Source organism: Streptomyces neyagawaensis (assembly GCF_023516595.1).
In the GTDB taxonomy this organism is placed as follows: domain Bacteria; phylum Actinomycetota; class Actinomycetes; order Streptomycetales; family Streptomycetaceae; genus Streptomyces; species Streptomyces neyagawaensis.
The window spans coordinates 115,344-343,768 of sequence record NZ_JAMGBG010000001.1 but is presented as its reverse complement, the minus strand read 5'-3'; the positions used below and the strand labels follow the sequence as shown (position 1 = coordinate 343,768).

190 protein-coding genes and 4 pseudogenes (2 of these 194 cut by a window edge) are annotated in these 228,425 nt (G+C 72.0%); 91 read left to right on the top strand and 103 right to left on the bottom strand.

All coding sequences use genetic code 11. The features are described 5' to 3' along the window. Positions 1-214, top strand: partial view of a DUF5134 domain-containing protein gene (locus tag M8J73_RS01445; protein WP_249828127.1) — the end only. It extends 494 nt beyond the left edge of the window; the window shows 214 of its 708 coding nt (coding positions 495-708); its start codon lies off the left edge, out of view; it ends in the stop codon at positions 212-214. Positions 215-262: 48 nt separating this feature from the next. Here the strand turns inward: M8J73_RS01445 and M8J73_RS01440 are convergent, their stop codons facing one another. Beyond that, positions 263-1,351 carry a sensor histidine kinase gene (locus M8J73_RS01440; protein ID WP_372503868.1) on the bottom strand — a complete coding sequence of 363 codons (1,089 nt, stop codon included), beginning with the start codon at positions 1,349-1,351 and terminating at the stop codon, positions 263-265. A gap of 38 nt (positions 1,352-1,389) precedes the next feature. After that, a complete protein-coding gene (locus M8J73_RS01435; RefSeq protein ID WP_249828126.1) occupies positions 1,390-2,055 on the bottom strand; it encodes a response regulator in 666 nt (221 codons plus the stop codon). 188 nt (positions 2,056-2,243) lie between these two features. Between M8J73_RS01435 and M8J73_RS01430 the strand changes: the two genes are divergently transcribed. Further along, positions 2,244-3,473, top strand: coding sequence for a DUF418 domain-containing protein (locus M8J73_RS01430; RefSeq protein ID WP_249828125.1), 1,230 nt, complete (start codon positions 2,244-2,246; stop codon positions 3,471-3,473). 178 nt (positions 3,474-3,651) lie between these two features. On the opposite strand, the gene M8J73_RS01425 is transcribed toward M8J73_RS01430, so the two are convergent. Together M8J73_RS01425 and M8J73_RS01420 are read right to left on the bottom strand one after the other, a co-directional pair. Next, positions 3,652-4,563 (bottom strand): M56 family metallopeptidase, encoded by a 912-nt coding sequence (locus tag M8J73_RS01425; RefSeq protein WP_249828124.1) that lies wholly within the window; start codon positions 4,561-4,563, stop codon positions 3,652-3,654. Continuing rightward, a complete protein-coding gene (locus M8J73_RS01420; RefSeq protein ID WP_055541781.1) occupies positions 4,560-4,928 on the bottom strand; it encodes a BlaI/MecI/CopY family transcriptional regulator in 369 nt (122 codons plus the stop codon). Before M8J73_RS01420 ends, M8J73_RS01425 begins: the two co-directional genes overlap by 4 nt. A gap of 111 nt (positions 4,929-5,039) precedes the next feature. Between M8J73_RS01420 and M8J73_RS01415 the strand changes: the two genes are divergently transcribed. Both M8J73_RS01415 and M8J73_RS01410 read left to right on the top strand, forming a co-directional pair. Then, entirely contained in the window at positions 5,040-5,498 is a 459-nt protein-coding gene (locus M8J73_RS01415) for a DUF6153 family protein (protein ID WP_240501634.1), read from the top strand. 100 nt (positions 5,499-5,598) lie between these two features. Further along, positions 5,599-6,249, top strand: coding sequence for a DUF305 domain-containing protein (locus M8J73_RS01410; protein WP_055541780.1), 651 nt, complete (start codon positions 5,599-5,601; stop codon positions 6,247-6,249). Positions 6,250-6,320: 71 nt separating this feature from the next. Here M8J73_RS01410 and M8J73_RS01405 read toward each other — a convergent pair whose 3' ends face one another. Continuing rightward, the gene (locus M8J73_RS01405) at positions 6,321-6,896 is read right to left on the bottom strand and encodes a GNAT family N-acetyltransferase (protein ID WP_055541779.1); all 576 of its coding nucleotides are present in this window, start codon (positions 6,894-6,896) and stop codon (positions 6,321-6,323) included. A 122-nt stretch (positions 6,897-7,018) separates the two neighbouring features. On the opposite strand from M8J73_RS01405, the gene M8J73_RS01400 reads away from it, so the two are divergent. Both M8J73_RS01400 and M8J73_RS01395 read left to right on the top strand, forming a co-directional pair. Then, positions 7,019-7,168 (top strand): hypothetical protein, encoded by a 150-nt coding sequence (locus M8J73_RS01400; protein ID WP_157873300.1) that lies wholly within the window; start codon positions 7,019-7,021, stop codon positions 7,166-7,168. Positions 7,169-7,265: 97 nt separating this feature from the next. Continuing rightward, positions 7,266-7,490 (top strand): heavy-metal-associated domain-containing protein, encoded by a 225-nt coding sequence (locus M8J73_RS01395; protein ID WP_249828123.1) that lies wholly within the window; start codon positions 7,266-7,268, stop codon positions 7,488-7,490. 128 nt (positions 7,491-7,618) lie between these two features. Here M8J73_RS01395 and M8J73_RS01390 read toward each other — a convergent pair whose 3' ends face one another. Continuing rightward, a complete protein-coding gene (locus tag M8J73_RS01390) occupies positions 7,619-9,148 on the bottom strand; it encodes a helix-turn-helix domain-containing protein (RefSeq protein WP_055542143.1) in 1,530 nt (509 codons plus the stop codon). Between the two features lie 217 nt (positions 9,149-9,365). Here M8J73_RS01390 and M8J73_RS01385 point away from each other — a divergent pair, with 217 nt between their 5' ends. The 3 genes from M8J73_RS01385 (at position 9,366) to M8J73_RS01375 (ending at position 11,325) form a co-directional block, all read left to right on the top strand. Further along, positions 9,366-9,671, top strand: a complete 306-nt coding sequence (locus M8J73_RS01385) for a hypothetical protein (protein ID WP_055542144.1) — start codon at positions 9,366-9,368, stop codon at positions 9,669-9,671. Positions 9,672-9,804: 133 nt separating this feature from the next. Next, positions 9,805-10,614, top strand: coding sequence for a sigma-70 family RNA polymerase sigma factor (locus tag M8J73_RS01380; RefSeq protein WP_249828122.1), 810 nt, complete (start codon positions 9,805-9,807; stop codon positions 10,612-10,614). Positions 10,615-10,758: 144 nt separating this feature from the next. After that, positions 10,759-11,325 (top strand): hypothetical protein, encoded by a 567-nt coding sequence (locus tag M8J73_RS01375; protein ID WP_055538898.1) that lies wholly within the window; start codon positions 10,759-10,761, stop codon positions 11,323-11,325. Positions 11,326-11,654: 329 nt separating this feature from the next. Here the strand turns inward: M8J73_RS01375 and M8J73_RS01370 are convergent, their stop codons facing one another. Beyond that, positions 11,655-11,858 (bottom strand): DUF4236 domain-containing protein, encoded by a 204-nt coding sequence (locus M8J73_RS01370; protein ID WP_185093521.1) that lies wholly within the window; start codon positions 11,856-11,858, stop codon positions 11,655-11,657. 724 nt (positions 11,859-12,582) lie between these two features. On the opposite strand from M8J73_RS01370, the gene acnA reads away from it, so the two are divergent. Both acnA and M8J73_RS01360 read left to right on the top strand, forming a co-directional pair. Then, entirely contained in the window at positions 12,583-15,300 is a 2,718-nt protein-coding gene (gene acnA / locus M8J73_RS01365) for an aconitate hydratase AcnA (protein ID WP_055540154.1), read from the top strand. Positions 15,301-15,660: 360 nt separating this feature from the next. After that, positions 15,661-16,734 carry a lytic polysaccharide monooxygenase gene (locus tag M8J73_RS01360; RefSeq protein ID WP_206187915.1) on the top strand — a complete coding sequence of 358 codons (1,074 nt, stop codon included), beginning with the start codon at positions 15,661-15,663 and terminating at the stop codon, positions 16,732-16,734. Between the two features lie 268 nt (positions 16,735-17,002). On the opposite strand, the gene M8J73_RS01355 is transcribed toward M8J73_RS01360, so the two are convergent. Next, complete coding sequence (locus M8J73_RS01355) at positions 17,003-20,800, bottom strand: GH92 family glycosyl hydrolase (RefSeq protein WP_055540131.1); 3,798 nt, start codon at positions 20,798-20,800, stop codon at positions 17,003-17,005. A gap of 484 nt (positions 20,801-21,284) precedes the next feature. Here M8J73_RS01355 and ngcE point away from each other — a divergent pair, with 484 nt between their 5' ends. The 9 genes from ngcE (at position 21,285) to M8J73_RS01310 (ending at position 33,740) form a co-directional block, all read left to right on the top strand. After that, positions 21,285-22,754, top strand: coding sequence for an N-acetylglucosamine/diacetylchitobiose ABC transporter substrate-binding protein (ngcE, locus tag M8J73_RS01350; RefSeq protein ID WP_055540132.1), 1,470 nt, complete (start codon positions 21,285-21,287; stop codon positions 22,752-22,754). Between the two features lie 140 nt (positions 22,755-22,894). Then, positions 22,895-23,824, top strand: coding sequence for a carbohydrate ABC transporter permease (locus tag M8J73_RS01345; protein WP_055540133.1), 930 nt, complete (start codon positions 22,895-22,897; stop codon positions 23,822-23,824). Positions 23,825-23,843: 19 nt separating this feature from the next. Next, on the top strand, positions 23,844-24,776 hold the full coding sequence (locus M8J73_RS01340; protein ID WP_055540134.1) for a carbohydrate ABC transporter permease: 933 nt from the start codon (positions 23,844-23,846) through the stop codon (positions 24,774-24,776). 208 nt (positions 24,777-24,984) lie between these two features. Then, entirely contained in the window at positions 24,985-26,184 is a 1,200-nt protein-coding gene (locus M8J73_RS01335; protein ID WP_055517883.1) for an ROK family transcriptional regulator, read from the top strand. A gap of 136 nt (positions 26,185-26,320) precedes the next feature. Then, positions 26,321-27,412, top strand: coding sequence for a sugar ABC transporter substrate-binding protein (locus M8J73_RS01330; RefSeq protein WP_055540135.1), 1,092 nt, complete (start codon positions 26,321-26,323; stop codon positions 27,410-27,412). 271 nt (positions 27,413-27,683) lie between these two features. After that, entirely contained in the window at positions 27,684-28,475 is a 792-nt protein-coding gene (locus M8J73_RS01325; RefSeq protein ID WP_079054987.1) for an ATP-binding cassette domain-containing protein, read from the top strand. Further along, positions 28,472-29,827 carry a sugar ABC transporter permease gene (locus tag M8J73_RS01320; RefSeq protein ID WP_055540137.1) on the top strand — a complete coding sequence of 452 codons (1,356 nt, stop codon included), beginning with the start codon at positions 28,472-28,474 and terminating at the stop codon, positions 29,825-29,827. Before M8J73_RS01325 ends, M8J73_RS01320 begins: the two co-directional genes overlap by 4 nt. A gap of 288 nt (positions 29,828-30,115) precedes the next feature. Continuing rightward, positions 30,116-32,035, top strand: coding sequence for a 1-deoxy-D-xylulose-5-phosphate synthase (gene dxs, locus M8J73_RS01315; protein WP_055540138.1), 1,920 nt, complete (start codon positions 30,116-30,118; stop codon positions 32,033-32,035). A 184-nt stretch (positions 32,036-32,219) separates the two neighbouring features. Next, positions 32,220-33,740: an amino acid permease gene (locus M8J73_RS01310; protein ID WP_055540139.1), complete on the top strand. Its 1,521-nt coding sequence runs from the start codon at positions 32,220-32,222 to the stop codon at positions 33,738-33,740. Positions 33,741-33,877: 137 nt separating this feature from the next. Here M8J73_RS01310 and M8J73_RS01305 read toward each other — a convergent pair whose 3' ends face one another. The 5 genes from M8J73_RS01305 to M8J73_RS01285 form a co-directional block, all read right to left on the bottom strand. Next, positions 33,878-34,246: a PIN domain-containing protein gene (locus M8J73_RS01305; RefSeq protein WP_055540140.1), complete on the bottom strand. Its 369-nt coding sequence runs from the start codon at positions 34,244-34,246 to the stop codon at positions 33,878-33,880. Positions 34,247-34,365: 119 nt separating this feature from the next. After that, positions 34,366-36,495: a 3-hydroxyacyl-CoA dehydrogenase NAD-binding domain-containing protein gene (locus M8J73_RS01300; protein WP_055540141.1), complete on the bottom strand. Its 2,130-nt coding sequence runs from the start codon at positions 36,493-36,495 to the stop codon at positions 34,366-34,368. Further along, the gene (locus M8J73_RS01295) at positions 36,492-37,709 is read right to left on the bottom strand and encodes a thiolase family protein (protein WP_055540142.1); all 1,218 of its coding nucleotides are present in this window, start codon (positions 37,707-37,709) and stop codon (positions 36,492-36,494) included. The genes M8J73_RS01300 and M8J73_RS01295 overlap by 4 nt, the downstream gene beginning before the upstream one ends. A 224-nt stretch (positions 37,710-37,933) precedes the next feature. After that, the gene (locus tag M8J73_RS01290) at positions 37,934-38,959 is read right to left on the bottom strand and encodes a LacI family DNA-binding transcriptional regulator (RefSeq protein ID WP_055540143.1); all 1,026 of its coding nucleotides are present in this window, start codon (positions 38,957-38,959) and stop codon (positions 37,934-37,936) included. After that, entirely contained in the window at positions 38,956-41,352 is a 2,397-nt protein-coding gene (locus M8J73_RS01285) for a glycoside hydrolase family 2 protein (protein WP_055540144.1), read from the bottom strand. Before M8J73_RS01285 ends, M8J73_RS01290 begins: the two co-directional genes overlap by 4 nt. A gap of 159 nt (positions 41,353-41,511) precedes the next feature. Between M8J73_RS01285 and M8J73_RS01280 the strand changes: the two genes are divergently transcribed. Genes M8J73_RS01280 through M8J73_RS01270 form a run of 3 tightly spaced genes read left to right on the top strand, consistent with a single transcriptional unit; the run spans position 41,512 to position 44,632 of the window. Continuing rightward, a complete protein-coding gene (locus tag M8J73_RS01280; RefSeq protein ID WP_055540145.1) occupies positions 41,512-42,828 on the top strand; it encodes an ABC transporter substrate-binding protein in 1,317 nt (438 codons plus the stop codon). Then, complete coding sequence (locus M8J73_RS01275; protein WP_055540146.1) at positions 42,828-43,781, top strand: carbohydrate ABC transporter permease; 954 nt, start codon at positions 42,828-42,830, stop codon at positions 43,779-43,781. Before M8J73_RS01280 ends, M8J73_RS01275 begins: the two co-directional genes overlap by 1 nt. Then, the gene (locus M8J73_RS01270; protein WP_055540147.1) at positions 43,778-44,632 is read left to right on the top strand and encodes a carbohydrate ABC transporter permease; all 855 of its coding nucleotides are present in this window, start codon (positions 43,778-43,780) and stop codon (positions 44,630-44,632) included. Before M8J73_RS01275 ends, M8J73_RS01270 begins: the two co-directional genes overlap by 4 nt. 171 nt (positions 44,633-44,803) lie before the next feature. Here M8J73_RS01270 and M8J73_RS01265 read toward each other — a convergent pair. From M8J73_RS01265 to M8J73_RS01255, 3 genes and pseudogenes are all read right to left on the bottom strand, one after another. Further along, a pseudogene (locus M8J73_RS01265) lies at positions 44,804-46,099 on the bottom strand (HRDC domain-containing protein). A 197-nt stretch (positions 46,100-46,296) separates the two neighbouring features. After that, on the bottom strand, positions 46,297-46,956 hold the full coding sequence (locus tag M8J73_RS01260; RefSeq protein WP_055540149.1) for a helix-turn-helix transcriptional regulator: 660 nt from the start codon (positions 46,954-46,956) through the stop codon (positions 46,297-46,299). A gap of 321 nt (positions 46,957-47,277) precedes the next feature. Continuing rightward, positions 47,278-47,907, bottom strand: coding sequence for a DUF3000 domain-containing protein (locus M8J73_RS01255; RefSeq protein ID WP_055540150.1), 630 nt, complete (start codon positions 47,905-47,907; stop codon positions 47,278-47,280). 228 nt (positions 47,908-48,135) lie between these two features. Between M8J73_RS01255 and hemE the strand changes: the two genes are divergently transcribed. Then, complete coding sequence (hemE, locus tag M8J73_RS01250) at positions 48,136-49,203, top strand: uroporphyrinogen decarboxylase (protein ID WP_055540151.1); 1,068 nt, start codon at positions 48,136-48,138, stop codon at positions 49,201-49,203. 32 nt (positions 49,204-49,235) lie between these two features. Here the strand turns inward: hemE and M8J73_RS01245 are convergent, their stop codons facing one another. Continuing rightward, on the bottom strand, positions 49,236-50,459 hold the full coding sequence (locus M8J73_RS01245) for a DUF418 domain-containing protein (RefSeq protein ID WP_063799243.1): 1,224 nt from the start codon (positions 50,457-50,459) through the stop codon (positions 49,236-49,238). Between the two features lie 296 nt (positions 50,460-50,755). Here M8J73_RS01245 and M8J73_RS01240 point away from each other — a divergent pair, with 296 nt between their 5' ends. From M8J73_RS01240 to M8J73_RS01225, 4 genes and pseudogenes are all read left to right on the top strand, one after another. Continuing rightward, complete coding sequence (locus M8J73_RS01240) at positions 50,756-51,898, top strand: sensor histidine kinase (protein WP_055540153.1); 1,143 nt, start codon at positions 50,756-50,758, stop codon at positions 51,896-51,898. Then, the gene (locus tag M8J73_RS01235) at positions 51,895-52,548 is read left to right on the top strand and encodes a response regulator (protein WP_249828121.1); all 654 of its coding nucleotides are present in this window, start codon (positions 51,895-51,897) and stop codon (positions 52,546-52,548) included. Before M8J73_RS01240 ends, M8J73_RS01235 begins: the two co-directional genes overlap by 4 nt. A 111-nt stretch (positions 52,549-52,659) precedes the next feature. Next, positions 52,660-53,769: pseudogene (locus tag M8J73_RS01230) on the top strand (transposase family protein); the annotation flags it as partial. 175 nt (positions 53,770-53,944) lie between these two features. Further along, the gene (locus tag M8J73_RS01225) at positions 53,945-54,283 is read left to right on the top strand and encodes a hypothetical protein (RefSeq protein WP_055541643.1); all 339 of its coding nucleotides are present in this window, start codon (positions 53,945-53,947) and stop codon (positions 54,281-54,283) included. 36 nt (positions 54,284-54,319) lie between these two features. On the opposite strand, the gene M8J73_RS01220 is transcribed toward M8J73_RS01225, so the two are convergent. Next, the gene (locus tag M8J73_RS01220; protein ID WP_055541644.1) at positions 54,320-55,717 is read right to left on the bottom strand and encodes an FAD-dependent oxidoreductase; all 1,398 of its coding nucleotides are present in this window, start codon (positions 55,715-55,717) and stop codon (positions 54,320-54,322) included. A gap of 27 nt (positions 55,718-55,744) precedes the next feature. Beyond that, the gene (locus tag M8J73_RS01215; RefSeq protein ID WP_055541645.1) at positions 55,745-56,677 is read right to left on the bottom strand and encodes a DUF4349 domain-containing protein; all 933 of its coding nucleotides are present in this window, start codon (positions 56,675-56,677) and stop codon (positions 55,745-55,747) included. Between the two features lie 166 nt (positions 56,678-56,843). On the opposite strand from M8J73_RS01215, the gene hemG reads away from it, so the two are divergent. Both hemG and hemQ read left to right on the top strand, forming a co-directional pair. Continuing rightward, on the top strand, positions 56,844-58,298 hold the full coding sequence (gene hemG, locus M8J73_RS01210; RefSeq protein ID WP_249828120.1) for a protoporphyrinogen oxidase: 1,455 nt from the start codon (positions 56,844-56,846) through the stop codon (positions 58,296-58,298). A gap of 5 nt (positions 58,299-58,303) precedes the next feature. After that, positions 58,304-59,035 carry a hydrogen peroxide-dependent heme synthase gene (hemQ, locus tag M8J73_RS01205; protein WP_055541646.1) on the top strand — a complete coding sequence of 244 codons (732 nt, stop codon included), beginning with the start codon at positions 58,304-58,306 and terminating at the stop codon, positions 59,033-59,035. Between the two features lie 7 nt (positions 59,036-59,042). On the opposite strand, the gene M8J73_RS01200 is transcribed toward hemQ, so the two are convergent. From M8J73_RS01200 to M8J73_RS01175, 6 genes are all read right to left on the bottom strand, one after another. After that, positions 59,043-60,680, bottom strand: a complete 1,638-nt coding sequence (locus M8J73_RS01200) for an alpha/beta hydrolase (RefSeq protein ID WP_249828119.1) — start codon at positions 60,678-60,680, stop codon at positions 59,043-59,045. A gap of 104 nt (positions 60,681-60,784) precedes the next feature. Next, positions 60,785-61,570: a DUF4142 domain-containing protein gene (locus M8J73_RS01195; RefSeq protein WP_249828118.1), complete on the bottom strand. Its 786-nt coding sequence runs from the start codon at positions 61,568-61,570 to the stop codon at positions 60,785-60,787. A gap of 290 nt (positions 61,571-61,860) precedes the next feature. Beyond that, entirely contained in the window at positions 61,861-63,279 is a 1,419-nt protein-coding gene (locus tag M8J73_RS01190) for an MbnB/TglH/ChrH family RiPP precursor modification enzyme (RefSeq protein WP_055539457.1), read from the bottom strand. A gap of 149 nt (positions 63,280-63,428) precedes the next feature. Then, positions 63,429-64,238, bottom strand: a complete 810-nt coding sequence (locus tag M8J73_RS01185; RefSeq protein ID WP_055539455.1) for a DUF4142 domain-containing protein — start codon at positions 64,236-64,238, stop codon at positions 63,429-63,431. Positions 64,239-64,379: 141 nt separating this feature from the next. Next, on the bottom strand, positions 64,380-64,988 hold the full coding sequence (locus M8J73_RS01180; RefSeq protein ID WP_055713434.1) for a DUF4142 domain-containing protein: 609 nt from the start codon (positions 64,986-64,988) through the stop codon (positions 64,380-64,382). Positions 64,989-65,270: 282 nt separating this feature from the next. Beyond that, positions 65,271-66,017 (bottom strand): peptidyl-tRNA hydrolase, encoded by a 747-nt coding sequence (locus M8J73_RS01175; protein WP_249828163.1) that lies wholly within the window; start codon positions 66,015-66,017, stop codon positions 65,271-65,273. 486 nt (positions 66,018-66,503) lie between these two features. Between M8J73_RS01175 and M8J73_RS01170 the strand changes: the two genes are divergently transcribed. From M8J73_RS01170 to M8J73_RS01155, 4 genes are all read left to right on the top strand, one after another. Further along, entirely contained in the window at positions 66,504-67,445 is a 942-nt protein-coding gene (locus M8J73_RS01170; protein WP_055543143.1) for an ABC transporter ATP-binding protein, read from the top strand. Continuing rightward, on the top strand, positions 67,445-68,113 hold the full coding sequence (locus tag M8J73_RS01165; protein WP_055543144.1) for a hypothetical protein: 669 nt from the start codon (positions 67,445-67,447) through the stop codon (positions 68,111-68,113). Before M8J73_RS01170 ends, M8J73_RS01165 begins: the two co-directional genes overlap by 1 nt. A 124-nt stretch (positions 68,114-68,237) precedes the next feature. Then, a complete protein-coding gene (locus M8J73_RS01160; RefSeq protein ID WP_055543145.1) occupies positions 68,238-68,690 on the top strand; it encodes a hypothetical protein in 453 nt (150 codons plus the stop codon). A 30-nt stretch (positions 68,691-68,720) separates the two neighbouring features. Beyond that, positions 68,721-69,320: a YdcF family protein gene (locus M8J73_RS01155; RefSeq protein ID WP_055543146.1), complete on the top strand. Its 600-nt coding sequence runs from the start codon at positions 68,721-68,723 to the stop codon at positions 69,318-69,320. A gap of 4 nt (positions 69,321-69,324) precedes the next feature. On the opposite strand, the gene M8J73_RS01150 is transcribed toward M8J73_RS01155, so the two are convergent. The 8 genes from M8J73_RS01150 to zapE all read right to left on the bottom strand — a co-directional run bounded on the left by M8J73_RS01150 (position 69,325) and on the right by zapE (position 77,813). Next, positions 69,325-69,558 (bottom strand): hypothetical protein, encoded by a 234-nt coding sequence (locus M8J73_RS01150; RefSeq protein ID WP_055543147.1) that lies wholly within the window; start codon positions 69,556-69,558, stop codon positions 69,325-69,327. An 87-nt stretch (positions 69,559-69,645) separates the two neighbouring features. Then, positions 69,646-70,515 carry a polysaccharide deacetylase family protein gene (locus M8J73_RS01145; RefSeq protein ID WP_055543148.1) on the bottom strand — a complete coding sequence of 290 codons (870 nt, stop codon included), beginning with the start codon at positions 70,513-70,515 and terminating at the stop codon, positions 69,646-69,648. A gap of 595 nt (positions 70,516-71,110) precedes the next feature. Further along, a complete protein-coding gene (locus M8J73_RS01140) occupies positions 71,111-72,478 on the bottom strand; it encodes a PhoX family protein (protein WP_055543149.1) in 1,368 nt (455 codons plus the stop codon). Between the two features lie 105 nt (positions 72,479-72,583). Beyond that, positions 72,584-73,618 (bottom strand): slipin family protein, encoded by a 1,035-nt coding sequence (locus M8J73_RS01135; RefSeq protein ID WP_249828117.1) that lies wholly within the window; start codon positions 73,616-73,618, stop codon positions 72,584-72,586. A gap of 235 nt (positions 73,619-73,853) precedes the next feature. Then, complete coding sequence (locus tag M8J73_RS01130) at positions 73,854-75,359, bottom strand: SulP family inorganic anion transporter (RefSeq protein ID WP_249828116.1); 1,506 nt, start codon at positions 75,357-75,359, stop codon at positions 73,854-73,856. A 20-nt stretch (positions 75,360-75,379) separates the two neighbouring features. Continuing rightward, a complete protein-coding gene (locus tag M8J73_RS01125; protein WP_055538680.1) occupies positions 75,380-75,958 on the bottom strand; it encodes a carbonic anhydrase in 579 nt (192 codons plus the stop codon). A gap of 80 nt (positions 75,959-76,038) precedes the next feature. Then, a complete protein-coding gene (locus M8J73_RS01120; RefSeq protein ID WP_206187829.1) occupies positions 76,039-76,440 on the bottom strand; it encodes a hypothetical protein in 402 nt (133 codons plus the stop codon). 233 nt (positions 76,441-76,673) lie between these two features. After that, positions 76,674-77,813, bottom strand: coding sequence for a cell division protein ZapE (zapE, locus tag M8J73_RS01115; protein WP_055538681.1), 1,140 nt, complete (start codon positions 77,811-77,813; stop codon positions 76,674-76,676). Here zapE and M8J73_RS01110 point away from each other — a divergent pair. From M8J73_RS01110 to msrB, 4 genes are all read left to right on the top strand, one after another. Further along, positions 77,812-78,696, top strand: a complete 885-nt coding sequence (locus tag M8J73_RS01110; protein ID WP_249828115.1) for a pyrimidine reductase family protein — start codon at positions 77,812-77,814, stop codon at positions 78,694-78,696. The two genes, zapE and M8J73_RS01110, sit on opposite strands and share 2 nt — an antisense overlap. Positions 78,697-78,816: 120 nt before the next feature. Next, positions 78,817-79,272, top strand: a complete 456-nt coding sequence (locus M8J73_RS01105) for a hypothetical protein (RefSeq protein ID WP_055541527.1) — start codon at positions 78,817-78,819, stop codon at positions 79,270-79,272. Between the two features lie 86 nt (positions 79,273-79,358). Next, positions 79,359-80,744: a UDP-N-acetylmuramate--L-alanine ligase gene (murC, locus tag M8J73_RS01100; protein WP_079055121.1), complete on the top strand. Its 1,386-nt coding sequence runs from the start codon at positions 79,359-79,361 to the stop codon at positions 80,742-80,744. A gap of 13 nt (positions 80,745-80,757) precedes the next feature. Next, complete coding sequence (gene msrB, locus M8J73_RS01095) at positions 80,758-81,165, top strand: peptide-methionine (R)-S-oxide reductase MsrB (RefSeq protein WP_055541525.1); 408 nt, start codon at positions 80,758-80,760, stop codon at positions 81,163-81,165. 62 nt (positions 81,166-81,227) lie between these two features. Here the strand turns inward: msrB and M8J73_RS01090 are convergent, their stop codons facing one another. Then, entirely contained in the window at positions 81,228-81,944 is a 717-nt protein-coding gene (locus tag M8J73_RS01090; protein WP_055541524.1) for an alpha/beta fold hydrolase, read from the bottom strand. A gap of 29 nt (positions 81,945-81,973) precedes the next feature. After that, positions 81,974-82,945, bottom strand: a complete 972-nt coding sequence (locus tag M8J73_RS01085) for an alpha/beta hydrolase (RefSeq protein WP_055541523.1) — start codon at positions 82,943-82,945, stop codon at positions 81,974-81,976. 268 nt (positions 82,946-83,213) lie between these two features. Here M8J73_RS01085 and M8J73_RS01080 point away from each other — a divergent pair, with 268 nt between their 5' ends. From M8J73_RS01080 to M8J73_RS01065, 4 genes are read left to right on the top strand one after another with little or no spacing between them, the layout of a single operon-like run. After that, entirely contained in the window at positions 83,214-85,097 is a 1,884-nt protein-coding gene (locus M8J73_RS01080) for an amidohydrolase (protein WP_206187988.1), read from the top strand. A 56-nt stretch (positions 85,098-85,153) separates the two neighbouring features. Next, entirely contained in the window at positions 85,154-85,816 is a 663-nt protein-coding gene (locus tag M8J73_RS01075) for a hydrolase (RefSeq protein ID WP_055541521.1), read from the top strand. Between the two features lie 36 nt (positions 85,817-85,852). Continuing rightward, on the top strand, positions 85,853-86,374 hold the full coding sequence (locus tag M8J73_RS01070) for a DoxX family membrane protein (RefSeq protein ID WP_055541520.1): 522 nt from the start codon (positions 85,853-85,855) through the stop codon (positions 86,372-86,374). Next, positions 86,367-87,107 (top strand): DUF1275 family protein, encoded by a 741-nt coding sequence (locus tag M8J73_RS01065; RefSeq protein WP_055541519.1) that lies wholly within the window; start codon positions 86,367-86,369, stop codon positions 87,105-87,107. The genes M8J73_RS01070 and M8J73_RS01065 overlap by 8 nt, the downstream gene beginning before the upstream one ends. Before the next feature lie 55 nt (positions 87,108-87,162). Here the strand turns inward: M8J73_RS01065 and M8J73_RS01060 are convergent, their stop codons facing one another. The 3 genes from M8J73_RS01060 to M8J73_RS01050 all read right to left on the bottom strand — a co-directional run bounded on the left by M8J73_RS01060 (position 87,163) and on the right by M8J73_RS01050 (position 93,705). Further along, on the bottom strand, positions 87,163-88,095 hold the full coding sequence (locus M8J73_RS01060; protein WP_249828114.1) for a helix-turn-helix domain-containing protein: 933 nt from the start codon (positions 88,093-88,095) through the stop codon (positions 87,163-87,165). 136 nt (positions 88,096-88,231) lie between these two features. Beyond that, positions 88,232-90,355 (bottom strand): AfsR/SARP family transcriptional regulator, encoded by a 2,124-nt coding sequence (locus tag M8J73_RS01055; protein WP_249828113.1) that lies wholly within the window; start codon positions 90,353-90,355, stop codon positions 88,232-88,234. Positions 90,356-90,564: 209 nt separating this feature from the next. Continuing rightward, a complete protein-coding gene (locus tag M8J73_RS01050; protein ID WP_249828112.1) occupies positions 90,565-93,705 on the bottom strand; it encodes an AfsR/SARP family transcriptional regulator in 3,141 nt (1,046 codons plus the stop codon). Positions 93,706-93,923: 218 nt separating this feature from the next. On the opposite strand from M8J73_RS01050, the gene M8J73_RS01045 reads away from it, so the two are divergent. From M8J73_RS01045 to M8J73_RS01025, 5 genes are all read left to right on the top strand, one after another. Further along, on the top strand, positions 93,924-95,420 hold the full coding sequence (locus M8J73_RS01045) for an FAD-dependent oxidoreductase (protein WP_240501478.1): 1,497 nt from the start codon (positions 93,924-93,926) through the stop codon (positions 95,418-95,420). 632 nt (positions 95,421-96,052) lie between these two features. Then, complete coding sequence (locus M8J73_RS01040; protein ID WP_249828111.1) at positions 96,053-97,228, top strand: MFS transporter; 1,176 nt, start codon at positions 96,053-96,055, stop codon at positions 97,226-97,228. Positions 97,229-97,305: 77 nt separating this feature from the next. Continuing rightward, positions 97,306-99,084, top strand: coding sequence for a glycoside hydrolase family 35 protein (locus M8J73_RS01035; RefSeq protein ID WP_249828110.1), 1,779 nt, complete (start codon positions 97,306-97,308; stop codon positions 99,082-99,084). Further along, positions 99,084-101,546 (top strand): beta-galactosidase, encoded by a 2,463-nt coding sequence (locus tag M8J73_RS01030; protein ID WP_249828109.1) that lies wholly within the window; start codon positions 99,084-99,086, stop codon positions 101,544-101,546. The genes M8J73_RS01035 and M8J73_RS01030 overlap by 1 nt, the downstream gene beginning before the upstream one ends. A 136-nt stretch (positions 101,547-101,682) precedes the next feature. After that, positions 101,683-102,795: a LacI family DNA-binding transcriptional regulator gene (locus tag M8J73_RS01025; protein WP_055542554.1), complete on the top strand. Its 1,113-nt coding sequence runs from the start codon at positions 101,683-101,685 to the stop codon at positions 102,793-102,795. Positions 102,796-102,866: 71 nt separating this feature from the next. Here the strand turns inward: M8J73_RS01025 and M8J73_RS01020 are convergent, their stop codons facing one another. The 3 genes from M8J73_RS01020 to M8J73_RS01010 form a co-directional block, all read right to left on the bottom strand. Then, positions 102,867-103,682: an SAM-dependent methyltransferase gene (locus tag M8J73_RS01020; protein ID WP_055542555.1), complete on the bottom strand. Its 816-nt coding sequence runs from the start codon at positions 103,680-103,682 to the stop codon at positions 102,867-102,869. A gap of 120 nt (positions 103,683-103,802) precedes the next feature. Then, positions 103,803-104,015: a DUF397 domain-containing protein gene (locus M8J73_RS01015; protein ID WP_055542557.1), complete on the bottom strand. Its 213-nt coding sequence runs from the start codon at positions 104,013-104,015 to the stop codon at positions 103,803-103,805. 67 nt (positions 104,016-104,082) lie between these two features. Then, positions 104,083-104,958, bottom strand: a complete 876-nt coding sequence (locus M8J73_RS01010; protein WP_249828108.1) for a Sco1979 family transcriptional regulator — start codon at positions 104,956-104,958, stop codon at positions 104,083-104,085. 299 nt (positions 104,959-105,257) lie between these two features. Between M8J73_RS01010 and M8J73_RS01005 the strand changes: the two genes are divergently transcribed. Both M8J73_RS01005 and M8J73_RS01000 read left to right on the top strand, forming a co-directional pair. Then, entirely contained in the window at positions 105,258-105,770 is a 513-nt protein-coding gene (locus M8J73_RS01005) for an ATP-binding protein (protein ID WP_206187796.1), read from the top strand. A gap of 64 nt (positions 105,771-105,834) precedes the next feature. After that, positions 105,835-106,828 (top strand): annotated as a pseudogene (locus tag M8J73_RS01000) (adenosine kinase). A gap of 55 nt (positions 106,829-106,883) precedes the next feature. Here M8J73_RS01000 and M8J73_RS00995 read toward each other — a convergent pair. The 7 genes from M8J73_RS00995 to M8J73_RS00965 form a co-directional block, all read right to left on the bottom strand. After that, entirely contained in the window at positions 106,884-107,480 is a 597-nt protein-coding gene (locus M8J73_RS00995; protein ID WP_249828107.1) for a GTP-binding protein, read from the bottom strand. Next, positions 107,461-107,835 (bottom strand): DUF742 domain-containing protein, encoded by a 375-nt coding sequence (locus M8J73_RS00990; RefSeq protein ID WP_249828106.1) that lies wholly within the window; start codon positions 107,833-107,835, stop codon positions 107,461-107,463. Before M8J73_RS00990 ends, M8J73_RS00995 begins: the two co-directional genes overlap by 20 nt. Then, a complete protein-coding gene (locus M8J73_RS00985) occupies positions 107,828-108,256 on the bottom strand; it encodes a roadblock/LC7 domain-containing protein (RefSeq protein ID WP_159774189.1) in 429 nt (142 codons plus the stop codon). Before M8J73_RS00985 ends, M8J73_RS00990 begins: the two co-directional genes overlap by 8 nt. 103 nt (positions 108,257-108,359) lie before the next feature. Beyond that, positions 108,360-111,074: a sensor histidine kinase gene (locus tag M8J73_RS00980; RefSeq protein ID WP_249828105.1), complete on the bottom strand. Its 2,715-nt coding sequence runs from the start codon at positions 111,072-111,074 to the stop codon at positions 108,360-108,362. A gap of 267 nt (positions 111,075-111,341) precedes the next feature. Then, a complete protein-coding gene (locus M8J73_RS00975) occupies positions 111,342-112,526 on the bottom strand; it encodes an FAD-dependent oxidoreductase (protein ID WP_055537071.1) in 1,185 nt (394 codons plus the stop codon). 569 nt (positions 112,527-113,095) lie between these two features. Further along, a complete protein-coding gene (locus M8J73_RS00970) occupies positions 113,096-114,715 on the bottom strand; it encodes an amino acid adenylation domain-containing protein (protein WP_249828104.1) in 1,620 nt (539 codons plus the stop codon). Continuing rightward, a complete protein-coding gene (locus M8J73_RS00965; protein WP_107424059.1) occupies positions 114,712-116,685 on the bottom strand; it encodes a type I polyketide synthase in 1,974 nt (657 codons plus the stop codon). The genes M8J73_RS00970 and M8J73_RS00965 overlap by 4 nt, the downstream gene beginning before the upstream one ends. Before the next feature lie 709 nt (positions 116,686-117,394). Here M8J73_RS00965 and M8J73_RS00960 point away from each other — a divergent pair. Further along, a complete protein-coding gene (locus tag M8J73_RS00960) occupies positions 117,395-118,411 on the top strand; it encodes a GAF domain-containing protein (protein ID WP_055540836.1) in 1,017 nt (338 codons plus the stop codon). A gap of 516 nt (positions 118,412-118,927) precedes the next feature. Here M8J73_RS00960 and M8J73_RS00955 read toward each other — a convergent pair. Beyond that, complete coding sequence (locus M8J73_RS00955) at positions 118,928-119,890, bottom strand: AraC family transcriptional regulator (protein ID WP_240501565.1); 963 nt, start codon at positions 119,888-119,890, stop codon at positions 118,928-118,930. 354 nt (positions 119,891-120,244) lie between these two features. Here M8J73_RS00955 and M8J73_RS00950 point away from each other — a divergent pair, with 354 nt between their 5' ends. The 5 genes from M8J73_RS00950 to M8J73_RS00930 are packed head-to-tail and all read left to right on the top strand — an operon-like array spanning position 120,245 to position 124,298. Beyond that, positions 120,245-121,561 (top strand): ATP-binding protein, encoded by a 1,317-nt coding sequence (locus tag M8J73_RS00950; RefSeq protein WP_249828103.1) that lies wholly within the window; start codon positions 120,245-120,247, stop codon positions 121,559-121,561. Then, a complete protein-coding gene (locus M8J73_RS00945) occupies positions 121,558-121,971 on the top strand; it encodes a roadblock/LC7 domain-containing protein (RefSeq protein WP_055542964.1) in 414 nt (137 codons plus the stop codon). Before M8J73_RS00950 ends, M8J73_RS00945 begins: the two co-directional genes overlap by 4 nt. Next, positions 121,968-122,366, top strand: a complete 399-nt coding sequence (locus M8J73_RS00940) for a DUF742 domain-containing protein (RefSeq protein ID WP_055542965.1) — start codon at positions 121,968-121,970, stop codon at positions 122,364-122,366. Before M8J73_RS00945 ends, M8J73_RS00940 begins: the two co-directional genes overlap by 4 nt. Then, positions 122,344-122,946 (top strand): GTP-binding protein, encoded by a 603-nt coding sequence (locus M8J73_RS00935; protein WP_249828102.1) that lies wholly within the window; start codon positions 122,344-122,346, stop codon positions 122,944-122,946. Before M8J73_RS00940 ends, M8J73_RS00935 begins: the two co-directional genes overlap by 23 nt. Then, complete coding sequence (locus M8J73_RS00930; protein WP_249828101.1) at positions 122,943-124,298, top strand: cytochrome P450; 1,356 nt, start codon at positions 122,943-122,945, stop codon at positions 124,296-124,298. Before M8J73_RS00935 ends, M8J73_RS00930 begins: the two co-directional genes overlap by 4 nt. 258 nt (positions 124,299-124,556) lie before the next feature. Here the strand turns inward: M8J73_RS00930 and M8J73_RS00925 are convergent, their stop codons facing one another. Then, a complete protein-coding gene (locus M8J73_RS00925) occupies positions 124,557-125,804 on the bottom strand; it encodes a cytochrome P450 family protein (protein WP_055542245.1) in 1,248 nt (415 codons plus the stop codon). Positions 125,805-126,001: 197 nt separating this feature from the next. On the opposite strand from M8J73_RS00925, the gene M8J73_RS00920 reads away from it, so the two are divergent. After that, positions 126,002-126,394 carry a hypothetical protein gene (locus tag M8J73_RS00920; RefSeq protein WP_055542246.1) on the top strand — a complete coding sequence of 131 codons (393 nt, stop codon included), beginning with the start codon at positions 126,002-126,004 and terminating at the stop codon, positions 126,392-126,394. Between the two features lie 29 nt (positions 126,395-126,423). Here the strand turns inward: M8J73_RS00920 and M8J73_RS00915 are convergent, their stop codons facing one another. Beyond that, positions 126,424-126,840, bottom strand: a complete 417-nt coding sequence (locus tag M8J73_RS00915) for a DUF6114 domain-containing protein (protein ID WP_206188020.1) — start codon at positions 126,838-126,840, stop codon at positions 126,424-126,426. Then, positions 126,837-127,499 carry a DUF6230 family protein gene (locus tag M8J73_RS00910; RefSeq protein ID WP_055542247.1) on the bottom strand — a complete coding sequence of 221 codons (663 nt, stop codon included), beginning with the start codon at positions 127,497-127,499 and terminating at the stop codon, positions 126,837-126,839. Before M8J73_RS00910 ends, M8J73_RS00915 begins: the two co-directional genes overlap by 4 nt. 689 nt (positions 127,500-128,188) lie before the next feature. On the opposite strand from M8J73_RS00910, the gene M8J73_RS00905 reads away from it, so the two are divergent. Then, positions 128,189-128,842 (top strand): Tat pathway signal sequence domain protein, encoded by a 654-nt coding sequence (locus M8J73_RS00905; protein ID WP_249828100.1) that lies wholly within the window; start codon positions 128,189-128,191, stop codon positions 128,840-128,842. Between the two features lie 20 nt (positions 128,843-128,862). Here M8J73_RS00905 and M8J73_RS00900 read toward each other — a convergent pair whose 3' ends face one another. Continuing rightward, positions 128,863-129,909 (bottom strand): lytic polysaccharide monooxygenase auxiliary activity family 9 protein, encoded by a 1,047-nt coding sequence (locus M8J73_RS00900; protein WP_249828099.1) that lies wholly within the window; start codon positions 129,907-129,909, stop codon positions 128,863-128,865. A 514-nt stretch (positions 129,910-130,423) separates the two neighbouring features. Between M8J73_RS00900 and M8J73_RS00895 the strand changes: the two genes are divergently transcribed. From M8J73_RS00895 to cyc2, 4 genes are all read left to right on the top strand, one after another. Continuing rightward, entirely contained in the window at positions 130,424-132,247 is a 1,824-nt protein-coding gene (locus M8J73_RS00895) for a S8 family peptidase (protein ID WP_249828098.1), read from the top strand. A 115-nt stretch (positions 132,248-132,362) separates the two neighbouring features. Then, positions 132,363-133,034, top strand: coding sequence for a hypothetical protein (locus M8J73_RS00890; protein WP_249828097.1), 672 nt, complete (start codon positions 132,363-132,365; stop codon positions 133,032-133,034). Beyond that, complete coding sequence (locus M8J73_RS00885; RefSeq protein WP_055542857.1) at positions 133,027-134,169, top strand: damage-control phosphatase ARMT1 family protein; 1,143 nt, start codon at positions 133,027-133,029, stop codon at positions 134,167-134,169. The genes M8J73_RS00890 and M8J73_RS00885 overlap by 8 nt, the downstream gene beginning before the upstream one ends. Before the next feature lie 101 nt (positions 134,170-134,270). Then, positions 134,271-136,475 carry a germacradienol/geosmin synthase Cyc2 gene (gene cyc2, locus M8J73_RS00880; protein WP_055542858.1) on the top strand — a complete coding sequence of 735 codons (2,205 nt, stop codon included), beginning with the start codon at positions 134,271-134,273 and terminating at the stop codon, positions 136,473-136,475. A gap of 13 nt (positions 136,476-136,488) precedes the next feature. On the opposite strand, the gene M8J73_RS00875 is transcribed toward cyc2, so the two are convergent. Next, positions 136,489-137,247, bottom strand: coding sequence for a CTP synthase C-terminal region-related (seleno)protein (locus M8J73_RS00875; RefSeq protein WP_055542859.1), 759 nt, complete (start codon positions 137,245-137,247; stop codon positions 136,489-136,491). Positions 137,248-137,353: 106 nt separating this feature from the next. Here M8J73_RS00875 and M8J73_RS00870 point away from each other — a divergent pair, with 106 nt between their 5' ends. Together M8J73_RS00870 and M8J73_RS00865 are read left to right on the top strand one after the other, a co-directional pair. Further along, positions 137,354-138,226, top strand: coding sequence for a LysR family transcriptional regulator (locus M8J73_RS00870; RefSeq protein ID WP_249828096.1), 873 nt, complete (start codon positions 137,354-137,356; stop codon positions 138,224-138,226). A 1,223-nt stretch (positions 138,227-139,449) separates the two neighbouring features. Then, entirely contained in the window at positions 139,450-140,148 is a 699-nt protein-coding gene (locus M8J73_RS00865; protein ID WP_079054808.1) for a PDZ domain-containing protein, read from the top strand. 29 nt (positions 140,149-140,177) lie between these two features. Here the strand turns inward: M8J73_RS00865 and M8J73_RS00860 are convergent, their stop codons facing one another. Further along, positions 140,178-140,933, bottom strand: coding sequence for a metallophosphoesterase (locus M8J73_RS00860; RefSeq protein WP_055538520.1), 756 nt, complete (start codon positions 140,931-140,933; stop codon positions 140,178-140,180). A 129-nt stretch (positions 140,934-141,062) separates the two neighbouring features. Between M8J73_RS00860 and M8J73_RS00855 the strand changes: the two genes are divergently transcribed. The 3 genes from M8J73_RS00855 to M8J73_RS00845 all read left to right on the top strand — a co-directional run bounded on the left by M8J73_RS00855 (position 141,063) and on the right by M8J73_RS00845 (position 144,004). Next, positions 141,063-141,686, top strand: a complete 624-nt coding sequence (locus M8J73_RS00855; RefSeq protein ID WP_055538521.1) for a LysE family translocator — start codon at positions 141,063-141,065, stop codon at positions 141,684-141,686. Positions 141,687-141,930: 244 nt separating this feature from the next. Further along, positions 141,931-143,004, top strand: coding sequence for a M24 family metallopeptidase (locus M8J73_RS00850; protein WP_055538529.1), 1,074 nt, complete (start codon positions 141,931-141,933; stop codon positions 143,002-143,004). A gap of 52 nt (positions 143,005-143,056) precedes the next feature. Further along, positions 143,057-144,004, top strand: coding sequence for an aminoglycoside phosphotransferase family protein (locus tag M8J73_RS00845; RefSeq protein WP_055538522.1), 948 nt, complete (start codon positions 143,057-143,059; stop codon positions 144,002-144,004). Between the two features lie 68 nt (positions 144,005-144,072). On the opposite strand, the gene M8J73_RS00840 is transcribed toward M8J73_RS00845, so the two are convergent. The 4 genes from M8J73_RS00840 to treZ all read right to left on the bottom strand — a co-directional run bounded on the left by M8J73_RS00840 (position 144,073) and on the right by treZ (position 150,801). Next, positions 144,073-145,044, bottom strand: a complete 972-nt coding sequence (locus M8J73_RS00840; protein WP_055538523.1) for an antibiotic biosynthesis monooxygenase — start codon at positions 145,042-145,044, stop codon at positions 144,073-144,075. 6 nt (positions 145,045-145,050) lie between these two features. Continuing rightward, a complete protein-coding gene (locus tag M8J73_RS00835) occupies positions 145,051-147,768 on the bottom strand; it encodes a molybdopterin-dependent oxidoreductase (protein WP_055538524.1) in 2,718 nt (905 codons plus the stop codon). Further along, positions 147,765-148,592 (bottom strand): FAD binding domain-containing protein, encoded by an 828-nt coding sequence (locus M8J73_RS00830; RefSeq protein ID WP_055538525.1) that lies wholly within the window; start codon positions 148,590-148,592, stop codon positions 147,765-147,767. Before M8J73_RS00830 ends, M8J73_RS00835 begins: the two co-directional genes overlap by 4 nt. 463 nt (positions 148,593-149,055) lie before the next feature. Continuing rightward, entirely contained in the window at positions 149,056-150,801 is a 1,746-nt protein-coding gene (gene treZ / locus M8J73_RS00825) for a malto-oligosyltrehalose trehalohydrolase (protein WP_055538526.1), read from the bottom strand. 216 nt (positions 150,802-151,017) lie between these two features. On the opposite strand from treZ, the gene M8J73_RS00820 reads away from it, so the two are divergent. The 3 genes from M8J73_RS00820 (at position 151,018) to M8J73_RS00810 (ending at position 153,520) form a co-directional block, all read left to right on the top strand. Beyond that, positions 151,018-151,569 (top strand): FHA domain-containing protein, encoded by a 552-nt coding sequence (locus tag M8J73_RS00820; RefSeq protein WP_055538527.1) that lies wholly within the window; start codon positions 151,018-151,020, stop codon positions 151,567-151,569. Between the two features lie 152 nt (positions 151,570-151,721). Then, positions 151,722-153,116, top strand: coding sequence for a M14 family zinc carboxypeptidase (locus M8J73_RS00815; protein ID WP_249828162.1), 1,395 nt, complete (start codon positions 151,722-151,724; stop codon positions 153,114-153,116). After that, complete coding sequence (locus M8J73_RS00810) at positions 153,113-153,520, top strand: SSI family serine proteinase inhibitor (RefSeq protein ID WP_055538528.1); 408 nt, start codon at positions 153,113-153,115, stop codon at positions 153,518-153,520. The genes M8J73_RS00815 and M8J73_RS00810 overlap by 4 nt, the downstream gene beginning before the upstream one ends. Before the next feature lie 63 nt (positions 153,521-153,583). Here the strand turns inward: M8J73_RS00810 and M8J73_RS00805 are convergent, their stop codons facing one another. The 3 genes from M8J73_RS00805 to glgX all read right to left on the bottom strand — a co-directional run bounded on the left by M8J73_RS00805 (position 153,584) and on the right by glgX (position 159,915). Further along, a complete protein-coding gene (locus M8J73_RS00805) occupies positions 153,584-154,834 on the bottom strand; it encodes a M14 family zinc carboxypeptidase (RefSeq protein ID WP_055538530.1) in 1,251 nt (416 codons plus the stop codon). 357 nt (positions 154,835-155,191) lie between these two features. Next, complete coding sequence (treY, locus tag M8J73_RS00800) at positions 155,192-157,525, bottom strand: malto-oligosyltrehalose synthase (protein WP_249828095.1); 2,334 nt, start codon at positions 157,523-157,525, stop codon at positions 155,192-155,194. A 200-nt stretch (positions 157,526-157,725) separates the two neighbouring features. Next, positions 157,726-159,915, bottom strand: a complete 2,190-nt coding sequence (glgX, locus tag M8J73_RS00795) for a glycogen debranching protein GlgX (protein ID WP_249828094.1) — start codon at positions 159,913-159,915, stop codon at positions 157,726-157,728. A gap of 299 nt (positions 159,916-160,214) precedes the next feature. On the opposite strand from glgX, the gene M8J73_RS00790 reads away from it, so the two are divergent. The 3 genes from M8J73_RS00790 to M8J73_RS00780 all read left to right on the top strand — a co-directional run bounded on the left by M8J73_RS00790 (position 160,215) and on the right by M8J73_RS00780 (position 163,037). After that, complete coding sequence (locus M8J73_RS00790; protein ID WP_249828093.1) at positions 160,215-161,453, top strand: DUF5919 domain-containing protein; 1,239 nt, start codon at positions 160,215-160,217, stop codon at positions 161,451-161,453. 241 nt (positions 161,454-161,694) lie between these two features. Continuing rightward, positions 161,695-162,420 (top strand): 3'-5' exonuclease, encoded by a 726-nt coding sequence (locus M8J73_RS00785; RefSeq protein ID WP_055542240.1) that lies wholly within the window; start codon positions 161,695-161,697, stop codon positions 162,418-162,420. A 149-nt stretch (positions 162,421-162,569) separates the two neighbouring features. Further along, positions 162,570-163,037: a GNAT family N-acetyltransferase gene (locus M8J73_RS00780; protein WP_055542239.1), complete on the top strand. Its 468-nt coding sequence runs from the start codon at positions 162,570-162,572 to the stop codon at positions 163,035-163,037. 44 nt (positions 163,038-163,081) lie between these two features. Here M8J73_RS00780 and M8J73_RS00775 read toward each other — a convergent pair whose 3' ends face one another. Continuing rightward, positions 163,082-163,945, bottom strand: coding sequence for a phosphotransferase enzyme family protein (locus M8J73_RS00775; protein ID WP_055542238.1), 864 nt, complete (start codon positions 163,943-163,945; stop codon positions 163,082-163,084). A gap of 154 nt (positions 163,946-164,099) precedes the next feature. Here M8J73_RS00775 and M8J73_RS00770 point away from each other — a divergent pair, with 154 nt between their 5' ends. The 5 genes from M8J73_RS00770 (at position 164,100) to M8J73_RS00750 (ending at position 169,641) form a co-directional block, all read left to right on the top strand. Next, positions 164,100-165,047: a carbohydrate ABC transporter permease gene (locus tag M8J73_RS00770; RefSeq protein ID WP_055542237.1), complete on the top strand. Its 948-nt coding sequence runs from the start codon at positions 164,100-164,102 to the stop codon at positions 165,045-165,047. Then, entirely contained in the window at positions 165,044-165,877 is an 834-nt protein-coding gene (locus tag M8J73_RS00765) for a carbohydrate ABC transporter permease (protein WP_055542236.1), read from the top strand. The genes M8J73_RS00770 and M8J73_RS00765 overlap by 4 nt, the downstream gene beginning before the upstream one ends. Further along, positions 165,877-167,166 carry an ABC transporter substrate-binding protein gene (locus M8J73_RS00760; RefSeq protein ID WP_055542235.1) on the top strand — a complete coding sequence of 430 codons (1,290 nt, stop codon included), beginning with the start codon at positions 165,877-165,879 and terminating at the stop codon, positions 167,164-167,166. The genes M8J73_RS00765 and M8J73_RS00760 overlap by 1 nt, the downstream gene beginning before the upstream one ends. 79 nt (positions 167,167-167,245) lie before the next feature. Further along, positions 167,246-168,439 (top strand): macrolide-inactivating glycosyltransferase, encoded by a 1,194-nt coding sequence (mgt, locus tag M8J73_RS00755; RefSeq protein WP_055542234.1) that lies wholly within the window; start codon positions 167,246-167,248, stop codon positions 168,437-168,439. Positions 168,440-168,684: 245 nt separating this feature from the next. Continuing rightward, positions 168,685-169,641 (top strand): CDP-alcohol phosphatidyltransferase family protein, encoded by a 957-nt coding sequence (locus tag M8J73_RS00750; protein WP_055542233.1) that lies wholly within the window; start codon positions 168,685-168,687, stop codon positions 169,639-169,641. Between the two features lie 79 nt (positions 169,642-169,720). Here M8J73_RS00750 and M8J73_RS00745 read toward each other — a convergent pair whose 3' ends face one another. Then, on the bottom strand, positions 169,721-171,982 hold the full coding sequence (locus tag M8J73_RS00745) for an MMPL family transporter (protein ID WP_055542241.1): 2,262 nt from the start codon (positions 171,980-171,982) through the stop codon (positions 169,721-169,723). A 259-nt stretch (positions 171,983-172,241) separates the two neighbouring features. On the opposite strand from M8J73_RS00745, the gene M8J73_RS00740 reads away from it, so the two are divergent. The 4 genes from M8J73_RS00740 (at position 172,242) to M8J73_RS00725 (ending at position 175,745) form a co-directional block, all read left to right on the top strand. After that, positions 172,242-172,793 carry a DUF1697 domain-containing protein gene (locus M8J73_RS00740; RefSeq protein WP_055542232.1) on the top strand — a complete coding sequence of 184 codons (552 nt, stop codon included), beginning with the start codon at positions 172,242-172,244 and terminating at the stop codon, positions 172,791-172,793. A 2-nt stretch (positions 172,794-172,795) separates the two neighbouring features. Beyond that, positions 172,796-173,818, top strand: a complete 1,023-nt coding sequence (locus M8J73_RS00735; protein ID WP_055542231.1) for a ketopantoate reductase family protein — start codon at positions 172,796-172,798, stop codon at positions 173,816-173,818. A gap of 160 nt (positions 173,819-173,978) precedes the next feature. Next, positions 173,979-174,644 (top strand): TIGR03086 family metal-binding protein, encoded by a 666-nt coding sequence (locus M8J73_RS00730; protein WP_249828092.1) that lies wholly within the window; start codon positions 173,979-173,981, stop codon positions 174,642-174,644. Positions 174,645-174,773: 129 nt separating this feature from the next. Beyond that, the gene (locus M8J73_RS00725; protein ID WP_079055004.1) at positions 174,774-175,745 is read left to right on the top strand and encodes a GNAT family N-acetyltransferase; all 972 of its coding nucleotides are present in this window, start codon (positions 174,774-174,776) and stop codon (positions 175,743-175,745) included. 34 nt (positions 175,746-175,779) lie between these two features. Here M8J73_RS00725 and M8J73_RS00720 read toward each other — a convergent pair whose 3' ends face one another. The 16 genes from M8J73_RS00720 to M8J73_RS00645 form a co-directional block, all read right to left on the bottom strand. Then, positions 175,780-176,001, bottom strand: a complete 222-nt coding sequence (locus tag M8J73_RS00720) for a helix-turn-helix domain-containing protein (RefSeq protein ID WP_055540336.1) — start codon at positions 175,999-176,001, stop codon at positions 175,780-175,782. Then, positions 176,001-176,492, bottom strand: coding sequence for a DUF2975 domain-containing protein (locus tag M8J73_RS00715; protein ID WP_055540335.1), 492 nt, complete (start codon positions 176,490-176,492; stop codon positions 176,001-176,003). The genes M8J73_RS00720 and M8J73_RS00715 overlap by 1 nt, the downstream gene beginning before the upstream one ends. 88 nt (positions 176,493-176,580) lie before the next feature. Beyond that, positions 176,581-177,021: a hypothetical protein gene (locus M8J73_RS00710; protein WP_157873199.1), complete on the bottom strand. Its 441-nt coding sequence runs from the start codon at positions 177,019-177,021 to the stop codon at positions 176,581-176,583. Between the two features lie 130 nt (positions 177,022-177,151). Beyond that, entirely contained in the window at positions 177,152-177,892 is a 741-nt protein-coding gene (locus M8J73_RS00705) for a sirohydrochlorin chelatase (protein WP_055540333.1), read from the bottom strand. Between the two features lie 74 nt (positions 177,893-177,966). Then, positions 177,967-178,881, bottom strand: coding sequence for an ABC transporter permease (locus M8J73_RS00700; protein WP_079055003.1), 915 nt, complete (start codon positions 178,879-178,881; stop codon positions 177,967-177,969). Continuing rightward, positions 178,868-179,656 carry an ABC transporter ATP-binding protein gene (locus tag M8J73_RS00695; protein ID WP_055540332.1) on the bottom strand — a complete coding sequence of 263 codons (789 nt, stop codon included), beginning with the start codon at positions 179,654-179,656 and terminating at the stop codon, positions 178,868-178,870. Before M8J73_RS00695 ends, M8J73_RS00700 begins: the two co-directional genes overlap by 14 nt. 34 nt (positions 179,657-179,690) lie before the next feature. Continuing rightward, on the bottom strand, positions 179,691-180,800 hold the full coding sequence (locus M8J73_RS00690; protein WP_055540331.1) for an aliphatic sulfonate ABC transporter substrate-binding protein: 1,110 nt from the start codon (positions 180,798-180,800) through the stop codon (positions 179,691-179,693). A 235-nt stretch (positions 180,801-181,035) separates the two neighbouring features. Continuing rightward, on the bottom strand, positions 181,036-182,364 hold the full coding sequence (locus M8J73_RS00680; RefSeq protein WP_055540329.1) for a sulfate adenylyltransferase subunit 1: 1,329 nt from the start codon (positions 182,362-182,364) through the stop codon (positions 181,036-181,038). 2 nt (positions 182,365-182,366) lie between these two features. After that, positions 182,367-183,305: a sulfate adenylyltransferase subunit CysD gene (cysD, locus tag M8J73_RS00675; protein ID WP_055540328.1), complete on the bottom strand. Its 939-nt coding sequence runs from the start codon at positions 183,303-183,305 to the stop codon at positions 182,367-182,369. Beyond that, complete coding sequence (cysC, locus tag M8J73_RS00670) at positions 183,302-183,838, bottom strand: adenylyl-sulfate kinase (RefSeq protein WP_055540339.1); 537 nt, start codon at positions 183,836-183,838, stop codon at positions 183,302-183,304. The genes cysD and cysC overlap by 4 nt, the downstream gene beginning before the upstream one ends. 41 nt (positions 183,839-183,879) lie before the next feature. After that, entirely contained in the window at positions 183,880-184,644 is a 765-nt protein-coding gene (locus M8J73_RS00665) for a phosphoadenylyl-sulfate reductase (RefSeq protein WP_079055002.1), read from the bottom strand. Further along, a complete protein-coding gene (locus M8J73_RS00660) occupies positions 184,641-184,820 on the bottom strand; it encodes a hypothetical protein (RefSeq protein ID WP_055540327.1) in 180 nt (59 codons plus the stop codon). Before M8J73_RS00660 ends, M8J73_RS00665 begins: the two co-directional genes overlap by 4 nt. Further along, positions 184,817-186,508 (bottom strand): nitrite/sulfite reductase, encoded by a 1,692-nt coding sequence (locus M8J73_RS00655; RefSeq protein WP_055540326.1) that lies wholly within the window; start codon positions 186,506-186,508, stop codon positions 184,817-184,819. The genes M8J73_RS00660 and M8J73_RS00655 overlap by 4 nt, the downstream gene beginning before the upstream one ends. A 171-nt stretch (positions 186,509-186,679) precedes the next feature. Then, positions 186,680-186,763, bottom strand: a complete 84-nt coding sequence (locus M8J73_RS45425; RefSeq protein WP_309474722.1) for a putative leader peptide — start codon at positions 186,761-186,763, stop codon at positions 186,680-186,682. Between the two features lie 92 nt (positions 186,764-186,855). After that, the gene (locus M8J73_RS00650; RefSeq protein WP_249828091.1) at positions 186,856-187,440 is read right to left on the bottom strand and encodes a GNAT family N-acetyltransferase; all 585 of its coding nucleotides are present in this window, start codon (positions 187,438-187,440) and stop codon (positions 186,856-186,858) included. Between the two features lie 12 nt (positions 187,441-187,452). Beyond that, positions 187,453-188,103 carry an XRE family transcriptional regulator gene (locus M8J73_RS00645; protein ID WP_249828090.1) on the bottom strand — a complete coding sequence of 217 codons (651 nt, stop codon included), beginning with the start codon at positions 188,101-188,103 and terminating at the stop codon, positions 187,453-187,455. A gap of 96 nt (positions 188,104-188,199) precedes the next feature. Here M8J73_RS00645 and M8J73_RS00640 point away from each other — a divergent pair, with 96 nt between their 5' ends. Continuing rightward, a complete protein-coding gene (locus M8J73_RS00640) occupies positions 188,200-189,684 on the top strand; it encodes an MFS transporter (RefSeq protein WP_249828089.1) in 1,485 nt (494 codons plus the stop codon). Here the strand turns inward: M8J73_RS00640 and M8J73_RS00635 are convergent. From M8J73_RS00635 to M8J73_RS00600, 8 genes are all read right to left on the bottom strand, one after another. Then, positions 189,614-190,954: a hypothetical protein gene (locus M8J73_RS00635; protein ID WP_055542928.1), complete on the bottom strand. Its 1,341-nt coding sequence runs from the start codon at positions 190,952-190,954 to the stop codon at positions 189,614-189,616. The two genes, M8J73_RS00640 and M8J73_RS00635, sit on opposite strands and share 71 nt — an antisense overlap. 335 nt (positions 190,955-191,289) lie before the next feature. Continuing rightward, positions 191,290-192,609: a helix-turn-helix domain-containing protein gene (locus tag M8J73_RS00630; protein ID WP_249828088.1), complete on the bottom strand. Its 1,320-nt coding sequence runs from the start codon at positions 192,607-192,609 to the stop codon at positions 191,290-191,292. A gap of 326 nt (positions 192,610-192,935) precedes the next feature. Next, positions 192,936-194,582 carry an acyl-CoA dehydrogenase family protein gene (locus M8J73_RS00625; RefSeq protein ID WP_055542282.1) on the bottom strand — a complete coding sequence of 549 codons (1,647 nt, stop codon included), beginning with the start codon at positions 194,580-194,582 and terminating at the stop codon, positions 192,936-192,938. Between the two features lie 489 nt (positions 194,583-195,071). Next, positions 195,072-196,067, bottom strand: coding sequence for a 2,3-diaminopropionate biosynthesis protein SbnA (gene sbnA, locus M8J73_RS00620; RefSeq protein WP_055539282.1), 996 nt, complete (start codon positions 196,065-196,067; stop codon positions 195,072-195,074). Positions 196,068-196,110: 43 nt separating this feature from the next. Next, on the bottom strand, positions 196,111-197,151 hold the full coding sequence (gene sbnB, locus M8J73_RS00615; protein WP_055539283.1) for a 2,3-diaminopropionate biosynthesis protein SbnB: 1,041 nt from the start codon (positions 197,149-197,151) through the stop codon (positions 196,111-196,113). Then, positions 197,148-198,206, bottom strand: a complete 1,059-nt coding sequence (locus M8J73_RS00610) for a TauD/TfdA family dioxygenase (protein WP_055539284.1) — start codon at positions 198,204-198,206, stop codon at positions 197,148-197,150. Before M8J73_RS00610 ends, sbnB begins: the two co-directional genes overlap by 4 nt. Further along, positions 198,203-200,683, bottom strand: a complete 2,481-nt coding sequence (locus M8J73_RS00605) for a non-ribosomal peptide synthetase (protein WP_055539285.1) — start codon at positions 200,681-200,683, stop codon at positions 198,203-198,205. Before M8J73_RS00605 ends, M8J73_RS00610 begins: the two co-directional genes overlap by 4 nt. Positions 200,684-200,703: 20 nt before the next feature. Beyond that, positions 200,704-203,262 carry a Pls/PosA family non-ribosomal peptide synthetase gene (locus M8J73_RS00600; RefSeq protein WP_206187858.1) on the bottom strand — a complete coding sequence of 853 codons (2,559 nt, stop codon included), beginning with the start codon at positions 203,260-203,262 and terminating at the stop codon, positions 200,704-200,706. Between the two features lie 553 nt (positions 203,263-203,815). Here M8J73_RS00600 and M8J73_RS00595 point away from each other — a divergent pair. Next, positions 203,816-204,940: a YihY/virulence factor BrkB family protein gene (locus M8J73_RS00595; RefSeq protein ID WP_206187859.1), complete on the top strand. Its 1,125-nt coding sequence runs from the start codon at positions 203,816-203,818 to the stop codon at positions 204,938-204,940. Between the two features lie 223 nt (positions 204,941-205,163). On the opposite strand, the gene M8J73_RS00590 is transcribed toward M8J73_RS00595, so the two are convergent. Continuing rightward, on the bottom strand, positions 205,164-205,979 hold the full coding sequence (locus tag M8J73_RS00590) for an NmrA family NAD(P)-binding protein (protein WP_249828161.1): 816 nt from the start codon (positions 205,977-205,979) through the stop codon (positions 205,164-205,166). Between the two features lie 165 nt (positions 205,980-206,144). On the opposite strand from M8J73_RS00590, the gene M8J73_RS00585 reads away from it, so the two are divergent. Both M8J73_RS00585 and M8J73_RS00580 read left to right on the top strand, forming a co-directional pair. Beyond that, positions 206,145-207,107 carry an AraC family transcriptional regulator gene (locus M8J73_RS00585; protein WP_055542115.1) on the top strand — a complete coding sequence of 321 codons (963 nt, stop codon included), beginning with the start codon at positions 206,145-206,147 and terminating at the stop codon, positions 207,105-207,107. Positions 207,108-207,116: 9 nt separating this feature from the next. Further along, on the top strand, positions 207,117-207,812 hold the full coding sequence (locus M8J73_RS00580) for a DUF6597 domain-containing transcriptional factor (RefSeq protein WP_055542114.1): 696 nt from the start codon (positions 207,117-207,119) through the stop codon (positions 207,810-207,812). An 89-nt stretch (positions 207,813-207,901) separates the two neighbouring features. Here M8J73_RS00580 and M8J73_RS00575 read toward each other — a convergent pair whose 3' ends face one another. Beyond that, complete coding sequence (locus M8J73_RS00575) at positions 207,902-208,300, bottom strand: VOC family protein (protein WP_107424117.1); 399 nt, start codon at positions 208,298-208,300, stop codon at positions 207,902-207,904. Positions 208,301-208,468: 168 nt separating this feature from the next. Here M8J73_RS00575 and M8J73_RS00570 point away from each other — a divergent pair, with 168 nt between their 5' ends. After that, a complete protein-coding gene (locus M8J73_RS00570) occupies positions 208,469-209,122 on the top strand; it encodes a hypothetical protein (RefSeq protein WP_249828087.1) in 654 nt (217 codons plus the stop codon). 95 nt (positions 209,123-209,217) lie between these two features. Here the strand turns inward: M8J73_RS00570 and M8J73_RS00565 are convergent, their stop codons facing one another. From M8J73_RS00565 to M8J73_RS00545, 5 genes and pseudogenes are all read right to left on the bottom strand, one after another. Beyond that, positions 209,218-211,407, bottom strand: coding sequence for a hypothetical protein (locus M8J73_RS00565; protein ID WP_055540828.1), 2,190 nt, complete (start codon positions 211,405-211,407; stop codon positions 209,218-209,220). Positions 211,408-211,596: 189 nt separating this feature from the next. Further along, entirely contained in the window at positions 211,597-212,637 is a 1,041-nt protein-coding gene (locus M8J73_RS00560) for a LacI family DNA-binding transcriptional regulator (RefSeq protein ID WP_055540829.1), read from the bottom strand. A 145-nt stretch (positions 212,638-212,782) separates the two neighbouring features. Next, positions 212,783-214,828, bottom strand: coding sequence for an NAD(+) synthase (locus M8J73_RS00555; RefSeq protein ID WP_055540830.1), 2,046 nt, complete (start codon positions 214,826-214,828; stop codon positions 212,783-212,785). A 110-nt stretch (positions 214,829-214,938) separates the two neighbouring features. Beyond that, positions 214,939-215,067 (bottom strand): annotated as a pseudogene (locus M8J73_RS00550) (Arc family DNA-binding protein); the annotation flags it as partial. Positions 215,068-215,198: 131 nt separating this feature from the next. Next, entirely contained in the window at positions 215,199-215,798 is a 600-nt protein-coding gene (locus M8J73_RS00545) for a hypothetical protein (protein ID WP_055540831.1), read from the bottom strand. Between the two features lie 168 nt (positions 215,799-215,966). Between M8J73_RS00545 and M8J73_RS00540 the strand changes: the two genes are divergently transcribed. After that, the gene (locus M8J73_RS00540) at positions 215,967-216,509 is read left to right on the top strand and encodes a hypothetical protein (RefSeq protein ID WP_240501564.1); all 543 of its coding nucleotides are present in this window, start codon (positions 215,967-215,969) and stop codon (positions 216,507-216,509) included. A gap of 224 nt (positions 216,510-216,733) precedes the next feature. Then, positions 216,734-218,317: a carboxylesterase/lipase family protein gene (locus M8J73_RS00535; protein WP_249828086.1), complete on the top strand. Its 1,584-nt coding sequence runs from the start codon at positions 216,734-216,736 to the stop codon at positions 218,315-218,317. 400 nt (positions 218,318-218,717) lie between these two features. On the opposite strand, the gene M8J73_RS00530 is transcribed toward M8J73_RS00535, so the two are convergent. From M8J73_RS00530 to M8J73_RS00505, 6 genes are all read right to left on the bottom strand, one after another. Further along, on the bottom strand, positions 218,718-219,551 hold the full coding sequence (locus tag M8J73_RS00530; protein WP_055540822.1) for an NAD(P)H-binding protein: 834 nt from the start codon (positions 219,549-219,551) through the stop codon (positions 218,718-218,720). Positions 219,552-219,705: 154 nt separating this feature from the next. Further along, positions 219,706-220,626 carry an RNA polymerase sigma-70 factor gene (locus tag M8J73_RS00525; protein WP_055540823.1) on the bottom strand — a complete coding sequence of 307 codons (921 nt, stop codon included), beginning with the start codon at positions 220,624-220,626 and terminating at the stop codon, positions 219,706-219,708. Between the two features lie 178 nt (positions 220,627-220,804). After that, entirely contained in the window at positions 220,805-221,278 is a 474-nt protein-coding gene (locus M8J73_RS00520; protein ID WP_055540827.1) for a carboxymuconolactone decarboxylase family protein, read from the bottom strand. A gap of 262 nt (positions 221,279-221,540) precedes the next feature. Next, the gene (locus tag M8J73_RS00515; RefSeq protein ID WP_055540824.1) at positions 221,541-222,425 is read right to left on the bottom strand and encodes an anti-sigma factor; all 885 of its coding nucleotides are present in this window, start codon (positions 222,423-222,425) and stop codon (positions 221,541-221,543) included. A 211-nt stretch (positions 222,426-222,636) separates the two neighbouring features. Then, the gene (locus M8J73_RS00510; protein ID WP_055540825.1) at positions 222,637-223,332 is read right to left on the bottom strand and encodes a class F sortase; all 696 of its coding nucleotides are present in this window, start codon (positions 223,330-223,332) and stop codon (positions 222,637-222,639) included. Next, a complete protein-coding gene (locus M8J73_RS00505; RefSeq protein WP_055540826.1) occupies positions 223,325-224,137 on the bottom strand; it encodes a DUF4397 domain-containing protein in 813 nt (270 codons plus the stop codon). Before M8J73_RS00505 ends, M8J73_RS00510 begins: the two co-directional genes overlap by 8 nt. A gap of 199 nt (positions 224,138-224,336) precedes the next feature. Between M8J73_RS00505 and M8J73_RS00500 the strand changes: the two genes are divergently transcribed. Together M8J73_RS00500 and M8J73_RS00495 are read left to right on the top strand one after the other, a co-directional pair. Continuing rightward, entirely contained in the window at positions 224,337-225,008 is a 672-nt protein-coding gene (locus M8J73_RS00500; protein ID WP_249828085.1) for an RNA polymerase sigma factor, read from the top strand. A gap of 120 nt (positions 225,009-225,128) precedes the next feature. Beyond that, positions 225,129-226,259, top strand: a complete 1,131-nt coding sequence (locus tag M8J73_RS00495; protein WP_055543205.1) for a MerR family transcriptional regulator — start codon at positions 225,129-225,131, stop codon at positions 226,257-226,259. Positions 226,260-226,473: 214 nt separating this feature from the next. Here the strand turns inward: M8J73_RS00495 and M8J73_RS00490 are convergent, their stop codons facing one another. Beyond that, positions 226,474-227,208 carry a hypothetical protein gene (locus M8J73_RS00490; protein WP_249828084.1) on the bottom strand — a complete coding sequence of 245 codons (735 nt, stop codon included), beginning with the start codon at positions 227,206-227,208 and terminating at the stop codon, positions 226,474-226,476. Between the two features lie 31 nt (positions 227,209-227,239). Further along, a complete protein-coding gene (locus M8J73_RS00485) occupies positions 227,240-227,806 on the bottom strand; it encodes a DUF4383 domain-containing protein (protein WP_249828083.1) in 567 nt (188 codons plus the stop codon). 190 nt (positions 227,807-227,996) lie between these two features. On the opposite strand from M8J73_RS00485, the gene M8J73_RS00480 reads away from it, so the two are divergent. Continuing rightward, positions 227,997-228,425: the beginning of a cryptochrome/photolyase family protein gene (locus M8J73_RS00480; RefSeq protein WP_055542955.1), read on the top strand. 1,071 nt of this gene lie beyond the right edge of the window; only the first 429 of its 1,500 coding nucleotides appear in the window; the start codon lies at positions 227,997-227,999; its stop codon lies beyond the right edge, outside the window.

The following is a 228,425-nucleotide window of genomic DNA, read 5'->3' as shown; positions in this document are numbered from 1 at the left end:
GGCGCTGGCCGCCTACTTCGTGGTGTTCGTGGCCCTGGCCGTACGGGCCCACCTGCGCGGTCCGGTCGCGGCGTCGGCGGCGGCCGCCCCGAGGGCCCGTCACCGCCGTGCCGCCCGTACCCCCGCGGTGCTCTCGGCGCCGAACGCCCGCCTGGCCGGGCACATCGGCATGGGCGGCTCGATGGCGACGATGCTGCTGATGATGGCGGCGTGAGGGCGTGAGGGCGTAAGGGTGTGACGGCGTGACGGCGCCGCCCGGGAGTCAGGTCGTCGCCTCGGCCGGGAGTTCCAGGCGGAGCGTGTAGCCGCCGTCGGGCGTGGGGCCCGAGGTGACCGTGCCGCCGAGGAGTTCGGCGCGCTGGCGCAGGCCGACCAGGCCGTGGTGGGCGCCGGGGAGGGGGAGGGCCGGGCGGGTCGGGGCCGTGTTGGCGACGGTGGCGTGCACGGTGCCGCCCCTGCGCAGGAGGTGGATCGTGGCCGTGGCGCCGGGGGCGTGCTTGCGTACGTTCGTCAGGGCCTCCTGGACGGTGCGGTACACCGCGCGCTGCACGGCGGGCGGGAGGTCGTCGGGCAGGTCGGTGCGCAGCTCGGCCTCGATGCCGCTGGAGTCGACGAGGCGACGGAGGTCGGCCAGGGACGGCTGCGGGGTCAGCTCGGTGGGGCGGCTCCCGGAGGCGCGCAGCACGCTCACCATGTGCCGCAGCTCCTCCAGCGTCTGCACGCTCAGCCGCCGGATGGTGGACGCCGCCTCCCTCGTCCCCGGGTCCCGGCTGCCGACCTGGAGCGCCCCGGCCCGCACGGCGATCAGGCTGACCTGGTGGGACACCACGTCGTGCATCTCCCGGGCGAGCTGCGCGCGTTCCCGGGCCAGTACGCCCTGGGCCAGCAGCAGGCGCTCGTGCTCGCGGGCCTCGGAGATCTCGTCGAGCCGCAGCGACAGCTCGCGGCGGGCCTGCACCAGCTGGCCGAGGAAGACAGGGGCGGCCCCCGTCGCCACGCTGTAGGTGACCGTCACGAGCGCCGAGCTCTCGTGCGGTTCGAGGAACTCCGGCGCTGGCCACGACCACCAGGTCAGATCGCAGGCGGCGTACGCCAGCGCGCACCCGGCCAGCAGGACCCGGTGCCGGGACAGGGACGCGAGCGTGTACAGCGCGGCCAGCGTGGCGAACACCGCGTCGGAGACCAGGGCGGACGGCAGGGCGAACAGGAACGTCAGCGACGGCAGTCGGCGACGGGCCGGCAGGGTGAGCGCGGCGAGCAGGGCGCAGACCATGCGCAGCGGCTCGTCCGGCGCGAAGTGGATCCGGACGTCCACCAGCGCCACCGCCACCAGGCCGGCGTCCCACAGCACCGCCGGCGGACGGTACGACCGGAGCGCCGACCACCGCCTCACCCCGCCTCCCCGTCCCGCCGCGCCCGCAGCAGACCGGCGCGCTCGGCGAGCAGGGCCGCCTGGACGCGGTTGCCCACCGCCAGCTTGCCGAGGACGGCGCTGACGTGGTCCTTGACCGTGCCCGTGCTCAGGTTCATCCGCGTCCCGATGGCGGTGTTGGACAGGCCCTCGGCGAGGAGGGCGAGCACCGCACGCTCCCGTTCGGTCAGCCCCGCGACGCGGTGGACGGCCTCCTGCCGGGGGCCGCCGTCGAGATAGCCGGCCACGACCGTACGGGTGACCCGGGACGCCAGGACGATCCCGCCGTCCGCCAACGTGCGTACAAGATGCGGGAGTTGCTCGGGGTCGGTGTCCTTCAGCAGGAACCCGGCCGCCCCCGATCGCAGCGCGGCCGCCACGTACTCGTCCATGTCGAACGTCGTCAGCATGGCGACGACCGGCGGGTCCGGCAGTCGGCGCAGCTCCGCCAGGACGGTGAGTCCGTCCACGTCCGGCATCCGGATGTCGAGCAGCACCACGTCGGGGCACAACTCCCGCACCACGGCGACCGCCCGGCCACCGCCGACCGCCGCCACGACCTCGATGTCGTCCGCGGTGCCGAGGATGTGCTCGAACCCCGTACGGAGGAGGGCCTCGTCGTCCACCACCATGACGCGGATCACCTGAGCTCCCCTCACCCCGGGGCCGCCGTCGGAATCCTGTGACGGCGGCTGCCGCCCGCGGGTTCCGTCCGGCCGGGGTGGTGCGGGAGCGCGGCGCGCGGCGGGGGCGGCTCCGGCCGGTCGGCGGGGACGACTCCGGCCGCCCGCCGGATGGGCCCCGGCCCGCCCCGCTCCCGACGCTGAGGTCCATGACACCCAACCCGCCACCGCCCGCCCCGCCCACGCGGGCGGACCGCCCGACCGCTGTCCTCGGCGCCCCGCCTTCGACGGGGCGGCTCATCGGCGTCGACCTGGCCCGGGGCCTCGCGGTCCTCGGCATGTACGCCGCCCATGTCGGACCGGACCCCACCTTGGGCGGCCCCCTCGGCTTCGTCCTGGAACTGGCCCGCGGCCGTTCCTCCGCGCTCTTCGCCCTGCTCGCGGGCTTCTCGCTCGTCCTCATCACCGGCCGCCCGCACCCGAGGACCGGCAGGCCGGGACGGCAGGCCATGGGCAGGATCGTCATCCGCTCGGCCGTCCTGCTCGCCCTCGGTCTCGCCCTGACCGCCCTGGACACCGACGTCGACGTGATCCTCGCCTTCTACGCCCTGATCTTCCTCGCCGTCCTGCCGCTGTATCGGCTGGGGGCCGTGCCGCTCGCCGTCGTCGCGGCGGTGGGGGCGCTGGTGCTGCCTCAAGTGCTGTACGCGGTCCGCCGGTCCATCGACGAGGGCACCTGGGCCGACACCGTCATCGCCGTGGACCCGCTGGCCCGGATCGGCGACACGGACGGCGTCGTCGAGCTGCTGTTCACCGGGGAGTACCCGGTGCTCACGTGGATGCCGTTCGTGGTCGCCGGCATGGCGGTGGCCCGGCTCGACCTCGCCCGGACCGGGGTCCGCGTCCGCCTCGCTCTCACCGGCGCCACTCTGGCCGTGCTCGGCCATGGCGGCTCCTGGCTGGCCCTGACCCTCGTACCGCATGCGCGGGCCGGCGTCGCCGCCGCGACGGACGGCGACACGGGCGCCTCGGCATGGTGGTCCGACACGGTCGGCGAACTCCTCGACCACACCCCGCCGGAGTGGCTGCTGGTGGGCGCGCCCCACAGCCAGACGACCTTCTCGATCCTCGGCAGCACGGGTGTCGCGCTCGCCGTGCTGGCCGTGTGCCTCGCCGTCACCGACCGGATGCCACGCCTCACCCGCTGGGCCGCCCCGGTGACCGCGGTCGGCACGATCGCGCTGACCGCGTACGTGCTGCACATCCTCGCGATCCGCGCCGTCGGCATGGAGGAGGAGACCGTCCCGGCGCTGCTCGCGCTGCTCGCGTTCACGGCGGCGGCCACGCTGTTCGCGACCCTGTGGACCCGGCGCTTCCGCCGCGGCCCGCTGGAGCATCTCCTCCACGTGACCACGCTCGCGGCTCGCCGGATCAAGTGAGGGGCGGGGGCGGCGGACGCGGGGGAGTGGAGGGGAGGGCGGGTGAGAGGGAGCGGAAGGGAGGGCGGGTGAGGGCGGACGCGGCCAAGGAGGGGGGCGGGGCGCGGGTCGGCCGCGGCAATGGCGGGCAGATGGGCGGAGACGGACCGCCGAGGCCGGACGCCTGGCGGGGCGAGGGTCAGGTGAGGCCGAGTGGGCAGGTGGCGAGCAGGGGCAGCAGTGGCACCGTCACCGCCAGGGCGGCCAGGGCGGGGGACAGGGCCCGGTGGGGAGCCCGGGGCGGGCCGAGTACGCGCCGCATCCGGATCAGCACCGCCCGGCCGCCCGCCCCGAACGCGCCCCGCGGGGTCCGGGCCGCCGCCATCTCGTACATCGCGGTCGCCAGGGCCTCGCGGGAATGCCCGTGCAGGGCGCGGTCGTCGGCGACCATCTCCAGCAGCAGCGCCGTCTGCTCCCGGACATGGCGGGCCACGGGCAGCAGCCGGAAGACGGAGTGGAACGCCTCCGCGGCGGCCAGCACCAGATGATGACGGCCCGTGACATGGGCCTGCTCGTGCTCCAGCACGGCGCCGAGCTGCTCGGCCGTCAGCTCACGGACGGCCCCGTCACTGACCACGATCCGCGGCGAGCGACCGGGCAGACAGTAGGCGGCGGGCACGTCGTACGGCAGGACGACGGCACCCAGCCGGGCCGACCGGCGCCCCACCAGATCCACCGCCCGCCGGTGCCGCGCCCGCGCCAGGCGGGCCCGTACGGCATGGAAGGCGAAGCTCCCCGCGAGGGCGAGGCCCAGCACGGCGGGCAGGGCCACGGCCACCCGGGCGGCGGTCCGCGGATCGGCGCCGCTCCCGAGGACGGCCAGCCCGCAGGAGTGCAGCAGCCCCAGCACTCCCGCGTGCGGATGCCCGGCGGGCATGGCCAGGTGGTACGCCGTCAGCGCGACGCCCAGCGAGAACGACAGGGCCAGCGCGTGCCAGACCACGAGGGCGGCGGCAGGCGTCCGATGCGGCCAGTCGGCCCGCACGAGCAGCGGCGGGGCGACGAAGCCCACCAGGGCCGTGTAGGCGACCAGGACGGGCGTCGCGTTCACGGCTTCGCCTGTCGTCCCACGGCCCGCAGGGCCTTGCGCAGGGCGGCCACCTCTTCCTCGGTCATGTTCTCCACGAAGTGGACCAGCGCGGCCGGGCGGTCCTTGCTCGCTCCCAGACCGTCCTCCATCAGCGCGGCGGCGTACGCCTCGCGGCTGCGGACGGGTGAGTAGAGCCACGCTCGGCCCTGCTTGCCGCGCAGCAACCAGCCCTTGTTGTAGAGGATGTTGGTGACCGTCATCACCGTCGTGTAGGCCACGGGCCGGGTCAGGTTGATGTCGTCGACGACCTCGCGCACCGTCGCGGGACGGTTCCAGGTCCAGAGGCGGTCCATGATCTCCGCTTCCAATTCCCCCAGCCGACGCATGCCCTGACTCCCTCGCCCCACCCGACGTGCACAACCAATACGTAAGTCCATAGTAGGTTAGTAGAACTGACGGCCCTGCCCACAGGGGTCGTCACGACACGCAAGGGACCCATGAACCGTGCCCACGACGAGGCCGTGACCGGCCTTGGAGCGCCGCACCGCCGGCCGCGCCCGCCCCTGCGGGCCCGCGGCCTTCTCGTGTGCGCGCTGCTGCTGGGCCTGCTCGGCATGCACGGTCTCGGACCGGTCCCCGCACCCCACGAAACCGCCGCCGGGCATGCCCGCATGACGGCGAGCGCGACGCGCGCGGGCACGGAGGCGCCCGTTCGGGTGTCGATGCCGGGGACGTGCGGTCACGACACCGACGGCGGTACGGGGCATCCGCACCACGCGGACCCGACCTGCGCCTCGGCGTCCGTCGGCCAGGCCCCGGCCGTGGTGCCCGTGCTGGTGCCCGACGTGGTGACGTGGGCCGAACGGGCGCACGCGTGGGCGTCGTTGACGGGCTCCGGCCCCGAAGGCGGCCGCGCGCCACCGTCCCTCGCCGAACTCCAACTCCTGCGGATCTAGAGAAGCCCGCCCGCCGCCGCACGCCCACCGGGCCACGGCGCCGTGCCCCGGAACGCCCCTCGTCCGACTTCTCGATCCGAACCAACGCAGGAGTACCACCATGACCGCATCCCGCGGATTCCTCCGTCGTGCCGCCCTCACCGTCACCGCCGGTGCCGCCGCCCTCGTCCTGACCGCGTGCGGCGGTGGCGACGGCGACGGCAACAGCCACGACATGGGCTCGATGGCCTCCGAGTCCGGCTCCCCCAAGTCCGGTGCGTCCGGCAAGGCCGGGGCGGGCGGCCACAACAAGGCGGACGTCGGCTTCGCCGAGGAGATGATCCAGCACCACCGCCAGGCCGTGGACATGGCCGAACTCGCCGACAGCCGCGCCGCCTCACCGGAGGTCAAGAAACTCGCCACCAAGATCAAGGGCGCCCAGGACCCGGAGATCGAGACGATGTCCGGCTGGCTCACCGCCTGGGGCGAGAAGGTCCCCGAGGACATGGCCGGCATGGGGCACGGCATGTCGTCCGGCATGCCCGGCATGATGAGCGCCGAGGACATGGCCGACCTGGAGAAGGCGTCCGGCGCCGCCTTCGACGAGAAGTTCCTGAAGCTGATGGTCGAACACCACGAAGGTGCCGTCGAGATGGCCGAGACCGAGCAGGCGGAGGGGAAGTACGCCCCCGCGATCGACCTCGCCGAGGACGTCATCACGGCCCAGACCGCCGAGATCAAGCAGATGAACAAGATGCTCGACAAGAGCTGACGTTCGCGGGTCGGCGAGCGGCGGGTATCGCCACTGCCCCCGCAGTCACCACTGTCCCCGCCGTCAACGGTTCACGGCGGCGGGGACGGGAGCGCCGCCAGGGTGCGGGCCGGGTGGTGGGGGCCCAGGAAGACGACGATGCCCTGACCGTCGGGAGAGGGGTGCGTCGCCTGGGTCCAGTCCCGGTGGCGGTAGAAGGACACGGCGCGGGGCGAACGGGCGGACGTCAGCAGCCAGGAGCGTCCCCCGGGCGCGTCCGCGGTGACGGCTGCCAGGAGTTCACCGGCGACGCCGCGGCCCCGGGCGCCCGGCCGTACGGCCAGCTCGTCGATCTCGAGGGCCCCGCACAGCCAGTCGGCGGTGCACTCGGGTCCCAGACCGGCGGCGACCTGTGGGTAGCAGCGGCCGGTGGGGAAGGGCGTCCCGGTGGTCCACGCGGTGGCGAACCCGGCGACCTCCGCGCCGGCGAACGCGAGCGCCGCGGTGAACCCACCCCTCGTGGCATCCGCCGCCAACCGCCGCACGAACGTGTCCCCCATGCCCTCGTCCTCGTTCCAGGGCGGGGCACAGAAGACGTCGACGTAGACGGAGCGCAGTGCGTCGGCGTGGGCGAGGCTGTCGGCGCCACGGAAAACCTGAACGTTCATCGGTCCGTCACCACCTCCGCGGTGCCGCGGCAGCCACGTCCCACGAATCCCCCTATTGCCCACCATGTGTTATTGCATTCAGCATGCAATAGTGGCACCGGAGTGGGGAAGGGGGAAGGCCCATGTTCACCGGAACGAAGAACGCCGACCCGCGAAGGGCATTCGGCGTGGTGATCAGACGGGCGGTCGAAACCGACGCCGAGCGCCTCACCGCACCGATCCACGCGTCCGGCGCCTACCGGGGCAGATACGCGACGATCATCGCGTCCTGAACACCGCGGGCCGCCGGGCCGTACCCCGTGCCACACGCCCCGGCGTCGCCGGCCCCTCGGGGGGCGGCCCGGGGAGGAGAAGGACAGGAGCGACCCGATGGCGGACAAGATCTTCACCGTGGACGGAATGACCTGCGGCCGCTGCGCCACGAGCATCACCGAGGAGGTTGTACGCGTGGCCGGCGTCACGGCCGTCGACGTCGACGTCAGATCGGGCCTGGTGATCGTCTCGGGAGACCGGATCGAGGACGCCGCCGTACGCGCGGCCATCGTCGAGGCGGGCTACGAGGTCGCGGAGGTCGTACGCCGAACAGCGGCGTGAACGACCTGAGTCGGGGGTGGCCCGTGGAGTCCTTCTTCCGAGGGCCGCCCCCGACCTGCATCCGGCGACCCAGACCACCGCCCCGTCGCGCGACTCCCCGGCTGACGGCGGTCCCGGCCGCGTGGCGCTCAGATGTCCCGGAAGGTCTCGATCTGGGCCCCCACCGTGTTGAGGCGCTCCGCGAGCTCCTCGTAACCGCGGTTGATGACATAGACGTTGCGGAGGACGGACGTGCCCTCGGCGGCCATCATCGCGAGGAGGACGACCACGGCGGGGCGCAGGGCCGGCGGGCACATCATCTCGGCGGCGCGCCAGCGGGTCGGGCCCTCGACGAGCACCCGGTGCGGGTCGAGGAGTTGGAGGCGGCCACCGAGACGGTTGAGGTCGGTGAGGTAGATCGCCCGGTTGTCGTACACCCAGTCGTGGATGAGGGTCTTGCCCTGGGCGACGGCGGCGATGGCCGCGAAGAACGGGACGTTGTCGATGTTCAGGCCGGGGAACGGCATCGGGTGGATCTTGTCGATCGGCGCCGAGAGCTTCGAGGGCCGGACCGTGAGGTCCACCAGACGCGTACGGCCGTTGTCGGCGAAGTACTCCGTCGTGCGGTCGTGGTCGAGGCCCATCTCCTCCAGGACCGCCAGCTCGATCTCCAGGAACTCGATCGGCACCCGGCGCACCGTCAGCTCCGACTCGGTGACGACCGCCGCGGCGAGCAGGCTCATCGCCTCGACCGGGTCCTCGGAGGGGGAGTAGTCGACGTCCGCGTCGATGTGCGGCACGCCGTGCACCGTGAGCGTGGTCGTGCCGATGCCCTCGACCCGGACGCCGAGCGCCTCCAGGAAGAAGCACAGGTCCTGGACCATGTAGTTGGACGAGGCGTTGCGGATGACGGTCACACCGTTGTGGCGGGCCGCGGCGAGCAGCGCGTTCTCGGTCACCGTGTCGCCGCGCTCGGTCAGCACGATCGGGCGGCCCGGCGTCACGGACCGGTCCACCTCGGCGTGGTACAGCCCCTCGGTCGCGGTGATGTCCAGCCCGAACCGGCGCAGCGCGATCATGTGCGGCTCGATGGTCCGCGTACCGAGGTCGCAACCGCCCGCGTACGGCAGCTTGAAGTGGTCCATGCGGTGCAGCAGCGGGCCGAGGAACATGATGATCGACCGGGTGCGGCGGGCCGCCTCCGCGTCGATCGCCGCCAGGTCCAGCTCGGCCGGCGGCACGATCTCCAGGTCGACGCCGTCGTTGATCCAGCGGGTGCGGACGCCGATGGAGCCGAGCACCTCCAGCAGGCGGTACACCTCCTCGATCCGGGCCACCCGGCGCAGCACCGTGCGCCCCTTGTTCAACAAGGAGGCGCACAGCAGTGCGACACACGCGTTCTTGCTGGTCTTCACATCGATCGAACCGGAGAGCCGGCGCCCGCCGACCACCCGCAGATGCATCGGACCCGCGTAGCCCAGTGAGACGATCTCGCTGTCCAGGGCCTCACCGATGCGAGCGATCATCTCAAGGCTGATGTTCTGGTTGCCGCGCTCGATACGGTTCACCGCGCTCTGACTCGTCCCCAGAGCCTCCGCCAACTGCGACTGTGTCCAGCCACGATGCTGTCGGGCGTCACGGATGAGCCTGCCGATGCGTACGAGGTAGTCGTCGGTCATGCGGTGAGGCTATCTCAGATATGAGATGCGCATGACGTTCGGGTGGGCCGTTCGGGTGGGAGGGTGGCCTGTGTCGCCCGTACTCCTGTGTGAGGGATGCCACTTCTCTCCGGAGGAGTAACGGAAGTGTGCTCCGAACGGCGATGGAGGGTGCGGACGTCGCGCGGGCCGAGCCCGGCCGCGATGCCGTGACGGTCCCCGACGCCAGGAGCCCACCATGACCGACCTCCCGTCCCGCCCCGCCGGAACGCGGGCCTCCGTCGCCGAACTCGCCGAGATGGCGGCCCGCCTGGACCGCATCGACCGGCGGATGGAGAGCGGATACGCCACCGCCGCCGGGCTGTTCGCGGTCGGCGGCACCGGGGCGCTGGCGTCCGCGGTCCACCAGTACGCGGTGGTCCACGACGGCTCCATGGCCTCCGCGGGGGTCGCGTTGGCGACGGCCCTCTTCGTGGCCGCGACCCGGCTCGCGCGCCGCGTACGCGCTTCCCGGCGCGCCCGAGTGCGCCGCTCGGTGGGGTGAACTTCCCTTGACGCGAAGCGAGTTGCGCCCTGCGGGGTGGCATTCGGCGCAGGGCGTAAAGACAACCCTCCGGCTGCCCCGATTCCCCAGTGAAACGACCCGCAGCGCAAGCTCCGCAACACCAGGAGGAAGTATGACCGGACTGGTACCCGAGCCGGTGGACGGGGTCCCGTGCGAGACCACGCCGCCGGCCGCCCCGGTGCCGGGTCCACAGCGGCGCGGCGAGACCGGGACGGACACCGGTCCGGCGGCGGACGACGGTGACGTGCCGAGTCCCGTGGCGGCGCGTGACGACATGGCGGCGCTGGTCGGGGCCGCCGCCCCGGACGCCGTCGCGGTGCCGCCGCCCACCACCGTGCCCCCCACCGCGCCGCCCACCGCCGTGCCGGATCCCCGTACGGAGCCGGACGTCGGCCCGGTGCGGTCCCTCACCCCCGAACAGGGGCTGCTGTTGGAGGCGGAGGGCTTCGCGTACGCCGTGGCGCGCGGCGTCGGCGCGCCGGACGCCCGCTACTTCGCCAAAGTGGCGAGCCACGCGGCGGTCACCCGCGTGCCGCCGCTCGAAGAGAAGGCCGCGATCGGCTACACCATCCGCGCCGTACGCAACCAGATCGCCGACCTGCGGCGCACCCATCCGCGCGAGGTCCCCGTCGAACGCTTCCCCGACCGCGCCACCGGCGACACGACCGCGGAGCAGGTCATCCGCCGCGACGAGGTCCGCCGCGCGCTCCGCATGGTCAGGGAGCTGTTGACGGAACGCCAGTTCGAGGTGTTCTGGCTGCGGCGGGTCAAGGAGATGACGCTGGACGAGACCGCCGACATCCTCGGCATCCGTCCGGGCACGGTCGCGGCCACCCTCAACAAGGCGGAACGGAAGATCGGACGGCACCTGGCACGCCAGGGTGCCCGGGCCCCGGGGAGGCAGCGGTGCCACCGCGGGTAGCGCGCGTACGGGGATCACGGATTCCGGTGGCCTTCGCCCGGACGGGCCCGGGCCCGAGCCGCGGAGGCGACCAGAGACCGTGATCCCCGGGCGGGCCTTACCCGGGCCCTGGCAAGCCCAACGATCGGGGGAAAAGGGGTTCGAATGGATGAATCGGAGAACGAGGCCATGACGGTGCTCGTCGGCCAGTTGAAGGAGGCCGACGCCGAACTGGTGGCCTATCACCTGGCCGACGGCGTACCGGACGAGGAACGCATCGTCCACGAGGAACTCGTCGTCCACCACCGCGTCGACGCCGTGGGAGGCGAAGGGGTCCTTCATACGATCGGTGCCGCCACCGGCCGTCGCGCGGGACCGGCGGTCGCGGAACGCGACGGCACGCCTTCGGAACGACGGTCCGGTGCGGGCGGCGGCGAGGACACGAAGGAGGGCCAGGCACACATCGGGGGAGTGTGGGTGGCCCGTCATCTCGCGACCCTGGCCGGCGCGATGGGGGCGGTCGCCGTCGCGGCCGCGCCCGCCCCGTGGACCGTGGTCCTCGGTGTCGTCGTCATCGCGGTCGCCTTCGTCGGTGTGCCGTTGGCGGCGCTGCTGCACGGGCGCCGCGAGCACGACGCGAAGCGCCGCGCGGGGCTGGACCTCATGGCGGGAGGGGCGGCCGCGGTCATCGTCACCGTCGTCGCCGCGTGGGCCGCCGGCCAGCGCAAATAAGGGTGCCGCGAAGAGGGCGGCACGGCACGGGCAGGGCCCCACACGGGGGAGGGGGCGCTGCCCGGTCCCGCCGCCCTCACGCATCCGCACGCGAGGCGTACGACGAGGAACGGCAGAAACGGGAGGGGGCCCGGCGAGGTGACTCGCCGGGCCGGCGAGACCGACGGGGCGGTCGGAGAAGGCGGACACGAGGGAACGCCCCACAGGGCCGCCGCCGGGCCTTGCCTGGCGACGGGTCGGGTCGAGCGATGACCCTGGCCGTCCGCGACGGACGACGGGTCGGACCTGTGAGGGTGCGGCGCGGCTCTCCCGACCGCCGCCCCTCCCCGTCACCCCCGGCGCGACCGGGTCGAGCGTGTGCGGCGCCAGCCGAAGGGGCCGGGCAGGTCCATGGAGGTCGTACGGCGTCCTGTGCTGCTGCGGGTGTGGCGTGGCCCGTGGTCGCCACCGGTGGTGATGGACCACGAGCGCTTGTTGATGTTCAGGCGCACGCCCGGCAGGATCCGGAAGCTCTTGCGAAAGGTGAGCGGCATCCAAGCCTCCCCTCGAAGGGTCACTGACGCCTTCCGGATACCCCGACTCGACGAACTGATGGCCGAACGCGCGGAGTTCGCCGGAACACACCGCCGCCGGCTCGTCGTCTGCCACCGCCGGCCGCGGACACCACGGCTCACCCGGCCGTAGTTGCCACCGCCCGCTGACCCGGTCGCTCACCCGGCCGTAGTCGCCACCGCCCGCTGACCCGGTCGCTCACCCGGCCGCAGTTGCCACCGCCCGCTGACCCGGTCGCTCACCCGCCCGCAGTTGCCACCGCCCGCTGACCCGGCCGCAGCCGCCACCGCCCGCTGACCCAGCCGCTCACCCGGCCGCAGTCGCCACCTGCCCGCTGACCGTGGACCCAGCGTGACGGCCGCACCCCGCTCGCCCGCCCCGGACGCCTCCGCCTGCCGAGCTCGGACGCGCCTGTCCCCGACCTCGGGCCCGGCCGCTCGCCGACTTCAAGCCCGGCCACTTCTGCCCGGCGCGCACCGAGGCCCGCCCCTTCCGTCCGGACATTGGCGCACGCCACATCCGCCCGGGCATGACCTGTCCGCGCCTATGTACTAGAGTTATCTCGACATCGAGATATCTGCCGAGGCGCACTGCGGCCGCCACCCCGGTAAGGGGTGCCTAACTTAGCCTTACCTTAGCGGATCGGCCAAGAGGGCGTGGCGGCAGGATGCGGTGGAACGCGCACATGGAATGAAGGAGACTGTCGTGTCGGCGAACAGCTTCGACGCCCGCAGCACGCTGCAGGTGGGCGACGAGTCGTACGAGATCTTCCGGCTGGACAAGGTGGAGGGCTCGGCTCGCCTGCCCTACAGCCTCAAGGTCCTGCTGGAGAACCTGCTCCGCACGGAGGACGGCGCGAACATCACCGCCGACCACATCCGTGCCCTCGGCAACTGGGACTCCCAGGCTCAGCCCAGCCAGGAGATCCAGTTCACGCCGGCCCGCGTGATCATGCAGGACTTCACCGGCGTTCCCTGTGTGGTGGACCTCGCCACCATGCGTGAGGCCGTCAAGGCCCTCGGCGGCGACCCGGCGAAGGTCAACCCGCTCTCCCCGGCCGAGATGGTCATCGACCACTCCGTCATCGCCGACAAGTTCGGCACGAACGACGCCTTCAAGCAGAACGTCGACCTGGAGTACGGCCGCAACAAGGAGCGCTACCAGTTCCTGCGCTGGGGCCAGACCGCGTTCGACGACTTCAAGGTCGTCCCCCCGGGCACCGGCATCGTCCACCAGGTCAACATCGAGCACCTGGCCCGCACCGTCATGGTCCGAGGCGGCCAGGCGTACCCCGACACCCTCGTCGGCACCGACTCGCACACCACCATGGTCAACGGCCTCGGTGTGCTCGGTTGGGGCGTCGGCGGCATCGAGGCCGAGGCCGCGATGCTCGGCCAGCCGGTGTCGATGCTCATCCCGCGCGTCGTCGGCTTCAAGCTGACCGGTGAGCTGACCCCCGGCACCACCGCCACCGACCTCGTGCTCACCATCACCGAGATGCTGCGCAAGCACGGTGTCGTCGGCAAGTTCGTCGAGTTCTACGGTGAGGGCGTCGCCGCCACCTCCCTGGCCAACCGCGCCACCATCGGCAACATGTCGCCGGAGTTCGGCTCCACCGCCGCGATCTTCCCGATCGATGACGAGACCATCAAGTACCTCAAGCTGACCGGCCGCTCCGAGCAGCAGCTCGCGCTCGTCGAGGCGTACGCCAAGGAGCAGGGCCTCTGGCTGGACCCGGCTGCCGAGCCCGACTTCTCCGAGAAGCTGGAGCTCGACCTCTCCACGGTCGTCCCCTCCATCGCCGGCCCGAAGCGCCCGCAGGACCGCATCGTCCTCGCGAACGCCGCCGAGCAGTTCAAGGCGGACGTCCGCAACTACGTCAACGACGAGTACGAGGCCAGCAAGGAGTCCTTCCCCAGCTCCGACGCCCCGTCGACGATCCCGAACGGCATCCCGTCCAACCCGGTCACCGTGACCGCCCCCGACGGCTCCTCGTACGAGATCGACCACGGCGCGGTGACGGTCGCGGCCATCACCTCCTGCACCAACACCTCGAACCCGTACGTCATGGTCGCCGCCGCGCTCGTCGCGAAGAAGGCCGTGGAGAAGGGCCTGACCCGCAAGCCGTGGGTCAAGACCACCCTCGCCCCGGGCTCGAAGGTCGTCACCGACTACTTCGACAAGGCCGGTCTGACGCCGTACCTCGACAAGGTCGGCTTCAACCTCGTCGGCTACGGCTGCACCACCTGCATCGGCAACTCCGGCCCGCTGCCGGAGGAGGTCTCCAAGGCCGTCAACGACCACGACCTCGCGGTCACCTCGGTCCTCTCCGGCAACCGGAACTTCGAGGGCCGGATCAACCCCGACGTCAAGATGAACTACCTGGCCTCCCCGCCGCTGGTCGTCGCGTACGCCCTCGCGGGCTCCATGAAGGTGGACATCACCAAGGACGCCCTCGGCACCGACCAGGACGGCAAGCCGGTCTACCTCCAGGACATCTGGCCGACCGAGGCCGAGGTCAACGACGTCGTCGCCAACGCCATCGGCGAGGACATGTTCTCCAAGTCCTACCAGGACGTCTTCGCGGGTGACGCCCAGTGGCAGGCCCTGTCGATCCCGACCGGCGACACCTTCGAGTGGGACCCGGAGTCGACCTACGTCCGCAAGCCCCCGTACTTCGAGGGCATGACGATGGAGACCACCCCGGTCACCGACATCGTCGGCGCCCGCGTCCTGGCCAAGCTGGGCGACTCGGTCACCACCGACCACATCTCCCCGGCCGGTGCCATCAAGGCCGACACCCCGGCCGGCAAGTACCTCACCGAGCACGGTGTGGAGCGTCGTGACTTCAACTCCTACGGCTCCCGCCGAGGCAACCACGAGGTCATGATCCGCGGCACGTTCGCCAACATCCGCCTGCGCAACCAGATCGCGCCGGGCACCGAGGGCGGCTACACCCGCGACTTCACGCAGGAGGGCGGCCCGGTCTCCTTCATCTACGACGCGTCGCAGAACTACCAGGCCGCCGGCACCCCGCTGGTCATCCTGGGCGGCAAGGAGTACGGCTCCGGCTCGTCCCGCGACTGGGCGGCCAAGGGCACCGCGCTCCTCGGCGTCAAGGCCGTCATCACCGAGTCGTACGAGCGCATCCACCGTTCGAACCTCATCGGCATGGGCGTCCTCCCGCTGCAGTTCCCGGCCGGCCAGTCCGCCGACACGCTCGGTCTGACCGGCGAGGAGACCTTCTCCATCACCGGCGTCACCGAGCTGAACGAGGGCACGACCCCGAGCACGGTCAAGGTCACCACCGACACGGGCGTCGAGTTCGACGCGGTCGTCCGCATCGACACCCCCGGTGAGGCCGACTACTACCGCAACGGCGGCATCATGCAGTACGTGCTGCGCAACCTGATCCGCAACTGAACGATCAAGTAAGGCAGTTGAGGGCCGCATCCCCGGCGACGGGGGTGCGGCCCTCCGCCGTGCGCCGGGGCGAGCGGCCCTCCGACGCGTCCACCTTCGCCTTCTTGCGCCAGCGGTTTACAACCGAACCACTTCGCGCTAGCTTCCGAAGCAGGTGGGGGTGGGAGCGCTCCCATTCCGAGCGGCGGACCGGAACCCGTCCCTCGACGGACCGTTCCCACCCCGCACCACTCACGCGTACGCAACACACCCGCACCCACGCCAGACAAGCACCCGCACATCCGTACGTCTGTACATCCGCACGCACGCACCTGCGCACACGCACGTTCCTCAAGGCCGTACACCCAAGGAGCGTTTGTCATGCATGTGACAACACCGCGATTGAGGCTGCCCAAACGGCACCGCGCGCTGCTGCTCGTCCTGCTGGCCCTCGTGACGACGATCCCGGCGCTCGGCCTGGTCGTCACCGCCGGCAGCGGCACGGCGGAGGCGCACGGCACGCCGATGAAGCCCGGCAGTCGTACCTTCCTGTGCTGGCAGGACGCACTGACCGACACCGGGGAGATCAAACCGGTCAACCCCGCCTGCCGGGCGGCACAGCAGACGAGCGGGACGACCCCGTTCTACAACTGGTTCTCGGTGCTCCGCTCGGACGGCGGCGGCCGCACCCGGGGCTTCGTCCCGGACGGCCAGCTGTGCAGCGGCGGCAACACCAACTTCACCGGGTTCAACACGCCCAGCAGGGACTGGCCGCTGACCCACCTCACCGCCGGCGCGAACGTCGACTTCTCGTACAACGCGTGGGCGGCGCACCCGGGCTGGTTCTACGTGTACATCACCAAGGACGGCTTCGACCCGACGAAGACGCTCACCTGGAACGACATCGAGGACCGGCCGTTCCTGAGCGTCGACCACCCGCGGCTGAACGGCAGCCCGGGCACGGTCGAGGCCAACTACTCCTGGCGGGGCCAGCTCCCCGCGAACAAGTCGGGCCGCCACATCATCTACATGGTCTGGCAGCGCTCCGACAGCCAGGAGACCTTCTACTCCTGTTCCGACGTCGTCTTCGACGGCGGCAACGGCGAGGTGACTGGCATCAAGCAGCCCGGCAACCCGACCGAGCCGGTACCGGGCCAGTGCTCCGCGACCCGCCGTACGACGGGCACGTGGAGCAATGGCTACCAGTCCGAGGTCGTCGTCAAGAACACCGGTGACGTGCCGATGCTCGGCTGGATGGTCGACTGGACCCTGCCGAGCGGCCAGCGCGTCGACAGCCTCTGGAGCGGCACCGCCACCTACAGCGGACAGAGCGTGATGGTCCACAACGCCAACTGGAACGGCTCGTTGGCCCCAGGGGCGACGGCGACCTTCGGGTACGTGGTCCAAGGGCCGGGAGGTGATTCCAGTACGACGTTGCCCTGCCGGGTGGGGTAGGCGCTGAGCGCTCCGGCGAGGCCCTGAGGTGCTCGGGCGGACCGGGTGGGCGGGCGGTGCGTGCCCACCCGGTCCGTGAGCCGGGCCGGTACGGGGGAAACCGGCTCGGAGGAGGAATGGCTCGGGCGACCGTCGGCGACAAGGGCAGACAACGTTGTCGAGTGGTCTATACAAGACTCTATCCCCTCAACGTCCCACGCCGTCAAATCAGTTGGGGCCCGACGAGACGCCGGGCCCCCTGGTGCTCACCGTGTTCGCACGCTCGGTGTCACGACAGCAGTTCCACCTCCGCGAGGGTCGACGGGGCGTCCAGGACCAGGCGGTAGTGGCGGTAGGTCCTCGGAGTGGGGACGGAGAAGGCGCGGGTCTGGCGGTCCCAGGTGAAGGACTGGCCGGAGCGCCTGTCGAGGGTCGTCCAGGTGGTGCTGTCGGCCGAGCCCTGGAGGGTCCAGCCGGTGGGGGCCTCGGTGGGGTCGGCGGACGTCAGGGTGTACTGCACGGCCCTGGTGCGGGCCGGCACCGGCAGCTCGGCCGTCGTCAGCGTGGCCTTCGTCGACGAGGTGTCGTCGAAGAGTTCCCCGGTGCCCTCGATGGCGTCCGAGCGCGGCGACGGCACCTGGTCGTCCTTGGTGATCGACACCGGCGCGGCGCTCTCGCCCGTGCCCCACCGCGACGGCCTCGGGCCCATGTCGAACTCCAGCACGCCGCCCTTCGCGAGCAGCGCGTGCGGCAGCGACGTCGACCGCCATGTCTTGCCGTTGACCTTCAAGCCCTGAACATAGACGTTCCTCGCGTTGTTCTTCGGGGCCCGGACCACCAGGTCCCGGCCGTTCTCCAGATGGACGGTCGCCTCGGTGAACAGGGGCGAGCCGATGGCGTACTCGCCGCTGCCCATCACCAGCGGATAGAAGCCGAGCGCCGAGAAGAGGTACCAGGCCGACTGCTCGCCGTTGTCCTCGTCGCCGTGGTAGCCCTGCCCGATGTCGCTGCCGACGTACAGCCGGGACAGCACCTCGCGGACCTTCTCCTGCGTCTTCCACGGCTGCCCGGCCGCGTCGTACATGTAGATCGCGTGGTGGGCGACCTGGTTGGAGTGGCCGTACATGCCCATCCGTACGTCCCGTGCCTCGGTCATCTCGTGGATGACGCCGCCGTAGGAGCCGGTGAAGTCGGGGGAGGCGGTCTCCGGGGTGGAGAAGTAGGTGTCCAGCTTCTTCGCCAGCCCGGCCCGGCCGCCGTACAGGTTCGCCAGGCCCTTGCTGTCCTGGGGCGCGGTGAACGCGTAGCCCCAGCCGTTGGTCTCCGTGTAGTCGTGGCCCCAGACCCGCGGGTCGTACGCCGACGAGTCCAGCCGCCACTTCCCGGTGCCGTCCCGGCCCTGGAAGAACCCGGCGTCCTTGTCGAACAGCTCCACGTAGTCCCGCGCCCGGTCGAGGAAGTACGCCGACTCCTCCCGGTACCGCTTCTCACCCGTCCGCTCGTACAGGGCCCGGCCCATCCGGGCGATGCCGTAGTCGTTGAGGTAGCCCTCCAGCGCCCAGGACAGGCCCTCGTGGGTGTCGGTGCTGGTGTAGCCGAGGAAGGGGGAGGAGGCCATGCCCTTGCGGCCGACGCCCGGGTTCGGCGGGACGACCGTGGCGTTCTTGACGGCCGCCTCGTACGCCGCCTCCGCGTCGAAGTCGACACCCTTGACGTACGCGTCCGCGAACGCCACGTCCGAGGAGGTGCCCGTCATCAGGTCCGCGTACCCGGGGGAGGACCAACGGGAGGTCCAGCCGCCGTCCTTGTACTGCTGCACGAAACCGTCCACCAGCTCGCCCGCCCGGGACGGCGTCAGCAGCGAGTAGGCCGGCCACGTCGTCCGGTAGGTGTCCCAGAAGCCGTTGTTGACGTACACCTTGCCCTCCACGATCTTCGCGCCCGTGTGGGTCGGGGTGTCCGGGCCCGGCATGGGGGAGAACGGCGAGGCGTACTGGTGGGTCGAACCGACCTTCTCGAAGCCCGAGTTGGGGTATAGGTACAGCCGGTACAGGTTGGAGTACAGCGTGGTCAGCTGATCGGGGGTCGCGCCCTCGACCTCCACCCGGCCCAGGAGCCGGTCCCACTGCGCCCGCGCCCGGTCCCGGACACTCTCGAAGGCGGTGCCCTCCGGGATCTCCTGGCGCAGATTGTCCTTCGCCTGGTCGATGCTGATCAGGGAGGTGGCCAGGCGGAGGGTCACCGTCCGGTCCGCGCCCGCGTCGAAACGGAGACGGCCCCTCACCCCGGCGGAGTCGCCGCCGGTCACCGGCTTGTCGAACACCCCGTACACGAAGAGGCGGGTCGCGCCCGTCGACAGCCCGGACTTCACATCCGAGAATCCCGTGACGACCCCGGCCTCCTTGTCGAGGGTCAGGCCCGCCTGGTCGGTGACGTTGTCGAAGAGGACACTGGCGTCGTCTCCCGGATAGGTGAAGCGGAGCACCGCCGCGTGGTCCGTCGGCGCCATCTCCGCCTTGATCCCGTTCTCGAAGCGGACCCCGTAGTAGTACGGCCGGGCCGTCTCGTTCTCGTGCCGGAACGCCAGCGCCCGCGCCGTGCGGCCCAGGTCGGGGGTGCCGGCTGCGGCCGACGGCATCACCTGGAAGGTCTGCCGGTCACCCATCCAGGGGCTCGGCTCATGGCTCGCGCTGAACGCCTGGACGGTCGGCAGGTTGTCCGCGTTGTTGGCCCGCGCGTAGTCGTACAGCCAGCTGAGCGAGCCCGCGTTGGTCACCGGCGTCCAGAAGTTGAAGCCATGGGGGACCGCCGTCGCCGGGAAGTTGTTGCCGCGGGAGAAGCCGCCGCTGGAGTTCGTCCCCCTGGTGGTCACCGCGTAGTCGGAGAGATGTGCCTTCGGCCGCTCGGGCGCCCGCACCCGCAGGGTCACGTCGTCGAGCCAGCCGCGGAACCTCGCCGGCCCCTTCGGAGAGTCGTATGCCACCAGGACCCGGTCCACCGTCTTCCCGGCCGCGACCGACCCGATCCGGGAGACGACGTCGTTCCACTGGTTGACGTACAGCACCTTCGCCGCGCCTTGTCCGCGCGGCGTGAGGGGGAATCCGTGCTGGTCGACGGCGCGCAGCTCACTCAGTGAGGTGCCGTCCGTGAAGACCAGGTCGACCGCGACATGGGTGGCGTCGTAGTCCAGGTCGCCGTCCGCCATGGACGGGAAGATCCGGTACGCCAGCTCGGTGTCCCGCCCGACGGCCACGTCCACGTCGTAGACCTTGTTGTACGAGTGGGCCGGGCCGTCCGCCGTGTGCCGGCCCGCGTACCGCAGCGCCCGCTTCCCGGTGAAGCCCACCCCGGCCTTGGCGGTCGCCGAGCCGCTCGGCCCCCGGTCGGTGTGGGTGCGCATCTCCTTCGGCGCGGGCGTCTGGCCGCCGCCGGTGGAGAACTGCACGTCGGCGAGCTGGGTGATGGTGGAGGCCCCGTTGTTCCGGGTGATGTCCAGCCGGAAGTGGCGGTACCCGGCGACCGCGTCGGCGGCGATGTCGTACGACTTGGTCAGATACCGCTCGGGGAAGGACTCGCCGGTGCGGGTGTCGAGGGTCCGCCACTCCTTGCCGTCTGCGGAACCCTTCAGGGTCCAGTCCTTCGGGTCGCGCCCCTCGGCGTCGTTCGCCGAGGTCAGCGCGTACGTCACCACCTCGGCGGGTCGGTCGAGGTCGAACTCCACCCAGCCGGTGGGCTGGAAGGAGAGCCACTTGGTGCCCGGCTCGCCGTCGACCAGGTTCTCCTTCACCTCCCCGCCGGAGGTGTTCTCGCCGCTCGCCCGGACCTCCGTCACCCGGTCGGTGATGTTGCCGGGGATGCCCGTGGCGTAGCCGCCGTCGACACCGGAGGCGCGGGGGGAGCCGTCCGGCGCGGTGTCGACGGTGTCGGTCCAGTCCGGTGCCGGATCCCCCGACTCGAAGGAGGAACTGAACTCCCGGTCGGCCGCCGCCGGTCGGGCCGGTAACGCGACGGCGGCCCCCTGCGAGGCCACCACCAGAGCGAACGCGGCGGCGCCGAGCGCCACCGTGGAACTCCATCCGTGCCGCATCCGCGAGCACCCTCCCTGCGCCTGATCAGCTCCCTCGACCGCCTTGGCGATCAAGAAATGACCAGTAGTGGACAACGTTGTCTGCCGTGTTGCGCAGGGACCAGTAGTGGTTCAAGTGGTGAGTGGTGTCAAGGGTGTTGAGTGAGCCATCCCGGTCGCACGGCGGGGAATTCGTGGTCGAGCGGCGCACGGACGCTCGTATTTCCGCGAGGTCTCAACTCGGAAAAGACCGACAGCCAACCTTGCATTCGATCTTGCTCCCTTGGCGGGAAGTGGACTATACCTGTCGGCGTCCGCATCGTGGTCGCACGACCGTGGGGCGGGCACTACCTGGGGGGAATTACCGGTGGGCGCGGACGTGTCCGCGCGCGGACCGCCGTCTTGCCCCTGTTGAATCCTCACGCACGACCCCAGCTTGAACCGATCGCGGTGCCGGGAGGATCCGGTTCACCGCCTGAGTCCTGGAGAAGGCGAGGACTTGAGCATGGGATCCACGACCGCTGAGAACAACGAACCCGAGGCCCCCGGCACCACCACCGCGGAGGGTGTGGGCCGCCGCGATCTGATCAAGCGATCCGCTGCGCTGGGCCTGATCACCGTCCCCACGATGAGCTTCCTCTCCGCCTGCGCGAGCGGCGGCGGGGACGACGACTCCTCCGAGGACGCCCAGGGCGAGACGTCCACGTCCAACCCCTTCGGCGTCAAGAAGGGCAGCAAGCTCGACGTCGTCATCTTCAAGGGCGGCTACGGCGACGCCTACGCCAAGGCGTGGGAGGCGGCCTTCCAGAAGAAGTGGGGCGTCACCTCCACCCACACCGGCACCCAGGAGATCACCGGCAAGCTCCAGCCCCGGTTCAACGCGGGCAACCCGCCGGACATCGTCGACGACTCCGGCGCCCAGCAGATCCCGATCGACGTCCTCTACAAGAACGACCAGCTCCTCGACCTGGCCGCCGTCCTGGACGCCCCCTCGATCGACGACCCCGCCAAGAAGGTCCGCGACACCCTCATCCCCGGCACGCTCGACGCGGGCATGCAGGAGGACAAGGTCGTCGCCCTCAACTACATCTACACGGTGTGGGGCCTGTGGTACTCCGGCAAGCTGTTCAAGGAGAACGGCTGGGAGGAGCCCAAGACCTGGGCGGACTTCCTGACCATCTGCAAGGAGGCCAAGGCCAAGGGCATCGGCGGCCTCGCCCACCAGGGCAAGTACCCGTACTACATCAACGTCGCCATCATGGACCTGATCGCCAAGACCGGCGGCCTCGACGCGATGAAGGCCATCGACAACCTCGACCCGAAGGCGTTCGTCGGCTCCGACGCCGCGAAGGCCGGTGTCGAGGCGATCTACGAGGTCGTCGAGAAGGGCTATCTGATGCCCGGCACCAACGGCCTCACCCACACCGAGTCCCAGACCCGCTGGAACCAGTACAAGGCCGTGTTCATCACCTCCGGCTCCTGGCTGGAGAACGAGCAGCTCAAGCAGACCCCGGCCGACTTCGACATGAAGTTCATGCCGATGCCGCTGCTGCCCGACAGCAAGATGCCGTTCGAGGCGATCCGGGCCGGCTCCGGCGAGCCGTTCATCATCCCCGCCAAGGCGAAGAACCTGCCGGCGGCCAAGGAGTTCATGCGGATGATGCTGTCCAAGGAATGGTCGACGCTGTTCGCCAAGGAGGCGAACTCCCTGACCATCCTCAAGGACGGCGTCGACCCCGGCGTGCAGCTGCGGCCCGGCACGCAGTCCACGGTCGAGGCGTCCAAGGCCGCCGGTGACAACACCTTCCGCTACCTGTACACCGAGTGGTACAGCGAGATGGACACGGCGATCCAGAACGCGTCGAACGAGCTGATGGCCAAGCGGATCCAGCCCGCCGAGTGGCTGAAGCGGGCGCAGGCGGCCGTGGACAAGCAGGCGAAGGACCCGGATTCCAAGAAGAACCACCGGGACTGAGCGGGCCTTCGGGCGTCGTGGGGGGCTGAGTGGTGCGGTGGGCCGCCGGTCCACCGTGGATGGCTTGAAACGCGCAGCTCCCCGCGCCCCCGAGGCGTGCGGGCCCTTCGTCTCACGGAACCCAAGGCAGGATCACGCCAATGCGCAAAGGGCAGTACCGGTTCGTCGCGGGGTTTTTGTTCATCCCCGTGGCGCTCTATCTGATCTTCGTCATCTGGCCCTATCTCCAGACCTTCGGCTATTCGCTGACGGACTGGAAGGGGCAGTCCCAGACGTTCAACTTCGTCGGGCTGGACAACTACACCGCGTTGTTCCAGGACGACATCTTCCTCAAGGCCATCTGGCACAACATCCTGTTCCTGGTGTTCATCCCGGTGATCACCATTCTGCTCGCGCTGTTCTTCGCGTTCATGCTGAACGCGGGCGGGCGCGGCCGGGCCGGCGGTGTCTCGGGGGTCGCCGGGTCGGGCTTCTACAAGATCGTCTACTTCTTTCCGCAGGTCCTGTCGCTGGCCATTCTCGCGGTGCTGTTCGGCGCCGTGTACCGCAGTGACAGCGGTGGCATGCTCAACGGCTTCCTCATGAAACTGGGGCTGGTCGACGAGAGCGGCCCGGTCGAATGGCTGAATGAGCCGAACTTCGTGCTCTGGGCGCTGATCGCGGTCGTCGTCTGGCACGGCGTCGGCTTCTATCTGGTGCTGTTCTCCGCCGCCATGCAGGCCATTCCGAGGGACATCTACGAGGCCGCGCTGATCGACGGCGCCGGCCGCGCCCACACCTTCTTCCGGATCACCCTGCCCCTGCTCTGGGACTCCGTGCAGACCGCCTGGGTCTACCTCGGCATCGCGGCGATGGACATGTTCATCCTGGTCTCCACGATGACGGCGGGGGAGTACGGCGGCGGCCCCGATCACCACAGCGAGGTCATGGCGACCGTGATGATGCGGAACTTCCTGCTGTACGGCAAGAGCGGCTACGCCTGCGCCATGGGCGTGGTGATGCTGCTCCTCACCCTGATCGTCTCGGTGGTCATGCTGCGCGCCACCCGCCGTGAACGCATCGAGTTCTGAAGCCGGAGATGACGGAACGATGAGCGCACCCCTCAAGACCGCCTCCCCCGGCGACTCGGCCCCCACCGGTCCGGCCGTGACCAAGACCCGGACCAGCCCCGGTGACGAACGCGGCGAAGGCGTCGTGCTGAACGTCTTCTCGCACGGCTTCCTCGCCCTGTGGGCCCTGATGATCGTGCTGCCGCTGCTGTGGCTGATCCTCAGCGCCTTCAAGACCGACGCCCAGATCGGCGGCTCCGCCTTCGGCTGGCCGCAGAACTGGTCCCTGGACGTGTTCTCCCGCGCCTGGGACAAGGGCATCGGCGACTACTTCCTCAACACGGTCATCGTGCTGGTCTTCTCCGTGCCGCTGACCATGCTGTTCGGCTCGATGGCCGCGTACGTCCTGGCCCGCTACCAGTTCTGGGGCAACCGGCTGCTGTACTTCTTCTTCGTCGCCGGGGCCATGTTCCCGGTGTTCCTGGCGCTGGTCCCGCTGTTCTTCATGGTCAAGCGCCTCGACATGCTGAACAGCTACCAGGGCCTGATCCTGGTCTACGTCGCCTACTCGCTGCCGTTCACCGTGTTCTTCATGCACGCCTTCTTCCGGACCCTGCCCACGGCGGTCTTCGAGGCGGCGATCCTGGACGGGGCCTCCCACACCAGGACCTTCTTCCAGGTGATGCTGCCCATGGCGAAGCCGGGCCTGATCAGCGTGGGCATCTTCAACACCCTCGGCCAGTGGAACCAGTACATCCTGCCCACCGTCCTCATGCAGCCGCAGAGCGGTGACGACCCCGAGCGCTATGTCCTCACCCAGGGTCTGGTCCAGCTCCAACAACAGCAGGGATACGCCTCTGACCTGCCCGTTCTCTTCGCAGGTGTCACCATCGCGATGATTCCCATGCTTGTGGTCTACCTCTCGTTCCAGCGCCAGGTGCAGGCCGGCCTGACGTCGGCGACCCTGAAGTAGTAAGGAGGCCTCCGGACGACCCCGACGTAGCGCCTCAGTGACATTTAGTGGTCGATTGGCGACGCCAGTTTCCGTCAAGGACTTGACTGCGGTAACCCGTTCAGCGGAGCTTGGAGTTCACAACTTGTAAGTGACCCGGGATCCGCGGCTTTGACCTGGGTCACGGGCGGCGGGGGCCGTCCGGCCTGGGACAGGAGTGGATGAGTCGATGGAGACTCCGGGGTCGCAGTCGTCGCTGCACCGAGCAAATCTCGAACGCGTCGTCCGGGCGGTGCGTCTCGCCGGCTCGCTCACGCAGGCGGAGATCGCCAGGACGACAGGCTTGTCCGCGGCCACGGTGTCCAACATCGTCCGCGAGCTCAAGGACGGCGGAACGGTCGAGGTCACGCCCACATCGGCGGGTGGACGCCGGGCTCGCGCGGTCTCCCTCAGCGGCGACGCCGGCATTGTCATCGGCGTGGACTTCGGGCACACCCATTTGCGCGTCGCGATCGGGAACCTCGCTCATCAGGTGCTGGCCGAGGAGTCCGAGCCGCTCGACGTGGACGCCTCCTCCACCCAGGGGTTCGACCGTGCGGAGCAGCTGGTCACCCGGTTGATCGAGGCCACCGGGGTGGATCCCACGAAGATCGCGGGCGTGGGCCTCGGTGTGCCCGGACCGATCGACGTCGAGTCCGGGACGCTGGGCTCCACCGCCATCCTGCCGGGCTGGACCGGCACCAACCCGGCCGCCGAGATGGGCCACCGCCTGGGCGTCCCGGTTCACGTGGACAACGACGCCAACCTCGGCGCCCTCGGTGAGCTGGTCTGGGGCAGCGGACGCGGGGTGCGCGACCTGGCCTACATCAAGGTGGCCAGCGGTGTCGGCGCCGGCCTGGTCATCGACGGCAAGATCTACCGGGGCCCCGGTGGCACGGCAGGAGAAATCGGGCATATTACTCTTGATGAATCCGGACCGGTCTGCCGCTGTGGAAACCGCGGCTGCCTGGAGACCTTCGCCGCGGCGCGTCATGTGCTGCCGCTCCTCCAGTCCAGCCATGGGACCGACCTGACGATGGAAGGCGTCGTGCGGTTGGCGAGGGACGGGGATCCGGGCTGTCGCCGGGTGATCGCCGACGTCGGCCGCCACATCGGAAGTGGAGTCGCCAATCTCTGCAATCTGTTGAACCCGAGCCGCGTGGTCCTCGGTGGCGATCTCGCCGAGGCCGGGGAGTTGGTGCTCGGACCCATAAGGGAGTCGGTCGGCCGGTACGCGATTCCGAGTGCCGCACGTCAACTCTCGGTGCTGCCAGGGGCACTTGGCGGTCGCGCGGAGGTCCTCGGGGCCCTCGCGCTGGCGCTCAGCGAGATGGGTGATTCAACCCTTTTGGACGGAACCCTGTCCGCAGCGACCCCTGCCTTCACTTAGAGAACGAAACACGCCGTTGCCAACCCGTTAAGGATTTACTTCTTGACGTCGCACGTGTGGCCGAGTTGACTTCCAGCCACCTCGGCCGCAGTGCTGCGGCCCGTGTCAGGGAGGCACAACCCAAATGAACGCAACGATGCGTAGAGTCGTGATCGGCGCCACCGCGGTTTCGCTGGCGCTCTCCGTGGCTGCCTGTGGGAAGGCCGGCGACGACAACGACTCGGACAGCGGTAGCGACAGCGGCAAGGGCAACAAGACCATCGGTCTCCTCCTGCCCGACAACGTCACCGCGCGCTACGAGAAGTTCGACCGGCCGTACTTCGAGGACAAGGTCGAGGAGCTCTGCTCCGACTGCAAGGTCGAGTACGCGAACGCAGCCGCCGACCCCACCAAGCAGGCTCAGCAGATGAGCACCATGGTGACCAAGGGCGTCAAGGTCATCGTCGTCTCCGCCCAGGACTCCGCCGCGATCAAGTCCTCCATCCAGTCCGCGGTGGACAAGGGTGTCAAGGTCGTCGCCTACGACCGCCTCGCCCAGGGTCCGGTCTCGGCCTATGTCTCCTTCGACAACGTCAAGGTCGGCGAGCTCCAGGGTCAGGCCCTGCTCGACGCGCTCGGTGACAAGGCGACCAAGAAGTCCAAGGTCGTCATGATCAACGGTGACGACGCCGACCCGAACGCCGGCCAGTTCAAGGAAGGCGCCCACAAGGTCCTCGACGGCAAGGTCGACATCGCCTACGAGCAGTCCGGCCTGTGGAAGGACACCGTCGCCGCCCAGAAGATGTCCGCGGCGATCACCCAGCTGGGTGCCAAGAACATCGCGGGCGTCTACGCCGCCAACGACGGCATGGCCGGTGGCATCGCCAACACCCTCAAGGGCGCGAAGATCAGCAACATCCCGCTGACGGGCCAGGACGCCGAGCTCGCCGCCATCCAGCGGATCGTCGCCGGCACCCAGTCCTCCACGGTCTACAAGGCCTACAAGCCGGAGGCCGACACCGCCGCCGAGCTCGCGGTCGCGCTGCTCGAGGGCAAGGACATCAAGGGCCTCGCCGACACCCAGGTGACGAGCGGCTCCGGTGACAAGGTGCCCGCCAAGCTCCTGACCCCGGTCTCGGTGACCAAGGACAACATCAAGGACACGGTCGTCAAGGACAAGCTGTACACGGTCGCGGACATCTGCACCGCCGAGTACGCCAAGGCCTGCAAGTCCGCCGGCCTGGAGTAGTCACGCCACCGCGCGTCATCCGGTCCGGGTCCCGCTGAGGGGCCCGGGCCCGGACGGCCGAGCGGTCCCGTGAAGCCCCGCCGGCGCCCGCCCCGCCAACAGACCCCGCTGCGGGGCGGGCGCCGGACGGAACCCGCCGCCGAGCGCGGCGGATCCAGGCATGTTCACCCTGTAAACCACCGTGCGAGCAGCGGCCCTCCCGCCGCGATCCGCACGTCATTCCGCGCACACCCCCAAGCGCGGCATCCCCGCCGGTCAGGCGGCGAAGGAGATGGTTCACGTGTCCGCTACGCCCGTGCTGGCGTTGCGCGGAGTCTCCAAGCGATTCGGTGCGGTCCAGGCACTCACCGACGTCGATCTGGAGGTCCACGCCGGAGAAGTGGTCGCCCTGGTGGGCGACAACGGCGCAGGTAAGTCGACCCTGGTCAAGACGATCGCGGGCGTCCACCCCATCGATGAGGGCGTCATCGAGTGGCAGGGCGACCCGGTGAGGATCAACAAGCCGCACGACGCCCAGGGACTCGGCGTCGCGACGGTCTACCAGGACCTCGCCCTCTGCGACAACCTCGACGTCGTGGGCAACCTCTACCTCGGTCGCGAGCTGCTGCACCGGGGCGTCATCGACGAGGTGACGATGGAGAAGAACGCCCGCGAGCTGCTGTCCACGCTCTCCATCCGCATCCCGAGCGTGCGCATCCCGATCGCGAGCCTCTCGGGTGGTCAGCGCCAGGTCGTGGCCATCGCCCGCGCCCTGATCGGTGACCCCAAGCTCGTCATCCTCGACGAGCCCACCGCCGCCCTCGGTGTCGAGCAGACCGCGCAGGTCCTCGACCTGGTGGAGCGGCTGCGGGAGCGCGACCTCGCCGTCATCCTCATCAGCCACAACATGGCCGACGTCAAGGCGGTCGCCGACACCGTCGCCGTGCTGCGGCTGGGCAAGAACAACGGCTCCTTCCCCGTGAAGGACACCAGCCACGAAGAGATCATCGCCGCGATCACGGGTGCCACGGACAACGCCGTGACCCGTCGTGCGGGGCGGCGCACCGCGGAGGCGGCAAAGTGAGTGACACGTCCAAGACCGTGAAGAGCGACTCCGCGGCGACCGGCAAGGTCACCAAGGGCGAGGGCGTGGTGGATCTGCAGGACACCGTCGCGCCCGCCGACGACCCCACGGCGGCCCCGGTCGCCGTCACGGACCCGCGGCTGCTGGTCCGCGAGGAGGGCTTCAAGGGCTACCTCACCGAGTTCAAGCGCAAGGTCAAGGGCGGCGAGCTGGGCTCGCTGCCGGTGGTCATCGGCCTGATCGTCATCTGGACCATCTTCCAGTTCCAGAATGATCGTTTCCTCAGCGCCGACAACCTCTCCAACATCAGCTACTTCCTGTCGGCCACCGGCATGCTCGCCATCGGCCTGGTGTTCGTGCTGCTGCTCGGCGAGATCGACCTGTCGGTCGGCTCGGTCAGCGGTCTGGCCTCCACCCTGTTTGCCGTGTTCGTGGTGAACAACGGCATGAACGCCTGGCTGTCGCTGGTCCTCGCCGTCATCACCGGTGTCGCCATCGGCGCGCTGCACGGCTGGTTCTTCGCCAGGATCGGTGTGCCGGCGTTCGTCGTCACCCTGGCCGGTTTCCTCGGCTGGAACGGTCTGATGCTGTGGCTGCTGGGCGACAGCGGCACCATCAACATCCCGTCCGACACGGGCCCGGTCCATCTGCTCGGCCAGAGTTCCTTCTTCCTGGACCAGGCCATCATCGGCGCCTACCTGTTGGCGGGCCTCGGTGTCGTGCTCACCGCCGTCGGCAACTTCAACGAGCAGCGCCGTCGCAAGGCCGCCGGGGTGCCGTTCCGGCCGACCAGCGAGATCCTGCTCCGGGTCGGCGCGCTGGCCCTCGCGTCCTTCGTCGCCGCGGCCGTGCTCAACGACGCGTCCGGTGTCTCCAACGCGCTGGTCATCTTCCTCGCGGCGCTGGTGGTCGTGGACTTCGTGCTGCGGCGTACGACCTACGGCCGCCAGGTCTTCGCGGTCGGCGGCGGCATCGAGGCCGCCCGGCGTGCCGGTATCAACGTGCCGATGATCCGCATCACGGTGTTCGCCATCTCCGGTGGCTTCGCCGCGGTCGGCGGTATGTTCTTCGCCGGTCAGACCGCGAGCGCGACGCTCTCCGCGGGTGGCGGCAACACGCTGATGCTGGCCATCGCCGCGGCCGTCATCGGCGGTACCAGCCTCTTCGGTGGACGTGGATCGGTGTGGTCGGCGCTGCTGGGTATGTTGGTGATCCAGTCGATCCAGACGGGTCTCGACCTGCTCAACATGAACACGTCGATCCAGTACATGATCACCGGTGCGGTGCTCCTGGGCGCCGTGGTCATCGACTCGGTCTCCCGCAGGAGTCAGAAGGCGGCGGGCCGCGCGTAAACGGGGAGCGCCGTCGGGGTGCGGTGGTTCTCGCCCGTACCGGTCGTGCATGGCTGGTCGCGCGGCTGCCCGCGCCCCTTGACGGTGTGGCAGGTGCCCGGTGCCGAAAGGTACCGGGCACTTCTCTTGTGGGTCGGACGTTTTCGTACGCGGGGACCGGTGCAGGATGGTTTACGGCCGTTCGCGTGATGCGGGTCCCCCCCCGCCCGGCGGTCGGCGGTGCACGCGGAAGATTAGACTTCGTCGAGCCCGGCAACGCTCGAACAGCACTATTGCAAGGAGGCACGGGTGCCGCTGCTGACCCGCATCAGGGGACCGCGCGATCTGGACCGGCTCAGCCTGGAGGAGTTGGACCAGCTGGCGGAGGAGATCCGGACCTTCCTCGTGGAGGCGGTGTCGAAGACCGGCGGTCACCTCGGCCCCAACCTCGGCGTGGTCGAGCTCACCATCGCGCTGCACCGGGTCTTCGACTCGCCGAAGGACAAGGTGCTGTGGGACACGGGTCACCAGTCCTACGTCCACAAGCTCCTCACCGGCCGACAGGACTTCTCCCGGCTGAAGATGAAGGGCGGCCTGTCCGGCTACCCCTCGCAGGCCGAGTCCGAGCACGACGTCATCGAGAACAGCCACGCCTCGACGGTCCTCGGCTGGGCCGACGGGCTCGCCAAGGCCAACCAGGTGCTGAAACGCGACGACCACGTGGTCGCCGTGATCGGTGACGGCGCCCTCACCGGCGGCATGGCCTGGGAGGCGCTCAACAACATCGCCGACGCCAAGGACCGGCCCCTGGTCATCGTCGTCAACGACAACGAGCGTTCGTACGCGCCGACCATCGGCGGCCTCGCCAACCACCTCGCCACCCTGCGCACCACGGACGGGTACGAGCGGTTCCTGGCCCGCGGCAAGGACCTGCTGGAGCGCACGCCCGTCGTCGGCCGGCCGCTCTACGAGACGCTGCACGGCGCCAAGAAGGGCCTGAAGGACTTCATCGCCCCGCAGGGCATGTTCGAGGACCTCGGCCTCAAGTACGTCGGACCGATCGACGGACACGACATCGAGGCCCTGGAGTCCGCCCTGTCGCGGGCCAAGCGCTTCGGCGGCCCGGTCATCGTGCACTGCCTCACCGAGAAGGGCCGCGGCTACCAGCCCGCCCTCCAGGACGAGGCGGACCGCTTCCACGCCGTCGGCAAGATCCACCCGGACACCGGTCTGCCGATCGCCTCCTCCGGCGCCGACTGGACCTCCGTGTTCGGCGAGGAGATGGTGAAGCTCGGCAAGGAGCGCGAGGACATCGTCGCCATCACGGCGGCCATGCTCCAGCCGGTCGGCCTCGACAAGTTCGCCAAGGCCTTCCCCGAGCGCGTCTACGACGTCGGCATCGCCGAGCAGCACGGCGCGGTCTCCGCGGCCGGCCTCGCCACCGGCGGGCTGCACCCGGTCTTCGCGGTGTACGCGACCTTCCTCAACCGCGCCTTCGACCAGGTCCTCATGGACGTCGCCCTCCACAAGTGCGGTGTGACGTTCGTCCTGGACCGGGCCGGCGTCACCGGCACCGACGGCGCCTCGCACAACGGCATGTGGGACATGTCGATCCTCCAGGTCGTCCCCGGGCTGCGGCTCGCCGCGCCGCGCGACGCCGACCAGGTGCGGGCGCAGCTGCGTGAGGCCGTCGAGGTCACGGACGCGCCGACCGTGGTGCGGTTCTCCAAGGGCGCCGTCGGTCCCGCCGTACCGGCCGTGGGCCGGGTGGGCGGCATGGACGTGCTGCGGGAGCCGGGCACCGACACGCCGGACGTGCTCCTCGTCTCCGTCGGCGCCCTCGCGCCGATGTGCCTGGAGATCGCCGCCCTCCTCGACAAGCAGGGCATCACCACCACCGTCGTCGACCCGCGCTGGGTCAAGCCGGTCGACGAGCACATGGCGCCGCTCGCCGACAAGCACCGCGTGGTCGTCACCGTGGAGGACAACTCCCGTGTCGGCGGCGTCGGCTCGGCGATCGCGCAGGCGCTGCGCGACGCGGGCGTCGACATCCCGCTGCGCGACTTCGGCATCCCGCCGCGCTTCCTCGACCACGCCTCCCGCGCCGAGGTCATGGCCGAGATCGGGCTCACCGCACCCGACATCGCCCGCCAGGTCACGGGTCTCGTCTCCAAGCTCGACGGCCGGCTGGACGGTACGCCCTCCGAGGTGGAGCCCGCGCGCGACTGACCCTCCCGACTGGGCTGTCCGGGCCGGTCCCACCATCCTTTACGGTGGTGAGACCGGCCCATTCGCGTGAAACCACCCGTGCCGGGGCATACGCTCCCCCAGCTCTCGGCTTCGCTCGACCCGGGGGGACCCCCATCGCCCCCTCTCGATCATGTCGAGGACCACAAGCGTGGGAGGTACCCCTGTGAGCAGCACACTCTTCCGGACGAAGAAGGTCGAGCAGTCCATCCTCGATACCGAGGAGCCCGAACACGCGCTCAAGAAATCCTTGTCCGCGCTGGATCTGACGGTCTTCGGCGTCGGCGTCATCATCGGCACCGGCATCTTCGTCCTCACCGGTACGGTCGCCAAGAACAACGCCGGGCCCGCGGTGGCCCTGGCGTTCGTCGCGGCCGGTGTCGCCTGCGCGCTGGCCGCGCTGTGCTACGCCGAGTTCGCCTCCACCTTGCCCGTCGCGGGGTCCGCGTACACGTTCTCGTACGCCTCCCTCGGTGAACTGCCCGCCTGGATCATCGGCTGGGACCTGGTCCTGGAGTTCGCGCTGGGGACGGCGGTGGTGGCCGTCGGCTGGTCCGGCTACATCCAGTCGCTCATGGACAACGCGGGCTGGGAGATGCCCGCGGCCCTGGGCAGCAGAGAGGGCGCAGGGGAGTTCGGCTTCGACATCCTCGCCGCCGCGCTCGTCCTGGTCCTCACCGCCATCCTCGTGATCGGCATGAAGCTGTCCGCGCGGATCACCTCGGTCGTCGTCGCCATCAAGGTCGCCGTCGTCCTGACCGTGATCATCGCGGGCGCGTTCTTCATCGAGGGCAAGAACTACGACCCGTTCATCCCGAAGGCGCAGACCGTCGACGCCGGTGACAGTCTCCAGGCGCCGCTGATCCAGCTGATGTTCGGCTGGGCGCCCTCCAACTTCGGTGTGATGGGCATCTTCACCGCCGCCTCGGTGGTGTTCTTCGCGTTCATCGGCTTCGACGTCGTCGCCACCGCCGCCGAGGAGACCAGGAACCCGCAGCGCGACATGCCGCGCGGCATCCTCGGCTCGCTCCTCATCTGCACCACGCTGTACGTCCTCGTGTCGATCGTCGTCACGGGCATGCAGCACTACAGCAAGCTGTCCGTCGACGCCCCGCTCGCCGACGCCTTCAAGGAGACGGGCCACCCCTGGTTCGCGGGCTTCATCAGCTTCGGCGCCGCCGTCGGCCTGACGACGGTCTGCATGATCCTGCTCCTCGGCCAGACGCGTGTCTTCTTCGCGATGAGCCGCGACGGACTGCTGCCGCGCTTCTTCTCCCACGTCCACCCGCGGTTCAGGACCCCGCACCGGCCGACGATCCTGCTGGGCGTGATCATCGCGATCCTCGCCGGCTTCACCCCGCTGACCGAACTCGCCGCCCTGGTGAACATCGGCACCCTGTTCGCCTTCGTGGTGGTCGCGATCGGTGTGATCATCCTCCGCAGGACCCGCCCCGATCTGCACCGCTCGTTCCGCACCCCGTGGGTGCCGGTCATCCCGATCCTGTCGGTGTGCGCGTCCCTGTGGCTGATGATCAACCTGCCCGCCGAGACGTGGCTGCGGTTCGCGGTGTGGATGGTCGCCGGGTTCGTCGTGTACTTCCTCTACGGCCGCTCGCACAGCCGCCTCGGCCGCCACGAGGGGACCGAGCCGGGCGACGTCACCCCGTCGCCGGGACGCGGTGCTTAGCAGCCGCCCGCCCGTCGCCCCGCCCGTCCGCCTGACCCGGCGTCAGCGACGGCCCCGAGGGCGCCCTCCGGCCCCGTACAGGTCCGCCTCCGGGCTGTACGGGGCCGGACCGCGTGGGCGGCAGCCGTCGTCGGGCGTCAGGCGTCGCCGCGTACCGTGCGCGGGCCCGCCACCTCGGCGCCCAGTTCCTCCACCCGGCGGCGCAGTTCGCGGTCGGCGGTGACGACGAGGGTCGGGCGGTCCCGGCCCTCCTCGGTGACCAGCTGGACGATACGGTCGTCGCCGCTGCCGGGGGCCGATTCGACCCGTACGCCGGGGACGGACTCCACACCGCGGGCGGCGCCCTCCACGACCATGACGATCTCCACCGGCTCCTCCAGGCCCGGGACCCCGTCACGGGCGAGCCGGTCCCGCAGACGCTCCGCCGCACCGCGCCGGTCGCGCCACCAGCCGTCGGGGACGGAACCGATCACGTTCGCGGCGTCGATGATCACGAGGGTCGTCATGGTTCCCCATTGTGGACCCGGGGGCGGCGACATCCGGTCGGCCACGCACCGACGGGCGGGCCGGGGCATGGAAAAAGGGCCTCCGTCCGGGGACGGAGGCCCTCTTCACCCGGCTGGGGTCACGCGGGGACCGATGCCACGCCCGGCTCCAGGAACTTCTTGCCGTTCACCCGCTCGCTGACGCCCTCGCGGTCCAGGTACGGCGTGATGCCGCCCAGGTGGAAGGGCCAGCCGGCGCCGGTGATCAGGCAGAGGTCGATGTCCTGCGCCTCGGCGACGACACCCTCGTCGAGCATCAGGCCGATCTCCTGCGCCACGGCGTCCAGGACACGGGCGCGCACCTGCTCCTCGGTCAGGACGACGTCGCCCTGCTTCAGGAGCGCGGCGACCTCGGGGTCCAGCTCCGGCTTGCCGGAGTCGTAGACGTAGAAGCCGCGCTTGCCCGCCTTGACGACGGCCGCGAGGTTCGGGGAGACCGTGAAGCGGTCCGGGAAGGCCCGGTTGAGGGTCTCCGAGACGTGCAGACCGATCGCGGGTCCGACCAGCTCCAGCAGCACGAGGGGAGACATCGGCAGGCCCAGGGGCTCCACCGCCTTCTCCGCGACCTCGACCGGCGTGCCCTCGTCGATGACGTTCTGGATCTCGCCCATGAAGCGGGTGAGGATGCGGTTCACGACGAACGCCGGGGCGTCCTTCACCAGCACCGCGGTCTTCTTCAGCTTCTTGGCGACGGCGAAGGCCGTGGCCAGCGAGGCGTCGTCGGTCTGCTCACCGCGGACGATCTCCAGCAGCGGCAGGATCGCGACCGGGTTGAAGAAGTGGAAGCCGACGACCCGCTCGGGGTTCTTCAGCTTCGACGCCATCTCGGTCACCGACAGCGAGGAGGTGTTGGTGGCGAGGATCGCGTGCGCCGGGGCGACCGCCTCGACCTCCGCGAACACCTGCTGCTTGACGCCGATCTCCTCGAACACGGCCTCGATGATGAAGTCCGCGTCCGCGAAGCCCTCGGCCTTGTCCAGGACACCGGTCACCAGCGCCTTGAGGCGGTTGGCCTTGTCCTGGTTGACGCGGCCCTTGAGCAGCAGCTTGTCGATCTCGGCGTGGACGTAGCCCACACCCTTGTCGACGCGCTCCTGGTCGATGTCGGTCAGCACGACCGGCACCTCCAGGCGGCGCAGGAACAGCAGCGCGAGCTGCGAGGCCATCAGACCGGCGCCGACGACACCGACCTTGGTGACCGGACGGGCGAGCGACTTGTCCGGCGCGCCGGCCGGGCGCTTGCCACGCTTCTGCACCAGGTTGAAGGCGTAGATGCCGGCCCGCAGTTCGCCGCCCATGATGAGGTCGGCGAGGGCGGTGTCCTCGGCGTCGTAGCCCTGCTGGAGGTCGCCGTTCTTGGCGGCGGCGATGATGTCCAGGGCGCGGTAGGCGGCCGGGGCCGCGCCGTGCACCTTGGAGTCCGCGATGAAGCGGCCCTTGGCGACGGCCTGGTCCCAGGCCTCACCGCGGTCGATGACCGGGCGGTCGACGACGATCTCGCCCTTGAGGACGGACGCCGTCCACAGCAGCGACTGCTCCAGGAAGTCGGCGCCCTCGAAGAGCGCGTCGGCGATCCCCAGCTCGTAGACCTGCGCGCCCTTGAGCTGCTTGTTCTGGTTGAGGCTGTTCTCGATGATCACCGAGACGGCCTTGTCGGCGCCGATCAGGTTCGGCAGCAGCGTGCAGCCGCCCCAGCCGGGGACCAGGCCGAGGAAGACCTCGGGGAGCGAGAACGCGGGCAGGGCCGCGGAGACGGTCCGGTAGGAGCAGTGCAGACCGACCTCGACACCGCCGCCCATCGCGGCACCGTTGTAGTACGCGAAGGTCGGGACGGCGAGGGTGGCCAGCCGCTTGAAGACCTCGTGGCCGCCCTTGCCGATGGCGAGCGCGTGCTCGTGCTCCTTGAGGAGCTCGACACCCTTGAGGTCGGCGCCGACCGCGAAGATGAACGGCTTGCCGGTGATGCCGACACCGACGATCTCGCCGGCGGCGGCCTCCTTCTCGACCTGGTCGATGGCGGTGTTCAGGTTCGCCAGCGACGCCGGGCCGAAGGTGGTCGGCTTGGTGTGGTCGAAGCCGTTGTCCAGCGTGATCAGGGCGAAGCGCCCCGCGCCGAACGGCAGGTCGAGGTGGCGTACGTGCGCGCTCGTCACGACCTCGTCCGGGAACAGCTCCGAGGCCTGCTTGAGAAGCTCGGCGGTGGTGGTCACTTGTCCCCCTCGAAGTGCGGGTTCTCCCAGATGACGGTGGCGCCCATGCCGAAGCCGACGCACATGGTCGTCAGGCCGTAGCGGACGTTCGGCTGCTCCTCGAACTGGCGGGCCAGCTGCGTCATCAGACGCACGCCGGAGGAGGCCAGCGGGTGACCGAAGGCGATGGCGCCGCCGTACTGGTTGACGCGCGCGTCGTCGTCGGCGATGCCGTAGTGCTCCAGGAAGGCGAGGACCTGGACGGCGAAGGCCTCGTTGATCTCGAACAGGCCGATGTCGTCGATGGTGAGGCCCGCCTGGGCGAGCGCCTTCTCCGTGGCCGGGATCGGGCCGTAGCCCATGACCTCCGGCTCGACACCCGCGAAGGAGTACGCCACCAGGCGCATCTTCACCGGGAGGTCGTGCTCGCGGGCGAAGTCCTCGCTGGCGATGATCGAGGCGGTGGCGCCGTCGTTCAGACCGGCCGCGTTACCGGCGGTGACCCGGCCGTGGACGCGGAACGGCGTCTTCAGACCCGTGAGGTTCTCGATGGTCGTGCCCGGACGCATCGGCTCGTCGGCGGTGACCAGGCCCCAGCCGGTCTCGCCGCCCTCGGGGTTGGTGCGGCGCACCGAGATCGGCACCAGGTCCTGCTGGATCTTGCCGTTGGCGTACGCCTTGGCGGCCTTCTCCTGCGAGCGCACGGCGTACTCGTCGGCGCGCTGCTTGGTGATGGTCGGGTAGCGGTCGTGCAGGTTCTCGGCGGTCATGCCCATGAACAGGGCGGACTCGTCGACCAGCTTCTCGCTGACGAACCGCGGGTTCGGGTCCACGCCCTCGCCCATGGGGTGGCGGCCCATGTGCTCGACACCACCGGCGATGGCGACGTCGTAGGCGCCGAAGGCCACGGAACCGGCGACCGTGGTGACGGCGGTCAGGGCGCCGGCGCACATACGGTCGATGGAGTAGCCGGGGACGGTCTGCGGCAGACCGGCGAGGATGCCCGCCGTGCGGCCGATGGTCAGGCCCTGGTCACCGATCTGCGTGGTCGCGGCGATGGCGACCTCGTCGATCTTCGCCGGCTCCAGACCGGGGTTGCGGCGCAGCAGCTCCCGGATCGCCTTCACGACGAGGTCGTCGGCTCGGGTCTCGTGGTAGATGCCCTTCGGGCCCGCCTTGCCGAACGGGGTGCGGACGCCGTCGACGAAGACGACGTCCCTGACGGTACGAGGCACGATGGCTCTCCTCCAGGGTGCGGGATGGCACTACTGCTGCACGACACGCTGAGCGCGCGCTCAGGCCCATGCTACTTACGAGTAACCGGACTGCCCACCCCTGAGGGCGGGAGCGGTGAACGTCACACACCGTCGGCGTGTTACCGCCGGTTACATGCACCCAGCTTAGGGGTGCGGGGAACCCTGCGACCAGCCCGAAACGCCTCCGCGGTCCCGCACGGCGATCACGTCGCGGGAGCGGTGGATCCCCTGGGCACCAGAACCGGGGTCGCCACCGGATGGGACGAGGCCTCCCCGGCGATCACCCCGAACAGCGTGCGCGCGACCTCCGCCCCGAACCCGTGCACGTCATGGCTCATCGCCGACAGGGTCGGCCGGGTGAGCCGGCACAACTGCGAGTCGTCCCAGGCCAGCAGCGAGACGTCCGCCGGCACCCGCACCCCCATTTCCGCCGCCACCGACAGGCCCGCCACCGCCATGATGTCGTTGTCGTAGAGGATCGCGGTCGGCCGGTCCCCGTCGGGCGCGCTGAGCAGCGACCGCGTCGCCCGGGCCCCGTCCTCCCCGGAGAAGTCGGTCGTCACCTGGCGCACCCCGGCGAGCCCCAGCCGCCGCGCCGCCTCGTCGACCGCGGCCGTACGGATGGCCGTGTGCCCCAGCAGCGCGGCGCCCCCGACCCGCGCGATCCGCCGGTGCCCGAGCGCGGCGAGATAGCGCACCGCCTCCGCCACGGCGGTCGCGTCGTCCGTCCACACCGAGGTGAGCCCCCCGGTCAGCGACGGATGCCCTACCGCGACGACCGGCATGCCGAGCCGCTGCGCCGACGCCGCCCTCGGATCGTCCGCGCGGAAGTCCACCAGGATCGACCCACTGACCTGCCGCCCCCGCCACCAGGCGTCCTGCACCGCCAGCTCCTCGTCCAGGTTCCGCACGAGACGCAGCAGCAGCGAGCAGGACCGCTCGGTCAGCACGCTCTCCACCCCGGAGACGAACTCCATGTAGAACGGCTCCAGCCCCAGCAGCCGCGCCGGCCGGCAGATCGCGAGCCCCACGACGTCCACCCGCCGGCTCGACAGCGACCGCGCCGTCAGGTTCGGTGTCCAGCCGAGCTCCCGCGCCGCCGCGAAGATCCGGTCGCGCGTGGCGTCGGACAGTCCCGGCTTGCGGTTGAAGGCGAGCGAGACCGCCCCCTTGGACACTCCGGCACGCGCGGCGACGTCCTTGATCGTCACCCGAGGGGGTGTGCTCATCGGGCGGGCTCCACACAGAACAGGGCCCGCCGCACGGCCGCCTCGTCCGGCACGGCCGCCCAGCCCGTCACCCCGATGGTGACCCGCTCCCCGGGCAGCAGCGTGACCCGCCCGGTGTCGGCCCGGGCCCCCGCGTCCAGCCGGTCGGCCTGGAGCAACAGGTCCCGCAGCAGTGTCCGCGCGGTCACGGTCACCGCCCCCGGCGCCACCTCGACGTCGAACTCCGGCCGGGGGTAGGGCACGTCGTGGTCGGGTGCCGGGAAGTGCAGCGCCCGCAGTCCGTCCACGTCCGCCACCAGGAACTCCTTCGCTCCCGCCGGCTCCACCGCACGGGGCACCGGCACCTCGGCGACCGCCCGAGGCCCGACGGCCGCGCCGGGGACCGAGAACTCGGCGATCACCCCGCCCTCCACCGACATCCGCCGCAACCGCGGCGCGGCCGGCTCCCACACCTCACCCGCCTGGTTCACGACGGCCAGCACCAGCGCTCCGCCCCGCTCCTGAAGGGTCACCAGCCGGTCCGCGTACAGCCGCCGCAGCTCGTGGTAGAGCGGTTTCTCCCTGCCGTCGCCGTCGATCGCCGCCCAGGACGTCACCGGCCAGCAGTCGTTGAGCTGCCACACGATCGTGCCCGCGCACACCGGCCAGTGCGACCGCCAGTGCTCGACACCGGTGGCGACGGCCCGCGCCTGGTTCAGCTGCGTCAGATAGTGCCACCGGTCGAAGTCCCCCTCGGGCAGCGTGAAATGGCGGGCGAGGCCCCGCTCCAGCTTCCCGTTGCCGTCCTCCGCCTTCTGGTGGTGCAGCATCCCTGGCGAGTCGGCGGCCAGCTCCTCCCCGACCTCGGCCAGCGCCCGCCGCAGCGTCGCGTACGCGGGGGGCGCCTGCCAGCCGAACTCCGCCACGAATCTCGGCACGTCCGCCCGGTACTCCGCGTAGTCCTCCCGGTTCCACACCTCCCAGGAGTGGTGCGTGCCGTGCGCCGGGTCGTTCGGATGGTGGTCCCAGGACCCCGACCAGGGGCTGCCCGCCGTGTACGGCCGCGTCGGGTCCAGCTCCGCGACGATCCGGGGGAGTACGCCCAGGTAGTACCCCTCGCCCCAGGACTCCCCGGCGAGCCGCTCCTCCCAGCCCCAGTCCCGGAACCCCCACAGGTTCTCGTTGTTGCCGTTCCACAGCACCAGCGAGGGATGCGGCATCAGGCGTACGACGTTCTCCCGGGCCTCGGCCTCCACCTCGCCCCGCAGCGGTTGCTCCTCCGGGTAGGCGGCGCACGCGAAGGGGAAGTCCTGCCAGACCAGCAGCCCCAGTTCGTCGCAGACGTCGTAGAAGTCGTGGCTCTCGTAGATCCCGCCGCCCCAGATCCGCACGAGGTCGACGCCCGCGTCGGCCGCCTGGGTGAGCCGTGCGCGGTAGCGGTCGCGGGTGACGCGGGAGGGGAAGGCGTCGTCCGGGATCCAGTTCACGCCCCGCGCGAACAGCCGCTCACCGTTGACGACGAAGGTGAACCCGGTGCCGTGCTCATCGGCCCCCCGGTCGACCTCCACGGTCCGGAACCCGACCCGCCGCCGCCAGCTGTCGAGCGCCTGGCCCCCGTCCTCGTACAAGGTCAACTCCACGTCGTACAGCGGTTGTTCACCGTACCCGCGCGGCCACCACCGTTCGACGCCGGGCACCTCCAGCCGGACCACGCCGCTCGTGCCCTCGATCTCCGCGACTCCGCCGGCGCCCCCCACCCGCGCCCGGAGCCGGAGCCCCGCCTCCACGGCCGCCCGTTCCACGTCGACGTGCAGCTCCACCTTCCCGGCCGTGCCCTCGACCGTCACCAGTGGCCGGACGCGGGCGATCCGGGCCGTCGACCAGTGCTCCAGCCGCACCGGCCGCCAGATCCCCGCCGTCACCAGGGTCGGCCCCCAGTCCCAGCCGAACGAGCAGGCCATCTTGCGGATGAACTGGAAGGGCTCGGGATACGCGTTCGGCCGGTCGCCGAGCCGTTCGCGCACCGCCTCCGCCTCGGCGTACGCGGAGGCGAACCGCACCGAGAGCCGACCGCTCATCCCGGTGACGTCGAAACGGTACGACCGGTGCATGTTCCGCACCGACCCCAGCAGCCGCCCGTCGAGCCGGATCTCGGCGGCGGTGTCGAGCCCGTCGAAGACCAGGTCGGTCCGGCCCAGCCCGCCGGCCGCCCCCGACCCCGGCAGATCCAGCTCGTACGTCCACTCCCGGCGCCCCACCCACGCGACCTCGGTCTCGGCGCGCCCGAGGAAGGGGTCCGGGATCAGCCCCGCCGCCAGCAGATCGGTGTGCACGCACCCGGGCACGGCGGCGGGCAGCTCCCGCCCCTCGTACCGCAGGATCCAGCCCTCGGTGAGCGGGGTGGCGTCGAGCATGCGCCCTCCTAAACCGGTCCAGTCGACGACGCGGCAGCGTCACGAAAAGTTTCGGCACCCTTGGCGAGATTGGGACTTTACCGGTTCAGTGAACGGCTGCCAGAGTGCCGAACCAGCCAACCCACCCGTGCTCGTCCGTCCCGAACGGAGCTGGTGCACATGAACCACCGAAGGACGCTCACCGGAACACTGCTCGCCGCCGCGCTCCTCGCGTCGGGCTGCACAGGCAGCGGAGGAGGCGCGAAGGCCGCCGACGCGAAGGCACCCGACGATCCGTCGAAGGTGTCCGGAACCATCAAGGTCCTCACCCATCGCACCGACATCGTGCAGGACGGCACGATGACGAAGTACGCGGCGGAGTTCAACAAGATCTACCCGAAGGTGAAGGTCGAGTTCGACGCGATCACGGACTACGAGGCCGAAGTCAAGATCCGTATGAACACGAAGAACTACGGCGACGTCCTCATGATCCCCGGCGTCATCAAGAAGAACGACTACCCCAGGTTCTTCGCCTCGCTGGGCACCCAGAAGGAGCTGAGCGAGAAGTACCGCTTCACCGACTTCACCACGGTCGACGGCAAGGTCTACGGCCAGAGCCCCATGGGCGCGACCCCCGGCTTCCTCTACAACAAGCGGATCTGGGCCGAGGCCGGCGTCACCGACTGGCCCACCACGCCCGACGCGTTCCTCACCGCGCTGAAGGCCATCAAGACCAGGACCGACGCCGTGCCGTACTACACCAACTTCGCCGCCCAGTGGCCGCTCACCCACTGGACGTTCGTCAACGGCTCGGTCAGCTGCGACACCGGCGCCACCACCGCCCTCGCCGAGACCGACCCCTGGGGCGCCAACGGCGAACTGCGGGTCGGCGACACCCTCTTGTACGACATCGTCAAGCAGGGCCTGATCGAGAAGGACCCGACGACCACCAACTGGGAGGAGTCCAAGCCCAAGCTCGCCAAGGGCGAGATCGCCACGGCGTGGCTCGGCAGCTGGGCGGTCATCCAGTTCCGGCAGGCGGCCGAGAAGGCCGGGGCCGACCCCGACGACATCGGCTTCATGCCGTTCCCCGCCCGCGTCGACGGCAAGGCGTGCGCCACCGCCAACCCCGACTACAACCAGGCCGTCAGCATCCACTCGAAACACAAGGCGGCTGCCCGCGCCTGGGTCGACTGGTTCACCGACAAGTCCGGCTACGCCGAGGACAACCTGTCGATCGCGACGCTGAGGAACGCCCCGCTGCCCGAGTCGCTCAAGCCGTACGAGGAGCAGGGCGTGAAGCTCATCGAGCTCGACGACGCCGAGGGCGGCCGGGTGAAGGAGATCGACAACGCCTCGGAGGTCGGCATCTACGCCCCCGAGTACCGCCAGGACCTCGTCGACCTCGCCCGTGGCGCCAAGGACGGCACCCTCGACGACTTCCTCGACGACCTGGGCGAGCGCTGGACCGAGGCGCAGAAGACCGTGGGTTCCTGATGCCTGCCACGCACACGACCGAGAAGGTGGCGCGGCCCCCGTCGGCCGCGCCACGGCCCCCGGTGCCGAGGCCGGCCCCCCGCTCGGTACGCCTGTGGCGGAAGCTCACCCCGTGGCTGTTCCTTGCAGCCCCGCTGGCCCTCCTGGTCGCCTTCACCTACGCCCCGGTCGCCAACATGCTGGCGTACAGCTTCACCGACTGGGACGGCGTCAGCCCCGAGCTGAGCTACATCGGCGCCGACAACTACGTGGAGATCTTCACCCGCCCCGAGCTGTTCCAGGTCTTCTTCGTCAGCGGCTACTACCTGGCCGCCTCGGCGGTGCAGATCGCCCTCGCCCTCTATTTCGCGACGGTCCTCAGCTTCAACGTGCGCTTCCGGAACTTCTTCAAGGGCGTGCTGTTCTTCCCGTACCTGATCAACGGCGTCGCGATCGGCTTCGTCTTCCTCTACTTCTTCCAGGACGGCGGCACCCTCGATTCGGTCCTCGCCCTCGTCGGGTACGAGTCCGACCGCGCCTGGCTGGGCACCTCGACCTCCGCGAACATCTCCCTCGCGAGCGTCTCCGTCTGGCGCTACCTGGGCCTGAACTTCGTGCTCTTCCTCGGCGCGATCCAGTCGATCCCGGGCGAGCTGTACGAGGCCGCCGAACTGGACGGGGCGGGCCGCTGGCACCAGTTCCGGTACATCATCGCGCCCGGCATCAAACCGGTGCTGAGCCTGAGCGTGATCCTGTCGATCTCGGGGTCCCTCTCGGTCTTCGAGATCCCGTACATCATGACCGGCGGCGCCACCGGCACCGAGACCTTCGTGATCCAGACCATCGACCTGGCGTTCCGCTTCAACAAGACGGGCCTCGCCTCGGCCGCCGCCGTGGTCCTGCTGCTGATCATCCTCGCGGTGACCTGGGTGCAGCGCCGTCTCGTCCCGGACGACAAGGTGGACCTCACATGACGCTCGCGCACCCGACCCCGGTCGTACGCCGCCGGGTCGCCCGGACGCTCACGCATCTCTCCCTGGTCGTGGCGTCCGTGGTCGTCCTGCTGCCGCTCGCCGTGGTGTTCCTGACGTCGCTCAAGTCCGAGCGGGAGATGGCGAAGGGCAGCCGGGCACTCGGCCTGCCCGACGATCTCCTCAACTTCCGGAACTACGCGACCGCGTTCCAGGACGGCGAGATGCTCGCGGCCTTCGGCAACACGGCCTTCATCCTGCTGTTCGCCGTCACCGGCACGGTGGTCATCGGCTCGATGGCCGCCTACGCCATCGACCGGTTCACCTTCCGCTTCCGCAAGCTGGTCGTCGCGCTCTTCCTCGTCGCCACGCTGGTGCCGGGGGTGACCACCCAGGTGGCGACCTTCCAGATCGTCGACAGCTTCGGCATGTTCGACAGCCTCTGGGCGCCGATCGCCCTCTACATGGGCACCGACATCGTCTCGATCTACATCTTCCTGCAGTTCGTCCGATCGATCCCGATCTCCCTGGACGAGGCCGCCCGCCTCGACGGCGCCAACGCGTTCACCATCTACCGGAAGATCATCTTCCCGCTCCTGAAGCCGGCGATCGCGACCGTCGTCATCGTGAAGGGGATCACCGTCTACAACGACTTCTACATCCCCTTCCTCTACATGCCCTCGGAAGACCTTGGCGTGATCTCGACATCCCTGTTCCGCTTCAAGGGCCCCTACGCCGCCCACTGGGAAACGATCTCGGCGGGAACGGTCCTGGTCATCCTGCCGACCCTGATCGTCTTCCTGGCCCTGCAGAGGTTCATCTACAACGGCTTCATGAGGGGAGCGACGAAGTAGGAGGGCGCCGCAGGGCAGCCGGGCACCTCAGGGGCGCGGGGCGTGACATCTGCGGCTCCGCCGCGTGGGCGCGACCAGCCCCCACGCACCCGCACCCGTGTACGCACCCGCACCCGTGTACGCACCCACACCCACGTCGCACCCCCGAAGCGGCCCTTCCCGCGGACGCGGCTACGCGCTCTTACCCACAGCCGACAGCGCCCCCACCAGCACCGGCGTCACCAGCTCCACCTGCCACGCCCGCGCCCCGTACCCCGCGAGCGAGGCGGAGATCGAGTCGGCGTCGGCCGTGGCCGGCGGCTCCCAGCACAGACGCCGCACCGTGTCCGGCGTGATCAGGTTCTCCTGCGGCATGTTCAGCTGCTCCGCGAGCGCGCTGACCCCGGCCCGCGCCGCGGACAGCCGCGCGGCCGCCGCCGGGTCCTTGTCGGCCCACGCCTTCGGCGGCGGCGGCCCGGTCACCGGTTGCCCGTGCGCCGGCAGCGCGGTCTCGGGCAGTGCCTTCGCCCGGTCCACCGCCGCCTGCCACTGCTCCAGCTGCCGCCGTCCCATGCGGTGTCCGAAGCCGTTCAGCGCGGCGAGGGCCTGCGCGCCCGCCGGCAGCGCCAGGGCCGCCTCGACGATCGCCGCGTCGCTGAGCACCTTGCCCGGGGAGACGTCCCGTCGCCGCGCGATACGGTCCCGGGCCTCCCACAGCTCCCGCACGACCGCCATCTGCCGCCGGCGTCGTACCTTGTGCATCCCGGACGTACGCCGCCACGGGTCCTTGCGGGGCTCGGCGGGCGGCGCCGTCGCGATCGCGTCGAACTCCTGGCGGGCCCATTCGAGCTTGCCCTGCCGGTCCAGCTCCTTCTCCAGCGCGTCCCGCAGGTCGACGAGGAGCTCCACGTCGAGGGCGGCGTAGCGCAGCCAGGGCTCGGGCAGCGGGCGGGTCGACCAGTCGACCGCGGAGTGGCCCTTCTCCAGGACGTAGCCGAGGACGTTCTCCACCATCGCGCCGAGGCCGACGCGGGGGAACCCGGCGAGCCGGCCGGCCAGCTCGGTGTCGAAGAGACGGCTGGGGACCATGTCTATCTCGCGCAGACACGGCAGGTCCTGGGTGGCGGCGTGGAGCACCCACTCCACGTCGGAGAGCGCCTCGCCGAGGCCGGAGAGGTCCGGGCAGGCGATGGGGTCGATGAGCGCGGTGCCCGCGCCCTCACGGCGCAGCTGCACCAGATAGGCGCGCTGGCCGTCGGGCTATCCGGACGCGCGTTCGGCGTCGACGGCGACGGGGCCGGAGCCGGCGGCGAACGCGGCGATCACCTCGGCCAGCGTCGCCTCGTCGGCGATCACGGGCGGAATGCCGTCCCGCGGCTCCAGCAAAGGGATCGGCGCCTCCGCGTCAGAAGATCCGCCGTCGTCCGGAGGGGCGCCTCCGGTGGTTCGCAGGGTGCTGTCTGCTGCGGTCTCTTGGGCGTCGGTCACCTGTCAAGGGTATCTGTGTATGGACATGGCCCGCCGACGGAACGTTCCGTCGGCGGGCCATGCAGGGGCGTAAACAAGTCATGTGTCACACGTGTCAGTGAAACTTCCCGGCGAATCGGGAGGGACCGGGCGTCATCGAATGATCTCGTCCTCCTCTCGGCCGCTCCGGCGCGATTTCCGGCCGCTGCGGTGCGACCTCAGTGGATGATCCCGGTACGCAGGGCCACCGCGACCATTCCGGCGCGGTCACCGGTGCCGAGCTTGCGGGCGATACGGGCGAGGTGGCTCTTGACGGTGAGCGCGGACAGGCCCATCGACACGCCGATCGCCTTGTTCGACTGGCCCTCCGCGACCAGGCGCAGCACCTCGACCTCGCGGCCCGACAGCTCCCGGTAGCCGCCCGGGTGGCTCGGGGCACCCGGGGGGCGGCGGTGCATACGGGCGGCGGAGCCGAGGGGAGCGGCGCCGGGACGGGTGGGCAGTCCGATGTTGGTGCGGGTGCCGGTGACGACGTATCCCTTCACGCCGCCCGCGAGGGCGTTGCGGACGGCGCCGATGTCGTCGGCGGCGGAGAGCGCGAGGCCGTTGGGCCAGCCTGCGGCTCGGGTCTCGGAGAGGAGGGTCAGGCCGGAGCCGTCCGGCAGGTGGACGTCTGCCACGCAGATGTCACGGGGGTTGCCGATGCGGGGACGGGCCTCGGCGATGGACGAGGCCTCGATGACATCGCGGACACCGAGGGCCCACAGGTGCCGGGTGACGGTCGACCGGACACGTGGATCGGCCACCACCACCATCGCGGTCGGCTTGTTCGGACGGTAGGCGACCAGGCTTGCGGGCTGCTCGAGGAGAACGGACACCAGGCCTCCTGGGGTGCGGGACGAGGGGCCGGCTCGTTGGGCTCGTGGGGTCGAAGCCGGGACGAACCGTGCTTTCAAGGTCACAGAGGTCTTCGGCATCAAACCTCTGCTCCTTTAGAGAATGATCACGATTTGGTGAGTAACAATCCGTGCAATTCGGACACGCCTTCGATCATTCGAAGACCGAACGGTGTCGCTTCGCGTCGATACGAGGCCGAAAGTGGCCGTATCGACAAAGTGATGGTGTCGATCGGCGTGGCGGACACGACCCGAAAAAAGGACCGTGCCCCTCGGGGCACGGTCCTCGGACGGCGACGAGTGTCAGCGTGACTGGGGCCCCCGCCGCTGCGGCAGCGTCACCACGGCCGCGTCCCCCGGATCAACGGCCGGCGGCAGCCCGGCGATCTGGGCGAGCAGATCGCACCAGGCCGCGAGGTGCGCCGCGGTGTCCGGGACACCGCCCAGCACCTCACGCGGGGTCCAGGACGCCCGGATCTCGATCTGCGAGGCGGCGGGCCGCGCCGCCAGGCCGCCGAAGTAGTGCGAGCCGGCCCGGGTCACCGTCCCGCTCGGCTCGCCGTACGACAGCCCGCGCGTCTCCAGCGCGCCGGTCAGCCAGGACCAGCACACCTCGGGCAGCAGCGGGTCCGCGGCCATCTCCGGCTCCAGCTCCGCGCGGACCAGCGTCACCAGCCGGAAGGAACCCTGCCAGGCGTCGTGGCCCGCCGGGTCGTACAGCAGGACGAGACGGCCGTCGGCCAGGTCCTCGTCGCCCTCGACGACCGCGGCCTCCAGAGCGTACGCGTAGGGGGCGAGCCGCTGCGGCGGCCGGGTGGGCTCGATCTCGATCTCCGGCCGCAGGCGTGGGGCCCTCAGCGCGTCGACCGCGGAGCGGAACGGCAACGGGGCCGTCCCGCCCGCATCGCGCTCCCCCTCCTTCGCGTCGTCCATTCCGCCAGCGTCGTCCGACAGTCGTCCCTGAGCCGCAGCCATGCCGGAACAGTAAGGGGAACGGAGCCCCGGCGCAGGGCAAGACACCCGTGCGCTGGGTCACGGTCGGATCGCGCTCAGCGAACGCGGCAGGGCCGTGTCCCGCAGGTGGTGGCCGGAAACGTTCGGTGCCCGCGTTGTCCACAGCCCCGGCCGTCCCTGTCAAGCGGGCGTGCGAGACTTTGCCTCGTGAGTGCCAACGCCAGCCCCTCGGGCCACCAGCCGACCGCCACGTATGACTCCGCCTTCCTCAAGGCGTGCAGGCGCGAGCCCGTGCCGCACACGCCGGTGTGGTTCATGCGGCAGGCCGGGCGCTCGCTGCCGGAGTACCTGAAGGTGCGCGAGGGCATCCCGATGCTGGAGTCGTGCATGCGGCCCGAGCTGGTCACGGAGATCACCCTCCAGCCGGTCCGCCGGCACCATGTGGACGCGGCGATCTACTTCAGCGACATCGTCGTCCCGCTCAAGGCCATCGGCATCGACCTCGACATCAAGCCCGGCGTCGGCCCGGTCGTCGAGCGCCCGATCCGCAGCCGCGCCGACCTCGCCCAGCTGCGCGACCTGACCCCCGAGGACGTCTCGTACGTCACCGAGGCGATCAAGCTGCTCACCGCCGAGCTGGGCGGGACCCCGCTCATCGGCTTCGCGGGCGCCCCCTTCACCCTGGCCAGTTATCTCGTCGAGGGCGGCCCCTCCCGCACGTACGAGAACGCCAAGGCGATGATGTACGGCGACCCGGAGCTCTGGGCCGACCTGCTCGACCGGCTGGCCGAGATCACCGCCGCGTTCCTCCGCGTCCAGATCGAGGCCGGCGCCTCCGCCGTCCAGCTGTTCGACTCCTGGGCCGGTGCGCTCGCCCCCGCCGACTACCGCCGTTCGGTGCTGCCCGCCTCCGCGAAGGTCTTCGACGCCGTCGCCGGATACGGCGTCCCGCGCATCCACTTCGGCGTCGGCACCGGCGAGCTGCTGGGCCTCATGGGCGAGGCGGGCGCGGACGTCGTCGGCGTCGACTGGCGTGTCCCGCTCGACGAGGCCGCCCGCCGCGTCGGCCCCGGCAAGGCGCTCCAGGGCAACCTCGACCCGACGGTCCTGTTCGCCGGCCCCGAGGCCGTCCGGACCAAGACCCGCGAGGTGCTCGACTCGGCCGCCGGCCTGGAGGGCCATGTCTTCAACCTGGGCCACGGCGTCCTGCCCTCCACCGACCCCGACGCGCTGACCCGCCTCGTGGAGTACGTCCACGAGCAGACCGCGCGATAGCCGCCCCGTGACGCCGGGCAGGTGAGGCGCCGCTATGAGGCGCTCAGGGAAGCGTCCTTCTCGCGTTCGCGCCGCTCGTGTGCACGCGTGCGGTCCGCCTTGCGGAAGGGCGCGTCCACGGCTGCCCGCCATACCAGTTCGAACGGTCCCTGCCGAAAGCGCCGCAGCCACAGGGACGCGGCGAACATGAGCAGACCGCTGATCCCGGCCCAGGCGGCGATCGTGCCGACGCTGCCCAACGGCCCCAGGGCAAGGCCCCATCCGCTGAAGAGGACCAGGGCGACGACGTTCTGCAGCATGTAGCACGACAGCGCCGTCTTGCCGACGTCGGCCAACCGGCGGGCGAAGAACCCGGAGCCGCCGCGGCGCCGCAGCAGGATGAGGGTCAGCCCCAGATATCCGAAGGCCACGACGGGGGCGATGGTGTACCGCGAAAGCGCACCGGTGATCTCCCCGCCCGGCAGGGGCAGGTACTCCCACACCGTCAGCGGGGCCCCCGCGCCCAGGCCCCCGAGGGCGAGTCGACGGCTCAATGTCCGCGCACGCTCGTCTCCTTTGAACAGCCCGGCCCGCCACAGCAGCACCCCGGAGAGGAACAGGAAGGCCGACAGGGGAGGAACAATGATGAACGCCTCATACCTGGCGTTCCAGAAGTCCCCTATCCGACCGGCCACTTCCTCGAAGTATGTGGGGGTGGGAAGATTCGACCAGTCTTCTGTGCGTGCCGCGTCGCCACCGAAATCTTCGGGCAGCGGTGGTTTGGTGAAGGCCGCCACCCCTGACATGTTGCGGAATTGCAGGAACACATGCAGTGCGCCGGCGAGCGCGGCGGCCACGACCAGCCACTTGGTCCGCAGCCGAAGCAGCGGGGCGACGACCATCGCCACCAATGCGTATCCCATGAGGATGTCGAAATCGACCACGAGCGCGAAGTGGATGAAGCCGTCCGCCAGAAGCAGCAGCGAACGCCACTCGTACCGCCAGGGCCAGCGGTGTCCGTGACGCATCGCCGACTCGAACTGAATGGCCATGCCGACGCCGAACAATATGGACAACAGCCCTAGGAATTTGCCGTTCGACAGCACGCCGGACAGGAGCGAGATGTCCTCCTCCCACCGCCCGTCGAGCCGGCCGATCGATTCGCCGCCCAGTCCACCGGTGAAGAGCCAGATGTTGGTCAGCAATGTCCCGACGATCGCGATGCCGCGCAACACATCAAGGGATTGAACTCGCTTGACGCCATGTGAGTTTGACATTCCGCGAGGTTAGGACGGTGAACTCGCCGCGCACCTCGGCCAATTGAGCGTAATCGCTCTCCTCAGTCCGGTGGGGCTCCTCATCATTTCGGAGGAGGCACTCATGCTCTCGGCCAGTCCCTCAGTAGCGTCTTGGGGCCCGTGCCGCGTCTCGTCCGCGATCAGCCCGTAATTTCGTCTCGACCACCAGCGCAAGAAGGAGACCTTTGTCGACGCCGCGTAGCAGTACTTCCGGGGCCCATGGTCCGCGTGGGCCGCTGAGGCTGTCCCGGGTCCACGCCGTCACGGTCGCGGGCATGGTCGTGGTCGCGGCGGTGATCGACCTGTGTGAGCTGCTGTGGTTCGGCTACACGGCGGGGTGGCTGGTGGTCACCCTGGTCAGCGCCGTCGCGCTTGTCGCGTCCGTGGCGCTGCGCCGCAGGCGCCCGGCGACGGCACTCGCCGTCGCCGCTCTGGGCTACGCCGTCGCGTGTGTCATCTCCTTGTCGGAGCCACGCCTTCTGCCGGCCATGGCGCAGGCCGCCCTGTGGGTGGCCGTGTTCAGTGCGATCGCCGAGGGAACGAGCCGCCTGCGGCTCACCGCCATCGCCATGCTCGGGGCGTGTGTCGCCATGGAGGCGTTCGAGGTCATCCGCATGAGGGATGCGGACGGCGTCGGGACCGAACTGCTGATCTACGACACGGTGAGCGTCAGCTTCCTCCCGATCGTGGTGGTGGCGATCGCCGAGACGGTCCGGGGCCGTATCCGGCTGGCCACCGAACAGGCCGAACAGGCCGAACGGCTGCGCCGGTTGGACGCTCGCGCCGCGGTCCGTGACGAGCGGCTCCGCCTGGCACGGGAACTCCACGACGTCGTGGCCAACCGGCTCAGCGCGGTGACCATACGGATCACCGCCGCCCACCATGTGGGCAAGGGCCGCGGCAGCAGCCCCGAGAGCGACGTCCTCGCCGAGATCGGCCATGAGATCGGTACGGCCCTCGGTGAGCTGCGCAGTGTGCTCGGCACCCTGCGGGACGACGAGGACGGCGTCGGCGCGGCCACCCCGCCCTCGCTGCGGGACGTCGACCTGCTGGCCGAGGAAGCCCGCCGCGCCGGCGCGCAGGTGGACATCGTCGTCAGCGGCGAACCGTACCCGCTGCCCAGCATGGTCGACCTCGCGTCCTACCGCATCGTGCAGGAGGCCCTGACGAACGTGGCCCGTCACGCCTTCCCGCCGCACGCGACGGTCCGCCTCGACTACGGCCCCGATCAGCTGCGTGTGCACATCGAGGACGACGGGGCGCTGCGGCCCGGTGCGGGGTCCACCTCGTCAGGTCATGGAATCATCGGGATCGGTGAACGCGCCGCGCTGTGCGGCGGCTGGGCCACGGCAGGGCCTCGGCCCGGGGGCGGTTGGACGGTCGAGGCGGCCCTGCCCGTGAAGAAGGACGACTCGTGACGGTTTCCATACTCCTCGCCGACGACCAGGACATGGTGCGCACCAGCATGCGCATCATGATCGACGTCGAGCCCGACCTCGAGGTGGTCGGGGAGGCCGCCGACGGGGAAGAAGCGGTGGCCATGGCCGCCCGGCTCCGTCCCGATGTGGTGGTCATGGACATCCGGATGCCGAAGACGGACGGTGTGGCGGCCACCCGCAGGATCATGTCCGAGCCGGATCCGCCGGCTGTCCTCGCGCTCACCACCTTCGACATCGACGAGTACCTGTTCGGCACCCTCCAGGCGGGAGCCGCCGGCTTCGTACTGAAGAAGGACAGCGCGTCCACCCTGCTCGACGGCATCCGTGCCGTCGCCCGCGGCAATGGCTTCGTCTCGCCCGGACCGACCAGGAGACTGATCGCCCGGGTGTCCAGCGTGGGCGGCGGCCCGTGCGCGCTGCCCGCGGAGCTGACGCCGCGTGAGCATGACGTACTTGCCCTGCTCGGGCACGCCCTCAGCAACACGCAGATCGCCCGCAGACTGCACATCGAGGAGAGCACCGTGAAGTCCCACGTCCAGAACGTGCTCACCAAGCTGGGCGCCCGCACCCGCGTGCAGGCGGCACTCATCGCGAGCCGGGCCGGGCTCCTGGACGGGCCGACTCCGTAACCGGGCCCACCGGCCCCGTCCCCCCGTCCCCCCGGCCCGGCGGCCGGGCTCGTCCCGGGCCGACATGGTCGTCCTCACCAGCGTGGCCCTGCGTGCCGTCCGAAGATCAGCGGGAAGCGGCTGCTGAACACCCGCCACCACCTGGCGGCGGCGCAGCTGACCGAGGAGCAGTGGCGTATCCGGTGGCAGGCGGAGCGGCGTTTCCTGCAGGCCGACGGCGAGTCCGGCAAACGGTTCGGCAACGAGACCATCCGCGTCACCTCCGACGGCGAGGTCTCCCTCAAACTCCCCGCCCCGCTGGCGTATCTGGCGAACGCCCCGCACGGCCGGTACGTGCTCGCCGCGAGGGTGGCGTTCGCGCACCGGGGTGAGCAGTGGGCCGACCGCGTCCACGCGAACCGGGCTGTGGCCTACCGCATCCACGAGGACAGCGCACGCGGCCGCTGGTACCTCACCGCCTCCTGGACCACCCCCACGGTGCAGAGCGTGCCGCTGGCCGCGGTCCGCGCGGGCGGCCTGGTGGGGGTCGACACCAACGCCGACCACCTGGCGGTCTGGCGGCTGGACGCGCACGGCAACCCGGTCGGCGCACCCCGACGGTTCGGCTACGACCTGACCGGCAGCGCCGCCCACCGCGACGCCCAGGTCCGGCACAGCCTGATCCGCCTGCTGCACTGGGCCCGCCGCCATCACCTCGCCCTCGCCGTCGAGGACCTCGACTTCACCGGCGAGACGACCCGTGAGAAACACGGACGGCGCAAGCGGTTCCGCAGGCTGGTCTCCGGTATGCCCGTGGCCAGGCTGCGGGCCCGGCTGGTGTCGATGGCCGCCGGACTCGGCATTCCCGTCGTCGCCGTCGACCCCGCCTACACCAGCCGCTGGGGCGCCCAGCACTGGCAACAACCCCTCACCACCGCGAACAGGAAACCCACCCGCCACGACGCGGCCGCCGTGGCGATCGGAAGGCGCGCCCTGGGACACCCGGTCCGGCGACGGACGGCACCGCCCCCTGCTCACCGGAGTGATGAGCAGGGGCATCGGACCGTCCAGGCCCCACCAGGTGTCCCGGGGCGTGAGGGAACCCGCCCCCGCGTTCCCGGACCACGGACACGATCCGTGCGCGCCGGACGCGGAGCGAAAGCGGGCGACCAGGACACCCAACACCGTTCGGGGCGTCCGGCTGAGCATGAGTCCTGGCAACAGGACCCACTCCTGCTCAGTCGTTGGAAACGGTTCACGTCGTGCACGGGGATGACCACAAGGATCGTGTGCCCGCGATACGGGGCCGGAACCCGCCCGCGCCCCGCGCGGGCGCACACGGCCGTCGGACATGTGAACGCTCGTGCACGGTGGTGCGTATGTGTCCTCAACCGCGGATCTACGTGAGGAACAGGCGATGAACGACCGAGTCACTCCTTCGATGCACGCCACCCCCGACGGTGAGGCGGAACTGTCCCTGGTGGTGAAGCTCACCTGGGAAGACGTGGCCGCGCTCGGCCAGGAGGCCGGGCGGCTGTCCGCACGGATGCAGCGGCCGGTGACGCTGGACGAGGCGGTGAGCCACCGGCTGCGGTCGGTGCGGGCGACCGCGGCGCACGCCAAGCCGGCGACGGCGCCCTCGGCCCCCGCCGCGGTGACCTCCTCCGCGTCCGTGTCGTCGCTGCCGTCGCGGCCGGGCACGGACCAGGCGATGCAGGCCATCGACCGGATCAGCGGCAACTCGTCGGCCGTCTAGCCAGGGTGTGCGCGGTTTCCCGCGCACCCGACGGGCCTAGGCGTCCGACCTCACCGCCGTCACCGCCTTTCTCGCCGCCACCAGAACCGGGTCCCAGACCGGCGAGAAGGGCGGGGCGTAGCCCAGGTCCAGGGCTGTCATCTGTTCGACCGTCATGCCCGCCGTCAGCGCCACGGCGGCGATGTCGACGCGTTTGCCCGCCCCCTCCCGGCCGACGATCTGGACGCCGAGGAGGCGGCCCGTGCGGCGTTCGGCGAGCATCTTGACCGTCATGGGGGCGGCGCCCGGGTAGTAGCCGGCGCGGCTGGTCGACTCGATGGTGACGGCCACGAACTGGAGGCCCGCGCGGTGGGCGTCCTTCTCGCGCAGGCCCGTGCGCGCGATCTCCAGGTCGCAGACCTTGCTGACGGCGGTGCCGACGACGCCGGGGAACGTGGCGTAGCCGCCGCCGACGTTCGCGCCGATGACCTGCCCGTGCTTGTTGGCGTGGGTGCCCAGCGGGATGTGCCGTTCACGGCCGGAGACCAGGTCGAGGACCTCCACGCAGTCGCCGCCCGCCCAGATGTCGTCGTGGCCGCGGACCCGCATCGACAGATCGGTCAGCAGGCCGCCGTGGTCGCCGACGGGCAGGCCCGCCGCCCTCGCCAGCTCCGTCTCGGGGCGCACCCCGATACCGAGGACCACCACGTCCGCCGGGTACTCGGCGTCGTCCGTGGCGACCGCGCGGACCCTGCCGTCGTCGCCCGTGAGGAACTTGGTGACCTCCGCGTCGTCGACCATGGTGATGCCCAGGCCCTCCATGGCCCGGTGCACCAGGCGGCCCATGTCCGGGTCCAGCGTCGACATCGGCTCCTTGCCGCGGTTGACGACCGTGACCTCGTACCCCAGCTTGATGAGCGCCTCCGCCATCTCCACGCCGATGTAGCCGGCGCCGACGACCACCGCGCGGCGGCCCTCGGTGGCGGCCAGCGTGTCGAGGAGGGCCTGCCCGTCGTCGAGATTCTGCACGCCGTGCACGCCGGGGGCGTCGACGCCGGGCAGGTCGGGGCGGATGGGGCGGGCCCCGGTCGCGATCACCAGCTTGTCGTACGGCGTCCAGTACGTGGCGCCGGTGTCCAGCTCACGCGCGTGGACGCGCCTGCCCTCGACGTCGATCTCCACGACCTCCGTGCGCATCCGGAGATCGATGTCGCGGGCCCGGTGCTCCTCGGGCGAGCGGGCGATGAGCCGGTCCCGTTCGGGCACGTCGCCGCCGACCCAGTACGGGATGCCGCACGCCGAGTACGAGGTGAAGTGGCTCCGCTCGAACGCCACGATCTCCAACTCGTCGGGCCCTCGCAGTCGGCGTGCCTGCGACGCGGCGGACATGCCCGCCGCGTCGCCCCCGACGACGACCAGGCGTTCCCTCGAACGTTCCGTACGGCTCATGTTCATGGGAACACGCTACGACCGCCCCGCATTTCAGCTCTCGTCGCCGCCTTCCTGCTCGACGGCCGGGGCGGGGCGCCGCGAACGGCCGAAGAAGCGGAACCACAGCAGCACGACGAGGGCCGTGGCCGCCGCGAACGGCAGGACCGCGGCGAACGCCATGCCGAGCCAGCGGAACACCGCGACGAACGCGTTCCAGCCGCCCGCCAGCGCGTCCACGAACCCCGGCTCGTCGTCCTTCTCGGCCTTCTTCACCGCGGTCTCCGACAGCGACAGCTTGACGGTCGCGAGGCTCGTGCGGTCCTTCAGGGACTTCTGCCGGGCGAGCAGCGACTCCAGGTCCGCCTGGCGCGTGCTCAACTCGCCCTCCAACGTGACCACATCGCTGATCTTGGTGGCCCGTTCCATCAGCTCGCGGATACGGGCCACACTCGCCCGCTGCGTGGTGATGCGGCTCTCCACGTCCACGACCTGCTCGGTGACGTCCTCCGCCTTGGCCTTGCGCTCGATCAGCCTGCCGGTGCCCGCCAGCGCGGTGAGGACCTCCTCGTACTTCTCGGTGGGCACCCGCAGCACCACCCGGGTGCGCTCGCGGCCCTTGCCGTCGCGGGTCGTGGACTCGTCGCCCACGAACCCGCCCGCGTTCTCGGTGACCGTCCGGGCCTCGTCCAGCGCCTTCGGTACGTCCTTCACCCGCACGGTCAGGCTCGCGGTGCGGATGACGTGGCTCGGTCCGAGCTTCGGCGCGGTGTCGGCCGACTGGTCCTTCGTCGAGCCGAAGCCGCTTTCGGTGTCCACCGCCCCCTTCTGCTGGGCGGCGGCGCCGGCCTTGCTGTCGGAGGTCGTCCCGCCGCCCGAACTGTCGTCGCCCGCGCCGCACCCGGTGAGCGCCAGCGCGGCGGCGAGGAACAGGGCGGCGAAGGCCCCCGCGGGCCGTCGGGACCGTCGTACGTGTGTCTGAGCCATGGTGGCGTACCCCCGAAAGTCGTGTCCGGCTTGCTGATGACGCTCCTTCGACGCCGGAGCGGGCCGGAACGTTGGCGCGCGGTGGTCCCGAAGCGGTCACGGTCGGGACTCGGTGGGGCCACACGGCCCTACCAGGGGCGTTGTGGGCGTCTGAGAAGGTGGACCCATGAGCGGATCACGTCCGGGAGCCGGACATGTCGTCGTCGTCGGAGCCGGGATCGCGGGGCTGGCCGCCGCGCACGGACTGCTGGAAAGAGGCGCCCGGGTCACCGTCCTGGAGGCCTCGGACCGGGTCGGCGGCAAGCTGCTGCCGGGCGAGATCGCGGGCGCGCGGGTCGACCTCGGCGCCGAGTCCCTGCTGGCGCGCCGCCCCGAGGCGGTGGCCCTCGCCCGGGAGGTCGGCCTCACCGACCGGCTCCAGCCGCCCGCCACCGCCACCGCCTCCCTGTGGACCCGGGGCGCGCTGCGCCCCATGCCGAAGGGCCACGTCATGGGCGTCCCCGGCACCGCCGCCGCGCTCTCCGGGGTGCTGTCCGACGAGGGCCTCGCCCGTATCGAGAGCGACGCGGACCTGCCCCGCACCGAGGTCGGCGACGACGTGGCGGTGGGGGAGTACGTGGCGGCCCGCGTCGGCAGGGAGGTCGTGGACCGCCTGGTGGAGCCGCTGCTCGGCGGCGTCTACGCGGGCGACGCGTACCGCATCTCGATGCGCTCGGCCGTCCCGCAGCTCTACCAGGCCGCCCGCACGCACACCTCCCTCACCGAGGCCGTCCGCGAGATCCAGGCCCGCGCGGCCGCCGCCCAGCAGACCGGCCCCGTCTTCATGGGCATCGAGGGCGGCGTGGGACAACTGCCGCTCGCCGTCGCGGAGTCGGTGCGGGCCCGCGGTGCCGAGATCCTCACCCGCAGCCCCGTCACCGAGCTGCGCCGCGAGAGCGCCGGCGGCTGGCGCGTCACCACCGGCGACCGGGTGCTGCACGCCGACGCCGTCGTCGTCGCCGCCCCCGCCCCCGTCGCCGCGGACCTGCTGCGCGCCGAGGCCCCCGAGGCCGCCGCCGAACTCGCCGGAGTCGAGTACGCCTCGATGGCCCTCGTCACCCTCGCCTACCGCCGCGCCGACGTCACCCTGCCCGAGGGCAGCGGTTTCCTGGTGCCGCCGGTCGACGGGCGCACCATCAAGGCGTCCACCTTCGCCTCCCAGAAGTGGGGCTGGATCGCCGAGCAGAACCCCGACCTGCTGATCCTGCGCACCTCCGTGGGCCGCCACGGCGAGACGGAGATCCTGGAGCACGAGGACGCCCACCTCGTCGATGTCTCCCGCCACGACCTGCGCGAGGCCACCGGGCTGATCGCCGGCCCCGTCGAGACCCGCGTGACCCGCTGGGACAACGGCCTGCCCCAGTACCCGGTCGGCCACCACGCGCGCGTGGCCCGGATCCGGGAGCACCTCGGCAAGCTGCCCGGCCTCGCCATCTGCGGCGCGGCGTACGACGGTGTCGGCGTCCCGGCCTGCGTCGCGAGCGCGGCCGCCGCCGTCGACCAGATCCACGGTGATCTGCGCGCTGTGCAGGACCTCACGGCCAACCCGGTGCAGAGCCTGCACGGCGGAGCGGGAGAATGAGTTCCATGAGCGACGACGCCCCCACCACCGAGTCCGGCCGCGTCCCCAACAAGGGCAAGCTGGCCAAGGACCTCAACGAGGTCATCCGTTACACGCTGTGGTCCGTCTTCAAGCTGAAGGACGTGCTCCCGGAGGACCGCACCGGTTACGCCGACGAGGTCCAGGAGCTGTTCGACCAGCTCGCCGCGAAGGACGTCACGGTACGCGGCACGTACGACCTGTCGGGCCTGCGCGCCGACGCCGACCTCATGATCTGGTGGCACGCGGAGACCAGCGACCAGCTCCAGGAGGCGTACAACCTCTTCCGCCGCACCCGGCTGGGCCGCGCGCTCGCACCGGTGTGGTCGAACATGGCGCTGCACCGCCCCGCCGAGTTCAACCGCTCGCACATCCCGGCGTTCCTCGCCGACGAGACGCCCCGCGACTACGTCAGCGTGTACCCGTTCGTGCGCTCCTACGACTGGTACCTGCTGCCGGACGAGGACCGCCGCCGGATGCTCGCCGACCACGGCAAGATGGCCCGCGGCTTCCCCGACGTCCGCGCCAACACGGTCGCCTCGTTCTCACTGGGCGACTACGAGTGGATCCTGGCGTTCGAGGCCAACGAGCTCTACCGCATCGTCGACCTCATGCGTCACCTGCGTGCCTCCGAGGCCCGGATGCACGTCCGCGAGGAGGTCCCGTTCTACACCGGCCGCCGCAAGTCGGTCGCGGAACTTGTCGAGGGCCTGGCGTAACCCCTGCCTACCCGCGCCCCGCGAGGGGCGCGGGGCGCCCCCCGGCCGGCAGCGGGCCCGCCGTGGCCGCCCGGTCGGTGGACGGGGCGCTCGCCGACCGCGCGGAGGCGGGCTTCGGCTCCGGGCGTCCCGCGCAGGCCGCCCGCCCGTCGGGCGCCCGGCCCTCCAGCAGATACGCCTCCAGATACGCGTTGACGCACTTGTTGGGGCCGCCCGCGACACCGTGGCTCCCGGCGTCCCGCTCGGTCACCAGCACGGACCCCCACAGCCGCCGGTGCAGCGCGATCGCCCCCTCGTACGGCGCGGCCGCGTCCCGCTCCGCCGCGAGGATCAGCGTCGGCGGCAGCTCACCGGGCCCGGTGCGCACATCCAGGGGACGCTGCCGTGGCGCCGGCCAGTACGCGCACGGCAGGTTCGTCCACACGTTGTCCCATGTCTCGAAGGGCGCCGTCCGGGCGAGCCGGGTGTTGTCGCGGTCCCAGACCCGGAAGTCCGTCGGCCAGGGCCCGTCGTTGCACTCGACGGCCGTGTACACCGCGTTCGCGTTCTCCTGCTCGACGGCCGCCTCCGGGTACGGCCCGGCCAGCTGGATCAGCGGTTTCGCGTCGCCCCGCAGATACGCGGAGAGCGCGAGGGCGCGCTGCGGCCAGTAGTCGTCGTAGTACGCGGCCTGGAGGAAAGCGTCCTGCAACTGGGCCGGCCCCACCTTCCCGCCAGCCGGCCGCACGGCCAGACGGGCAGCGGCCCGCTCGTAGCCGCGCAGCACCTTCTGCGCGGTGTTCCCCAGCCCGTACACCTTGTGGTGCTTGGCGACCCACCGCCGGAAGTCCGCCCAGCGCCCCTCGAACGCCGCCGACTGGTCGAGGTTGTTGCGGTACCAGATCCGCTCGGGGTCCGGGTTCACCGCCGAGTCGAAGACCATCCGGCGTACCCGCGAGGGGAACAGCGTGGCGTACAGCGCCCCGAAGTAGGTGCCGTACGACGCCCCCATGAACGTCAGCCGGTGCTCGCCGAGCGCGGCGCGCAGCACGTCGAGGTCGCGGGCGTTGTTGAGCGAGTGGTAGTGCCGCAGGGCGCTCCCGGCCCGCTGCGCGCACCCGCGCGCGTACGCCTGCGCCCGCGCGATCCGCTGCTTCTTGTACGCGGCCGAGGGGTGCGTCGGCGCGGGGGAGGGGCCCTGGTGCAGCCGCTTCGGGTCCTGGCAGGACAGCGGCGCCGACCGCCCGACGCCGCGCGGCGCGTACCCGACGAGGTCGTAGGCCGCCGCGATCCGCTTCCACTGCGGCAGGATCCCGATGAGCGGGAAGTACATCCCGGAGCCGCCGGGCCCGCCGGGGTTGAACACCAGCGCCCCCTGCCGGGGGACCTTGCCCTTGCCCTTGGCCTCGACCCGGCTGACGGTGAGGGAGATCTGCCGGCCGAAGGGCCGGGCGTAGTCGAGCGGCACCTTGACCGTCCCGCACCGCAGCCCGTCCGGCAGCCCCTCCTTCGCCGGGCACTTCCCGAAGCGGATGCCCTCCTCCGCCGCCCGCCGGGCCGCGACCTCCACTCCCACGACCGCGGTCGTCCCGCCCGCCGCCGGCGCGGCGGCGACACCGCTCAGCAGCACCGCCCCGACCGTCCCGTAGAGCACGGCAGCTCGCATCGCGTATCCCTCCGAAGCACGACAGCAACAAAAGGGATGTTTCGTCTGGAAGGGGGTGATGTAAAGCACCGGCCGCCGGTGTCGTGGTCCGGGCGGAAGGGGGTCTAGTCCTCCTCCTCGCGTGGGCCCGTCGCCGCCGGGGGGAGGGAGTAGCGCTCGGAGGGGGAGGTCGTCGGGGAGGGGGTCACCGGGATCGGGGAGCCGGGGTCGTTCAGCGGGCCGGGCGGGGCCGGGGAGTTGGTGATGGGAGGGGGGCTCGCGGCAGCCGCGTCCCGGGCGATCGCGTCGTAGTCGACGAGCCCGGTGGCCTCCAGGACCTTGATGTGGTCGAGGACGGTGGTGTTGGCGTCGTCGGCGAGGTCGCGCACCAGCGAGTTGCGGGTGGTGGCGCGGACCTGGGCGACGACGGAGAACACCTTGCCGTGGGCCGTCCGCAGGATGTTCGCGAACTCCCGGTCGTACTGCTCGCCCCGTGCCGCGTCCAGTGTGCTGAGCCAGGCCTTCTGCTGGTCGTTCGGCTGGTTGGGCAGGGCCAGCCCGAGCCGGGCGGCGACATTGCGCACCCGGGCGTCGAGGAAGGTGTGCCCCTGGACGAGATGCTCGCCGGCCGTCCGTACGGCCTTGGTGGTGCCCTTCGTCTGGGCCTGCTGCCCGGCGGGCAGCTCCCACAGCCCCGCCAGCCGGACCTTGGTGATGAACTCCCGGTCCAGCCCGGACAGCGCGCCGTACCGCGTCGTCACCGTGGACGCGTTGAGCGTGTCCACGCCGGTGCCCGAGCGGTCGCTGTACGACCAGATCGGGAAGATCAGTGCCAGGAGCGTCGCCGTCAGCCCGGCGACGATGAGCCCTGTTCCATTGAGCAGTCCTCTGCTGCGTCGGTCGGATCGCATGGTGCCTCCTGCTCGCGGCACCGCACGCGTGCGTTTCGGGTGCGGATTGGCCTACGGAACGGCATGTTACTGCCCGGTCCGCACCAACTGCCGTACGAGGAGGAAGGGTTGAGGACGGTACAAATCACACCAGATGGGATGTGCGAGGTGATGGACAGGTCAGGTGAAAGCGGAGTGAATGGGACGTGAAACCTGTGTGCGGGACATGGGTGTGTTAATCGCGGCACACCGGGGGCGCGCGAGAGGCCGCCTCGCTTCCGGGAGCGGGGCGGCGCGAGGGCGCACGGCGGTCAACGGCGCAGCAGCACCCTGCGGGTCGCGCGGGCCAGCCGCGCCGTCGGGCGCCGGGACAGGGGTGCCGGACCGGAGCGCTCCAGCCACCACTCGCGCAGCGCACGCCGGGTGCCCGCGTCCTCGACCCGGTCGCCCAGCAGCAGATGCTCGGCGAAGGACAGGGCGTCGCGCCGGTAGCCGTCGGTCATCGGGTGGCCCTGCGCGTACGCCACGAACGCCGGCCGGTACGACGTGCCCAGGATCACCGGCAGTTCCGGCGCGACCTTGCCCACGACGTCCGCCCGCTTGGCCGCGAGTGCCCGGGACTGCACCCCGAGCCGCACCCGGTCGAACCCCTCGGGCACCGGTGTCCCCGCGACCAGTGCCGACAACAGCGCGGCCTGGGCCAGCCCGAGCCGCTGCCGGGCGACCTGCTCAGCCTCGCCACCGGGCGCCTCCTCGGCGGATGCGATCGGCTCGCCCGCCGTGGCGGACCCGGCCGTGGACTCGGCCGTGGACTCGGCCGTGGACTCGGCCGACGTGGCCGGTGCCGTGGCCGGCTCGTCCGACGCGGGCGCTCCGCCCTGGGCCCCGGCGGTCTTCAGCACCCCCCGGATCGCGTCCAGCTCGCGCTCCAGCTCGGTCGGCTCCGGGAAGTTCTCGTCGCGCTCCAGGAGGACACCCGGCGGGGCCACCCGCGAGGCGAGCTCGGCGAGGACGTCGAGGACCTGCTGGGGGACGGGGTGGGCGTGGCTGTCGTGCCAGACGCCGTCCCGCTCGAAACCGCCCGCGACATGGACGTACGCGATGGCCTCGACCGGCAGCTCGTCCAGTGCCTTCGCGGGGTCCTCGCCCCGGTTCACGTGGTTGGTGTGGAGGTTCGCCACGTCGATCAGGAGCCGGACCCCGGTGCGGTCGACGAGGTCGTACAGGAACTGCCCCTCCGTCATCTCCTCGCCCGGCCAGTTGATCAGCGCCGCGATGTTCTCCAGGGCCAGCGGCACCGGCAGCGCGTCCTGGGCGATCCGTACGTTCTCGCACAGCACGTCCAGTGCGTCCCGGGTACGCGGCACCGGCAGCAGATGCCCGGCCTCCAGCCGCGGCGACGCGGTGAGGGCGCCCCCCGCCCGGACGAACGCGATGTGCTCGGTGACGAGGGGCGCGCCCAGGGCCTCCGCGCGTTCGGCGAGGTTCCGCAGCCGCTCCTCGTCGGGGCGGTCGGCGCCGCCGAGGCCGAGCGAGACGCCGTGCGGCACGACCGTGACCCCCCGCTCGCGCAGCCGCAGCAGCGACTCGGGGATGTGGCCGGGGCAGACGTTCTCAGCGACGACCTCCACCCAGTCGACGCCGCCGGCCGACCCGGCCATGCGCTCGACGGCGTCCGCGATCTCCGGACGCCATCCGATTCCCGTACCCAGCTGCCTGATCCGCTCCATCGTCCCCTCCTCGGCCACGGCCGCACCCAGACCCTGTGTTCGTCTCCTCACGACGGACCTGTGTTCCGGCGTGACGGAGTCATGGCCCCGTCGCCCGGAGCCGAACCCCGAGAAGGGGACCTTCAGAGCAACATTTGAGCTTTCGGCGGCTACTGGATCGCCGGTTCGCCCTGGTCCTTGTTCAGCTCCTCCGGGTCCGGGCGACGGGTGTTGACGACGCCGGGCGTGGTCGGCGACGGGGTCGACTTCACATCGGGGTTGGTCGACGGCTCCGCGGCGGGCGCGGGCTGCACGATTTGCCCCGGCACCGGCGGCGGCGGGCCGGTCGGGCTCGCCGTACCGGTGACCGAGTTGTCGGCGATCTGAGCGAAGTCGATCTCCCCGGTCCCCTCCAGGATCGTGATGTGGTCGAGCACGGTCTGATTGGCGTCGGAGGCCAGCTGGCGGACCAGGGTGTTGCGGGTGCTGTTCCGCACGGTGGCGATGGCCGGGAAGATCTTGCCGTGCGCGGCCCGCAGCAGGTTCGCCCAGGTCTTGTTGTACTCGGCCTCGGTCTTGGCGGCGGTCATCTCGTCCAGCCAGCCCTGCTGCTGGGCGTTGGGCTGGTTCGGCAGCTCGACGCCCAGCTTCGCCGCGATGATCCGGGACCGCTTGTCCAGGTCCGTGTGGCCCTTGATCAGGTGGTCCGCGGCCTCCCTGACGGACTTGCTGCCGCTGCGCTCCAGGGCCTGCTGGCCGGCCGGCAGCTCCCACAGGCCCGCGAGCCGCACCCGGATGATGAGGTCACGGTCCATGGGGGTGAGCGGCCCCCACTGCGTGGTCACCGTGTCACCGGTGGGGACCGCCGCGGCGGCGGCCGCGTTGCGGTTGGGGTACGAGTAGAACACGGGGTAGGCGACCGCACTGACTGTGCCGACGATCGCCACGGCGACGAGGACAGAGCCCTTGGAGCGTCGCAAAGGTGCCTCCCGGAGGAAACCAACTGGTCGTTGGGGACTGAAGTGTTGCTGGGCGTGGAGTGGGGGTGGGGGCCGTCCGGACCCCACCGCTCGGCGGCGGGCCGACTGCCACGGGTACGTACGCAGTACGTACCGCGGGCGTCAGATCGTGCCGTTGGCGATGGCGTCGAAGTCGACCTGGCCGGTCTTCTCCAGCATCGTGATGTGGTCGAGCACGGTCTGGTTGGTGTCCGAGGCCAGCTGGCGCACCAGCGTGTTCTCGGTCATGTTCCGCACTGTGCCGATGGCCGGGAAGATCTTGCCGTGGGCCGAGCGCAGCAGATTCGCCCAGACGCGGTCGTACTGGTCGTCGGTGGCGTTGGACATCTGCTGCAGGAAGCCCTGCTGCTGGGCGTTCGGCTGGTTCGGCAGTTCGACGTTCAGCTGCTCCGCCACGGCCCGCACCCGCTGGTCGAGGTCCTTGTGACCCACGATCAGATGGTCCGCGGCCTCCTTGACGGCCGGGCTCTTCGACCGCTGCATCGCCTGCTCGGCGGCCGGCAGCTCCCACAGTCCCGCCAGCCGCACCCTGATGATCAGGTCACGGTCGGAGGCCGTCAGCGGCCCCCACTGGGTGTTGACCGTGCCCGCCGCCATGTTGGCCTGAGCAGTGCCCGAGCGGTCGGCGTAGGACCAGACGGGGAACGCAAGCGCTCCGACGGTGACGACGAGCGCCAGGCTGGCGATGACCGAGCCATTGATACGCCGCAAAATGAGCCTCCCGGGTAATGCCAACTGGTCGTTGGGGCAGTTGCTTGGCCAGTGCAGGGAGATACGTACGCGATCGTCATGCTGTTCAACGGACGTGCACAGTCACCGAAAAGCTTGGCGGCGGGGCCCCTCCGTCGGGGAGGGTCCGCTCACGGGGGCGGAGATCCACGGGCACGTCGAGTGCCGCGCGACGTTCGGCTTCGCCGACGACCCGACGACGAGTACCCCGGCTGGGAAGCCGCGCTCGACCTGGAATTCCTGTTGACCGGCGTGGGCCGGGTTTCAGCCGCGCAGGGCCGGATGGTCCGCGACCACCGTGCAGGAGCCCGGGGCGATCTCCGTGAAGCCCGCGTCGCGGACCAGGGGGAGCCCGGAGGTGGTGAGGCCGGGCCAGCGGGCGGGGTCGGCGGTGCGGACGGCGAGCGGGAACCCGGCCTCGCGCCAGGCGGTGCGGTCCTCGTCGGCGAGGTCCCACCAGGCGAGTTGGGCACCGTGCCCCGCCTGCGCCATGGCCTTGCCCGCCGACATCGCTACCTCGGGGTTCAGCCAGAGCACCGGGGTGGCGGGATCGGCGTCGACCGGCGGCTCCGGGTCGTCGAGGTCCGTGCCGGACACCTGCAGCCGGGCCAGCTCCTTGGGCCAGCCGTCCAGCGGTACGGGCGGGAAGACCCGCACCTCCGCCGACTTGCCCGTCACCGTGATCCCGGGCAACGCCTCGGCCCGCCGCCACTCCGCGCCGCGCGCCCGCCGCACCACTTTGCGGATCCGGGCGTCCTGCCAGCGCCGCATCGCCTCGGCCCACTCTCCCGCGCCGACCGACCGCTCGTCGCTCAGCATCACCAGCACGGCACGCGCGGCCGTCTCCAACGCGTCCGTGCGCGCCGGCGGCTCGGCCCGCTCGATCCGCACGACCAGCGGCAGCACGAACTGCGGCGCCTCGTCCCGAGCGGTCCGCTCGTCCCGGAAGGGACTGTCCTGCGACGCCGGGGCGTACGCCCGGGAGGCAGCCGGGTCGGTGCCCTGGCCCACTTCGGTGGCAGGAGGCGTGGCGGCATCCGGGGCGGGGGCGGGGGCGGAGGCCGCGGAAGAGGTGGGGATCGGGGCGGGGGTGGAGGCCGGTTCGCTGGTGGTCACGCCCCCAGTCTGCCAGCGGCCGCACCGCTCAGGCCGCCCGAGTAGGGGAGGGGGAACGGGGTGGGCGCAGCGGGGATGGGGCGGCGTGGTGAGCCGTACGGCCTGGAGAGGGAGGGGACGGCGCGGCGAGGCCCCGGCCGGCGTGGGGAGGGGGCGGCGCGGCAAGGCGTGCGGCCTGTGTAGGGACAGGGGTGGCGTGGTGAGGCCCAAGGCCTGCGTGGGGAGGGGGCGGCGTGGTGAGGCGTGCGGTCTGCGGGGGTGGCCGTGCGGCGCCCGGTACTCGGGGCGACGGGGCGCCGCGCCGGGCGATCCCTGGCGTCCCTGGCCGGGAAGATCGGGTCTTCGCCCTCTCGACCGGACACGTGTACGAGGATGGTCCGCATGGAACGTGAGTCACCGCTGAGCCCCGAGGGCGCGGACCCCCTGCTGAGCCTGGAGGGTGTGGGGCGCCGTTACGGGTTCCGCGGCCCCTGGGTCCTGCGCGGCGTCGACCTGGCCGTCACCCCCGGCGCACTGATCCGGGTGGAGGGCGCGAACGGCACCGGCAAGTCGACGCTGCTCCGCGTCCTCGCCGGGATCGACGCGCCGACCGAGGGCCGGATCGTGGGCCGCCCGCGCACGGCGTACGTCCCCGAACGCTTCCCCGCGGCCCTGCCGTTCACGGCCGCCGAGTACCTCACGCACCTCGGTGCCGTGCACGGTCTGGACCGTCCGGCCGCCGTCGTCGCCGCCGACGAGTGGCTGGAGCGCTTCGGCGCCGCCGAGTACGCCCGTACGCCGATGGCCCAGCTCTCCAAGGGCAGCAGCCAGAAGGTCGCGGTCGCCCAGGCCCTGCTCGCCGACCCGGAGTTGCTCGTCCTGGACGAGGCGTGGACCGGCCTGGACGCCGAGGCCCGCGAGGAGTTGGAGCGCGTGGTCGTCGAACGCACGGCCGCCGGGTCCGCCGTGGTGTTCGTCGACCACGACCCGCGGCGTCTGGCCGGGGTGCCGGACGCGACGTACGCGGTGGTCGGGGGCGCCCTGGAACTCGGCGCGGGCAAGGGAACGGGGGCACCGGCGGCGGCTGTCACCGGCCCGTGCGTGCTCGTCGAGGCGCGGGGGCGAAGGGGCACGCGGGTGCCCCCGGAGGCAGGGGAGTTGGCGATCGCGGTCGAGGAAACCGGGTCCGGAGCGCATCGGTTCACCGTCCCCGAGCCTCAGTCGGACGCCCTGTTGCGGGCGTTACTGGGGGCCCGGCCGCCCTGGCACGTGGTGAGCGTGGGACAGGCGGACGATCCGGACCTGGACGACGCGTTGGCCGCGCTGGAAGTGGAGAGCTCCTGATGACCGCCCTGCTCCGTTACCAGGCCGCCCTCCTCGTCCGCTCCCAGCGCTGGCTGCCGCCGGTCATCCTCTACGCCGCGTTCCTCGGCGTCGGCGTGCAGAGCGGGCAGCCGGTGCTCGACTCGCTCGGCTACACGGCGGCCGCGCTCCTGCCGGTCGCCGCCTGGCTGGTGCGGATCTGCGCGACCAACGAGCCGCCCGCCGCCCGCAGTTGCACGGGCGCGGCGGCCGGACCGGGCCGCGCCCACCTGGCCTGCGTCCTGGTCGCGCTCGCGGCGGCCGGTGTGCTCGGCACGGCGGCCACGGTGATCGTCACGATCATCAGCGCCCCCACCAGCACGGCCCACGACATCCGTGTCGAACCGCTCCCCGCCGGTGCCGCCGGCCTCCTCGCGGCCCTCGCCTGCGCGCTCCTCGGCACGGCCGTCGGCGCCCTCACGAACTGGCCCCTGCTCCGGTCACCCGGCCGGGCCGTCCCGGCCCTGCTACTCGGCGCGCTCCTGGCGCTCGTGGTCGTGGGCTCCCCGGCGAGGGCGGCGATCACGGCCCTGGTCGACGGCTCCCAGCGCGGCACGATCCCGGTCCCCGCCCTGCCCGTCCTCGCGGCGGCCCTGTGCGCGGCGGCCGCGACGGCACTGGCGTGCGCGCTGACGACACGGAGGGCGTGAGAGGTCGGTCGACGGCCACGTATGTCGACGGCCACGTATACGGACTGCGTAGTTTCACTGACGCGCCCGGTGTCCACTCCGCGCAGAGTTGACCCGCCATCGCATCGACGAACCAGGGAGCGATATGCGTGCGGGTGCCCGTGTCCTCGCGATCACCGTCCTGTCCGCCGCCACCGCGGCGCTGCTGCTCACCGGCTGCGGCTCGACTCCGGAGGAAGACCTGGCGGACTGGTGGAGCTCAGGAGGGGAGACCCGGGTGCAGAACCTCCTCGACGACGTGTCCAGCGTCAACCAGGCGAGGACGACGCCGAGCGCCGTCCTGGGGGATGCCTGCCGGAAGCTGCGGACCCACGTCACCGAAGCCGACGAATACGACCCCATCCCGGACGAGGACATCCAGGAGTTCTGGGCGGACGCCCTCGCGAGCTTCAGGCGCGGAGCCCCGGACTGCATCGCCGGAGCGGACAAGCAGGACGATGTTCTGGCCACTCAGGGCGTCTCGGAGATCACGGGCGACGGACTGCGGAACCTGGGCAGCACGGCCTCCCTGCTCAGGAGATCGACGAAGGACCAGTGACACGGGCGTGCGGGGGCCTAGAGTCGCCGCATGCGGCGAAGGACAGGACTGGCCATGGCTGGGGTCGCAGCCCTGGCCTGGGGCGAGTGGTTGAACTGGCGCTGGTCTCGCACACTCGTGAAGACCGGCGGGGGCGGTCCGGAGGCCGTGGTGGTGTTGGGATACCGCAATCCCCGGGCGACGGCGAACCTGATCAACCGATGGCGGGTCCGTGCGGGAATCCGCTCCGTCGCCGCCGACGGTACGCAGGAGACCTGCCTGATCTTCAGCGGTGGCCCGACCGGCACCGGCACCACGGAGGCCCAACTGATGGCCGACTACGCGAAGTCGGTGCTCGGGTACGACGGCACGGTGCTCCTGGAGGACCGGTCCAGGACGACGTGGGAGAACATCACGAACGTCGTCCCCCTGCTCGAAGGCGTGGACCGCATCAAGATCGCCTCCCAGCCGGCGCACGCGCTCAAGGCCCGCGCGTACCTGCGGCGGCAGCGCCCCGATCTCGCGGAGCGACTGGTGCGCGCCGACGACTACCGCCCCGGCGAGTGGATCGTCGTCAAACCGCTGCTGGCCCTGTACGGACTGTGGACACTCCGCCGTCTCACGGCCGGCGAACGGAAGGGCTCGCCGTAGGCGTTCAGCCGGAACAAGCCGTGCGCTCGGCCTCGCGCCACTCGCACACGGGGCACAAGGTGATCCCCTTGTACGAATCGGGATACTCGGTCGGTTCCTGGCACAGGACGCAGTCGGCGAAGGGCGGACCGGCGGCGAGGGGAGCCTGCCCCGCCATCTCCGTGGCCGACGCGGGGGTGGCGGCCGGATCCACACCCGCACCCGTGGTCGTCATCTCGGCGCCGCAGTAGTCGCTCATGTGTCCAGCGTAGGACGTCGGAGAGGCAAAGCCCCGCGAGGCGGCGGGAGGTGGCAGGCGGCCTGGTGCGGGTCCCCCCCGCAAGGCTCACGACGTGGTGGCGGCCGCCGCCCCGACCAGTTCCGACACCTTCACCAGCCGGAATCCGCGCTCCCGCAGCGCGGGCACGATCATCCGCACCGCCTGCTCCGTCACGGGCGCGGCGCTCCTCACACAGTGCATGACGACGACGGATCCGGGCCGCACGCGCTCCAGCACATCGCGGGCGACCACCGCCGGATCCGTGGCGGCGGTGTCCCCGCCGGCGACGTCCCACTGCACGGCCGTGACCCCGGACGAGCTGAGCGCGCGAAGGGCACGGCGGTCGTAACAGCCGCCCGGGAAGCGGAAGTACGGCATCGGGTCCGCCACCCCGGCCTCGCGGAACGCGGTGTAGGCCCGCTCCACGTCGGCCGCGATACGGCCCGTGTCGAGGGCGGGCAGGCCCTGGCAGTCGGCGGTGAAGGCCTGGTGACCGTACGAGTGGTTCGCCACCTCGAAGAGCGGGTCCTGCCCGATCGAGCGGGCCTGGATCGGGTACTCCTCGGCCCATCGCCCCGTCATGAACACGGTCGCCGGCACCTCCAGCCGGCGGAGCGTGGCGATGAGCCGCGGATTGTCGAACCGCTCGCCCTCGGCGGCCCGAGCCCCCTGCTCCTCGGTCATGTCCGCGTCGAAGGTGAGCGCGACCGTCTTCTCGCCCCGGTTCCGGGGCCCGTGCTCGAACACCGGAGCGAGGCCGGCCGGCCCGGGAGCGAGTGTGGGCGGCCGGGACGCCACGACCGGGCGCTGAGCCGCCCCCGTGGCCGTGGCGGTGACCACTCGGGACGAGGCCCGCGGCCCACCGCAGGCGGTCAGGGCGACCCCGAGCGCCCCGAGTGCACACAGCACCCTGACACTTCGCACAGGAACGATCACGACACGAACGTAAACGCCCCGCACTCCCCGCTCATCCGATCACCCGCTCATCCACCCGGAATCCGCCTCCGAAGTCACCCGGCCGGCCGAGCGGAGAGGAGCCTGGGTGCGGGAACCCGGGATGGTCGACCGGTCGGGGAGCGCGTGTCCCGTGCCGTTCGACGGTCGACCTGAGGTCGTGTCGAGGGCGTCGGGGGCGGTCGGGCGGTAGCCGATGCCTCGTACGGGGCTGATCGGGTGCGGCGGGTGTTGGCCAGTGCGCGGCGCAAGGTGCAGATGTGGGACTCGACCACGGGGGAGCCGGCACGTGCGCACCGGGCCGGTGGCGGGGGACCGGCAGTCCGCAGGAGCGAGGCCCGAGGTGCGGCGTCCGGTCATCAACACCCATACGAGTCAAGCGAGTTTGGCCGGGCGGCAGCCCTACGGCTCCCGGCGCAGGGCGCGGGCCAGGAGCAGGGGGTCCCAGGAGGTGCCGAACGAGCGGAGCGCCTGCGACGGGGTGCGGATTCGGGCCACGGATGTGCGAGAGGAGGGGCGGACGCCCGCAGGTGCCCGCCCCCCTTCCGCCCAGTCGGGTCGGGGGCGACCCGTCATCTCACGTACGGCGCCACGGCCCGGTCACCGCGAACGTCGTGCCCGGCGTGTAGCAGTTGACGTACATCGTGCGCCCGTCGGGGGAGAACGTGACGCCCGCGAACTCGCCCCACTCGGGTTCCGTGGGGGTGCCGATGTTCTGGGCGTTGCGGGCCATGGCGTAGACGTCGCCGTGGCGGGTGACGCCGTACACGTGCTGGGTGCCGTTGCCGTCCTCGCAGACCATGAGGCCGCCGCTGGGCGCCAGGCAGATGTTGTCGGGGGACTCGCCGGGCAGCTGGATGTCGGTGTCGGGGCCGAAGACGATCACCAGGGTGAGGGTGCGGTGGTCGGGGTCGTAGCGCCAGATCTGGCCGTAGTGGTCGGCCGCCGAGCCGTCCGCGCTGCGGGCGAAGGACGAGACGAAGTAGACGCAGCGGCCGCCCCAGTAGCAGCCCTCCAGCTTCTGGGCGTGGGTGATGCCCTGGGGGCCGAAGTCCTGGTGGCGGATGGCCGTCGTGGTGGCCAGGGGGTCCGGGACGTCCACCCATTCGATCTTCTCGAAGCAGGAGCCCGTCTCCTGGATGGAGGACAGGTCGGGGACCCCCGGTACCCGCATCGCCTGAAGACGGCCGCCCGCGCGCAGGGAGCCCAGGCCGCCCTTCGGCCGGTCGGGGAGGAAGCGGTAGAAGAGGCCGAAGGGCCGTTGGAAGGCGTCCTCCGTCTCGTAGACGACGCCGCGCCTCGGGTCGACGGCGATCGCCTCGTGCTGGAAGCGGCCCATCGCCGTGAGCGGGACGGCGCCGGAGCGGTGCGGGTCGGCCGGGTCGACCTCGAAGATGAAGCCGTGGTCCTTGGTGTAGCCGTTGGTGCCGGCCTTGTCCTCGGTCTCCTCGCAGGTCAGCCAGGTGCCCCAAGGGGTGGGGCCACCCGCGCAGTTGACGGCGGTGCCGGCGATGGCGACGCGTTCGGCCAGGACGTCGCCGCGGGCGTCCAGCGTCAGCGCCGTACAGCCGCCCTTTCCGGCCGGGTCGTAGGTGAGGCCCTCGACCGTGGGGACGGGGATACGGCCGGTGACGCGGTTCTCGTGGTTGCGGACCAGATGCACGCGGCCGTGTCTGCCGGCGAAGGCGGACATGCCGTCGTGGTTGCTGGGGACGCGGCCCTCACTGGAGCGGAGCTGGTCGCCCTCGCGGGAGAGGACCCGATAGCGGAAACCTTTCGGCAGGTCGAGCAGGCCGTTCGGGTCGGGGATCAGCGGGCCGTAGCCGGTGTGGCCGAGGTCGCTCTGCGCGGCCGCTGTGCCCGCGAAGAGTTCGGACAGGGCTCCGGTGAACGCGATGCCCGCTCCCAGGGCACCGGTACGGGCGAGGGCCTGACGTCGAGTCACTGACACGGGACAACCTTCCTGTTGGCGGACAGGATGTGACCCGCCTGTGTGTATCACGGGGGTACGGCCGCGTGAACCACGCGCGTAGAAGGTGTTCCGTAGGTATCACTCGGTCGGCGTGGGGTTATCGGGTGTGACGGGTGGGAAGTGGGGGGCGACCGGTGGGGCGTCCGGAGTCCGGTGGGGCGGAAGCCCGGCAGCCTGTCCGGGCGGGTCGGGGAGCTCGGGAGGAGCAGCCGATCCATCCGAGTCCGTGAGCTCGGGAGGTGTGCCCGATGCGGGGGAGTCCGGGAGCTCGGCGGGGGTGGTCGGTCTGGTCGGGTCCTTGACCGGGGTGGCCGGGTCCGGGCGGGGCCGGGGCTCGGGCGCGGTCTCCTGTTCCGATCGGCCGCGTTCCAGGAAGCGCAGGAGTTCCACCGGGATGGGGAGGACCAGGGTCGAGTTCTTCTCCGCGGCCACCGCCATCACCGTCTGGAGCAGGCGCAGCTGGAGCGCGGAGGGCGCCTCGGCCATCTGCTGCGCCGCTTCCGCCAGCTTCTTGGACGCCTGAAGCTCGGCGTCCGCGTTGATGATGCGGGCCCGGCGCTCACGGTCCGCCTCGGCCTGGCGGGCCATGGAGCGCTTCATCGTGTCGGGGAGGGACACGTCCTTGATCTCCACACGGTCGATGGTGACGCCCCACTCCACGGCCGGGCTGTCGATCATCAGCTCCAGCCCCTGGTTCAGCTTCTCGCGGTTGGAGAGGAGGTCGTCGAGGTCGCTCTTGCCGATGATCGAGCGCAGGGAGGTCTGCGCCATCTGGGAGACGGCGAAACGGTAGTCCTCGACCTGCACGACCGCGCCGGCCGGGTCGACGACCTTGAAGTACACGACCGCGTCCACGCGGACCGTCACGTTGTCGCGGGTGATGCCCTCCTGGGCGGGCACCGGCATCGTCACGATCTGCATGTTCACCTTGCGAATACGGTCGACGACGGGGACGACCATGGTGAAACCGGGCGGTCTGGGCGTGCCGAGCAGACGGCCGAGGCGGAAGACGACGCCACGTTCGTACTGCTTGATGACGCGGGCCGCCGCCGCGACATAGACGGCGCCGCCGGCGGCGAGGGCCGCGGCTGCCGCGATGAGTGCTTCGCCCATGACGACCGCCCCTTTGAGTCGACCGTGACGACCGCCCCCGGCCTCTCTCGGTCGTCGTGCATCCGCGGAGTCGTCGCGTATCCACGCGAATACCACGATATGCCTCGGGCGAGGGCTGGGGCGACTGTCGTTCGCCGGGGGCCGAACACGGGTGGCGCCCCGGTCGCGGGGACCGGGGCGCCGGGGCGGGGACGGCACAGGAGGGCCGCCTGCCGCCCGGTGGGGCCGTGCGGTGTCAGCGGGTCGCCGAGGTGACCTTCTCCGGCTCCGGGCCCGTCATCCTCACCGGCTCGGTGCCGGTCGCGCTGTGACGTTCCGCCCAGTTCTCCAGGGCGGTGCGGCACGCGTGGTCGAGGTGGTGCAGACCCGAGAGGTGAAGCTCGACGGGACGGTCCTGGGGCAGGGACTCCAGGCTGTCGAGGATCTTCGGCAGGCGCAGGAAGGTGGCGTTGCCGGAGAGATAGGCCTGCACGGGGCCGGCGCCCTTGTCGATGACCTCCAGCTTGATGTGCGAGGCCTCCCAGGCCGTCTTGACGACCGCGAGGGCCAGGCCGATCAGCACGCCCTCGAACATGTTCACCGCGACGATCGACACGGCGGTCGTCACCAGGATCAGCGCCTCGCCCCGGTGGCCGCGCCACAGCGAGACGACCGCGCGGAACGGGATCAGCTTCCAGCCCGCGTGGACGAGGATGCCGGCCAGGGCCGGCAGCGGTATCAGGGCAAGGGCCCCCGGCAGCAGCGCGGCGAACAGCAGCAGCCAGACGCCGTGCAGGACACGGGACGCCTTGGTCCTCGCACCCGCGTGCACATTGGCGGAGCTGCGCACGATGACCGCCGTCATCGGCAGCGCGCCCAGCAGACCGCACACCGTGTTGCCGGCGCCCTGGGCCATCAGCTCCTTGTCGTACTCGGTGCGCGGCCCGTCGTGCAGCCGGTCCACCGCCGCCGCACTGAACAGGCTCTCGGCGGACGCGATGAGCGTGAAGGCGAGGATCGTGCCGATCAGCGCCACATCGGCCAGCCCGCCGAAGGCGTCGAGTCCGGGCGGCTGGACGGAGTCCAGCAGGCCCTTCACCTCGACCTTGGCGACCGGCAGGCCGAAGGCGAGGGTCGCGACGGTGGCCAGGACGACCGCGGCGAGCGCGCCGGGCACGACCTGGACCTTCTTCGGCAGCCGCTTCCACAGCACCATCACGGCGACCGTGCCCGCGCCGAGCGCGAGGGAGGCGAGCGCCGTGGTGCTCCCCACGGCCTCGACGAAGGCGCCGGGCAGCCCCGCGATCTTGTCGAGCCCGGAGGCCGGGGCCTTCAGGCCTGCCGCCGCGTACAGCTGGCCGGCGATGATCACGAGCCCGATTCCGGCCAGCATGCCCTCGACGACGGACACGGATATCGCGCGGAACCAGCGGCCCAGTTTCAGCGCGCCCATGGCGAGCTGGAGCAGACCGGCGGCGAGCACGATCACGCCGAGCGCGGGGAGGCCGAACTGGCGCACCGCCTCGAAGACCAGCACGGTCAGCCCGGCCGCCGGGCCGGAGACCTGCAGACTGCTGCCGGGCATCAGACCGGCGACGATGCCGCCCACGATGCCGGTGATCAGGCCGAGTTCGGCCGGCACCCCGGAGGCGACGGCCACGCCCACGCACAGCGGCAGGGCGACCAGGAAGACGACCAGCGAGGCGCCGAAGTCCTGGCGTATGTAGGGGAACTTGGAGGTGGGGGAGGTCGGGGAGTTCATCGAGGACACCGGCCCGCCGCTCAGAGGGTCTCGAACGTGTCGGTGTCCGCGCGGTGTTCGCGCACGGCTCCGGTGTGGACCTCGTAGTACCAGCCGCGCAGCCGCAGTCGGCCGTCGGCGAGGCGCTTCTCCACACAGGGGTAGGAGCGCAGCCGCAGGAGCTGGCTGAGGACGTGGTTCTGCACGCCGTCGGCGACCGTGGGGTCCTCGACCGTGCCCTGCGGGCGCGGGGTGGCGTGGGTGAGCCAGTCGCGTACGGCGGGGACGGCGTCGAGGTCGTCGCCGCGCACCAGCGCGCCGACGGCGCCGCAGTGCGAGTGGCCGCAGACCACGATGTCGCTGACGCCGAGCACTTCCACGGCGTACTCGATGGTGGCCGTCTCACCGGTGGGGCGGTCCGGCGTGTACGGGGGGACGATGTTGCCGGCGGTCCGCAGTTCGAAGAGCTCGCCGGGGCGGGCGCCCGTGATCAGGGCCGGGACGACCCGCGAGTCGGAGCAGGTGATGAACAGGACCTCGGGGGACTGGCCCTCGGCCAGCCTGGCGAACTCCTCAGGGCGCTGTCCGAAGGTACGGGCGTTGTCGATGAGGGGCTGCATGATGTGGTGACTCCTCCTGGCGCGCCACGGCGGCGCGTCGGGCTTGCACGACAGAGGTGGGGGGAACGGGCTCCGCGCTCTCAGCAGCGGAAGACCTGGAGGGCGGCCGGGGTGTGGGCCGTGAGGGATCTCGACTGCCGGTGGTGCCGGGTCGAGGGCCGTTCCGGTTCGCTCGCGACCGCCGGGTTCTCCCCCAGCGGCGGGCGTACGGGCGCTTCGGAAGCGGTGTGGGTGGTGGCGCGGTGCCGGTCACGGGTGCGGAGGGGACCGGTCGGGTCCTCGGGATGACCGCAGGGGTGAGGCGTGGCGGCCGGGTCACGCACCGGGGTGGCCGGGAGGGCCTTTCCGGGCGCGGCCTTGGCCTTGGCGTGACCGGGTGTGTGCGCGGATGCGAAGGAAGCGGTGGGAGTGAAGAACTGCAGGGCGAGCAGGACGGCGGCTAGGGCCGTGATGACGGTCCGGGTCGTCGTACCTCGCAACATGAGCCTCCCCGCTGTCAGTTCGTCACGCTTCCCGTGGTCCAGCAGTTGCACGACTTGGTCAACCAATGGTCAACCGCTGGTCAAGAAACACGTTAACCCTGCAAAGTTGTTTGCAGGGTTAACTTAACGTTTCGAGCTGAAGAGAGCCTGAAAAGCGTGGGCAGGATGGCCGGAAAAACCCCTTGACCTGGGGGAGTTCCTCCTGGTGAGGGGTGTCGGTGGGTCGCTGGGGCTCAGTGCCCGGCGAGTCGCCCGGCGTCGCGGGCGAGGGCGGTGAGCCGGGAGATGGCCCGGAAGTACTTCTTCCGGTAGCCGCCGTTCAGCATCTCCTCGCTGAACAGCCGGTCGAAGGGCAGACCGGAGGCGAGTACGGGGACCTCACGGTCGTACAGCCGGTCCGCGAGCACCACGAGCCGCAGGGCGGTCGACTGGTCGGGGACGGGCTGCACGTCGGTCAGGCACACCGCGGTCAGGCCGTCCGTGAGGGCGCCGTACCGGCTGGGGTGCACGCGCGCGAGGTGCTCCAGCAGGTGCGGGAAGTCGTCGAGGGAGGAGCCCTCGGTGGCGTACGCCGTCTTCGTGACCTGCTCGTCGGAGAACGGCGGCGGCGCCTCGGGCAGCCCGCGGTGGCGGTAGTCCTCGCCGTCGATGCGCAGTGCGCGGAAGTGGGCGGACAGGCCCTGGATCTCCCGCAGGAAGTCGGCCGCCGCGAACCGGCCCTCGCCGAGCTTGCCCGGCAGGGTGTTGGAGGTGGCGGCCAGGGCGACGCCCGCGTTCACCAGCTTGCCGAGCAGCGTCGACACGAGGACGGTGTCGCCCGGGTCGTCCAGCTCGAACTCGTCGATGCACAGCAGGCGGTGCCCGGAGAGGGTCTGGACCGTCTTCTGGAAGCCGAGCGCGCCGACCAGATTGGTCAGCTCCACGAACGTGCCGAACGCCTTCAGTGAGGGATCGGCCGGTGTCGCGTGCCACAGGGAGGCCAGCAGATGGGTCTTGCCCACGCCGTAGCCGCCGTCCAGGTAGACACCGCGCGAGCCGGCGGGGACCTTGGGGGCCTTCGCCCGGCCGAAGCCGAAGAGGCCGCGCTTGCCGGCGCCGGTCGCGTGGGCGCCGCCGAGGCCCGCCGCGAAGCCGCTGAGGACCTTGACGGCCTCGGTCTGGCTGGGCTGGTTCGGGTCCGGGATGTACGTGTCGAAGCGCACCGAGTCGAAGCGGGGCGGCGGCACCATCTCGGCGACGAGCCGGTCGGCGGGGACGTGGGGCTCGCGGGTGCACAGGGACAGCGGAGCCGTTTCGGCTATGGGGCCGAACGCGGCGGAAGAGGACGACGACACGGTTACCGAGTCTAAAGGCCGTGCCACACTGCACGACATGCGACGCCTGTTCCCTGTGACCGAAGAGACAGCGGCCCGGACCCCGGACGAGGCCGGTGAGGGCACGGACACGGCCGGGGCTCCCGCGTCTGTCGTGGTCGCCGGGTCGGACGCCGGCGGGCGGGTGCCGGGCGGCGGCGCCGTCGACCGGGAGTGGAGCCTGGCGGAGCTGGCGGAGGCGTACGCCTATCCCGCGCCCACGCCCGGCCCGGGCGGGCGGGAGCCGTGGCTACGGGCCAACATGGTGTCGACACTGGACGGGGCGGCCCAGCACGACGGGCGCTCGCAGCCGATCTCCAGCGATGCCGACATGCGGATCTTCGGCACCCTGCGGGGGCTCGCCGACGTGGTGATCGTCGGCGCCGAAACGGTACGCCAGGAGGGCTACCGCCCGGCACGCGCGCGTGCGGCCTTCGCCGAGGCCCGCCGGGCCGCCGGACAGACACCGGCCCCGGCCGTCGCGGTGGTCAGCGCCGGACTGGACCTCGACTTCTCGCTCCCCCTGTTCACCTCGCCGCTCACCCCCACCCTCCTGCTCACCGGCGCCGCCGCCCCGCCCGACCGGGTGGCCACCGCCGAGAAGGCGGGCGTGCGGGTGGTGATCGCCGGGGACGGCATGGGCGTCGACCCCGCGCGGGCCGTGCGGGCCCTCGCCGACCTGGGGCTGACCCGGCTGCTCAGTGAGGGCGGGCCGCGCCTCCTCGGGCAGCTGATCGCCGCCGGTGTCCTCGACGAGCTGTGCCTCACCGTGTCGCCGATGCTCACGGCGGGGGACGCCCAGCGCATCGCCGGAGGGCCTCCGGTGGCGGTGCCGAGGCGGTTCGAGCTGGTGTCGTTGCTGGAGGAGGCCGGGTTCCTGTTCGGTCGTTACCGTCGTACGTGAGAACGGTCGGAATCTCCCGTTCCGTTTAGTTCTCGCCGGGCACACTAGATCCCTGAGGAGCGAGGGCCGCGGGGCCCTCTCGGAAGAAGGGCGCCTGTGGTGTCGTTCACGAGCGTTTTGATGATCGAGAAGGCTCTGACGTCCGCGGACGTGGAGTTCGTCACCACCCTGCACGGCGACGAGCCGGCCTCTTTCCATGTGCTGCTCCAGCCGCGGGGCAACCAGGCCGACCGGCTGCTGCGGGCCATCGACGACCTCGCGCTCGGCGAGCTGGACGAGGCGGCACGCGAGCGGGAGACCCCGGAGGGGGAACAGGCCCTCGACGAGGGGGAACGGGCTCTGGAGGTGTCCCTGCAGGCGCTGCGCGCGGCCGGCAGCGAGGCGCAGGGGCGGCTGATCGAGGACCATCCGCTGGACGCGCTGAAGTCGCTGGTGGAGGAGGTCGGGGCCGACGAGGTGCTGGTGCTGACCGACCCGCACTACGTGGAGGAGTTCTTCCACCGCGACTGGGCGTCCCGGGCGCGGCACAAGGTGGGGGTCCCGGTGCTGAAGCTGTTCTCCCACAGCCGGGAGTAGCCCAGCCGGTGGTCCATGGCGACGCAATGGAATATGGGCTTAGGGTTGCCCTGATCCTTCGCCGTACCAGTACTGGGAGAACACGCATGGCACCCGGCCTTCCTACCGCCATGGACCGACCGCACTTCATCGGGATCGGCGGGGCCGGGATGTCGGGGATCGCGAAGATCCTGGCCCAGCGCGGCGCCAAGGTGGCGGGGAGCGACGCCAAGGAGTCGGAGACGGCGCAGGCGTTGCGCGCGCTGGGCGCGACCGTGCACATCGGGCACGCGGCGGAGCACCTCGCCGACGACGCGACGTGCGTCGTCGTGTCGTCGGCGATCCGCGCGGACAACCCGGAGCTGGCCCGCGCCGCCGAACTGGGCATCCCGGTCGTCCACCGGTCGGACGCGCTCGCCCGGCTGATGGACGGCCTGCGGCCGATCGCGGTGGCCGGCACCCACGGCAAGACCACCACCACGTCCATGCTGGCCGTGTCGCTGACCTCGCTGGGCCTGAACCCGTCGTACGCCATCGGCGGCGACCTCGACGCGCCCGGCTCCAACGCCCTGCACGGCGACGGCGACATCTTCGTGGCCGAGGCGGACGAAAGCGACCGCAGCTTCCACAAGTACGCCCCCGAGGTCGCGATCGTCCTCAACGTGGAGCTGGACCACCACGCCAACTACGCGTCCATGGACGAGATCTACGAGTCCTTCGAGACGTTCGCCGGCCGTATCGTGCCCGGCGGCACCCTGGTGATCTCGGCCGACCACGAGGGCGCGCGGGAGCTGACCCGTCGCGTCGAGGGCGTCCGGGTCGTCACCTACGGGGAGAGCGAGGACGCCGACGTCCGTGTCCTCGCCGTCGTGCCCCAGGGGCTCAAGAGCGAGGTCACCGTCCTGCTGGAGGGGCGGGAGCTCACCTTCACGGTGTCGGTGCCAGGACGGCACTACGCGCACAACGCGGTCGCCGCCCTGGCCGCGGGCGTCGCGCTGGGTGTGCCGGCGGCGGAGCTGGCCCCCGCCCTGGCGGCCTACACCGGTGTGAAGCGGCGGTTGCAGCTGAAGGGCGAGGCCGCAGGGGTGCAGGTCATCGACTCGTACGCGCACCACCCGACCGAGATGACGGCCGACCTGGAGGCGATGCGGGCCGCCGCCGGTGACGCGCGCATCCTGGTCCTGTTCCAGCCCCATCTGTTCTCCCGTACGCAGGAGCTGGGCACCGAGATGGGGCAGTCGCTGGCCCTCGCGGACGCGTCCGTCGTGCTCGACATCTACCCGGCCCGCGAGGACCCGATCCCGGGCGTCACCAGCGAGCTGATCATCGACGCGGCGCGGGCGGCAGGCGCCGAGGTCACGGCCGTCCACGACAAGGCGGAGGCGCCCGCGGTCGTCGCGGGAATGGCGAAGCCCGGTGATCTCGTTCTCACCATGGGCGCGGGTGATGTGACCGACCTGGGCCCGAGGATCCTGGACCGTCTTTCGCAGTGAGGGGCTGAGACCCATGCCGTACGACGTCGACAAGCCGGACGAGCAGTGGCGCGCGGAGCTGACCCCGGCGGAGTACGCGGTGCTGCGTCAGGCCGGTACCGAGCCGGCGTTCACCGGGGAGTACACCGACACGAAGACGAAGGGGGTGTACTCGTGCCGGGCCTGCGGCGCGGAGCTGTTCACCTCCGACACCAAGTTCGCGTCGCACTGCGGATGGCCGTCCTTCTACGACCCGAAGGACGGCGACGCGGTGGAACTGATCGAGGACCGCTCGTACGGGATGGTGCGGACCGAGGTCCGCTGCGCCCGCTGCGGATCGCACCTCGGTCATGTGTTCGAGGGGGAGGGGTATTCCACCCCCACGGATCAGCGGTACTGCATCAACAGCATCTCGCTGCGGCTGGCGCCCGAGGACGAGTGAGGTCCTGAGCCCCGTGGCATGTGTGCCCCGCGCCCCTGACAGGGGTGCGGGGCACACGTCGTTCAGCTGGTGAGGCGTACCGCGTCGCGGATGACCGCCGCCACGTCCTTCGGGCGGGAGACCGCCACCGCGTGGGAGGCCCCCTCGAGTTCGGTGACGGTGGAGCCCGCGCGCTTCGCGGCGAAACGCTGCACCTCGGGGTTGATCGCCTCGTCGGCCGCCGCGACCACGGCCCAGGACGGCCGGGTCTTCCAGGCGGCGACCGGCGGGGTCTCGGTGAACGCGGCGGTCGCCAGCGGACGCTGCGACACCGCGAGGATCCGGGTCGCCTCGGCGGGGACGTCCGCGGCGAAGATGCCGGGGAAGGCGTCCGGCGCGATGGTGACCTCGACGCCGGGCTCCCCGCCCTCGACGGGGTAGGTCCGCTCGACCAGGTTGGCGACGAGCGGGGACAGCGGGAAGCGCCCCTGCAGCTCGCCGAGGCTCTCGCCCTCCTCCGGGATGTACGCCGCCACGTAGACCAGGCCGACGACGTTCTCTGTCGCGCCCGCCACGGTGATGAGCGCGCCGCCGTAGGAGTGGCCGACGAGGACGACGGGGCCGTCGATCTGGGCGGCCGCGGAGGCGATGTACGCGGCGTCGGAGGCCAGACCCCGCAGCGGGTTCGGTACGGCGACGACGGGGATGTCGTGGCTCTGGAGCTCCTCGACGACGCCGGCCCAGCTGGACGCGTCGGCGAAGGCCCCGTGGACGAGGAGGGCGGTGGGCGTGGTGGACATGAGGGGTCCTCTCTCTCGGTGCGGGTCGGTCAGCCGGCGTGCAGCGCGGTGCGCAGGGTGCCGGTGGCCAGCGTGATCGCGGCCTCGGCGGCGTGGGTGCCGCGCAGCGCGTTGAGCATCACGAAGTCGTGGATGATGCCCTGGAAACGGACGGCGGTGACCGGGACGCCCGCCTCACGGAGCTTGGCCGCGTACGCCTCGCCCTCGTCGCGCAGGACGTCGGCCTCACCAGTGATGACCAGCGCCGGGGGGAGCCCGGTCAGCTGCTCGGTGGTGGCGCGCAGCGGGGACGCGGTGATCCGGGCGCGCTCCTCCTCGCTGGTCGTGTACTGGTCCCAGAACCACTGCATGCCGTCGCGGCGCAGGAAGTAGCCCTCGGCGAACTGGCGGTAGGAGCCGTTGTCGAAGTTCGCGTCGGTCACCGGGTAGAAGAGGACCTGCTGGACCAGGGGCACATCCCCGCGCTCCTTGGCCATCAGGGTCAGGGCGGCGGTCATGTTGCCGCCGACCGAGTCACCGGCCACGGCCAGCCGGGTGCCGTCCAGCTCCTTCGACGCGCCCTGCTCCACCACCCATCGGGCGACGGCGTAGTTCTGCTCGATGGCGACGGGGTAGCGGGCCTCGGGGGAGAGGTCGTACTCCGGGAAGACCACGGCGGCGCCCGCGCCGACCGCGAGTTCGCGAACGAGCCGGTCGTGGGTGTGGGCGTTGCCGAACACCCAGCCGGCGCCGTGGATGTAGAGGATCACCGGCAGGGTGCCCTCCGCGCCGGCGGGCCGCACGATCCGTGCCCTGACGCTGCCCGTCGGGCCGCCCGAGACGGTGATCCACTCCTCGTCGATCTCCGGCTTCCCGATCTCGCCGGACTGCACCTCGTCGACCGCCTTGCGGCCCTCCGCGGGCGGCAGTTCGAAGAGGAAGGGGCGGTTGGCCGTGGCCTCGGCGAAGGCGGCGGCCGCCGGTTCCAGGACCGGCCGTACCGGTTCGACCGTGTCGGACATGTGTTTCTCCCGATGGTGTTGTGCGCGTGGTGCGGGTGCGTCGCCCTGCACGCTAGGACCGGGAACGCGGCGGGAATTGCCCATGAGCGCACCGGGACCTATCCCACAGCGCACGGAAAAGGGCGACGGGGCGCGGCCAGTGCGCTGGGAGTACGAATTCCGTGCACTGCCGGGTCACTTGGGGCCCGTGAGGCGAAATAGCGTCAGGGCACTGGCTGTTCAGCCGCTCCCGCCCCTTTTCCCAGGAGGTCGAACCCCGTTGTCCACGATGCCGGTCGGTGGGCTCGTGCCCCGTGCCGTCGACGACGCGGCGGACCTCGTCGTCCGCAACGCGAGGATCCACACCGGAGACCGGAGCCGCCCGGCGGCCGAGGCACTCGCCGTACGCGGCGGGGTCGTCACGGCCGTCGGCGACGACAGCGACATGGCGCCCCACATCGGCCCCGGGACCCGGGTCGTCGACGCCCTCGGCCGCCGCGCCGTCCCCGGCCTCAACGACTCCCATCTGCATGTCATCCGGGGTGGCCTCAGCTACGTCCTGGAGCTGCGCTGGGACGGCGTCCAGACCCTCCGCGAGGGCCTCGCCCTGCTGCGCGAACAGGCGGCCCGCACCCCCAAGGGGCAGTGGGTGCGGGTGGTGGGCGGCTGGTCGGCCGAGCAGTTCGCCGAGCGCAGGCTGCCGACCGTCGCCGAACTGAACGCCGCCGCGCCCGACACCCCGGTGTTCGTCCTGCACCTGTACCAGTCGGCGATCCTCAACCGCGTCGCGCTCGAGGCAGCCGGGTTCACCCGCGACACCCCCGACCCCAAGGGCGGCCAGATCGTCCGCGGCCGGGACGGCGCCCCCACGGGCCTGCTGCTCGCCGCGCCCAGCGCCCTGATCCTCTACTCGACGCTAGCCAAGGCCCCGGCCCTTCAGGACGAGGACCGGAAGACCTCCACCCGGCACTTCCTGAAGGAACTCAACCGGTTCGGACTCACCTCCGCCATCGACGCCGCCGGCGGATTCCAGAGCTTCCCCGACGACTACCGGACCGTCGTCGAACTCGCCGCGGCCGGCCAGCTCTCCCTGCGCATCGCCTACCACCTGTTCCCGCAGACCCCCGGCCAGGAGACGGCCGACCTGGCCCGCTGGATCGGGTCCGTCCGCCCCGAGGACGGCGACGCCTGGCTGCGCCTGAACGGCGCGGGCGAGAATCTCACCTGGGCCGCCGCCGATTTCGAGAACTTCACCCAGCCGCGCCCGGAACTCACCGCGGACTACGAGACGGAATTCGAGAAGGCCGTCCGTCTCCTCATGGAGAACGGCTGGGGATTCAGGCTCCACGCCACCTATGACGAGACCATTCGCCGGGATCTCGCCGTATTCGAGAAACTCGCCGCCGAAGGGCTTTTCCCCGCCGGGAACAGATGGCTGTTCGACCACGCGGAGACCGTCTCCGGCAGCAGCCTGGACCGGATCGCCGCCCTCGGCGGCGCCCTGTCCGTACAGAACCGCCTGTCCTTCCAGGGCGAGGCCTTCCTGCGCCGCTACGGCCCCGAGGCCGCCGCGACCGCCCCGCCGGTCCGCGCCATGCTGGACCGCGGCCTGACCGTCGGCGCCGGCACCGACGCCACCCACGTGTCCACCTACAACCCGTGGGTCGCCCTGCACTGGCTGGTCAGCGGCCGCACCGTCGGCGACCTCGCCCTGCGCCCGCCCCGCAACCGGGTCGACCGGGCCACCGCGCTCGCGATGTTCACCACGGCGGGCGCCGCCCTCACCGGCGAGGAGCACCTCAAGGGCGTGCTGCGCACCGGGTACTTCGGTGACCTCGCGCTGCTGTCCGAGGACTACTTCACCGTGCCCGAGCCGGACATCCCGCACATCGAGTCCGTCCTGACCGTCGTCGGCGGGCGGATCGTGCACGCCGCCGCCGAGTACGAGGGCCTCGACGAGGAACTCCCGCCGATCAGCCCCGCCTGGAGCCCCGTCGCACACCACGGCGGCTACCGGGCCACCAGCCCCACCGGCCGGTCGGGCGCCCGCCAGGCCGAACTGCTGGGCGAGGCCGCCGCCGAGTCCGCACTGCACCGGCAGTGGCGCGCCGCCCGCGGCCTCGCCCCCGGTACCGACGACGGCCCGGCCCTCGATCCCTGCTTCGCCCTCTGATCCCTCCCACGACTTCCTCCTCCGATCACACCCCTCACAGCAGAAAGGCACCCTTCATGGCCGACATCGACGAGGTCACCGCGGCTCCCGGCCCTGACCTCCTCACCCCCGACAACTGCGCGGTCCTGTTCGTGGACCACCAGCCGCAGATGTTCTTCGGCACCGGCAGCGGCGACCGCGGCGCGATCATCAACGCGACCGTCGGCCTCGCCAAGGCGGCCCGGGTCTTCGACGTGCCCGTGGTGCTGAGCACGGTGGCCGCCGAGTCCTTCTCCGGTCCCCTCCTGCCGCAGCTCGCGGACGTCTTCCCCGACCACAAGATCGTCGACCGGACGACGATGAACGCCTGGGAGGACGTCGCGTTCGTCGAGGCCGTCAAGGCCACCGGCCGCAAGAAGCTCGTCATCGCCGGTCTGTGGACCGAGGTGTGCGTGGTCCTGCCCACGCTGTCCGCGCTCGCCCAGGGCTACGAGGTCTACGTCGTCACCGACGCCTCCGGCGGTGTCAGCCCGCAGGCCCACGAGCACGCCGTCCAGCGCATGATCCAGGCCGGCGCCGTGCCCGTCACGTGGGTGCAGGTGCTGCTGGAGCTCCAGCGGGACTGGGCGCGCGAGGAGACGTACGGGCCGACCACGCAGGTCGTGAAGGAGCACGCGGGCGCGTACGGCCTCGGCATCGTCTACGCGCAGGCCTTCATCGGCGCCCACGCGGCCGGCTGAGAAGCACGACGGACGTCGGGAACGGGCGGGAACGTGATGGACACCGGACTGTTGCTGCTGCGTCTCGTGGCCGGGCTCCTCATCGCCGGGCACGGGGTGCAGAAGGTCAGTTTCCTGCTGGGCGGGAACGGCCTGGCCGGCGGAACCGAGGAGTTCCGCCGCGACGGCTTCCGCGGCGGCCGGCTCACCGCGCTCGCCGCGGGCGGCGGCCAGCTGGGCGCCGGCCTGTTCCTGGCGGCCGGACTGCTCACCCCCCTGGCGGCGACGACCGCCATGGGGGTCATGACGGTTGCGAGCACCGTCAAGTGGCGCAACGGGCTGTGGGTGCAGAACGACGGGTACGAGTACCCGCTCGTCCTCGTCCTCGTGGCCGCCGTGCTCGCGCTCACCGGCCCCGGCCGCTGGGCGGGCGACGCACTGCTCGGGTTCGCCCCGTGGCCGCTGTGGGTGTCCGTCACGGCCGTAGTGCTCGGGCCCGCCGCCGGGTTCGCGACCCGGGCGGTCCTGCACCGCCCGGCCCCCACGGCGGGACCCGAGGGGGTGACGCGCCGTGCGTGAGCTGGTGACCGACGCGGTGCGCACGTTCGTACCGCCGCGCGGGGACCGGCACGGGCCGCTGCCGCCGCTTCTGCTGGTCCTCACCGTGGTGACCGGTGTCGTCGACGCGGTCAGCTATCTGGCCCTCGGCCATGTCTTCGTCGCCAACATGACCGGCAACGTGGTCTTCCTGGGGTTCGCCCTGGCGGGCGCCGAGGGCCTGTCCGCGCTCGCCTCGGTCGTCGCGATGACCGCGTTCCTCGCCGGGGCGCTGGCCGGGGGCCGGGCCGCCATCCGGTTCGCCGCCCATCGCGGGAAGGTACTGGCGATCGCGGTGGCGGCGCAGACGGTCCTCGTCGGCGCGGCCACCCTCGCCGCCGTCCTCTCCGACGGCGACCGGGTCGGCGGCCCGCTCCGCTCCACCCTCATCGTGCTGCTCGGCCTCGCGATGGGGCTCCAGAACGCGGTCGTACGGCGCCTCGGCGTCCCCGACCTCACGACGACCGTGCTGACCCTCACCCTGACGGGCCTGGCGGCCGACTCCACCCCGGCCGGCGGGCCGGCGCCCCGGCCCGGACGGCGGATCCTGTCCGTCCTCGCGATGTTCCTCGGCGCCCTCGCCGGGGCCCTGCTCCTGCGGCACACCGGACTCGCCCCCACCCTGGGCCTGATCCTGCTGCTGCTCGCGCCGACCTGCGGGGCCGCCCTGCGTCTGTGGTCCTCCGACGCGGCGTGGACCCGTCCCCCGAACTGACGACCCCGCACCCCCCGGGGCGGTGGCCCCTCGACCGGGGTCACCGCCCGCTCCGCTACCGGGCGAGGGTCCGTCCGCCCCGGCCCACGCTGTCCCGCCACTCGCTCGGCGACATCCCGTACGCCGCCCGGAACACCCGGCTGAAGTGCGTCGCGCTCAGGAAACCCCAGCGGCCCGCCACCGAGGCGATCGTGCGGCGCCCCCGGACACCGAGCTCCAGTTCGCGTCGGCACTCCTCCAGACGGCGGCGCTGGATCCACCGGCCCACCGTCGTGCCCTCGTCCTGGAACAGCTTGTGCAGATAGCGCACCGAGATGTGGTGCGCCCCGGCGATCACCTCGGGCGACAGGTCCGCGTCGGCGAGGTGCTCGTCGATGAACCGCAGGATCCGCGCCACCAGCGGCGACCGCCCGCCCGGCGGCCCGCCCGCCTCCCGGCCCAACTGCTCCGTGGCCAGCGTGGCCAGCAGGTTCACCGCGTTCCGGGTGAGCATCTCGGCGACCAACGGCCGCGCGGAGACCGCCGAGTCGGCCAGCTCGGACAGGAACGGCGACAGCAGCGACCCCAGCCGGGAGGCGCGGGCCACCGGCGCCGCCGTCACCCGCCGCACATCGCGTTCCTCCAGCCCCATCGCCTCACGCGGCACGAGGAACACCTTCAGGCGGCAGCGGTCGGGGAACTCCAGTAACGGCGGATGGCCGGCGTCGTAGAAGCAGATGTCCCCGGGCGCCAGGGCGATGTCCGGCAGCCGCTCCGGAGCAGGGGCGCCGGTCCCGCACACCCCCACGAACAGGTACTCGCCGCCGGTCCGCGCGGTCAGCCGGTACGCCGCCGCCCGCAGCGGCTCCCGACCGGGCGGCTCCTGGCCGGGCAGCCGCGTCGGCGCCTCGTCGAGCACGGCGATACGGAGGGCCGGGGCCCCGAGAGTGCTGGTGTCGGAGATCATCTGTCGCTGCCTCCCGGGCCGCTCGAACACACCGTCGGTCACTGCACCCGGAGCGTAGGAAGGGAGATGTGCAAAAAGAGTGACAGCGGAGTGACGGTGGCCGGGAAGGCTTGTCACGCAAGGGGTTCCGCAGGGCGTGGTGGCAGGTGATGGTTGCGGTGCGAGGTGGGGGTGGTGGTCAGGGGCGGTCGCCGTGCGAGGTGGGGTGGCGGTCGGGGACGGCCGCCGTGTAGGTGCGGAGCCGGTGGAGGGCGGCGCGGCGTTCCGTGGGGGAGTCGTGGCCGGCGGTCAGCTCGGCGGCGAAGAGGCGCAGCAGGGCGTGCTGGACGTAGCGGCCGGGGGCGTGCTCCGTGACGAGGTGGGCGTCGGCGAGTTCGTCGAGCAGCAGCCGGGTGCGGCGCGGCGGGAGGCCGGCCAGCGCGGCGGCCGCGCCGGGCGTGAGGTCGGCGCCGGGGCGCAGGGACAGCAGCCGGAACAGGCGGGCGTTCTCCGGGGGCAGCCTGCGGTAGGAGGGGTCGAAGGCGGCTCGGAGGTCGGGCGCTCCTCCCGTGCCGGCGAAGGCGTCGAGGCCGTCCCCCGCGTGCCGTAGCTCGGCGGCGATCGCGGAGAGCGGGAAGTCCGGGCGGTCGGCGGCACGGGCGGCGACGACGGCCAGCGCCAGCGGCAGCCGTCCGCACCGCGCCACGATCTCGGCGGCGGCCCCGGGTTCGGCCGCCGTCCGGCCCTGGCCGACGCGGCGCGCGAGGACAGCGCCCGCGTCCGCCGCCGACGGCAGGTCCAGGTGCAGCGGATGGGCCCCCGACGCGGTCAGCCCGGACAGGGCGAGACGGCTGGTGACCAGGGTGAGGCTGCCCGGTCCCGCGGGCAGCAGCGGCCGTACCTGCTCGGTGTCCGCGGCGTCGTCGAGCAGCACGAGCAGCCGCCGTCCGGCCAGCGTGCTGCGGTAGAGCCCGGCCAGGGAGTCCACCCCGGCCGGCATCCGCGCGGCGGGCACGCCGAGCGCGCTGAGCATCCCGCGCAGGGCCTCGTCGGGCTCCAGCGGGGGCCTGGCCGCGTCGAACCCCCGCAATGACACGTGGAGTTGGCCGTCAGGGAACCGGTCGGCGACCCGGTGGGCCCAGTGCACCGCGAGGGCCGTCTTGCCGATGCCGGGCATCCCGCTCACCAGGACGGTCGCGGGCGCTCCGGTGGAGGCGGCGGCCGCGTCGGTGACTCGCAACAGGGTGCCGAGTTCTGCCTCTCGGCCGACGAAAACGGGCAGATCGGCGGGGAGTTGGGCGGGGCGGAGCGGGGTCGATGGCGGCGCCGGGGCGGTCACGGGTACGGCCACGGGGGCGGTGGAGGGGACCGCCACGGGGGTTTCCGTGGAGGCCACGGCGGAGACGGACGGGAGGGCCGCTCGGGGGACTGCCGTGGGGGCCGCCACGGAGGCTGCTGTGGGGGCTGACGCGGAGGCTGCTGTGGGGGCTGCCGTGGAGACGGTGGCGGTCGGTGTCGGGTGGGGTGACCGTGCCGGTGCGGGCGGTCGGGGTGGACCCCACTCCTGGCGGAGCACCCGGGTGTGGGCGGCCGTCAGCTCCGGGCCGGGGGAGATGCCCAACTCCTCCGCCAGCAGCCCCCGTGCACGCTCGTACGCGGTCAGCGCCTCCGCCTGGAGGCCGGACGCGGCCAGGGCCATGACGAGGCCCGCCTGCGCCGACTCGTCCAGGGGGTCGAGTTCCACGGCCCGGCGCAGATGCGGCAGGACCAGCTCGGAGCCGCCGCAGAGCAGCGCGGCATCGGCGGCCATCCGCGCCGTGCGCGTCAACTCGCGTTCCAGCGCCGCGAACTCGGTGTGTTCCCGCACGGACGCGGGGATGCCCATGGCCACCGGTCCGTGCCAGTCGCCCAGCGCGTCCACGAAGTGCCGTAGCGCCGCCTCGGACCGCCCGGTGGCCGCCGCCCGCTTGCCGCGCTTGGTGAGCGCGCGGAACCGCAGCAGGTCCACCTCGTCCTCGGCCGCCTCCAGCAGATAGCCACCGGCGCGGCGCAGTACACGGCGCCCGGGGGCGCGAGGCGGCAGATCCGGTTCGAGGAGCCGCCGCAGCGCACCGGCGTACCGCCGTACGACGTTCATCGCGCTGGCCGGCGCTCGTCCGGGCCACAGCACGTCGACGATCTCGCCCGCGAGCACCGGGCGGCCCGCCCGCACCAACAGCAGGGCGAGCAGGGCACGTTGCTGGGGGAACCCGAGGTCCAGCTCCTCGTCGCCCCGGTACACCCGCAGGGGCCCCAGCACCTCGAACCGCAACGCTTCCCGCACCCCGGCCACCCCCGACCGCCGCCCACGCCCTGCCCCACGCCCCGCCTCACGGACCGGCGCCCCCGTCGGGCCACCCCACCGGTCAACCCCTTCAGGGAACAGAGCCGCCGCGCCCCCGGTCAACGGGCTCTCGTCGGCCACTCGCCCGGCGGGCGCCGATGGGTTGTGACCCGGCCGGTGCGGTGGCCCGGCCTTGGGCTCCCCGCCGGTCACACACATCGGTCACCGGCCGTGAGGAGGGCCCTGACGTCGTCGGCGTCGGGGTGTCCGAGGGTGATGAGGATGGTGAGTGCCTGCTGCCAGGCCGTGTGGGCGTCGTCGTGGTTGCTCATCGCGCGGTGGGTGTCGCCGATGTGGACGAGGGTGCTCGCCTCCAGATACGGCACGCCCAACTGCTGGTAGAAGCCGAGCGCGTTCCCGTAGCCGAGGAGGGCCTGGCGGTGACGGCCGAGATGGTGGTGGGCGAAGGCGATGCTGTGCCAGGTGGCCGCCTGGCCGTAGCGGTCGCCGAGGTCCTGGAGCAGGGGCAGCGCCTGGAAGCAGTGGCTCAGTGCCTCCCGGTACTCCCCGAGCAACGCGTGGTACCAGCCGACCGAGTTGAGGACGCTGGCGTGCGCGGCCGGGCGGCCGCTGTCCCGGAACAGTTCGAGCGCGAGCCGGTTGTGGCGCAGCGCGCCCGGCAGGTCGCCCGCCTGGTTGCAGGTCCAGCCGAGGCTGCGGTGGGTGTCGGCCCGGCCGATGTCGTCACCCAGCTCGGTGAAGAGTTCCAGGGCCCTGTCGAGGCGGGGCCGGGCCGCCTCGTGCAGGCCCAGTCGCCCCTCGGCGCGGGCCAGCGCACGCAGCCCCCTCGCCTCCCACGCGGGGTCGCCCAGCCGGAGGGCGGCGTCGAGGGCGGTCCGCTGGGTGGCCGCCCAGTCGTGCCAGTGGCCCCGCCGGTCGAAGTACGGCTCCAGCGCCCAGGCCAGCAGACAGGCGAGCCGGTCCCGCCCCGAGCGCACCGCCGCCTCGATCACGGCCAGGAGCACCGGATACTCGGTCGTCAGCCACGCCAGGGCCTGCTCATGATCGGCGAATGACTCGACCCGCACGCCCGCCGGGACCGGCCCCGGCGCCAACGGATCCTCCTGCGGGGCGAGCATCCGCTGGCCGGCGTGGGCGGCGTTCAGGTGGTACGCGTACAACCGCCCGACGGCCGAGTCGTGTTCGGCGGCCGTGACGGGTCCGACAGCCCTGTCGTGTTGGGCGTAGAGGTCGTGTCCGGCGGTGACCTGGTCCCCGGTGGCCATGTCGTGCCCGGTGGTGATGTCCGACCCCACGCTCGTGTCCCGCCGCCCGGTCGTGTCGCGCTCCGGTGCCGCGTCGCCCCCGGCGGAGGTCTCGCCGTCCGGCTCCGGTCCGGCTTCCCGTAGGAGTTCGGTGGCGTGGGCGCGGAGGAGGTCGTGGAGGGCGTAGCGGCCGGGGGCGTGCTCGTGGACGAGGTGGACGTCGGCGAGTTCGGTCAGCAGGGAGCGGGCCCGGCGCACCGGGAGCCCGGCCAGCGCGGCCGTCGCCGGGGCCGAGAAGTGGGGGCCCGGGTGCAGGGCGAGGAGCCGGAAGAGGCGGGCCGCGTCGGCCGACACGGCACTCAGGGACCAGGAGAAGACCGCGCCGACGTTCGCGGACGTGTCGCTCCGGCTGAACGCGTCGAGGCTGCCGTGCGCCTCCCGCAGCTCGGCCGCGATCGCCGACAGCGCGAAACGCGGATGCGCGGCGGCGCGGGCCGCGACACACGCCAGGGCCAGGGGCAGCCCCGCGCACAGCGCGGCGATCTCCGCCACCGCCCGCGACTCGCCCGTCAGCCGCGCGGCACCCAGCCGCCGTTCGAGGAACGCCCGCGCCTGCTCGGTGTCCAGCGGCCGCAGGGTCAGCGCGTGGGCGCCGTGCGCGGCCACGAGCCCGGTCAGCTGGTTGCGGCTGGTGACGATGGCCAGGCACCCGGGCGCCCCCGGCAGCAGCGGCCGTACCTGCTCGGTGTCGCGTGCGTTGTCCAGCAGCACCAGGAACCGCCGCCCGGCCAGCAGGCTGCGGTACAGCGCGGCCCGGGCGTCCACGCCGTGCGGGACCCGCTCCGGGGGTACGCCCAGCGCGTCGAGGAACACCCGTACGGCTTCGTCCGCGCCCATCACCGCACCCGAGGGGGTGAAGCCCCGCAGATTGACGTACAACTGCCCGTCCGGGAACCGGTCGGCTACCCGGTGCGCCCAGTGCACGGCGAGCGTGGTCTTGCCGATGCCGGCCATACCGCCGATGGCGCTGATGACGACGGTGCCGGGGGCGGAGCAGGGAACGGTGGTGGCGGTCTCCAGGAGGGCCAGTACCTCCTCCAGCTCCGCCCGACGGCCGGTGAACGTCGGTAGGTCGTGCGGGAGTTGGGCTGGGATGGGTGCGGGTGCGGGGGCGGTTCCTGGTGCTGGTGTCGGCGCGGGTGTCGGCGCGGGCACGGAGTCGGGTGCGGGCGCGGGCGCTGATGCCTCTGCGGCGGCGGGGCCCGTGGCAGAGCAAGGGGCGTCCCCGGGCCGCGCCTGGGCGTTCCCGGGCCCCGCCCCGCGCAGGACCGTCCGGTGCGCCTCCCGCAGTTCCCGTCCCGGATCGATGCCCAGCTCGTCGGCGAGCCTCTTGCGGGCGGCCTGGTAGGTCGTCAGGGCCTCGGCCGTGCGGTCGGTGGCCGCCAGGGTGAGGATGAGCCTGGCCAGCAGGGGTTCGTCGAGCGGTGCGCCGAGCGCGGCCTCCTGGAGGGCGGGCAGCACCGCGCCGGGTATACCGGCGTGCAGGGCTCCGTCGGCCGCCTCCCGTACGGCTGCCAGGCGCTCGCGGTCGAGTTGGCCGAACCCGGCCCGCTCCCGGACATCGGCGGGGAGACCGGCGCCGACCGGTCCGCGCCACAGCTCCAGGGCCTCGGTGAGGAGGTCCACGGCCCGTGCGGGCGCAGCGCCCCGGTCGGCGGAGGTCCGCCGTGCCTCGTCGCGCAGACGGCGGAAGCGGAGCAGGTCCAAGGAGTCGTCGGCGACCAGGAGTCGGTACCCGCCCGCCTCACGGACGAGCCACCGCCCGACGGCCCGGGTGGGAAGTCCCGGCTCCAACCACCGCCGCAAGGAACCCACATGACGCCGTATCACATTGACGGCACTGTCCGGCGGGCGCCGCCCCCACAGCACGTCGACGATCTCGCCCACCGCGGCCGGTCGCCCCGCCCGCGCCAGGAGCAGCGCCAGCAGCGCCTGTTCCTGCGGACGGCCCGGTGTCAGCTCCACCCCGGCCCGCCGTACCCGGACCGATCCCAGAACCGCGAACGACACCGGCTCCAGTGCCAAGGAGGCCCCCTTGTATCTCGTATCTCGTATCTTCTGTGGCCCCATGACGATACGTGGCCCCGCGAGCCACCCAGAGTCATGCGCGGGAGCGAGGAGGGGGCGGCGCTGAGCGGCGAGGGACACAGGGTGGGCGTCGGTGAGCCGTGGGGGCGGTTCGCCGGGGGCGGTTGATACTGATGGCAGGTCGCAGGGAATCTCCGGAAAAGGGAGCACGTTCGGTGAACTCGGGTGGGGCGGACAGCCGTTGGGAATCGGCGGGATCGGGCGGCTCGGCCGGCCGGCACGCGGTCGTCGTCGGGGGCAGTCTCGCGGGGCTGCTCGCCGCGCACGTCCTCGCCGGGCACGCCCAGAGAGTGACGATCGTGGAACGCGACCGCTTCCCCGCCGATGCCGCCCTCGACGCTGACGCCGACGCCGATGCCGCCGGGAGCACCTTCGCCGGTACGGCGCCCCGGCCCGGCGTACCGCAGAGTCGGCACCCGCACGTTCTGCTGGAGGGCGGCCAACTCGCGCTGGAGGCGCTGCTGCCGGGGTTCATGGAGGAGCTGCGGGCGGCGGGCGCGCCGCGCGTGGGGATGCCGGAGGACATCGTGCAGTGGCAGAGCGGCCGCTGGTTCCGGCGGGTGCCCGCGTCGACGCACATCCACACCGGCTCGCGGGCGCAGATCGAGCGGCTGATCCGGCGCCGGGTCCTGGCCAACCCCTCCGTCACCCTCGTCGAGGGCACCGAGACCGTGGGGCTGCTCGGCGACGCGTCCCGCGCACGCGGCGTGCTGCTCCGCGAGCGCGGCGACGGCGCTCGGGGCGAACAGCGCGAACTGGCCGCCGACCTGGTCGTCGACGCCTCCGGGCGCGGCACCAAGGCCCCGCGCTGGCTGACGGCCGTCGGGGCCGAGGCGCCGCACGAGGAGACCATCGACACCGGCCTCGCCTACGCCTCCCGCGTCTACCGCGACACCACCGGAACGCTCGGCGCGGACGCGAGTGCCGCTGCCTTCGGGTTCTACGTCGTCCCCAACCCCGACCAGCCGTACGGCGTCGTCGTGCTGCCCCTGGAGGACGGCACCCATCTGGCCACCTTCTCCGGGCTGCGCGGGGACGAACCGCCCGCGGACGAGGAGGAGTTCGAGACGTACGCCAAGCGGCTCCCGCATCCGGTGGTGCACCGCTGGATGCGCGATGCCGAGCCGCTCTCCCCGGTGTCCGGGTTCCGGCGGACCGCCAACGTCCGACGCCGCTACGACCTGCCGGGCCGCCGCCCCGCCGGGTTCCTGGCGACCGGTGACGCGCTGTGCACGTTCAACCCGATCTACGGGCAGGGCATGGCCGTCGCCGCGCTGAGCGCCGTCGCGCTGCGGGACGCCCTCGCCGATCCGCGCCGTACGCCCACCACGCGCCGGGTGCAGAAGGCGTTGCTCGCCGCGTCCCGGCAGGCGTGGGACATCTCGGCCGGGGCGGACAAGAAGATGCCCGGCGCGGTCGGTAACGCCGCCGTCGTACGGCCCGCCGACCGGGTCGCCGGGTGGTATCTGCGCCGGGTCCAGGAACGCACCCCGGGCGACCCCGTCGTGGGCCGCGCCTTCCGCTCCGCCCTCACCCTCAAGGAGCCCCTGAGCGCCCTCTTCGCCCCGAAGGTGGCCCGAGCGGTCCTCTTCGGCCCGGCCCTCCCGACTCCCGAGGAGCCACCGCTGACCCGCGAGGACGGGGACGCCTGAGGGGACGCCGGGCGTCGGGCCCGATGGGGAGAGGGCCCGACGGGGAAGGGCCGGGCCGCGTGATCCGGCGCGCCCGTCCCTCGCACGTGGGCGCGCCCGTACCCTTCCGCCCGCCCGGACGACCGCGCCCAGGGCGAGACCCGCGACCGGGCCACGCAGGTGGTCGACCAGGCCCGCGACTCGGGCCGACAGGTCACCGACGACGACACCCCGACAACACCCCGGCCCCGGCTGAGCCGTGCCCGCCCGGCCGCCGAGGTCCTCGGCGGCCCCCGCCTCTCCGGGGCGAAGGGCCGGGCATCCCGCCCCCTCGACGGACAGCACCGGTCGTCGACGGGCACCGACCAGCGGCTGACGGGAACCTTCGACGGCTTGACGGTACGGAGGCCGACAGGAACCCTCGGCGGCTTCGCGGGACGGCGGCCGACAGGAACCAACCACAAGCCGTCCCCGCCGATGCCCGTCGCCCCCCGCACCCGGCCGACCGGCATCACTCCACCCCCGTGCCGATCCACGGACCCCGTCTTGACGGTCGTGATGTTACCGGTAACACTGCCAGGGTCCCTGCCGCGACGAGGTGGAGTGCCCGCGTGTCCGACGTTCCGACCGCATCCGCTGTGCACCACCCCCAAGTGGCTGAAGAGGCGCGGGTGTTCAGCCCGGCCGCCGTGGTCGCCTCCTGCGTGGGATTCGTGCTCATCGGTGCTCTCCAGGCGCTGTACGGGCCCGCCATCCCGGCCTTCCGTGACGAGTTCGGGCTGTCCCCGTCGGCCGCCGGGCTAGGGCTGAGCGCCCACTTCATCGGCGGTGTCGCCGGTGTTCTGCTCTTCGACCGGCTCTACGGCCGGATGGGCAACCGCACGATCCTCGGCGCCTCGTACCTGCTGATGGCGCTCGGCGCGGCCGGCTTCGCCCTCGCCCCGAACTGGCCCGCCGGCCTCGCCGCCGCCCTGCTCGCCGGACTCGGCTTCGGCGGTATCGACTACGGCCTCAACCAGCTGTTCGCCGTCGGCTTCGGCAAACGTTCGACGGCCATGCTGAACATCCTCAACGCCCACTTCGGCATCGGCGCGATTCTCGGCCCCGCCCTGATCGGCGCCGTCGGTGCCGCGCACTACCCGGCGGTCTTCCTCGCCTTCGCCGCCGCCAACCTGCCCCTGCTGCTGTGTCTGCGCGGCATCCGCGACCGCGCGCCCCTGACCCCCGCCCCGGACGAGGACACCGCGCGGGCCGGCGGGTCCGCCCTGCGCCGCAGCCTGGCCTCGGTGCTCGGCGTCTTCGTCGCCCTCTACGTCCTCCATGTCGGCATCGAGGCCGGCGTCGGCGGCTGGGAGCCCACCCACCTGGAGACCGTCGGCTACGGCGCCGGGGCCGCCGCCACCGCGACCTCCGTGTACTGGCTGATGCTGACCGTCGGCCGCTTCCTGGTGGTGCCCATCGCCCTGCGGTACTCCCCCCAGACGATCGTCACCGTCTCCTGCGCGGGCATGACCGTCTGCCTGTTCCTCGCCGTCATCCCCTGGCTCGCCCCGTTCGCGTACGCCGGCGTCGGCCTCTTCATGGCGCCGATCTTCCCCACCGGCCTGCCCTGGCTGAACGCCGCCGCGCCGCGGGCCCGCGGCGCCGGCGCGCTGGTCATCGCCGCGTCCATGGTCGGGGGAGTGGCCGCCGGGCCCGCGCTCGGCAAGGCCATCGAATGGTCCGGCGTCCGCGCGGTGCCGCTGCTGCTGTGCGTCGTGTCGGCGCTGTGCCTGCTGGCCACCCTGTGGCTGATCCGCGCCACCCGCACCGACGCCCCGTCCCGCTGACACACCGACGCCCCGTCCCGCTGAACCGTACCCGTCCCCGAGTCACCCGCATGTCCCGAGCCGAAGGGAAATCAGCCTTGCGCACGCCCGCCCTCACCACGTCCTCCGACGGTTTCCTCCTCCACGGCGAACCGTTCCGGATCATCTCCGGCGCCATGCACTACTTCCGCATCCATCCCGACCTGTGGGCGGACCGGCTGCGCAAGGCCCGGCTGATGGGCCTCAACACGGTGGAGACGTACGTCCCGTGGAACCTCCACCAGCCCGACCCCGACAGCCCTCTCGTCCTCGACGGCCTCCTCGACCTGCCCCGCTACCTGAGCCTCGCCCGCGCCGAGGGCCTGCACGTCCTGCTGCGCCCCGGCCCGTACATCTGCGCCGAGTGGGACGGCGGCGGCCTGCCCTCCTGGCTCACCACGGACCCCGACATCCGGCTGCGCACCAGCGACCCCCGCTTCACGGACGCCCTCGACCGCTACCTCGACATCCTGCTGCCCCCGCTGCTGCCCCACATGGCCGCGAACGGCGGACCCGTCATCGCCGTCCAGGTCGAGAACGAGTACGGGGCGTACGGCGACGACACCGCGTACCTCAAGCATGTGCACAACGCGCTGCGCTCTCGCGGCGTCGAGGAGTTGCTGTTCACCTGCGACCAGGCGGGCTCCGCCCACCACCTGGCCGCCGGGAGCCTGCCCGGCGTGCTGTCCACCGGCACCTTCGGCGGCCGGATCGAGGAGTCGCTGCGCAAGCTCCGCGAGCACCAGCCCGAAGGGCCCCTGATGTGCTCGGAGTTCTGGATCGGCTGGTTCGACCACTGGGGCGAGGAGCACCACGTCCGGGACGGCGCGGACGCCGCCGCCGACCTCGACCGGCTGCTCGCCGCGGGCGCCTCCGTCAACATCTACATGTTCCACGGCGGCACCAACTTCGGCTTCACCAACGGCGCCAACCACGACCAGTGCTACGCGCCGATCGTCACCTCCTACGACTACGACGCCGCCCTCACCGAGTCCGGCGACCCCGGCCCCAAGTACCACGCCTTCCGCGAGGTGATCGCCCGCCACGCCCCGGTCCCGGACGAGCCCGCCCCCGCCCCGTCCCCGAAACTCTCCGGCATCACCGTCGAACTGGACCGCAGAGCACCCCTCCTGCCGTGGGCCACCGCCCACAGCCCGTCCGCCGGCCGCACCGAGGACCCGCTCACCATGGAGGAACTGGGCCAGCGCTCCGGCTACGTCCTCTACCGCAGCGCCTTCCCCGAGCCGGGCGACGGCCTGCTGCACTTCGCCGGCGGGGTCGGCGACCGCGCCCAGGTCTTCGTGGACGGCGCCCCCGTCGGCGTACTGGAACGCGAACGCCACGACGAGACCCTCCCACTGCGCGTCCCCCGCGCCGGCGCCACCCTGGAGGTGCTCGTCGAGAACATGGGCGGCGTGAACTACGGGCCCCGCATCGGCGCCCCCAAGGGCCTCCTCGGCCCCGTCACCTTCAACGGCACTGCCCTGCACGGCTGGGACACCCACCGGCTGCCCCTGACCGACCTGGCCACGGTGCCCTTCGCCCCGGCCGGCGAGACGGCACACACCACCGTGCCCGCTTTCCACCACGGCACCTTCGACGTCGACACCCCCGCCGACACCTTCCTCTCCCTGCCCGGCTGGACCAAGGGCCAGGCCTGGGTCAACGGCTTCCACCTCGGCCGCTACTGGAACCGGGGCCCGCAGCGCACCCTCTACGTCCCCGCCCCCGTCCTGCGCCCCGGCGCCAACGAACTGGTCCTGCTGGAGCTGAACGCCACCACCACCGCCCGCGCCCACTTCACCGACACCCCCGACCTGGGGCCGGTGAAGCCCTGATGACGGCCCCCCACCGGCTGCGCCTCCCGCCCGAGCCCCCGCCCCCGCTCACCGGTCATCTGCCCTTCGCGGACGTCCCCGGCGCGAGCGACCCCATCGAGGTCACCAGCCGCTGGCTCACCCGCGGCGGCCGGCCCTGGTTCCCGGTCTCCGGTGAGTTCCACTTCACCCGCTGCCCCGCCGGGGAGTGGGAGGAGGAACTGCTGAAGATGAAGGCGGGCGGGGTGACGGTCGTCGCCGCGTACGTCATCTGGATCCACCACGAGGAGACCGAGGGCGACCTCCGCTTCGACGGCGACCGCGACCTGCGGCGCTTCGCCGAACTCTGCGCCCGCCACGGTCTGGACCTCATCCCCCGCATCGGCCCCTGGGTGCACGCGGAGGTACGGGGCGGGGGCCTGCCCGACTGGGTCCTCGCCCGCACCGACGCGCCCCGCACCGACGACCCCGCGTACCTGGCGCCCGTACGCCGCTGGTACGCGGCACTCGCCGAGCAGCTACGCGGTCTGGACCGGGGCCACGGCGGGCCCGTCGTCGCCGTGCAGATCGAGAACGAGCTGTACGACCAGCCGGGCCATCTGCTGACCCTGAAGCGGACGGCCCAGGAGGCCGGACTCGCCGCCCCGCTGTGGACGTCGACCGCCTGGGGCGGCGTGCAACTGCCCGAGGACGAACTGCTGCCCCTGTACGGCGGCTACCCCGAGACCTTCTGGACCGAGGCCGACGGCGGCTGGCCCGACACCTGCCGCAAGCACTTCTTCTTCACCCACCAGCGCGACGACGAGGGCATCGGCGCCGACCTGCGCCCCACCACGGTCCGCGGCGGCGACCCGGAGGCGCTCGCGGAGCGCTTCCCCTGGGCGACCTGCGAGCTGGGCGGCGGCATGGCCGTGGCCTACCACCGCAGGCCGCGCGTCGACGCCGCCGACATCGGCGCCCTCGGCCTCACCAAGATCGGGTGCGGTTCGGTGTGGCAGGGCTACTACATGTTCCACGGTGGCACGAACCCCCGGGGGCGCACCACGTTCCTCCAGGAGTCCCACGCCACCGGCTACCCCAACGACCTGCCCCTGCTCACCTACGACTTCCAGGCCCCGCTCGGCGAGTACGGCCAGTACCGCCCCTCCTACGACGAACTCCGCCTCCAGCACCTGATGCTGGCCGACTTCGGGGAGCACATCGCCCCCATGAGGTCGGTGCTGCCCGAGCGGCTCCCGACGGGGCAGGACGACCGGGAGACCCTGCGCTGGGCGGTGCGCGGCGACGGACGGTCCGGGTTCCTCTTCGTCAACAACCACCAGCCGCACGAGCCGCTGCCGGACCACACGGACGTCTCCTTCACGGTCGACTTCCCCGACGCGCCGCCCCTCACCCTGCCGGCCACACCGGTCACGGTCCGCCGGGGCGCCTACTTCTGCTGGCCGCTCCGGCTCGACCTGGGCGGACTGCGCCTGGAGTGGGCGACGGCGCAGGTGCTGTGCGTGCTGGACGGCGCGGGCGGGGGAGCCGAGGAGGGCCGTGACGCCGACGCGGGCCACCCGGTGCTGGTGCTGGCCGCGATCGACGGCATCACCCCCGAACTCGCCCTGGACGCACGGTCGGTGAAGGCGGTGCGGGTACCCTCCGGTGATCTGACGACCGTCGGGGACCGCCTCCTCGTCACCGGGCTGCGGCCCGGCACGGACGCCCTCGTCGAGGTGGACACCGCCGACGGCCGCCGCGTCGACCTCCTCGTCCTGGACGCGGCCACGGCCCGGACCGCCTACCGGGGCCCCGCCTGGGGCGCCGACCGGCTGGTCCTCTGCGACGGCGGCGTCGTCTTCGACACCCACCGCGACGAGGTACGGGTGCACAGCCGGTCCCCCGAGCCGTCGCTCGCGGTGCTGCCCGCGCCGCCCGCGCCGCCCGCGGCACCCGTGGCCGCCGCGGGCACGGTGAAGGAGACGGCGGACGGAGTGTTCGCCCGCTACACGCTGGTCGCTGCGGCCGAGGGGCCGGGCGGCGCCGACGGGCTCGGCGGGGCGGAACGGACCCTGCCCGCCGCCCTCGTCCGGGCGCCCGGCGAGGCACCGCCCACCGCCACCGGCGTGCTCGGGCGGGCCGGCGCCCCGGCGGACGGGCACTACGACACCGTCGCCGCCGAGTACCACGTGCCCGTGCCGGACGAACTCCCGCCCGGCACCCTGCTCCGGGTCCACTGGACCGGCGACACCGGCCGCGCCTACGTCGGGGACCGGCTCGTCGCCGACCAGTTCTACTCCGGGCGCGTCTGGGACCTCGCCGTGGACCGGCTGCGGACGGAAGGCGACCCGGGTACGGAGGGCCTGCGGCTGAAGATCCTGCCGCTGCCCGCCGGGGCGCCGGTGCACATTCCGGACCGGATCGACGACTCCCCGCTGCCCGCGCGGGTCGACCGGGTGGAGTGGCTCACCGTCCACACCCTGCCGTTGCGGGCGGGCTGACCACGAGACCGGGAGGCCGGGGCCCGCGCCGCTGCCTCCCGTCGGCTCGGTTCCCCCGGCGCCCCGGGCGCCGCACCTATTCTGTGAACCCCGGCGGGACGCCGTCCCGCCCTCCCGTCGAAGAAGGAAGCGCCGCATGCCCCGAAGCACCACGGACGGCACCGCGGCCGGGGACACCGGTACGGCCGGCGGCCCCAGACCCACCGGCAGCCGCAGCAGACGGAACTTCGCCGGCTCCCGGCCGGTGATGGACGACGTGGCCCGGCTCGCCGGCGTCTCCAAGCAGACGGTCTCCCGCGTCCTCAACGACAACCCGGCCGTACGGCCCGAGACCCGTGAGGCCGTGCGGGCCGCGATGCGCACCCTCGGGTACCGCCCGAGCCGCAGCGCGCGCTCCCTGGCCAGCGGCCGTACCCGCATGCTCGGTGTGATCTCGTTCGACGCGGCCCGCTACGGACCCGCCTCCACCCTCACCGCGATCAACACGGCCGCCCAGGAGGCCGGCTACCTGGTCAGCTCCATCGCGCTGGACACGGCGGACCGTGACACCGTCGTGCAGGCGGTGGACCGGCTGTCCGCCGAGGGCGCGGACGGGATCATCGCCATCGCCCCCCAGCGCCCGGTGGCGACGGCGCTCGCCTCCGCCCGCCCCGACACCCCGCTGGTGATGCTCGACAACGGCCTCGGCGACGGCACCCCCGTGGTGTCCTCGGACTTCCGGGCCGGCGCACGGCTCGCCACCGAGCACCTGCTGGGCCTCGGCCACTCCACGGTCTGGCACATCGCGGGCCCCACCGGCTGGACCTCCGCCGACCGGCGCGCCGCGAGCTGGCGCGAGACCCTCACCGGGGCCGGTGCCCCCGTCCATGAACCGCTCGTCGGGGACTGGAGCGCCGACTCCGGCTACGCACTGGGGCGGCGGCTCGCGGACAGCCCGGACGTCACCGCCGTCTTCGTCTCCAACGACCAGATGGCCCTCGGGCTGCTGCGGGCCCTGCACGAGGCGGGCCGCCGCGTCCCGGACGACGTGAGCGTCGTCGGCTACGACGACATCCCGGAGGCCGCGCATCTGCTGCCCCCGCTGACGACCATCCGCACCGACTTCTCCGAGATCGGCACCCGGTCCCTGCGGCTGCTCCTGACCCAGCTGGACGACCCCGCCGACACGGAGGAACCCCCGGCACGGACCGAACAGGTCGTCCCGGTCGAACTCATCGTCCGCCGCAGCACCGGCCCGGCACCGCGCTGACCCGGGGGAGTGCAGGGCGGCGCCGGGGCGCACAGGGCGGCGCCGGGGAGAGCCGGGAGCGCCGCCCCCGGTCACGGCTTGCGGGCTATCGCCCCGTACATCGCGATGTCCTCGTCGCGGATGTCCTGCTCGCCGGTGCCGTCCGGCTGCCACTTGTGGACCTGGACGATGCCCGGCTCGACGAGCTCCAGGCCCTCGAAGAACTCATGGGCCTCGTCGATGGTGCGCAGCCGCATCGGCATGTCGCGGGCCGCGTACTCACGGGCGACCCGGCCCACCTCCTCCGGCGCGAACTCGGCGGTGCCGATGGTCATCGCGAGGTAGCTGCCGGACGGCAGGGGTTCGAGGAGGCGGCGCACGATGCCCACCGCGTCGTCCTCGTCCAGGACGAAGTGGACGATCGCGATCACCGTGAGCGCGACCGGCTGGGAGAGGTCGAGGGTCTCCAGGAACTCGGGGGAGCCGAGAACGGTCTCCGGGTCCTGGAAGTCGGCCTCGATGTACGCGGTCCTGCCCTCGGGGGTGCTGGACAGCAGCCCCTGGGACAGGGTGAGGACGATGGGGTCGTTGTCCACGTAGACCACCCGCGACTCGGGGGCCACCGACTGGGCGATCTCGTGGAGGTTGGGGGAGGTGGGGATGCCGGTTCCGATGTCGAGGAACTGGCGCATGCCGGCCTTCTCGGCGAGCCAGCGCACCGCGCGGTTCATCCAGTCGCGGTTGGCGCGCATATGGACCGGCAGGGCCGGCCACTCGTGCGCCATGGCGTCACCGGCCTCCTTGTCGGCCGGGTAGTAGTCCTTGCCGCCGAGGATGTAGTCGTAGATGCGCGCGGAATGCGCGTGCTCGGTGTCGATCCGGTCGGCCGGCCATCCGTTGTCGGGCAACGCCGCCCCTCCCATCAGGTCGTTCGGTCCAGGTGCGTGGTCGGGCAAGCCCGGGGTCCGGCGTGCGCCGAACCCCGGTTCAGCAAGTGGTGCGTCAACACAGCTTGGCAGCAAGGGGTTTCACAGCAGGAAGTCGGCCTCGCCCGCCTTCACTCCGGCCAGGAACGTGGTCATCTCCCGTGGGGTGAAGACCAGCGCCGGGCCGTCCGGATCGGTCGACTGGCGTACGGCGACCCGGCCGTCCGCCAGCTTCTTCACCTCCACGCAGGCACCTCCCGCGTCGTCGCTCCAGGGCCGGCGCCAGTCGTGGGCGCCGAGGTCGCGGGAGGGCATGCCGTTGCGTACGTCGCGGATGTCACGTGTCGAGTGGCGCACTTCCTGGGATATGTCGTGGTGCACGTCAGAGCTCCTTGCGTAGGGCGCCGAGGAGGGCCTCGGTCTTGCGGGGCGGCGCGGACTGCGCGCCCAGCCGGTCCATGGCCTCGCGGTAGACGACCACGTCGCCCCCCTTGTCGAGGTACACCGCGCCCACCAGACCGTTGAGATAGACGATGTCCGGCAATTCGGGTGCCCTGAACCGGAAGAGATGGAACGCGCCGGCCCGCATCGCGGGATGCGGGCCGTTCCGGAACGGCATCAGCTGCACCGTCACATGCGGCAGCCGATTCAGCTCGATCAGATGGTCGATCTGGGCGCGCATCACGTTCGGCCCGCCCACCGGCCACCGGAGCACCGTCTCGTCCATCACCACCCACAGCCGAGGCGGCTTCTCCCTCGTCAGCAGTTCCTGGCGGCGCATCCGCAGCGCCACCCGTCGCTCGGTCGCCTCCGTCGCCGCATGCGGATTCCCGGCGCCCAGCAGGGCCCGCGCGTACGCCTCGGTCTGGAGCAGCCCGTGCACGAACTGCGCCTCGTACGCGCGGATCTGGAGCGCCGCCTGCTCCAGGTTCAGATACGCGGCGAACCAGTCGGGCAGGACGTCCCGGTAGGTGTGCCACCAGCCGCGTTTGTTGGCCTCGCGGGCCGATTTGAGGAAGGTCTCGATCTCCTGCTGGTCGCTCACCCCGTAGACCTGGAGCAGTTTCTCGACGTCCGGCAGGCGCAGCCGGGCGACCTTGGCGGCCTCCATCCGGCGGATCGTGGAGTGACTCACCCCGATCGCCTCACCGGCCTGCTCGAAGGTGAGGCCGGCGCGGGTGCGAAGTTCCTCCAACTGACGGCCGAGGATCATGCGCAGTACGGAGGGGGCCCCGCCCCAGTCGGTCTCCGCGCTCACGCCCACCTCCTCGCCTCGATGACGCAGTCTGGCACGATCTTGGCGCGAACGTTGACATGCTGCGATCGACAAATTGCAAATTTCAACTTGCTGGTTGCGAGGTGTTGTTCACGGATGCCACAGTGGAACCACCGTCACGGCTTCGGTGAACGCTGGGGCTGCGCGGCCAGGTTGGGGGAGATGTGGCCGCAACTCAGCGCTGTGCGCAGCGAGTTGCACGATCCTCGCGGCGTACGGCGAGGCCGGCCGTGGCACCGGCACCACTGACGGTGCGAAGGGCCCACGAAAGGCATACGGCGATGGCTCCGCCCCTCCTCCCCCAGTCGTCGGACCGGTTACCGCCGGCCATGTGTCCACCCACCCGGAGGGCGGCCGCCTACGAGCCCCACAGAGCGGGCGTTTTCGGACTGCCCGCGGTGCCCGCCTCGGCGGGTGAGGCACGCAGAACGGTCCGCGAACTGCTCGCGGAATGGGGAGTGACTCCGGACCTCCGCGAGGACACCCTCCTCATCACCTCCGAACTCGTCACCAACGCGCTGACCCACACCACGAGCGAGTGGATCGTGTGTCGGCTGCATCTCACCGGGCAGCGGCTCCGCATCGAGGTCGAGGACCAGAACTGCGGTCACGCCCAGCCCGCCCGACGCCGACCCGGACCCGACGACCAGAACGGACGCGGGCTCATGCTGGTCGGCATGCTCAGCAGCGACTGGGGGGTCGACGAGACCCCACAACGGTCCGGTCGCGTCGTCTGGGCAGAACTGCCGTCGGAGGGCCGGGAAACCGCCGAGCCCGCCCCTCCGACGGCGTGACCTTCCACCGGGACCGCACGACCGGGTCCACGCTTCCCTCTCCGCACGGCGAGAGGGAAGCACGGTGAGCACCGAGTCCGAGATCGACGTCCTGGTCCTGGGCGGGACGGGCGTCGACAACATCGTCTACGTGCCCGAACTGCCCCTGCCGTTCGCCGACAGCCATCTGGTGCCGGCCATCGAGACCATAGCCGGGCAGACCGGGGGCTTCACGGCGGTCGCCCTGCACGCCCTGGGTCGTGTCCGCAAAGTCCCGTCGTCCGCCCGGAGGGCGGGCCAGGCGTCGCGGGGCAGGCGGGACTTTGCGGACACGGCCTGGAGCTGCGGACACACCACTTCGACCTGCTCGGCGACGACCACGAGGGCGACCTGGTGCGCGCGCCGCACCGGGACCGGGGCATCCCGCTCACCGAGCGCCCCTGCCCGGCGGCACCCGGCGGGCCGTGAACCTGGTCCGCCCCGACGGGCGCCGCCGCTCGCTCTACGACGGCAGCCGCGGCCAGGACGCGGACGAACTGCCACCGAAGACCGTCCGGGCTCTCGCCCGCGCCAGCCGTCATGTGCACGTCGCCATCAGCCAACCGTGCGCAGCCTCCCTGCCGGTGCTGCGGGAGACCGGGGTGAGCCTGTCGACCGACCTGCACGACTGGGACGGCGTCAACCCCTACCACGAGCCGTTCGCCCACGCGGCGGACATCGTCTTCCTGTCGGCCGCCGCGCTCGTCGACCCGGAGACGACGATGCGCCGGATCGCCGAACGCGGCCGGGCCCAGGTGGTCGTGGTCACGGCGGGCGCCGAAGGCGCCTACCACCTGGCCGACGATGTGCTCAGCCGCATCCCGGCGGTGCCCCCGCCGACGCCGGTCGTGGACTCCAACGGCGCCGGGGACGCGTTCGCGGCGGGCTACCTCTTCGGCCGGCTCACCGGCGAACCACCGCACCGGTGCGGCCTGTTCGGCGCCATCGCCGGCGCGTACGCCTGCACGGTCCCCTCGACCCGCACCGACGCGATCGGCCGCGCCGAACTCCTCGCCCGCACCGCCGAGCCGGAGCCCTGAGCGGCGCGGAGGCGCGGCAGCCCTTGCCGGGGGCGCCGCGCCGTGGGCCCGGACGTCAGAGCTGTCCGCTCGCCGCCAGCCGGGCCTCCGCCTGGGCGCGTGCCGCTTCCAGCACCGCCAGCAGGACCGTCTTGCTGGACTGGCGCTCCCGCACGTCGCACAGCACGACCGGCGTCGACGGGTCGAGGTCGAGGGCCTGGCGGACCTGCTCGGCGGTCGCCTCCCTGCGGCCGTCGAAGCAGTTGACGCCCACGGCGAACGGGATGTCGCGGGACTCGAAGAAGTCGATCGAGGCGAACGACGCGTCCAGACGGCGGGTGTCGGCGAGGACCACGGCCCCCAGCGCGCCCGTCGACAGGTCGTCCCACATGAACCAGAAGCGGTCCTGGCCCGGCGTACCGAAGAGGTAGAGCACCAGCTCCGGCGAGATGGTGATACGGCCGAAGTCCATGGCGACCGTGGTCGAGCTCTTCTTCTCGATGCCCGCGAGGTCGTCGACGCCGACGCTCGCCGTGGTGATGCGCTCCTCGGTCTCCAGTGGGGCGACCTCACTCACCGAGCCCACCATCGTGGTCTTGCCGACGCCGAAGCCGCCCGCGATGAGGATCTTCAAGGCGGTGGGGAGGAGCGGCTCAGAGCTGACGGATACCATCCATCACCCTTTCGATGAGATCCACGCTCGGCTGCTCGGTCAGCGCGGGCGGGGCCTGGACAATGATCAGCTCGGCGTTGAGGAGGTCGCCGCAGAGCACTTTCACCACACTCACCGGCAGATCCAGGGTCCCCGCGATCTCGGCCACCGCGACGGCACGTTCGCGGCAGAGCGCGAGGATCGCCATGGCCTCCGGCTCTAAGTGGTCCTGCTCCGACTCATGGGTGAACCGGGAGACCACCAGCGTGATCAGCGTGAAGTGATGTCTGCTGTGGCGGGTACGGCCACCGGTGATGGCGTACGGCCGGACATGACGTCCGGCCTGCTCATCGTCGAGCCATCGTGGCTCACGCATCCTGGACGTAACCGGACGGGGCCTCCACCCGTGGTGCGGCACTCAGGTACTTGCCGACCTGCTTGACCAGAGTTCCCATCTCGAACGCCATCATGCCGACGTCCACCTCCTCCGAGGCGATCGCGGCCAGCCGCGCGCCCCGGCCGGCGGCCGTCACGAAGAGGAAGGCCCGCTCCATCTGGATGACGGTCTGCTGCACCTCGCCGCCGTGGAAGTGGCGTGCCACGCCCCGGGCGAGGCTGTGCATGCCGGAACCGACGGCGGACAGGTGCTCGGCGTCGTCACGCCGGATGTCCCTCGACTTCCCGATGAGAAGGCCGTCCCCGGACAGCACCACGGCGCAGCGGATCTCCGGAATCCGCTCGACGAGTCCGTCCAGGAGCCAGTCCAGCTGGGGACCGGGTTGTACCTGCTCAGTCATTGCTGAATGTTCCTCACAGTTAGTCGGCGCCAGGGGAAGCGCCGGTCAGGTGGCGCCATGGGGGGTTGCGCCGGGGGGTGGGGCGCCGGGGGGAGAGCACCCGTCATGTGGCGCCGGGGCCGCGCGGTCGTGCCTGCCGGTCGTCGTTGCCGTCCGGCCCGCCCGGCTCGGAGAGCCGGGCCCGCTTCAGCCCCTGCTGGATTGCGATCATGGCGCGTGCCGAGGCGTCGGGGGAGAGCCCCGCCTCGGTGTCGCCTTCCCGCAGACCGTCCGCGGCTTCCTTGCGGAGCTGCTGTGCGAGGCTCGCACCCCGGGTCCGCTGGGGCAGGACCTGGGGTGTGGTCAGGGGACCGGAGGAGGTGGCCCGGCCGGACGCGGCGGGGGAGGAGTGCCCGGTCATGGCACCCGACCCGGAGGTGGCGGGCCCGAGCCCGGCACCCCCTCCGCTTCCGTACTGGGGTCCGCTTCCGGTCCCGTACTCCGTTCCGGCGCTCGTCCGGGCGCCGGAACCGTACTCGGGTCCGCCGCCGTATCCGGCGCCCGGACCCTGGTGTGCCCCGCCGGCCGTGCCGCCACCGCTGGTCAGGGTGGTGTGCGGCGCGGTGGTCTGCCCGGCGGGCGCGGTGGGGTGCGTGGCGGGCTCCTGCGGGGGAGCCCAGTCGGTGGTGCCCGCGGACGAGGGCATCAGGGGCGCCGGAGGCAACAGACCGGCACCTCCGTAATCGGGGAATCCGCTGTGGTCCGGCATCCGGGGGTCCGTCAGCAGGCTCCCGGGAGCCGCCAGCGGGTCGGCGCCGCCGGAGACGGCACCGGCGCCCACCCCGGCGAGCACCCCGGCACTGTGCGGCTCCGACACGTCGGAGACGGCATGCCCGCCCCCGCCGAGCCCGCCCGTACCGGAGGACACCGCCGCCATGTTCGACGCGGCCACCGCCGACGTGAGCTGGTCGAGGACCGGCGAGTCCACCTCCTCCAGGAGGTCCGCCGGCAGCAGGACGACGACGAGCGTGCCGCCGTACACCGACTCGCGCAGCTCCACCTTGATGTTGTTGCGCTCGGCGAGCCGCGCCACCACGAAGTGCCCGAGGCGCGGGTCCGCGCCCAGGGCGGTCATGTCGAGCTTCGGCGGGTGGGCGAGAAGGTGGTTCGCCTTGTGCCGCAACTCCTCCGGCACACCCAGGCCGTGGTCCTCGACATGGATGGCCAGGCCCTTGGCGACCTTGGTGGCGCTGACGAACACCTGGGTGTCCGGCGGCGAGAAGCTGGTGCCGTTCTCGATGAGTTCGGCGAGCAGATGCGTCACGTCCGACACGGCCCGCCCGGTCAGGGCGAGCCGACGGTCGGCCGGCTGGTTCTTGATCTTGACGCGGGTGTACGCCTCGGTCTCCGCGACCGCGCTGCGCATCACGTCGGTGATGGAGACGGGCGCGGTCATCCGGCGGGTGGGCGGCGAACCGGAGAGGATCACCAGGTTCTCCGCGTGCCGGCGGACACGGGTGGCGAGGTGGTCGACCTTGAAGATGTCCTTCAGCAGGTCGGAGTCCTCGTGCTTGCGCTCCAGGTCGTCCAGGAGCGAGATGAGGCGGTGGATCAGGATCTGCGTCCGGCGGATCAGCTGGGCGAAGACCTTCTCGGAGCCCTCCCGGCCGAGGCTCTGGCGTACCGCGCTCTCCGCGGCGACCCGCCCCAGGTGCTCGATGGCGCCGGCGAGCCGCTCCATCTCGTCCGCCGAGGGCTGCCGGCCGGCGGCGAGGGACTCGGGATCTATTCGCTCGCCGCGCTCGATTCGGGCCAGCAGCTGCGGCAGCCAGACGTCCGACAGCTCCTCGGTCCTGCGCTGGAGGTCGGCGATCCGGCGCAGCGTGGAGCGTCGGCCCCGGGAGGCCAGCAGGGCCCCGGCGGTCAGCGCGATCAGCGTGGCGGCGGACCCCAGCAGGCTGGCGAGGAGCAGGTCGTCGGCGCGTTCCGAACCGGCGTCGGCGACGCCCCGCACGGACTCGGCGCCCAGCGACTGGAGATCGCCGATGACGCCCTCGCTCGCACCGGGCCAGGCCGGTGCCTGCCGGGGCAGGGCGGTGCCCTCGCCGTTGGTCATGGCGTCCTCGACGACGCCGATGGTGGTCCACTGCGCGCTGTCGGTGATCTCCCCGTAGGAGGCGGCGCCGCCGACGGGCAGATCCCGGGCGTTGAGCGCCGCGCGGATCTCCTGCTGGATCGCCAGGTACTGGGAGAACCGGGTGCGCGCCTGCGGGGTCAGCTTGCGCGAGGGCAGCGCGCCGGAGATCAGCGCGTCCTCGCGGGAGAGCATCTCGGTGAGCCGTACGACCGCCGTGGTGGCCTCGACGGAGTGCGCGCGGTTGCCGTCGTCGCTGCTCACGGCCGCGCCGAACAGGTTCACCCCGGCCTGCACGGCACCGGTGAAGTACTGGAAGGCGCCGTCGCCGTCGAGCTCACGGTCGTCGATCGCGGAGCGCCGGTCCTCCAGGTCGTCCAGCGCGTCGTCGAGCTTCTCCGCCAGGTTCCGCAACCGGTGGGTGTCGAACGCGGACATGGACGCCTTGCGGTACGAGGTGACCGCGGCGTCCGTCTTCTCGCGGGCCGCGTCCAGCTTCGAACGGTCCGACCCGGCCCGGCTCGTCTGCCACACGGCGGTGAGCCGGCGCTCCTCCTGGAGCCGGGACAGCACGGTCTGCGCGGGCGCGGCGACGGAGGTGGCCCGGTCCGACTCGGCCCACAACTGGATCTGCTCGTCGACGAGTCCGGCCGCCGTGTAGCCCCAGATTCCCGTGGCGAGGACCGCGGGGACGACGAACGGCACGACGAACGAGTACCGGAGGGATGTGCGAGAGGCGGACCGATGACGTGTCCGCCGGTCGCGGGTGCCTGGCATCTGATTCCTCGTACGACAGCGAAAATCCGATGGCGGTCAGGGGTGGCGCGTGGTGTCCGACATCCCCCCTGTGCGCCGACTTGACACGCCGTCGGCAAATGTCAGCGGCCGTGGGGAACCGTATCAGGCCCCATGCCTGACCGTCAGCATCCGTTTGACCGCAACCAACCACTCATGGGCGCGAGTTGACGAAGATCACAAAAGGGCCAGCAGCTTGGGGGTGTACAAGGCGCTCGCCGTGCCGATACCGGCCACCGTGTCGAAGTAGATGGAGGTCAGTTCCGGGTCCTGTCGCACGGCCCGCAACAGGGACAAGCGTTGCTCGTTGGGCTCCAGTCGGGCAACCCCCAGGGTCGCTTCGTACCCCGGAGTGAGAGCGGCGTCACGTTCCTCGGCGTACGCGTCGAGCGCCGCGTCGAGGGCCGCCGGGTCGCCGCCGAGACGGGGACCGGCGTGCTTCGCCAGGGATTCCGCTTGTTGAAACGCGTCAGTGATGCCGCGAGCGGTGATCGAGTCCTTGTGGTGGCCGGCGTCCCCGACCAGCGCCCAACCGGGCCCGGCCGCCTGCCGGAAGAAGTTCCGCTGGTCGCCCGTTCCGCGCAGTCGCTCCACCGGTTCCCGGCCCGCGATCCTTTCGTACAGGGTGGGAGCGGTGGTGCGGACCTGCTCCAGGAACGACGAGCAGGCGGTGGAGCGGATCTCGTCGAAGCGGGACTGCGGGAAGTAGGCGAGGACGAGGGTCGCGTCGTCGTTGGTGGCGACGGCCGCCACCCAGGACCCGGTGCTCTCGTACAGCTCCAACGAGGCCGGAACGTCCGTGTAGTAGGCGTAGTACGCGCAGGTCAGCCGCTCGTCCTCGACGGTGAACGGGGCCTTCGCGAGGTCGGCGACGGTGGAGCGCATGCCGTCGGCGCCGACGACCAGGTGCGCGCGTTCGCTGAAGGGCCGTCCGTCATGGCTGCCCTCCACACCGACGACCCGGCCGGAGGCGTCGTGCAGCAGGCCGGTGACCACGCACTTCTCCCGGTACTCGACTCCGGCCGCGACCGCCGCCTCCACCAGGACCGCGTCGAGGACCCGGCGCCGTGGCGCGTACGCGGCGCGCTGCCCCTCCACACCGCGGGCGCAGCCCTCCAGCCGTATGTCCGCCACCTCGTAACTCACCCGGTCGAGCGGTGGGCAGCCGGTGGCGCGGACGGCGTCGAGGAGCCCCCAGCGGGCGAGGGCGGCGACCCCCGGCTGGTGGATGAGGTGGGTGGACAGGGTGTCCGAGCCGAAGACCCCCTTTTCGAGCAGGAGGACGCGGAGGCCGGCGCGGGCCAACAGCATGGCGGTCGGGGCTCCGGCGCAGCGCGCCCCTACCACGATGGCGTCGAACATGTGGGCCTCACTACCTAGGTCAATGTCGGAAGGGGAGCGGGCGGGCCGGCGGTGGGAGGGGGGCACCGGCGACGGTGCGGGACCGGGACGCAGTGAGCGGGCGGTCCCTCCGGGAACGCGAAAACCCCCGAGAAGCGCGTGCGGACGCCCCCGGGCCGCGTGTGGACGCCCCGAGGGAGGGGCGCGTGCGCGGTGGGTGGGGGGATCAGGCGACTTCGGGGGTTCATGGGTGACGGGATCGGAGAGTCGGGTGAGGTCGGGGCCGGGGTCGAGCAGGCCCCAGGGGTGGGTGGACGGATCGTGCGGTCGGGTGGGTGGACGGTGCGCGCGGTCGGGGTGGGTGGACGGTGCGTGCGGTCGGGGTGGGCGGAGGGTGCGTGTGGTCGGGGTGGGCTGGGGATCGAGCGGGGCGGGGACGGGGGGTTGGGTCGGGTGGCCGGGGACGGGAGACGGGAGGGAGGGAAGGGGACTGTCTCCTTCATCGCTCCCCAAGGGGGTGGCGCGGACCCTCCCGGTCCGGTGAGGGTTCCGGGGAGGGCGAAGAGATGTCGGAAGGGGTCGGGTAGGGGTCAGTGGGGGCGGGTGAGTTCGGTGAGAAGGGCCCGACGGTCGATCTTGCCGTTGGGGTTGAGCGGCAGTGCGTCGAGGACGGTGATCCGGCGCGGCAGCATATAAGGAGGGAGCCGGGAGCCGAGTCCGGCGAAGAGCCGGTCGGGGGCGCAGCCGGTGCCGCTGACGGCGGCCTCCAGCTCCGGTTCGCCGTCGGCGGCCGGCATCGCGAGCACGACCGCCTCGCGCACTCCGTCCTGCGCCCGCAGCATCGCCTCGATCTCACCGAGCTCGATGCGATGGCCGCGGATCTTCACCTGGTGGTCGGTGCGCCCGAGATGGATCAGCTGCCCGTCGCGCAGGGCGACCCGGTCGCCGGTGCGGTACCAGTCGGCCTCACTGACCGGGCCGGTGCCGGTGTGGGTGCCCGTGCCGGGGGCGGTGCCGTCGTCGGCGGGGACGAAACGGCCCGCGTCGTTCGCCGGGTCGAGATAGCCGGGGAAGCGCTGCGGGCCGCGTATGCACAGCTCCCCGGTGTCGCCGGGCTCGCCGTCCTCGTCCAGGAGCAGGAAGTCCAGGGTGGGGAAGCACCGGCCGATCGGCGCCGTGCCGTTCGGGGTCTCCGGCCAGTCGGCGAGGTTCGCGGGGAAGCGGTAGCCGGTGCAGGAGATGGTCAGCTCCGTCGGCCCGTACAGCACGTCGAGCTCGCTGTTCGGGGCGGCCTCCCGCCACTCGCGGGCCGCGGCCAGGGACAGCGGTTCGCCTCCGAAGACCGTCCACCGCAGGGTGGGCATGCTGCCCGGCTTCAGGGTGCCGAGGCGGGAGGCGAAGCTGATGAGTGAGGGCACCGAGAACCAGTGCGTCAGCCGCAGGGCGTTGACGGTCTTCACCGGTGACAGCAGCTGACTGCGGGCCGGCACCACCAGGGTCGCCCCGCCCGCCCAGGCCACGAACAGATCGTGCACCGAGGCGTCGAAGGTCAGCTCGAACGTCTGTGACATCCGGCTGCCGGGCCCGACGCCGTAACGGGACGCCACATGACCGAGGTTGGCGGAGATGTTCCGGTGAGTGATCGGCACGCCCTTAGGTGCCCCGGTCGAACCGGAGGTGAAGATGATGTACGCCAGATCGTCCGGGTCCACGCGGGGCCACTCCCCGTCCGGGCGGGGCTCCGCGGCGATCGCCGCCAGTCCCGGCTCGTCCAGGACGAGCCGCGCCACCCCCGGGTCCGCGTCCTCGGTGTCCGTGAGGACCAGGTCCAGCTCCGCCGCCCGGACGATCTCGGCGGTGCGGCCCGCCGGGTGCTCCGGGTTGAGGGTGACGACGGTGGCCCCCGCCCGCTGGATCGCGAGATACCCGGCGTACGCGCCGACCGAGCGGCTCGCCAGCAGTCCGATCCGCCGGGGCCGCTCACCCCCCGCCGCCGTGAGCAGCCGGGCGGCGATCACCTCGGCGAGCCGCCGCAGTTCGGCGTAGGTCAGCCGCCGGTCCTCGACCTCCAGCGCGACCTCGTCCGCGAACTCCTCGGCGGAGCGGGCGAACCAGCCGTACAGGGTCCGCGGGTCGGTGCTCTGCCCGGGCGCCGCCGGGCCGCCGGGTCTGTTCGGGTCGGGCGTGCCGACCCCGGGACGGGCGCTCATCGGGCGGCGGCCTCCAACTCGCGGGTCCACTCGCGCAGTTCGCCGACGGTGCGCAGGCGGCCGAACTCCTCCGGGTCGACCTCCTGGCCGGACCGCCTGGTCAGCTCCACCACGATACGGAGCCGGGCGAGCGAGTCGATGCCGATCTCGGTGAGGGTGGAGCCGTCGTCGAAGCCGGTGCGGGCGTGCTCCCGCAGCAGCCAGGACGACAGATCGCTCTCCAGGTCCCCGCCGCCGCGGGTGCTCTCACCGGCCCAGTAGCGCTTGGTCTGCCACGGGTAGTGGGGGAGGGGGACGAAGCGGGCGCCCTTCTTGAACTCCTTGAACTCCTTCTCCCAGTCCACCTCTTCGCCCGCGCGGTAGCGGTCGGCGACCTCGCGGGTGGCGTGCGCGGCGTGTGCGCCCGGCGTTCCGGTGAGCGCGGCGACCAGCTCCGCGTGCGTGGCGCCGGACACCGCCATCCGGTGCTCGTGGTGGCGGCGGCGCAGCGCGGCGCTGAAGCAGATGTCCCGCACCGGGTACCCGGCGCCCGCCCCTCCGGTGTCGAGGTACTCCGCGTACGACCGGGCCAGCGCGTCCAGCGCGGCGGGCGTCCGGGCGGAGAGCGGGAGCACATAGGTGGTGATCGACAGCACCGCCTTGAGCCTCTCCTTGAAGGTCTCCTTGGCGGGCTCGGCCTGGCGCAGGACGACATGGGCGTTGAGCGCGGAGGAACCCTGACCGGATATGCCCATGACAGCCGGACGCCCGTGGTCGCCCAGGGGACGCGACGAGCGGGGTATCTCCAGCGGCAGTTCGTCCCAGGCGACCGCGGGGTTGGGGGTCTCCACATGGAGGCTGGCCGGGATCTCGCCGTGCTCCAGGCAGAGCACCGCCTTGATCAGCCCGGCCAGTCCGCCCGCCGCCTCCGCGTGACCGATGTTCGACTTCACCGAGCCGACGAGCAGCGGCCGCTCCGCCGGGCGCCCCTCGCCCAGCACCTTGCCGAGCGCGGTCAGCTCCAACGGGTCGAACACGGGGGAGCCGGAGCCGTGCGCCTCGACGTAGTCGACGTCTGCGGGGTCGATCCCGGCGTCCTCGTACGCCCAGCGCAGCACGTCGAGCTGGCCGGTGAGGGAGGGGCTGAGCACCGAGTCGCTGGTGCCGCCGTCGTTGCCGACGGCGCTGCCCTGGATGACGGCGCGGATCCGGTCCCCGTCGGCGACCGCGTCGGCGAGGGGCTTCAGCACGACGACGGCGACGGCGTCGCTGGGCGCGTGCCCGTCGGCGCTCGCGTCACCGAACCTGCTGCGCCCGTCCGCGGACATGCCCCCGGCCGCGGTCATCACCTGGCCCTCGTCGGGGCGGAGTTTGAGGTTCACACCGGCGACCACGGCGAGCGGGATCTCGTTGGCGCGCAGGCTCTGCACGGCGCTGTGCACGGCGGTGAGCGAGGACGAGCACGCCGTGTCCACGACCATGCTGGGGCCGCGGAGGTCGAAGAAGTGGGAGAGCCGGGCCGGCAGCAGCGAGCGGAAGTTGTGCAGCTGGGCGGCGGTCGCCCCGTCGGGGCCGAGCCGCAGGGCGCGCTCCAGGTAGTCGGCGCGGGTGTTGCCCACGAAGACGCCGGTACGGCTGCCCGCCAGGGCGTCCGGCAGCTGGCCCGCGTCCTCCAGCGCCTCCCAGGTGGTCATCAGCAACAGGCGCTGTTGCGGGTCGAGTTCCACCGCCTCGGTGGCGGACAGTCCGAAGAACTCGGCGTCGAACTCCGCCGCCTCCACATAGCCGGCCCGCCTGCTGGCCAGCTTGCCGGGGCCTGGTCGGGGTTCGTGGAGGGCGTCCACGTCGTAACGTTCCGGTGGGGTCTCGCTGGTGGCGTCCACGCCGTCGCGCAGCAGCTTCCACAGTGCGTCGGTCCCGGCGGCCCCCGGGAGTCGGCAGGCCATGCCGATCACTGCCACGGACCGTGCGTCCACGTCCGACTTCTTCAACGGAACTCTCCTTCGCAGTTGCGTCGATGTGCCTGTGTGATGGCGCGCTCGACCTCCACGTGGCCCCGGGGGCGCCGAGTCCGGCGGATGGTGAGCGTGTTTCAGGTTCACGAGTCTGAAGTGGCCACCCGGACGTCCTCGTACCGGGTCCCCCGTGGATCAGCGGGGCAGGGCGCCCTCACTCAGGTCTGTCGACGACAGGCCCCGGAACCTGTCGTCTACAGGTCCCTAACCGGAACAGTGGCCGACCGTCCCGGATGCTGTACTGCGGCGCTGTGCGCTCAGTGGATCTTGGCGCGAAAATGACTTGGGTGGAAGGGTGTTCCAGCCCACATGTGAGACCGGGGGTCCGCAGCCCGAACCGCACTCGCCCCACCGCTCGACACCCTCTCGTTCAGCCGGAAGCGCACGCACGACCGTCGAAAACCGGACCATCGCACGATTGTCGTACGCAAAATCGTTTCCGCTTGATTGTCGTTCAAGGTTTGGCGGGAAGTGATCGCCGAAGGTTGAAACTCGAAGAAATTTGGGCAGGTTCCCGGGTTGGCCGACAGGGCGGGGCCCGTGAGGCAGGGGGTCCGTCAGGGCCTTCCGTGGCACTGTCCATCAAGTCAGCCTAGAGGGACCACCGTTGTCTGTGAGGCATCCGGGACATAAATTAACGGCCGTGGTGAACCGTGGAGTCCTGGATTCTGCTTTCATCTGCGGTATGGATCCCCTGACCTCCGACCAGGCACTCCGTGCCGCTGAACAGCGCAGGCTACGGCTGCAGGTGCTCGGCCTCAACAGCGTGGAAGCGGAAGCCACCTTCGACCGGGTGGCCCGGCTCGCCGCGAGCTTCACCCGCTCGCCCCTGGCCATGGTGAACTTCATCAACGACGAGCGGCAGATGTTCCGCGGCATGTACATCCCGCCCTCGTCCCCCGGTGAGAAGGTCGGCCCGGACAGCCCGGCCGTCCCCTTCGACCTGAGCGCACTGTCCCGTGAGGCGCCCGCCGACTACGGCTTCTGCCCCCATGCGGTCGCCCAGGGGTCCCAGCTCGCCCTGGACGACGTCTTCGACTACCCCAGGTTCAAGGGCAACCCCCTCGTCAACGACCTGGGCGTCCGCTCGTACCTCGGCACCCCCCTGCGTGACAACACCGGCATGATCCTCGGCACCGTCTGTGTCGCCGACTTCGAGCCCCGCCAGTGGGACCGCCGGATACGCGAGGCCATGCAGGAGCTCTCCGAGACCCTGCTCGCCGACTTCAAGCTGCGCGACAGCCTGCTCGCCCAGCAGCAGGAGCTGTTCGCGGTGTTCGACGGCGCCCCCTTCCCCATCATGCTCACCGAGGGGCCCAACCACCTGCTGCGCTACGCCAACGGCAAGCAGGGCCAGGCCTTCGGCATGGTCCCGCAGTTCAGCCCGGGCCGGCTCGCCCTGCCGCACCTGGACGCCGTCGGCGTCTTCAACGCCATGGACGACGCCTTCCACAGCGGCCGCGCGGCCACCCTCTCCCGCGCGCACCTCGGCACGTACGACTATCCGCAGCCCCAGGAGTTCGACTTCCTGTGCACCCCCGTGCGCACCTCGCCCGGCGCGCCCATCAGCGGTGTGCTGACGGTCGCCATGAGCGTGACGGGACAGGCCTTCGCCGGCCCCGAGCAGCAGGCCTTCGCCGCCAATGTGCAGGAGCGCTTCGAGCAGCTCGGCGCGGGCGCGTTCCCGGGACAGCGGCCGTAGGGGGTGTTGCGGAAGTCCCGCACAGCACCCACGGCGCCCGGCACGCTCCCCCAAGCTCTTCGAGCAGGGGGTACCCCCACTCGCCGCACCGGCCAAAGGCCCACGTAGCGCCGCTACGAGGGCCTTCGTCCGGCACTCCCCCAAGCTCTTCGAGCAGGGGGACCCCAGGCCACGCACCGGACACCGCGGGCACCGCTCTGGACTTCCACAACACCCCCCAGGCGACGGGCCGGGCTCCGCTCGGTGGCCGGACGCCCGTCGACGGACCGGGCATGTGGTGAGACGTATCTCACATGGCCCGGTCCGGTTATCGGCGAAAAAATCCGGCAGCTGCAGGGGCCACATACGGGCAATCTCGGCCAAGTTCCGCAACCTCGGAATCCGGACATCTGATGGGAGACGTCCGACATCCCGCACATTCCGTGGCCGTGCCGTGTGGCTTGTGAGTGACCTGTCACCGGACGGTCCGAGGACCTTCAAAAGGCCGCTCGCCGGGCCGCCCCCACCGCCGCACGGTCAGCGCGGGCTCTGCCGCATCTCCCTCGGGCTCACCCCGTAGCGCCGCCGGAAGGCCGTGCTGAGGGCGCTCGCGGAGGAGAAACCGGCGGAATAGGCCAGGTCCGTGATCGACTGGTGCTCGCACTCCGCGCACAGCAACCGGTCCCGCACCAGCCGCAGCCGCTCCTCGCGGATCAGCTCACGGGGCGTGGTGCCCGCCTGCTGCAACGCGAGCTGTATCTGCCGCAACGACCAGCCGAGGGCACGCGCCACCGTCGTCCCCGTGAGCCCCGGGTCGGCCACATGGTCGCGCACATAACGGCGGACCATCGCCTCCACCTCGCCCAACTGCCCCGGCACATCGGGGCGGTCGTCCCCGGCGGCCAGCATGCACACCAGCTCCACCACCCGGTCGGAGACGGCGTCGAACTCGGGGTCGGTCAGATGCTCCCGCTCCTCGTGCAGGGCGGTCAGCATCCCGCCCACGATCCGCCCGAGCCCCCGCGTCAGGTCCAGCCCGGCCGACACCGGCGCCCGGCAGCCCAGCCGGCCGTTCACCTCACGGGCGGGAACGGTGAGGATGAACGCGTCGACGGCTTCGCTCTGCAGACACTGGAACGGCGACCCGAAGGAGACCAGCGCCCCGGTGCCCGGCGTCAGCCGCGCCTCCTCGCCGTCCTGCCGCAGCACGATCTCCCCGCCCAGCGGCAGCAGCAGCCGGTAGTCCTCGTCGGGGTCCTGGCGCACATGGTGCGCGGTCCGGCTGTACTCGATCCGGTCCGAGCGGTACTTGACCAGTTGATAGGTGTCCGTGCGCTGCCGGACCGTCCGCCCGCGGAAGTTCTCCGCGCGGGCGTACCGGAAGCCCATCCGGGACTGGTACTCGCCGATGTGCTCGGTCCAGAAGTCGGCCCGCTCCCGCGGCTGAAGCTCCTCGGTGTTCAGCGCGTCGACGGCATAGCTTCCCCCGGGCAAAGCCACTCCTCCCGTTCATCGATCCCGACGGCTTCCTTGCGGTCTCATACGATTCCTGACCGCGAAAGCTTCAACTGGTGCATGATCAAAGACGATTCGGAGTCCGATCCGGCCGTGGGGGCACCCTAGCGCGGCAAGCGATTGCCATGCCGTGCGGTCGGTCGATCATGCGGAAGGGAAGGTCACAGGCCCCTTCACACCCCTTGCGCCACTGATGCGCCCTGTGACAACTTCCCTGCGCGCCACGGGAAGACACGCCGGGGCCGCATCACTAACGTCGGGCGCTCCGTCAACCCGCGTTCACCGTCCGGGACCTGAGGACGTTCCGGGACTTGAGGACGTAAGGACTCGTGGACTTTCATGACCGATCAGATACCGCAGGCGGTGACCTGGGGCCTTGCCGCGGCCCTGCTCGCCACCGCCGTGCTCCTGCTGCGCCAGCACGGGATCACCGCGCGGCAGCGCAGACGGAACGCCGACCTGGTCCGCGAGGTCCGGGCGCGTGAGGAGGAGCTGCGCCATCTGGTCTCGGTCCGGCTGCCCGCGCTCGCCGACCACCCCGGCCAGGACGTCCCCGGCATCGGACCGCGCGACGCGCGGATCGCCGCCACCGAGTACGGCAAACAGCTGGAGCGGGTCCTCGCCCTCTTCTCCGTCGCCGTCGACCACGCCCGCTCCCGCGCCGACCGCTCCGCCAAGGCCGCCCTCCAGGCGTCGATGCGCTCCCTCCAGGCCCTCGCCAACGAACAGCAGATCTCCATCGCCGAGATGCAGGACCGGCACGACGACCCCGACGTCCTGCGCGACCTGCTGGAGATCGACCACACCAACGCCCAGTTCGGCCGCCGCGCCCAGGCCATCGCCGTCCTGTGCGGATCCTGGCCGGGCCGCCAGCGGGCCACCTCCCCGCTGATCGACGTCGTCCGCGGCGCCACCTCCCGCATCCGCGACTACCGGCGGATCCGGGTCAACGGCCAGGTCGACATCGCGGTCGAGAGCCGCGCCGTGGAACCCGTCGTCCTCGCCCTCGCCGAACTGCTCGACAACGCCGCCCGCCACTCGCAGCCCGACACCACCGTCGAGGTCACCGTGCAGACCGTGCACAACGGCGCCTGCGTCATCATCGACGACGCCGGCGTCGGCATGGACGCCCAGGCCGTCGAGAGCGCCGGCCCGCTGCTCGACGGAGCCCGGGCCGTGGACGTCACCCGCCTCGGCGACCCGCCCCGGTTCGGCTTCGCCGTCATCGGGGTGCTCGCCCGGCGCTACGGGTTCAGCGTCTCCGTGGACACCCGCTCCCCCTACGGCGGCGTCCGCGCCGTGGCACTCCTGCCGGCCGCGCTGCTCACCCACCTGGAGCCCGCCGCGCCCGAGGCCCCGGCCCGCCCGGCGCCCACCCCCGAGGACACCCCCCGCCCGGCGGTCACCGAGGGCAGCACCGAGGGCGGCCTCCCCAAGCGCCGCCGCCGTACCCCACGACGGCAGGTGGCCCCCGAGCCGGAGCCCTTCGACACCGAGGAGCCGCCCGGCCGGTCACCCGAGGAGAACGCCCGCATCATGGGCGCCTTCGCCCGCGGTACCCGCTTCGGCCGGGCCGCCGGGCGCATCCTCGACGACGACATCATCGCCCCCGAGCCCTCCACCCCCCATGACAACGAAGGGACCCCCCGCGCATGAGCGAGCCCACGACCAACGAGCTGGGCTGGATGCTCGACGACGTGCTGAAGGTGCCCGAGGCACGCAACGCGATCCTGCTCTCCGCCGACGGCATGCTCCGCGCCCACTCCGCCGGCATCGACCGCGACGACGCCGAACGCCTCGCCGCGGGCCTCTCCGGCCTCCAGTCGATCAGCCGCAGCACCGCCGAGTTCTGCGGCCCGTCCACCAGCCCCTGGCGGCAGACCCTGATCGAGTTCGGGCACGGCTACGTCTTCCTCGTCGCCGCCGGCGAGGGCGCCTACCTCGCCGTCTCCACCGGCGTCGAGGTGGACATGGAGGCCGTCACCTACCGCATGCACAAACTCGTCGACCGGCTCGGCAAGGAGCTGTCCACCCCGGCCAGGCCGGCCACGGGCAGCCGGACATGACGCCCCGCCCCCGGCCCGGCGGGCGCCTGGTGCGGTCGTACGTCGTCACCGACGGCCGCGCCCGCCCCACCCGCAACACCCTGGATCTGATCACCCTGCTGACCGCCGCCGACGACCCGCCGCCGACCGGGCTGACCCCGGAGAAGCGCCGGGTGACAGAGCTGTGCCGCCACGGCGCGCTCTCCCTGGGCGAGGTCGCCGGGCACCTCGGGCTTCCGGTCAGCGTCACCAAGGTGCTGGTCGCCGACCTCATGGACAGCGGCCACATCGCCACCCGCACTCCGTCCCCCGGGTTCCACAACCCCTTCGAGCAGGGGGAACGCCCCTCGGCCGTCCGGCGGTTCGACGCCGGCATCCTCCAGGAGGTCCTCGATGGGCTTCGCGCCCGCCTCTGACGACGTGTATCTGCGGCCGACCGTGCGGCGCGCGCTCAAGGTGCTCGTCGTCGGGCACTTCGCGGTCGGCAAGACCACCTTCGTCGGCACGCTCTCCGAGATACGGCCGCTGCGCACCGAGGAGGTCCTGACGCAGGCCGGTGCCCTCGTCGACGACCTCGCCGGCACCCGCGACAAGACCACCACCACGGTCGCGCTGGACTTCGGCCGCCTCACCCTCAACCCGTCCCTGGTCCTCTACCTGTTCGGCACTCCGGGACAGCAGCGCTTCACCCGGCTCTGGGCGGACATGACCCGCGGCGCCCTCGGCGCGCTGGTCCTCGCCGACACCCGACGGCTGTCCGACTCCTTCGAGGTGATGGGCACCCTGGAGGACCTGGGCCTGCCGTACGCCGTCGCCGTCAACGACTTCGACGGCGCCCCCGTGCACGACCTGGCCGAGGTGCGCGAGGCCCTCGACCTGCTGCCCGAGACCCCGCTCGTCCGCTGCGACGCCCGCGATCCGGACTCCTCCACCCGGGCGCTGATCGCGCTCGCCGCGTACCTGCTGAGCCGCGACGCCGAACTGGAGCACGCGTGACCCCCGAGACGCCGCCCGGCCCGCCCCCGGGCTGCCCGGCCCACGAACCCCTCCACGGCCCCGACTTCGCCGCCGACCCGGCCGCCGCCTACCGGCGGCTGCGCGCACACGGCCCCACCGCACCCGTCGAACTCGCCCCCGGTGTCCGGGCCACCCTCGTCACCTCGTACGACGCCGCCCTGCACGTGCTGCGCAGCACCGAGACCTTCTCCAAGGACCCGCGCCGCTGGAACGACCTCGCCGACGGCACCGTCCCCATGGACAGCCCCGTCGTCCCGATGATGATGTACCGGCCCAACGCCCTGTTCACCGACGGCGAGGAGCACCGGCGGCTGCGGGGCGCCATCACCGACAGCCTCGCCCGCGTGGAGCCGCACACCCTGCGCGACTACGTCGAGAGCAGCGCCGACACCCTCATCGACCGATTCGCGCCCACCGGCAAGGCCGATCTGCTCGGCGAGTACGCGCAGGTCATCCCCCTGCTCGTCTTCAACCACCTCTTCGGCTGCCCCGCCGACCACGGGCTGAGGCTGGTCGAGGGCATGTCCGGGATCTTCGACGGCGTGGACGCCGAGCGGGCCGACGAACTCCTCACCACCACCCTGTTCGACCTGGTCCACCTCAAGCGGCGCACACCCGGACCCGATGTCACCTCCTGGCTGCTGGCGCACCCGGCGGCGCTCACCGACGAGGAGATGGTGCACAGCCTCGTCGTGCTCATGGGCGGCGGAACCGAGCCGCAGCAGAACCTGATCGCGGGCGCCCTGCGGCTGCTGCTGTCCGACGACCGCTTCGCGGGCGAGCTGTCCGGCGGCAGCCTGCCCGTCGAGGACGCGCTCGACGAAGTGCTGTGGACGGACCCGCCGATGGCCAACTACGCGGTGCACTACCCCGTCCGGGACGTCGTGTACGAGGGTGCTGCGCTGCGGGCCGGGGACCCCGTCGTGGTCTCGCTGGCCGCCGCGAACACGGACCCCGCGCTGACGGGTGACCGGCGGGCGGGCAACCGGGCCCATCTCGCGTGGAGCGCCGGCCCGCACAACTGTCCCGCCCAGAGCGAGGCCCGGCTGATCGCCTCGGTCGCGGTGGAGAAGCTCCTCGACCGGCTGCCGGACCTCGAACTCGCGGTGCGCACGGATCAGTTGGAGTGGCGCCCGGGCCCGTTCCACCGGGCGCTCACGGCCCTGCCGGTGTCGTTCCCGCCGGCCCCGTTGGCGGCGCGGGCAGCCCCCGCGCGCGCCGTCCCGCCGGCGCCGCCCGGCCCGCCTGCGGCGGGTGGGGCGACGGAGAGCGGGGGTGCGGGGCCGAGGAACGGGTGGGCGCGGTTGTTGTCGTGGTGGCGGGGGGAGTAGGGGGCGCCTCATGGCTCGGGGGTGCGGGGCGCGTTGGCGGCTGCGGGGCCGTCGTGGCCGGTCGCGCAGTTCCCCGCGCCCCTGGAGGGACGGGCCCGCGGCCCGCCCTTCGGCCTGAAAAGCACGGGCGCAGCCCGGTCGCTTTTCAGGGGCGCGGGGCGGTGACACATGCGGCTCCGCCGCGTGGGCGCGACCAGCCCCACCCACCCGCACCCGCCCACGCACCCCCACCCCGCACCTACGAACCGCGCCCGGCCCTCACCGAGCCCGTACGGGCAACCGCCGATGCCCGTTGGAGATGAACGACTCCACGTACCCCAATGCGTCCCCCTCCGCCCCCAACCGCAGCGCCGGGAACCTCTCGAACAGCGCCGGCAGCGCGATGCGTGCCTCCATCCGCCCCAGCGGAGCGCCCACGCAGAAGTGCACCCCGTACCCGAACGCCAGGTGCTCCTTGTCGGCGCGGGTGACGTCGAAGACGCCCGCGTCCTTCCCGTGCCGTTCGGGGTCGCGTCCGGCGGCGGCGTACGCCGCGAGGATCGCCTCGCCCTTGCCGATCACCATCCCCTCCGGCCCGCCGAACGCGGCGAGGTCCAGGTCCTCCACCGCGTACCGCAGCGGCAGGCTCGCCACCGGCGCCTCGTACCGCAGGGTCTCCTCCACCACGTCGTCCCAGGTCGCCCGGCCCTCACGGACATGCGCGAGCTGCTCGGGGTGGGTGAGCAGGGAGTGCACGGCCTGGTCGAGGAGGTTCACCGTGGTCTCGTGGCCGGCGCTGATCATCAGCACCAGGGTGTCCAGCAGTTCCTGCTCGCTGAGTCGCGCGTCGTCCTCGTCGCGGGCCGCGATCAGCCCCGTGGTCAGGTCGTCGCCGGGCGTGGCCCGCTTCGCGGCGACGAGTTCGCCGAGGACGCCGTAGAGCCGCTCGTAGGCCGCGGTCATCTCACCGGGGTCGGCGGACGTGTCGAAGAGGCGGTCCACCAGCTCCCGCAGTTCCGGCGCCCGTTCCTCGGGCAGCCCGAACAGTTCGCTGATCACCCGGATCGGCAGGGGGTAGCAGAACTCCTCCCGCAGGTCGACGCTTCCGCCGTCGCGCAGGCCGTTCTCGACGTGGTCGAGGAGTTCCTCGGTGATCTTCTCGATGCGGGGCCGCATCGCGGCCGTCCGGCGCGCGGTGAACGCCTTGGCGACCAGGGTCCGCAGCCGTTTGTGGTCGCCGCCGTACGCGGTGAACATGTTCTGCACGGCGACCCAGGTGAACAGCGGCCACTCCGGGGTGATCTCACCGGCCGCGAACCGCGGCCAGTGGCGTCGCGCGTCCTTCGACACGCGGGGATCGGTGAGCAGCCGCTTGAGCAGCTCGGGGCTGCTGACCGCCCACGCCTCGACGGCGGGCGGCCCCGGGAGCACCACACGGGTCGCCGGACCGTGCGCGCGGATCCGGTCGGCCTCGCCGTGGATGTCACGGCCGGACGCGTCGATCACTAACGGGCTGGGGTTGTCCATCGGGCCCTCCTGCGGTCGGGAACACTGCCACGGCGCACCGTGGAAACCCGGTCACGCTACGGCTCCGCGGTGTCGCGGGGCGAGTTCACGGGCGACGCGCTGCGTACGCCGACAACTTCCCTGCGCGTTCCCGCAAGTCGGGTGCCGGAGCGGATCCTAGGATCGGGCCCACCCCCCTTGAAGAGCCGGTGAGTGTCATGACTGTCAGCTGGGCCCCGCGCTGGATGTGCTCGTACAGCCCCGAGGTGCGTACGGTGCCCGCCGGGCGCTGGTGGAACGCGGTCCGGGTGCCGGTCGCCCTCGGCGTACCGGCGCTGACGGCCCTCGGGGACGCCACGGGAGCCGTCATCGAGGACGGCTTCGGCGGGATCATGTACTGGCTGGTGCCGCCCGGCGACGGGGCCGACTGGCGGCTCTCGGGCGTCCAGGTCCTCGGAGCGGGCTGCCATGTGGCGGTCCCGCCCCTGCGCCGCACCTCGGGCCCCGGCCTGTACTGGCGGGTGCCGCTCTCCCACGACCGCTACTGGACCGACACGGCCCGGCTGGGCGCGGCCCTGACCTCGGCAGCGCAGTTCCCCGCGCCCCTCTAGGGGGCGCGGGGGTCGTCGTACCGCGGGTGCTACGCCTCGGCGGGCTGCTCCTGCTGGTGCGGCTTCGCGGCCCGGTCGCGGGCGCGGTCCTTGCGGGTGCGCCGGGGTTCCTGGTCGGGCAGCCACCCGAAGGCGAGCGTGCTGCCGACGGCGCCCATCAGCAGGCCGACGACGAACCCGCCGATGTTGGACGTGAGCCAGGTGCCCAGGGAGAGCAGGATCCCGAGGATGGAGTAGAACAGGCGCTGGGACGGGTTGAAAACGATCAGCAGCCCGCACACGATCATCAGCGAGGGCAGCAGATAACCCGCCAGGCCCTGCATTCCGATCTTCAGGATGACGGGGAGCGGTGCCTTCATGGTCACCAGGATCTCCGCGCCGCCCAGGAACAGCAGCAGCCCGCCCGCGAAGGGCCGGCGTCCTCTCCACTCCCGGAACTCGTTCACTTCGGGCAGCCCTCGCTCCGGAATCGCATGTGCAGGTCGGGCAGCTTGAAGACGGCCGCGGTGGCGGCGTAGTTGTGCTGGTACAGGTCGGTGATGGTGACCGAGTCGGCCTGCTGGCCGTACACACCGGGAGGACCCTGCTGTCCGACCTTGTCGAACGTGCTGGAGTCACGGCCGATCTCGATGTTGTTGAACGAGGCGTCGCCGCTGATGTCGTCGGAGTCGATCGCCAGGTTCTTCACGCTCACCGGTGTGGACTTGTTGCCCGCGGTGAGGACGAGCTGGATGCCGCCGAGGTCGACGCTCTGGCACAGGTTGGTCAGCTTGCCGCTCTTGACGACCGAGGTCACGACGAGCACCTGGCCGCCGGTGTCGCCCTCGTTGGGGCTGTTCTCGATCATGTGGTCCAGCGCGCCGAACTGGGCGAAGCCCTCACCTTCGAGCTTGTCGGCGGTGACGACGAACGGCATGCCGGAGATGGCGAACTGGACACCCAGGGCGCCCTGCGCGGTGAGGATCATCAGACCGGCGGCGACCGCGGTGGCCGGCACCGCCATCACGGCGGCGCGCTTGAGGCGGACCCGCCCGTGTCTGCCGGATGCTTCGGAACCCTCGGGTCTTTCGTTGGTGGACGCCGTGGCGTCCGAGGACGAGGCCATGTGTGCTCCCTGGACCTTTAAGTCAATGCAGATGGGGCTTCGACGGCACGTTGTCCTGGCGCGGACAGCGGTTGCGGCGCACGCCTGAGCACACCTCCCGAGGGTGCAAGGGCTTACTTGCTACGCCGCAGTAGCCAATCCGGAAGTTACCGGTGGTTACATTCAAGGGTCAAGGTGCTTGTGGCAAAAGGATGTTGGTTGTGCCGTCCCTGTGAAAGGTGAACATCTCTCACCTTTGGTTTTGTCCTTCCCCGATCCTGCGCGCCGCATGTCGGTCGGCGTTCTTCCGCACTCAACTTCCTTACAATGCCTTGACGTTGACTCTCACTCAGGTCTACAACTCTCCCGGGTTTCCCCCAACGGATCCGTGGCGCCGGATCCGACGCGCAGCGCCCGTCACCGTCCCGAGCCCCCGTCGACGACGGGGTGCGGGTGACACGGAAAGCGCTGCGCGGCCCGACGCGGTATCACCCCTCGCCGGTGCCGGGCACGGTCGCCTTCCCCCTCCACTGGGCCGTGCCCGATTCCCGGACCCGTCGCTGTCGATCCGCCACGTACGGAGAAGGCGTGTCACGGATCGGCAGCGACCGAACGGCGCCGAGCGGCATCGCCGCGTTCCCCCGCGCGAACGGTGTCCACCCGCGCGCACTCACCCGCAGTTCTCATCTTCCTGAGAAGAGGCACTCCCCATGCGTACGCGATCCCTCCTTGCCCTCGTCGGAAGCACCGCCGCCCTGATGGTCGCGGCCGTCAGCCCCGCCTCCGCCGCCGACAGCGTGCTGACCACCGGCGGTCTCGCCGGTGACGCCGTCGCGGTCGGCGACGTCCTGAACGCCACCCTCGCCTCCGGCACGGCCGCCACGTTCCGCTCCAGCGCCACCGGCACGAGCGGTATCTCCTGTTCCCAGTCGGCCTTCAACGCCACGGTCGCCGACAACCCGGCGGCGCCCGGCACGGCCACCGAGTCCGTCACCGCGCACACCTTCGGCGGCTGCACCAGCAACGTCTTCGGTGTGACCGGCGTCAACGGCATCACGGTCAACAACCTGCCCTACACGACGACCGTGACCTCGGACGGTGTCGTCACCGTCAGCCCGCAGGCCGGCTCGGTCATCCAGACCACCGTCGTCCTGCGCACCTTGCTGGGCACGATCAACTGCGTGTACCAGGCGCCCAGCATCAGCGGCACGGCCAGCAACGACGACAACAGCATCAACTTCACCGCCCAGCCGTTCACCCGGACCTCGGGCTCGTCGCTGTGCTTCAGCACCGGCTACTTCACCGCGAAGTACTCGCCCGTCACCGACGGCAGCCAGGGCGGCGCCACGGTCTTCGTCAACTGACGCCGACCCGCACAGCACCGTCAGCGGCGCCTGCGTCCGCGGAGGAAGAGGGCGGCGCCCGCGGCGAGCACCATCGCCGCGGCGCCCCCCGCCACCAGCGGAACGGAGGTGCCGCTGTCGTCGGTCGTGGAGGCCACCGGGCTGCCGGGGACCTCCGCCCCGCCGCCGGCCGCGGCTTCCCCGGATGCCGAGGACGGCTCGCGGGAGGGGGTGGGCGTCGGTGTCGGGGAGGGCTTCTCCGCCTTCGGCTTCCTGCTCGGCGCGGACTCCCCGGACGCGTCCGGCGTCCGCTCCGCCCGCTTCCCGCCCGCGTCCGGGTCGGTCTTCGCGGCCGCCGGGAACACCACGTCCGAGCACGAGTAGTACGTGTCCACCGTGCTCGTGTTCTGCCAGATCGTGTACAGCACATGATGGCCGGAGCGGTCGGCCGGCAGCTTCGCCGAGAAGCGGTACGAGCCGTCCCGCAGCGGCGGGTCGGTGACGGAGGCGAACGGCCGCTCGGGCAGGTCGGCCCAGGTGAGCGGCTTCTTCGGGTCGTATCCCGGCTTCGTCAGGAAGAGCTTGAACGTCCCGGTGTGCGGGATCGTCGACCGGTACGTCAGATTCAGCGTGCCGCCGGGCGCGAGGCGCGTCGAGGGCCAGTCGGCGCGGGCCAGGTCCAGCCCCCGGTAGGCCGCGAGCCCGCCGCTGCACAGCTTTCCGTCGGGGACGACCTGCCGGTCACGGCCGTTCACCCCGGCGATCCGCAGGTTGTCCCACGCGGTGAAGGGCGCCCCGTTCGCGGCGATCGCCGCCCGGCACGCCGCCGAGCTCGCCCGTCCGCCGCCCACGGGCGAGCACGCCGACACCCGGCTCACCGGATCGGTCGGCGCGCCGTGCGCGGACGCGGGGGTGACGGCCGCCGCCGTCACGAGCAGGGGGGCCGCCACGAGCAGCACGGCGCCACGGAGACCGGCGGCGCGCAGGGCGGGGGAGCCGGCGGTACGCAGGCCGACGACACGCGGGCCGGTGCCGAGGCGGCCGTCGGTGTGCCGGTCGGCGATGCGGTGGGCGGACAAGCGGTACATCCGGAACGTCCGATCCATGGAGGTGCGGGGGCGAGTGGTCCACCGAGTCGTACGGGACCCGGGGAGAACGCGTTCAACGGAACCCGGCCCGGTGGGAGCGACCGCGTTCGAGGGAACCCGGCCGACGGGGGCGACCCGCGTCCGACGGAGCCAGGTCCGGCCGCGGCGACCCGCGTTCGGCGGAAGCCCGCCCCGTTCGACCGGTCGGATCCAGCCATCCGCAGGGGATCCGAACTCGCCTCGGCAAACCCGGCGAAGCGGCATATCCGGCCCGACTGCCCTACGGGATAGGGGAGTTCCTCAGGGGGGTCGAGGGTTTTCCCCGTATCCCCGTGACCAGCGCTTTGCCTACTGTGCTGCCACAGCTGAACCACAGGTAACCCCTGGTGAACAGCTTGCGCCTGGCCGGTCTCTGCGCCACACCCCCTTTCTGGACCCCCCCCGCCGCTTCGACGACGAAGCGACTCACTGCCGCTCCTCCCCTGACATGAGCAGGCCACGAAAGGCGAAGCCCTTGCGTACCTCCACCTCACGCACCACCGGACGGAAGCTCATATCCGTCGTCGCGGTCTCCGTCGCCCTGGTGGCCGGCATGACCACCTCGGTCGCCGTCGCCCAGGCCCCCTCCGCCAAGGCCGACCCCGCCCCGGCCCTCGCCGGTGCCACCGAGGCCGCCCCCGGCACCGTCGCCGAGCGCCTGATCGTCGGCTACAAGTCCGGTGCGGCCGAGGCCAAGTCGAACAAGGCCGCCTCCGCCGACGCCGAGGCCAAGGGCAAGGAAGCCGGCGAGAACCTGGACTTCCAGCGCCGCCTCGGCACGGGTGCCGCCCTCGTCGACCTGGGCGAGGACCTCACCCGGACGGATGTCGCCGACGTCATCGCCGAGTACCGGTCCGACCCGCAGGTCGCCTATGTCGTCCCGGACCGCCTGAACAAGCCCAAGGCCGACCCGAACGACACCGAGTACAGCAAGCAGTGGGACCTCTTCGAGTCCACCGCGGGCATGCGCGTGCCGGGCGCCTGGGACGTCACCACCGGTACCGGTGTGACCGTCGCCGTCATCGACACCGGCTACGTCGCCCACTCCGACCTCGCCGCGAACATCGTCGGCGGCTACGACTTCATCGCCGACACCGCGGTCTCCGTCGACGGCGACGGCCGCGACAGCAACCCGGCCGACCCGGGCGACTGGTACAACGCCAACGAGTGCGGTTCCGGCATTCCCGCCAGCACCTCCTCGTGGCACGGCACGCACGTCGCGGGCACCATCGCCGCCGCCACCAACAACAGCAAGGGCATCGCCGGCATCGCGTACGGCGCGAAGATCTCCCCGATTCGCGTCCTCGGCAAGTGCGGTGGCTACGACTCGGACATCATCGACGCCATCACCTGGGCCTCCGGCGGCACCGTCTCCGGCGTCCCGGCCAACACCAACGTCGCCAAGGTCATCAACATGAGCCTCGGTGGCGACGGCGCCTGCTCCACGGCGACCCAGAGCGCCATCACCGGCGCCGTGAACCGCGGTACGACCGTCGTCGTGGCCGCCGGCAACGAGAACGACAACGTGGCGAACCACTCGCCCGGCAACTGCAACAACGTCATCTCGGTCGCGGCGACCAACCGCTCGGGCGCCAAGGCCTCGTACTCCAACTTCGGCTCCCTCGTGGACATCTCGGCGCCCGGCGGCCAGACCAGCACCGGCACCGCCAACGGCATCCTGTCCACGCTGAACGCGGGCACGAAGACGCCCACCTCGGAGTCGTACGCCTACTACCAGGGCACCAGCATGGCCACCCCGCACATCGCGGGCCTCGCCGCGCTGCTGAAGTCGGCGAACTCCTCGCTGACCCCGGCCCAGATCGAGTCCGCGATCAAGGCCAACGCCCGCGCTCTGCCCGGCTCCTGCTCCGGCGGCTGCGGCGCGGGTCTGGCCGACGCGGCCAAGACGGTGCAGGCGGTGTCCGGAGGCTCCGGCGGGGGCTCCACGGGGGGCACCACCTTCACCAACACCACCGCCGTCTCCATCCCGGACAACGGCTCGGCGATCGAGTCCTCGATCTCCGTCACCGGGCGCAGCGGCAACGCGCCCTCCACCCTCCAGGTCGGTGTGGACATCACCCACACCTACCGCGGTGACCTGGTCCTGGACCTGGTGGCCCCGGACGGCTCGACCTACCGTCTGAAGTCCTCCAGCTCCTCGGACTCCGCCGACGACGTGATCACCACCTACACGGTGAACGCGTCCAGCGAGGTCGCCAACGGCACCTGGAAGCTGCGTGTCCAGGACGTCGCGTCCGCGGACACCGGCCGGCTCAACAGCTGGAAGCTGACCTTCTGACGTCAGCCCCACTGACCGCCACCCCCCACTGCCGGCGGCCGACCGATGCGAGCGGGCATCGGTCGGCCGCCGGCCCTTTTCCGGCGTGCCGTCAGCGGGCCGTTAGCGTAGGCGCATGTCGACGAAGAAGACCGAGAAGTCCGACGGGACCCAACCGGAGCAGTCCGAGGGGATCCCGTCGCAGAGGTCCGACGGGTCCTGGTCGGAGAGGACCGGGGAGAGCCCGGCGCCGGTCGCGGCGGTGTGCCCCGGCTGCGGCGGGTCCGGCCCTTCGGTGCGCATGGTCGCCGAGACCTGCGCCGACCCGGAGTCCCGGGCCTCGGGACTGACCGACCGGCTGGCGCGTTCCCCGGGGGTACCGTCCCGCTTCGACACCGTCCTGCACTTCATCGAGGGCATGATCCTCGTCGCCATGGGCGCCTATCTCGCCCGCAGCGGCCTCCAGAACGACAAGCCCGTCCACACGATCGCCGGTTCCCTCCTCGCCGTCGCGCTGTTCGTCGGCACCCTCGCCGTGGTCCGGGGCGAGCTGCGCGAGCGGAAGGACGTCATGCGGGGCGAGCCACGCGCCGAACTCCTCTGGCGACCCGCCCACCACTGCTCCGCCTGCCGCGCCGTGTTCTACCCGGCGGGCACCCCGTGGCCGGGCGCCCTGACCCCCGAGCAGTTCCAGAAGTACGTGTGGACCGAGGCCGGCTACGGCCGGCAGCTCGACAAGAAGGTCAAGGACGTCGCCCTGCCGCCCGCGACGCCCATCGGCCCCGGAGGGACCCCCGACCGTGCCTGACGCCCCCCTGATCCACGGCACCGACCCGGCCTCCTTCGCGCACGCCGTCCTCGCCGAACGGCACCCCGCCCTCATCCGCAAGGTCCTCGACGCCACCCCCTACGGCCCCGAGCAGCGCCACGCCCTCGACACGCTGCTGCACGACGCGACCGAGGGCCTCCTCGCACCCCCGGACGACGACCCCTGGTGGGACACCTGGGACGTACGCCGCCACGCCGGCCGGTCCTGGTTCGACCTGCCGTTCCTCGTCGCCGAGAGCTGCTTCTACCGCCGGCTCCTGCACGCCGTCGGCTTCTTCGGCCCCGGCCCCTGGCAGGGCGTCGACCCGTTCCGGCCCTTCAAGCTCGCCGAGCTCGACACCCCCGAGGCGGCGGCCGAACTCACCGCCGCCGACGCCCTCGCCGAACGGCCCCCGCACGAGCGGCTGCCCGCCCTGCTGCACGGCTCGCTCTGGGGCAACCGGGCCGACCTCGGCTTCCGCATCCAGACCGCCGAGGCCGCGGCGGACTCCCGGCTGCTCGCGGACGACAGCGAGGAACTGCTGTCCCTGCTGTCCCGCTGCGGAACGCTCTGCCTGGTCGCCGACAACGCGGGCCGCGAACTGATCCCCGACCTCCTCCTCGTCGACGACCTCCTCACCCGGGGCCGCGTCGAGCGCGCCCTGCTGCATCTGAAGCCGTACCCGTACTTCGTCTCGGACGCCACCACCGCCGACGCCCTCGACGCCGTACGCCACCTCGTCACCGCGAAGAACGCCGCCGGGCCACGCCTGTGGTCCGCCCTCGCCGACGGTCGTCTCGTGCTGCGGGCCCACCCCTTCTCCTGCGCCCCGCTGCCGTACGCGGACATGCCGGACGACCTGCGCGAGGAGTTCGCCTCGGCCGACCTCACCCTCTTCAAGGGCGACCTCAACTACCGGCGCCTGGTGGGTGACCGGCTCTGGCCGCCGACCACGCCCTTCGCCTCGGTCACCGCGTACTTCCCCGGTCCGGTGGCCGCCCTGCGCACCCTCAAGTCCGATGTGATCGTGGGCCTGGACGCCTCCACCGAGGCAGCGCTCGTGGCCGCGGAGGGCCAGCGGTGGCGCACCGGCGGAGCCCACGCGGTGATCCAGGTGAACGCCGGTACGAGCTGAGAAGTCCGGGCGCCGACGACGAAAGCGCCCGGATTCACGCGATGGTGTGATCATGTTCCGCCGCCCGGATGCCGGTCGGAGGCCACGGGTAGGGCCCGGCCATGACGCAGCCGTTCCAACTCCCGCACTTCTATCTGCCGTATCCCGCGCGGTTGAACCCCCACCTCGACGAGGCCCGTGCCCACACCAGCGCGTGGGCGCGGGAGATGGGCATGCTGGAGGGCTCCGGCGTCTGGGAACAGGCGGACCTCGACGCGCACGACTACGGGTTGCTGTGCGCGTACACGCACCCCGACTGCGACGGCCCGGCACTCTCGCTCATCACCGACTGGTACGTGTGGGTGTTCTTCTTCGACGACCACTTCCTGGAACTCTTCAAGCGCTCCCAGGACCGCCCCGGCGGCAAGGCCCACCTCGACCGGCTCCCGCTGTTCATGCCGCTGGACCTGGCCACCCCCGTCCCCGAGCCGCGGAACCCGGTGGAGGCCGGGCTCGCCGACCTCTGGGCGCGCACGGTGCCGTCGATGTCGATGGACTGGCGCCGCCGCTTCGCCGTGGCGACCGAGCATCTGCTCAACGAGTCGCTGTGGGAGCTGTCCAACATCAACGAGGGGCGGATCGCCAACCCCGTCGAGTACATCGAGATGCGCCGGAAGGTCGGCGGCGCCCCCTGGTCCGCCGGTCTCGTCGAGTACGCGACCGCGGAGGTGCCCGCGGCGGTCGCCGAGTCGCGGCCCCTGCGGGTCCTGATGGAGACGTTCTCGGACGCCGTCCACCTGCGCAACGACCTGTTCTCGTACCAGCGGGAGGTCGAGGACGAGGGGGAGAACAGCAACGGCGTGCTCGTCCTGGAGACGTTCTTCGGCTGCGACACGCAACAGGCCGCCGAGACCGTCAACGACATCCTCACCTCACGGCTGCACCAGTTCGAGGACACCGCGCTCACCGAGGTCCCCGCGCTCGCCCTGGAGAAGGGGCTCACCCCGCCCGAGGTCGCCGCCGTCGCCGCGTACACCAAGGGCCTCCAGGACTGGCAGTCCGGCGGCCACGAGTGGCACATGCGGTCCAGCCGCTACATGAACGACGGGGCGACCTCCTCACGCGGCCCGCTCGACCTCGGCGGCGCGCTCCTCTCCGGCCCGGCCCTGGTCACCGGGGCGGGCTTCGGCACGTCCGCCGCCGACATGGGGGCGCTGTTCGCCTCCGCCGCCGAACGGCTGCGCACCCGCGCGCATCTGCCCTACCAGAAGGTCGGACCCTCCCTGATCCCCGACTTCCACATGCCGTTCCAGGTGGAGCTGTGCCCGCACCTGGACGCCGCCCGCCCCCGCCTGACGGCCTGGTCGCACGCGATGGGCATCCTGAGCGAGGGCGTCTGGGACGAGGAACGGCTCGCCGCCGCCGACCTGCCCCTGTGCGCGGCCGGCCTCGACCCGGACGCCACCCCCGAGGAACTGGACCTCAGCTCCCAGTGGCTGGCCTGGGGCACCTACGGCGACGACTACTACCCCCTGGTCTTCGGCCACCGCCGCGACGTGGCCGCCGCACGCCTCACGACCGCCCGGCTCTCCGACTGCATGCCCGTCGAGGGGGAGGCGGTCCCCCTTCCGGTGAACGGGATGGAACGGGGGCTGATCGACCTGTGGGCGCGGACCACCGCCGAGATGACCCCCGACGAGCGGCGCACCCTGAAGGCGTCCGTCGACAAGATGACCGAGAGCTGGGTGTGGGAGGTGTTCAACCAGCTCCAGAACCGGGTCCCCGACCCGGTCGACTACCTGGAGATGCGGCGCGCCACCTTCGGCTCCGACCTCACCCTGAGCATGTGCCGGACGGGCCACGGCCCGCAGATCCCGCCCGAGGTCTACCGCAGCGGCCCCGTCCGCTCCCTGGAGAACGCGGCCATCGACTACGCGTGCCTCATCAACGACGTGTTCTCGTACCAGAAGGAGATCGAGTACGAGGGCGAGGTCCACAACGCGATCCTCGTCGTGCAGAACTTCTTCGGCTGCGACTACCCGACCGCGCTGGGCGTGGTCCACGACCTGATGACCCAGCGCATGCGGCAGTTCGAGCATGTCGTCGCCCATGAACTCCCCGTCGTCTACGACGACTTCGAGCTGTCGCGGGAGGCGCGCGACATCATGGACGGCTATGTGGACGACCTGCGGAACTGGCTCGCCGGCATCCTGAACTGGCACCGGCAGGTCGACCGCTACAAGCCCGCCTTCCTGGCCCGCCGCGCCCACGGCTTCGTCCCCGGCCGGGCCCCGGCCCTGCCGTTCGCCCCGGCCCCGGTCGGCTGACGCCCCGCACGGCTCACACCGGCAGGTGTGCCGCCCGGGCCGCGTGGTCGACCGCGGCCCGGGCCAGCCCGCGCACGAACGGGTGCGGGCGGCTGCCGTCGCCCGACAGTTCGGGCTGGAAGAGAGTGGCCAGGAAGAAGGGGTGGCCCGGCAGTTCGACGATCCGGACCTGGCCGTCCTCGTCGTGCCCGGAGAAGCGCAGCCCGTGCGCGCTCAGGGCGTCGAGGTGAGCGGAGGGGCCGTACCGGCAGGAGTACCGCTCGACGGTCCGCTCGGCGCCCAGCACCGACTGCGCGAGCGAACCGGGCTCGACGCGCACGGCAGCCTCATGCCCGGCCAGGGAACAGGCGAGCGGCTCGATCAGGAAGTCCTCGGCGTCCGGGTCGTTCTCGGCGTGCGCGACCCCGGTGAGCCCGCACACCGTGCGCGCGTACTCCAGCAGCGCGTGCTGGAAGCCGCCGCAGGTGCCGAGGAACGGGATGCCCTCCTCGCGGGCCGTACGGATCGCGGACAGCACCCCGGCCTCGCTGCGGTAGGGGCTGCCGGGCACCACCCACACCGCGTCGAAGCCCCGCACGGCCGCCGGATCCGCCGCGGCGTCCTCGGAGTGGATCCAGTAGGCGTCCACGACGAGCCGGTCCCGCTCCGCGAGGGAGTCGAGGAACCGCGGGATCCGGATGTGGGACACCACGTCGGGGGAGCGGTCGCCGACCAGGGCGAGCCGGGCGGAACGGGAAGCGGAGGAGGCGGCCTGCGCCGGGCTGTTCGTCATGTCCGCCATCCTCGGCGCGGGCGCGCGTTCACGTCCAACGATGATTCCCGCACTGTCGATAAGCAACACTGATGTACCTCGGGTGCGTCGCGGGATCATGGCGGCCATGGATCCGCATCTGCTCCGTACCTATGTCACCGTGGCGCGCCTCGCCTCCTTCTCCGAGGCCGCGCGCGAGCTGGGCTACACCCAGTCCGCGGTGTCCCAGCACATCGCCGGGCTCGAACAGGACCTCGGCGCCCCCCTGCTGACCCGGCGTCCGGTCCGGCCCACGGCCGCGGGGGAGCGGCTCCTCGAACACGCCGGGCCGCTGCTGCTGCGGCTCGACGCGGCCCGCGCCGACGTGCTCCGGATGGCGTCCGCGCCCGAGCACGGGCTGACCCTCGCCGTGACCCCGACCGCCCTCGGCCCCCGGACCGTCGCCGCGCTGCCCGCGGCCGGCGTCACCCTGCGGGCCCTCGCCCGCGCCGACATCCCGGCGGCGGTCGCCACCGGCGCCGCCGACCTCGGCCTCGTCGACGGGCTCGCCGCGCCCAGCGACCCGCTGCGGCTGCCCGACGTCGCGCCGCTCACCACGTGCGGCGTGGCCGAGGAACCCGTCTGCGTCCTCCTCCCGGCCGCCCACCCCCTCGCCCGGCGCCCCGGACTGCGTCTCGCCGACCTCGTCGACGCCCGCTGGCTGGACGCGCCCGGCGCGGGCCTGCCCCTGGACCGCCTCCACACCGCGGTCGGCGCGGGAGGCGTCCGCACCGCCCTGCGCTACGAGGGCACCGACCTGCGGACGCTCACGACCCTCGCCGCCGCCGGGCACGGCTTGACGGTCCTGCCCCACAGCTTCACGACCGACGTACCGGGCGCGGTCGCCGTCCCCCTCGTCGCGCCCCGCCTGGTGCACCGCACGGAACTGATCCACGGCGGAGCCCTGCGCGGCCCGGCGGCGGCCTTGGCCCAGGAACTGACGGAGCGGCACGGGGACTGAGGCGGGGCCAGACGGCGGGCGGGGCGCGGGATGATCCGCGGACGGCGAGGGACGGCGAGGGACGGCGAGGGACGGCGAGGGACGGCGAGGGACGGCGAGGGACGGCGAGGGACGGCGAGGGACGGCGAGGGACGGCGAGGGACGGCGAGGGACGGCGAGGGACGGCGAGGGACGGCGAGGGACGGCGAGGGACGGCGAGGGACGGCGAGGGACGGCGAGGGACGGCGAGGGACGGCGAGGGACGGCGAGGGACGGCGAGGGACGGCGAGGGACGGCGAGGGACGGCGAGGGACGGCGAGGGACGGCGAGGGACGGCGAGGGACGGCGAGGGACGGCGAGGGACGGCGAGGGACGGCGAGGGACGGCGAGGGACGGCGAGGGACGGCGAGGGACGGCGAGGGACGGCGAGGGACGGCGAGGGACGGCGAGGGACGGCGAGGGACGGCGAGGGACGGCGAGGGACGGCGAGGGACGGCGAGGGACGGCGAGGGACGGCGAGGGACGGCGAGGGACGGCGAGGGACGGCGAGGGACGGCGAGGGACGGCGAGGGACGGCGAGGGACGGCGAGGGACGGCGAGGGACGGCGAGGGACGGCGAGGGACGGCGAGGGACGGCGAGGGACGGCGAGGGACGGCGAGGGACGGCGAGGGACGGCGAGGGACGGCGAGGGACGGCGAGGGACGGCGAGGGACGGCGAGGGACGGCGAGGGACGGCGAGGGACGGCGAGGGACGGCGAGGGACGGCGAGGGACGGCGAGGGACGGCGAGGGACGGCGAGGGACGGCGAGGGACGGCGAGGGACGGCGAGGGACGGCGAGGGACGGCGAGGGACGGGCAGCCGCAGCGGGTCGCTGAGGCGGCGAGTCCATCAACGTGCCCGCTCGCAGGGCGGTTCGGCGTGGTGCTCGGCAGCGAGGTCTCCGCCCTCGTCGCCCGGTCGGCACCGCGGGGCCGAGGGGCCCCGCAGCCGCCGCGGGTCGCTGGGCGCGGCGGGCCCGTCGACCGGGCCGAGGTCGGCGGTGTGGGCGCGGCGACCGGCGTGAGGGGTGGTGCCTGTGCGGGGCGCGGTGGCCGGCGTCAGGCGCGGTGACCGGCGCGAGCGGCGCTGATGGGTGTGAGCGGCGCTGATGGGGTGTCAGTCTCACTCTTTCGTGGCTCGTCGCGCCGTCGTGCGCCGGGTAGATGTCCGCCCGACCCGAACCGCGGACCGGAGGCGCGCACCATGGAGCAGACCGCGTTGAGCCCCAAGGCCAGGCCCGGCGACGGGCCCGGGGGCGAGGTACCCGATCCCGACCAGGCGCCCGACCAGGCGCCCGACCAGGCGCCCGACCAGGCGCCCGACCAGGCGCCCGACGAGGACCGGCCCTCCGGCCCGGCCCGGAGACCGCACGCCGCGCCCCGCCGCGCGCGGCAGCGGGTCGTCACCCTCGTGTTCGCCCTGGTCACCTGCCTGGTCCTGGTCCTGGCGGGCGTCGGACTCGGCGCGCTGGGCCTCACGACGATGGGCGTGGGCGCCCTCGCGGAGGCCCGGCGGGCCCCGGCAGCCTCCCCGCGCCCCGACAGCGGCGGGGTGCTGCCGACCACCCCGGTACCGGCATGGGCCGCGGCTCCCGGCCCGGGCCCGGCGCCGGCCCTCGGCGGTTCGGCCCCCACCCGCGCGACCCTCGGTATCGAGGCCGTCGACGCCACCGGGGGCGTAGGCGCGCTCGTCGTCGGCGTGCACGTGCCCGGCGCCGGCTACGGCGCGGGCCTGGTCCGGGGTGATGTCGTCCTCGCCGTCGGGGACACCCGCACGGGATCGGCGGCCGACCTGGCGCGGGCGATCGCCGCCGCCCGCCCCGGCACCCCGGCGAAACTCCAGGTACGCCACGCGAACGGCACCCGCCGCTACCTGGTCGCCGTACCGGGAGTCGTGATCTGATCCCCGCCGACCGCTCCCCGGCAGCGGCCCTACGGCGCCACCCGGAAGTGGCTCGTCAGGCGGCCCTCGTCGTCCAGCACATGGAACGCCAGTCCGGGCGGCGCCTCCCGGTCCGCGACCTGGTCGCCCTCCCAGGGCAGCCGGAGCGTCCATGTCACCCCCGGCCCGACGACCAGCGGCCGCCCCGCGAAGGTGGTCGCGGCGGGCGTGTGGGCGTGTCCGGTGATGATCCCCGCGATCTCGGTCCGGCGTTGCAGCAGCCGGGCCAGCACGGTGGGCCGGCCCAGTTGGTACGCGTCCGGCAGCGGGTGGTGCAGCGCCACCGGCGGGTGGTGGAAGGCGAGCAGCGCCGGCCGGTCCCCGTCGAGGTCGTCGAGGGTCTCCTCGATCCAGGCGTACGTCTGTGCGTCCAGCTCGCCCTCGTCCCGCCCCGGCACGCTGGAGTCGCACATCAGCACCGCCGCGTCGTCGAAGAGACGCACGCTGTTGACGGGCCCCTCGGTGGCCGGCTCGCCGAGCAGCGCCTTGCGGTAGGGCGCCCGGCTGTCGTGGTTGCCCGGGCAGGTGAGGACCGGGAAGGGGGCGTCCCCGTCCCGCAGCCCGAGCAGCCGCGCCGCCTCCTCGTACTCGGCCTCCGTGCCGTGGTCGGCGATGTCCCCGGTCACCAGCAGCGCGTCCACCCGGCCCGGCAGGCCCCACAGCAGGTCCCGCACCCGCTCGGCCCGCCGGGTGGCCCGGTCCGTCCCGTCCAGATGCAGATCACTGATGTGCGCGAGTACGAGCATCGCCGTACGCCTCCCTTGGGCCCACTGCCTTAATGGAACAGGGGAATCTAAGCATTAGCGTTAACGGATGGGCAATCGACAACCATTAAGGTGTCGCCCGGCATACGGGCCGGAGGGCACCATGGCGGGATGCTGAGCACCCTCCTCGCCTTCCTCGGCGCGTGCACCCTGATCGCCGCCTCGCCGGGCCCCAGCACCGTGCTGATCATCAAGGAGTCGCTGCGGAGCAGGCGCGCCGGCTTCCTGACCGTGCTCGGCAACGAGACCGGCGTCTTCGTCTGGGGTGTCGTCGCCGCGCTCGGCCTGACCGTGCTGCTGGCCGCGTCGGAACTGGCGTACGACGTCATGCGGATCGTCGGCGCGGTGGTCCTCGTCGTGTTCGGCGTACAGACCCTGTGGCAGGCGCGCCGGGCGAAGGGCGAGTCGGCGCCGGGTCTGGGCGAGGCGGCCGGGAAGAGCGGCTGGGCCTCGTACCGGGGCGGGCTGCTGCTCAACCTCGCCAACCCCAAGGCGGCGATCTTCGCCATGTCGTTCCTGCCGCAGTTCGTGCCCGAGGGCGCGCCCCACCTGCCCGCCATGATCGGCCTCGCCGCGCTGTGGGCGGTCTACGAGATCGGCTACTACGGCGTGTACGTGTGGTGCGTCGGCCGGATGAAGGCCGTCCTGTCCCGCGTGGGCGTCCGGCGGCGCCTGGAGCAGGTCTCCGGCGGCGTGCTGCTGCTCCTCGGCGCCCGCCTCGCCCTGGAGAGCTGACAGCGCGGCCGGCACCGGGCGCGCCGGGGCGCACGCGCGCCGACACCTGCGGCAATGGGGTCGCGTGCGCTGCCGCGGACGGGCAGGATGCTGCCCGTAGGGCGCGCCGCGCCCTGCCCCAGGGAACTCCGAGCACACGGAGGCATGGATGACCGGCACGTCTGGCCACGGATCCGCGCCACTGACAGCCGACGACCCGCCCGGCCCCCTGACGCCCTTCACCGTCGACGACTACCGCGCCCGGATGCGGCGGGCCGCCCGCGCCGCGGCCGACGCGGGCCTCGACGGGCTGCTGGTGGCGCCCGGCCCCGACCTGGTGTGGCTCACGGGATACCGGCCGCCGGAGACCGAGCGGCTCACCCTGCTGGTGCTGCGGGACGGTGAGGGCCCGGTGCTGGTGGTGCCCGCCCTGGAGGCCCCGGACGCCGAGGAGGCCCCCGGCGGCCCCGCGCTGGACCTGCGCGACTGGACCGACGGCAAGGACCCCTACGACGCGGCCGTGCCCCTCCTCGGGCCGCGCGGCCGTTTCGGCGTCAGCGACAACACCTGGGCCCTGCACCTGCTCGGCCTCCAGGGGCGGCTGCCCGGCACGGCGTACGTCGGGCTGTCCGAGGCCCTGCCGATGCTGCGGGCCGTCAAGGACGCGGCGGAGCTGGAGCGGATGGCGGCGGCGGGCGCGGCCGCCGACCGGGCGTACGAGGAGATCCGGGGCGTCCGGTTCGCCGGGCGCCGGGAGACCGAGGTCGCCGCCGATCTCGCCGACCTGCTGCGGCGGTTCGGGCACTCCCAGGTCGACTTCACGATCGTCGCCTCCGGGCCGAACGGCGCCAACCCGCACCACGAGGCCGGTGACCGCGTCATCGCCGACGGCGACATGGTCGTCCTCGACTTCGGCGGGCTCAAGGACGGCTACGGCTCCGACACCTCCCGCACCGTCCACGTCGGCGAACCCGACGCCGAGGAACGCGAGGTGCACGACGTCGTCCGCGCCGCCCAGGAGGCCGGGTTCCGCGCGGTCCGGCCCGGCGTCGCCTGCCAGGAGGTCGACCGGGCGGCCCGCGCCGTCATCGCCGACGCCGGGTACGGCGACCGCTTCATCCACCGCACCGGGCACGGCATCGGCGTCACCACCCACGAACCGCCGTACATGGTGGAGGGCGAGGAACGCCCCCTCGTGCCCGGCATGTGCTTCTCCGTCGAACCCGGCGTCTACCTGCCGGGCCGCTTCGGGGTGCGGATCGAGGACATCGTGACCGTCACCGAGGACGGCGGGCGGCGCCTCAACACCACCCCGCGCGACATGGCGATAGTGCACTGACCCCTCCAAGGAGCCCCGAACCCCCTCCCCTCCGGACGACAACGGCGCGACCATGACCCAGGCACCGACACCCACCGCGGACACCGTCCGCCGACTGGTCCGTTCCCTGCTGAAGAACGGCGAGGGGAGGGCCGGCGGCGCGGGCGGCGACGGCCCCGACGTACGGCCCGTCACCGGCACCGAGGAGGGCGGGCCGTGGGTCTGGTGGGTCGGCACCCGCCATGTGCTGCGCCTCGCCCCCGACCGGCACGCCGTCGTACGGCAGCGGCGCGAACTGCGGCTGCGCGACCTGGTCCGGCCGCACGTCGGCGTCGCCGTCCCGGTGAGCGTCGCGCACGGCGAATGGTCCGGCGGCCTCACCTACACGCTCGACACGCGCATCCCCGGCACCACCGCCCCCGTGCACGACGTGTCCGCCGTGGGCGAGGACGACCTGGCCGGGCTCCTCACCGGCCTGCGCGAGGTGCCACAGCGGCAGGCGGAGGCGCTCGGGGCGCCCCGGCTGCCGCCGCGCTCCCTGGAGGCCCTGCGGACGGCGGCGGGACGGGCCGCCAAACAGCTCGCCGGAACGGACGAGTTCGACCCGGCGCGGCTGGGGCAGCTCACCGCGCCCAACGCCGCGCAGCTCACCGCTCCCGCGGCCGTGCTCGTCCACCACGCGCTGACCGGTGAACACCTGCTGGTCGGCGCCGACGGGCGGGTGCGGGGGGTGCTGGACTGGAGAGACGCGGTGGTCGGTGACCCCGCCGAGGACATCGCGGGCCTCGCGACGGCGGTCGGCGCGCCCGCGGCGGTCCGCGCGGCGACCCTCGCGGGCTACGGGGTGCGGCCCTGTCTGCGCGGGCTCTGGCTGGCCCGCTGCGACATGGTCGTGGCTCTCGCGGCGGCCGCGCAGGGGCGGGGGCCGGCCGCGCCGCTGCCCGCGCTGCGGGAGCGGCTGCGGCGGGCGTGGGAGCCGATCCTGCTGGAGCGGGTGACCGAACTGCGGGGGGAGGACTGAGGTTCGTCCGTGGTGACGGGGTCGCTCACCCGCTCGGCTTCAGGACGGCAGGCTACCGATGTCGCCGGTCAGGGCAGCGACCAGAACCGGACCGTGACGAGGTAGAAGACGACGACCCAGAAGGCCATCGCCACCGCGACGACAGCGAGACCACGGAGGTTGGCCCTGGCCGGTTCGTCCGGTGCCGGCCGCAGCCATCGCCCGAGCATCGGGTTCACGTAGTAGGGCATGGTCAGGAAGCTCATGAGGAAACTCGACAGCAGGTTGCCCACGAGCAGGCCGATCCAGAGCGGCATGTGCAGCGGGGACAGAGCAAGCGTCAGCAGCACGACAGTCGGGTACAGGCCGACCCAGACCGCGAGGGAGGTCCTGGTCTCGGAGGGTGGCGACGGTGCCTCCTTGCCGTCGCCCTCGAAGGCGAACCAACTGCCGAACGAGTTGTCGATCGTATGCAGGTGGAAGTCGCTGAACTTCTTCCCCTCGGCCAGGATCCTCTGCCGTTGGGGCGACGTCAGCCACGCGTCGAGGTGTTCCGCGCTGTCGTAGCGGTAGAGCGTGGTCCATTCCTCCTGAAGCCCCTCGATGGGTCGGAAGAGCTCGGTCCCGCGAAACCCCTCGAACTTGCTCTCCTCCTGGACCATGTGGTGCTGCCAGGCGAGGAAGTCGTCGACATGGTTCGGGGCGACGCGGTGCGTGACCACCACCGTGACCAGCGGATCCACTGACTGGGTGCCGCTGCTGACCACCTGCTGGGTCGCTGGACCGTCGAAGTACTTGGCCCCGACGTCGAGAAACGTCTGCCTGGTCGCGCTGTTGATCCACGCCTGCAGATGCGCCACCGAGTCGAACCGGTACACGACGACCCACTCGGACTGCAGCGCCGTGGGCGGGGAGATCTCGGCGCCGAGGAAACCGGGGTAGTAGCCGGCCGCGGCGTTGAGATCCTCCTGCCATGACTCGAACTCCCGCGCCATCCCGGGCAGGACCTTCTGACCGATGATCGCCGTCGCCGCGGCGGCTACGTTCTTTTCGGTGTTCATGGTGGCTCAACCTGTCGACACCGACTGCTCCGCGGGGAGCCGGCCGTAGATGCGTTCCGGAGTCAGCGGCAGCGCACGGTAGCGGACACCCGTGGCGTCCTGCACCGCGTTCGCGAGCGCGGGGGCCACTGGGTTGATGCAGCACTCCGCCATCCCCTTCGCCCGCAGGGGCCCGACCGAATCCGCGGAGTCCACCAGGAGGACCTCTGTACGGGGGATGTCGGCGTAGGTGGGGATGCGGTAGTTACGGAGGTTCGGGTTGACCATGACGCCGTTGCCGTCGACCTGATGGTTCTCGGTCAGCGCGAAGCCGATTCCCTGGGCGACACCGCCCTCCACCTGTCCCCGGACCTGCGCCGGATTGATGATCACCCCGGCGTCGGCCGCCTGCACGCTGTACAGGATCCGTATCTCACCCGTCACACGGTGCACGGCGACCCGGAACCCCTGCGTGTTGGAGGTGACGCTCCGGGGTGAGCCGTATGCCTTGCGGGCGGCGGTGAAGCGGATTCCACGCCTCCGGGCCAGCGCGACGAGTTCGGCCAGCGACACCCGCCGGTCCCCGCAGACGACACCGTCGTCGTCCATCGTGCACATCACGACATGGATGCCCGTGTGCGCGGCGGCGAATTGCAGAATGCGGTCGCGCACGGCACTGGCCGCCCGCAGGACCGCATTGCCCGCCACGAAGAGGCCCGCGCTGGCGAAGGCACCGGTGTCGAATCCCGTGCGGTCGGTGTCGGACTGCACCAGACGGATCCGTGACGGTGTCGTGCCCAGCTGGTTGGCTGCGATCTGGACATGGGCCGTGGAGGTTCCCTCCCCGAACTCGCAGGTGCCGACGGCCAGTTCGTAGATGAGATCGTCGCCCAGCGTGACCCATGCCTCGGAGAGGTGGTCCGTCGGGGGCGCGGTCTCGTGCAGGGAACTCGCCACGCCGGCTCCGACGAGCCACTCCGGGCCGGGGTGCGGCTGGTCGGCCGTACGCGCCAGGGCGTCGCCCACCAGGTCGATGCACCGGGCGAGGCCGTCCTCGGTGAAGATCACGTCGTCGGGGCCCTCGTGCATCGCGAGCAGGGGCTCACCCGGCCGCACGATGTTGCGCCGGCGTAGTTCTAGCGGGTCGATGTGCAGGGCGCGGGCCAGTTCGTCCATCGCCGACTCCACGGCGAACGCCGGCTGCGTCATGCCGTAACCGCGCAGCGCCCCGCTCGGCACGGTGTTCGTGTAGACGGAGTACGCGTCGTACTTCTTGTTGGGGCAGCGATAGATCATGACGGCGGCTCCCCCCGCGTACAGCGTTTCGCCGCCGTGGTTCCCGTAGGCGCCGGTGTTCGACACGTTGCGTACCTGCAAGGCGGTGAGCGTTCCGTCGGCCTTCGCGCCGAGCTTGACCGTCAGGCTCATCGGATGCCGCGGCGAGGCCGTGGTGAACTCCTCCTCGCGGGTGTACTCGAAGCAGGTGGGCCGTCCGGTGTCCAGGGTGGCGAGCGCGACCAGGTCCTCCGCGATCACCTCCTGCTTGCCGCCGAATCCGCCGCCGACGCGCTTGCAGAACACCCTCACCTGGTCCGGGCGCAGCGCGAACAGGTACTCCAGCTTGACTTTCGCGATCGACGGTGACTGGGAACTGGTGCGGACGTTCAGCCGACCGTCCTGCATCCAGGCGATCGAACCGTGGGTCTCCAGATGCGCGTGCTGCACCCGCGGTGAGACGTACGTGCCTTCGTGGATCACGTCGGCCGCGGCGAACCCCACGTCGACGTCACCGATGTGCGAGTGGAGTTCGACCAGGATGTTGTGGCCGGGGTCGCGGACGAACGGATCGTGGGAGCCGTGCAGCTGGGGTGCGCCGTCAGCCATCGCCGCCTCCGGGTCGAACACCGCCGGCAGCACCTCGTACTCGACCGCGAGACGTCGGCAGCCCTCCTCCGCCGCCCCGATCGTGTCGGCCAGGACCGCGGCGACGCGCTGACCGGCGAAGCGGACCGTGTCGTCGAGGATGTAGGTGTCGTCCGGGTCGACCAGGTGGTCGGTGTGGATCGCCGTGGTGAAGCGTCTGCGGGGTACGTCTTCCCAGGTGTAGACCCGGTGCACGCCGGGCACCGCGAGGGCGGCGCTCTTGTCGATCGAGAGGATCCGGGCGTGGGCGTGGGGCGAGTGCAGCACCTTGAGGTGCAGCATGCCGTCGATCCGCGTGTCCATGGTGAACTCGGCGTGACCGGTCACCACGTCATGGCCCGCGGGCGCGCCGACGCTCGTCCCGACGGCCTTGCCCGGTGCTGCCGTCTCCACCGCGCTGACGCCCTTCACGGCGTCCTCGATCGCCCGGTATCCGGTACAGCGGCAGAGGTTGCCCTTCAACGCCCGTGGCAGATCTGCCTTCTGGTCCTTGGTGAAGGTCGCCGACGTCATGATCATCCCTGCGGTGCAGAAACCGCACTGGAATCCCGGGGCGTCCTCGAACTGCCGTTGCATGGGATGCGGGGCGCCTGGTCGCCCAAGGCCCTCGATCGTGGTCACCTCACGGCCGTTCGCGCGGAAGGCGGGGGTGATGCAGCTGTGTACCGGTACGCCGTCCAGCCACACCGTGCAGGCGCCGCAGTCGCCCGCGTCACACCCCTTCTTGACGCCGAAATGGCCGAGTGCGCGCAGGAACGTGCGCAGACACTGGCCCGGGGCCGGTTCCCGGTCGAATCTCCGGCCGTTCACGATGTAGGTCATGGCAGGTCCCCAGCCGTGAGTTCGCGGCGGATCTCTTCGGCGAAGTGCCGTGACAGGTGCTGACGGTGGTCGGGGGTCCCGTTGGGATCGGCGAACCAGACGTCGGCAGGCACGGCGTCGATGCTCTGCCGCAGGGTTCGGGCATCGGGCAGGGGCACGAAGGCGATGCGGACCGGCCGTGTGGTGCCGGCGGTGATGGTGAGCAGCAGGTCATTCGCTCCCGGACGTTGCGTGCCGACGAGGAACACCGTCGAGCGGCCGAGCCGGGTCAGCGTGAAGCGACGGTGCGCGGTGCGTTTGCGCAGCGCGTACTCCGGAATGGTGATGCGCCGGAGGATCTCCCCGGGGGCGAGAATGTTGCGGTGGTCGCCCGTGACGAAATCGAGGGCGTCGACGAAGCGTACGGAGCCGTCGGGCGCCCACAGCTCGTACCGCGCCTCGAGCGCGACCGTCAACGTGATCATCGGGCCGGCGGGCAGGGACAGGCAGATGTTTCCGCCGACGGTCGCCGCGTTCCAGACCTTGAACGAGGACAGGAATGCCTCGCAGCTCTTCCGGAAGAGAGTTCCGGCGGTCCAGGTCTCCGGCCATGCAAAGGCGTACAGGTCGCGAATGGTGCAGGTGGCGCTGATCTCCAGACCCTCGTCCGTCGGAACAAGAGGCTCCCAACGCAACGCCGTCAGGTCGATCAGCCGTCGCAGGTCCGGCTGCTCCGTGGAGTAGAGCCATGTTCCGCCTGCGAGCCAGGCGTCGCCCTCGTGCCAGTCCATGCCTGGCTGCTCGGACGGCTGCCGGATTACTTCGGTGATGGTGTTGAGGTCCATGAAAACCGACCTACGGGAGAACGGTGACCTGTGGGAAGGCAACCGTCCCCTGGGGCTGTCGGCGTGGATTTCCCGCTGACCGAGCAGGTACCACCGTGTCGCACCGTCGGGCGGCCGAACCGCGAGGGGACGGTGGGCGCACACAGTTTTGCCTCAGCTTATCGCAGCATGCGGATGACGGCCCGGCCGAGGACAGCCGGCAAGCCCGCACCAGCCACTGCAAACGGCGCGGACACAGTTCCCGACCTGGCCGTCGGCCACGGCAGGCACCGTTGCAGTAGCAGCTGGGAGCTCGGGGGCGGGCGTGGCACGGCGACCGCGGCCGGGTACGTGGTCGCTCGCGCAGTTCCCCGCCCCTACCGGAGCGGCGGGCCGCCGCGCCCGCCTTGGCCGTGTCGGTCCGGTGCCGGCCGTCGACCCGTCGAGCGCCGGCACCCCTGGGCCCCGGCCCCCCGCGGCCGCGTCACGGCACGGTCAGTACCACGCAGGACTCGGCCGGCAGGGTCAGTAGGCCGTCGGGGCCCGGGGGGTTCACCGGGGTCCATGCGGCCAGGACTTGGGCCTCGGCCGTGCCCAGGGGGATCGCGGTCGGTTCCTTGCCGAGGTTGAGGGCCACCCGGATGTCGCCGCGGCGGAAGCCGAACCAGCGGGCGTCCTCGTCGTACGCGACCTTGACGTCGGACAGGTCCGGGTCGGAGAGGTCGGCGTGGGTGCGGCGCAGGGCGATCAGGTCGCGGTACCAGGCCAGCATCCGGGCGTGGGGCTCGACCGACGGCTCGGACCAGTCCAGGCACGAGCGGTCACGCGTCGCCGGGTCCTGCGGGTCCGGCACGTCCTCCTCCGCCCAGCCGTGCTCCGCGAACTCCCGGCGCCGCCCCCGCCGTACCGCCTCGGCCAACTCAGGATCGGTGTGGTCGGTGAAGAACTGCCAGGGCGTGCCCGCCGCCCACTCCTCACCCATGAACAGCATCGGCGTGAACGGCCCCGTGAGCGTCAGCGCCGCCGCGCACGCCAGCAGACCGGGGGAGAGCGTCGCCGACAGCCGGTCGCCCTGGGCCCGGTTGCCGACCTGGTCGTGGGTCTGGGTGTAGCCGAGCAGCCGGTGCGCGGAGACCCGCGTACGGTCCAGGGGGCGCCCGTGGGACCGGCCACGAAACGACGAGTACGTGCCGTCGTGGAAGTACCCGCCGGTGAGGGTCTTCGCCAGTCCGGCGAGCCCCGCCCGCGCGAAGTCCGCGTAGTAGCCCTGCGATTCGCCGGTCAGGGTCGTGTGCAGCGCGTGGTGGAAGTCGTCGTTCCACTGCGCGTGCAGCCCGGTGCCGCCCTCCGCGCGCGGGGTGACGAGCCGCGGGTCGTTCAGATCGGACTCGGCGATCAGGAACAACGGCCGCCCCACCTCGGCGCCGAGCGCGTCCACCGCCGTCGACAGCTCCTCCAGGAAGTGGCACGCGCGCGTGTCGCGCAACGCGTGCACCGCGTCCAGGCGCAGCCCGTCGAGCCGGTAGTCCCGCAGCCACGCCAGCGCGCTGCCGAGGAAGTACGCCCGCACCTCGTCCGAGCCGGGCGCGTCCAGGTTGACCGCGGCACCCCAGGGCGTGTGGTGCCGCTCGGTGAAGTACGGGCCGAACACGGGCAGGTAATTGCCGGACGGCCCCAGGTGGTTGTGGACCACGTCGAGCACCACGCCGAGGCCCAGGTCGTGCGCCGCGTCCACGAACCGCTTGAGGGCCTCGGGGCCGCCGTACGGCTCGTGCACGGCCCACAGCGAGACCCCCTCGTATCCCCAGCCGTGCGTCCCCGGGAAGGGGCACAGCGGCATCAACTCGACGTGTGTGACGCCCAGTTCCGCGAGATGCCCGAGCCGCTCGATGGCCGCGTCCAGCGTGCCCTCGGGCGTGTACGTGCCCACGTGCAGCTCGTACAGCACCGCGCCCGGCAGCCCGCGCCCCGCCCACGGCACCCGCCACGCGTACCGCCCGTGATCGACGACCGCGCTCAGTCCGTCCGGGCCGTCCGGCTGGCGGCGCGAGCGCGGGTCGGGCCGTACCGGTCCGTCGTCGACGGCGAACCCGTAGCGCGTGCCGTCCGTCGCCTCCGCGTCGGCCGTCCACCAGCCCGGGCGCTCGGGATCGCGCTCCATCGCGTGCGTGGCGCCCTCGCGGTGGAGCGTCATCCGGTCGGCTTGCGGTGCCCACACCTCGAACTGCACGGAACGGTTCTCCCTCGGCTGCCGGTCGTGATGGTCGGGGGGACGGTCAGGAGTCGTCATGGAGCCTTCCCGTCCATCGTGCGGCAAACGAGATCAAGGCGCCCTCGGATCGGCGCGTTTGCCGCGCGCGTCGCACTCTCGCTCGCCATGTCCGAGGATCGTCACCGTTTACCGGTTTTCTGGACACCCCGGCTTCACTGACCGACAATCACACGCGTGACGTCGTCTTTCGAGTTCAACACCTACCCCGCGCGGCTGTCGGACGCCGAGCGCGACCACGCGCTGAGGGTGCTCCGTGACGGCGTCGCCCTCGGCCGCCTCTCCCACGACACGTTCATCCGGCGCATGGAGCTGGCGCTCACCGCCCGCCGCTCCGACGAGCTCGCCGCGCTCACCGCCGACCTGCCCGTCGAGAGTCGCTGGTCCCGGCTGGTCCTCGGCACCGTCGGGGCGGTCTCCGGCTTCGGTGTGAAGCTCCGCCGGGCCTGGCAGGCCGAGCGGCTGCCCAAGCTCCAGCTGCCGCACCCGGCGAGCAGCCACGCCCTGCGCATCGGCCGCGACCCCGCCAACGGGCTCCGGCTCAGCCACGAGACGGTCTCCCGGGTGCACGCCGAGCTGACCCGGCAGGGCGGCATGTGGATCCTGCGCGACCTCGGCTCCACCAACGGCACCACTGTCAACGGACGTCGGGTCATCGGCGCGGCCGTCGTCCGCGACGGCGACCAGGTCGGTTTCGGCCGCATGAGCTTCCGCCTCTCCTCCGAGTGACCCCGGCGGCCGAGCCACCGCAAAGCTCTGGCCTGGGATTTACGCAGCGAGTTTTCGAACGTGCCTCGTGTGCCGGGGTGTTGACGTGCGTTCTCGGCCATGACTGACTGTGCGTACACCATGCACACCAGGTGAATCGACGGCGTCGCACTCTGGGGAGGTGTGCCCTGCCGCCACTCCTGCGCTACCCGACCGTGGACGAGCTGTCCGCGCGCGCCGCGACCCTCGTCACCCGGCATCCGCACCGCGCCCGACTGCGCCGCGTGGGCACCTCACGGGCGGGCACACCGATGTGGCTGCTGTCCGTCGGCCGGGGCACCCGCCAGGCCCTCGTCGTCGCCGGCCCGCACCCCAACGAACCCGTCGGCGGCGCCACGATCCTGCGGATCGCCGAACGCGCCCTGGCCGACCCCCGGTTCACCGAGGACGTCGACACCACCTGGAACCTGCTGCTCTGCCTCGACCCCGACGGCTCCCGGCGCAACGAGGACTGGCTGTCCGGCCCCTACACCCTCGGCCACTACTTCCGGCGCTTCTTCCGCCCCGGCTTCCTCGAACAGCCCGAGTGGCTGCCCGACGGAGCGGCCGCCGCCGCCCTGCCGGAGACCCGTGCCCTGCTCGCCCTCCAGGACGAGCTGCGCCCCTTCTTCCAGTGCTCCCTGCACGGCGTCGACGTCGGCGGCGGCTTCGTCGAACTCACCCGCGACCTGCCCGGCCTCGCCGAGCGGGTCGCCCGGATCGCCGGCCGCCTCGCCGTACCCCGCGAGCTGAGCCCGTACGACACCCTGTACTGGCCGCGCCTCGGCCCCGCCGTCTACCGCATCCCGCCCCCGCGCCGCGGCGACCTGGCCGCCGCGATCACCGAGGCCGCCGTCGAGTCCACCTGGTACCACCCGCACCGCTACGGCACCCTCACCGCCGTCGTCGAGGCCCCCATGTGGGGTGTGGCCGCCGTGGAGGACGGCTCGCCCTCACCCGACGCCCACGCCGTCCTGCGCACGGTCAGCCGGGCGCTGCGCCGCGACACCCGGCTCCTGGAGGGCATCCTCGCCCGCGTCCGCCCCTCGGTGAGCCGCGGCCCGGACGCCGCCCGGCTCCTCGCCCCCGTCGACGACTATTTACTGGTCGGCCCCGGCCTCGCCGACGCCTGGGACCCCGACGTCCACGACGGCACCGCCCGCCCGCTGCCCCCGCTCGACACCGCCCGGCTCACCACCCTCGCCATCTCCGGCCGCCGGGTCGCCCTGCGCACCGCCGGGCTGCTGCACCAGCTGGTGACCCGCGCCGGACACGACCCGGCGGGCGCGCTGCTCGAGCTGAACCGGCTCCTCGACGAGTGGTGCGCCGACTACCGCGACCGTTACGGGGCGCGCTGGATCCCGGTGGCCCGCCAGACCGAGTACCAGACCCGTGTCGTCCTCGCCGCGTTCGAGCTGGCCGCCCGCCGGGCCCGCGGCGTGCCCGACCACGGCGAACCGCACGCCGAGTCCCGTTCGGGTGAGCCGGAATGGAGTTCCGAGCCCGCCGTGCCGATGCACCGGGAATGACGCACACCACCCTCCACACCGTCCGCGGCGGCCTGCTGGCGGCCCTCGCCCTGCTCACCCTCGGCGCCTCCGCGCCCGCCGAGGCCGCCCTCCCGGGCAACTGGCTCTACGTCACCGTCACCCGCGGCGACGCCCGCGTCGGCGACACCCGCGGCACTCTCCTGCTGTGCGACCCGCCGCAGGGCCACGCCCGCGCCGCCGAGGCCTGCGCGGAACTGGCCCGGGCAGGCGGCGACGTCGGCCGCATCCCCCTGAAGAACGGCATGTGCGTCCAGGTCTACGCCCCCGTCCGGGTCACCGCGCGCGGCGTGTGGGACGGCCGTCCCGTCGCGTACGGGCACACCTTCGCCAACAGTTGTGTGATGGCGGCCCGCACGGGCTCGGTGTTCGCCCTGCCGGGCTGACGGCATCCGGAACAGCGAACCCCCGGGGGCCTCCCGGCGGCATCGAGGGCACCCGGCGGCCGCTCAGGGCTCCCCGTCGCCCCGCGCGTGCGAGGCGGCCGCCAGCACCGTCCGCATCTGGTGCTCCACCTGGTCCCGCACCGGCACCCACCGCGCGCGGAACCGGTCGGCGAACGAGTCGCTCCACTCGCCGATGAGCTGCTCCAGCCGCGGCGCCCCCGGATCCCCGGCGTCCACCAGCACCCGCCGCAGCATCGCCGCCGCCCGCAGCGGCAGCCGGCGCCCGAAGGCGTCCACACTGCCCACGTACGCCCGCGACACGTCGGGCGGAGGCCCCGCCACCCAGTCGCGGGCCAGCCCCGGCACCAGTGCCAGCGCCCACCGGGCGGCCCGCAGCAGCGGCCCCTCGGGGCCCGGCAGCCGGGGCAGCGCCTCGTCGAGGATCCGCTCCACCTCGCCCGCGTCGTCGAGCAGCCGCCGGGACAGCTGCCGCAGCGCCGCCGTCGGGGCCGGGTGCGGGGCCGTGTCGTCCACCAGGTCGCTCGCCCACATCGGGACCTCGACGATCGCCGTGAGCCCGCCGTACCGGTGGGCGTGGTACCAGGTGCTGTGCCGCGCGTCGTCGGGCAGGCTCGGGAACGCCGCGTGCCCGGGGCCCGGCATCACGAACACCCCGGGTCCCGAGGCGGGCCAGCCCGCCGCGTCGGAGGCGCTCGTCTCCACCGGTATGCCGAGCTCCGCCGCCGACTTGGCGAACGGCTCGGCCAGCCCCGGCACGTTCTTCGTCAACTGCACCCAGCTGCCGCCGAGATCCGTGCCGTGCAGGGTCACCTGGAGGTAGGGCCGCAGCTCGTCGAGCACCGTCAGCAGCGCCCGTGTCTCGGGCGGCAGCCGGTCCGGCGGCAGCACGGCGGGCGACCACTCCGGCTGCTCCGGCGCGGCCGGCCGGAAGAACCCCAGGTGGTAGTCGAGGAGGGTGCGCGGTGCCGGGGCCATGTGCAGGCTCGCCCCGTCCGGGTCCGCGCACAGCACGAAGTGCCAGGAGACCCCGGCCCGTAACTTCGGGTCCCGCGCCACGCGCTCGGCGAGCGCCAGCACCGTCGAGCCGCCCGTCGGCTCGTTCGCGTGGGCGCCCGCGACGACGAGGACGGCACGTCTCGCATGGCCGACGGACAGCAGCCGCAGCGGCCGCCCGGCCCGCGAGAGGCCGATTCTCCTGAGGGCGCACAGGTTCGGCCGGCGAAGCGCCAGCTCCCTCGCCCGTGACTCCAGCTCCGCCACCGTGGGATAACCGGGCTCCAACAGCAGACCCACCCCCGTCCAGTCCACCTGTGTCGACCTCCCCCGCCCGACCGGGTGGCGCGCGGGGATGCATGCAGTGTGCGTCGGCGCACGGGGCGGATCCCAGGGGCGTCCGGAGGCATTCACGGAGACCGGCGCGGATCGCGCCGCTGGGGCCCTTCTGATGGATCGCCGCGGCGCCGCGACGCCCGGTACTCCCCCAAGCTCTTCGAGCAGGGGGACCCCCACTCGCCGCACCGGACAAAAGCCCTGGTAGCTCCGCTACGAGGGCTTCCGCCCGGCACTCCCCCAAGCTCTCCGAGCAGGGGGTACCCCCAGAGCACGCACCGAACGCCGCTCCTTCTCCCACGGAGATCCATCAGAAGGGCCCTAGTCTGCGCCGATGCGCTCCAGCAGCGCCACTGGCAGCGCCTCGAACAGTTCCGCCACCGGTACCTCACCCGTGAACTCCCGTTCCCCGCCGAGGACATCGGCCCACCGCCCGGCCGGCAGGGCCAGCCGGGTGTCCGCCCAGCCGCCGGCCCCGGCGAGCCGCAGCGACAGCCGGGTGACCGCCGTGACCACCGCGCCGGACCGCGCGAACGCCACGCAGTGCCCGGCCGCCGGTCCGGCCGCCGCGAGCGGCGTGTACGTCGCCGCCTCACCGAACGCCTCCGGCCGCCGCTGCCGCAGCCGCAGCGCGGCCACGGTGACCCGGTGCTTGTCCGAGTCCCCGTCCCGAGGGGCGAACGGCGCCCGGTTGTCCGGGTCCACCAGCGCCCGGTACTCGCTCTCCGTGCCCTGGTAGACGTCCGGCACGCCCGGCATGGTCAGCTGGACCAGGGCCGCACCGAGGGCGTTCGCACGGATGTACGGCTCCAGTTCGGTGCGCAGCCGCCCGGTGACCTCCGTGTCCGCCGCCGGGCCCCGGGCCACAAACTCGGCGACCGCCCGCTCGTACGCGGGGTTCTGCTCGGTCCACGAGGTGTGCAGCCCCGCCTCCCGCACATGCTTGAGCAACGCCCCCTCCAGGCGTTCCGCGTCGGCGGGCCCGAGCCCGAACGCCGTCTGCCACGCGGCCCACGCCAGCTGCGGGTCCGGCGCCCCGGCCCCGTCGCGCGTCACCTCCGCCAGCGCGTCGGCCCACCGCCCGGGGCATTCCCCGAGCACCGCGACCGCCGCCCGGACGTCGGCGCTGCGCTTGGTGTCGTGCGTCGACAGCACCGTCCCGGTGACCGGCCAGTCCCGCTGCACGCGCGCGCAGTAGGCGTGGAAGTCCTCCGGGGAGACCGCGGGGCTCCCCGGGTTCCCGCCCACCTCGTTCGCGGACAGCAGCGGCACATGGCGGTAGAACGCCGTGTCCTCCACCGACTTGGCCCGCAACGCCGACGAGGTCTGCGCGAACCGCGTCCGGAACTCCACCTGCTCCGGCCCGTCCCCGAACCGCCCCAGCACCAGATCCCGGACCACGTCGACCGCCCGTGCCTCCTCGGGCACCACGAACGCCGTACGCGCCTCGGCCGCGGCCTCCTCCGTGACGACCAGGGAGGCGTCCTCGCAGGCGTACGGCCGATAGACCTCCATCCGTACGAGCAGCTCGCACAGGGCGGTGCGCAGCGCCCACGGCGCACGGTCGCGCAGCGCCAGCTCCGGGGAGCGCTCGCTCAGCCCGTGCGCCACCCGGGTGAGCCGGTCCACCTCCGCCGCCAGTTCGTGCGTGAGCACCTCGTACGCGGCCCGCCGCGCGGTCGCCGCCCAGTCGCCGCCCCGGTCGGGCTCGGCGGCCGTGAACCGCCGGTACCGGTCCAGCAGCTCGCTCGTCCCCTCCGGGTCGGTGAACAGCCCGTCGACGTGCCGCAGCGCGTCGTACCCGGTGGTCCCCGCGACCGGCCAGGCCGCCGGCAGGGCTTCGCCGTCCGCGAGGATCTTCTCGACGACGGTCCACCGGCCGCCGGTGGCCTCGTGCAGGCGCCGCAGATAGGCGTCGGGGTCGGCGAGCCCGTCGGGGTGGTCGACCCGCAGCCCGTCGACGACGCCGTCGTGCAGCAGCTCCAGGATCTTCGCGTGGGTCGCGTCGAACACCTCCGGCTCCTCCACGCGCACCCCGATCAGCTCCGAGATGCTGAAGAACCGCCGGTAGTTCAGCTCCGTACGGGCCAGCCGCCACCACACCGGCCGGTACCACTGCGCGTCCAGCAGCCGCGGCAGCGGCAGCTTCTCGGTGCCCTCCCGCAGCGGGAAGACATGGTCGTAGTACCGCAGCTCCTGCCCGTCGACGACGAACTGGTCGATCTCCTCGCCCAGCGGCCCCCCGAGCACCGGCAGCAGCACCTGCCCGCCCCGCGCCTCCCAGTCGATGTCGAACCACCGCGCGTACGGCGACCCCGGGCCCTCCCGCAGCACCTCCCACAGCGGCCGGTTGTGCCGGGGCGCCATCGCCATGTGGTTCGGCACGATGTCCACCACCAGCCCCAGCCCGTGGTCCCGGGCGACCCGCGCCAGCTCCCGCAGCCCGGCCTCACCCCCCAGCTCCCCGCGCACCCGCCCGTGATCGACCACGTCGTACCCGTGCGCCGACCCCGGTACCGCCTCCAGCACCGGGGACAGATGCAGATGCGACACGCCGAGCGAGGCGACGTACGGCACGGCGTCCGCCGCGGCGGCGAACGGGAACGCGGGCTGGAGCTGGAGCCGGTAAGTGGCGGAAGGCACGGCAGGCGTCATAGGGACCTACGTACCCGCCCCTGACGGATCGGAGCACCCTGACACGCGAGCAGACGGGTTTTCCGTGTCCAGGGCCTGTCGTTTGCCCCAACGCGCCGCGTTGACTCCCTCCTCCGCCTTGCAGCTGCACGCACCAAGCCCGCTCACCGGCAGCATCAAGGCACCGCAGCCAGAAATCGGCGTGATCCGAACGACAGGCCCTACGCCGGCCGCCGCAGCACCGCGAGGCTGCGGTCCACCAGCGTCACCCGCTCCCCGGCGTCCACCTTCGGGCCGTCGTCGGGAATCGCGTCGTCCCGCCCCGTGTCCACGATCACCTGCCACTGCCGCCCGTGGTTGACCGGAACCACGAACTCCAGCGGCTCGGCCGACGCGTTGACCATCAGCAGGAACGAGTCGTCGGTGATCCGCTCCCCGCGCGCGCCCGGCTCGGAGATCGCGTTGCCGTTGAGGAACACGGTCAGCGCCCCCGCCCGGGCCGAGTCCCAGTCCCGCTGGGTCATCTCCCGGCCCCCCGGGGTGAACCAGGCGATGTCCGACAGCTCGTCGTGCGTGCCCTCCACGGGCCGCCCGTGGAAGAAACGCCGCCGCCGGAAGACGGGGTGGTCCTTCCGCAGCCAGACCATGGCGCGGGTGAAGGCCGGCAGATCAGCGAAGGCGTCGGCGCTCCCGCCGTCACCCTCTCCTTCACCGCCGTCGCCGTCACCTTCGCCGCCGCTGCCGCCTTCACCGCCGCCGCCGGCGGACGGCCAGGGCACCCAGGACAGCTCGTTGTCCTGGCAGTACGCGTTGTTGTTGCCCCGCTGCGTGCGGCCGAACTCGTCGCCGTGGCTGAGCATCGGCACACCCTGCGACAGCATCAGCGTGGCGATGAAGTTCCGCATCTGCCGCACGCGCAGCGCGAGCACCTCGGGATCGTCGGTCTCGCCCTCGACGCCGCAGTTCCACGACCGGTTGTGGCTCTCGCCGTCCCGGTTGTCCTCACCGTTCGCGTCGTTGTGCTTGTGGTTGTAGGACACGAGGTCCCGCATCGTGAAGCCGTCGTGGCAGGTCACGAAGTTGATGGAGGCCAGCGGGCGCCGCCCGTCGTCCTGGTACAGGTCGGACGAGCCGGTCAGCCGCGACGCGAACTCGGCGAGGGTGCGCGGCTCACCGCGCCACAGATCCCGCACGGTGTCGCGGTACTTGCCGTTCCACTCGGTCCACAGCGGCGGGAAGTTCCCCACCTGGTAGCCGCCCTCGCCGACGTCCCAGGGCTCCGCGATCAGCTTCACCTGCGAGACCACCGGGTCCTGCTGGACCAGGTCGAAGAACGACGACAGCCGGTCCACCTCGTGGAACTGCCGGGCCAGCGTGGCGGCCAGGTCGAAGCGGAACCCGTCCACATGCATCTCGGTGACCCAGTACCGCAGCGAGTCCATGATCAGCTGGAGGACGTGCGGGGACCGCATCAGCAGCGAGTTCCCGGTCCCCGTCGTGTCCATGTAGTAGCGGGGGTCGTCCGTCAGCCGGTAGTACGACGGATTGTCGAGGCCCCGGAACGACAGCGTCGGGCCCAGATGGTTGCCCTCGGCCGTGTGGTTGTAGACCACGTCGAGGATCACCTCGATCCCCGCCTCGTGCAGTGCCCGCACCGCCGACTTGAACTCCAGCACCTGCTGCCCCCGGTCGCCCCAGGAGGCGTACGCGTTGTGCGGGGCGAAGAAGCCGATCGTGTTGTAGCCCCAGTAGTTGTTGAGGCCCATGTCGACCAGCCGGTGGTCGTTCACGAACTGGTGAACCGGCATCATCTCCAACGCCGTCACCCCCAGCTCGGTCAGGTGCTCGATGACCGCCGGATGGGCGAGCGCCGCGTACGTACCGCGCAGTTCCTCGGGGAGCCCCGGGTGCCGCATGGTCAGGCCCTTGACGTGCGCCTCGTAGATCACCGTGTGGTGGTACTCGGTGCGCGGCCGCCGGTCGTCGCCCCAGTCGAAGTAGGGGTTGACCACGACCGACGTCATCATGTGCGGAGCGGAGTCCAGGTCGTTGCGCCTCTCGGGCGCCCCGAAGTGATAGCCGTACACCTCCTCCCCCCAGCCGATGGAGCCGCTGATCGCACGCGCGTACGGGTCGAGGAGCAGCTTCGCGGAGTTGCAGCGCAGTCCCCGCTCCGGGGCGTACGGGCCGTGCACGCGGAATCCGTACCGCTGCCCGGGCATCACGCCCGGCAGATACGCGTGGCGCACGAACGCGTCCGTCTCGCGCAGTTCCACCGCCGTCTCGGAGCCGTCGTCGTGCAGCAGACACAGCTCGACTCGGTCCGCGGCCTCCGAGAAGACCGCGAAGTTGGTGCCGGCGCCGTCGTATGTGGCACCGAGCGGATACGCCTGTCCAGGCCAGACCTGCATGGATACGACTCTTCCCGTTGTCGCGCGCCGCCGGGGCGACTGTCGAAGGGAGTCTCCCCCAAAGTGGGGAACCATCGACGGCATATGTCTTTCTTGCCGCGGCGCCGTCCGTCACCCCTCCTCGGGGCGAGAATCTCCATCGGCTCGCTCCCGGCCCGCCCGGGAAACGGAACCGTCGTACGACATGCGGTGGTTGGGAAACGACCTGTCCATCCGGCTGCACCGCCCCCCGCTCCCGGAGTACCCTTCCTTGATCGTTGAGTAGGGGTGAGCTCGGGGGAGCGGAAGGCGGTGCGTGGGTGGGCTCGGGAGGGCTGGAGCTACCTCCTGGTGACGAGGGTCACGAGGAGAACTCCACAGATGTCCCGCCCGGCGCGGTGTCCCTGGCACGGCCGATGGAGACGGGTTCCATCGGCCCGGAACTGGACTGGAACGCCGACGCCTGGCTCGAGGTGCGTACGCGCGCCCAGCGGGCCGGCCGCGCCTACATCTGGCTGAACCTCGTCGAACAGCGGCTGCGCGCCGTCGTGGCCGCCGTACTGCGCCCCATCTACGAACCGGTGCACGGCGACGACTGGGTGGTGGCCGCAGCGGGCCCCGCCGGACAGGAGTGGGTGCAGCGCGCCGTCGCGGTGCGCGAGGTCAGCCGCCGCAAGGGCTATCTGCTCGACCCGGCCGACGACAACGTCCTCAGTTTCCTCACGCTGCCCCAGCTGCGCGAGCTGATGGTTCAGCACTGGCCCTGCTTCGAGCCGTACGTCGACGAGCGGCGCGACGTGGAACTGGCCCTCGACGAGCTGGAGGTCACCCGCAACGTCGTCTCCCGCAACCGGGCCCTGTCCGAGGCCGTCCTCGCCCAGGCCGAGCGGGCCTCGGCGAAGCTGCTGGAGATACTCGGCGCGGGCAGCGACGTCCCCTCGGCGCGCCGGCTGCCCGTCGACGCGGTGGAGGACCTGATCGGCGACCGGTACGCGGACGTCGTCGCCGTCCACCCCGACCGGGTGCGGCTGCTGCGGCAGTTCCCCGCCGAGGACCTCTTCGGGGGCGCCCGCCGCCTCGACGCCATCGGCATAGGGCTCAATCTGCTGGTGCAGAACTTCTCCGGGCGGCGGCTGGTCCGGCTCGCCGAGTCCGGGTGCCGGGTCCGGCTGCTGTTCCTCAACCCGGCCTCCAGCGCGGTCAAGCGCCGGGAGCGGGAACTCGGTATAAAGCGGGGCGAACTCAGCCGGGCAGTCGAGATGAACATCCTGCACATGCGCCGGGTCCGCTCCCGGTTGCGCGACCCCGGGGCCTTCGAGATCCAGGTCTTCGACGAGACCCCCCGCTTCACCGCCTACCTCGTGGACGGCGACGGCTCGGACGGCATCGCCGTCGTCCAGACCTATCTGCGCCGCACCCGCGGCATGGAGGCACCGGTGCTGGTACTACGCGGCGGCAACCGGGTGCTCAAGGCGGACGAGAACGGCGAAGTCGGGCTTTTCGATACGTATCGCGAGGAGTTCGAGGTGGCCTGGGCCGACTCGCGCCCGGTGTCATGACCGCGCCGCGCCCCCGAACGGGCCCTGTACCGGCCCTCGCACCGGCCCTCGCACCGGCCCGTACCCCCGCCTTTGCACCGGCCCGTACCCCGGCCTTCGCACCGGCCCGCACACCGCCTTCGCGCCGACCCTCGGAGCGCCTGACGGGCGGCGGTAAGCGGAACGCGGTCCTCGGATTGTCAGTGGCGCATGCGATGGTGGTGACCACTGGGGGAAAGCACCACCAAGAAGGGGGGCCAGCATGGGTTGGCACCGGCAGCTGCTGATCGGCTTCGACCTGGAGACCACCGGCACGGACCCGCGCGAGGCGCGCATCGTCACCGGGGCGGTGATCGAGGTCAAGGACGGGGAGCCGGTCGGCCACCGGGAGTGGCTCGCCGACCCGGGCATGGAGATCCCGGAGGAGGCGGTCGCGGTGCACGGCATCACCAACGCCCGTGCGACGGCCGAGGGCAGACCCGCCGACCAGGTCGCCGATGCCATAGCCGAGGTTCTCGTCTCCTACTGGAAGACCGGCGTCCCGGTCGTGGCGTACAACGCGGCCTTCGACCTCACCCTGCTCTCCGCGGAGTTGCGCCGCCACGGCCTTCCGTCCCTGCGGGACCGCCTGGGCGGCTCCGACCCCGCCCCCGTCATCGACCCGTACACCATCGACCGCTCCGTGGACCGCTACCGCCGGGGCAAGCGCAACCTCGAAGCGGTCTGCGCCGAGTACGGCGTCCCCCTGGACGCCGCGCACGACGCCTCCGCGGACGCCCTGGCCGCCGCCCGGCTCGCCCGGGCGATAGCCGGCCGCCACCCCAAGGTGGCCGCCCTCGGCCCCGCCGAGCTCCACCGCCGTCAGATCGAGTGGTACGCCGAGTGGGCGGCCGACTTCCAGGACTTCCTCCGCCGCAAGGGCAACGCGGACGCGGTGGTGGACGCGACCTGGCCCCTGCGTGAGCCGGCGGGCGAAACGGTCCGCTAGGACCTTCGTCCCGCTGGACCGATCACGGACGCATCAAGCGGGGATCGGCGCATGGACGCCCACGGATCGACGCACGGACGCACCACGGTTCGACGCATGGACCGACGCACGCACCGACTCACGGACCGACCCGGAAAGCGAGCAGCCGGATGATCTCTCTGCGCGAGACACATGACAGCGACGTGCCCCACTTCTGGGCGCACCAGTCCGACCCGGACGCGCAGTACGCCGCCGCCTTCACCGGCAGGTACCACTACGACCGGGCGGAGTTCGACGCCCATTGGGCGCGGATCCGCGCCGACGCCGGCATCGTGCAGCGCACGATCCTGGCCGACGGCGAGGTGGTCGGCCAGATCGCGGTCTTCGGCCCGTCCGACGAACGCGAGGTCACCTACTGGATCGACCGCGCCCACTGGGGCCGGGGCATCGCCACCGCCGCCCTGACCGCCCTCGTGGACCTCGTCCCGGACCGACCGCTGTACGCCCGCGCGGCCGCCGACAACACCGGCTCGATCCGTGTCCTGGAGAAGTGCGGCTTCGCCGTCACCGGCCACGACCGGGGCTTCGCCCTGGCGAGAGCGGCCGAGATCGACGAAGTGACCCTCACCCTGACCTGACCTGACCTGACCTGACCTGACCTGACCTGACCTGAGTCCTGCGGTCAGAAGGGATACCAGCGCACCGTCTCGTCCCCGTCGCGCAGCGAGGCGACCCGGCGTTCGAACTCCGCCAGCGCCTTGGGGTTGCTCGGCGCGTGCTGGGCCACCCAGGCGCAGCTGGCCGTCTCCCGGGCACCGCGCAGCACGGAGCAGCCCTCCCACGCGCGGACGTCCCAGCCGTAGGCGGCGGTGAAGGCGTCGTACTCCTCGGCCGGCAGCCCGTAGCGGTCGTGGGACAGCGCCATGACGACGAGGTCGTGCTCGCGCAGATCTCCGGAGAAGGTCTCCAGGTCGACCAGGAGCGGGCCGTCGGGCCCGACATGGACGTTGCGGGGCAGGGCGTCGCCGTGGATGGGCCCCGGCGGCAGATGGGGGACGAGGGCGGCCGCGGCCGCCGTGAAGCCGTCGCGGCGCTCCCGCAGATACGCCGCGTCGGCCGGGTCGACGGCGTCGCCCGCGAGACGCAGCCAGCGCTCGACCCCGCCCAGCAGTTCCCGGCGCGGAAGGCCGACCTCGGGGGAGGGCAGGGCGTGGACCAACCGCAGCAGTTCGGCCAAATCGCGGGCGCCCGCGGGCCGTACGGGGTCGGGCAGCCGGTGCCACACCGTCACCGGGTGCCCCTCCACGAGCAGCGCCTCGGCCTCGGCCGCCCGCACCGCCGGGACGCCCGCCTCGGCGAGCCAGGCCGCGATCCTCAGCTCACGCCGGGCCCGGTCGAGGAGCTCGGCGTCGCGGCCCACCTTGACCACCAGGTCATCGGCGGCGAACACCGCGTTCTCGCCCAGCGCGAGCAGCCGCGCGTCCCCGGCCGCACCGGGCAGCACGCCCGACGCCGCCAGTACGTCCCGCGCCCGTGCCTCGTCCATCCGTCGCCTCCGTGTCCGGCCCCGCCCGTACGGCCGACGCTCCCTCGCGGGAGGTCGGGTTCACGCCATTGCCGGGTCAGTCTCGCATTCGCACAGGTCGGACCGTGTGCGCGGTGCCTTGACGGCCTGTCATGCCCTCAGCACCATGACGGACATGACCGTGGCGACCGCGACGCCGAAGCGTCCGCGACCGGCGAGGCGGCGCACGTCGGCGGCGGACCGGGAGCGGCGTCCCCTGGACCACGGCGCATGGTTCCTGGTGCTGCCGGCGCTGATCCCGATCCTGGTGTTGAGTGTGGGACCCCTGCTGTACGGGATCTCGCTGGCGTTCACCGACGCCCAGTCGGGCCGCACCGAACCCACCGAGTGGATCGGCACCCTGAACTTCCAGGACCTGCTGCACGACACGCTGTTCTGGGAGTCGTTCCGGATCGGGCTGGTGTGGGCGGTCGGGGTGACCGTGCCGCAGTTCCTGCTCGCGCTGGGCCTCGCCCTGCTGCTCAACGAGCGGTTACGTCTGCGCTGGCTCGCGCGGGCCCTCGCGATCGTCCCGTGGGCGATGCCCGAGGTGGTCGTCGGCGTCATGTGGCGACTGGTCTACAACCCGGACGCGGGCATCCTCAACGAGACCCTCCGCGACTTGGGGCTAGGCGGCGGCCGTGACTGGTTGAGCGGACTGGCCACCGCGCTGCCCGCCGTCATCGTGGTCGGCGTCTGGGCGGGCATGCCCCAGACCACGGTCACCCTCCTCGCCGGGCTGCAGAACACACCGCGTGAACTCCACGAGGCCGCAGCGATGGACGGCGCGGGAGCCTGGCGCCGCTTCCGCACGGTCACCTGGCCCGCCATCAGACCCGTGGCGCTCGCGATCACCGCCCTCAATCTCATCTGGAACTTCAATTCCTTCGCCCTGGTGTACGTCCTCACCAGCGGCGGACCGGGCGGCCGCACCCGGCTGCCGATGCTCTTCGCCTACGAGGAGGCCTTCCGCTACGGGCAGTTCGGGTACGCGGCGGCGATGGGCTGTGCGATGGTCGCGCTGATCTCGATCGTCCTCGCGTTCCACCTGGTGGGCCGGCTGAGGCGGGGTGGTGAGGGGTGAGGACCGGCAGGGCGGCCCGCGCGGGCCAGTACACGGCGCTCGTCGCGTATCTCGTCTTCCTGGCGTTCCCCTTCCTCTGGCTGGTCTCCACCGCGTTCAAACCGGCCCGGGAACTGGGCAGCCTCCACCCGACCTGGATCCCCGAGAACCCGACCCTCGGCAACTTCCGGCAGGCGTTCGACGAACAACCGCTGCTGGAGGCCGCGCTCAACTCGCTGGTCGCGGCGCTCGGCGCGGCCGTCGTCGCCGTCGTGATCGCGACCCCGACGGCGTACGTCATGGCCCGGCACCGCTCCACGCTGTCGCGGATGGCGACCGGCTGGGTGGTGGTCAGCCAGGCGTTCCCGTTCGTGCTGGTGATCATCCCGCTGTTCCTGGTGCTGAAGAACCTCCGGCTGATCAACTCCGTGCCGGGTCTGATCATGGTGTACGTGGTGTGGGCGCTGCCGTTCGCGCTGTGGATGCTCGTCGGCTACGTCAGGGCCGTGCCCGTCGAGCTGGAGGAGGCGGCGGCGGTCGACGGGGCCGGCAGGCTGCGGACGCTGGTGTCGGTGACGGCGCCGCTGCTGGCGCCGGGCATCGTGGCGACGGCGCTGTTCGCGTTCATCACCGCGTGGAACGAGTTCTTCTTCGCGCTGGTGCTGCTCAAGACCCCGGAGAAGCAGACCCTGCCGGTCGTCCTCACCCATTTCATCGGCGCCGAGGGCGTCGCCGATCTCGGCCCGCTGGCCGCCGCCGCGTTCCTCGCGACGCTGCCCTCACTGGTCGTGTTCGCGCTCATCCAGAGACGGATCACGGGCGGCATGCTCGCCGGGGCGGTGAAGAGCTGATGCGCGGTCCCCGATGGCTCACGGCGGTGCTGCTGCTCTGCCTGCTCGCCGCCGGCTGCACGGCGGACGGCGGCGACCGCTCCGACGACGGCCGGGTCACCCTCCGCTTCCAGTCCCTGGCGTGGCAGGAGGAGTCCGTCGCCGTCAACAAGGAGCTGGTGCGGGAATGGAACGCCACGCATCCCGACGTCCGGATCGAGTACGTACAGGGCAGTTGGGACAGCGTCCACGATCAGCTGCTCACCTCCTTCGAGGGGGGTGAGGCCCCGGACATCATCCATGACGCCTCCGACGACCTCGCGGACTTCGCCCACGGCGGCTACCTGGCCGATCTGCGGGGGCTGCTGTCCGAGCGGCTCAGGGCGGACATCCCGCGCCACAGCTGGGAGACGACGACCTTCGGGGAAGGGATATACGGGGTGCCGTTCCTCCAGGAGCCGAGGGTCCTGATCGCCAACGCGACCCGGCTCCGGGAGTCCGGCGTCCGCGTGCCGACCCCCGAGGACCCGTGGAGCTGGGCGGAGTTCCGGGCGGTCGCCGAGGAGTTGAGCGGTGACGGGACGTACGGCGTCGCCTGGCCGCTGAAGGAGCCGGTGTCGGCCACGCTCAACCTGTCGCTGTCGGCGGGCGGACAGCTGTTCCACCGGGGCGCCGACGGCAAGGTCGAGGTCCGCTTCGAGGCGGCCGACGCGGTCGTGCCGAGGACCGTGCACGACGGCGTGAACACCGACCGGAGCGCGTCGGGCACCACGCTCGGCATGGGCGGCTCCGACACCCTGCCCGGCTTCTTCGGCGGCACGTACGCGATGGTGCCGCTCGGCTTCTCCTACCGCCAGCAGATCGTCCAGCAGGCGCCCGAGGGCTTCGACTGGCAGGTGCTGCCCGCCCCCGCCGGGGCGGCCGGCCTCACCCAGGGGGTCAGTCCGCAGACGCTCTCCATCGCCGAGGACAGCCCCCACAAGAAGGAGGCCGCCGCCTTTGTGGACTTCCTCCTCCGGCCGCCGAACATGGTCCGCCTCGCCCTCGGCGACTGGATGCTGCCGACCGGCACCGAGGCCCTGAAGGACCCGGCCCTGCGCACCACCGAGCACGGCTGGGCGACCGGCACGGCCCTCGCCGCGCACCTGCGCCCCGCCCCGGCCCAGTCGGTGCGCGGCTACCCGGAGTGGAAGGACAAGGTGGCCACGCCCGCCTTCCAGGAGTACTACAGCGGCGCCATCGACCTCGACGAACTGCGCTCCCGCCTGGAGGAGGACGGGAATCTGGTCCTGGCCCGCTACCAGCGCTGAGAGCCGAGCGCCGAGCGCCGAGCGCCGAGCGCCGACAATAAAGTTGCACGAGACGTCTCGTCTTGCCTAGGGTCCTCGTATGACCTCCCACATCGCCATGTTCTCCATCGCCGCCCACGGCCACGTGAACCCGAGCCTCGACGTGATCCGGGAGTTGGTCGCACGCGGCCACCGTGTCACGTACGCGATCCCGCCGGCGTTCGCCGAGAAGGTGGCCGCCACCGGCGCCGAATCCAAGCTGTGGCACTCGACGCTGCCCGGCCCCGACGACGACCCCTCGGCCTGGGGAAGCGAACTGCTCGACAACGTGGAGCCCTTCCTCGACGACGCGATCCAGGCCCTGCCGCAGCTCGCCTCGGCGTACGAGGGCGACGAACCCGACCTCGTGCTGCACGACATCACCGCCTATCCGGCACCCGTCCTCGCCCACCGCTGGGGCGTCGAGGCGATCTCGCTCTCCCCGAACCTGGTCGCCTGGGACGGCTACGAGGAGGAGGTCGCCGAACCGATGTGGGCCGAGCCGAAGAAGACCGAGCGCGGCAAGGCGTACTACGCCCGCTTCCGGGCCTGGCTGGAGGAGAACGGGATCACCGCACACCCGGACGACTTCGTCGGCCGCCCCGCCCGCTCCCTCGTCCTCATCCCGAAGGCGCTCCAGCCGCACGCGGACCGGGTCGACGAGAGTCGCTACACCTTCGTCGGCGCCTGTCGGGGCGACCGCTCCGCGCAGGGCGACTGGCGGCGGCCCCCGGGTGCCGAGAAGGTGCTCCTCGTGTCACTCGGGTCGGCCTTCACCAAGCAGCCCGACTTCTACCGCGAATGTGTCCGGGCCTTCGGTGACCTGCCGGGCTGGCACCTGGTGCTCCAGGTCGGACGCCATGTCGACCCGGCCGAACTGGGTGAGATCCCGGTCAATGTGGAGGTCCGGGACTGGGTGCCGCAACTCGCGGTCCTGGAGCAGGCCGACGCCTTCATCACCCATGCGGGCGCGGGCGGCAGCCAGGAGGGGCTCGCCACCGGCACGCCCATGGTCGCCGTACCGCAGGCCGTCGACCAGTTCGGCAACGCCGACATGCTCCAGTCCCTCGGTGTCGCCCGCCATCTCCCCATGGGGGAGGCGACGGCCGCGACCCTGCGCGAGGCGGTGCTGGCCCTCGTCGACGATCCCGACGTGGCGCGCCGGCTCAAGGAGGTGCGGGAGGAGATGGCGCGGGAGGGCGGCACCCGGCGGGCCGCCGATCTCATCGAGGCCGCGCTCGGGGCCCGGCCATAGTGAGACGATGCAGGAAAAAGCAGGACGGTTGCTTCCCTACCGTGAAGTCTCGGCGCAATTCAGGTAACGATCCGGTCGCTTCATAACGCTCGGGTAACGCCCGTCCTGCGAGGTGAGCGCACTGATCCTGTTGCCGAGTACGACCGTTACCCCGTCCGAAAGGTTGCACTCGACACTTCTTGTACCTCGGGTGAACAGCTCCCAAGCTGAGTTTGAACTCACTTCGAACGCCAGGAAGTTGACCCATGCGCCGAGACATACCCGACCTCGCTGAGGTGCGCCGCGTCACGCAGAAGAAGCGTGACGCGTGGTGGACCGTGCTCCTCGTCGACCCGGTCGCCACACCGCTCGTGCGACTCACCGCGAAGTACACGAGGATCACGCCCAACCAGCTGACCTGGGGCGCCTTCCTGCTCGGTCTGGTGTCCGCGGCCTTCTTCGCGCTGGGCGACTGGCGCTGGCTGATCGCCGGCGCCGTCCTCTACCACCTGAGCTTCATCCTCGACTGCATGGACGGCAAGGTCGCCCGGCTCACCGGCCAGGGCTCCGTGTTCGGCGCCTGGCTCGACTTCGTCTTCGACCGCATCCGGGTGGCGGCGTGCGCGGTCGCCCTGATGGCCGGGCAGTACCACCGCACCGGCGACACCCTCTACATCTGGCTCGCCGCCGCCATCATCGGCTGCGACGCGCTGCGCTACATCAACTCCCTGGAGACCTTCAAGGTCCGCCACACCATGCGCAAGCAGATCAAGGTGCGGCTCCGCGAGGCGCGCCGCGCCGAGAACGAGCGCGAACTCGCCTTCATGGAGGACCTGCTCCGCGAGAACCCCGAGGCCGACATCGAGCAGGACCTGCGCACGGTGACCGCCGAGGCCGTCCAGACCGCCCCGCAGGCCCAGGTCGTCGACCTCCACCAGGAGTTCCGCCGCCGCTTCCCCGCCTATCTGCGCGTCCGTTCGTTCCTGCTGCGCCACCGCGTCCGTCCCCATCTGATCAGCGGCATCGAGTTCCAGATGGGTGTCTTCATGATCGGCCCGCTGGTCGACTCGGTGCTGCCGGCCACCATCGTCTCGGGTGTGCTGCTCCTCGTCTTCGAACTGGCCATCATCTACAAACTGCTGCTGTCGACGCGGGACTTCACCCGCACGATCGACTCCTTCGACCGCGAGACGGTCGCCCAGACGGTCACCAGAGCGGCCTGACCGTCGTACGGCAGGGCAGGGCACGGCACGGGGGCCGGGGTGCGCGACGCACCCCGGCCCCCGTGCACGGAACGGCCCGTCAGACCCGTACCGCGTCGTCCTTCCGGGACTCCGGGACCGGTCCCGGCTCCGGCGACTCGTCGTGGGTGAGGTCGGGCAGACGGTGCAGCCACTTCGGCAGGTACCAGTTGCGCTCGCCGAGCAGGGCCATCACCGCCGGGAGGAGCACACCCCGGATGATCGTCGCGTCGATGAGCACGGCGGCCGCGAGGCCCACGCCCATCTGCTTCATGGACTGCATGGACAGCGTCCCGAAGATCGCGAAGACGGCGACCATGATGACGGCGGCACTGGTGACGACGCCCGCCGTGGTCACCACACCGTGCTGGATCGCGTCCTTCGTCGTACGGCCCCGCAACCGCGCCTCACGGATCCGCGAGACCACGAACACGTGGTAGTCCATCGACAGACCGAACAGGATCACGAAGAGGAACAGCGGCAGCCAGGTGATGATGGCGCCCACGCCCTCCGCGCCCACCAGCGAGGCACCCCAGCCGTGCTGGAAGACCGCGACGAGGATGCCGTACGCGGCGCCCACCGACAGCAGGTTCAGCACGATCGACGTCACCGCGACGGTCAGCGAGCGGAACGACAGCAGCATCAGACCGAAGGCGAAGACCACCACGAACGCGAAGACCGGAACGACCGCTCCCCCCAGCTCGTCGTTGAAGTCCTTCGAACCCGCGACCTGCCCGGTGATCGGCGCCTCGACACCGTCCACCTTGCCGAGCGTCGCCGGGCGCACCTCGTCCCGCAGCTTGTCCAGGCTCTCACCCGCCCGGTCCAGGTCGGACCCGCCCACCAGCGGGACGTAGACGAAGGCGAGGTTCTGCGCGTCGTGCACCTTGATCTCGACCGGGCCGCGCGAGGCACCGGAACTGATCGCCCGCTCACGGAAGTCGGCCAGTGCCGCCTTCACGTCGGCGGAGTTGATGTCCTTCGCCTTGACGACCACCTCGGCCGGCTCGGAGCCGCCCGGGAACGCCTCGTTGAGCCGGTTGTACGTCTGTACGATCGGCAGCGAGTCGCCGAACTCCTTGTCCAGGGTGAGCTGCTCGGTCTTCATGCCGAGCGCGGGAGCCGCGATGGCGAGCAGCGCGCCGCCCGCGACGGCGACCGAGACGACCGGCCGGGCCAGCACGCCCTTCAGTACGGCCGTCCAGAACCGGCTCTCGCGGTTGACGCCGCCCCGGTTGCGGCGGAGCTTGCTCTGCGGGTGCAGGAAGGGGATCTTGCCCTTCTCGACGCGCTCGCCCAGCAGCGACAGCAGCGCGGGCAGGACGGTCACCGACCCGACCATGGCGACCGCCACGACCATCAGCGAGGCCAGGCCCATCGCCTCGAACTCGGCGAGACCGGTGAACAGCATGCCCGCCATCGCCACGCACACCGTGACACCGGAGACGATGATCGCGCGGCCACTGGTGGCGGCGGCGACCCTGAGAGCGGTCTGCGCGTCCCGGCCGGCCTCGCGCTCCTCGCGCTCGCGCCGCAGATAGAACAGGCAGTAGTCGACGCCGACGGCCAGACCCACCAGCAGCATCACCGAGTTGGCGGTGTCGCTCATCGGTATCGCATGGCTGACGATGGCCATCAGACCCATCGTCGCCATGATCGCGGTGATCGCCAGCGCGACCGGCAGCAGCGCCGCCACGACCGCGCCGAACGCGATCAGCAGGATGCCGAGGGCGACGGGCACGGCGGAGTACTCGGCCTTCTGGAAGTCGTCCCCGAACGCGTCGTCGAACGTCTTCATCATGCTGGCGCCGCCGATCTCCTCGATCCGCACCTGCCCGTGCTCCTTCTGCACCCCCTCGACGGCCTTCAGCACCGGCTCGATGCGCTCACCGGCGGTCTCCGAGTCGCCCTTCACATCGAACTGCACGAGCGCGCTGCGCTCGTCCTTCGAGATCGTCCGGGTGTCGTACGGCGAGGTGACGCCGCCGGCCTCACCGGTGCCGCCGACGGCCTTGATCACCGCGTCCACGGCGGCCCGGAAGTCCGCGTCCGTGGCCTTGAGCCCCTTGTCCTTGGCCTGGATCAGGACCGACTCGCTCGCCGGTTCCTCGATCCCCGCCTCCTCGATGATGTGGGCGGCCGTACTGGTCTCGCCCTTGAGCTGGTCGCTGTCCCGCACGTCGACCCGGCCCACCGCCGAGCCGATGCCCATCGCGAGGACGACGAACAGCACCCAGATCCCCACGGCCGCCCATCGGTGCCGGGCGCTCCAGCCACCGGCCCGGGCGGCGATACCCCGCACCCGTACGTCTCCGTTCCCCATGACGGGCAAGCCCCCTTGTGAGCGGTGGCGACCCCCTGCCGCCACCTTCCGTCTCGAAGGTATGGGCCGGATAAAGCCATCTCGTCGTGCTGTCCGGTGAACCCGCGATCCGGCACCTCCACCCCTCGGACCCCGTCGCCTCCCCACCAGGGAGGACAGCGGCCCCTTACACCTATCCCGGCCTCTCGGGGCCCCGCCTCAGGGACGCACCCGCCCCGACAGGGCGTACGACCGGCCGCGACGTGCCTATCGTGAGCGCATGACGACGTACGCCGCGCTGCTGCGCGGAATCAACGTGGGGGGCAGCAGGAAGGTCCCGATGGGTGACCTCCGTACGCTGCTGACGGGCCTCGGCTACGACGCGGTGGCCACCTACCTCCAGAGCGGCAACGCGGTCTTCGCCAGCGACCACGGCGACGAGGACTCCCTCGCCGCCGAGATCACCGCCGCCCTCGACAAGCACTTCGGCTTCACCGTGGACGTCCTGGTGCGCGACCACGCCTACCTGGAGGCGGTACGGGCCGACTGCCCGTTCCCGGCCGCCGAACTGGAGGGCAAGCAGCTGCACGTCACCTACTTCTCGGAGCAGGTGGCGGAGGACCGCTTCGCCGGACTCGACCGATCGGCCTTCCTGCCCGAGGAGTTCAGGCTCGGCGACCGGGCGCTCTACCTGTACGCCCCCGACGGCCTCGGCCGCTCCAAGCTGGCGGAGGCGCTCGCGAAGCCCCGCCTGGTGAAGGGCCTGATCGCCACCACCCGCAACTGGAACACCGTCGTGAAGATGGCCGAACTGACCTCGACCGGGAGCTGACCATGCGCTACCTCGTCATCGGAGCCGGCGCGGTCGGCGGAACCATAGGCGGACGCCTGGCCGAAGCGGGCCACGAGGTCGTCCTCGTCGCCCGCGGCGCCCAGTACACGGCCCTGCGCGACCACGGCCTCCGCCTCAGGACCCCGGACGGCGACCGCACCCATCCCCTCCTCACCGTGGACGGCCCCGCCGCGCTCGGCGCACTCCGCCCCGACGACGTCCTCCTCCTCGCCGTGAAGACCCAGGACACCGAGGCGGCCCTCGCCACCTGGGGCCCGGCCCCGGTGGCCGGCGGCGGCACGGCCGCCGAGCGCCTCCCCCTGGTCTGCGCCCAGAACGGTGTGGAGAGCGCACGGCTCGCCCTCCGCCGCTTCCGGCGCGTGTACGGCGTCTGCGTATGGCTGCCCTCCACGTTCGTGGAACCCGGCGTCGTCTCGGCGGCCGGCACCCCGCTCACCGGCATGCTCCACCTCGGCCGCCACCCCCACGGCACCGACGAGACGGCGCACCGCATCGCCGCCGACCTGGAGAAGTCCCGGTTCGAGGCGCCCGTCGTACAGGACGTCCAGCGCTGGCAGTACGCCAAGCTGCTGGGCAACCTCGGCAACGCCCTCGAAGCGCTGAGCGGCCCCGTCGACGGCGAGGAGGCCGGCGCGCTGCTCGCCCGGGTGCGCGCGGAGGGCGAGCGGGTGCTCGACGCGGCGGGGATCGCGTACGCGAGTGCCGAGGAGCAGGGGAGGGCCAGGGGCGACAAGATCACCCTGGTGCCGTTGGACGGCGTCCCGCGCGGCGGAGGCTCGTCCTGGCAGTCCCTCACCCGCGGCACCGGCACCATCGAGGCCGACCACCTCAACGGCGAGATCGTCCTGCTCGGCCGACTGCACGGCGTACCGACCCCGCTGAACGAACTGCTGCAACGCCTCGCGAACACCTTCGCCCGCGAGCGCCGGCCCGCCGGTTCGATGCCGGTCGCGGAACTGGTACGGCGGGCGGACGAGGCGGAGCGGGCGGGCGCGGGGGAGTAGGCGGCGGGGGGCGGATGAGGGAGAGAAGGTGGTCGGGCGGACGAGGGAAAGAAGGCGGCCGGGCGGACGCGGGGGAGCGGGGCGGCCGGGGCAGGTCGTGTCGGCGGCGGTGTCGCGTTTGTTCAAGAGCCGTGCCCGCGCCGTCCCTAGCGTGGAACGTATGAACAGCCACGACTCGTACCCGCACATGGTCGAATGCGCCGCCGAGGCGGCCCGTGTCGCACGGGGCGTCACGGCGGCGCAGCTCGCCCTGCCCACCCACTGCTCCGACTGGGACGTCCGTGCCCTGGTGAACCACTGGGTCCTCTACACCTCGCACGGCCTGGAACACCGCGCCCTGCGCACCCCGCTCCCCGAGGAGCTGACGCAGCGCGACTTCGCCGCCGACCCGGACTGGGCCGAGGCGTACGCCGCCCAGCTGGACCGGGCGGTCGCGGCCTGGGCCGACCCGGCGCTGTGGGAGGGCGACATCGACCTCGGCATGGGCCCGCTGCCGGCCGCCGACCTCGCCGGCATGATCATCAAGGAGATGGCCGTGCACGGCTGGGACGTCGCCACCGTCACCGGTCAGGAGTTCCACCTCTCCGAGGAGGCCGCCCGCTTCGTCCTCGACGTCGTCGAGACCCACGGCGAGCTCTACCGGAAGTACGACGGCTTCGCGGCCCCGGTGCCCGCGCCGTCCGACGCCCGGACGTTCGAACGGGCGCTGGCGTCGAGCGGCCGTGACCCGAGGGGCGGTTCACCGGTCGACACCGGCCAGGCAGCCGACGGAAAACCGATGGACGGCCCCACCGGGGACGACGTACTGTCGGCCTCCACGCCCTGAGACGGACGGAAGGAGGCGAGTGCCGTGCGGTTCACACCTTTCCCGCGCTCCCTTCCCCGCTGTCCCGGCGTGTTCGACGAAATCTGACCGGGAGCGCTGCCAGCAGCTCGTATCCCGGAGGAACCCCTCATGACCGATACGGTCATCCGCGCGCTCACCGCGAGCGACGCCTCTCTCTTCGACGCACACCCCGACCCGCTGGGCGCCCGTGAGGGCCACCGGCGCACCCGGTTCCGCCCCGACTGGAAGCGTGTCGCCCTGCGCGACGGCGAGGTCGTCGCCCGCGGCGCCTGGTGGGGCGGGCCCGACGACCCGGAGCCCGTCAACATCAACTGGTTCGATGTCGCCGAGGGCGAGGAGGAGGCCGGTGCCGAACTCCTGCGCTCCGCCCCCTGGCGGGTCGAGCTGGAGATCAACCTGCCCGGCGGCTGGCGGGACGACCCCGCCCTGCGCACCGCGGCCGAAGCCCGCTTCGGCGCCGCCCGCGCCGCCGGGTACGCCCTCCTCGTGGAACGCTTCCTGTACCGCTGGACCCCGGAGCGGGGTCTGCCCGAGCGGCCCGGCCGCCTGCGGTTCAGCGCCGAGGCCGACGACGAGGTGTTCCGCGACGCGTTGCGCCGCATCCACTCCGTCACCCTGGACGCCCACGCGCTCAGGGCCATCGAGGAGGGCGGTGTCGACCGGGCCGCCCAGGAGGAGCTCGACTTCTTCCACTGGTGCCCCTCCCCGAGGGAGTGGTGGCAGGTCGCGCACACCCCCGACGGCGACCTTGCCGGCATCCACATCCCGGCGCACAACCCCTCCGGCCCGACCATCGGCTTCATCGGGGTCGTCCCCGAACACCGCGGTCACGGCTACGCCTACGACCTCCTCGCCGAGTGCACGCACGTCCTCGTGGAGCAGGGTGCGGAGTTCGTCAGCGGAGCGACGGACCGGGGCAACTTCCCCATGGCCGCGAACTTCACGAAGGCCGGCTTCCCCGTCGTGAGCGAACGCATCAACTTCCATCCGGTGGACCGGGTGGACCGGGTGGACCGGGTGGATCCGGTGGACCCGACGGACCCGGTGGACCCGGTGGACCCGGTGGACCCGACGGTCTGAGCGAGCGGCGGTCGGCCGGTCGGCCGGGGACGCGTCATTCTTCCGCCGTGTCCCCGGCCTCCCACCGCAGCAGATCGCCCGGCTGGCAGTCGAGCGCCTCGCACAGCGCGGCGAGGGTGGCGAAGCGCACCGCCTTGGCGCGGCCGTTCTTGAGGACCGCCAGGTTGGCAGGGGTGATCCCCACGCGGTCGGCGAGTTCGCCCACGGACATCTTCCGCCTGGCCAGCATCACGTCGATGTCGACGGCGATCGGCATCAGATCACCTCGTCCAGCTCGGCCCGCATCCGCGTCGCCTCACCGTCGCGGGCGACGGCCTGGGCGAGCAGCATCCGCAGGACGAGCACGATGAGCGCGACGCCCAGGATGCCCACGCCGATCCCGCCCATGATGACGGTGACCCCCGGGTCCTCCCGCTGCCCCGGCGCGTTGACGGCCGTGACCGCGAACCAGACGAGGGCGGCCGACACGATCGCGCCGATCACGCCGTCCACGTACCGGAAGGCGGCGTGGGAGAACACGGTCCCGCGGCGCACCATCGTCACCAGCCGCCACACGCAGAACAGGGCGACCTGGACCGACACCATGCCCAGGAGCGTGATCACGCGCAGCGCGGTCAGCGGGAGCGTCCCGTCCTCGGGGTCGGCGCCGCTCACCAGCACCCAGAGCATCGACGCCTGCACGAACAAGGTGCCGGTGAACATCACCGCGAGCACAGCGCGCAGCGCACGCACGGTCAGCTTTCCCATGACCCGTCCTCCCATCGAGTTGCGATGGGAATCTATCGAGTTTCGATAGATGGGGCAAGCGTCGCTGCCGTCCTCAATCGCCGTGCGCTCAGTTGATGCACGCCATCCAGGCCGGGTAGTGGGAGCTGGGCCCCACGTACAGGGCCGCGCAGGCGTGGCCGTTCTTCTTGGTCGCCTTGGTGACCTCGATGTACGAGTCCCGCTTGACCATCGGGTACTTGTCGTTGTGCCAGGTCTTCTGGTTCGTGACCGTCAGACGGGCCTTGAAGGAGTTCTTGTTGTAGCTCTTCACCGAGGCGACGAACTGGTTCGTCTTGGCTCCGGCGTTGCCCTTCGTCCGGTACGTGATGCAGACCTTCACGTTGTGCCGCTCGTCGCACTTCTGGGTCTTGAGCTTCTTCGCGGTCACCGTCGACACCGACCGGGTGGCGGTGTCGGTCGGGGCGCCGGAGCTCGCCAGGACCGGCGAGGCCGAGGTGGCGAGGGCGGCCAGGGCTATGCCCGCGGCTGCGGTCGTCTTGAAGCGCATGTTCATTTCCTCCCGTTGGGCTGTGCACATCCAGCGTTGCTGGCGATCCCTGTGCGGTCCAAGGGAGTTGAGGGAGAACTGAGGCAAATGTGTACCAAGGTGCAGTGCCCCGGAGGGCAGTCGACCGGCGTCAGGCCGCGACGAGCCGTCCCTCGCGTGCGGCGGCCGTGTACCGGCGCAGCAGCAGTTCGGCCAGCTCGGGGGAGGGGCCGAGCACCTCGGCGAGGACATCGGCGCCCGCCTCATGGGCACCGGCGGCGATCCGGTCCGGCAGCCGGCCGGGCGCGATGACGTACGGCGCCACGGCCACCCGACGGCAGCCGAGCGCCCGCAGCTCCCGTACGGCGTCCTCCGTGCGGGGCAGCGACGCGGAGGCGAACGCGGGTCGCACGGCGCACCAACCGGTGTGCCGCCACTCCCGCGCGATTGCTGCGATCACCGCGATCGCCTCCGGGTCCGTGGACCCCGCCGAGGCCAGTACGACCCCGGTCGAGGACTTGTCGGCGGGGCTCAGGCCCGCCTCGTACAGCCGGCGTTCGAGCCCGGCCGTCAGCCGCGGCGACGGGCCGAGCACCTCCGCCTGGCGGATCCGCATCAGGGGCGGCGCGTCGCGCAGCACCGCCGGGATGTCCGCCTTGGCGTGGAACGCCCGCGTCAGGAGCAGCGGCAGCGCCACCACGTCCTCGACGCCCTCCGCCGCGAGGGACTCCAGCACCCCCTGCACCGAGGGGACGTTGAAGTCCAGGAAGCCCGTCTCCACGCGCAGCCCGGGACGCATCGCCCGGACCCGCCGCACGAGGGCGTGCACGGTCGCGGCGTGCCGCGGATCGCGGCTGCCGTGGGCGACGACGAGGAGGACGGGACTGCGCATGGAGTCGGGCTCTTTCCGGTCTGTGTCTCTGTTCCTGTTCCGGCGTGCGGTTCGGTTCGGATGCGGCTCCGCTGTCAGCTCTTCACGAGCAGACCGCGGCCGCGCAGGACCCGGCGCTCCAAGGGGCTGAAGATCAGCAGGTCGATGGCGATACCGACCAGCAGGATCAGGAAGATGGCGAGGAAGACGGTGGCCATGTCGATGCTGGTGCGGCCGTTCTCCAGCAGCTGGCCGAGGCCCACTCCGAGGTCGGGGTGGTTGGCGATGATCTCCGCCGCCATCAGCGAGCGCCACGAGAACGCCCAGCCCTGCTTCAGGCCCGCCAGATAACCGGGCAGCGCGGCCGGCATCACGATGTGCCAGGCGCCCTGGAGCCCGGTGGCGCCCATGGTGCGGCCCGCCCGCAGATACAGCGGCGGCACCTGGTCGATACCGGAGACCAGCCCGTTGGCGATCGACGGGACCGCGCCGAGCAGGATCACCGCGTACATCATCTCGTCGCTCAGGCCCAGCCACACCACGGCCGGCGGCACCCACGCCACCGACGGCAGGGACTGGAGACCGGAGAGGATCGGCCCGATCGCCGCGCGCACGAACCGCACCCGGGCCACCAGGATGCCCAACGGGGTGCCGATCGCCAGCGCGATCACGAAGCCGAACAGGCCGCGCGAGACGCTCGTCCAGATGTATTCGAGCAGCTTGCCCTCCAGCCACGCCTGCTCCGCCGCGTCCCACACGGCGGACGGCGAGGGCAGCGTGCCCGGGTCCGTGACGATCCCGAACGAGATCAGGCCCTGCCACACAGCGAGGACCAGCACGACCGCGACGACCGGCGGCACGATCTTGGTGCGGAGGGTCTCGCCGAAGGAGGGCCGACCGGTGCCGGTCGTCTCCAGCGCGTCGAGACCCGCCTCCACCCCCCCGAGCCGGTCCTTGTCGCCGGCAGGCGCCTCGAGGGTGTCCGTCGTCCTCGTCTCACTGCTGGCCATGACGGCGGATCTCCTCACGCAGAACATCGGTGATCTCCAGGGACAGCTCCGCCACCGGCGCGTCCTCAATACGGCGCGGCTGCGGGATGTCCACCCGCCACTCCCGGGCCACCCGGCCCGGACGCGAGGACAGCAGCACCACCCGCTGGGCGAGGCGCACCGCCTCACGGACGTTGTGCGTGACGAAGAGGACGGAGAGCCGCGTCTCCTCCCAGATCCGGGTCAGCTCGTCGTGCAGCACGTCCCGCGTGATGGCGTCGAGCGCCGCGAACGGCTCGTCCATCAGCAGGAGCTTGCTCTCCTGTCCGAGCGCCCGCGCCAGCGCCACCCGCTGACGCATACCGCCGGACAGTTCGTGCACCCGCTTGCCGTACGCGCCCTTCAACCGAACGAGTTCGAGCAGGTTCTCGGCGCGCTCGCGCCGCTCGTTCTTCGGAACCCCCCTGAGCTTCAGGGCGAGTTCGATGTTCTTGCCCGCGGTCAGCCACGGGAACAGGGCGTGCTCCTGGAACATCAGGGCGGGCCGCCCGTCGGTGCTGATGCTGCCCTGGCTGGGCTGGTCGAGCCCAGCGACCAGGTTGAGCAGCGTGGACTTGCCGCAGCCCGAGGCCCCCAGGAGGGTGACGAACTCGCCCGGAGCGACATCGAGGGTGATGTCGTCGAGGACGAGCTGCTGCCCGGCGGGTCCGGCGAAGGACTTCGACACGTGCTCGATACGGGCGGCGTGCTCGACGGTCCCGACACCGTCGGCGGCCTTGGCGAGTGCGGTGGCCATGGTCGTCACCTCCTGGGAACTCAGCGGACTGGGGTTACTTGACGCCGAGACCGGCGTCGTCGACCTCGGACTCGCCCTCGGCCTTCAGGACCTTGTTGAGGATCGACAGGTCGTAGATGCCGTCCAGCAGCGGGTCCTTCAGCAGACCGGCCTTGACCGCGTGCTCCGCCTCGGTGTTGAGGGTGGAGGCCAGCGGGTCGTTGGTGAACTGGATCGACGTCCACGCCGGGTCGAGGACCTTGGCGTCCAGGGCCTTGCCCGAGTCCTCCTTCAGACGGGCGTTGGCGGCCGCCTTCGCCTTCTCCCCGTCGGAGTTGATGAAGGCGTTCGTCTTGACCGCGCCGCGCAGCACCGCCTCGACGACCTTCGGGTGCTCCTTCAGGAAGTCCTGCCGCACGATGATGTTCGTGATCACGAACTTCTTGTCCGGCCACAGGTCGGCCTCGTCCAGCAGCACCTTCGCGCCCTCGGCGACGAGCTTGGACGCGGTCGGCTCCGGCACCCACGCGCCGTCGATGGAGCCCGACTTGTAGGCGTCAGGGGTGATCTTGTTGTCGGTGCGGACGACGGAGACGTCGCCCTTGCCGCTCTCGGCGTCGACCTTCCAGCCCTGCTCGGCGATCCAGTTGAGGAACGCCACGTCCTGGGTGTTGCCGAGCTGCGGCGTCGCGATCTTCTTGCCCCTGACGTCCTTCAGGGACTTGATCTTGTCCGGGTTCACGACGAGCTTCACACCGCCGGAGGCCGAACCGCTGATGATGCGCAGGCCCTTGCCCGCGGACTTGGTGTAGCCGTTGATCGCCGGGGAGGGGCCGATCCAGCCGATGTCGATGGACTTCGAGTTCAGCGCCTCGATCTCGGACGGCCCGGCGTTGAAGGTCGCGTACTCGGCCTTGGTGGCGCCGAGCTCCTTCTGGAAGATGCCTTCCTGACGGCCGACCAGCGCGGTGGCGTGCGTCAGGTTGCCGAAGTAGCCGATCTTGACGGTGTCGAGACCCTCGATCTTCTTGGCCCCGGCGGCGACCTTGGCGGTGTCGTCGTCCTTGGCCTGGGAGCCGTAGCCGCAGGCGGCGAGGGTGAGCAGGGGAAGCGTTGCGATGACCGCGACGGAGCGCCGGAAGGCGGATGAGCGGATGGCAGGCACGGGAGGGGTTCCTCTCGGAGGCCCGGCGGTCACAGCCCCTCGGGGTGTGGCCGGGGAATCAGGAAAAAGGTCTTCGTCGCAACGGGGACGTCCGGTGGGGGGACGGGGCGCGCAAGCGGTGCGCGTACGTCAACGCACACATCGGGCGACCCCGCCCTGCCCGCTGCCGAGGGCGCCGGAGCCGACACGGCCGCCCTCCTTCGCGAACGTCGCGTAGTAGTCCACGGGTTTCATGTCAGAAGTCCCACCCGTCGTCCTCGGAGTCGTCCTTGACGGGCTCCGGGGAGGCGAACGACTCGCCGACCATCCCGGCGGTCAGGGTCGTGCCGTCGGACGGGTCGATCAGGATGAACGAACCGGTGCGGCGGGAGTCGGCGTAGGAGTCGACCGGCAGCGCCTCCGCCGTACGGACCTTCACCCGGCCGATGTCGTTGGCGACGAGCTGCCCCGGGTGCGGGTGCAGGGACAGGTCGTCGAGCGTGAGACGGGACGGGATGTCCTTGACGATCGCCTTCACCGTGCGGGTGCCGTGCTTGAGGAGCACCCGGTGGCCGACCGTCAGCGGCTGGTCGGCGACATGGCACACGGTCGCCTCGATGTCCTGCGTCGTCGCGGGCGCGTCCTTGCTCGGCACGATCAGGTCGCCGCGCGAGATGTCGATGTCGTCCTCCAGCAGGAGCGTCACCGACTGCGGGGTGTAGGCCACGTCGACCGGCTTGCCCAGCAGGTCGATGCCGGCGACCTTCGTCGCACGGCCGGACGGCAGCACCGTCACCGGGTCGCCCACCCGGAACGTACCGGCGGCGATCTGACCGGCGTACCCCCGGTAGTCGGGGTGCTCGGCGGTCTGCGGGCGGATCACGTACTGCACGGGCAGCCGCGCGTGGCAGTGTGCCAGGTCGTGGCTGACCGGCACGGTCTCCAGGTGCTCCAGGACCGTCGGGCCGCCGTACCAGTCCATGTGCGCGGACGGCTCCACCACGTTGTCGCCGGCCAGCGCCGAGATCGGGATCGCGGTGACCTCGGGGACGCCCAGCTCGATCGCGTACGCCGTGAACTCCTCGGCGATCGCCGCGAAGACCTTTTCCTCGTACGCGACGAGGTCCATCTTGTTGACGGCGAGCACCACGTGCGGGACGCGCAGCAGCGCGGCGATCGCGGCGTGCCGACGGGTCTGCTCGACGACACCGTTGCGGGCGTCGACCAGGATCACCGTCAGCTCGGCGGTGGAGGCACCCGTCACCATGTTGCGGGTGTACTGCACATGGCCGGGCGTGTCGGCGAGGATGAACCGGCGCTTGGCCGTGGCGAAGTAGCGGTACGCCACGTCGATGGTGATGCCCTGCTCCCGCTCGGCCCGCAGACCGTCGGTGAGCAGCGCGAGGTCCGGGCCCTCCTGGCCGCGGCTCGCCGAGGCGCGCTCCACGGCCTCCAGCTGGTCGGTGAGGACCGACTTGGAGTCGTGCAGCAGCCGGCCGACGAGGGTGGACTTGCCGTCGTCGACGGAGCCCGCGGTGGCGAACCTGAGGAGTGTGGTGGCGGAGAGTTCCGCGGTCGTCGTCATGCTTAGAAGTACCCCTCGCGCTTGCGGTCTTCCATCGCGGCCTCGGACAGCTTGTCGTCGGCGCGGGTGGCGCCCCGCTCGGTGAGCCGGGACGCGGCGATCTCGGTGATGACCTGCTCCAGCGTCACGGCGTCGGAGTCGACGGCACCGGTGCAGGACATGTCACCCACAGTCCGGTAGCGGATGAGCCGCTTCTCGACGGTCTCGCCCTCCTTCGGGCCGCCCCACTCGCCGGCGGTCAGCCACATGCCGGCCCGCTGGAACACGTCACGCTCGTGCGCGAAGTAGATCTCCGGCAGTTCGATGCCCTCGCGGGCGATGTACTGCCAGACGTCCAGCTCGGTCCAGTTGGAGAGCGGGAAGACCCGGACGTGCTCGCCGGGCGCGTGCCGCCCGTTGTAGAGCTGCCACAGCTCGGGGCGCTGACGGCGCGGGTCCCACTGGGAGAACTCGTCGCGCAGCGAGAACACCCGCTCCTTGGCGCGCGCCTTCTCCTCGTCGCGACGGCCGCCGCCGAAGACCGCGTCGAACTTCTCCGACTGGATCTTCTCCGTCAGCGGCAGCGTCTGCAACGGGTTGCGGGTGCCGTCGGGGCGCTCCTTGAGGACCCCGCGGTCGATGTAGTCCTGCACCGACGCCACGTGCAGCCGCAGGTTGTGCTGGGCCACCGTGCGGTCGCGGTACTCCAGCACCTCGGGGAAGTTGTGCCCGGTGTCCACGTGCAGCAGGGAGAAGGGGATCGCCGCCGGGGCGAACGCCTTCAGCGCTAGGTGCAGCATGACGATGGAGTCCTTGCCGCCGGAGAACAGGATCACCGGCCGCTCGAACTCGCCCGCCACCTCGCGGAAGATGTGGACGGCCTCGGACTCCAGCGCGTCCAGATGGGAGAGGGTGTACGGCGTGCCGGTGCCCTCGGACACGGCCGCGACGGTCGTCGTCATGCCAGACCCCTCTCGGTGAGCAGCTTGTGGACCAGCGCCGCGGACTCCTGGACCGTCTGGTCCTGCGACTCGATGCGCAGGTCCGGGTTCACGGGCGCCTCGTACGGGTCGTCGACCCCGGTCAGCCCGGAGATCTCGCCCGCCGCCTGCTTGGCGTACAGCCCCTTCACATCACGTTCGGAGCACACCTCGACCGGAGTGGCCACATGCACCTCCACGTACGCGGCACCGCTCGCCGCGTGCCGCCGGCGCACCGCCTCGCGGCTGTCGGCGTACGGCGCGATGACCGGGACCAGCACCTTGACGCCGTTGCGGGCGAGCAGGTCGGCGAGGAAGCCGATGCGCTGCACGTTGGTGTGCCGGTCGGCGCGGCTGAAGCCGAGTCCGGCGGTGAGGAACTCGCGGATCTCGTCGCCGTCGAGCACCTCGACGAGGTGGCCCTCCTCACGCAGCCGGTCCGCCAGTTCGTAGGCGATGGTGGTCTTGCCGGCGCTCGGCAGACCCGTGAGCCAGACGGTGGCTCCGGTCGTCACTTGGTTCTCCTGGTTCGTCACGGGCACGGGCACGGTCGCGGTCACAGGTGCAGCCCGCACTCGGTCTTGGCGCTGCCGGCCCAGCGGCCGGCGCGCGCGTCCTCGCCCGGGGCGACGCGGCGGGTGCAGGGGGCGCAGCCCACGGAGGCGTAACCGTCCATGAGGAGCGGGTTGGTGAGCACCCCGTGCTCGGCGACGTAGGCGTCCACGTCGTCCTGCGTCCAGCGGGCGATCGGGGCGATCTTGACCTTGCCCCGCTTCTCGTCCCAGGCGACGACCGGGGTGTTCGCCCGGGTCGGGGACTCGTCGCGGCGCAGGCCCGTCGCCCAGGCGTCGAAGCGGGCGAGGCCCTCCTCGAGCGGCTTGACCTTGCGCAGGAAGCAGCACAGGTCCGGGTCGCGGTCGTGCAGCTTCGGACCGTACTCGGCGTCCTGTTCGGCGACCGTCTGGCGCGGGGTGATCGTGAGGACGTTGACGTCCATCACGGCCTCCACCGCGTCCCGGGTGCCGATGGTCTCCGGGAAGTGGTAGCCGGTGTCGAGGAACACCACGTCCACGCCGGGCCGGGCCCGGGAGGCGAGGTGCGCGACCACGGCGTCCTCCATGGAGGAGGTCACGCAGAACCGCTCGCCGAAGGTGTCCACGGCCCACCGGAGGATCTCCAGGGCCGAGGCGTCCTCCAGATCACGGCCGGCCTGCTCGGCGAGCGCCTTCAGTTCGGCGCGCCGGGCCCCGTCGGGGCCGGCCGCGGTGTCGTCGTCACTCGGCGACGCGGATGTGTCGCCATCCGCCTGAACGGTCGTCATATGTGGTCCCCTCCGCTGTCGGCTCGCTGAAGCCCCCGGGCCAGCAGCCCGAGGAACTTCAGCTGGAAGGCTCGATTGCAGGCCCCGCATTCCCATGCGCCGTGGCCCTCTTCGTTCGGGCGCAGGTCCTCGTCGCCGCAGTAGGGGCAGTAGAACGGCGCGGCTCGCTCGCTCATGACAGGGACTCCTCGCCGGCCCGCGCCACCCAGGTGGCGAACCGCTCGCCGTCCTCGCGCTCCTCCGCGAAGCGCCTGAGGACCCGCTCGACGTAGTCGGGAAGCTCTTCGGAGGTGACCTTCAGACCGCGCACCTTGCGGCCGAACCCGGCCTCCAGGCCGAGCGCGCCGCCCAGGTGCACCTGGAAGCCCTCGACCTGCTCGCCCCGCTCGTTGAGGACGAGCTGGCCCTTGAGACCGATGTCCGCCACCTGGATACGCGCGCAGGCGTTGGGGCAGCCGTTGATGTTGATGGTGAGCGGCTCGTCGAAGTCGGGGAGGCGGCGCTCCAGTTCGTCGATGAGGGAGGAGCCGCGGGCCTTGGTCTCGACGATCGCGAGCTTGCAGTACTCGATGCCGGTGCAGGCCATCGTGCCGCGCCGGAACGGCGACGGGTTCACCGTGAGGTCCAGCGCCTCCAGCCCCGCGACGAGCGAGTCGACCTGGTCCTCGGTGACGTCGAGCACGATCATCTTCTGCTCGACGGTGGTGCTGACCCTGCCGGAGCCGTGGGCCTCGGCGAGGTCGGCGATCTTCGTGAGGGTGGTGCCGTCGACCCGGCCGACACGCGGGGCGAACCCGACGTAGTAGCGGCCGTCCTTCTGCGGGTGCACACCGACGTGGTCGCGCCAGCGCTCCACGGGCTGGTCGGGGGCGGGCCCGTCGATCAGCTTCCGCTTGAGGTACTCGTCCTCCAGGACCTGGCGGAACTTCTCGGTGCCCCAGTCCGCGAGGAGGAACTTCAGGCGGGCGCGGGTGCGCAGCCGTCGGTAGCCGTAGTCACGGAAGATCGAGATGACGCCCTCGTACACGTCCGCGACCTCGTCCAGCGGCACCCATGCGCCGAGCCGCTGCCCGATCTTGGGGTTGGTGGACAGTCCGCCGCCGACCCACAGGTCGAAGCCGGGGCCGTGCTCGGGGTGGCGGACGCCGACGAAGGCGATGTCGTTGATCTCGTGGGCCACGTCCAGCAGCGGCGAACCGGAGATCGCCGACTTGAACTTGCGGGGCAGGTTGGAGAAGTCCTTGTTGCCGATGATCCGCCGCTGGATCTCCTCCATGGCGGGTGTGCCGTCGATGATCTCGTCGGCGGCGATACCGGCGACGGGCGAGCCGATGATCACACGCGGGGTGTCACCGCACGCCTCGGTCGTGGACAGCCCCACGGCCTCCAGCCGCTCCCAGATCTCGGGCACGTCCTCGACCCGGATCCAGTGGTACTGCACGTTCTGTCGGTCGGTGATGTCGGCGGTGCCCCGCGCGAACTCCTGCGAGATCTCACCGATCACCCGCAGTTGCCGCGTGGTGAGACGGCCACCGTCGATGCGCACCCGCAGCATGAAGTACTTGTCGTCCAGCTCCTCCGGCTCCAGGATCGCGGTCTTGCCGCCGTCGATCCCGGGCTTGCGCTGGGTGTAGAGACCCCACCAGCGCATCCGGCCGCGCAGGTCGTTCGGGTCGATCGAGTCGAAGCCGCGCTTCGAGTAGATCGTCTCAATGCGTGTCCGCACATTGAGACCGTCGTCGTCCTTCTTGAACTGCTCGTTGCCGTTCAGCGGGGTGAAATGTCCGGCGGCCCACTGTCCTTCGCCACGGTGACGGCTCACCTTACGGCGGGGCGTGGCGGAGTTCTCCGGGGTGGCGGCCATGGTTCTACGTCCTTCGGACAAGTCGGTAAGCGGCTCTGACCTGCGCGTACGCGCACATGCGGGCACACCGGCAGCGGTGTGCGGCGCCTGCGCGTCTTTGCGCTGGCCGAAACAGAGGAGGGGGTGCGGCGCTGTTGCCCGGGGTCGTGGCGACCCCTCGCGGTCGGGGCGTCAGCTCACCGGACAGATGGCGCTGGACATGCGGCCGAGGTCGACGTGCCGCCGACTCACCAAGGCAATTCCAGTTCCAGACATGACGGAAGCGTGTCACGGCTCTTTAGACCGAGTCCACCTTCATCCACATGTCGGACAGGGATGTCTCGCATCGCGAGACGATGTGATGTGGGTCATGACGTCCGGGTCAGTGCGCCCGGCCAGGGCCCCGGCGCGGCCACGTCCGCCTCCTCCGTCACCTTGGTGTCGAACAGCCTGAACCCGCGCCGCTCGTAGTTCGCCATCGCGTGCTCGCCGTCCCTGCTGCACGTATGCAGCCACACCCGCTTCGTCGGCGGCAGCGCCGGCCACCGCTCGGCGAGGTCCCAGGCCCGCGCCGTGCCGTACGACAGGAGATGCCCGCCGATGCGCCGCCCACGGAAGGCCGGGATGAGCCCGAAGTACACGATTTCCACGGCCCCGCCGTCCTGCGGCTCCAACTCCACATACCCGGCGGGCGTGCCCCGGTCGTACACGACCCAGGTCTCCACGCCGGGCCGCCGAAGCTGATCCTCCCACTGGGCGTACGACCACGACAGCCGGTCGATCCACAGGATGTCGCCGCCGACGGACGCGTACAGGAAGCGGCTGAACTCGGGGGAGGGCACCTCGGCGCGGACTATGCGGACGTCGTCGCCCTCGGGGGCGGCGGCGGGCAGGAGGTCGCCCGGGGACGTCTGCTCCAGGGACCAGGTGGTGACGGTGCTACGGCTGCTCATACGGCCAGGGAATCACGCGGGCCGGCCCGCGACCAAGGCCGCGGGGTCGCTGGTGGACGGTGGAGCGGGGTCGGTGGTGGACGGTCCGGTACGGACGACGGCCTGGTCGCCTCGTGGGCCGAACAGATGCAGGATCTCCACGGGGTGCGAGTCCGCGGGGCCGAACCAGTGGGGCTCGGTGGTGTCGAACTCGGCCACCTCGCCGGGCCGCAGCGTGAAGTCCCGCTCTCCGAGGACGACCTGGAGCCGGCCGGCGAGGACATAGAGCCATTCGTAGCCCTCGTGGGTCACCAGTTCCGGCGGGCGGGGTGCCAGCACCTGCTTGAAGACCTGCACACGGCCCGGGTACTGCGTCAACGGCACCAGAACGCTTCCGCGCCCCTTGCGCACGGGCCGGAGGTGCACCCGGGGGTCACCGCTGGCGGGCGCCGCCACCAACTGGTCGAGGCTGACGCGGTGGGCCTGCGCCAGCGGGATGAGCAGGTCCAGCGTCGGACGCCGCCTGCCCGACTCCACCCGGGACAGCGTGCTGACGGAGATCCCGGTCGTGGCCGCGAGTGCCTCCAGGGTGAGCCCCCGGTCCCGGCGCAGCCCGCGCAGCCGGGGCCCGATGCCGTCGAGGATCTGCTCCAGCCGCGCGCCGCCGGATCCTGTGCTGTTCATGGCCCCAGTTTTGCGGTGTCCGCAAAAACGCTGGGCCCCGGCCGCCGCTCGGGCCGAGCCTTGCCGGGCCCTGTTCCCCGACCTCGGAGGCGGCCCGTGACCGCGACGACCCACCCCGCTCCCCCCACCCTCGGCGCGCGCGGACGCTGGACGGTCCTGGCCGTCTGCTGTCTGAGCATGTTCCTGGTGGGCCTCGACACCACCATCGTCAACGTCGGTCTGCCGGCCATCGGGCGTGGCCTGGACGCCGACACCCGCCGTCTCGAATGGATCGTCGACGCCTACACCCTCGTCCTCGCCAGTCTCCTGATCTCCTCCGGCGCGCTGGCGGACCGCTTCGGACGCCGCCGGGTGTTCCAGAGCGGGCTGGCCGTGTTCGGCGCGGCCTCACTGCTCTGCGCGCTCGCCCCCTCGGCCGACGTACTCGTCGCGGCCCGCGCCCTCCAGGGCGTCGGCGCCTCGATGCTCAGCCCCGTGGCGCTCGCGATCGTGGTGAACGCGATGCCGGACCCGAGGGAACGGGCGCAGGCGATCGGCGTCTGGGCATCGGTGTTCGGGCTGAGCATGGCCGCCGGACCCGTGACGGGCGGCGCGCTGCTCGCGCATCTCGACTGGCGGGCCCTGTTCTGGATCAATGCGCCCGTCATCGCCGCCGCCCTGCTGCTCAGCGCCGTGTTCGTGCCGGAGTCCCGGGCCACGCGGGCCCGCCGGCTCGACCTGCCGGGCCAACTCCTGCTGATGGTGGCCCTCGCCGTCGTCGTCGGCGTCCTGATCGAAGGGCCGCGCATCGGCTGGACATCGCCCGCGGCCCTGACGGGCTACGCGTGCGGCGCCGCGGCCGCGGCCGCTCTCGTGCGGGTCGAGTCCCGCCGACGTGAGCCGCTCATGGATCTGCGCCTCTTCGGGCGCCCGGTGTTCAGCGGTGCCGTCGTGGGCGCGGTCGCGGTCTTCGTCGCGCTGAGCACGACGCTGCTGCTGAACACCCTCTACTCGCAGCACACCCGGGGATGGACGCCGCTGGCCGCGGGCGTCGCGACCCTGCCCCTGGCCGTCGGAGCGACCGTCTGCGCCCCGTGGGCGGGCCGCCTGGTCGGCCGCACGGGACCGCGGCCGCCGCTGCTGCTGGCAGGCGGGTTCATCACGGTCGGCGGGCTCTGCCTGGTGCGGCTCACCCCGCACACGAGCGTGCTCCTGCTGCTGACCGCGTACGCGTTCATCGGCATCGGGTTCGGCTTCGCCAACGCCCCGCTCACCAACACCGCCGTCAACGGACTGCCCCCCGCCCGCGCCGGGGTGGCGGGGGCGATCACCTCCACGGCACGGCAACTCGGCTCCGCCCTCGGTATCGCGCTCGCCGGTGGCCTGGTCACCGATGCCGGCCCGGCGGAACTCGCGCACGCGTCCCGCCCGGGCTGGCTCCTGGTCGCCGCCTGCGGCATCCTGCTCCTCCTCGTGGCCCAGGTGTCACGGTCGAAGAAGGAGGTGACTGAGGGGCCGGCTCCTCGTGCCGCTAGTCCAGGGCGCGCTCGACGTCGGACAGCTTCACCGCGTACAGCACCCGCTCCGGGATGGGAGCGGTGAGCGTCCACAGTTCGCCGGTCTCGGGGGAGTAGGAGAGGGGCCCGCCGTGCAGCCCCCAGCAGGCGTACGACTGGTGCTCCGAGGTGCCGTTCGTGCAGCTGGCGGCGCGGGCCCGGTTCTCGTCCTGCCGCCACACCGTGCCGTGCCGCCCCTGCTTCGCTGCGGCCTGGCTCACGTACCAGTCGCCGTCGTGGGAGAGGACGCCCCGGACATGGGTGGCCTTCGTCTCGTACGCCTCGTCGGCCTCGACCTCGCCCTGCCGCCCGGTGGCGCCGAGCAGCCCCGCCCGGTCGGAGACGGTGTCGAGGTCGTACCGCCACACGCGGGCCGCCGTCCCGCTGCCCGTAGCGAACGACTCGTTCGCGACGACGCTCGGCGGCGTCGACGTCCGGTCGAGCGACACGGAGGAGAGACAGGGCACGCCTTCGTTGCCGTGCGCGTCGCAGGCGTCGCCCGAGGCGGGGCTGTAGGAGGCGACCGCGGGCAGCACATACCGGTAGTGGTGGGCGGAGAAGCCCCCCTCGACCTTGCCGATCGCGTCGCTGTCGGTGACGTCGGCGCGGAGGAAGCGGTCGAGGTCGAAGACGAAGAGGGAGTCGTCGCGGTACCCGCTGTTCTGCGGGTTCCGGGCGGTGACGATCAACTTGTTCTCGTACCAGGCCATGCCGCCGAGTTGGGAACGCACCGCCTTCAGCCCCTTGCCGTCGGCCTGCGGTACGACGAGCAGCACCCAGCGGTACTTCAGGTCCGACGGGTCGCTCGCGTCGACGAAGGCGACCCGGGCGAGCCCCTCCTCGCCGGCGGTGGTGCCGGCGTGGGTCCAGCCGGACACGATGACCTTGTTGTCGCGGGACGTGGTGACCGACTGGGGCCGCCACCGGTCGTCGACCGCGTCCGGGGCCTCCCAGCAGTACGCCCGCGCGGCCTTCGGCGTGAGCGGCAGGACGCCCTTCTCGGTGACGAAGCAGTCGCCCTGCTCCCGCATCCGGTGGTTGGCGCTGCGCAGCACCTCGTCGACGCCGACCCGGCCGCCCATCCCGGTCGTGAGGGTCTCCAGCGCGGTCCGGTCGGTGAGGTTCTCCTTGAGGCGGAGCGCGCGCAGCTCGGCGGCCGAACCGACCGCCGACAGACCGCCCGGCGTCTTCCCGCCCGCAGCCTGGGACGTGCTGATCAGAGTGGCCGCCGCCGTGAGCGCCAGCGCGGTCCCCGCGAGGGAAGCGCGCAGCGCACGCCCCCTTCTGCGCCGTCGGTGCCTACCGCGATGCTTCATCACAACCTCCCGGTCGGCCAACTGCCTCCTGCGAGCGAAACCTTGACGGAGAGACAGGTGGGGTGGCCTGGAAGGGATGCTACGGCAGTGGGGCACGTGTCACGCCGAGGACGCGGGAAATACAGGGAGATCCCTCACCCGGGGGCCATGATCCGTTCACCGGGGGAGGGTTGCGGGAGGTTTGACGCGGAGCAGGGGTGGCCGGTCAGGGGTCGGCGCGGGGGACCAGGGAGAGGGCGGCGCGGAGACTTGTTCCGTCCGCTCACCACGTTGCCCATACCAGGCCCCTGTTCCATACCGCGTCGCTCCCGTTCCCAGCCTGGCCCAACGCCGGTCTAGGACTGTTCCCCGTGCCCCAACGGCCCTTCCGTCCACGCCTGTCCGCCCGGCGCCGCCCCCCTGGCCCGCACCACCCCCGGCGCCACCGAATGCGGCAGCAGATCGAGGGGGCTGTCCGGGAGGTGCACCTCGACGTCGGCTCGTTCCGTGAAGCGGTAAGGGCGGTGGTCGAGGTAGGCGCCCAGGTAGCGGCGTACGCGGGACATCTCGGCGCGGACGGTGACCGTGCGGGCGGGGTCGCCGAACATGTCGTCGGCGAGGGCGGAGGCGCTGCGGCCGCCGCGGTGGAGGGCGAGGAGATACAGGAGTTCGGCGTGACGGGGGCTCAACTCATGCGTCCAGGAGCCGGCGGAGCCGCAGACGGTGACGGTCCAGCGGCGCGGGTGGGAGACGTCGAGGCTGATCCGGGTGGCCGTAGGGGCGGGCGCGGGGTCCGCGGTGGGCCGTATCAGCCAGCCGGCGGAGAGCGGCTCGACCGTGCACAGTCCCAGCGCGGGCAGCCAGCGGCGGCCCGGCGACAGGGACTTGGGCAGGGCGAGGCGGCCGGTGTACGGCATGCCCGTCACCGCCGCCGTCCAGCCGTCCCGGTCCACGGCGACCGCCGGGCCGCCGATCCGGGCCAGCACCGGGGCCGCCACCGCCCGTAGTTGTTCCAATGAGGCGAGGTGCAGGTCGCGCAGCCGGGACTGGGCCAGCTTGGCGACCGCGTCGACCAGTGCCAGCGTCGCGGGGTGCAGGGTCTCCAGGGGGCCGCTGATGTCGACCGAACCGAGGAGCCTGCCGTCGCGCGGGTCGGTGATGGGCGCCCCGGTGCAGGTCCAGGAGTGCAGGGCCCGCACGAAGTGCTCGGAGGCGAAAACCTGGACGGGGCGGCGGACCACCAGGGGCGTGCCCACCCCGTTCGTGCCGACCGTCTCCTCCCGCAGGTCCGCGCCGACCCCGAGGCCCTGCCCGTCGGCCTTGCGGAGCACCGCCGTACTGCCCTCCCGCCACAGCACCCGGGCGTCCGCGTCCGCGACCATCATGATGTGCTGCGCGGTGTCCGCCAGGGACAGCAACCCCTCGCGCAGCACCGGCAGTACATGCCGCAGGGGAGAGGTCTGGCGGCGGCGCTCCACCTCGTCCCGGCTCAGCAGGTCGGCCCGGAAGTCGTGGTCGGGATCCATCCCGCTGCGCAGCATGCGGCTCCAGGACTCCCTGATCACCGGGCTGGGGGAGGGCTTCGGACGCCGTCCGGCGAGGGCGGAGGCACGGACCTCGCCGAGCACCCGTGCCGCCCGGGCGGCGTCCGTGGCGGTGAGCCGCGTGACTTCCATCGGCGAGTGCGGCACTCGTTCCTCCCGGCAGGGCCGCCTCCCCGCCCGGGAGGGCCGACGGAGTCCGGGCCTGCGTGACCGGCGTTGACTACGGGGTCCCAGTCTGCCGTTCTTCACCCACGGAGGGGCTCACTCCGGCCACAGAGCGCCGACGAGTTGCAACCCCCTGCAACCCTGGCGGACGGCCTGGCCCTGCTTGAAACTTGTTCAACGCCGCCCGGTGCGGCGCGTGTGCTCCGCTCGCAGGGGCCCGAACGCGGGGGTGGTGCCGTGTCGGCGCAGCACCACCTCCGCGCCACTCGAAAGGGGGCCCCGCCCGGTGGGGCTCAGCCCACCGGCCGGGCCCGCTCCACCACCGAGCCCAGGTCCAGCGTGTGGGGCAGGGTGCCGAAGGCCGCGCCCCAGTCGCCGCCCAGACGGGACGCGCAGAACGCGTCCGCGACCGCCGGCGGCGCGTACTGGACGAGGAGGGCCCCCTGGAGGACCAGGGCGAGGCGCTCCACGAGCCGGCGGGCGCGGGCCTCGACGCCGTTGAGGTCGGCGAGTTCGGTCAGCAGGTTCTTGATCGCCCCGTCGAGGCGGTGGTCGGCGCCACGGGCCCGGCCCACCTCCCTCAAGTACGCGTCGAACGCCCGGGGTTCCCGCTGCAGGGCACGCAGCACGTCCAGCGCCTGGACGTTCCCGGCGCCCTCCCAGATCGAGTTGAGCGGCGACTCCCGCAGCAGCCGGGGCATGCCCGACTCCTCGACGTAGCCGTTGCCGCCGAGGCACTCCGAGGCCTCCGTCACCGTGGCCGTACAGCGTTTGGTCACCCAGTACTTGGCGGCCGGCACCGCGAGCCGCAGCAGCGCGCGCTCGCCCTCGTCGCCGTCCGGTCCCTCCGCCGCGTCGTACGCCGCCGCCAGGCGCAGCGCCAGCGTCGTCGCCGCCTCCGACTCCAGCGCCAGGTCGGCGAGAACGTTCCGCATCAGCGGTTTGTCGATCAGCTTGCCGCCGAACGCCTCCCGGTACGCGCAGTGGTGCGTGGCCTGCGCCACCGCCTGCCGCATCAGCGAGGCCGCGCCCAGCGCGCAGTCCAGCCGGGTGACGGACACCATCTCGATGATCGTGCGCACGCCCCGGCCCTCGTCGCCGACCCGGCGCGCCCACGTCCCGTCGAACTCGACCTCGCCGGAGGCGTTCGACCGGTTGCCCAGCTTGTCCTTCAGCCGCAGGATCCGGAAGACGTTGCGAGTGCCGTCCGCCAGCATCCGGGGCACCAGGAAGCAGGTCAGCCCGCCCGGCGCCTGCGCCAGCACCAGGAAGCCGTCGGACATCGGCGCCGAGCAGAACCACTTGTGGCCCCGCAGCTCGTACGTCCCGTCCTCGGCCAGCGGCCGGGCCTCGGTCGTGTTGGCGCGTACGTCGCTGCCGCCCTGCTTCTCCGTCATGCCCATCCCGAAGAGCACACCGGCCTTCCGGTCGGCGGGCCGCAGGTCCCAGTCGTAGATCGTCGACGTCAGCCTGGGCTCCCACTCGGCGGCCAGTGCCGGGTCCGTGCGCAGCGCCGGCACCGCCGCGTGGGTCATCGACAGGGGGCAGCCGTTGCCGGCCTCGACCTGCGTCCAGACGACGAAGCCGGCGGCGCGCCGGACATGCCCGGAGGGCCGTGTCCAGGCGGCTGTCAGCCCCGCCGAGACGCCCTTGCCCAGCAGCCGGTGCCAGGACGGGTGGAACTCGACCTCGTCGATCCGGTTGCCGTAGCGGTCGTGGGTGCGCAGCTTCGGCGGGTTCTCGTTGGCGAGCCTGCCCCACTCCTGGACCTGCGCCGACCCGGCCGTGTGGCCGAGCCCCGACAGTTCACCGCGGGCCTCGTCGAGGACGTCCGGGGCCACATGCCGCTCGACGGCCTCCGTCAGGACCCGGTCGGCGGCGTAGACGTCATAGCCCACCAGGGGCGGAACCTGATTGGTCACTTCGTGCGTGGCTGCCATGCCAGGAAACGTACCCCCCGGTACGGCGACGGTCACCCGCATCCGGGGGAGGCTCCCCGAGGCCGCCCCGCTCGGACCACCCGCCCGAGGCCGCACCCGCTCCGCCCACCGGCCCAGGCCCCCCGCCCGGCTCGGACCAGCGGCCCGGGGCCACCCCCCGGCCCCCGGCCCGAGGCCGCCCACCCGGCTTGGACCACCAGCCCGAGGCCGCCCCCCGGCCCGAGGCGGCCCGCCCGGCTCGGATCACCAGCCCGTGGCGGCACCCGCTCCGCCCACCGGCCCAGGCCCCCGCCCGGCTTGGACCAGCGGCCCGGGGCCACCCCCCGGCCCCCGGCCCGAGGCGGCCCGCCCGGCTCGGACCAGCGGCCCGGGGCCACCCCCCGGCCCCCGGCCCGAGGCCGCCCACCCGGCTTGGACCACCAGCCCGAGGCCGCCCACCGGCCCGAGGCCGCCCACCCGGGCTTGGACCGCCTGCCCGAGGCCCCCGGCTCAGACCACCGGCGCCGCCAGTTCCCCCGTGCCCAGTTCGTCGGTGCCGAGGACGGACTCTCCGTACTGTTCGAGGGGCCAGCCCGGGCGGTAGATCGTGTCGAGGTAGCGTTCGCCGAGGTCCGGGGCGATGGCGACCGCGGTGAGGTCGGGGGAGCCGTCCCGGTTCAGCCAGTCGACGGCGCCGCTGACCACCGTGCCGGTGGAGCCCCCGAAGAGGAAACCGCGCCGCGCCAGGCGGTGGCAGGCCCGTACGGTGTCGGCCTCCTCCACCCGGACGACGTCGTCCACGCAGGACGCGTCGAGCAGCGGCGGCGGCACGCTCGTGCCGAGGCCGGGGATCAGCCGCCGGCCCGGCGTCCCGCCGAACGCGACCGAGCCCACGCTGTCCACGGCCACGATCCGCACCCGGCGCCGCCGCTCCCAGAACCACTGGGCGCACCCCATCAGCGTTCCCGAGGTGCCGACCCCCACGAACAGCACGTCGAGCCGGGGGAACTGCCGGGCGATGGCGGGCGCGGTGGTGCGGTAGTGCGCCCGCCAGTTCGCCTGGTTGGTGTACTGGTCGAGCCACACGTACCGCTCGTCGGCGGCGCACAGCGCGCGGACGTAGGCGATCCGCGCGCCGAGGAAGCCGCCGATCGGGTCCGGCTCGGTGATGACGTCGACCCGGCTGCCGAGCGCCTCCATCAGCCCCTTGGTCGCCGGGTTGCAGCGGGCGTCGGTCACGCACAGGAACCGGTAGCCCCGGCTCGCCGCGATCATGCTGAGCGCGACGCCCAGGTTCCCGGACGAGGACTCGACGAGGGTCGAGCCCGGCCCGAGCCGTCCGTCCCGCTCGGCGGCCCGCACCATCTCGGTCGCGGCCTTGAGCTTGATCGAGCCGGCGAAGTTGAAGCCCTCGCACTTGAGGAAGAGCCTGTGGCCGACGACCGTGCGCAGGTCGACGTACAGCTCCTCCTCGTTGAAGTCCGTGGGAACGGATATGACTGGCACTGCGGCCCCCCTGGTGGTGCTTGTCGTACCGCTGCGTCGGCCGTCAGCCGTGCCGGCGCAGCTCGTGGAAGAAGTCGTCCACGATCCGCAGGCCGCCCGTGCGGGCGACCTCCGCGTGGACACGACCGCCGACCGCGAGGTCGAGGACCCCGAGGCCGAAGGGTGAGAAGACCACCGGACGGTCCGCCGGCACGGACACGCGGCCGGTGAGCACGTCGTGGAGCGTTCCGTCGAGGAAGTCCCGGCCGCCGGTGAGCTGTTCGGTGAGATGCGGTGAGGTGTTCGCCTTCAGACAGTGCTCGACGTCGTCGACGAAGTTCGCCGAGGCGAGCAGCACGTCGGGCGCCAGGTCCCGCAGCGACACATGCAGCACCAGCGGGTGGTGGGCGAACCACTTGGGCTCGTGCACATGCGGCTCGCCCGCGATCGTCGCGAACACGATCAGATCGCTGGCGCGGATCACGTCCTCGGCGCTGTCGTACGTGACCACCCGCCCGCTCGCGCCGGACCGTTCCAAGTACCCCCGGAACCCCGCCGCACTGGTCGCGGACAGGTCGTGCACCCCCACCTCTTCGAAGGACCAGCCGGTCGCGGCGAGGAAGGTGTGGATGTAGCGGGCGATCAGGCCGGTGCCGACGAAGCCGACCCGGACGGGGCGGGGCGCCTCACGGGCCGTGCTCAGCCGGTCGGCCGCGAGCGCCGCCGACGCGGCCGTCCGGGTCGCGCTGATGACCGAGGCCTCCAGACAGGCGAACGGATAGCCGGTGGTGTGGTCGTTGAGGATCAGCACGGCGGAGGCGCGGGGCAGCCCGGCCGCCGTGTTCTCCGGGAAACTGGAGATCCACTTCAACCCGTCCACCTGGAACGTTCCCCCCAGCGAGGCGGGCAGCGCGATGATCCGCGAGGACGGGCGGTCCGGGAAGCGCAGGAAGTACGACGGCGGGTTGACCGTGTCGCCCGTGTCCCCGGCGCCGTGCAGCCGGTACACGGTCTCGACCAGGTCGACGATCTCCCGCTCCCGCCCCTGGAGCGCCTCCCGCACCTGGGCGCCGGAGATCACGGCGAAGCCCGGAGTCCCGGTCATACGAAGCTCACCTCGTCCTTCGTGTCGTCATCGGAAAGCCGTACGGGGTCCGTGAACCCCACGAGCACCTCGCGCGGCCCCTCGTAGGGCTCGCGGCTGTGGGCGCAGCGGATGTTGTCGACGAGCAGCAGGTCACCGGCCAGCCACGGGGTGCGGACGGTGTGGGCCTCGTAGACCGCGTTGAGCGTCTCCACGACGTCCGCGCCGATCGGTTCGCCGTCGCCGTGGCGGGTGTCGAAGGGCAGTCCGTCCGGCCCGTAGAGGTCCACCAGGTACGCGCGCACCTCGGGGTCCATCGTCCATGCGTTGAGGAACGCGACCTGGTTGAACCAGCAGCGCCGGCCGGTGACCGGGTGCCGCACCACGGCGGGGCGCCGCTGCCGGGTGCGCAGGGAGCCGTCGGGCTGCCAGGCGACGTCGACGCCGCCCGCGCGGCAGTAGCGCTCGACGGCGGCCCGGTCGGTGGTGCCGAAGGCATCCTCGACGGACGCGCCGATCTCGTCGTTGTAGGAGCGGGTCAGCAGCCAGCCGTCCCGCTCGAACCGTTCGGCGAGCCCGGTCGGCAGCGCGGCGAGCACGGCCTCCGCGTCGGCGAGGCCCGTCGCCCCGCCCCGGTCGGCGGGCCGGAGGCAGGCGAGGAGCAGCAGGCCGGGGAACTCCCGTGTGTAGCTCGACTCGTGGTGCATGCACATGGGCTGGTTCGGCGGCCACGGGGTCGAGGAGTACACCCCGTTCGCGTGCGTCCGCCGGGGTGCGAAGGTCTCCCGCTCGTCCAGCAGGGTGCCGCCGCCCAGCTGCCGGAACACGGCCTCGGCCTCGGCCGCGTCCCGCAGTCCGAGGCCCCGCACCAGGACCGCGCCGTGCTCGGCGACGACGGCCCGCAGGGAGTTCCGGTGCCCGGCCGCCCAGCGGGGCGTGGGCACGACGGGCGAGACCGGCAGCAGCGCGGGCCTGCCGGGGGAGAGGTCCACGTCCGGGAGCGGCTGCGGTACCGGCGGTGTCTCCGGGGCGGTGCGGCGACGGCCCGGGGCGCCGCGGCGGCTCAGAAAGCTCATGACGACGCCCTCCCGTCGAGGTCGGCGGCGGCCCGTGCGGCCGTCCGTGTGTCGATCAGGGCGGCGAGGTCCGCGAGGACGGGATGGTCGACCACGTCCTTGAGGGACACCGCCCGGTCCAGGGCGACCGCGAGCTTCACCGCCGACAGGGAGGTGCCGCCCCGGTCGAAGAAGTGGTCGTCGCGGCCGATCCGGGCCCGCGGCACCCCCAGCACGTCGGCCCACGCGAGGGCCAGCCGCTCCTCGGTCGCCGTGACCGTCGACACCGCGGGTCGGCCGTCCGTGGTGTCGACGCACTCGGCCAGTTCGGTGAGCGCCCGCCGGTCCGTCTTGCCGTTGGCGGTCAGCGGCAGGCTCGCGCGCCAGTGGAACACCGACGGCACCATGTACGCCGGCAGCGAGGCCGCGAGCCGCTCCCGCAGCACCTCGCCCGGCAGCGGCCGGCCGGAGTGGAAGGCGACCAGCCGAGCGCCCCCGGCGACCACGACCGCGCCGTCACGGACCCCGTCGACCCGCAGCAGCGCGTTCTCCACCTCGCCGATCTCGATGCGGAAGCCGCGCACCTTGACCTGCGTGTCGCGGCGGCCGAGGAACTCCAGCTTGCCGTCGGGCCGCCACCGCCCGTGGTCCCCGCTGCGGTAGAGCCGCTCACCCGGCCGGTACGGGTCGGTGGTGAAGGCCCGCCGGGTGCGCTCGGGATCGTTGACATAGCCCCGCCCGACGCAGATGCCGGAGAAGACGACCTCCCCCGGGGCGCCCAGCGGCACGAGGGAGAGGTGCTCGTCCACGACGTACACGCGGACGTTGCCGACCGGGCGGCCGAGCGGCACCCGATCGCCCTCCGGCGCCCGGTGCATCACCTCGTGGTTGGTGTCGTCCGAGGTCTCGGTGAGACCGTAGGCGTTGACCAGCGGAATCCCCGGCCCGGTGGCGAACCAGCGTTCGGCCAGCTCCTTCTTCAGCGCCTCCCCGGTGACGGACACCCGGCGCAGGTCGGGCAGCGGCCGCGGGCGCTGCTCCAGATGGGCGAGGACGGCTTCGAGGTACGACGGCACGACCTGGAGCACATTCACCCGGCCGGCCGCGATCCGGTCGACGAACCGTTCGACGTCGAGGATCTCCTCCTGCTCCACCAGCAGCGTCCGCCCGCCGGCCAGGGGCGCGGCCAGCAGCTGCCACAGGGAGATGTCGAAGCACTGGGGCGCGGTCTGCGCGACGACGTCGCCCTCGCCGATCCCCAGGTCGTCGAGCTTGGCGTGGAGGTGGTTCACCAGGCCGACGTGCTCGCACATCGCGCCCTTGGGCTCACCCGTGGAACCGGAGGTGAAGTAGATGTAAGCGAGCCGGTCCGGGGTGATCTCCATGCCGAGGTCGGAGTCGGTGTGCGCCTCGTCGTACGCGTCCTCCACGAGCAGTTTCTGTGTGTCGGGCAGCGCGGCCAGGGCCGTGTCGAGGGTCGCGGTGCTGCCCCGCTCGGTGAGGACCAGCCCACAGCGGGCCCGGGTGAGCATCCGGGTGATGCGCTCGGCGGGGAAGTGCGGCTCGACGGGGAGGTAGACGCCGCCGGCCTTGAGGACGGCGAGGACGGCGGCCATCCAGTCGAGGTTCCGCTCGGTGATTACCGCCACCACCCCTTCACGGCCGAGTCCGCGCACCAGCAGGGCCCGACTGAGCTGGTTCGCGCGGGAGTTGAGCTCCCGGTACGTCCACCGGCGGTCGCCGTGGACGGCCGCGACGGCGTCGGGGTGCGCCACGACCCGCTGCTCGAACAGCTCGTGCGCCCGGCGGTCGGGCAGTTCACGGTGCGGCCCGGCGAGGCCGTCGAGCTGGAGGCGGACCTCGTCGTCCGACAGCAGGCTCTGCCGCGCGTGTTCGGCGTGCGGTTCCACCGCGAGCCCGGCGAGCGCGGTGACGTGGTACCCGGCGATCCGGGCGGCGGCGCCCTCGTCCAGCACGTCGGTGCGGTACCGAAGCCGCAGCGCGGGCCCGTCCGCGCCCCGCACCGGCGCCACCCGCAGGACCACGTCCCCGTCGAGGTCGCCGTCCGCCCCGGTGGCGTCGAGCACGGTCTCGAACGGCGGTTCCTCCAGGCCGAGTTCGGCGCGCAGGGCGTCCACGGGGAAGCCGGCGTGGGCCGACAGCTCCGCGAGGACGCGCCGGGTGTGCCCCAGCAGGGACCGCCAGGTGTCACCGGGCGTGGTGCCGATCCGGCAGGGCAGCACCCGGCCGTCCACCGCCCAGCCGGTGGTGACCTCTCGCTCGCCGCAGAGCGCGGCGAGTACTTTCGCGTGGGCGGCGAGCAGCGCCGCCGTCCCGTCCGGGCCCGCCAGCAGGCCCTCGGGCAACGGCACTTCGTAGGCGGCGGTGCCCTTCACGGGGGCGCCGCTCCACCTCGGGATCGCGGTCCGCCCCCCGGCGGCCAGCATCCCCTGCCAGAACGTCCGGGCGGTGTCGCCCGCCGTTGTCGACCGGTCCATGTGTCTCCCCCCGATTCACTTCACTGTTCGCGCGAGGCGTCCGTCAGGGAGCGCCCCGTGGTGTCCGGTGCCGCGTACCGCGCCGTCTCCGTCGCCGGATTCCCGCCCCACCGCGCGTACGGCGGCACCTCCTCGCCCTTCATCAGGAAGGAGTCCGGGGCGAGCACGGCCCCCTCGCCCAGCACCACGCCGTAGTGCACGAACGCCCCGACCTCGAGCGTGCAGCGCGCGCCGATCGTGACGTGGTCCGACTTGAACGTGCCGTCCTCCTGCGAGTGGGCCTGGATCTTGGTGCTCGCGGCCAGCGTGCAGTCGTCCCCGATGGTGGTCAGGGTCCGCTCCGTGATGTACGCCCCGTCGTCGAAGACCCGCCGGCCGATCCGCACCCCCATCAGCCGCCAGACGACGCTCTTGTACGGGGTGCCGTTGAGGACCTGGAGGTGCTTGTCGGAGAGCTTCCACAGCCGCTCCTGGCGCCAGAACACCGGGTCGTAGATGGAGCACAGCCGTGGCCGCAGCGGCCGGAACCCGGTCAGGCACCGCTCCACCAGCACGTAGTAGGCGATCGTGAACACCAGCCCGGCGAGCGGGACCGCGGCGAGGGCGAGCAGCCCGGCGGTGCCGTGGTGCCCGTACAGGTCGTAGGCCGCGAAACCGAGGACGGTGAGCACGCACAGGTGCAGCCAGCGCAGCAGGACGAACAGGGCCATCGAGCGCAGGTTGCAGCGGTTCTTCGCGGCGAGCCTGCGGCGCAGTTCGTCGCCCTCCCGCAGATGGTCGAAGCGGCTGTCGCGCTCCACGGAGCGGGGGATCTCGAAGGGCGGCGAGCCGAGCAGCCCGACCCCTTCGCGGATCTCGCCGTCGAGCGGGACCAGCACCTTGGTCGCCAGCAGGCAGTTCTCGCCGGTCCGGCCGCCGACCGGGTAGGCGATGGCGTTGCCGAGGAAGTTGTGCCCGCCGATCGACGTCCGGGACACCCGGAACGACGTGGCGGAGTACTCGGCGTTCATCACCGACAGCCCGTCCGCGACCATGGTGCCGCTGCCGACCCGGGTGAGGAACGGCGTCTCGTGCTGGATCTCGGTGCCGAAGTTCGACCCGGTCTGCTCGACCCGCGACAGGTCGTACCCGAGTGCCTTGAGGTACGGGACGATGTAGGAGCTGTCGCCGCACAGCCAGGCGAAGAACTTCAGGTTCGTCAGGCGGGCGATCGCGCGGTGCACCGAGTAGTGGAAGCCGTACAGCGGGTACGTCCGGTCCGGCCGGACCAGCGGGCGCAGCAGCCGCGGCACCACGAGCACCGCGAAGGCGCCGGTGACGACACTGCCGAGGAACAGCGCGAGGGACAGCGCCACCGCCTCGGCGTAGAAGCGGGCCGAGGTGAGGTGCAGCGCCGCCGGGTCGAGCAGGACCTCCAGCGAGGGCACGGCGGCGAGCAGCAGATGGGCGCCGCCGACGGTCAGCGGTACGTACAGCAGGAACACCTGGAGCAGCGTGGCGAGTCCGTATCCGGCGCGTCGCGCGGTGCCGCAGGGGGCCGGTCCGACCCGGATGTGGTCGACGTCCGTCGGGCGGGCGGGGGAGCCGTGCCGGCTCTGCCCCGCGGGGACGGTCTCGCCGGCGCGCAGCGCGGAGGAGTGGCCGAGCTGGGAGCCGTCGCCCATGGCGGTGTCGATGTCGAGCACGGTGTGCTCGCCGACGAACACGTCCCGGCCGAGGGTCACCGGACCGGTGCGGATGCGCCCGGCGCGGGCCCGGTAGCCCAGGAAGTGGCACTCCTTGCGGATCACGGTGCCCGCGCCGATGGTGAGCAGATCGGTGCAGACGGGGACGGTACGGCTGAGGATCGTGACACCGGGGCCGATCCGGGCGCCCAGGGCACGCAGGTACAGCACGTACAGCGGGTTGCCCACGAGCAGGGCCATCGGGCTGGTGCGCAGCAGCGCCTTGACGATCCAGAACCGCAGGTAGGCCGGGCCCCACACGGGGAACTCCACCGGTTTCCACCGCCCGATCAGCAGCCACTTCGCGGCCACCGGCAGCAGGCACAGGGCGACGAGGCCGAGCCCGCCGAACACCGCCGACCGCAGATAGACCTCGACGATCCCGGAGCCGTCCGCCACCCACGCGTACCCCTGGAGGGAGCCGAGGGCGGCCACCAGGCAGTACCCGGCGAAGACGAGCAGCTGGAGCGCCCCGCACAGCACATACCGGGGTGTGCTGCCCGGCGCGGTCGTCTCGGGCGGCGGAGCGGGAGCGGCGGCCGGCGGCTCGGGAGCCTGGGCCAGCGCGGCCGCGAGGGAGCGGACGGTGGGGTGGCCGTAGACGTCCCGTATGGATACGGGGGGCAGATGCGGATGCTTCCTGACCCGGGCGCAGAAATGAGCCATCGTCAGTGAGTTGGCGCCGAGATCGTCGAAGAAGTGCGCGTCAACGGGCGCATGTTCGATATGGGTGACGTCGGCCAGAACATCGGCCAGAAGTCGCTCGACGGCGGTGTGACTTTTCGCCGCGTCCGGCTCGGCCGCCTCGACCGCATCCGGTTCTTCCACCACGTGTCGTGGTACTGGCAATGTCATCGAATTCTCCGCGACAGGTATTACGAGGAAGGGCGCCCGGGGGTGAAAGGACGGCGCGCGGAATGACGGTGAGAAAGGGGACGGAATGCGGTGACGGGAGTGGCGGAATGGAACAGGCTGGTCGAAGCCTGGAGAATCCCCCGGACTGTGCTGTGCCGCAGCCTGATCCGGGCCGGCCCAGCGGAATGCAATCCGGATTCTTTCGGCACATTACCGAACAGGTCAAGGGAGACCGGGTAATTGACGCTTTCCCGCCCCTTTTCCGATCTCTTCCGACCTGTCGGACCTCGCCCGGCCGTGGGCTTCAGCGGGGAACTTTCCAAAAAGCGGGCACAAACACGCTCCGTCGTTCCACTTCCGTCGCCTCAATAATTCGGCCAGCACGTCCATGACAGAAAACGAGATACGGAATCATCTTTGGTTTCCGCTGTGTTTCCCTACGGCATCTGCCCCGTGACGGGGCCGGAGGGATGCGAGCGGCCCACGCGGAACCGGCCGCGGCCCGCGGCACCGGGAGGTGAGGTCGGCACGCCCGGACGGATACCTTTAGGGCGTGCAGCCAGCAAGTCAGTCACCCCCCCGACCCGAGAGCCCGCACGGGCGTCTCCATCGCGCGCGTGCCCTCTACCGCAACGTCTCCAAGCGCAGGACCGCCTGGCTGCTCCTCAAGGACACCGTCAACTCCTGCATCGAGTACCGCATCCTCGGTCTCGCCGCGGAGGCGGCGTTCTTCACCCTGCTCTCCGTGCCGCCGCTGCTGCTCAGCATGATCGGCCTCCTCGGCTACGTCGACGACTGGACCGGCGCCGACACCATCGCCAGCCTGGAGCTCAACCTGCTGGAGGCCTCCCGCACCGTCCTGTCCGACAAGGGCGTCCAGGAGATCGCCCAGCCCATCCTGGACGACGTGATGAAGGGCGGCCGCCCCGACGTCATCTCCATCGGTTTCCTGATCGCCCTGTGGTCCGGCTCCCGCGCGGTGAACGTCTTCATCGACACCATCACCGTCATGTACGGCCTCGACGGCGTCCGTGGCATCGTCAAGACCCGCCTGATGGCATTCCTGCTGTTCATCGTGGCCCTGCTCATCGGCTCCGTCGCGCTGCCGCTGATGGTCGCGGGCCCCGACGCGGTGGTCCGGATCGTGCCCTGGTCGACCACCGTCGTCCAGGTCCTCTACTGGCCGGTCGTGATCGTCCTGTCGATCGTCTTCCTCACGACGCTCTACCACGTGTCGGTGCCCGTGCGCTCGCCGTGGGTGGAGGACGTGCCCGGCTCCCTGGTCGCCCTCGGCATGTGGGTCCTCGGCAGTTTCCTGCTGCGCATCTACCTCTCCGCCACGGTCGAGGGGGCCACGATCTACGGCTCCCTCGCGGCCGCCGTCGCCGTCCTGCTGTGGATCGGTGTGAGCGCCTTCGCGGTCCTGGTCGGCGCGGCCGTCAACGCCGCCATCGACCGGGTGTGGCCGGCCGCCGCCACGGCCGCCGCCCGCGCCGCCAACGAGCGCCTGCGCGAGGAGCAGGCCGCCGAGTACGTGGCCCGCGCGGCCGCCGCCCGCTCCCACGACCCCGAGGACCCCGACATGCCCTCCGAGTTCCCGGAGCGCTGGTCCCGCTTCCTGCCCCCGGAGGACGTCACGTCGCGCTTGCGGTCCCCGGCGAAGAAGGGCGACGAGTAGGGGCGGACCAGCGGGGGGTCCTGGCCGGGCGGGCACGTCCCGGGCGGGCGGGCATGTCCCGGTCGGGCATGTCCCGGGCAACCGCGCGAGTGACCACCCCTCGCACTCGTCCCGCTGGCGCCCGCTTTCCGCCGCCTGCTGTCCGCCGCCCGCCGTCCGCCGCCTGCCGCTCGGCCCGGCCGCCCGGTCACTTGCTCCGGGCGCCCCGGCGGTGCCCTCCCGGTCACTCGCTCCAAGCGCCCCCGGCCGCGGCCTCCTGGATGAACTCGGTGAATCCCCTCGGCTCCCGGCCCAGGGCACCGCGCACCCCGTCGGTCGTGCTCGCGTTGCGTCCGTCCAGCAGCGCCTCGAACGTCTCCACCAGCGCCCCCACCTCCCCGGCGGGCACCCCGAACCCCAGCAGGGCGTCCCCGTAGTCCCGCGCGGACACCGGCACATAGGTGAACTCCCGGCCCGTGACCTCCGCGATCTCCGCCACCGCCGCCCGGAAGCCCAGCGGCCGCGCCCCGGTGACCTCCACGGTGCGCCCGGCGAACGCCGCCCCGTCGGCCACGAGCGCGGCGACCACCACGTCCGCGATGTCCCGCACGTCCACGAACGGCTCCGCCACCTCACCGCCGGGGAACACCAGCTCCCCCTGCCGCAGCCCCTCCACCAGCGGCCCCTCGCTGAAGTTCTGCATGAACCACGCCGCCCGCACGATCGTCCACTCCACCCCCGACGACCGCACGGCCTCCTCGGCCGGCAGCGCGAGGTCCTGCCCCCGCGCCGACAGCAGCACGAGCCGGCGGACACCCCGCGCGACCGCCTCCCGGGCGAGCCCGCCGAGCGCCTCGGCGGCGCCGGGCGCGCCGATGTCCGACGGGTACACCAGATACGCCGCGTCCACCCCCTGGAGCGCCGGCCCCCAGGTCGACCGGTCCGTCCAGTCGAAGCCGTTCGCGCGGGACGCCGCCCGTACCGTGAGGCCGGCGGCCCGCGCCGCCGCCGCGACCCGGCTGCCCGTACGCCCCGAGGCCCCCGTCACCAACACCGTCATGTCCCACGCGGGCGCCGTGCCCCGCGCCTCCGCCGCGTCCTTGGCCGCGTTCTCCGCCATGTTCTCCGCTGAGTTCGTCGTCATGCCTCCAGTCAACGGGCGGACGCCCCGACGCCCCATCGGCGAGCGGCTCGTTCCCATGCGCGCGCGTCTACGCTGGCCGGCATGGACGCACTCACCGGCCTGCTGGAGGGCCCGCGAGCCCGTGGCGCCTTCATGATCCGTGCGTGCTTCGACCCGCCCTGGTGCGTCCGCGTGGCGGACCACGCCCCGCTCACGATCATGCTCATGGTCCGCGGCGACGCCTGGATCGTTCCCGACACCGGCGACGGTGACGGCGACCGTGTACGGCTCCGGGCCGGCGACCTCGCCATCGCCCGCGGCCCCGACCCGTACCTCTGCGCCGACGATCCCACCACCGCGCCGCAGGCCGTGATCCTGCCGGGCGCCGAGTGCGTGTACCCCGACGGCCGGCCCCTCAACGGCTCCATGGACCTCGGTGTCCGCTCCTGGGGCGACCGGCTCGACGGCTCCGCGGTGATGCTCATCGGCACCTACCTCTGGCGGGGCGAGATCGGCGGACGGCTCCTCGACGCCCTGCCGCCGCTGCTCAGTCTCACCTCGGAGGAATGGGAGTGCCCGCTCACCCCGATCCTCATGGCGGAGGTCGTCCGCGACGAACCCGGCCAGGAGGTCGTCCTCGACCGGCTCCTCGACCTGCTGGTCATCGCCGCGCTCCGCGCCTGGTTCGCCACCCGTGAGGCGCCCGCCTGGTACCGGGCGATGGCGGACCCGGTGGTGGGCCGGGTGCTGCGGCTGCTGCACGACGATCCGGCGCACCCGTGGACCGTGGCGGCGCTCGCCGTGAAGGCGGGGGTCTCCAGGGCTGCGCTCGCCCGACGCTTCCACGAGCTGGTCGGGGAGCCCCCGATGGCCTACCTCACCGCGTGGCGGCTCGCCCTGGCCGCGGACCGGCTCCGGGACACCGACGACACCCTGGAGGCGATCGCCCGGCGGGTCGGCTACGGAAGCGCGTTCTCCCTGTCGAGCGCGTTCAAGCGGGTCCACGGGGTGAGCCCGCAGGAGCACCGGGGGCGAGGGCGGGACCGCCACCGGTCACAGACGTAGGCTTCTCCCGTGTACGCGGAACGGGCGTCTCGGCTGGGCGGGGCCGTCGTATGGACGAACGACCCCGGCGGCCCGGACGACCCCGGCCCGGCGCGGGTCCTCCCCGACGGCTGCATGGACCTCCTCTGGAACGACGGGCGGCTGCTCGTCGCCGGACCCGACACCCGCGCGTACACGGTCGAAGGCGCCACCGGCGGCTGGGCCGGGGTCCGGTTCCAGCCGGGTGCCGCGCCCGCCTTCCTGGGCGTGCCCGCGCATGAACTGCGCGACCGGCGTGTGGCGTTGGACGACCTGTGGCCGACCCCAGTCGTCCGTGGGCTCACCGCGCGGGTGAACGCGGCCCGCCATCCCGCGAGCGGCCTCGAAGAGGTGGTCCTGGAGCGGGCGGCCGAGAGCGAGCGGCCCGATCCGCTGCTGCGGCGGGTGGTCGCCGCGCTGGAGGCCGGACGGCCGGTGGCTGCCACAGCCGACGAACTCGGCGTCGGGGCACGGCAGTTGCACCGCCGCTCCCTCGCCGCGTTCGGCTACGGACCCAAGACGCTGGCCCGCGTACTGCGATTGCAGCGGGCGCTCGCGCTGGCCCGCGCGGGTGTCCCGTACGCCGAGACCGCGGCCCGCACCGGGTACGCCGACCAGGCCCATCTGGCGCGGGACGTGAGGGAGTTGGCGGGACTGCCGCTGGGCGAGCTGCTCGGCGGACGGTGACGGTCCCGCGCGGGTGCGCGCCCCGTCGGCCCCCCGGTCCGCCCTCACCGGCCACCGGCCGTCGGCCGGGGGCGCCACCGCCGCGCCCGCTACCCGGCCGACGGCAGCGGAGCGAAGAGGTCGACGCCGTTGCCGTCCGGGTCCAGGACGACGGCGTACCGCTGGCCCCACACCGCGTCCCACGGCTTGAGCTCGCCCTGGTGCCCGGCGGCGACCAGCTCCTCGTACACCGCGTCGACCTCGGCGGGACTGTCGCACAGCAGGGCCAGGCCGGCGCCGCTGCCCCTGCCCCGCCGCCACTCGGGGTGGAAGGACCGCACGGTCTCCTCGGTGTCGAGCATCAGCCGGAGCCCACCGGGCAGCGCGGCCTCCGCGTGCGGCTGCTCCTCGGAGCCCTCGGGGAAGTCGAAGCCGAGACGGCGGTAGAAGGTGACGGAGGCGGCCATGTCCGAAGCCACCATCCCGATCGCGTCGAGTCGTGGAGTCATACGGCCACCGTAGGCGTGCCGCGCACGGCCGGTCTTGAAGGAAACGGACACGGGGCGAGGCCCGCCGGGAGGCCGTGGCGACTGATCGTGCACGGAGGGGGGCAAGCGCTTTCGGACAACGAACTCTTTGCCCTTCCTGTGGAACAACTGTGCGGCAGGATGGGGGACATGCTCCGTACCGCGCGCACTCTGCTGCCCCTGGCGTTGCTGCCGCTGCTGCTCACGGGCTGCGGGAGCGAGAAGGTCGTCGCGGTGCCCCGCGAACCCCTCGCGCCGAGCCCCGACCGGGCTCAACTCCACGCCCGCGCCAAGGCACTCGGTCTCGCTCCGGGACTCGTCTACGTCACCGAGTCCCCCGGGTTCGAACTGGCCCGGCAGTCGGTCGGCGTGTACGGCGACGACGGCTTCTCCGCCGCCTACTGGTCCCGGCGGAACAGCGCCCAGCTCCTGCTCCTCGTCGACCGCGGCGCGATGACCGCCGAGAACTGCCCCGAACAGCCCCTCGGCCAGGGCACCGGTACGACGGTCGACTGCGTGCGCGACGGCGGCGCCTGGTACCGCACGTCGGCGGGGCAGCACGAGTACGCCCTCCAACGCGGTGACCACGTCGTCCGGATCAGCGCGGTCACGGCCGCCGTCGACCGTGACGTCCTGCGGGCCGCCGCCCGCGCCGCCCACCGCCCCACCGACGCCGAACTGGCCTGCCTCCTCCCGCCCCCGCACCACACGCCGCCCCCGCGCGACGGGACGCCCGTCGAACGCGGCGACCTGCCCCCGGTCGGCGACGGAGCACCCGACAACGACGTCGGCGCGTCAGGCTGATACGAGGACCCGGCCTTCCCTGACGCGCCTGCGGGAGGCATCGCCGGGACGACCGGGTCCACGGACCGAACGCGTGCGCTACTGCAACGCGTGCGCTACTGCGGCGTACCGCCCGGCTGCGGGCCGAACGCCGTCATGAACTGGTCGCGGAACTTGTCCATGCGCCAGACCGGGGTGTCGGACGCGGGCTTGAGGCCGTCCGTCCAGCCCCAGTCGTCGATCTTCTCCAGCACCTTCGGGTCCTGCGCGACGACCGACACCGGCACGTCGTGGCTCGGATTGTCGCCGGTGACCGTCTTGTTGGGCTGGTGGTCACCGAGGAAGATCAGGACCGTGTCCTTCGAGCCGTACTTGGCGACGAAGTCGACGATGCTGCTCACCGAGTACTGGATGGTCTTGCGGTACTCGTCACGGACGTCGAGGGGGTTCTTCCAGACCTCCTTGGGGTCCTTGCCCTCGGCCTTCTGCAGACCGTGGTAGACCGACCCGTCGCCGATCTCCTCCTCCGGGATCGTCCGCGGGATGGGCGCCCACGGGTTGTGGCTGGAGGTCAGGATGATCTCCGCCATCATCGGCTTGCGGCCCTCCTTGCCGTACTCCAGCTCCCGGAACGCCTTCAGCGTGTACTGGTCCGGCATGGTCGACCAGCTGAACTTCGGCCCCTGGTAACCCAGCTGGTCCGAGTCGTAGATGTGGTCGAGACCGAAGAACTTGCCCTCCGGCCACGCCTTCTGGGTGCCCGGCACGATCCCGACGGTGCGCCAAGCGCCGGTGCGGCGGAACGCCTCGGTGAGGGTGAGCCGGTCGCCCGCGACGAGGTGGTTGTAGCGCGACTGGTTCTTGATCCACAGTCCGGACAGGAATGTGGAGTGGCCGAGCCAGCTGCCGGCACCCGTGATGGGGGAGCGCAGCCAGCCGCTGCGCGACGCGTACCCGGCGTCCTTCAGCTCCTGCGTCTTCTGCGCGAGCGTCTCACTCAGCGGCTCACCCATCTGCGGGTTGTCGATCGCGGAGCGGCCGTAGCTCTCGATGAACGTGATCAGCACGTCCTTGCCGCGCAGCCCCGTCAGCAACTGGTCCGGCGGCACGTCGGCGAAGGCGTCGACGGCGGCCTGCTTCTCGAACGCCTCGCCGTCCTTCAGCCCGTCGCGCACCGACTCGATGCGGTTCTCCACGAGCGTGGCCGCGCTGTGCGAGGCCAGTGGTACGTCCGCGACCTCCAGGGTCAGCGTGGAGCAGGTGATCCAGACGGTGCCGAGGACGAGGAGCGTACGGCTCGCGGTGTGCCGGTCGCGTTCCATCAGCCGGCTGATCCGCCGGACGGCGAACGTCGTCAGGAACGGCAGGGCGAGCACCAGCGCGATCACACCGACCGTCGCGGCCTGCGCCGCCGTGTTGCCGAGCGAGTCCTTCATGAACGACCGGGCGTTGTCCAGCAGGGGCCAGTCCAGCACCAGGTCGAACGGCCGGTCGAGGGTCCAGTACGACCCCATGTCCAGCACTTTGACGATCATCAGCAGGCCGAGCACCGCGCCGATGACCACCACGGCCGTGCGCCGCGCCTTAGGAGGCAGCACCAGCAGCAGCGCCGCGCCGAGGATGCCCTCCGCGGGGATCCGCAGCAGCCGGCCCACCTCGAACTTCGTCATGTCGTTCGGCACGAGCAACGCGAACATGACGAACGCGATGGCCAGCCCGGTCCCGACCCAGTCGAGCACCCGCGCCCGCCGCGGATGCCGCCCCCGCCAGCCGTGGCCGCCGACAGCCCCCTCGACGCCAGCCGCCGCCGCGGCCTTCGACCCCGGCTCGGTCTGCGGCTCGACTTCGGGCGTCGGCTCCGGTTCGGTCTGCGACTCCGCTTGGGTCTGCGACTCCGCTTCGGGCTTCGCGTCAGGTCCGGGCTTCGCGTCCGGTTCAGGCTTCGCGTCCGGTGCGGGCTTCGGCTCGGCTTCCGTCTCGGGTGCCGTCTTGCCCGCCGTCTCGGTTGCCGTCTCGCCTTCCGGCTCGGCTTCGGCCTCCGCCTTCGAATCGGCCTCCGCCTCCGCCTTGGCCTCAGCTTCGGCCTCGGGCTCCGCCTTCCCCTTCGCCTCGCTCTTCGGGTCGACCTCGGTCTTCGAACCGGCTTCGGCCTCGGCGCCCGGCAAAGGATCCGTGTCCGCCGCGGATGGAGGCCCCTCCTCGGACTTCGGTTTCGGCCCTGCTGCCTCGGCGGTGTTCTCGGGCGCGGTGTCGTCGTCCGGTGCGGGTGCCGGGCCCGGAAGCTGCGAAGAGCGTGTGTGCGACAACCCGAAGGTCCTTCCCTGTGGAACATGCTGGAGCTCTGTGCTGGTGGACGGAGCGAGCCGAGGAGCGGGACCGCCTTCGCACCCGTACGCCCATCACTATGCGTACGGTGCGACGACGCCCACCGTTCACCCGCGCTCAGGCCGTCCGCAACCCCTCCACGTGAACTCCGACACCATCCCACCCGGCGGTCAGGCCGAGCGCGGCGCCCCCGTGCTCGCCCGTTCCACCAGCCGCGTCGACAACTCCGTGCGTGTGCCCTCGGGTCGGTCGCCCTCCATCATCCCGGCGAGCAGCCGCAGTGCCGTCGAGGCCATCTCGGACAGCGGCTGGCGCACGGTGGTCAGGGCCGGGGTCGCCCAGCGGGACTCCGGCAGATCGTCGAAACCCACCACGCTGATGTCGTCCGGGATCCGCAACCCCCGCTCGGCCAGCGCCTGGTAGGCCCCGAGGGCCATCCTGTCCGAGCAGACGAACACCGCGGTCGGCGGTTCGGGCAGGTCCAGCAGCTGGAGCATGCGGTGGTGAGCGGTGGTCTCCATGAAGTTGCCGTAGCGGACGTACTCCGGCCGGTACGGGACACCCGCGGCCATGAGCGCCGAGCGGTAGCCCGCCACGCGCGCGCTGCTGCACATCTTGCGCCGATACCCGGCGATCACGGCGACCCGCTCGTGCCCCAGGGCCAGCAGATGCTCGGTGGCGGTCATCCCGCCCTGCCAGTTGGCGGCGCCCACCGACACCACGCCCGGCGGGGGTTCGAGCACCGGGTCGATCAGGACGAACGGAATGCGGTGCTGGTCGAGCCAGGAGTACTGGGCGGGGGACAGCTCGGCCAGGTTGAACAGCGCCCCCGCCGAGCCCCGGGCGATCAGCTTGTCGAACCAGCCGCGCTCCGGGCGGGCGCCCCGGGTCCGGCTGAGGCCCGCCGAGACCACCACCTCCAGGCCGGCGTCGTGCGCCGCCTGCTCCACGCCGTGCAGTACCGCCCCCGACCAGGAACTCTCCAGCGAGTGCACCACCAGGTCGACCATGCGCGGTGGCTTCGACGCCTCGAACCTGGGTCTGCGGACATAGCCGAGCCGGTCCAGCGCCTCGGTGACGCGGCGCCTGGTCTCGGGGGCCACGTCCTGCCGGCCGTTGACCACTTTCGAGGCCGTCGGCACGGACACCCCGGCCTCGCGCGCCACCACCGCCAGCGTCGGCCCGGCCGTCGCGCTCCCGCCACGCACCATCGCGACTCCACCTCTCAGGCCCCGTCCCGAGGGCCGGTGAAATATTCGATTAGCAAGCGCTCTCTACCGTAAGGCCAACTCAACACGGCGGGAAGGAGAGCGAATCGGAGGGCGGCCCCCTAGTGGCGGACGCCGCCCGGGCCGCTTACTTCTTGACTTCCGGCAGGTCCCAGCGGGCCAGGTCACGCAGCCAGGCGGCGGCCGAACTGTCCGACGGTGCCCTCCAGTCGCCGCGCGGTGACAGGGAGCCGCCGGCCAGGACCTTCGGCCCGTTCGGCATGGCCGAGCGCTTGAACTGGGCGAACGCGAAGAAGCGTTGGCAGAAGTACTCCAGCCAGTGCCAGATCTCCGGCAGGTCGTACGCCATCCGCTCGCCCTCGGGGAACCCGGGGGGCCAGGCGCCCGCCTCCGCGTCGTGCCAGGCGTGCCAGGCCAGGAACGCGATCTTCGACGGCCGGAAGCCGTAGCGCAGCACATGGAACAGCGTGAAGTCGTGCAGCGCGTACGGGCCGATCTTGGACTCCGTGGACTGGAGTTCCTCGCCGGGCACCAGCTCCGGGCTGATCTCCGTGTCCAGGATCGCGGCCAGCGTCTCGTTGGTGTCCTCGTCGAACTGGCCGCTGCTGATGACCCAGCGGATCAGATGCTGGATCAGCGTCTTCGGCACACCGGCGTTGACGTTGTAGTGGCTCATCTGGTCGCCGACGCCGTATGTGCACCAGCCGAGCGCCAGCTCCGACAGGTCGCCGGTGCCGAGGACGATGCCGCCGCGCTGGTTGGCCAGCCGGAACAGATAGTCGGTGCGCAGCCCGGCCTGCACGTTCTCGAAGGTGATGTCGTACACCGGCTCGCCCGACGAGAACGGGTGGCCCATCTCCTTCAGCATCAGCCGGGCGGTCGGTGTGATGTCCAGCTCCGCCGCGGTGACCCCGAGGGACCGCATCAGCTTGTGCGCGTTGCCCTTGGTGTGCTCGCCGGTCGCGAACCCGGGAAGCGTGAAGGCCAGGATGTCGCTGCGCGGGCGGCCCGCCCGGTCCATCGCCCGAGCGGCGACGATCAGCGCGTGCGTGGAGTCCAGGCCGCCCGACACCCCGATCACGATCTTCGGGCTGCCGATCGACGCCATGCGCTGCTGGAGGCCCGCGACCTGGATGTTGTAGGCCTCGTAGCAGTCCTGGGCGAGCCGGGCGGGGTCCGACGGCACGAACGGGAACCGCTCGACCCGGCGCCGCAGCCCGAGGTCGATGGTCGGCGGGTCGAGCCGGAACAGCACCTCGCGGAACGCGCCGGTACGCTCGGACAGCGTCCGGCGGTTGTCGTCGAACGTGCCCATCCGGTGCCGGGACTGCCGCAGCTGGTCGAGGTCGACGTCGGCCACCGCGCACTGGTCGCCCGCGGGGAACCGGTCGGTCTCGGCCAGCAGGGTGCCGCTCTCGTAGATCATGGTCTGGCCGTCCCAGGACAGGTCGGTGGTCGACTCGCCCTGCCCGGCCGCCGCGTACACGTACGCGGCGAGGCAGCGGGCCGACGCCGACCGGCACAGCAGTCGCCGGTCCTCGGCCCGGCCGACCGTGATGGGGCTGCCCGACAGGTTGACCAGGACGGTCGCGCCGGCCAGCGCGGCCTCCGCGCTGGGCGGCACCGGCACCCACATGTCCTCGCACACCTCGGCGTGCACCACCAGGCCGGGGATGTCCTCGGCCGTGAACAGCAGGTCGGGGCCGAACGGCACCTCCGCGCCGGCGACCCGGATCGTCCCGCCGCGCTCGTCGTCGCCTGCGGCGATCTGGCGCTTCTCGTAGAACTCACGGTAGTTCGGCAGGTACGACTTGGGTGCGATGCCGAGGATCCGCCCGCGGTGCACGACCACCGCGCAGTTGTAGATCCGGTGCCGGTGCCGCAGCGGGGCGCCGAGGACGAGCACCGGCAGCAGGTCCGCCGACCCGGCGACGACCGTCCGCAGTGCCGCCTCGACATCGTCGAGCAGCGCGTCCTGGAGCAGCAGGTCTTCGATCGAGTAGCCCGACAGGCACAGTTCGGGGAAGACGGCGACGGCGACACCGTCCTCCGCGCAGCGGCGGGCCTGCCGCAGCACCGCCTCCGCGTTGGCCGGCGGGTCGGCGATCGCCGCGTGACCGGTGCAGGCGGCGACCCGCGCGAAACCGTGCTGATAGAGCGACCAGAAATTCACCGGTTTCCTCCGTGGACGTCCCGGTGTTCGGCCGGGGAGGACGTGCGCTCCTGCGGAGCGGGGTGGGGAGCCGGAACGCCGTCCAGGCGATCGGGCGTCTTCGCCGCCGGGCCGAGGGCGACCTCCAGCAGATGGATGATCTCCGAGTTGAGGGACCGCCGATCGGTCCGGGCTCGCTCCACGAGACGTTCGTGGAGGTCAGCGGGCAGGCGGAGAGAGATCCGCTTCTCAGGATCCATGCTGAGATGATGCCACGGTGGCATCGCGACGGCGTTCCGGGGATGCCGGCGGGGACGGCGTGCTCGGAGGGGTCGGCGGATCCGCGGAGGCCGCTGGGCGGGGCCACCCCGTGGAGGGAAGGCGTCGACGCTCACCTCTCGGAGTCGGGCCAGGCCGCCGCAAGTGCTCGGCGGTCGGGGAAACGGGGGCCGGGGAGCGTGTCCCGGGTGGGTTCGCCGTTGAGCCAGCAGATGTGCTCGGGGGCCCCGTCGCCGGTGTCGAACAGGCAGCACACGCCTCCGGCGTCGGCGGTGAGGTCGGTGAACAGCTTCCTGACGCTGGCCGACCGTGCGAACAGGCGGCTCATGTCCGACGTCGCCGCCGAGCAGTCCACCGACGCGTAGCCAGGGTGCAGCTGTGACTGGAACCGGATCGTCGCGTAGATGTACCCGATCTGGATGCGCCCGTCCGCCTCGGGTCGAGGGCCGCTCGTCCGCGCGTACTCGCGTAGTGCGTCGTCGGCGTCGAAGAGGAGGGACGTGTCGAGTTCGAGTGTGTCGCTCGTGGAGCAGTCGACCGGATCGCTCTCGAATCGGGACGTGAACGGGAGGACGAGCCGGTCACCGCCGGGCAGGGTGACCTCAAGCGACCGCCCGGCACGGGAAGTTGGCGCCCGTTCGGCCATCGCGGTCAACAACTTGGCGACGTTCCGAGGACGCAGATGGATGTCATAGCTGTAGATGAGCCCCACGTTTCCCCCTGTCCCCGGACCGAACGCACCCTCTCACGAGCCGCCCTTGGCCGCTTGCGGGTTGACGGGCTTCGGCGCATGGCCGGAACGTCGCCGACGATCGGCAGACTTGGCGGACCGGGCCATGTGCAGCGGGCACGCGGCCGAGGAATCTCACGGGGTGCGTCGGTGGATCTCAGCTCAGTGATCATCGCTGTGGCAGGCGTCGCGGGAACGCTGGGAGGGGCACTCCTCACCCAGCGCGGCACCGAACGAGCCAAGCGCCTGGAGATGGAGCTCGTCCGGGACCACGAGGAGGCCCGCGAGAACCGTTCGCTGCGGCGTACCTGCTACGCGGAACTCAACCGGGACGCCCGCCAGTTCACCACCGCCCTCAACAGTCACCTGCACGTCCTGAGAGAACGTGGTGTGGAGCAGGCCGAGATCGACGCGCTCGAAGAGGCGAAGGCCGCGCACCGCGACCGGTACTCCGAAGCGCAGATGATCGCCCCCGAAGAAGTGCTCAGGCGGGCGAACGCCGTCAACCAGGCCCTGAACAAGGTCTACGGCCAGGTCAAGCGCCTGGAACGCGGTGCTCCCGAACCGGGCGAGACGATCGAGACCGCCGCCCGGGCCCAGTACGAGGTCTGGGAGACGCTCCGTGCCCTGAGAACCGCGATGCGCCGTGACCTCGGCGTCTCCCATGAGGAGGGAGAGCCGACATCCCCGTGAACGTCTCCTACCGTAGATCGTTCCGGAGGACCGCGCGATCGCGACAGAGCGCTGAAATCGGTTACCTGAGGCAGTCGGCGGCCGCGACCACCTCGGCCGCGGCGCACTCCTGTACGCCAAATAGCCGCCAAGGACCCCGCAGGACCGGAATACCGCGAGGGGATGTGGTGCTCTGATCTGGACGGCGGTTCACGAGCGAGCGGGTGTGAGGAGCTGGTGAGCGTATGACGGCAGACCGGCCGGATCCCGTGGTCCGCACACCGTACGGAGACGTCCGCGGCAGGTACGCCTACGGGGAGGGGTACGAGGACGGGATCGCGGTCTTCCGCGGCATCCCGTACGCGGCCCCGCCCTTCGGCCCCCACCGGTTCCGCCCGCCCGTGCCGCCCGAGCCCTGGGACGGTGTCCGCGACGCGGGCGCCTTCGGGCCGACCCCGCCGAAACCGGCCTACTCGGAGGCCTTCGCCCGCTATCTGACCGACCCCGTCGTCGCGGGCGACGACTGCCTCAACCTCAACGTATGGACGCCGGAGCCAGGCCCCGGGGCCCGGCTCCCCGTCCTGGTCTGGATCCACGGCGGCGCCCTGACCAGGGGCTCGTCGATGATCCCGGTGTACGACGGCAGCGCCTTCGCCCGCGACGGCGTGGTCCTCGTCTCCCTCAACTATCGCCTCGGCGTCGAGGGATACGGTCTCTTCCCGGACGCCCCGCCCAACGCCGGACTGCGCGACCAGCTCGCCGCGCTGGAATGGGTCCGGGATTCGATCACGGAGTTCGGCGGCGACCCCGACCGGGTGACCGTCTTCGGCCAGTCGGCGGGCGCCATCAGCATCGGCGCCCTGCTCGTGGCCCCCCGCGCCCGGGGCCTGTTCCGCCGGGCCGTGCTGCAGAGTGGGCCGCCCGAAGCCCTGGACCGGGACAAGGTGCGCCGCATGGTGCGCCGGATGGCCGCCCGGCTGAAGGTGCCGGCCACGGCCGCGGCCTTCGCCGACGTGGACCGTGCCCTGCTCGCCGAGGCCCAGGCGGAGGTCGGCCGTCTCAGCAGCCCGGTCCTGGGCGGCCCCGCCTTCGGCATCGTCGTCGACGGAGAGTTGGTGCCGCGCGACCCGCTGAAGGCCCTCGTCGAGGACGGCGCCGCCCACGACGTCGGCCTGCTCCTGGGGTGGACCCGCGACGAGCACCGCCTCTGGCTGGTCCCCGGCGGCCTCCAGGAGCGCCTCGACCGTCTCGGCGCGGTCGCCCTGGCCGGTGCCCGCGCCCGCTGCCACTGCGGCCCCGAGGTCCCCCGCCGCTACCGCGAACTCCACCCCGACCTGAGCCCCGCCGACCTGGCCGGCCGGCTCGTCACCGACCACCTCCTCCGCGTCCCCCTGCATCGCGTGGCGGACGCCCGCCCCGCCGACGCGCCGACCCACGTCTACGAGTTCGCCTGGCCGTCGAACCTTCCCGGCCTCGGCGCCTGCCACGCCCTGGAGCTCGGCTTCGTCTTCGACACCGGCGACACCGCCGCCTCCGCGAAACTCGCCGGCGAGGACACCCCCCGCGCCCTGGCCACCACCCTGCACGACGCGTGGGTCCGCTTCGCGACGCACGGCGACCCCGGCTGGACGCCCTGGGACGCCACCCACCCCGTGCGGGTCTTCGACGACCCGGACGACCGACGCATCGCCCTCGGCCCCTACGACCGCGAGCTGGCCCTCTGGGCGGAGGACGCGCAACGCCCACGCCGAACCCAGGGCACAGGAACGTTCACGACCTCCGGCGGAGCCCCACTCCCGACCCTCCGCCGCTTCCGCCGTGCGCCCTGAACCGGCCGGGGGGAGCCTCCCGGGGAGGGACCTCCCGGGGCGAGCGTCCGGGCCGTGAGTCTCCGGTGCGGCGGTGCGGCGGTGCGGCGGTGCGGCGGTGCGGTGGGGCGGTGGTGAGAGGTGAGGGGCGGTGCGGCGGCTGTCCGGCGGTGCGGTGAGGCGGCGGTGCGGCGGTGTGGCCAAGGCTCAGTGTGGCGGCGGCGTCGCGGCGCGGGCGGGCTCGCGGGTTGCTCGCCTTTGCCTTGGCGCCCGATCGGCGGTTATTGACCGGCGCGTCCGCCGGGCCGGCCGGTAGCTTGGGCCGCGCTGAAGAGGGCCGACAAGCCGGCAAGGGCCGACAAGGATGGGCAAGGACCGACGCGGGCCGGCGAAAGCCGACGCGGGCCAGTGAGGCCGAGTTTCATCGAAGTCCTCCCACGGTGAAGGCGGCACGGTGGTCTTGCGCCCAGGTGGCGTACGTGCGTGCCGGGCGGCCCAGCAGCCGCCGCACGGTGTCGGTGGTGGGCCCGGCTTCGCGGGCGTAGTCGGCCAGCGAGCCGAGCAGCCGGTCGGGTACCTCGTCGGGCAGGCCGGCGGCGAGCATGCCGCGGCGGATCTCGTCCGGTGCGGCCTCGCTGAAGAACAGCGTCCGGTCGAGCGCCGCACCGAGCGCGGCGACCTTCTCCGGCTGACTCAGCGACTGCTCTCCGGTGAGCAGGTATGTCTGACCGCGGTGCTGCGGGCGGGTCAGAGCGAGGGCGGCCACCGCGGCGATGTCACGCTCGTCGACGGTCGAGGTCCTCGCGTGCGGGTATGCCCCCCGCACGGTCCCGGTCGCCCGGATCTGCCCGGCCCAGGCCAGGGTGTTGGCGGCGAAATCGGCGCAGCGCAGGATCGTCCAGTCCAGGCCGCTCCCCCGGGCGATGTCCTCGACCGCGTGGAACTGCTGCCGGAAGCGCGCGTGCCCGGCCGGGTACTGCACGGTCACGGCGGACAGCACGACCACCCTTGCCGCACCCGTCTCGCGGGCTCGGGCCAACAGGTCGACGGCGGTGGGACCGGCGGCACGCGGGCTGAGCAGGATGGCCTCCACGCCGTCGAGGGCGGGAACCTTCGCGGGGTGGACGAGCTGTGTCCCCGCGGGGAATGCGGCGTGCGGGTCGCGGGTGACAGCGGCGACTTCCGCTCCCCCCTCGACCAGGAGGCGGACGGTTTCCCGGCCGACGACGCCGGTGGCCCCGGTGATCAGGATCATGACTGAACCCCTCGTGGGTGTGTCGATAGTCGATCTTGCGCGGTGGACGAGCGCGGTTCGTGTCGCGGGAGAACGTCACGGACGAGCCGTGCGCCGGAACCATCGGCATGCGCCACTGAAACCTCCGGTCCCGCCCTGGAGGCTGGTCCGGAGATCACTGGGTTCTACGGGCCTGCTTCACTTCCTGGTCGACGGCCCAGGCGTCGGCGACCGGGCCGAGGTGGCTGAGCTTGTCGGGGTTGATGACCGCGCGGATCGTCTGGATCTGCCCGTCGAGTGTGTCGAGGGCGAGGATGTGGAGGATCTTGCCGTCGCGGTCGCGGAAGCACGCGCCCGGCTGGCCGTTGACCTCGTGCGGTTCGAACGTGATGTCGATCCGGGCCATGAGCGGGTAGACGGTGGCGAGCAGCCTGGCCACGTTCTCGGCGCCGGTGACGGCCCTTGCCAGCTGCGGTGCCTTGCCACCGCCGTCCCCGATGAGCTGGACATCGGCGGACAGCAGATTCCGCAGTCCGTCCACGTCTCCCCGCGTCAGTGCCTCGAAGAACCGCCTCGCCAGCTCCTGCCGCTCCTGGCGGTCCGCTTCGAACCGGGGCCGTCCCTCGTGCATGTGGCGGCGTGCCCGTACGAGGAGCTGTCGGCACGCCGCCTCTGAGCGCCCCACCGCGGCGGCGATCTCGTCGAAGCCGAAGGCGAAGACCTCCCGCAGCACGAACACGGACCGCTCCAGCGGACTGAGCCGCTCCAGGAGCAGCAGCGCCGCCATGGACACCGAGTCGGCCAGCTCCGCCGCGCGGGCCGGGTCCTGGTACGGATCGTCCAGCAGCGGCTCGGGGAGCCACGGTCCGACGTACTCCTCCCGCCGCACCCGGGCGGAGCGCAGCACGTCGATGGCGATCCGGGTCACCGTGGCTGACAAGAACGCCTTGGCCGACACGGGCCTGGTGGTCGAGGCGTCGTAGCGGAGCCAGGTCTCCTGCACCGCGTCCTCCGCCTCGCCCACGCTGCCCAGGATCCGGTACGCGATCGAGAACAGCAGCGGCCGCAGTTCCTCGAACTCCTCGACCTTGCCCACGCCGACTCCCCCTTTGCGGTCTGTGTGCCCGGCCGGACCCGTGCCGGCGAGGCATCCTTCGAAGATCATTCGATGTGTGGGCGGAACAGACAACGCTCGTGCCGCGACCGCCCTGCCCGCTCTGACCACGGGGTCCTGGCCCTGGCAGGCCTGACCCGGGCCAGGGTGCGCTGGTGGTTCAGTGGAACTGGCCGACCTGGTAGTCGCCGGCCGGCTGCTGGGTGATGATGTTCAGCCGGTTCACCGTGTTCATGAACGAGACCAGCAGCACGAGGGCCGTGAGCTGGTCCTCGTCGTAGTGCTGAGCGGCGCGGGCCCACACGTCGTCGCTGACCCCGGTGGCTGCGTCCGCGACCCGGGTTCCCTGCTCCGCCAGCTCCAGCGCGGCGCGCTCGGCCGCGGTGAAGACCGTCGCTTCCCGCCAGGCCGCGATCAGGTTCAGCCGCACGGGGCTCTCGCCGGCCGCGGCGGCTTCCTTGGTGTGCATGTCGATGCAGACGGCGCAGCCATTGATCTGGCTCACGCGCAGCGCCACCAACTCCTGCGTCGTGGTCGGCAGCGGCGATTCCTTCAGCTCCCGGCCGACCGACATGAAGTACTTGAGGGCCTTGGCGGCGGCCGGGTTGGCGAAGTAGTTCAATCGCGCGTCCATCGTCTGCTCCTCCATGTTCGTCGATGCCTTCACCCCCGAGACGAGGCGGCCCTCACTCCTGTGACACGGAACGGTGTGACCCACGTCTCTCCGCCGTCCGGGTTCGGGCATGTCACAAGCCGAGTCGCTGCCTCGTCTCGGGTGCGGAAGCACAGTCCGTACCGAAGGGCTTCTGCGCAGCTTCATGGAAGGGCCCGCACTCGTTTGACAGCCCCGCTGGCTGACTTCGAGGCGCGGACGCGTCCGCTTCGGGTGGGGGCGGTCAGCCGGGGAGGGTGCCGCGTACGACGCTCGTGCCGGAATGGGCCGGGTTTCCGTCGTCCTCCTGTGCCGACACGTCGATCAGGGGGTAGCGGCCGAGGTCGATCCGTGCGGGGAGCGGCAGTGTGGCGGTGCCGTCCGGGCCGAGAACGCCCATCGCGACGAGCCGCGTGTGGGTACGGTCCATGAGCCACACCTCGTAGTAGCCGTCCGTGCGGGGCAGGCCGGTGACGGTCACCGTGACCTCGCGTTCGGCCTCGGGCCCGCGGACCAGGCGTACCGTCCCGGCCGCGTGGGGGACGGCCAGCGGGGCGAGGCGGTTCGCCGCGCTCGCCTCGGCTGCCGGCGGGCCGTCGTCGAGCCGCCACGCGGTGACGGCACTGCCCAGCAGCGCCCCCACGACGAGGCTCGCGGCGGCGATCAGCAGGGCGGGGCGGGGCGGCCACGCACGACCGCGGCCGAGGCCGCCACTACCGCCGTCGCCGGGTACGTCGCGACCACCGGGGCCGGGACGACCGTCGGCACCGCCGAGTTCGCCGGGTCCGTGGCGACCGCCCGGTACGTCGCGAACATCGGGTGCGTCGTGGACGTCGGGTGCGCCGGGTCCGGCCTGGGCCGTCGGGGTGGCGTCGGTCTCCGTCGGCCGCTGTGGGGCCGTGTCCCCGCCCAGGTGCGCCGCGATCGTGTGCCACACGGTGTCGGGCGGTGCGGTCAGGAAGTCGTCGGTCGACACGCCTCGGGCGGCACGGACCACGCGCCGCAGCTGGTCGAGTTCCTCGCGGCACCGCGGGCAACGGGCCAGATGGTCCCGCTGGCGTGGGGTGGGGCGGGTGTCGGCCCCGAGGGCGAGGTCGGTCAGCTCGTCGGCGTTCAGGTGCTTCGCCATGCTCCACCTCCCCTCGAAGCGGCGGTCGGAGCGGCGAGGGACTCGGCTGTTTTACCGTCCTGGGCTGTTTCACCGTCCTCGGCTGTTTCCTCGCCCTCGGCTCTCCTCCCGTCGTGCGCCGGGGCGGCGGCCGGCCGCTGTTCGGTCAGGGTCTTCTCCGCGTCGGACATGGGAGGCAGCGTAGGCGTGAGAGGGATGGCAGGGGCTGGACTCATCCGGTGGGGGTGACCGGGAGCGCCGTCACCACCAAGTTCCGCTGGTAGCCGCCTCGTTCCGCGTCGAACGGAGGCGCACAGGTGATCATCGTGAGGACCGGTCGGCCCGTCCTGGCGAACGCCGAGGCGGGCAGCCGGTCCTTGTCCACGCGGTCGCGGGCGACGACCCGGTATGTGACCGGCGGCGCGGCAGCCCGCCGTACGGTCACCTCGTCGCCCGCACGGACGTCGAAGAGGGCGGCGAAGGCACCCAGGTCGCCCGTGCGGGAGTCCACGTGTCCCACCATGACGGCGGAACCGGAGGGTTCCCCCGGCGCGGGGCCGAAGCGGTACCAGCCGACCGTCTCGGGATCCTCGGGGATGTCGGCGCTGCCGTCCGGGGCGACCCCACGGGGCTCGATCGCGGCGCGGAGACCGACGCGCTCGATGTCGAGCCGCCTGGGGACGGCGGAAGAGGAGGAGACGGGGCTCGCCGACGGCGTCGTCGTCGGCGGCGAGTCGGGGTCCTCCGCCCGGACGGGCGGGGCCGCGGGGGGCGACGCGGCCGTCCGGGCGTCGAAGTCCGTGGTCGGCGGCAGACTCTCGCGGGACGGCGCCAGTGCCAGCACCGTGGCTCCGGACACCGCCAGCAGCACGGTCAGGGCTGTCCGCAGTCGCTGCCGGAGCCACGGGGCCGGCCCGGTGTCAGGCACGGTCGCGGGACACCGCACGGCGGGCGGTGAGCGCGCCGGCAAGGCCGAGGAGGCCGAACCCGGCGGCGTACGCCGGCCATGCGTCGGGGTCGTTGGTCGCGCCGGCGTTCACACCCGAGGGCGTGGAGTGCATGCCGGTCAGGGTCTGCACCTTCAGCGCGAGGTTCTTGTCCTCGGCGCTGCCCCAGGCGTAGACGATGTTGGCGGTGCCCTCCTTGAGGTCGAGGTCGGCGGGACCGATGGCGACGTCGTCGGTGCCGGCGAGCACGACGTCCGCCGAGACGGTGCCGGCGTTCACGGTCGCCGTGTCCTCCTTCGGGTTGACGAGGTCCTTGAAGATGGGGGTGCCGCCCGCCCGGACGTCGACGGCCGGAGCCGCCGCGACATGACGGACCGTCAAGCGGGCTTTGCCTGCGGCCACATCGGAGGTGTCGTTCACGTAGGCGTCCAACTGCGGTGCGCCGTCGGCGTTCAGATGGGCCACGACGGTCGCGTTGGCCCCGGCGGGAACCTCGACCGTCTTCTGGATCGCGGGCTTGCCCTTCGGGTCCGCGCCGGCCTTGAACACCTTCAGGTCGTACGAGCCGGCGGGAAGAGGCTGTGGGTCGGTGAGCGTGCCCGGTTTGAAGTCGGGAATCAGTTCGTCGCCGTTGGCGTACACGTCGACGTCGAGGCCGGGTACGGCGTGGAACACGGAGACCATGGCCTGGTCGTCGTCGGCGGCGGTCGCGGTCGCGGCGCCGCCCAGGGCGAGCGCGCACAGGCCGAGAGAAGCCGCTGCCGCGACAGGGGTGCGGGAGATCATGACTGACTGTCCCTTCGAACGGCCCACTCCCTGTGAGTGAGTGCACGAGGTCTTCGGCGCGCGTCTCGGCGGAGGATGCAGATTCTTTCGCGGGTTCAACGAACTCCCTCATTTCGATGCGCTAACGCTGCACGTTGCGAGGGCGCATCGTTTCGACGGACGGTCGACGTGTCGTAGTCCTTCGACCTCGGAGCTCACCATGGCCACTGCCCGGCCCGACACATACCTGAGCGCCGACGTGGAGCGCACCCGTCCGCCCGCCCCCGGCCCCGAGCGGGTGCCCGGCCCCGAGCGGGTGCCCGGCCCGCTCCCGCCGTACGAGGAGACCGGCGACGACACCGAACTCGCCCGGCGGTTCCACGCCGGGGACGAGGAGGCGGTCGCCCTCGCGTACCGGCGGTGGGGCTCCCTCGTGTACACCCTCGCGCGGCGCTCCCTGAACGATCCGCGGGACGCCGAGGACGTCACCCAGCAGGTCTTCCTCGCCGCCTGGCGGGGACGCGCACGGTACCGGCCGGAGCGCGGAGCCCTGGGCGGATGGCTCGTCGGCATCACACGCCACGCGATCGCGGACGCGCACGCCGCACGGGCCCGCCGTGCCTACATCGAGGGCATGTCCGCGGCCCGGCAGGAGGAGGCCGTACGGCACTGGGGTGTCGACGAGAGTCAGGCCGCCGTCGACCGGGTCCTCGTCCTGCAGAAACTCCAGCACCTGACGCCGGTGCAACGGCGGCTGCTCGGCATGGCCGTCTACGGCGACATGACCCAGACCCAGATCGCCGAGCAGACGGGACTGCCGCTGGGCACGGTGAAGAGTCATATCCGCCGGGCCCTGCACTCGCTGCGGCGCGTGATGGAACCGTCCGCCTGATCCCGGCCGGACGGCCTGCCCCCGGGGGGTCGTCGCGGCGCGCATCCGTACACCTGTCGGACGGGGAATACCTCTCACGCCCCGAGGCCCGGGACATCGGCTACGCGCTGGAGGCACAGGATGAACGCGCACGAGGAACCCGGCGTGGTCGGGGCCGGCGTGACGACCGGGGTGCTCGCGCGCAGGCTCGGCATCTCTCCCACCACCCTGCGCTCGTGGGACCGCCGCTACGGGCTGGGACCGGCGACCAGGGTCGAGGGCCGGCACCGGCGGTGGACGGCCGAGGACGTCGCGATGGTGCGGGAGATGTGCCGACTGACGGCCGAGGGCCTTCCCCCGGCGGAGGCGGCCCGTACCGCCAAGGCCCAGGCGGCCCGGACCGGCGACCCGGCGGCCCCCGCCGCCGACACTCCGCCCGCAGGCCCGCCTCCCCGTCCCCTCGCACCGGTCGGGGAGCCGTGGCCCCCGAAGGACGCGGCGCCCGTGGACGCGGCCCCCGTGCACCCGGAGGCCCCCGTGGGCGCGGCCCCGATGGACACGCCGTCCGTGGAGGACTTGCGCCGACGGGGTCGAGGGCTGGCCCGGGCGGCGGTCCGTATGGACGCCGAGGCCGTGCAGGAGCAGATCACGGCGACCGTGGAGTCGTACGGCCTGCTGGCCGCGTGGGAGGAGGTCCTGATCCCGACGCTGCGCTACGTGGGGCGGAGATGGGAGTCCTCCGAGGACCGGTACGTGGAAGTGGAACACCTCCTGTCCTGGCACATCTCCGTGGCCCTCCGCCACGCCTACGCGCGCGCCGCGGCCCGCAACAGAGCCGCCGACACCCGCCCCGTCCTGTTGGCGTGCCTGCCGGGCGAACAGCACACCCTCCCGCTGGAGGCGCTCACCGCCGTACTCGCGGAGCGCGGCCGGCGCGTCCTGATGCTGGGCGGCTCGGTGCCGGTCGAGGCACTGGAGGCCACGGTGCGGCGGGTCGCCCCGGCCGCCGTGGCCCTGTGGTCGCAGTCCCGGAGCACCGCGGACCTCCCTCTCGCCCGCCACCTCGCCGCGATCCGCTGGGGCATCCACGGCGCCCGCACCCGCAGCCACGTCCTGCTGTGCGGCCCGGGATGGGGCCTGCGCTCGGATTCCGACCTCCTGCGCCCCTTCGGACTGACCGACGCCGTCCGGATCATGACGTCAGCCGGCCGCCCCGGCGAGGACAAGCCTGCGGCGGACCAAGGGCAGGGGCGGGTGCAGGAGCCGGTGTGATCCGCGCCGGAGTCCGTGCGGGCATCGGCCCGAGGATCCGGCCCCCACACGTGCCCGCCCATGCGGCCCGCCCACGCGGCTCCCCCCGCTCGGCCCACGCGTTCGGCCCGCCCGCTCGGCCCACGCATCCGGAGACGCTCCCGGTGCGGAAGAACGCATGGTCACCCTGTGAGCCGACCGTCGAGCGGACCACCGTCCGGCCCGGACAGTGGTCTCAGCCCGGCGTTGCGGAGACTCCCCGCTCTGCCGCCCAGGTGCGCAGGGCGGCTTCGGCTTCCTCGCGGGAGACGGGGCCGTGGTCGACGTGGAGTTGCTGGAGGTGGCGGATGGCCCCGCCTACCGTGCGGCCCTGGGGTATGCCGAGCAGGGCGATGATCTCCTTGCCGTCGAGGGGCACCGGGACGCCGGGCAGCCGCTCATGGGCGGCTCGCTCGGCCGCCGCGCGCTCCCTGGCCTCGCGCCTGGCCTGCTCTCCGGCGTGCCACGCGTCGTAGTCGTCCGCGTCGTACGCCTCCAGGGCGGCCCGGCGCCAGTCCTCCTCGTCCCGCCCTCGGCCGAGGCCGACTTCCGCGAACAGATCGTGGTGGTCCGGCGCGCCAGGGCCGGCCGGCACCACGCCGAGCAGGGCGAGCGCCGCGTTGATCGGCCAGTCCTCCCGTGGACCGCTGAAGTCCGAGGTGTGGACCGGTCCCCATTCCCGTACGCCGGCCCGCCACAGGGCGGCGGTCTGATCCCCGTCGCCGCCCCAGAAGTCCGCTTCGACATGGGCCACCGGTCCGCCCCGCGACAGGTCACGGAGGAGGCGTGGCAGGTCACCGCGGAGCTCGGTGGTGAGCGGCAGCAGCCCCAGGCGCCCCGCGAGCGGGGCGACCACCGCCCCCGTCGCTCCTTCGGCCCAGCGCCGCATGCGGTCGAAGTCACTGATGGCAGCGTCGAGTCGGTACGACATCCGAGCACGGTAGCGCCTGCCGGTCCGGGGCTCAGTCCTGGGAGCGCAGGAGGGCGGGGGTGGGTGCGGGGTCCTGGCCGGGGGTGAGTGCCGTCTGGCTCGCGCGGCGGCGGGCGGCCAGGGCCTCGCGGGCCGCCTCGCGGGGGTGGCGGCGTCGCCAGTACGGGTTGTCGTGGGGCAGTTTGCTCGACACCCGGCCGTACATGCCGAAGCAGGCGATGAGCAGCCCCATCGCGAAGCTGAACATGACGTTGGACATGCCGAAGTCCAGGACGTTGGCGGGGCGGTCCAGGACGAAGAGGTGGAGGAAGCCGCTGAGCAGGAACAGCGTGCCGACGGTCATGTTGAGCGTGGAGGCGAGGTTGCCGCCGACCACGGCGCCGCCGATCAGGGCGAGGCCCACGACGACGGAGATCAGGCTGAGCACCCCGTTGGTGGACATCCCGGAGATCCGGGTCCCGTCCGTGTCGAAGGGGGTGAGCTGGTCCGCGAAGCCCAGACAGCCGAAGACCAGCAGGATGACACCGCACAGGCCGGCTCCGTACCGGTACACCCGGGCCAGCCGGTGGTCGACGGGGAGTTCATCGCGAAGCCTCATGACGTGTCCTCTCCTCTGCGGCCGGATCGTCGTGGCATCCGATCGTCTTTCATCCCTATTTCCGTCGATATGAGGCATACGGTTGCAGCGTGTTCCGGCGCATCCGGGGGATGGTCCGCGCCGGAAACACCGGTGGCTTCCCGTGCGGACCCAGCCCTCTCCGGGGCCGCGGAGAAGAGGAGACGTTGGCATGGCCGTCCCCCACTGGCTGTTCGGCGACCAGCTCGGGCCGCACTTCCTGACGGGGCGTTCCGACGCGCCCGTGGTGATGATCGAGGCCCGCTCGGTCCTCCGGCGCCGCCGCTTCCACCGGGCCAAGGCCCACCTCGTGCTGTCCGCGATGCGCCACCGAGCCGCCGAACTCGGCGACCGGGTCCGCTACGTCCGCGCCGAGACCTACCAGCAGGGGTTGCGCGATGCGGTCGGAGACGGCCCGGTGACGGTGCGCCACCCCACGTCGTACGCGGCACTACGGCTGGTGAGGTCGCTGGAGTCCCTGGAGTCGGTGACCGTGCTGCCCGCACGCGGGTTCCTCGTCCCGCACGACGACTTCCGTGCCTGGGCCGACGGGCACGGGGGCGGGCGGCTGCGGCAGGAGGACTTCTACCGGTGGGTGCGG

What these genes read in the sequence shown, in the direction of transcription:
- msrB (WP_055541525.1), top strand. Translation starts at nt 80,758, where the DNA reads ATGCCGTACGACGTCGACAAGCCGGACGAGCAGTGGCGCGCGGAGCTG.
- M8J73_RS01275 (WP_055540146.1), top strand. Translation starts at nt 42,828, where the DNA reads ATGCCTGCCACGCACACGACCGAGAAGGTGGCGCGGCCCCCGTCGGCC.
- M8J73_RS01375 (WP_055538898.1), top strand. Translation starts at nt 10,759, where the DNA reads ATGGATGAATCGGAGAACGAGGCCATGACGGTGCTCGTCGGCCAGTTG.
- M8J73_RS00775 (WP_055542238.1), bottom strand. Translation starts at nt 163,945, where the DNA reads ATGGACGAGGCACGGGCGCGGGACGTACTGGCGGCGTCGGGCGTGCTG.
- M8J73_RS00725 (WP_079055004.1), top strand. Translation starts at nt 174,774, where the DNA reads ATGACCGATACGGTCATCCGCGCGCTCACCGCGAGCGACGCCTCTCTC.
- M8J73_RS00730 (WP_249828092.1), top strand. Translation starts at nt 173,979, where the DNA reads ATGAACAGCCACGACTCGTACCCGCACATGGTCGAATGCGCCGCCGAG.
- M8J73_RS00745 (WP_055542241.1), bottom strand. Translation starts at nt 171,982, where the DNA reads ATGGGGAACGGAGACGTACGGGTGCGGGGTATCGCCGCCCGGGCCGGT.
- M8J73_RS01070 (WP_055541520.1), top strand. Translation starts at nt 85,853, where the DNA reads ATGGACACCGGACTGTTGCTGCTGCGTCTCGTGGCCGGGCTCCTCATC.
- M8J73_RS00845 (WP_055538522.1), top strand. Translation starts at nt 143,057, where the DNA reads ATGACCCAGGCACCGACACCCACCGCGGACACCGTCCGCCGACTGGTC.
- M8J73_RS00715 (WP_055540335.1), bottom strand. Translation starts at nt 176,492, where the DNA reads ATGGGAAAGCTGACCGTGCGTGCGCTGCGCGCTGTGCTCGCGGTGATG.
- M8J73_RS00735 (WP_055542231.1), top strand. Translation starts at nt 172,796, where the DNA reads ATGCGCTACCTCGTCATCGGAGCCGGCGCGGTCGGCGGAACCATAGGC.
- M8J73_RS01280 (WP_055540145.1), top strand. Translation starts at nt 41,512, where the DNA reads ATGAACCACCGAAGGACGCTCACCGGAACACTGCTCGCCGCCGCGCTC.
- cysD (WP_055540328.1), bottom strand. Translation starts at nt 183,305, where the DNA reads ATGACGACGACCGTCGCGGCCGTGTCCGAGGGCACCGGCACGCCGTAC.
- M8J73_RS01370 (WP_185093521.1), bottom strand. Translation starts at nt 11,858, where the DNA reads ATGCCGCTCACCTTTCGCAAGAGCTTCCGGATCCTGCCGGGCGTGCGC.
- M8J73_RS00500 (WP_249828085.1), top strand. Translation starts at nt 224,337, where the DNA reads ATGGCCACTGCCCGGCCCGACACATACCTGAGCGCCGACGTGGAGCGC.
- M8J73_RS01025 (WP_055542554.1), top strand. Translation starts at nt 101,683, where the DNA reads ATGCCCCGAAGCACCACGGACGGCACCGCGGCCGGGGACACCGGTACG.
- M8J73_RS01400 (WP_157873300.1), top strand. Translation starts at nt 7,019, where the DNA reads ATGTTCACCGGAACGAAGAACGCCGACCCGCGAAGGGCATTCGGCGTG.
- M8J73_RS01345 (WP_055540133.1), top strand. Translation starts at nt 22,895, where the DNA reads ATGCGCAAAGGGCAGTACCGGTTCGTCGCGGGGTTTTTGTTCATCCCC.
- M8J73_RS01075 (WP_055541521.1), top strand. Translation starts at nt 85,154, where the DNA reads ATGGCCGACATCGACGAGGTCACCGCGGCTCCCGGCCCTGACCTCCTC.
- M8J73_RS00865 (WP_079054808.1), top strand. Translation starts at nt 139,450, where the DNA reads ATGGAGCAGACCGCGTTGAGCCCCAAGGCCAGGCCCGGCGACGGGCCC.
- M8J73_RS01285 (WP_055540144.1), bottom strand. Translation starts at nt 41,352, where the DNA reads ATGCTCGACGCCACCCCGCTCACCGAGGGCTGGATCCTGCGGTACGAG.
- M8J73_RS01150 (WP_055543147.1), bottom strand. Translation starts at nt 69,558, where the DNA reads ATGAGCGACTACTGCGGCGCCGAGATGACGACCACGGGTGCGGGTGTG.
- M8J73_RS01015 (WP_055542557.1), bottom strand. Translation starts at nt 104,015, where the DNA reads ATGCCCTCCCGCGACCTCGGCGCCCACGACTGGCGCCGGCCCTGGAGC.
- M8J73_RS00850 (WP_055538529.1), top strand. Translation starts at nt 141,931, where the DNA reads ATGCGGCGGGCCGCCCGCGCCGCGGCCGACGCGGGCCTCGACGGGCTG.
- M8J73_RS00700 (WP_079055003.1), bottom strand. Translation starts at nt 178,881, where the DNA reads ATGGCCAGCAGTGAGACGAGGACGACGGACACCCTCGAGGCGCCTGCC.
- M8J73_RS00950 (WP_249828103.1), top strand. Translation starts at nt 120,245, where the DNA reads ATGACCGATCAGATACCGCAGGCGGTGACCTGGGGCCTTGCCGCGGCC.
- M8J73_RS00655 (WP_055540326.1), bottom strand. Translation starts at nt 186,508, where the DNA reads ATGGCCGCCACCCCGGAGAACTCCGCCACGCCCCGCCGTAAGGTGAGC.
- M8J73_RS00935 (WP_249828102.1), top strand. Translation starts at nt 122,344, where the DNA reads ATGGGCTTCGCGCCCGCCTCTGACGACGTGTATCTGCGGCCGACCGTG.
- M8J73_RS00610 (WP_055539284.1), bottom strand. Translation starts at nt 198,206, where the DNA reads ATGAGCTTTCTGAGCCGCCGCGGCGCCCCGGGCCGTCGCCGCACCGCC.
- M8J73_RS01165 (WP_055543144.1), top strand. Translation starts at nt 67,445, where the DNA reads ATGACCGCCCTGCTCCGTTACCAGGCCGCCCTCCTCGTCCGCTCCCAG.
- M8J73_RS00585 (WP_055542115.1), top strand. Translation starts at nt 206,145, where the DNA reads ATGGACGCACTCACCGGCCTGCTGGAGGGCCCGCGAGCCCGTGGCGCC.
- M8J73_RS00530 (WP_055540822.1), bottom strand. Translation starts at nt 219,551, where the DNA reads ATGATCCTGATCACCGGGGCCACCGGCGTCGTCGGCCGGGAAACCGTC.
- M8J73_RS00785 (WP_055542240.1), top strand. Translation starts at nt 161,695, where the DNA reads ATGGGTTGGCACCGGCAGCTGCTGATCGGCTTCGACCTGGAGACCACC.
- M8J73_RS01380 (WP_249828122.1), top strand. Translation starts at nt 9,805, where the DNA reads ATGACCGGACTGGTACCCGAGCCGGTGGACGGGGTCCCGTGCGAGACC.
- M8J73_RS00660 (WP_055540327.1), bottom strand. Translation starts at nt 184,820, where the DNA reads ATGAGCGAGCGAGCCGCGCCGTTCTACTGCCCCTACTGCGGCGACGAG.
- M8J73_RS00750 (WP_055542233.1), top strand. Translation starts at nt 168,685, where the DNA reads ATGCGCCGAGACATACCCGACCTCGCTGAGGTGCGCCGCGTCACGCAG.
- M8J73_RS00760 (WP_055542235.1), top strand. Translation starts at nt 165,877, where the DNA reads ATGCGCGGTCCCCGATGGCTCACGGCGGTGCTGCTGCTCTGCCTGCTC.
- sbnB (WP_055539283.1), bottom strand. Translation starts at nt 197,151, where the DNA reads ATGACCGGGACTCCGGGCTTCGCCGTGATCTCCGGCGCCCAGGTGCGG.
- M8J73_RS01005 (WP_206187796.1), top strand. Translation starts at nt 105,258, where the DNA reads ATGGCTCCGCCCCTCCTCCCCCAGTCGTCGGACCGGTTACCGCCGGCC.
- murC (WP_079055121.1), top strand. Translation starts at nt 79,359, where the DNA reads ATGGCACCCGGCCTTCCTACCGCCATGGACCGACCGCACTTCATCGGG.
- M8J73_RS01420 (WP_055541781.1), bottom strand. Translation starts at nt 4,928, where the DNA reads ATGCGTCGGCTGGGGGAATTGGAAGCGGAGATCATGGACCGCCTCTGG.
- M8J73_RS01245 (WP_063799243.1), bottom strand. Translation starts at nt 50,459, where the DNA reads ATGTCAAACTCACATGGCGTCAAGCGAGTTCAATCCCTTGATGTGTTG.
- M8J73_RS00985 (WP_159774189.1), bottom strand. Translation starts at nt 108,256, where the DNA reads ATGACTGAGCAGGTACAACCCGGTCCCCAGCTGGACTGGCTCCTGGAC.
- M8J73_RS00535 (WP_249828086.1), top strand. Translation starts at nt 216,734, where the DNA reads ATGACGGCAGACCGGCCGGATCCCGTGGTCCGCACACCGTACGGAGAC.
- M8J73_RS00910 (WP_055542247.1), bottom strand. Translation starts at nt 127,499, where the DNA reads ATGGCCTCGTCCTCGGACGCCACGGCGTCCACCAACGAAAGACCCGAG.
- M8J73_RS00520 (WP_055540827.1), bottom strand. Translation starts at nt 221,278, where the DNA reads ATGGACGCGCGATTGAACTACTTCGCCAACCCGGCCGCCGCCAAGGCC.
- M8J73_RS00990 (WP_249828106.1), bottom strand. Translation starts at nt 107,835, where the DNA reads ATGCGTGAGCCACGATGGCTCGACGATGAGCAGGCCGGACGTCATGTC.
- M8J73_RS00860 (WP_055538520.1), bottom strand. Translation starts at nt 140,933, where the DNA reads ATGCTCGTACTCGCGCACATCAGTGATCTGCATCTGGACGGGACGGAC.
- M8J73_RS01305 (WP_055540140.1), bottom strand. Translation starts at nt 34,246, where the DNA reads ATGACGACCCTCGTGATCATCGACGCCGCGAACGTGATCGGTTCCGTC.
- cyc2 (WP_055542858.1), top strand. Translation starts at nt 134,271, where the DNA reads ATGACGCAGCCGTTCCAACTCCCGCACTTCTATCTGCCGTATCCCGCG.
- treY (WP_249828095.1), bottom strand. Translation starts at nt 157,525, where the DNA reads ATGACGCCTGCCGTGCCTTCCGCCACTTACCGGCTCCAGCTCCAGCCC.
- M8J73_RS01030 (WP_249828109.1), top strand. Translation starts at nt 99,084, where the DNA reads ATGACGGCCCCCCACCGGCTGCGCCTCCCGCCCGAGCCCCCGCCCCCG.
- M8J73_RS01215 (WP_055541645.1), bottom strand. Translation starts at nt 56,677, where the DNA reads ATGGCTCAGACACACGTACGACGGTCCCGACGGCCCGCGGGGGCCTTC.
- M8J73_RS00590 (WP_249828161.1), bottom strand. Translation starts at nt 205,979, where the DNA reads ATGACGGTGTTGGTGACGGGGGCCTCGGGGCGTACGGGCAGCCGGGTC.
- M8J73_RS01340 (WP_055540134.1), top strand. Translation starts at nt 23,844, where the DNA reads ATGAGCGCACCCCTCAAGACCGCCTCCCCCGGCGACTCGGCCCCCACC.
- M8J73_RS00770 (WP_055542237.1), top strand. Translation starts at nt 164,100, where the DNA reads ATGACCGTGGCGACCGCGACGCCGAAGCGTCCGCGACCGGCGAGGCGG.
- M8J73_RS00560 (WP_055540829.1), bottom strand. Translation starts at nt 212,637, where the DNA reads ATGGTGCGTGGCGGGAGCGCGACGGCCGGGCCGACGCTGGCGGTGGTG.
- M8J73_RS00505 (WP_055540826.1), bottom strand. Translation starts at nt 224,137, where the DNA reads ATGATCTCCCGCACCCCTGTCGCGGCAGCGGCTTCTCTCGGCCTGTGC.
- M8J73_RS00495 (WP_055543205.1), top strand. Translation starts at nt 225,129, where the DNA reads ATGAACGCGCACGAGGAACCCGGCGTGGTCGGGGCCGGCGTGACGACC.
- M8J73_RS01240 (WP_055540153.1), top strand. Translation starts at nt 50,756, where the DNA reads ATGGTCGTGGTCGCGGCGGTGATCGACCTGTGTGAGCTGCTGTGGTTC.
- M8J73_RS01405 (WP_055541779.1), bottom strand. Translation starts at nt 6,896, where the DNA reads ATGAACGTTCAGGTTTTCCGTGGCGCCGACAGCCTCGCCCACGCCGAC.
- M8J73_RS00645 (WP_249828090.1), bottom strand. Translation starts at nt 188,103, where the DNA reads ATGAACAGCACAGGATCCGGCGGCGCGCGGCTGGAGCAGATCCTCGAC.
- M8J73_RS00695 (WP_055540332.1), bottom strand. Translation starts at nt 179,656, where the DNA reads ATGGCCACCGCACTCGCCAAGGCCGCCGACGGTGTCGGGACCGTCGAG.
- M8J73_RS01170 (WP_055543143.1), top strand. Translation starts at nt 66,504, where the DNA reads ATGGAACGTGAGTCACCGCTGAGCCCCGAGGGCGCGGACCCCCTGCTG.
- M8J73_RS00600 (WP_206187858.1), bottom strand. Translation starts at nt 203,262, where the DNA reads ATGACATTGCCAGTACCACGACACGTGGTGGAAGAACCGGATGCGGTC.
- M8J73_RS00630 (WP_249828088.1), bottom strand. Translation starts at nt 192,609, where the DNA reads ATGGAAGTCACGCGGCTCACCGCCACGGACGCCGCCCGGGCGGCACGG.
- M8J73_RS00940 (WP_055542965.1), top strand. Translation starts at nt 121,968, where the DNA reads ATGACGCCCCGCCCCCGGCCCGGCGGGCGCCTGGTGCGGTCGTACGTC.
- M8J73_RS00905 (WP_249828100.1), top strand. Translation starts at nt 128,189, where the DNA reads ATGCGTACGCGATCCCTCCTTGCCCTCGTCGGAAGCACCGCCGCCCTG.
- M8J73_RS00840 (WP_055538523.1), bottom strand. Translation starts at nt 145,044, where the DNA reads ATGAACACCGAAAAGAACGTAGCCGCCGCGGCGACGGCGATCATCGGT.
- zapE (WP_055538681.1), bottom strand. Translation starts at nt 77,813, where the DNA reads ATGTCGTGCAGTGTGGCACGGCCTTTAGACTCGGTAACCGTGTCGTCG.
- M8J73_RS00740 (WP_055542232.1), top strand. Translation starts at nt 172,242, where the DNA reads ATGACGACGTACGCCGCGCTGCTGCGCGGAATCAACGTGGGGGGCAGC.
- M8J73_RS00900 (WP_249828099.1), bottom strand. Translation starts at nt 129,909, where the DNA reads ATGTACCGCTTGTCCGCCCACCGCATCGCCGACCGGCACACCGACGGC.
- hemQ (WP_055541646.1), top strand. Translation starts at nt 58,304, where the DNA reads ATGAGCGACGACGCCCCCACCACCGAGTCCGGCCGCGTCCCCAACAAG.
- M8J73_RS00995 (WP_249828107.1), bottom strand. Translation starts at nt 107,480, where the DNA reads ATGGTATCCGTCAGCTCTGAGCCGCTCCTCCCCACCGCCTTGAAGATC.
- M8J73_RS01125 (WP_055538680.1), bottom strand. Translation starts at nt 75,958, where the DNA reads ATGCAGCCCCTCATCGACAACGCCCGTACCTTCGGACAGCGCCCTGAG.
- M8J73_RS00490 (WP_249828084.1), bottom strand. Translation starts at nt 227,208, where the DNA reads ATGTCGTACCGACTCGACGCTGCCATCAGTGACTTCGACCGCATGCGG.
- M8J73_RS01355 (WP_055540131.1), bottom strand. Translation starts at nt 20,800, where the DNA reads ATGCGGCACGGATGGAGTTCCACGGTGGCGCTCGGCGCCGCCGCGTTC.
- M8J73_RS01395 (WP_249828123.1), top strand. Translation starts at nt 7,266, where the DNA reads ATGGCGGACAAGATCTTCACCGTGGACGGAATGACCTGCGGCCGCTGC.
- M8J73_RS45425 (WP_309474722.1), bottom strand. Translation starts at nt 186,763, where the DNA reads ATGTCTGGAACTGGAATTGCCTTGGTGAGTCGGCGGCACGTCGACCTC.
- M8J73_RS00830 (WP_055538525.1), bottom strand. Translation starts at nt 148,592, where the DNA reads ATGGACCTCAACACCATCACCGAAGTAATCCGGCAGCCGTCCGAGCAG.
- M8J73_RS01160 (WP_055543145.1), top strand. Translation starts at nt 68,238, where the DNA reads ATGCGTGCGGGTGCCCGTGTCCTCGCGATCACCGTCCTGTCCGCCGCC.
- M8J73_RS00780 (WP_055542239.1), top strand. Translation starts at nt 162,570, where the DNA reads ATGATCTCTCTGCGCGAGACACATGACAGCGACGTGCCCCACTTCTGG.
- M8J73_RS01220 (WP_055541644.1), bottom strand. Translation starts at nt 55,717, where the DNA reads ATGAACATGAGCCGTACGGAACGTTCGAGGGAACGCCTGGTCGTCGTC.
- M8J73_RS01410 (WP_055541780.1), top strand. Translation starts at nt 5,599, where the DNA reads ATGACCGCATCCCGCGGATTCCTCCGTCGTGCCGCCCTCACCGTCACC.
- M8J73_RS01390 (WP_055542143.1), bottom strand. Translation starts at nt 9,148, where the DNA reads ATGACCGACGACTACCTCGTACGCATCGGCAGGCTCATCCGTGACGCC.
- M8J73_RS01080 (WP_206187988.1), top strand. Translation starts at nt 83,214, where the DNA reads ATGCCGGTCGGTGGGCTCGTGCCCCGTGCCGTCGACGACGCGGCGGAC.
- M8J73_RS00705 (WP_055540333.1), bottom strand. Translation starts at nt 177,892, where the DNA reads ATGCGCAGTCCCGTCCTCCTCGTCGTCGCCCACGGCAGCCGCGATCCG.
- hemG (WP_249828120.1), top strand. Translation starts at nt 56,844, where the DNA reads ATGAGCGGATCACGTCCGGGAGCCGGACATGTCGTCGTCGTCGGAGCC.
- M8J73_RS00890 (WP_249828097.1), top strand. Translation starts at nt 132,363, where the DNA reads ATGTCGACGAAGAAGACCGAGAAGTCCGACGGGACCCAACCGGAGCAG.
- M8J73_RS01225 (WP_055541643.1), top strand. Translation starts at nt 53,945, where the DNA reads ATGAACGACCGAGTCACTCCTTCGATGCACGCCACCCCCGACGGTGAG.
- M8J73_RS01415 (WP_240501634.1), top strand. Translation starts at nt 5,040, where the DNA reads ATGAACCGTGCCCACGACGAGGCCGTGACCGGCCTTGGAGCGCCGCAC.
- M8J73_RS01195 (WP_249828118.1), bottom strand. Translation starts at nt 61,570, where the DNA reads ATGCGATCCGACCGACGCAGCAGAGGACTGCTCAATGGAACAGGGCTC.
- M8J73_RS00680 (WP_055540329.1), bottom strand. Translation starts at nt 182,364, where the DNA reads ATGACGACGACCGCGGAACTCTCCGCCACCACACTCCTCAGGTTCGCC.
- M8J73_RS00485 (WP_249828083.1), bottom strand. Translation starts at nt 227,806, where the DNA reads ATGAGGCTTCGCGATGAACTCCCCGTCGACCACCGGCTGGCCCGGGTG.
- M8J73_RS00875 (WP_055542859.1), bottom strand. Translation starts at nt 137,247, where the DNA reads ATGACGAACAGCCCGGCGCAGGCCGCCTCCTCCGCTTCCCGTTCCGCC.
- M8J73_RS01325 (WP_079054987.1), top strand. Translation starts at nt 27,684, where the DNA reads ATGGTTCACGTGTCCGCTACGCCCGTGCTGGCGTTGCGCGGAGTCTCC.
- M8J73_RS00870 (WP_249828096.1), top strand. Translation starts at nt 137,354, where the DNA reads ATGGATCCGCATCTGCTCCGTACCTATGTCACCGTGGCGCGCCTCGCC.
- ngcE (WP_055540132.1), top strand. Translation starts at nt 21,285, where the DNA reads ATGGGATCCACGACCGCTGAGAACAACGAACCCGAGGCCCCCGGCACC.
- M8J73_RS00855 (WP_055538521.1), top strand. Translation starts at nt 141,063, where the DNA reads ATGCTGAGCACCCTCCTCGCCTTCCTCGGCGCGTGCACCCTGATCGCC.
- M8J73_RS01190 (WP_055539457.1), bottom strand. Translation starts at nt 63,279, where the DNA reads ATGGAGCGGATCAGGCAGCTGGGTACGGGAATCGGATGGCGTCCGGAG.
- M8J73_RS00665 (WP_079055002.1), bottom strand. Translation starts at nt 184,644, where the DNA reads ATGACGACCGTTCAGGCGGATGGCGACACATCCGCGTCGCCGAGTGAC.
- M8J73_RS00720 (WP_055540336.1), bottom strand. Translation starts at nt 176,001, where the DNA reads ATGCCGATCGCCGTCGACATCGACGTGATGCTGGCCAGGCGGAAGATG.
- M8J73_RS01255 (WP_055540150.1), bottom strand. Translation starts at nt 47,907, where the DNA reads ATGGACGACGCGAAGGAGGGGGAGCGCGATGCGGGCGGGACGGCCCCG.
- M8J73_RS01330 (WP_055540135.1), top strand. Translation starts at nt 26,321, where the DNA reads ATGCGTAGAGTCGTGATCGGCGCCACCGCGGTTTCGCTGGCGCTCTCC.
- M8J73_RS00835 (WP_055538524.1), bottom strand. Translation starts at nt 147,768, where the DNA reads ATGACCTACATCGTGAACGGCCGGAGATTCGACCGGGAACCGGCCCCG.
- M8J73_RS00710 (WP_157873199.1), bottom strand. Translation starts at nt 177,021, where the DNA reads ATGCGCTTCAAGACGACCGCAGCCGCGGGCATAGCCCTGGCCGCCCTC.
- M8J73_RS01360 (WP_206187915.1), top strand. Translation starts at nt 15,661, where the DNA reads ATGCATGTGACAACACCGCGATTGAGGCTGCCCAAACGGCACCGCGCG.
- M8J73_RS01090 (WP_055541524.1), bottom strand. Translation starts at nt 81,944, where the DNA reads ATGTCCACCACGCCCACCGCCCTCCTCGTCCACGGGGCCTTCGCCGAC.
- M8J73_RS01105 (WP_055541527.1), top strand. Translation starts at nt 78,817, where the DNA reads ATGATCGAGAAGGCTCTGACGTCCGCGGACGTGGAGTTCGTCACCACC.
- M8J73_RS00960 (WP_055540836.1), top strand. Translation starts at nt 117,395, where the DNA reads ATGGATCCCCTGACCTCCGACCAGGCACTCCGTGCCGCTGAACAGCGC.
- M8J73_RS01085 (WP_055541523.1), bottom strand. Translation starts at nt 82,945, where the DNA reads ATGTCCGACACGGTCGAACCGGTACGGCCGGTCCTGGAACCGGCGGCC.
- M8J73_RS00810 (WP_055538528.1), top strand. Translation starts at nt 153,113, where the DNA reads ATGACGCACACCACCCTCCACACCGTCCGCGGCGGCCTGCTGGCGGCC.
- M8J73_RS01155 (WP_055543146.1), top strand. Translation starts at nt 68,721, where the DNA reads ATGCGGCGAAGGACAGGACTGGCCATGGCTGGGGTCGCAGCCCTGGCC.
- M8J73_RS00570 (WP_249828087.1), top strand. Translation starts at nt 208,469, where the DNA reads ATGCTCCGTACCGCGCGCACTCTGCTGCCCCTGGCGTTGCTGCCGCTG.
- M8J73_RS00975 (WP_055537071.1), bottom strand. Translation starts at nt 112,526, where the DNA reads ATGTTCGACGCCATCGTGGTAGGGGCGCGCTGCGCCGGAGCCCCGACC.
- M8J73_RS01335 (WP_055517883.1), top strand. Translation starts at nt 24,985, where the DNA reads ATGGAGACTCCGGGGTCGCAGTCGTCGCTGCACCGAGCAAATCTCGAA.
- M8J73_RS01110 (WP_249828115.1), top strand. Translation starts at nt 77,812, where the DNA reads ATGCGACGCCTGTTCCCTGTGACCGAAGAGACAGCGGCCCGGACCCCG.
- M8J73_RS01385 (WP_055542144.1), top strand. Translation starts at nt 9,366, where the DNA reads ATGACCGACCTCCCGTCCCGCCCCGCCGGAACGCGGGCCTCCGTCGCC.
- M8J73_RS00970 (WP_249828104.1), bottom strand. Translation starts at nt 114,715, where the DNA reads ATGAGCGCCCGTCCCGGGGTCGGCACGCCCGACCCGAACAGACCCGGC.
- M8J73_RS00515 (WP_055540824.1), bottom strand. Translation starts at nt 222,425, where the DNA reads ATGGCGAAGCACCTGAACGCCGACGAGCTGACCGACCTCGCCCTCGGG.
- M8J73_RS00945 (WP_055542964.1), top strand. Translation starts at nt 121,558, where the DNA reads ATGAGCGAGCCCACGACCAACGAGCTGGGCTGGATGCTCGACGACGTG.
- glgX (WP_249828094.1), bottom strand. Translation starts at nt 159,915, where the DNA reads ATGCAGGTCTGGCCTGGACAGGCGTATCCGCTCGGTGCCACATACGAC.
- M8J73_RS01135 (WP_249828117.1), bottom strand. Translation starts at nt 73,618, where the DNA reads ATGGGCGAAGCACTCATCGCGGCAGCCGCGGCCCTCGCCGCCGGCGGC.
- M8J73_RS00925 (WP_055542245.1), bottom strand. Translation starts at nt 125,804, where the DNA reads ATGGACAACCCCAGCCCGTTAGTGATCGACGCGTCCGGCCGTGACATC.
- M8J73_RS00605 (WP_055539285.1), bottom strand. Translation starts at nt 200,683, where the DNA reads ATGGACCGGTCGACAACGGCGGGCGACACCGCCCGGACGTTCTGGCAG.
- M8J73_RS01290 (WP_055540143.1), bottom strand. Translation starts at nt 38,959, where the DNA reads ATGAGCACACCCCCTCGGGTGACGATCAAGGACGTCGCCGCGCGTGCC.
- M8J73_RS00650 (WP_249828091.1), bottom strand. Translation starts at nt 187,440, where the DNA reads ATGAGCAGCCGTAGCACCGTCACCACCTGGTCCCTGGAGCAGACGTCC.
- M8J73_RS00920 (WP_055542246.1), top strand. Translation starts at nt 126,002, where the DNA reads ATGACTGTCAGCTGGGCCCCGCGCTGGATGTGCTCGTACAGCCCCGAG.
- M8J73_RS00625 (WP_055542282.1), bottom strand. Translation starts at nt 194,582, where the DNA reads ATGGCAGCCACGCACGAAGTGACCAATCAGGTTCCGCCCCTGGTGGGC.
- M8J73_RS00635 (WP_055542928.1), bottom strand. Translation starts at nt 190,954, where the DNA reads ATGAAGCATCGCGGTAGGCACCGACGGCGCAGAAGGGGGCGTGCGCTG.
- M8J73_RS01430 (WP_249828125.1), top strand. Translation starts at nt 2,244, where the DNA reads ATGACACCCAACCCGCCACCGCCCGCCCCGCCCACGCGGGCGGACCGC.
- M8J73_RS01270 (WP_055540147.1), top strand. Translation starts at nt 43,778, where the DNA reads ATGACGCTCGCGCACCCGACCCCGGTCGTACGCCGCCGGGTCGCCCGG.
- M8J73_RS00575 (WP_107424117.1), bottom strand. Translation starts at nt 208,300, where the DNA reads ATGACTCCACGACTCGACGCGATCGGGATGGTGGCTTCGGACATGGCC.
- mgt (WP_055542234.1), top strand. Translation starts at nt 167,246, where the DNA reads ATGACCTCCCACATCGCCATGTTCTCCATCGCCGCCCACGGCCACGTG.
- M8J73_RS01200 (WP_249828119.1), bottom strand. Translation starts at nt 60,680, where the DNA reads ATGCGAGCTGCCGTGCTCTACGGGACGGTCGGGGCGGTGCTGCTGAGC.
- M8J73_RS01130 (WP_249828116.1), bottom strand. Translation starts at nt 75,359, where the DNA reads ATGAACTCCCCGACCTCCCCCACCTCCAAGTTCCCCTACATACGCCAG.
- M8J73_RS01120 (WP_206187829.1), bottom strand. Translation starts at nt 76,440, where the DNA reads ATGTTGCGAGGTACGACGACCCGGACCGTCATCACGGCCCTAGCCGCC.